Source organism: Mucilaginibacter aquariorum, from assembly GCF_024498135.1.
In the GTDB taxonomy this organism is placed as follows: domain Bacteria; phylum Bacteroidota; class Bacteroidia; order Sphingobacteriales; family Sphingobacteriaceae; genus Mucilaginibacter; species Mucilaginibacter aquariorum.
The window spans coordinates 230,687-461,372 of the sequence record NZ_JANHOH010000002.1; the positions used below are offsets into that span (position 1 = coordinate 230,687).

Annotated in this window: 235 protein-coding genes, 3 tRNA genes and 1 pseudogene (2 of these 239 cut by a window edge); 147 read left to right on the forward strand and 92 right to left on the reverse strand. The window is 44.0% G+C overall.

Annotated elements, in window-relative coordinates:
* The 3 genes from NPE20_RS11935 to NPE20_RS11945 all read left to right on the forward strand — a co-directional run.
* Window positions 1–338 carry the 3' end of an ROK family protein gene (locus tag NPE20_RS11935; protein WP_256538885.1) on the forward strand. The gene continues 850 nt to the left of window position 1, outside the view, so only the last 338 of its 1,188 coding nucleotides appear in the window; its start codon lies off the left edge, out of view; the stop codon is at window positions 336–338.
* A 112-nt stretch (window positions 339–450) separates the two neighbouring features.
* Entirely contained in the window at window positions 451–3,543 is a 3,093-nt protein-coding gene (locus tag NPE20_RS11940) for a SusC/RagA family TonB-linked outer membrane protein (protein WP_256538886.1), read from the forward strand.
* A gap of 31 nt (window positions 3,544–3,574) precedes the next feature.
* Window positions 3,575–5,488, forward strand: a complete 1,914-nt coding sequence (locus NPE20_RS11945) for a SusD/RagB family nutrient-binding outer membrane lipoprotein (RefSeq protein ID WP_256538887.1) — start codon at window positions 3,575–3,577, stop codon at window positions 5,486–5,488.
* A gap of 138 nt (window positions 5,489–5,626) precedes the next feature.
* Here NPE20_RS11945 and rpiA read toward each other — a convergent pair.
* Window positions 5,627–6,286 (reverse strand): annotated as a pseudogene (gene rpiA, locus NPE20_RS11950) (ribose 5-phosphate isomerase A); the annotation flags it as partial.
* A 265-nt stretch (window positions 6,287–6,551) separates the two neighbouring features.
* Here rpiA and NPE20_RS11955 point away from each other — a divergent pair.
* The 3 genes from NPE20_RS11955 to NPE20_RS11965 all read left to right on the forward strand — a co-directional run bounded on the left by NPE20_RS11955 (window position 6,552) and on the right by NPE20_RS11965 (window position 10,375).
* Window positions 6,552–7,190 (forward strand): (2Fe-2S)-binding protein, encoded by a 639-nt coding sequence (locus NPE20_RS11955; RefSeq protein ID WP_256538888.1) that lies wholly within the window; start codon window positions 6,552–6,554, stop codon window positions 7,188–7,190.
* Window positions 7,187–8,173, forward strand: coding sequence for an FAD binding domain-containing protein (locus NPE20_RS11960; RefSeq protein WP_256538889.1), 987 nt, complete (start codon window positions 7,187–7,189; stop codon window positions 8,171–8,173). Before NPE20_RS11955 ends, NPE20_RS11960 begins: the two co-directional genes overlap by 4 nt.
* 75 nt (window positions 8,174–8,248) lie before the next feature.
* Window positions 8,249–10,375, forward strand: coding sequence for a xanthine dehydrogenase family protein molybdopterin-binding subunit (locus NPE20_RS11965; protein WP_256538890.1), 2,127 nt, complete (start codon window positions 8,249–8,251; stop codon window positions 10,373–10,375).
* A 49-nt stretch (window positions 10,376–10,424) separates the two neighbouring features.
* On the opposite strand, the gene NPE20_RS11970 is transcribed toward NPE20_RS11965, so the two are convergent.
* From NPE20_RS11970 to efp, 3 genes are all read right to left on the reverse strand, one after another.
* Window positions 10,425–10,820: a (R)-mandelonitrile lyase gene (locus NPE20_RS11970; RefSeq protein WP_256538891.1), complete on the reverse strand. Its 396-nt coding sequence runs from the start codon at window positions 10,818–10,820 to the stop codon at window positions 10,425–10,427.
* A 9-nt stretch (window positions 10,821–10,829) separates the two neighbouring features.
* Entirely contained in the window at window positions 10,830–11,222 is a 393-nt protein-coding gene (locus tag NPE20_RS11975) for a hypothetical protein (protein WP_256538892.1), read from the reverse strand.
* Between the two features lie 86 nt (window positions 11,223–11,308).
* The gene (efp, locus tag NPE20_RS11980; RefSeq protein WP_256538893.1) at window positions 11,309–11,869 is read right to left on the reverse strand and encodes an elongation factor P; all 561 of its coding nucleotides are present in this window, start codon (window positions 11,867–11,869) and stop codon (window positions 11,309–11,311) included.
* Between the two features lie 203 nt (window positions 11,870–12,072).
* On the opposite strand from efp, the gene NPE20_RS11985 reads away from it, so the two are divergent.
* From NPE20_RS11985 to NPE20_RS12000, 4 genes are all read left to right on the forward strand, one after another.
* Window positions 12,073–13,323, forward strand: coding sequence for a YdcF family protein (locus NPE20_RS11985; protein WP_256538894.1), 1,251 nt, complete (start codon window positions 12,073–12,075; stop codon window positions 13,321–13,323).
* A gap of 4 nt (window positions 13,324–13,327) precedes the next feature.
* Complete coding sequence (locus NPE20_RS11990) at window positions 13,328–14,200, forward strand: hypothetical protein (RefSeq protein ID WP_256538895.1); 873 nt, start codon at window positions 13,328–13,330, stop codon at window positions 14,198–14,200.
* Window positions 14,201–14,551: 351 nt separating this feature from the next.
* Window positions 14,552–17,866, forward strand: a complete 3,315-nt coding sequence (locus tag NPE20_RS11995; RefSeq protein ID WP_256538896.1) for a SusC/RagA family TonB-linked outer membrane protein — start codon at window positions 14,552–14,554, stop codon at window positions 17,864–17,866.
* 19 nt (window positions 17,867–17,885) lie between these two features.
* Entirely contained in the window at window positions 17,886–19,421 is a 1,536-nt protein-coding gene (locus tag NPE20_RS12000; RefSeq protein ID WP_256538897.1) for a RagB/SusD family nutrient uptake outer membrane protein, read from the forward strand.
* 609 nt (window positions 19,422–20,030) lie between these two features.
* Here NPE20_RS12000 and NPE20_RS12005 read toward each other — a convergent pair.
* Entirely contained in the window at window positions 20,031–21,059 is a 1,029-nt protein-coding gene (locus NPE20_RS12005) for a class I fructose-bisphosphate aldolase (protein ID WP_256538898.1), read from the reverse strand.
* 505 nt (window positions 21,060–21,564) lie between these two features.
* On the opposite strand from NPE20_RS12005, the gene NPE20_RS12010 reads away from it, so the two are divergent.
* The 10 genes from NPE20_RS12010 to NPE20_RS12055 all read left to right on the forward strand — a co-directional run bounded on the left by NPE20_RS12010 (window position 21,565) and on the right by NPE20_RS12055 (window position 32,544).
* Window positions 21,565–22,350: an efflux RND transporter periplasmic adaptor subunit gene (locus NPE20_RS12010; RefSeq protein WP_354003241.1), complete on the forward strand. Its 786-nt coding sequence runs from the start codon at window positions 21,565–21,567 to the stop codon at window positions 22,348–22,350.
* Between the two features lie 35 nt (window positions 22,351–22,385).
* Window positions 22,386–23,603, forward strand: a complete 1,218-nt coding sequence (locus tag NPE20_RS12015) for an ABC transporter permease (protein WP_256538900.1) — start codon at window positions 22,386–22,388, stop codon at window positions 23,601–23,603.
* A complete protein-coding gene (locus NPE20_RS12020) occupies window positions 23,600–24,283 on the forward strand; it encodes an ABC transporter ATP-binding protein (RefSeq protein ID WP_256538901.1) in 684 nt (227 codons plus the stop codon). The genes NPE20_RS12015 and NPE20_RS12020 overlap by 4 nt, the downstream gene beginning before the upstream one ends.
* Window positions 24,284–24,359: 76 nt before the next feature.
* Window positions 24,360–25,235, forward strand: coding sequence for a universal stress protein (locus tag NPE20_RS12025; protein WP_256538902.1), 876 nt, complete (start codon window positions 24,360–24,362; stop codon window positions 25,233–25,235).
* A 37-nt stretch (window positions 25,236–25,272) separates the two neighbouring features.
* Complete coding sequence (locus NPE20_RS12030) at window positions 25,273–25,449, forward strand: hypothetical protein (protein ID WP_256538903.1); 177 nt, start codon at window positions 25,273–25,275, stop codon at window positions 25,447–25,449.
* A complete protein-coding gene (glgP, locus tag NPE20_RS12035; RefSeq protein ID WP_256538904.1) occupies window positions 25,442–27,088 on the forward strand; it encodes an alpha-glucan family phosphorylase in 1,647 nt (548 codons plus the stop codon). Before NPE20_RS12030 ends, glgP begins: the two co-directional genes overlap by 8 nt.
* An 84-nt stretch (window positions 27,089–27,172) precedes the next feature.
* A complete protein-coding gene (locus NPE20_RS12040; protein ID WP_256538905.1) occupies window positions 27,173–27,997 on the forward strand; it encodes a universal stress protein in 825 nt (274 codons plus the stop codon).
* 15 nt (window positions 27,998–28,012) lie between these two features.
* Window positions 28,013–30,586 carry a magnesium-translocating P-type ATPase gene (gene mgtA, locus NPE20_RS12045; protein WP_256538906.1) on the forward strand — a complete coding sequence of 858 codons (2,574 nt, stop codon included), beginning with the start codon at window positions 28,013–28,015 and terminating at the stop codon, window positions 30,584–30,586.
* 56 nt (window positions 30,587–30,642) lie between these two features.
* Complete coding sequence (locus tag NPE20_RS12050; RefSeq protein WP_256538907.1) at window positions 30,643–31,524, forward strand: universal stress protein; 882 nt, start codon at window positions 30,643–30,645, stop codon at window positions 31,522–31,524.
* A 12-nt stretch (window positions 31,525–31,536) separates the two neighbouring features.
* Window positions 31,537–32,544 (forward strand): zinc-dependent alcohol dehydrogenase family protein, encoded by a 1,008-nt coding sequence (locus tag NPE20_RS12055; protein WP_256538908.1) that lies wholly within the window; start codon window positions 31,537–31,539, stop codon window positions 32,542–32,544.
* Window positions 32,545–32,574: 30 nt separating this feature from the next.
* Here NPE20_RS12055 and NPE20_RS12060 read toward each other — a convergent pair whose 3' ends face one another.
* From NPE20_RS12060 to NPE20_RS12080, 5 genes are all read right to left on the reverse strand, one after another.
* Window positions 32,575–33,438 (reverse strand): universal stress protein, encoded by an 864-nt coding sequence (locus tag NPE20_RS12060; RefSeq protein ID WP_256538909.1) that lies wholly within the window; start codon window positions 33,436–33,438, stop codon window positions 32,575–32,577.
* An 88-nt stretch (window positions 33,439–33,526) separates the two neighbouring features.
* On the reverse strand, window positions 33,527–34,576 hold the full coding sequence (locus NPE20_RS12065; protein WP_256538910.1) for a response regulator: 1,050 nt from the start codon (window positions 34,574–34,576) through the stop codon (window positions 33,527–33,529).
* A gap of 123 nt (window positions 34,577–34,699) precedes the next feature.
* Complete coding sequence (locus NPE20_RS12070; RefSeq protein WP_256538911.1) at window positions 34,700–35,368, reverse strand: BON domain-containing protein; 669 nt, start codon at window positions 35,366–35,368, stop codon at window positions 34,700–34,702.
* The gene (locus tag NPE20_RS12075) at window positions 35,358–36,224 is read right to left on the reverse strand and encodes a universal stress protein (RefSeq protein WP_256538912.1); all 867 of its coding nucleotides are present in this window, start codon (window positions 36,222–36,224) and stop codon (window positions 35,358–35,360) included. The genes NPE20_RS12070 and NPE20_RS12075 overlap by 11 nt, the downstream gene beginning before the upstream one ends.
* A 10-nt stretch (window positions 36,225–36,234) precedes the next feature.
* Window positions 36,235–37,068, reverse strand: coding sequence for a universal stress protein (locus NPE20_RS12080; RefSeq protein WP_256538913.1), 834 nt, complete (start codon window positions 37,066–37,068; stop codon window positions 36,235–36,237).
* 166 nt (window positions 37,069–37,234) lie between these two features.
* Between NPE20_RS12080 and NPE20_RS12085 the strand changes: the two genes are divergently transcribed.
* Together NPE20_RS12085 and NPE20_RS12090 are read left to right on the forward strand one after the other, a co-directional pair.
* Complete coding sequence (locus NPE20_RS12085; protein WP_256538914.1) at window positions 37,235–38,089, forward strand: hypothetical protein; 855 nt, start codon at window positions 37,235–37,237, stop codon at window positions 38,087–38,089.
* A gap of 101 nt (window positions 38,090–38,190) precedes the next feature.
* Entirely contained in the window at window positions 38,191–38,694 is a 504-nt protein-coding gene (locus NPE20_RS12090; protein WP_256538915.1) for a hypothetical protein, read from the forward strand.
* A gap of 19 nt (window positions 38,695–38,713) precedes the next feature.
* Here NPE20_RS12090 and NPE20_RS12095 read toward each other — a convergent pair whose 3' ends face one another.
* From NPE20_RS12095 to ftsH, 6 genes are all read right to left on the reverse strand, one after another.
* Window positions 38,714–40,084, reverse strand: coding sequence for a DUF3943 domain-containing protein (locus NPE20_RS12095; RefSeq protein WP_256538916.1), 1,371 nt, complete (start codon window positions 40,082–40,084; stop codon window positions 38,714–38,716).
* Between the two features lie 61 nt (window positions 40,085–40,145).
* Window positions 40,146–40,814 (reverse strand): BON domain-containing protein, encoded by a 669-nt coding sequence (locus tag NPE20_RS12100; RefSeq protein WP_256538917.1) that lies wholly within the window; start codon window positions 40,812–40,814, stop codon window positions 40,146–40,148.
* Between the two features lie 43 nt (window positions 40,815–40,857).
* Window positions 40,858–41,517 carry a hypothetical protein gene (locus tag NPE20_RS12105; RefSeq protein ID WP_256538918.1) on the reverse strand — a complete coding sequence of 220 codons (660 nt, stop codon included), beginning with the start codon at window positions 41,515–41,517 and terminating at the stop codon, window positions 40,858–40,860.
* Window positions 41,518–41,732: 215 nt separating this feature from the next.
* Window positions 41,733–42,914, reverse strand: coding sequence for a S1C family serine protease (locus tag NPE20_RS12110; RefSeq protein ID WP_256538919.1), 1,182 nt, complete (start codon window positions 42,912–42,914; stop codon window positions 41,733–41,735).
* Window positions 42,907–44,562 carry a L,D-transpeptidase family protein gene (locus NPE20_RS12115; protein ID WP_256538920.1) on the reverse strand — a complete coding sequence of 552 codons (1,656 nt, stop codon included), beginning with the start codon at window positions 44,560–44,562 and terminating at the stop codon, window positions 42,907–42,909. The genes NPE20_RS12110 and NPE20_RS12115 overlap by 8 nt, the downstream gene beginning before the upstream one ends.
* Complete coding sequence (ftsH, locus tag NPE20_RS12120; RefSeq protein WP_256538921.1) at window positions 44,543–46,510, reverse strand: ATP-dependent zinc metalloprotease FtsH; 1,968 nt, start codon at window positions 46,508–46,510, stop codon at window positions 44,543–44,545. The genes NPE20_RS12115 and ftsH overlap by 20 nt, the downstream gene beginning before the upstream one ends.
* Before the next feature lie 142 nt (window positions 46,511–46,652).
* Between ftsH and NPE20_RS12125 the strand changes: the two genes are divergently transcribed.
* Window positions 46,653–47,288, forward strand: a complete 636-nt coding sequence (locus NPE20_RS12125) for a nitroreductase family protein (RefSeq protein WP_256538922.1) — start codon at window positions 46,653–46,655, stop codon at window positions 47,286–47,288.
* Here NPE20_RS12125 and NPE20_RS12130 read toward each other — a convergent pair whose 3' ends face one another.
* Window positions 47,289–48,989, reverse strand: a complete 1,701-nt coding sequence (locus NPE20_RS12130) for an HAD-IIB family hydrolase (RefSeq protein ID WP_256538923.1) — start codon at window positions 48,987–48,989, stop codon at window positions 47,289–47,291. It abuts the gene before it with no gap.
* 182 nt (window positions 48,990–49,171) lie between these two features.
* On the opposite strand from NPE20_RS12130, the gene NPE20_RS12135 reads away from it, so the two are divergent.
* From NPE20_RS12135 to NPE20_RS12155, 5 genes are all read left to right on the forward strand, one after another.
* Window positions 49,172–49,921, forward strand: a complete 750-nt coding sequence (locus NPE20_RS12135; protein ID WP_256538924.1) for an SDR family NAD(P)-dependent oxidoreductase — start codon at window positions 49,172–49,174, stop codon at window positions 49,919–49,921.
* Between the two features lie 11 nt (window positions 49,922–49,932).
* Window positions 49,933–50,925, forward strand: coding sequence for a lysylphosphatidylglycerol synthase transmembrane domain-containing protein (locus tag NPE20_RS12140; protein ID WP_256538925.1), 993 nt, complete (start codon window positions 49,933–49,935; stop codon window positions 50,923–50,925).
* A gap of 97 nt (window positions 50,926–51,022) precedes the next feature.
* The gene (locus tag NPE20_RS12145; RefSeq protein ID WP_256538926.1) at window positions 51,023–51,886 is read left to right on the forward strand and encodes a universal stress protein; all 864 of its coding nucleotides are present in this window, start codon (window positions 51,023–51,025) and stop codon (window positions 51,884–51,886) included.
* A complete protein-coding gene (locus NPE20_RS12150; RefSeq protein WP_256538927.1) occupies window positions 51,883–52,392 on the forward strand; it encodes a P-loop nucleotide/nucleoside kinase family protein in 510 nt (169 codons plus the stop codon). Before NPE20_RS12145 ends, NPE20_RS12150 begins: the two co-directional genes overlap by 4 nt.
* Complete coding sequence (locus tag NPE20_RS12155) at window positions 52,379–53,398, forward strand: hypothetical protein (RefSeq protein WP_256538928.1); 1,020 nt, start codon at window positions 52,379–52,381, stop codon at window positions 53,396–53,398. The genes NPE20_RS12150 and NPE20_RS12155 overlap by 14 nt, the downstream gene beginning before the upstream one ends.
* Here NPE20_RS12155 and NPE20_RS12160 read toward each other — a convergent pair.
* Window positions 53,372–54,382, reverse strand: coding sequence for a metal-dependent hydrolase (locus NPE20_RS12160; RefSeq protein WP_256538929.1), 1,011 nt, complete (start codon window positions 54,380–54,382; stop codon window positions 53,372–53,374). The genes NPE20_RS12155 and NPE20_RS12160 overlap by 27 nt on opposite strands.
* A 59-nt stretch (window positions 54,383–54,441) precedes the next feature.
* Here NPE20_RS12160 and NPE20_RS12165 point away from each other — a divergent pair, with 59 nt between their 5' ends.
* The 3 genes from NPE20_RS12165 to NPE20_RS12175 are packed head-to-tail and all read left to right on the forward strand — an operon-like array spanning window position 54,442 to window position 56,598.
* Window positions 54,442–55,365, forward strand: coding sequence for a universal stress protein (locus tag NPE20_RS12165; RefSeq protein ID WP_256538930.1), 924 nt, complete (start codon window positions 54,442–54,444; stop codon window positions 55,363–55,365).
* Complete coding sequence (locus NPE20_RS12170; RefSeq protein ID WP_256538931.1) at window positions 55,358–56,179, forward strand: phosphatidate cytidylyltransferase; 822 nt, start codon at window positions 55,358–55,360, stop codon at window positions 56,177–56,179. The genes NPE20_RS12165 and NPE20_RS12170 overlap by 8 nt, the downstream gene beginning before the upstream one ends.
* On the forward strand, window positions 56,176–56,598 hold the full coding sequence (locus tag NPE20_RS12175) for a CDP-alcohol phosphatidyltransferase family protein (protein ID WP_256538932.1): 423 nt from the start codon (window positions 56,176–56,178) through the stop codon (window positions 56,596–56,598). The genes NPE20_RS12170 and NPE20_RS12175 overlap by 4 nt, the downstream gene beginning before the upstream one ends.
* A 143-nt stretch (window positions 56,599–56,741) precedes the next feature.
* Here NPE20_RS12175 and NPE20_RS12180 read toward each other — a convergent pair whose 3' ends face one another.
* From NPE20_RS12180 to NPE20_RS12190, 3 genes are read right to left on the reverse strand one after another with little or no spacing between them, the layout of a single operon-like run.
* Window positions 56,742–56,963 carry an SHOCT domain-containing protein gene (locus tag NPE20_RS12180; protein ID WP_256538933.1) on the reverse strand — a complete coding sequence of 74 codons (222 nt, stop codon included), beginning with the start codon at window positions 56,961–56,963 and terminating at the stop codon, window positions 56,742–56,744.
* 16 nt (window positions 56,964–56,979) lie between these two features.
* Window positions 56,980–57,819: a universal stress protein gene (locus tag NPE20_RS12185; protein WP_256538934.1), complete on the reverse strand. Its 840-nt coding sequence runs from the start codon at window positions 57,817–57,819 to the stop codon at window positions 56,980–56,982.
* Window positions 57,816–57,977 (reverse strand): hypothetical protein, encoded by a 162-nt coding sequence (locus tag NPE20_RS12190; protein WP_256538935.1) that lies wholly within the window; start codon window positions 57,975–57,977, stop codon window positions 57,816–57,818. Before NPE20_RS12190 ends, NPE20_RS12185 begins: the two co-directional genes overlap by 4 nt.
* Window positions 57,978–58,129: 152 nt before the next feature.
* Between NPE20_RS12190 and NPE20_RS12195 the strand changes: the two genes are divergently transcribed.
* The 3 genes from NPE20_RS12195 to NPE20_RS12205 all read left to right on the forward strand — a co-directional run bounded on the left by NPE20_RS12195 (window position 58,130) and on the right by NPE20_RS12205 (window position 59,961).
* The gene (locus tag NPE20_RS12195) at window positions 58,130–58,570 is read left to right on the forward strand and encodes an Hsp20/alpha crystallin family protein (RefSeq protein ID WP_256538936.1); all 441 of its coding nucleotides are present in this window, start codon (window positions 58,130–58,132) and stop codon (window positions 58,568–58,570) included.
* A 177-nt stretch (window positions 58,571–58,747) separates the two neighbouring features.
* Window positions 58,748–59,269 (forward strand): DUF892 family protein, encoded by a 522-nt coding sequence (locus NPE20_RS12200; protein ID WP_256538937.1) that lies wholly within the window; start codon window positions 58,748–58,750, stop codon window positions 59,267–59,269.
* 59 nt (window positions 59,270–59,328) lie between these two features.
* Window positions 59,329–59,961 carry a phosphoribosyltransferase gene (locus tag NPE20_RS12205; protein ID WP_256538938.1) on the forward strand — a complete coding sequence of 211 codons (633 nt, stop codon included), beginning with the start codon at window positions 59,329–59,331 and terminating at the stop codon, window positions 59,959–59,961.
* Window positions 59,962–59,978: 17 nt separating this feature from the next.
* Here the strand turns inward: NPE20_RS12205 and cfa are convergent, their stop codons facing one another.
* From cfa to NPE20_RS12220, 3 genes are all read right to left on the reverse strand, one after another.
* Window positions 59,979–61,088 (reverse strand): cyclopropane fatty acyl phospholipid synthase, encoded by a 1,110-nt coding sequence (gene cfa / locus NPE20_RS12210; RefSeq protein ID WP_256538939.1) that lies wholly within the window; start codon window positions 61,086–61,088, stop codon window positions 59,979–59,981.
* On the reverse strand, window positions 61,085–62,125 hold the full coding sequence (locus NPE20_RS12215) for a DUF998 domain-containing protein (RefSeq protein WP_256538940.1): 1,041 nt from the start codon (window positions 62,123–62,125) through the stop codon (window positions 61,085–61,087). The genes cfa and NPE20_RS12215 overlap by 4 nt, the downstream gene beginning before the upstream one ends.
* A gap of 126 nt (window positions 62,126–62,251) precedes the next feature.
* Window positions 62,252–62,395: a hypothetical protein gene (locus NPE20_RS12220; protein WP_256538941.1), complete on the reverse strand. Its 144-nt coding sequence runs from the start codon at window positions 62,393–62,395 to the stop codon at window positions 62,252–62,254.
* A 117-nt stretch (window positions 62,396–62,512) separates the two neighbouring features.
* Between NPE20_RS12220 and NPE20_RS12225 the strand changes: the two genes are divergently transcribed.
* The 12 genes from NPE20_RS12225 to ligD all read left to right on the forward strand — a co-directional run bounded on the left by NPE20_RS12225 (window position 62,513) and on the right by ligD (window position 72,617).
* On the forward strand, window positions 62,513–63,547 hold the full coding sequence (locus NPE20_RS12225; protein ID WP_256538942.1) for a class I fructose-bisphosphate aldolase: 1,035 nt from the start codon (window positions 62,513–62,515) through the stop codon (window positions 63,545–63,547).
* A gap of 11 nt (window positions 63,548–63,558) precedes the next feature.
* Window positions 63,559–64,479 (forward strand): 1-phosphofructokinase family hexose kinase, encoded by a 921-nt coding sequence (locus NPE20_RS12230; protein WP_256538943.1) that lies wholly within the window; start codon window positions 63,559–63,561, stop codon window positions 64,477–64,479.
* Window positions 64,480–64,673: 194 nt separating this feature from the next.
* A complete protein-coding gene (locus NPE20_RS12235; protein WP_256538944.1) occupies window positions 64,674–65,534 on the forward strand; it encodes a PstS family phosphate ABC transporter substrate-binding protein in 861 nt (286 codons plus the stop codon).
* 4 nt (window positions 65,535–65,538) lie between these two features.
* Window positions 65,539–66,429: a phosphate ABC transporter permease subunit PstC gene (gene pstC, locus NPE20_RS12240; RefSeq protein ID WP_256538945.1), complete on the forward strand. Its 891-nt coding sequence runs from the start codon at window positions 65,539–65,541 to the stop codon at window positions 66,427–66,429.
* Window positions 66,426–67,280 (forward strand): phosphate ABC transporter permease PstA, encoded by an 855-nt coding sequence (gene pstA, locus NPE20_RS12245; RefSeq protein ID WP_256538946.1) that lies wholly within the window; start codon window positions 66,426–66,428, stop codon window positions 67,278–67,280. Before pstC ends, pstA begins: the two co-directional genes overlap by 4 nt.
* Window positions 67,267–68,022 (forward strand): phosphate ABC transporter ATP-binding protein PstB, encoded by a 756-nt coding sequence (gene pstB, locus NPE20_RS12250; RefSeq protein ID WP_256538947.1) that lies wholly within the window; start codon window positions 67,267–67,269, stop codon window positions 68,020–68,022. Before pstA ends, pstB begins: the two co-directional genes overlap by 14 nt.
* Window positions 68,006–68,728: a nitroreductase gene (locus tag NPE20_RS12255; RefSeq protein ID WP_256538948.1), complete on the forward strand. Its 723-nt coding sequence runs from the start codon at window positions 68,006–68,008 to the stop codon at window positions 68,726–68,728. Before pstB ends, NPE20_RS12255 begins: the two co-directional genes overlap by 17 nt.
* Before the next feature lie 218 nt (window positions 68,729–68,946).
* Complete coding sequence (locus NPE20_RS12260) at window positions 68,947–69,615, forward strand: BON domain-containing protein (RefSeq protein ID WP_256538949.1); 669 nt, start codon at window positions 68,947–68,949, stop codon at window positions 69,613–69,615.
* A gap of 20 nt (window positions 69,616–69,635) precedes the next feature.
* Window positions 69,636–70,145 (forward strand): hypothetical protein, encoded by a 510-nt coding sequence (locus NPE20_RS12265; protein ID WP_256538950.1) that lies wholly within the window; start codon window positions 69,636–69,638, stop codon window positions 70,143–70,145.
* 75 nt (window positions 70,146–70,220) lie between these two features.
* The gene (locus NPE20_RS12270; RefSeq protein ID WP_256538951.1) at window positions 70,221–71,054 is read left to right on the forward strand and encodes a universal stress protein; all 834 of its coding nucleotides are present in this window, start codon (window positions 70,221–70,223) and stop codon (window positions 71,052–71,054) included.
* Window positions 71,055–71,070: 16 nt separating this feature from the next.
* Window positions 71,071–71,682: a DUF4136 domain-containing protein gene (locus NPE20_RS12275; protein ID WP_256538952.1), complete on the forward strand. Its 612-nt coding sequence runs from the start codon at window positions 71,071–71,073 to the stop codon at window positions 71,680–71,682.
* A 2-nt stretch (window positions 71,683–71,684) separates the two neighbouring features.
* Window positions 71,685–72,617 (forward strand): non-homologous end-joining DNA ligase, encoded by a 933-nt coding sequence (gene ligD, locus NPE20_RS12280; protein ID WP_256538953.1) that lies wholly within the window; start codon window positions 71,685–71,687, stop codon window positions 72,615–72,617.
* 20 nt (window positions 72,618–72,637) lie between these two features.
* On the opposite strand, the gene NPE20_RS12285 is transcribed toward ligD, so the two are convergent.
* Window positions 72,638–73,741 (reverse strand): zinc-dependent alcohol dehydrogenase family protein, encoded by a 1,104-nt coding sequence (locus tag NPE20_RS12285; protein ID WP_256538954.1) that lies wholly within the window; start codon window positions 73,739–73,741, stop codon window positions 72,638–72,640.
* A 199-nt stretch (window positions 73,742–73,940) separates the two neighbouring features.
* The gene (locus tag NPE20_RS12290) at window positions 73,941–75,041 is read right to left on the reverse strand and encodes a baeRF3 domain-containing protein (RefSeq protein ID WP_256538955.1); all 1,101 of its coding nucleotides are present in this window, start codon (window positions 75,039–75,041) and stop codon (window positions 73,941–73,943) included.
* A gap of 349 nt (window positions 75,042–75,390) precedes the next feature.
* Here NPE20_RS12290 and NPE20_RS12295 point away from each other — a divergent pair, with 349 nt between their 5' ends.
* From NPE20_RS12295 to NPE20_RS12305, 3 genes are all read left to right on the forward strand, one after another.
* Window positions 75,391–75,540, forward strand: coding sequence for a hypothetical protein (locus NPE20_RS12295; protein WP_256538956.1), 150 nt, complete (start codon window positions 75,391–75,393; stop codon window positions 75,538–75,540).
* Window positions 75,541–75,659: 119 nt separating this feature from the next.
* Window positions 75,660–76,850, forward strand: a complete 1,191-nt coding sequence (locus NPE20_RS12300; protein ID WP_256538957.1) for a PAS domain-containing sensor histidine kinase — start codon at window positions 75,660–75,662, stop codon at window positions 76,848–76,850.
* Window positions 76,819–77,193: a response regulator gene (locus NPE20_RS12305; protein ID WP_256538958.1), complete on the forward strand. Its 375-nt coding sequence runs from the start codon at window positions 76,819–76,821 to the stop codon at window positions 77,191–77,193. Before NPE20_RS12300 ends, NPE20_RS12305 begins: the two co-directional genes overlap by 32 nt.
* Window positions 77,194–77,198: 5 nt before the next feature.
* Here NPE20_RS12305 and gpmA read toward each other — a convergent pair whose 3' ends face one another.
* Window positions 77,199–77,888 (reverse strand): 2,3-diphosphoglycerate-dependent phosphoglycerate mutase, encoded by a 690-nt coding sequence (gene gpmA / locus NPE20_RS12310; RefSeq protein WP_256538959.1) that lies wholly within the window; start codon window positions 77,886–77,888, stop codon window positions 77,199–77,201.
* 117 nt (window positions 77,889–78,005) lie between these two features.
* Between gpmA and NPE20_RS12315 the strand changes: the two genes are divergently transcribed.
* A complete protein-coding gene (locus tag NPE20_RS12315; RefSeq protein WP_256538960.1) occupies window positions 78,006–79,382 on the forward strand; it encodes a sensor histidine kinase in 1,377 nt (458 codons plus the stop codon).
* Window positions 79,383–79,452: 70 nt separating this feature from the next.
* On the forward strand, window positions 79,453–79,788 hold the full coding sequence (locus NPE20_RS12320; RefSeq protein ID WP_256538961.1) for an RNA recognition motif domain-containing protein: 336 nt from the start codon (window positions 79,453–79,455) through the stop codon (window positions 79,786–79,788).
* Between the two features lie 30 nt (window positions 79,789–79,818).
* Here NPE20_RS12320 and NPE20_RS12325 read toward each other — a convergent pair whose 3' ends face one another.
* Entirely contained in the window at window positions 79,819–80,448 is a 630-nt protein-coding gene (locus NPE20_RS12325; protein ID WP_256538962.1) for a hypothetical protein, read from the reverse strand.
* Window positions 80,449–80,716: 268 nt separating this feature from the next.
* On the opposite strand from NPE20_RS12325, the gene NPE20_RS12330 reads away from it, so the two are divergent.
* Genes NPE20_RS12330 through NPE20_RS12340 form a run of 3 tightly spaced genes read left to right on the forward strand, consistent with a single transcriptional unit; the run spans window position 80,717 to window position 85,084 of the window.
* Entirely contained in the window at window positions 80,717–81,550 is an 834-nt protein-coding gene (locus NPE20_RS12330) for a universal stress protein (protein ID WP_256538963.1), read from the forward strand.
* A 9-nt stretch (window positions 81,551–81,559) separates the two neighbouring features.
* Window positions 81,560–82,399 carry a universal stress protein gene (locus NPE20_RS12335; protein WP_256538964.1) on the forward strand — a complete coding sequence of 280 codons (840 nt, stop codon included), beginning with the start codon at window positions 81,560–81,562 and terminating at the stop codon, window positions 82,397–82,399.
* A 24-nt stretch (window positions 82,400–82,423) separates the two neighbouring features.
* A complete protein-coding gene (locus tag NPE20_RS12340; protein ID WP_256538965.1) occupies window positions 82,424–85,084 on the forward strand; it encodes a cation-translocating P-type ATPase in 2,661 nt (886 codons plus the stop codon).
* 10 nt (window positions 85,085–85,094) lie between these two features.
* On the opposite strand, the gene NPE20_RS12345 is transcribed toward NPE20_RS12340, so the two are convergent.
* A complete protein-coding gene (locus NPE20_RS12345) occupies window positions 85,095–86,156 on the reverse strand; it encodes an AI-2E family transporter (RefSeq protein ID WP_256538966.1) in 1,062 nt (353 codons plus the stop codon).
* A complete protein-coding gene (locus NPE20_RS12350) occupies window positions 86,153–86,698 on the reverse strand; it encodes a DUF2231 domain-containing protein (protein ID WP_256538967.1) in 546 nt (181 codons plus the stop codon). The genes NPE20_RS12345 and NPE20_RS12350 overlap by 4 nt, the downstream gene beginning before the upstream one ends.
* Before the next feature lie 55 nt (window positions 86,699–86,753).
* Between NPE20_RS12350 and NPE20_RS12355 the strand changes: the two genes are divergently transcribed.
* The 7 genes from NPE20_RS12355 (at window position 86,754) to NPE20_RS12385 (ending at window position 93,903) form a co-directional block, all read left to right on the forward strand.
* On the forward strand, window positions 86,754–89,255 hold the full coding sequence (locus tag NPE20_RS12355) for a cation-translocating P-type ATPase (RefSeq protein ID WP_256538968.1): 2,502 nt from the start codon (window positions 86,754–86,756) through the stop codon (window positions 89,253–89,255).
* A 1,024-nt stretch (window positions 89,256–90,279) separates the two neighbouring features.
* Entirely contained in the window at window positions 90,280–90,876 is a 597-nt protein-coding gene (locus tag NPE20_RS12360) for a hypothetical protein (protein ID WP_256538969.1), read from the forward strand.
* A 55-nt stretch (window positions 90,877–90,931) separates the two neighbouring features.
* Complete coding sequence (locus tag NPE20_RS12365; RefSeq protein WP_256538970.1) at window positions 90,932–91,498, forward strand: DUF1281 family ferredoxin-like fold protein; 567 nt, start codon at window positions 90,932–90,934, stop codon at window positions 91,496–91,498.
* A 41-nt stretch (window positions 91,499–91,539) separates the two neighbouring features.
* A complete protein-coding gene (locus NPE20_RS12370; protein ID WP_256538971.1) occupies window positions 91,540–91,998 on the forward strand; it encodes a PH domain-containing protein in 459 nt (152 codons plus the stop codon).
* A 494-nt stretch (window positions 91,999–92,492) separates the two neighbouring features.
* The gene (locus NPE20_RS12375; protein WP_256538972.1) at window positions 92,493–93,299 is read left to right on the forward strand and encodes a hypothetical protein; all 807 of its coding nucleotides are present in this window, start codon (window positions 92,493–92,495) and stop codon (window positions 93,297–93,299) included.
* 87 nt (window positions 93,300–93,386) lie between these two features.
* Window positions 93,387–93,674, forward strand: coding sequence for a helix-turn-helix domain-containing protein (locus NPE20_RS12380; RefSeq protein WP_256538973.1), 288 nt, complete (start codon window positions 93,387–93,389; stop codon window positions 93,672–93,674).
* Window positions 93,664–93,903, forward strand: a complete 240-nt coding sequence (locus tag NPE20_RS12385; RefSeq protein WP_256538974.1) for a hypothetical protein — start codon at window positions 93,664–93,666, stop codon at window positions 93,901–93,903. Before NPE20_RS12380 ends, NPE20_RS12385 begins: the two co-directional genes overlap by 11 nt.
* On the opposite strand, the gene NPE20_RS12390 is transcribed toward NPE20_RS12385, so the two are convergent.
* From NPE20_RS12390 to NPE20_RS12415, 6 genes are all read right to left on the reverse strand, one after another.
* On the reverse strand, window positions 93,887–94,696 hold the full coding sequence (locus NPE20_RS12390) for a hypothetical protein (RefSeq protein WP_256538975.1): 810 nt from the start codon (window positions 94,694–94,696) through the stop codon (window positions 93,887–93,889). The two genes, NPE20_RS12385 and NPE20_RS12390, sit on opposite strands and share 17 nt — an antisense overlap.
* Before the next feature lie 78 nt (window positions 94,697–94,774).
* Entirely contained in the window at window positions 94,775–95,149 is a 375-nt protein-coding gene (locus tag NPE20_RS12395; protein ID WP_256538976.1) for a helix-turn-helix domain-containing protein, read from the reverse strand.
* Window positions 95,150–95,166: 17 nt separating this feature from the next.
* The gene (locus NPE20_RS12400) at window positions 95,167–95,460 is read right to left on the reverse strand and encodes a type II toxin-antitoxin system HigB family toxin (RefSeq protein WP_256538977.1); all 294 of its coding nucleotides are present in this window, start codon (window positions 95,458–95,460) and stop codon (window positions 95,167–95,169) included.
* 160 nt (window positions 95,461–95,620) lie between these two features.
* Window positions 95,621–96,919, reverse strand: a complete 1,299-nt coding sequence (locus tag NPE20_RS12405; protein WP_256538978.1) for a site-specific integrase — start codon at window positions 96,917–96,919, stop codon at window positions 95,621–95,623.
* A 287-nt stretch (window positions 96,920–97,206) separates the two neighbouring features.
* Window positions 97,207–97,279: transfer RNA gene (locus tag NPE20_RS12410), tRNA-Lys, on the reverse strand.
* A 132-nt stretch (window positions 97,280–97,411) separates the two neighbouring features.
* Window positions 97,412–98,425 carry a WD40/YVTN/BNR-like repeat-containing protein gene (locus NPE20_RS12415; RefSeq protein WP_256538979.1) on the reverse strand — a complete coding sequence of 338 codons (1,014 nt, stop codon included), beginning with the start codon at window positions 98,423–98,425 and terminating at the stop codon, window positions 97,412–97,414.
* 112 nt (window positions 98,426–98,537) lie between these two features.
* Here NPE20_RS12415 and NPE20_RS12420 point away from each other — a divergent pair.
* Together NPE20_RS12420 and NPE20_RS12425 are read left to right on the forward strand one after the other, a co-directional pair.
* Window positions 98,538–98,621 (forward strand) — tRNA-Leu (locus NPE20_RS12420).
* An 86-nt stretch (window positions 98,622–98,707) separates the two neighbouring features.
* Window positions 98,708–98,791 (forward strand) — tRNA-Leu (locus tag NPE20_RS12425).
* A 17-nt stretch (window positions 98,792–98,808) separates the two neighbouring features.
* Here the strand turns inward: NPE20_RS12425 and NPE20_RS12430 are convergent.
* Together NPE20_RS12430 and NPE20_RS12435 are read right to left on the reverse strand one after the other, a co-directional pair.
* On the reverse strand, window positions 98,809–99,264 hold the full coding sequence (locus tag NPE20_RS12430; RefSeq protein WP_256538980.1) for a hypothetical protein: 456 nt from the start codon (window positions 99,262–99,264) through the stop codon (window positions 98,809–98,811).
* 87 nt (window positions 99,265–99,351) lie between these two features.
* Window positions 99,352–99,666 (reverse strand): hypothetical protein, encoded by a 315-nt coding sequence (locus NPE20_RS12435; protein WP_256538981.1) that lies wholly within the window; start codon window positions 99,664–99,666, stop codon window positions 99,352–99,354.
* Between the two features lie 110 nt (window positions 99,667–99,776).
* Here NPE20_RS12435 and NPE20_RS12440 point away from each other — a divergent pair, with 110 nt between their 5' ends.
* A complete protein-coding gene (locus NPE20_RS12440; RefSeq protein ID WP_256538982.1) occupies window positions 99,777–100,250 on the forward strand; it encodes a hypothetical protein in 474 nt (157 codons plus the stop codon).
* 13 nt (window positions 100,251–100,263) lie between these two features.
* Here the strand turns inward: NPE20_RS12440 and NPE20_RS12445 are convergent, their stop codons facing one another.
* Complete coding sequence (locus tag NPE20_RS12445) at window positions 100,264–100,728, reverse strand: DNA-packaging protein (protein WP_256538983.1); 465 nt, start codon at window positions 100,726–100,728, stop codon at window positions 100,264–100,266.
* Between the two features lie 203 nt (window positions 100,729–100,931).
* Between NPE20_RS12445 and NPE20_RS12450 the strand changes: the two genes are divergently transcribed.
* The 5 genes from NPE20_RS12450 (at window position 100,932) to NPE20_RS12470 (ending at window position 105,300) form a co-directional block, all read left to right on the forward strand.
* Window positions 100,932–102,173 carry a BamA/TamA family outer membrane protein gene (locus tag NPE20_RS12450; protein ID WP_256538984.1) on the forward strand — a complete coding sequence of 414 codons (1,242 nt, stop codon included), beginning with the start codon at window positions 100,932–100,934 and terminating at the stop codon, window positions 102,171–102,173.
* A gap of 224 nt (window positions 102,174–102,397) precedes the next feature.
* Window positions 102,398–102,958 carry a hypothetical protein gene (locus tag NPE20_RS12455; protein WP_256538985.1) on the forward strand — a complete coding sequence of 187 codons (561 nt, stop codon included), beginning with the start codon at window positions 102,398–102,400 and terminating at the stop codon, window positions 102,956–102,958.
* Window positions 102,959–103,083: 125 nt separating this feature from the next.
* Window positions 103,084–103,374 carry an RNA recognition motif domain-containing protein gene (locus NPE20_RS12460; RefSeq protein ID WP_191173912.1) on the forward strand — a complete coding sequence of 97 codons (291 nt, stop codon included), beginning with the start codon at window positions 103,084–103,086 and terminating at the stop codon, window positions 103,372–103,374.
* 160 nt (window positions 103,375–103,534) lie between these two features.
* Window positions 103,535–104,869, forward strand: a complete 1,335-nt coding sequence (locus tag NPE20_RS12465) for a sensor histidine kinase (protein ID WP_256538986.1) — start codon at window positions 103,535–103,537, stop codon at window positions 104,867–104,869.
* A 98-nt stretch (window positions 104,870–104,967) separates the two neighbouring features.
* Window positions 104,968–105,300, forward strand: coding sequence for a hypothetical protein (locus NPE20_RS12470; RefSeq protein ID WP_256538987.1), 333 nt, complete (start codon window positions 104,968–104,970; stop codon window positions 105,298–105,300).
* 71 nt (window positions 105,301–105,371) lie between these two features.
* On the opposite strand, the gene NPE20_RS12475 is transcribed toward NPE20_RS12470, so the two are convergent.
* A complete protein-coding gene (locus NPE20_RS12475) occupies window positions 105,372–105,788 on the reverse strand; it encodes a hypothetical protein (protein ID WP_256538988.1) in 417 nt (138 codons plus the stop codon).
* 61 nt (window positions 105,789–105,849) lie between these two features.
* Entirely contained in the window at window positions 105,850–106,032 is a 183-nt protein-coding gene (locus tag NPE20_RS12480) for a hypothetical protein (protein ID WP_256538989.1), read from the reverse strand.
* Window positions 106,033–106,248: 216 nt separating this feature from the next.
* On the opposite strand from NPE20_RS12480, the gene NPE20_RS12485 reads away from it, so the two are divergent.
* Window positions 106,249–106,941, forward strand: coding sequence for a S24 family peptidase (locus NPE20_RS12485; RefSeq protein ID WP_256538990.1), 693 nt, complete (start codon window positions 106,249–106,251; stop codon window positions 106,939–106,941).
* Between the two features lie 83 nt (window positions 106,942–107,024).
* A complete protein-coding gene (locus NPE20_RS12490; protein ID WP_256538991.1) occupies window positions 107,025–107,528 on the forward strand; it encodes a GNAT family N-acetyltransferase in 504 nt (167 codons plus the stop codon).
* 2 nt (window positions 107,529–107,530) lie between these two features.
* On the opposite strand, the gene porT is transcribed toward NPE20_RS12490, so the two are convergent.
* Both porT and ubiE read right to left on the reverse strand, forming a co-directional pair.
* Window positions 107,531–108,256, reverse strand: a complete 726-nt coding sequence (porT, locus tag NPE20_RS12495; RefSeq protein WP_256538993.1) for a type IX secretion/gliding motility protein PorT/SprT — start codon at window positions 108,254–108,256, stop codon at window positions 107,531–107,533.
* Window positions 108,253–108,984: a bifunctional demethylmenaquinone methyltransferase/2-methoxy-6-polyprenyl-1,4-benzoquinol methylase UbiE gene (ubiE, locus tag NPE20_RS12500; RefSeq protein ID WP_256538994.1), complete on the reverse strand. Its 732-nt coding sequence runs from the start codon at window positions 108,982–108,984 to the stop codon at window positions 108,253–108,255. Before ubiE ends, porT begins: the two co-directional genes overlap by 4 nt.
* A gap of 230 nt (window positions 108,985–109,214) precedes the next feature.
* Here ubiE and NPE20_RS12505 point away from each other — a divergent pair, with 230 nt between their 5' ends.
* Complete coding sequence (locus NPE20_RS12505; protein ID WP_256538995.1) at window positions 109,215–110,579, forward strand: Gfo/Idh/MocA family protein; 1,365 nt, start codon at window positions 109,215–109,217, stop codon at window positions 110,577–110,579.
* Window positions 110,580–110,598: 19 nt separating this feature from the next.
* Complete coding sequence (locus NPE20_RS12510) at window positions 110,599–111,303, forward strand: 3-keto-disaccharide hydrolase (protein ID WP_256538996.1); 705 nt, start codon at window positions 110,599–110,601, stop codon at window positions 111,301–111,303.
* A 131-nt stretch (window positions 111,304–111,434) separates the two neighbouring features.
* Here NPE20_RS12510 and NPE20_RS12515 read toward each other — a convergent pair whose 3' ends face one another.
* A complete protein-coding gene (locus tag NPE20_RS12515) occupies window positions 111,435–112,466 on the reverse strand; it encodes an aldo/keto reductase (protein WP_256538997.1) in 1,032 nt (343 codons plus the stop codon).
* A 194-nt stretch (window positions 112,467–112,660) separates the two neighbouring features.
* Here NPE20_RS12515 and NPE20_RS12520 point away from each other — a divergent pair, with 194 nt between their 5' ends.
* The 27 genes from NPE20_RS12520 to NPE20_RS12650 all read left to right on the forward strand — a co-directional run bounded on the left by NPE20_RS12520 (window position 112,661) and on the right by NPE20_RS12650 (window position 143,143).
* Window positions 112,661–113,425 carry an SDR family oxidoreductase gene (locus NPE20_RS12520; protein ID WP_256538998.1) on the forward strand — a complete coding sequence of 255 codons (765 nt, stop codon included), beginning with the start codon at window positions 112,661–112,663 and terminating at the stop codon, window positions 113,423–113,425.
* 128 nt (window positions 113,426–113,553) lie between these two features.
* Window positions 113,554–114,003 (forward strand): GatB/YqeY domain-containing protein, encoded by a 450-nt coding sequence (locus NPE20_RS12525; RefSeq protein WP_256538999.1) that lies wholly within the window; start codon window positions 113,554–113,556, stop codon window positions 114,001–114,003.
* A 124-nt stretch (window positions 114,004–114,127) separates the two neighbouring features.
* The gene (locus NPE20_RS12530) at window positions 114,128–114,889 is read left to right on the forward strand and encodes an alpha/beta fold hydrolase (protein WP_256539000.1); all 762 of its coding nucleotides are present in this window, start codon (window positions 114,128–114,130) and stop codon (window positions 114,887–114,889) included.
* A 4-nt stretch (window positions 114,890–114,893) separates the two neighbouring features.
* Window positions 114,894–115,556: a CBS domain-containing protein gene (locus NPE20_RS12535; protein WP_256539001.1), complete on the forward strand. Its 663-nt coding sequence runs from the start codon at window positions 114,894–114,896 to the stop codon at window positions 115,554–115,556.
* Window positions 115,557–115,565: 9 nt separating this feature from the next.
* Window positions 115,566–116,447, forward strand: coding sequence for an NAD kinase (locus NPE20_RS12540; protein WP_256539002.1), 882 nt, complete (start codon window positions 115,566–115,568; stop codon window positions 116,445–116,447).
* An 11-nt stretch (window positions 116,448–116,458) separates the two neighbouring features.
* Window positions 116,459–117,247 (forward strand): type IX secretion system protein PorG, encoded by a 789-nt coding sequence (porG, locus tag NPE20_RS12545; RefSeq protein WP_256539003.1) that lies wholly within the window; start codon window positions 116,459–116,461, stop codon window positions 117,245–117,247.
* A 136-nt stretch (window positions 117,248–117,383) separates the two neighbouring features.
* Window positions 117,384–117,905, forward strand: coding sequence for an ExbD/TolR family protein (locus NPE20_RS12550; protein WP_256539004.1), 522 nt, complete (start codon window positions 117,384–117,386; stop codon window positions 117,903–117,905).
* A gap of 175 nt (window positions 117,906–118,080) precedes the next feature.
* Window positions 118,081–120,567, forward strand: a complete 2,487-nt coding sequence (locus tag NPE20_RS12555) for a hypothetical protein (RefSeq protein WP_256539005.1) — start codon at window positions 118,081–118,083, stop codon at window positions 120,565–120,567.
* Window positions 120,568–120,686: 119 nt separating this feature from the next.
* Window positions 120,687–121,424, forward strand: a complete 738-nt coding sequence (locus NPE20_RS12560; protein WP_256539006.1) for an Imm49 family immunity protein — start codon at window positions 120,687–120,689, stop codon at window positions 121,422–121,424.
* A gap of 114 nt (window positions 121,425–121,538) precedes the next feature.
* On the forward strand, window positions 121,539–122,102 hold the full coding sequence (locus NPE20_RS12565) for a hypothetical protein (protein ID WP_256539007.1): 564 nt from the start codon (window positions 121,539–121,541) through the stop codon (window positions 122,100–122,102).
* 310 nt (window positions 122,103–122,412) lie between these two features.
* Entirely contained in the window at window positions 122,413–123,153 is a 741-nt protein-coding gene (uppS, locus tag NPE20_RS12570) for an undecaprenyl pyrophosphate synthase (RefSeq protein ID WP_256539008.1), read from the forward strand.
* 63 nt (window positions 123,154–123,216) lie between these two features.
* Window positions 123,217–125,769 (forward strand): outer membrane protein assembly factor BamA, encoded by a 2,553-nt coding sequence (bamA, locus tag NPE20_RS12575; RefSeq protein ID WP_256539009.1) that lies wholly within the window; start codon window positions 123,217–123,219, stop codon window positions 125,767–125,769.
* A 16-nt stretch (window positions 125,770–125,785) separates the two neighbouring features.
* Complete coding sequence (locus NPE20_RS12580) at window positions 125,786–126,316, forward strand: OmpH/Skp family outer membrane protein (RefSeq protein ID WP_256539010.1); 531 nt, start codon at window positions 125,786–125,788, stop codon at window positions 126,314–126,316.
* A gap of 49 nt (window positions 126,317–126,365) precedes the next feature.
* Window positions 126,366–126,878, forward strand: a complete 513-nt coding sequence (locus NPE20_RS12585; protein ID WP_256539011.1) for an OmpH/Skp family outer membrane protein — start codon at window positions 126,366–126,368, stop codon at window positions 126,876–126,878.
* A 63-nt stretch (window positions 126,879–126,941) separates the two neighbouring features.
* Window positions 126,942–127,781 carry a glutamate racemase gene (gene murI / locus NPE20_RS12590; RefSeq protein WP_256539012.1) on the forward strand — a complete coding sequence of 280 codons (840 nt, stop codon included), beginning with the start codon at window positions 126,942–126,944 and terminating at the stop codon, window positions 127,779–127,781.
* A 566-nt stretch (window positions 127,782–128,347) separates the two neighbouring features.
* Window positions 128,348–129,418, forward strand: coding sequence for a complex I subunit 1/NuoH family protein (locus NPE20_RS12595; RefSeq protein ID WP_256539013.1), 1,071 nt, complete (start codon window positions 128,348–128,350; stop codon window positions 129,416–129,418).
* A gap of 97 nt (window positions 129,419–129,515) precedes the next feature.
* The gene (locus NPE20_RS12600; RefSeq protein ID WP_256539014.1) at window positions 129,516–130,106 is read left to right on the forward strand and encodes a 4Fe-4S dicluster domain-containing protein; all 591 of its coding nucleotides are present in this window, start codon (window positions 129,516–129,518) and stop codon (window positions 130,104–130,106) included.
* Window positions 130,103–130,654: an NADH-quinone oxidoreductase subunit J family protein gene (locus NPE20_RS12605; RefSeq protein ID WP_256539015.1), complete on the forward strand. Its 552-nt coding sequence runs from the start codon at window positions 130,103–130,105 to the stop codon at window positions 130,652–130,654. Before NPE20_RS12600 ends, NPE20_RS12605 begins: the two co-directional genes overlap by 4 nt.
* A complete protein-coding gene (gene nuoK, locus NPE20_RS12610) occupies window positions 130,651–130,956 on the forward strand; it encodes an NADH-quinone oxidoreductase subunit NuoK (RefSeq protein ID WP_256539016.1) in 306 nt (101 codons plus the stop codon). Before NPE20_RS12605 ends, nuoK begins: the two co-directional genes overlap by 4 nt.
* Window positions 130,956–131,804, forward strand: coding sequence for a hypothetical protein (locus tag NPE20_RS12615; protein ID WP_256539017.1), 849 nt, complete (start codon window positions 130,956–130,958; stop codon window positions 131,802–131,804). Before nuoK ends, NPE20_RS12615 begins: the two co-directional genes overlap by 1 nt.
* Window positions 131,801–133,864 carry an NADH-quinone oxidoreductase subunit 5 family protein gene (locus NPE20_RS12620; RefSeq protein WP_256539018.1) on the forward strand — a complete coding sequence of 688 codons (2,064 nt, stop codon included), beginning with the start codon at window positions 131,801–131,803 and terminating at the stop codon, window positions 133,862–133,864. Before NPE20_RS12615 ends, NPE20_RS12620 begins: the two co-directional genes overlap by 4 nt.
* A complete protein-coding gene (locus tag NPE20_RS12625) occupies window positions 133,864–135,468 on the forward strand; it encodes a complex I subunit 4 family protein (protein WP_256539019.1) in 1,605 nt (534 codons plus the stop codon). Before NPE20_RS12620 ends, NPE20_RS12625 begins: the two co-directional genes overlap by 1 nt.
* 71 nt (window positions 135,469–135,539) lie before the next feature.
* Window positions 135,540–137,426, forward strand: coding sequence for a mucoidy inhibitor MuiA family protein (locus tag NPE20_RS12630; RefSeq protein WP_256539020.1), 1,887 nt, complete (start codon window positions 135,540–135,542; stop codon window positions 137,424–137,426).
* 3 nt (window positions 137,427–137,429) lie between these two features.
* Window positions 137,430–138,941: an NADH-quinone oxidoreductase subunit N gene (locus NPE20_RS12635; protein WP_256539021.1), complete on the forward strand. Its 1,512-nt coding sequence runs from the start codon at window positions 137,430–137,432 to the stop codon at window positions 138,939–138,941.
* A 76-nt stretch (window positions 138,942–139,017) separates the two neighbouring features.
* Window positions 139,018–140,325, forward strand: a complete 1,308-nt coding sequence (locus NPE20_RS12640; RefSeq protein WP_256539022.1) for an ammonium transporter — start codon at window positions 139,018–139,020, stop codon at window positions 140,323–140,325.
* Window positions 140,326–140,809: 484 nt separating this feature from the next.
* Window positions 140,810–142,783, forward strand: a complete 1,974-nt coding sequence (locus NPE20_RS12645) for an amidohydrolase family protein (protein WP_256539023.1) — start codon at window positions 140,810–140,812, stop codon at window positions 142,781–142,783.
* A 99-nt stretch (window positions 142,784–142,882) separates the two neighbouring features.
* Window positions 142,883–143,143 carry a hypothetical protein gene (locus NPE20_RS12650; RefSeq protein WP_256539024.1) on the forward strand — a complete coding sequence of 87 codons (261 nt, stop codon included), beginning with the start codon at window positions 142,883–142,885 and terminating at the stop codon, window positions 143,141–143,143.
* 202 nt (window positions 143,144–143,345) lie between these two features.
* Here NPE20_RS12650 and NPE20_RS12655 read toward each other — a convergent pair whose 3' ends face one another.
* Together NPE20_RS12655 and NPE20_RS12660 are read right to left on the reverse strand one after the other, a co-directional pair.
* The gene (locus NPE20_RS12655; RefSeq protein WP_256539025.1) at window positions 143,346–144,134 is read right to left on the reverse strand and encodes a carbon-nitrogen hydrolase family protein; all 789 of its coding nucleotides are present in this window, start codon (window positions 144,132–144,134) and stop codon (window positions 143,346–143,348) included.
* Between the two features lie 44 nt (window positions 144,135–144,178).
* Complete coding sequence (locus NPE20_RS12660) at window positions 144,179–145,018, reverse strand: sugar phosphate isomerase/epimerase family protein (RefSeq protein ID WP_256539026.1); 840 nt, start codon at window positions 145,016–145,018, stop codon at window positions 144,179–144,181.
* A gap of 318 nt (window positions 145,019–145,336) precedes the next feature.
* Between NPE20_RS12660 and NPE20_RS12665 the strand changes: the two genes are divergently transcribed.
* Window positions 145,337–147,244 carry an amidophosphoribosyltransferase gene (locus tag NPE20_RS12665; protein WP_256539027.1) on the forward strand — a complete coding sequence of 636 codons (1,908 nt, stop codon included), beginning with the start codon at window positions 145,337–145,339 and terminating at the stop codon, window positions 147,242–147,244.
* Window positions 147,245–147,426: 182 nt separating this feature from the next.
* Here NPE20_RS12665 and NPE20_RS12670 read toward each other — a convergent pair whose 3' ends face one another.
* A complete protein-coding gene (locus NPE20_RS12670; protein WP_256539028.1) occupies window positions 147,427–148,083 on the reverse strand; it encodes a LysE family translocator in 657 nt (218 codons plus the stop codon).
* A 187-nt stretch (window positions 148,084–148,270) separates the two neighbouring features.
* Here NPE20_RS12670 and NPE20_RS12675 point away from each other — a divergent pair, with 187 nt between their 5' ends.
* Together NPE20_RS12675 and NPE20_RS12680 are read left to right on the forward strand one after the other, a co-directional pair.
* Complete coding sequence (locus NPE20_RS12675) at window positions 148,271–149,881, forward strand: MFS transporter (protein ID WP_256539029.1); 1,611 nt, start codon at window positions 148,271–148,273, stop codon at window positions 149,879–149,881.
* Between the two features lie 74 nt (window positions 149,882–149,955).
* The gene (locus NPE20_RS12680) at window positions 149,956–150,411 is read left to right on the forward strand and encodes a deoxycytidylate deaminase (RefSeq protein WP_256539030.1); all 456 of its coding nucleotides are present in this window, start codon (window positions 149,956–149,958) and stop codon (window positions 150,409–150,411) included.
* Between the two features lie 186 nt (window positions 150,412–150,597).
* Here NPE20_RS12680 and NPE20_RS12685 read toward each other — a convergent pair whose 3' ends face one another.
* Window positions 150,598–150,996, reverse strand: coding sequence for a hypothetical protein (locus NPE20_RS12685; protein ID WP_256539031.1), 399 nt, complete (start codon window positions 150,994–150,996; stop codon window positions 150,598–150,600).
* Window positions 150,997–151,099: 103 nt separating this feature from the next.
* Entirely contained in the window at window positions 151,100–151,774 is a 675-nt protein-coding gene (cmk, locus tag NPE20_RS12690) for a (d)CMP kinase (RefSeq protein WP_256539032.1), read from the reverse strand.
* A 114-nt stretch (window positions 151,775–151,888) separates the two neighbouring features.
* Between cmk and arfB the strand changes: the two genes are divergently transcribed.
* On the forward strand, window positions 151,889–152,302 hold the full coding sequence (arfB, locus tag NPE20_RS12695) for an alternative ribosome rescue aminoacyl-tRNA hydrolase ArfB (RefSeq protein ID WP_256539033.1): 414 nt from the start codon (window positions 151,889–151,891) through the stop codon (window positions 152,300–152,302).
* A 6-nt stretch (window positions 152,303–152,308) separates the two neighbouring features.
* Here arfB and NPE20_RS12700 read toward each other — a convergent pair whose 3' ends face one another.
* The 3 genes from NPE20_RS12700 to lon all read right to left on the reverse strand — a co-directional run bounded on the left by NPE20_RS12700 (window position 152,309) and on the right by lon (window position 156,488).
* Window positions 152,309–152,950 carry a hypothetical protein gene (locus NPE20_RS12700; protein ID WP_256539034.1) on the reverse strand — a complete coding sequence of 214 codons (642 nt, stop codon included), beginning with the start codon at window positions 152,948–152,950 and terminating at the stop codon, window positions 152,309–152,311.
* A gap of 10 nt (window positions 152,951–152,960) precedes the next feature.
* Window positions 152,961–153,923 (reverse strand): lipid A deacylase LpxR family protein, encoded by a 963-nt coding sequence (locus NPE20_RS12705; protein ID WP_256539035.1) that lies wholly within the window; start codon window positions 153,921–153,923, stop codon window positions 152,961–152,963.
* Window positions 153,924–154,010: 87 nt separating this feature from the next.
* Window positions 154,011–156,488, reverse strand: coding sequence for an endopeptidase La (lon, locus tag NPE20_RS12710; protein ID WP_435529209.1), 2,478 nt, complete (start codon window positions 156,486–156,488; stop codon window positions 154,011–154,013).
* Window positions 156,489–156,942: 454 nt separating this feature from the next.
* Between lon and NPE20_RS12715 the strand changes: the two genes are divergently transcribed.
* A complete protein-coding gene (locus tag NPE20_RS12715) occupies window positions 156,943–157,572 on the forward strand; it encodes a tetratricopeptide repeat protein (RefSeq protein WP_256539037.1) in 630 nt (209 codons plus the stop codon).
* On the opposite strand, the gene NPE20_RS12720 is transcribed toward NPE20_RS12715, so the two are convergent.
* Together NPE20_RS12720 and gpmI are read right to left on the reverse strand one after the other, a co-directional pair.
* Entirely contained in the window at window positions 157,573–158,127 is a 555-nt protein-coding gene (locus tag NPE20_RS12720; RefSeq protein WP_256539038.1) for a hypothetical protein, read from the reverse strand.
* Window positions 158,114–159,637 carry a 2,3-bisphosphoglycerate-independent phosphoglycerate mutase gene (gpmI, locus tag NPE20_RS12725; protein WP_256539039.1) on the reverse strand — a complete coding sequence of 508 codons (1,524 nt, stop codon included), beginning with the start codon at window positions 159,635–159,637 and terminating at the stop codon, window positions 158,114–158,116. Before gpmI ends, NPE20_RS12720 begins: the two co-directional genes overlap by 14 nt.
* Before the next feature lie 92 nt (window positions 159,638–159,729).
* Here gpmI and NPE20_RS12730 point away from each other — a divergent pair, with 92 nt between their 5' ends.
* From NPE20_RS12730 to NPE20_RS12750, 5 genes are all read left to right on the forward strand, one after another.
* The gene (locus NPE20_RS12730) at window positions 159,730–160,128 is read left to right on the forward strand and encodes a DUF4783 domain-containing protein (protein ID WP_256539040.1); all 399 of its coding nucleotides are present in this window, start codon (window positions 159,730–159,732) and stop codon (window positions 160,126–160,128) included.
* Between the two features lie 42 nt (window positions 160,129–160,170).
* Entirely contained in the window at window positions 160,171–161,019 is an 849-nt protein-coding gene (gene nadC / locus NPE20_RS12735) for a carboxylating nicotinate-nucleotide diphosphorylase (protein ID WP_256539041.1), read from the forward strand.
* A 47-nt stretch (window positions 161,020–161,066) separates the two neighbouring features.
* Window positions 161,067–161,714 carry a glycerol-3-phosphate 1-O-acyltransferase PlsY gene (gene plsY, locus NPE20_RS12740; protein WP_256539042.1) on the forward strand — a complete coding sequence of 216 codons (648 nt, stop codon included), beginning with the start codon at window positions 161,067–161,069 and terminating at the stop codon, window positions 161,712–161,714.
* 6 nt (window positions 161,715–161,720) lie between these two features.
* Window positions 161,721–162,524 carry a M48 family metallopeptidase gene (locus NPE20_RS12745; protein ID WP_256539043.1) on the forward strand — a complete coding sequence of 268 codons (804 nt, stop codon included), beginning with the start codon at window positions 161,721–161,723 and terminating at the stop codon, window positions 162,522–162,524.
* A 185-nt stretch (window positions 162,525–162,709) separates the two neighbouring features.
* Window positions 162,710–163,459 (forward strand): YqjF family protein, encoded by a 750-nt coding sequence (locus NPE20_RS12750; protein WP_256539044.1) that lies wholly within the window; start codon window positions 162,710–162,712, stop codon window positions 163,457–163,459.
* A 240-nt stretch (window positions 163,460–163,699) separates the two neighbouring features.
* Here the strand turns inward: NPE20_RS12750 and NPE20_RS12755 are convergent, their stop codons facing one another.
* The 4 genes from NPE20_RS12755 to NPE20_RS12770 all read right to left on the reverse strand — a co-directional run bounded on the left by NPE20_RS12755 (window position 163,700) and on the right by NPE20_RS12770 (window position 169,269).
* Complete coding sequence (locus tag NPE20_RS12755) at window positions 163,700–164,977, reverse strand: anthranilate synthase component I family protein (RefSeq protein ID WP_256539045.1); 1,278 nt, start codon at window positions 164,975–164,977, stop codon at window positions 163,700–163,702.
* A 145-nt stretch (window positions 164,978–165,122) separates the two neighbouring features.
* Window positions 165,123–166,400, reverse strand: coding sequence for an adenylosuccinate synthase (locus NPE20_RS12760; RefSeq protein ID WP_256539046.1), 1,278 nt, complete (start codon window positions 166,398–166,400; stop codon window positions 165,123–165,125).
* Window positions 166,401–166,448: 48 nt separating this feature from the next.
* The gene (locus NPE20_RS12765) at window positions 166,449–166,919 is read right to left on the reverse strand and encodes a Fur family transcriptional regulator (RefSeq protein WP_256539047.1); all 471 of its coding nucleotides are present in this window, start codon (window positions 166,917–166,919) and stop codon (window positions 166,449–166,451) included.
* Window positions 166,920–167,046: 127 nt separating this feature from the next.
* A complete protein-coding gene (locus NPE20_RS12770; protein WP_256539048.1) occupies window positions 167,047–169,269 on the reverse strand; it encodes a RelA/SpoT family protein in 2,223 nt (740 codons plus the stop codon).
* A gap of 108 nt (window positions 169,270–169,377) precedes the next feature.
* On the opposite strand from NPE20_RS12770, the gene NPE20_RS12775 reads away from it, so the two are divergent.
* From NPE20_RS12775 to bshB1, 3 genes are read left to right on the forward strand one after another with little or no spacing between them, the layout of a single operon-like run.
* Window positions 169,378–169,995 carry a DUF4294 domain-containing protein gene (locus NPE20_RS12775; protein WP_256539049.1) on the forward strand — a complete coding sequence of 206 codons (618 nt, stop codon included), beginning with the start codon at window positions 169,378–169,380 and terminating at the stop codon, window positions 169,993–169,995.
* On the forward strand, window positions 169,996–170,499 hold the full coding sequence (locus NPE20_RS12780; RefSeq protein WP_256539050.1) for a glutathione peroxidase: 504 nt from the start codon (window positions 169,996–169,998) through the stop codon (window positions 170,497–170,499).
* Window positions 170,500–170,511: 12 nt separating this feature from the next.
* Window positions 170,512–171,237: a bacillithiol biosynthesis deacetylase BshB1 gene (gene bshB1 / locus NPE20_RS12785; protein ID WP_256539051.1), complete on the forward strand. Its 726-nt coding sequence runs from the start codon at window positions 170,512–170,514 to the stop codon at window positions 171,235–171,237.
* A 59-nt stretch (window positions 171,238–171,296) separates the two neighbouring features.
* Here bshB1 and NPE20_RS12790 read toward each other — a convergent pair whose 3' ends face one another.
* The 4 genes from NPE20_RS12790 to NPE20_RS12805 form a co-directional block, all read right to left on the reverse strand.
* On the reverse strand, window positions 171,297–171,743 hold the full coding sequence (locus NPE20_RS12790; RefSeq protein ID WP_256539052.1) for a hypothetical protein: 447 nt from the start codon (window positions 171,741–171,743) through the stop codon (window positions 171,297–171,299).
* A 181-nt stretch (window positions 171,744–171,924) separates the two neighbouring features.
* On the reverse strand, window positions 171,925–173,256 hold the full coding sequence (gene lat, locus NPE20_RS12795) for an L-lysine 6-transaminase (RefSeq protein ID WP_256539053.1): 1,332 nt from the start codon (window positions 173,254–173,256) through the stop codon (window positions 171,925–171,927).
* 348 nt (window positions 173,257–173,604) lie between these two features.
* Complete coding sequence (locus tag NPE20_RS12800) at window positions 173,605–173,820, reverse strand: hypothetical protein (protein ID WP_256539054.1); 216 nt, start codon at window positions 173,818–173,820, stop codon at window positions 173,605–173,607.
* 24 nt (window positions 173,821–173,844) lie between these two features.
* A complete protein-coding gene (locus NPE20_RS12805; protein ID WP_354003245.1) occupies window positions 173,845–174,732 on the reverse strand; it encodes a 1-aminocyclopropane-1-carboxylate deaminase/D-cysteine desulfhydrase in 888 nt (295 codons plus the stop codon).
* 245 nt (window positions 174,733–174,977) lie between these two features.
* On the opposite strand from NPE20_RS12805, the gene NPE20_RS12810 reads away from it, so the two are divergent.
* Window positions 174,978–176,036: an RluA family pseudouridine synthase gene (locus tag NPE20_RS12810; protein WP_256539055.1), complete on the forward strand. Its 1,059-nt coding sequence runs from the start codon at window positions 174,978–174,980 to the stop codon at window positions 176,034–176,036.
* 99 nt (window positions 176,037–176,135) lie between these two features.
* Window positions 176,136–176,972, forward strand: coding sequence for an aminotransferase class IV (locus NPE20_RS12815; RefSeq protein ID WP_256539056.1), 837 nt, complete (start codon window positions 176,136–176,138; stop codon window positions 176,970–176,972).
* Between the two features lie 172 nt (window positions 176,973–177,144).
* On the opposite strand, the gene fmt is transcribed toward NPE20_RS12815, so the two are convergent.
* Together fmt and NPE20_RS12825 are read right to left on the reverse strand one after the other, a co-directional pair.
* Window positions 177,145–178,062 carry a methionyl-tRNA formyltransferase gene (fmt, locus tag NPE20_RS12820; protein ID WP_256539057.1) on the reverse strand — a complete coding sequence of 306 codons (918 nt, stop codon included), beginning with the start codon at window positions 178,060–178,062 and terminating at the stop codon, window positions 177,145–177,147.
* A gap of 39 nt (window positions 178,063–178,101) precedes the next feature.
* On the reverse strand, window positions 178,102–179,346 hold the full coding sequence (locus NPE20_RS12825) for an exo-beta-N-acetylmuramidase NamZ family protein (RefSeq protein ID WP_256539058.1): 1,245 nt from the start codon (window positions 179,344–179,346) through the stop codon (window positions 178,102–178,104).
* Window positions 179,347–179,431: 85 nt separating this feature from the next.
* Between NPE20_RS12825 and NPE20_RS12830 the strand changes: the two genes are divergently transcribed.
* A complete protein-coding gene (locus NPE20_RS12830; protein WP_256539485.1) occupies window positions 179,432–180,652 on the forward strand; it encodes an ABC transporter permease in 1,221 nt (406 codons plus the stop codon).
* Window positions 180,653–180,738: 86 nt separating this feature from the next.
* Here NPE20_RS12830 and NPE20_RS12835 read toward each other — a convergent pair whose 3' ends face one another.
* The 6 genes from NPE20_RS12835 to NPE20_RS12860 all read right to left on the reverse strand — a co-directional run bounded on the left by NPE20_RS12835 (window position 180,739) and on the right by NPE20_RS12860 (window position 185,373).
* A complete protein-coding gene (locus tag NPE20_RS12835) occupies window positions 180,739–182,136 on the reverse strand; it encodes an outer membrane beta-barrel protein (RefSeq protein WP_256539059.1) in 1,398 nt (465 codons plus the stop codon).
* A complete protein-coding gene (locus NPE20_RS12840; protein ID WP_256539060.1) occupies window positions 182,129–182,683 on the reverse strand; it encodes an RNA polymerase sigma factor in 555 nt (184 codons plus the stop codon). The genes NPE20_RS12835 and NPE20_RS12840 overlap by 8 nt, the downstream gene beginning before the upstream one ends.
* A 151-nt stretch (window positions 182,684–182,834) precedes the next feature.
* Window positions 182,835–183,260, reverse strand: a complete 426-nt coding sequence (locus NPE20_RS12845; RefSeq protein WP_256539061.1) for a hypothetical protein — start codon at window positions 183,258–183,260, stop codon at window positions 182,835–182,837.
* Window positions 183,261–183,324: 64 nt separating this feature from the next.
* Window positions 183,325–184,128, reverse strand: coding sequence for a nucleoside triphosphate pyrophosphohydrolase (gene mazG, locus NPE20_RS12850; RefSeq protein WP_256539062.1), 804 nt, complete (start codon window positions 184,126–184,128; stop codon window positions 183,325–183,327).
* Window positions 184,129–184,261: 133 nt separating this feature from the next.
* The gene (mnmC2, locus tag NPE20_RS12855; RefSeq protein WP_256539063.1) at window positions 184,262–184,963 is read right to left on the reverse strand and encodes a tRNA (5-methylaminomethyl-2-thiouridine)(34)-methyltransferase MnmC2; all 702 of its coding nucleotides are present in this window, start codon (window positions 184,961–184,963) and stop codon (window positions 184,262–184,264) included.
* Window positions 184,964–185,157: 194 nt separating this feature from the next.
* On the reverse strand, window positions 185,158–185,373 hold the full coding sequence (locus NPE20_RS12860) for a hypothetical protein (RefSeq protein ID WP_256539064.1): 216 nt from the start codon (window positions 185,371–185,373) through the stop codon (window positions 185,158–185,160).
* Between the two features lie 175 nt (window positions 185,374–185,548).
* On the opposite strand from NPE20_RS12860, the gene NPE20_RS12865 reads away from it, so the two are divergent.
* The 4 genes from NPE20_RS12865 (at window position 185,549) to NPE20_RS12880 (ending at window position 189,196) form a co-directional block, all read left to right on the forward strand.
* A complete protein-coding gene (locus tag NPE20_RS12865; RefSeq protein WP_256539065.1) occupies window positions 185,549–186,394 on the forward strand; it encodes an N-acetylmuramoyl-L-alanine amidase family protein in 846 nt (281 codons plus the stop codon).
* Window positions 186,395–186,481: 87 nt separating this feature from the next.
* Window positions 186,482–187,585, forward strand: a complete 1,104-nt coding sequence (locus tag NPE20_RS12870) for a Gfo/Idh/MocA family oxidoreductase (protein WP_256539066.1) — start codon at window positions 186,482–186,484, stop codon at window positions 187,583–187,585.
* A gap of 135 nt (window positions 187,586–187,720) precedes the next feature.
* Window positions 187,721–188,506, forward strand: a complete 786-nt coding sequence (locus tag NPE20_RS12875; RefSeq protein WP_256539067.1) for an alpha/beta fold hydrolase — start codon at window positions 187,721–187,723, stop codon at window positions 188,504–188,506.
* A 114-nt stretch (window positions 188,507–188,620) separates the two neighbouring features.
* Complete coding sequence (locus tag NPE20_RS12880; RefSeq protein WP_256539068.1) at window positions 188,621–189,196, forward strand: YceI family protein; 576 nt, start codon at window positions 188,621–188,623, stop codon at window positions 189,194–189,196.
* Window positions 189,197–189,250: 54 nt separating this feature from the next.
* Here NPE20_RS12880 and NPE20_RS12885 read toward each other — a convergent pair whose 3' ends face one another.
* A complete protein-coding gene (locus NPE20_RS12885; protein WP_256539069.1) occupies window positions 189,251–189,730 on the reverse strand; it encodes a DUF2147 domain-containing protein in 480 nt (159 codons plus the stop codon).
* 135 nt (window positions 189,731–189,865) lie between these two features.
* On the opposite strand from NPE20_RS12885, the gene NPE20_RS12890 reads away from it, so the two are divergent.
* The 8 genes from NPE20_RS12890 (at window position 189,866) to NPE20_RS12925 (ending at window position 197,674) form a co-directional block, all read left to right on the forward strand.
* Window positions 189,866–190,621 (forward strand): hypothetical protein, encoded by a 756-nt coding sequence (locus tag NPE20_RS12890; protein ID WP_256539070.1) that lies wholly within the window; start codon window positions 189,866–189,868, stop codon window positions 190,619–190,621.
* Between the two features lie 107 nt (window positions 190,622–190,728).
* Window positions 190,729–193,125, forward strand: coding sequence for a glycoside hydrolase family 3 N-terminal domain-containing protein (locus tag NPE20_RS12895; RefSeq protein WP_256539071.1), 2,397 nt, complete (start codon window positions 190,729–190,731; stop codon window positions 193,123–193,125).
* A 1-nt stretch (window position 193,126) separates the two neighbouring features.
* Window positions 193,127–193,678: a hypothetical protein gene (locus NPE20_RS12900; protein ID WP_256539072.1), complete on the forward strand. Its 552-nt coding sequence runs from the start codon at window positions 193,127–193,129 to the stop codon at window positions 193,676–193,678.
* 132 nt (window positions 193,679–193,810) lie between these two features.
* Complete coding sequence (locus NPE20_RS12905; protein ID WP_256539073.1) at window positions 193,811–194,608, forward strand: SseB family protein; 798 nt, start codon at window positions 193,811–193,813, stop codon at window positions 194,606–194,608.
* A 50-nt stretch (window positions 194,609–194,658) separates the two neighbouring features.
* Window positions 194,659–195,123, forward strand: coding sequence for a GNAT family N-acetyltransferase (locus NPE20_RS12910; RefSeq protein WP_256539074.1), 465 nt, complete (start codon window positions 194,659–194,661; stop codon window positions 195,121–195,123).
* Window positions 195,124–195,318: 195 nt separating this feature from the next.
* Window positions 195,319–195,933 (forward strand): pyridoxamine 5'-phosphate oxidase family protein, encoded by a 615-nt coding sequence (locus NPE20_RS12915; protein ID WP_256539075.1) that lies wholly within the window; start codon window positions 195,319–195,321, stop codon window positions 195,931–195,933.
* Between the two features lie 120 nt (window positions 195,934–196,053).
* A complete protein-coding gene (locus tag NPE20_RS12920) occupies window positions 196,054–197,253 on the forward strand; it encodes an ROK family protein (protein ID WP_256539076.1) in 1,200 nt (399 codons plus the stop codon).
* Window positions 197,254–197,323: 70 nt separating this feature from the next.
* Window positions 197,324–197,674 carry a hypothetical protein gene (locus NPE20_RS12925; protein ID WP_256539077.1) on the forward strand — a complete coding sequence of 117 codons (351 nt, stop codon included), beginning with the start codon at window positions 197,324–197,326 and terminating at the stop codon, window positions 197,672–197,674.
* Between the two features lie 422 nt (window positions 197,675–198,096).
* Here the strand turns inward: NPE20_RS12925 and NPE20_RS12930 are convergent, their stop codons facing one another.
* The 5 genes from NPE20_RS12930 to NPE20_RS12950 form a co-directional block, all read right to left on the reverse strand.
* Complete coding sequence (locus tag NPE20_RS12930; protein ID WP_256539079.1) at window positions 198,097–198,897, reverse strand: alpha/beta hydrolase; 801 nt, start codon at window positions 198,895–198,897, stop codon at window positions 198,097–198,099.
* A gap of 104 nt (window positions 198,898–199,001) precedes the next feature.
* Window positions 199,002–199,661, reverse strand: coding sequence for an MBL fold metallo-hydrolase (locus NPE20_RS12935; protein ID WP_256539080.1), 660 nt, complete (start codon window positions 199,659–199,661; stop codon window positions 199,002–199,004).
* 52 nt (window positions 199,662–199,713) lie between these two features.
* Window positions 199,714–200,358, reverse strand: coding sequence for an HAD family hydrolase (locus NPE20_RS12940; protein WP_256539081.1), 645 nt, complete (start codon window positions 200,356–200,358; stop codon window positions 199,714–199,716).
* Window positions 200,359–200,406: 48 nt separating this feature from the next.
* Complete coding sequence (locus tag NPE20_RS12945; protein WP_256539082.1) at window positions 200,407–200,559, reverse strand: hypothetical protein; 153 nt, start codon at window positions 200,557–200,559, stop codon at window positions 200,407–200,409.
* A gap of 85 nt (window positions 200,560–200,644) precedes the next feature.
* A complete protein-coding gene (locus NPE20_RS12950; protein WP_256539083.1) occupies window positions 200,645–201,106 on the reverse strand; it encodes a VOC family protein in 462 nt (153 codons plus the stop codon).
* Window positions 201,107–201,246: 140 nt separating this feature from the next.
* Between NPE20_RS12950 and NPE20_RS12955 the strand changes: the two genes are divergently transcribed.
* From NPE20_RS12955 to NPE20_RS12965, 3 genes are all read left to right on the forward strand, one after another.
* A complete protein-coding gene (locus NPE20_RS12955; RefSeq protein ID WP_256539084.1) occupies window positions 201,247–201,891 on the forward strand; it encodes a Pr6Pr family membrane protein in 645 nt (214 codons plus the stop codon).
* Between the two features lie 144 nt (window positions 201,892–202,035).
* Window positions 202,036–202,206, forward strand: coding sequence for a hypothetical protein (locus NPE20_RS12960; protein ID WP_256539085.1), 171 nt, complete (start codon window positions 202,036–202,038; stop codon window positions 202,204–202,206).
* 28 nt (window positions 202,207–202,234) lie between these two features.
* The gene (locus tag NPE20_RS12965) at window positions 202,235–202,495 is read left to right on the forward strand and encodes a hypothetical protein (protein ID WP_256539086.1); all 261 of its coding nucleotides are present in this window, start codon (window positions 202,235–202,237) and stop codon (window positions 202,493–202,495) included.
* Between the two features lie 46 nt (window positions 202,496–202,541).
* Here the strand turns inward: NPE20_RS12965 and NPE20_RS12970 are convergent, their stop codons facing one another.
* Window positions 202,542–203,390: a glycoside hydrolase family 16 protein gene (locus NPE20_RS12970; RefSeq protein WP_256539087.1), complete on the reverse strand. Its 849-nt coding sequence runs from the start codon at window positions 203,388–203,390 to the stop codon at window positions 202,542–202,544.
* A 139-nt stretch (window positions 203,391–203,529) separates the two neighbouring features.
* On the opposite strand from NPE20_RS12970, the gene NPE20_RS12975 reads away from it, so the two are divergent.
* Window positions 203,530–204,750, forward strand: a complete 1,221-nt coding sequence (locus NPE20_RS12975) for a metallophosphoesterase (RefSeq protein WP_256539088.1) — start codon at window positions 203,530–203,532, stop codon at window positions 204,748–204,750.
* A gap of 21 nt (window positions 204,751–204,771) precedes the next feature.
* Here the strand turns inward: NPE20_RS12975 and NPE20_RS12980 are convergent, their stop codons facing one another.
* The gene (locus NPE20_RS12980; RefSeq protein ID WP_256539089.1) at window positions 204,772–205,785 is read right to left on the reverse strand and encodes an ABC transporter ATP-binding protein; all 1,014 of its coding nucleotides are present in this window, start codon (window positions 205,783–205,785) and stop codon (window positions 204,772–204,774) included.
* A gap of 148 nt (window positions 205,786–205,933) precedes the next feature.
* Here NPE20_RS12980 and NPE20_RS12985 point away from each other — a divergent pair, with 148 nt between their 5' ends.
* Both NPE20_RS12985 and NPE20_RS12990 read left to right on the forward strand, forming a co-directional pair.
* Window positions 205,934–206,143 (forward strand): hypothetical protein, encoded by a 210-nt coding sequence (locus tag NPE20_RS12985; protein ID WP_256539090.1) that lies wholly within the window; start codon window positions 205,934–205,936, stop codon window positions 206,141–206,143.
* A 24-nt stretch (window positions 206,144–206,167) separates the two neighbouring features.
* Entirely contained in the window at window positions 206,168–206,725 is a 558-nt protein-coding gene (locus NPE20_RS12990) for a YdeI/OmpD-associated family protein (protein WP_256539091.1), read from the forward strand.
* Window positions 206,726–206,813: 88 nt separating this feature from the next.
* Here the strand turns inward: NPE20_RS12990 and NPE20_RS12995 are convergent, their stop codons facing one another.
* The 3 genes from NPE20_RS12995 to NPE20_RS13005 all read right to left on the reverse strand — a co-directional run bounded on the left by NPE20_RS12995 (window position 206,814) and on the right by NPE20_RS13005 (window position 208,200).
* Entirely contained in the window at window positions 206,814–207,173 is a 360-nt protein-coding gene (locus NPE20_RS12995) for a DUF1493 family protein (RefSeq protein WP_256539092.1), read from the reverse strand.
* Window positions 207,174–207,301: 128 nt separating this feature from the next.
* Window positions 207,302–207,811, reverse strand: a complete 510-nt coding sequence (locus NPE20_RS13000) for a GNAT family N-acetyltransferase (RefSeq protein ID WP_256539093.1) — start codon at window positions 207,809–207,811, stop codon at window positions 207,302–207,304.
* 53 nt (window positions 207,812–207,864) lie between these two features.
* Window positions 207,865–208,200 (reverse strand): cupin domain-containing protein, encoded by a 336-nt coding sequence (locus NPE20_RS13005; protein ID WP_256539094.1) that lies wholly within the window; start codon window positions 208,198–208,200, stop codon window positions 207,865–207,867.
* A gap of 285 nt (window positions 208,201–208,485) precedes the next feature.
* Between NPE20_RS13005 and NPE20_RS13010 the strand changes: the two genes are divergently transcribed.
* From NPE20_RS13010 to NPE20_RS13030, 5 genes are all read left to right on the forward strand, one after another.
* Entirely contained in the window at window positions 208,486–209,397 is a 912-nt protein-coding gene (locus NPE20_RS13010; RefSeq protein WP_256539095.1) for a DnaJ C-terminal domain-containing protein, read from the forward strand.
* Between the two features lie 3 nt (window positions 209,398–209,400).
* Window positions 209,401–209,694 carry a chaperone modulator CbpM gene (locus tag NPE20_RS13015; RefSeq protein ID WP_256539096.1) on the forward strand — a complete coding sequence of 98 codons (294 nt, stop codon included), beginning with the start codon at window positions 209,401–209,403 and terminating at the stop codon, window positions 209,692–209,694.
* 94 nt (window positions 209,695–209,788) lie between these two features.
* On the forward strand, window positions 209,789–210,100 hold the full coding sequence (locus NPE20_RS13020; protein WP_256539097.1) for a hypothetical protein: 312 nt from the start codon (window positions 209,789–209,791) through the stop codon (window positions 210,098–210,100).
* Window positions 210,101–210,220: 120 nt separating this feature from the next.
* A complete protein-coding gene (locus NPE20_RS13025; protein ID WP_256539098.1) occupies window positions 210,221–211,189 on the forward strand; it encodes a GlxA family transcriptional regulator in 969 nt (322 codons plus the stop codon).
* Window positions 211,190–211,244: 55 nt separating this feature from the next.
* Complete coding sequence (locus NPE20_RS13030; RefSeq protein ID WP_256539099.1) at window positions 211,245–212,033, forward strand: DJ-1/PfpI family protein; 789 nt, start codon at window positions 211,245–211,247, stop codon at window positions 212,031–212,033.
* An 11-nt stretch (window positions 212,034–212,044) separates the two neighbouring features.
* Here NPE20_RS13030 and NPE20_RS13035 read toward each other — a convergent pair whose 3' ends face one another.
* The 5 genes from NPE20_RS13035 to kaiC all read right to left on the reverse strand — a co-directional run bounded on the left by NPE20_RS13035 (window position 212,045) and on the right by kaiC (window position 217,034).
* The gene (locus NPE20_RS13035) at window positions 212,045–212,818 is read right to left on the reverse strand and encodes an enoyl-CoA hydratase/isomerase family protein (RefSeq protein ID WP_256539100.1); all 774 of its coding nucleotides are present in this window, start codon (window positions 212,816–212,818) and stop codon (window positions 212,045–212,047) included.
* Between the two features lie 168 nt (window positions 212,819–212,986).
* Window positions 212,987–214,645 (reverse strand): PAS domain-containing sensor histidine kinase, encoded by a 1,659-nt coding sequence (locus tag NPE20_RS13040; protein WP_256539101.1) that lies wholly within the window; start codon window positions 214,643–214,645, stop codon window positions 212,987–212,989.
* Between the two features lie 2 nt (window positions 214,646–214,647).
* Complete coding sequence (locus NPE20_RS13045) at window positions 214,648–214,977, reverse strand: circadian clock KaiB family protein (RefSeq protein ID WP_256539102.1); 330 nt, start codon at window positions 214,975–214,977, stop codon at window positions 214,648–214,650.
* Window positions 214,978–214,995: 18 nt separating this feature from the next.
* Window positions 214,996–215,283, reverse strand: a complete 288-nt coding sequence (locus NPE20_RS13050) for a circadian clock KaiB family protein (protein ID WP_256539103.1) — start codon at window positions 215,281–215,283, stop codon at window positions 214,996–214,998.
* Window positions 215,283–217,034 (reverse strand): circadian clock protein KaiC, encoded by a 1,752-nt coding sequence (kaiC, locus tag NPE20_RS13055; RefSeq protein WP_256539104.1) that lies wholly within the window; start codon window positions 217,032–217,034, stop codon window positions 215,283–215,285. Before kaiC ends, NPE20_RS13050 begins: the two co-directional genes overlap by 1 nt.
* Window positions 217,035–217,434: 400 nt before the next feature.
* Here kaiC and NPE20_RS13060 point away from each other — a divergent pair, with 400 nt between their 5' ends.
* Window positions 217,435–220,065 (forward strand): PAS domain-containing sensor histidine kinase, encoded by a 2,631-nt coding sequence (locus NPE20_RS13060; RefSeq protein WP_256539105.1) that lies wholly within the window; start codon window positions 217,435–217,437, stop codon window positions 220,063–220,065.
* Window positions 220,066–220,124: 59 nt separating this feature from the next.
* On the forward strand, window positions 220,125–220,490 hold the full coding sequence (locus NPE20_RS13065; RefSeq protein ID WP_256539106.1) for a response regulator transcription factor: 366 nt from the start codon (window positions 220,125–220,127) through the stop codon (window positions 220,488–220,490).
* 3 nt (window positions 220,491–220,493) lie between these two features.
* On the opposite strand, the gene NPE20_RS13070 is transcribed toward NPE20_RS13065, so the two are convergent.
* Both NPE20_RS13070 and NPE20_RS13075 read right to left on the reverse strand, forming a co-directional pair.
* Window positions 220,494–220,958: a DUF983 domain-containing protein gene (locus NPE20_RS13070; RefSeq protein ID WP_256539107.1), complete on the reverse strand. Its 465-nt coding sequence runs from the start codon at window positions 220,956–220,958 to the stop codon at window positions 220,494–220,496.
* Window positions 220,955–221,830: a helix-turn-helix domain-containing protein gene (locus NPE20_RS13075; RefSeq protein WP_256539108.1), complete on the reverse strand. Its 876-nt coding sequence runs from the start codon at window positions 221,828–221,830 to the stop codon at window positions 220,955–220,957. The genes NPE20_RS13070 and NPE20_RS13075 overlap by 4 nt, the downstream gene beginning before the upstream one ends.
* A gap of 234 nt (window positions 221,831–222,064) precedes the next feature.
* On the opposite strand from NPE20_RS13075, the gene NPE20_RS13080 reads away from it, so the two are divergent.
* Together NPE20_RS13080 and NPE20_RS13085 are read left to right on the forward strand one after the other, a co-directional pair.
* Window positions 222,065–222,697 carry an HAD family hydrolase gene (locus NPE20_RS13080; protein WP_256539109.1) on the forward strand — a complete coding sequence of 211 codons (633 nt, stop codon included), beginning with the start codon at window positions 222,065–222,067 and terminating at the stop codon, window positions 222,695–222,697.
* Window positions 222,698–222,734: 37 nt separating this feature from the next.
* A complete protein-coding gene (locus NPE20_RS13085) occupies window positions 222,735–223,124 on the forward strand; it encodes a hypothetical protein (RefSeq protein ID WP_256539110.1) in 390 nt (129 codons plus the stop codon).
* Between the two features lie 295 nt (window positions 223,125–223,419).
* On the opposite strand, the gene NPE20_RS13090 is transcribed toward NPE20_RS13085, so the two are convergent.
* The 3 genes from NPE20_RS13090 to NPE20_RS13100 form a co-directional block, all read right to left on the reverse strand.
* On the reverse strand, window positions 223,420–223,740 hold the full coding sequence (locus NPE20_RS13090) for a hypothetical protein (protein WP_256539111.1): 321 nt from the start codon (window positions 223,738–223,740) through the stop codon (window positions 223,420–223,422).
* Window positions 223,740–224,216 (reverse strand): ferritin-like domain-containing protein, encoded by a 477-nt coding sequence (locus NPE20_RS13095; protein WP_256539112.1) that lies wholly within the window; start codon window positions 224,214–224,216, stop codon window positions 223,740–223,742. Before NPE20_RS13095 ends, NPE20_RS13090 begins: the two co-directional genes overlap by 1 nt.
* A gap of 161 nt (window positions 224,217–224,377) precedes the next feature.
* Window positions 224,378–225,154 (reverse strand): DNA-formamidopyrimidine glycosylase family protein, encoded by a 777-nt coding sequence (locus NPE20_RS13100; RefSeq protein ID WP_256539113.1) that lies wholly within the window; start codon window positions 225,152–225,154, stop codon window positions 224,378–224,380.
* A gap of 128 nt (window positions 225,155–225,282) precedes the next feature.
* Here NPE20_RS13100 and NPE20_RS13105 point away from each other — a divergent pair, with 128 nt between their 5' ends.
* From NPE20_RS13105 to NPE20_RS13120, 4 genes are all read left to right on the forward strand, one after another.
* Window positions 225,283–226,341, forward strand: a complete 1,059-nt coding sequence (locus tag NPE20_RS13105) for a type III polyketide synthase (protein ID WP_256539114.1) — start codon at window positions 225,283–225,285, stop codon at window positions 226,339–226,341.
* 4 nt (window positions 226,342–226,345) lie between these two features.
* Window positions 226,346–226,837 (forward strand): isoprenylcysteine carboxyl methyltransferase family protein, encoded by a 492-nt coding sequence (locus NPE20_RS13110; RefSeq protein ID WP_256539115.1) that lies wholly within the window; start codon window positions 226,346–226,348, stop codon window positions 226,835–226,837.
* Window positions 226,838–226,881: 44 nt separating this feature from the next.
* Window positions 226,882–227,343: a DinB family protein gene (locus NPE20_RS13115; RefSeq protein ID WP_256539116.1), complete on the forward strand. Its 462-nt coding sequence runs from the start codon at window positions 226,882–226,884 to the stop codon at window positions 227,341–227,343.
* Window positions 227,344–227,420: 77 nt separating this feature from the next.
* Window positions 227,421–227,858, forward strand: a complete 438-nt coding sequence (locus NPE20_RS13120; RefSeq protein WP_256539117.1) for a hypothetical protein — start codon at window positions 227,421–227,423, stop codon at window positions 227,856–227,858.
* A 73-nt stretch (window positions 227,859–227,931) separates the two neighbouring features.
* On the opposite strand, the gene NPE20_RS13125 is transcribed toward NPE20_RS13120, so the two are convergent.
* Window positions 227,932–230,686, reverse strand: partial view of a glycosyltransferase family 117 protein gene (locus NPE20_RS13125; RefSeq protein ID WP_256539118.1) — the 3' portion only. It continues 263 nt past the right edge of the window; only the last 2,755 of its 3,018 coding nucleotides appear in the window; its start codon lies off the right edge, out of view — the gene reads right to left on this strand; the stop codon is at window positions 227,932–227,934.

Here is a 230,686-nt window from a genome sequence, read left to right on the forward strand (position 1 = left end):
TGGTTTATAAGGAAACTGGCAATCTGTCTGGCGATCATTTTTTGCAGGCTGCCAAATCTGGTGATCCGCTGGCGGTATCCATACTTTCAGATGCCGCATTCCTGATTGGAAAAGGTATGTCAACCTTAATCCACATTATGAACCCAAAGCTTATCGTTTTAAGCGGAAGGGGTGCAATTGCAGGTAAAATTTTAATGGCACCCATACAACAGGCCATTAATGAGTTTTGTATTCCCTGGCTTGCCGAACAAACAGAAATTCAGGTATCAGCACTGGCATCAGATTCTGAAATTTTAGGGGCCGCAACATTAGTAATAGAGAACTGCAGCTTCAATTAAGACACATTTGAATAAACCATAATACCAATCATATAACTAACCATTATTAATCATTAAAACCAACAAAATGAAACAGATGTACTTAAGGTGCACAGCGTTATTGCTATTTAGTATGATAACAATAGCTGCTTATGCGCAAAAAACAGTTACCGGGACGGTAACTGAAACCTCCGGACAAACCCTTCCCGGGGTAAGTGTGGCCGAAAAGGGGACAGCCAATGGCGTGTCTACCGGAGCAGACGGGAAATATAGCTTAAATGTTAAGCCGGGTGCGGTATTAACCTTTTCTTTTATTGGTTTTAAAACCAAAGAAGTAACGGTTGGCACAGAAGCAACTATAAATGTTACTTTAGAAAGCGGCGAAAACGCACTTAATGAAGTTGTTGTAACCGCCCTTGGTATTAAAAGGGAAAAGAAATCATTGGGTTTCGCGGTTCAGGAAGTTAAGGGGCAGGCTTTAGCCGATACAAAAGAACCAAACATTGTAAACTCACTATCTGGTAAGGTTGCAGGTTTGCAAATTACCCGGTCAAGTAATGGCCCGGGTGCTTCTTCAAGAATTACTTTGCGTGGTAATAATTCATTGATCGGCGATAACCAACCCCTTATTGTTGTTGACGGCGTGCCGCTTGATAATTTTATTGGTAACGATATTGATGGCAAAGGTAGACGTAATAACGATTACTATAATCCAAGCAGGGATATGGGTAATGGTTTATCAGATATAAACGCCGAAGATATTGAGAGCGTGAGTGTTTTAAAGGGCCCGTCTGCAGCGGCGCTTTATGGTTCAAGAGCAGGTAATGGTGCTATATTAATTACCACAAAAACAGGTAAAAAACAAAATGGCCTTGGTATTACCCTTACTTCGTCGTTTGGTTTTGAAAGCATTTTTGCAAGGCCAAAAGCGCAGAACCAGTTTTCGCAGGGTACAAATGGTCAATATGAGATCATCAACTCAACAAGCAGTTGGGGAGAGAAAATAGCTGGTCAGAGTGTAAAAAAATGGGATGGTTCAACTGCGCCACTTGCTGCGTATGATAACATAGACAATTATTTCCAAACCGGTTTAACCTCTAACCAGGGTGTATCATTTCAACAGCAATATAACTCAACGTCGGTTTATACTTCATATAACCGCCTTGATGATAAAAGCTACATCCCGGGGGCCAAGCTTATCCGTAACAACCTAATGGCGCGTACGGTTAGTAAATTTGGCAGTAACGACAGGTGGACAATTGATACAAAGGTTCAGTATATAAACTCTACCGCTTCAAACCGCCCCCAGGCAGGTTCTAACCCAAATAACTATTTTACAACTCTTGTAAACTTACCGGTTTCAGTTGATGTAAGAGATTTTAAGGGCGCTAAAGATGCAAGCGGTAACATGATCTGGTATCATCCGGGAAGTGAGCTTAACCCGTACTGGGCATCACAATACAATTTAAACCAGGACGTAAGAAACAGGTTTTTATTAAATGCATCGGTTAAATATCAGTTTAACAGTTGGTTAAGCCTTGAAGGTAAAGGGGGCGCAGATACTTATAATACAGATGTAGATAACAGGCAATATGCAGGCGCACCGGGCAGCCCGGGTGGTTCATACGGTGTTAGAAGTACATCATTCACCGAGACAAATTACAGCGGTTTATTTACGGCCAAAAAAGATAACTTGTTTGGCAAATTTGGCGGTATTGCAACATTAGGTGGAAACTTAATGAATCAGCAAAGAGCTTTCTTAAGCGCAACTGCCGGTACTTTAAATGTTCCAAACCTTTTTGCATTAAATAATGCGGTAGGTAACCCAGCACTTGAACAGGGCTTGTTTAAACACAATATTTATTCTGTTTATGGAACATTGGGTTTAAGCTACGATCAATTTTTGTACCTGGACGGTACATTCAGAAATGACTGGTCATCTGCATTAAATAGCGTTAACCGGTCATATTTCTACCCATCGGTAAGTACATCATTTGTATTTAGCGAATTGTTAAGCAGAGGCGGTGGATTACCTTCATGGTTAACTTACGGTAAAGTAAGAGGTTCGTTTGCATCAGTAGGTAATGATATGGATCCTTACAAATTGTATAATACCTACACTATAGGTAAAGATCCGCTTGGCCATACCACTGCAAGCCGTAATGACGTATTGTTAGATCCGAATGTAAAAAGCGAACTTATTAAATCGTATGAAGCAGGTTTGGAAATGCGTTTATTTGATAGCCGTTTAGGATTTGATTTTGCTGTATACAAATCTAATGCTACAAGGCAGTTGATTGATTTGCCTATGGATAATTTGAGCGGTTATACTTCAAGAAGAATTAATGCCGGTGACATCCAGAATAAAGGTTTGGAGTTAATGGTTGATGGAAAAATTTTAAGGAGCAATACCGGGTTTAACTGGAATGCAATGGTTAATTTTTCAATGAACCGCAACGTTGTTAAATCACTAACACCTGATGTTAAAATATATCCTTTAGGTGGTTATGACGATATAGCAGTTGTTGCAGAAGAGAACCAGTTGTATGGTACAATTTATGGCTCTGTATTTGCACGGGTTGAAGATCCAAACAGCCCGTATAATGGCAAGCTAATTTTAACAGCTGCAGGTTTACCTACAGTTGATCCTGATAAGGCGAAATTGGGTAGCCAGCAAGCAACAAGCTTATTAGGTGTAACCAACTCGTTCTCGTATAAAGGTTTTAATTTTTCCTTCCTGGTTGATGCCCGTTTTGGAGGTAAAATATTCTCAGGTACCCTGGCCCATATGGAAGCTGTTGGTAATTCAAATCTAACCGTTGTAAACGGCGCAAGGGAAGATCTGTTAGTTGACGGTGTTGTACTTAACACAACTACTAACCAGTATCAACCAAATACCGTTAAGGTATCACCACAAAATTACTGGGCTGCTACAGCAGGTCGTGGAAATTTAGGTGTAACCGAAGCTAACCTTTACGATGCTTCAAACATCCGTGTTAGAAACGTACAGTTAAGCTACGATATTTCTAAGAGCTTATTATCTGGTATAGGTATACAAAGGGCAAGGGTAGGTGTATCTGCAAATAACGTGTGGTTAATAAAAAGCCATATGAATGGTTTGGATCCGGAGTCTGTTTATGCAACAGGTAGCAATGCTACAGGTTTTGAAAACGGTAGCGCGCCTACAACCCGTACAGTTTTGCTTAACCTAACTATAGGATTCTAATAACTCATATAAAAGAAAAAATTCATTAGATATGAAAACGATATTAAAAAAGTCATCCATAGTATTTGCAGCCACCATGATGCTGGCATCGTGTAAAAAGTTTGACGAAATAAACAACGATCCGTTCGCTGCAAATGGCGATCAGGTACAAACAGAGTACTTTATAAATAACTCAATTATAGGCGCGCAGCAAGATCCGGGATTAGCCGAGCGTATGTTTATACTATATTGGGTACCCGGTGGCCGTGGCTTGCAGGATGAAGATGGAGAGACATTCTCACGTGGCTCATTTAGCGACGATTGGGCGTCTGAGTATTACAGGCAATCGTCACAATGGTTAAATAATGCGAACAGCGCTATCGCGGTTGGAACAGACCAAATTGCTAAGGGAACTTCAAAACCATACACCAATAACCTGATACAGGTTGCAAGGATCTGGAGAGCTTATTTGATGAGCGAATTTTCTGACACTTTCGGTTCAATGCCTGTAGATGGCTTCCAGGGCAAAAATCCTGACTTTAAGGATGTTAAAACAGTCTATTATTTTTTGCTTGATGAGTTAAAAGATGCCGGTTCAAAGCTTGATCTGTCAGTAGTTAATCCGCAACAAGTAAAAGATGAAGACCCGGCATACGCCTACGATTATGCAAAATGGCGTAAGTATGCTAACTCAATGCGCATGCGTTTGGCTATGAGGTTATCTGAAGTAGATGCTACTAAAGCTAAAGGTGAGTTTGAAGCTGCTGCTGCCGGTAATGATTATATTACCGATGCAGCTGATATGTTCAGTGTACAGGAATCTAAAGGATGGGATCCACTTGCAAGTGTGTTCAGAAAAGAATCGTCATGGATGGGTTTACCAATATCTGCAACTTATAACAACCTGGTTGTTGGTTTAGGCAGTGTTAAATCTGCCGATCAGTTAGGTGCTGGTTTTCAATCGGCTATTAAACCGGCAGATTGGATGGGACAAAAATTTGCAGACCAGTTCCCTACAAATAGTAACGACCCAATGACCGGTTACTGGTTTAACGGCTTACCAAATACTATTGACCCTCGTGCGTATAAAATATATAGCATACCGGGCAATATTACCGATGCAAATTATCCTGCAATTGGCGGCAGTTTTACTACATCAACGGGCGATATGAAAACTGCCGACGGTACTGTTGTTAAATCAATTAATGCAAAATATACCTGGAATGCTAAAGCCGATGGTAACTGGGGTACAAAAACCACAATGAATGAGCCAATTGTGACTAATGGCTGTAAACCATTGTTAAACCTTCTTTACAGGTCAGGTAACAACAGAAGGGTGTTTTTTGGCCCATGGGAAACTTACTTTTTGCTGGCAGAAGCTGCTGAACGTGGATGGTCATCACCTGTTAGCGCAAAAACAGCTTATGAAACCGGTATTGCCAAAAGCTTTGAATATTTTGGTACATCGGCAAACCTAAGCACTTATCTGGCATCTACAGATTATAACCGTGCAGGTACTTCTGTTAACTGGGATAACGTAACAGAGCCGACTGCAACACGCACCATGAGCTATGAAAATGGTATAACCGGTGCTGTTAGTACAGTTGAGGTACCTTATGCTAAAAACAACCTGTATAAATCAGGCGCTGTGAAAAACGATCATTTAACCAAAATTATAACTCAAAAATACTTGGCTCAATTGCCTTGGTTGCCTTTAGAAACCTGGAGCGACCATAGAAGATTAGGCCTGCCATTTTTTGAGAACCCTGCGGTTGAAGACGTAATGCCAGACCTGCCGGCATTAAACGCTGGTAACGTTAACACAAGCAGTATCCAGTTTATACCACAACGTGTAAAATATCCTTCAAACCTGAAGAATAATAACGTTAACGGTTACAACCAGGCTATTTCAGCTTTAGGAGGTCCTGATGCTGTTTTAACACCACTTTGGTGGGCACAGCACTAATTAGTGTTTTGATTTAAGGAAAGAGGGGTGCCAAAAGCACCTCTTTTTTTGTTTAAAGTAAATCGGAATAAGTTATAAAGTCATTTACGCCTGCGTTCGCAACGGATAGAAAAACAAAAAAGTTAATACCTGTAATACTTATTTGTCGTAATCCGGATAAATGGTCTGGATACCCTGTTCGCCTGCAATTACTGCTTTAGTGGCCATTCTGTAAAACAGCGAATGGTCAACAATACCCGGGATCATTTTTATCTGGATATTAAAAATATCGGGCGCTATTGGTCTGCTAAAATATATATCGGCAAGTAAATTGCCATTTTCGGAGATAACCGCGCCATCTTTTTGAGTGCTCATCCGTAAATTAATGGTAGCGTCCGGATGATCCTGTTTAAGCTTTTGAAGTACTATTTGCAAGGCTGCGGGCAGTATCTCAATTACTAATGGATAGGTTGTATCCAGTTGATCGGCAAATTTCCCTTCATCGCCAATTAAAATAAATTCGTTAGCCATCGAGGCCAGGATCTTTTCGGTGGTATGTATCCCTCCGCCACTTTTTAAAGCATTAAGATCTTTATCAAACTGATCACATCCATCAAAGTATATATCCAGAGAATTCAGGTTAGCGGGTGATTGCACTGTTAAGCCATGCGCCAATAAATTATTGGTTGTTTTAAAAGATGAAGACGTGAAGATGAGCGAATTGGCAAGCTCGCTTTTTTTGCTGATGAGGGTTATTAAATTAGCGATAGTTGAACCTGCACCCAAACCAATAGTTTGACCAGCCTTTATTAAATTTAATGCCGCTTTGCGGCTTCTGCTTTATAATCAGTCATATATATTGATATTGAATAAAAAAGCCAGGGGAAATAACCGGGCATTTATTGTATCCGTAAATCGGATATCTTAAAACAAATATCTTGCTAATTTATTTATTAGTTAAGGATGGTGTTTAAATGAAGAGAGATATTTAAAATTTACTTTAATATACTATTGCTAATTTTGGGATAACCCCTGAAAACCATTATACATCTACTTATACGCTTACCTGTTTAATTAATAGATTATGTCTGGTAAAAAACCTTGTATTCCGGCCGAGAGCGAAGACCTGCTTCACGGAAACCGTAGAGATTTCCTCAAAAAAACATCTTTTTTAACGGCCATGGCCTTAACGCCCGGTACGGTTGTTAAAGCCGCCGAAGAGCAATGGGATGAAAAAATAGCAGGAGTTTTTGAGAAAGTATCTTTACATATTGATGTAAACGGTGTAAAACACACCTTATCTGTTGAGCCGCGTGTTACCCTTTTAGATCTGCTGCGCGAGCAATTGAAACTAACCGGTACTAAAAAAGGCTGTGACAGGGGGCAGTGTGGGGCATGCACAGTGCATGTAAATGGCGTGCGTGTAAACTCTTGTTTAAGCCTTGCTGTAACTAACGAGGGAAAAAAAATAACAACTATTGAAGGGCTTGCCAATGGCAATGAACTGCACCCAATGCAGGAAGCCTTTATAGAACATGATGGTTTTCAATGTGGATATTGTACATCGGGGCAGATCATGTCGGCGGTGGCTTGTATCAATGAGGGGCATGCCGGTTCTGAAGCCGAGATCCGGGAATATATGAGCGGTAATATTTGCCGTTGCGGTGCTTATCCTAATATTGTAAATGCCATACAGGCGGTTAAACAAGGAGGGCAATCATGAACCAGTTTCAATACGTAAGGCCGGCCCAGGTGCCGGGTGCAACAAAAGCTATTACCAATGGGGCAAATACCCAATTCCTTGCCGGTGGCACCAATCTTATCGATTTAATGAAAATGGGTGTGGTGGCTCCCGAAAAGTTAGTGGATATTAATAACCTGCCATTAAAAAAAATAGAAGGCAATGCAGGAGGTATAAGTATAGGGGCTTTAGCCTCCAATACCGAAGTAGCAGAACATCCGCTTATTAAAGCAAACTATCCTTTACTGGCGCTTGCTATTAATGCAGGTGCATCGCCTCAGTTGAGAAACATGGCAACGGTAGGCGGTAATTTAATGCAGCGTACCAGATGCCCGTACTTTTTTGATACGGCTATGCCCTGTAATAAGCGTATGCCGGGATCGGGCTGCGGCGCTTTAGAGGGCTATAACCGCATGCATGCTCTTTTTGGGGCCAGTGATAAATGTATTGCCGTCAATCCAAGCGACATGAACGTAGCTTTAACCGCACTTGATGCTACCGTACATGTAAGCGGTGTTAAAGGTAAACGGGCCATAAAAATTTCAGATTTTCACAGGTTGCCCGGCCAGCATCCGGAACTTGATAACACTTTGCAAAAAGGTGAGTTGATAACATCGGTTGATTTGCCTGCTTCGCCTTTTAATAAAAATGTGCACTATTTAAAAGTGCGCGACAGAACATCGTATGCATTTGCACTGGTATCGGCAGCGGTAGCTTTGAATATAGAAAACAACACTATACAGGGAGCAAGGCTGGCAATGGGCGGGGTGGCACATAAACCATGGCGCTTAACCGAAACAGAAGCTTTCCTGAAAGGTAAGCCCGTTAGTTTAGATGTATTTAAACAAGCGGCACAAATAGCTATGCAGGGCGCCAAAGCTTATGAGCACAATAAATTTAAATTGACTTTAGCACCAAACACCCTCTTGCAAGCCTTAAAAACGGCATCGGGGTTAAAAGCATAGGAGCCGCTGTAAAGGGCGTATTGTATTACCACTAATCACAGTAAAACATCTTTCATCAGCAAACAAGGTATTGTCATGAAAAAGGAGACTATAGGAGATTCATTAAGTAGGGTAGACGGCAGGTTAAAAGTAACCGGAGGCGCTAAATACTCAGGCGAGTATGATTTACCCGGCTTAACTTACGGTGTGCTTGTTCCGGCTACAATTGCCAGCGGGACAATAACGGCTATTGATAGTAAAGCCGCATTGCGCGCACCGGGTGTGGTGGCCGTTATCACCCCATTTAATGCCATTAAAGTGCCCGGTTACCAGCCCGAGGCATCTACACGTGTTAAAGGACTAAAGTTATTTAACGACAACCAGGTTTATTTTAATGGCCAGCCAATTGCGTTGGTAGTTGCCGATACATTTGAAAGAGCGACAAATGCTGTGAGCCTGGTAAAGGCTACCTATCAGGCACAACCATTTGAAACCAACTTTAATAAGAATATTGATAAGGGAGTTAGTCCGCAAAACAATAAGGACTATTTGCGCGGCGAGGCCTATGCCTATAAAAACGCCCCTATTAAAATAGAGCAGGAGTACACGCTGCCATCTGAAATGCACAACCCAATGGAGCTGCATGTAACAACGGCATTTTGGACAGGTGATGATAATGTTACCCTTTATACAAAATCGCAGGGCGTTATCAGCTCACAAAGGGCTATTGCAAATGCTTTTCAACTCGATCCAAAGAATGTTCAGATCAATTCGCGTTTTGTTGGAGGGGCATTTGGTTCATCCCTGCGTACATGGCCACACGAGGTTGCTGCAGTACAAGCTGCAAAAATGTTGAACAGGCCCGTTAAACTTACGCTTACCCGCGAGCAAATGTTCACCTTAGTAGGCTACCGCCCGCATACTGTTCAAAAAGTAGGGATAGGCGCTACAGCCGATGGTAAAATTGTAGGCATTAGCCATGAATCGCATTCGCAAACGGCAGTTTACGAAGAGTTTACCGAAAGATCTGTTAACGTTTCAAGATTTTTATACAGCAGCCCTAATGTAAACACGGTGTATAAAGTGGTACCATTAAATGTTGGCGTGCCTGCGCCAATGCGTGGCCCGGGCGAAGCAACCGGATCATTCGCCTTAGAGTCGGCGCTTGATGAGTTATCATACGCGTTAAATATGGATCCTATCGAATTAAGGCTTAAAAATTACGCGGATGTTGACGAGGAAAAGAACCTGCCCTGGTCAAGCAAGTATCTTAAAGAGTGTTACCAAAAGGGAGCCGATAGTATTGGCTGGAGCAACCGTAAGGCAAAGCCCGGCACTAATAACGATGGCGAATGGCTGGTAGGATATGGAATAGGTTGTGGTGCATTTGGCGCATACCGTTCGCGTTCATTGGCAAAAATTAAATTGATGCCCAATGGTACTGTAAATATTCAGAGTGCTACCAGCGATATCGGGCCGGGTACCGGTACTTCTATGGTGCTGATAGCGGCAGATATCCTTAAGATACCGGCTGAAAAGATAGTATTTGAATTAGGCGACTCCTCCTTCCCGGTTGCACCTACCCAGGGTGGGTCTGCAACTGTATCATCAGTAGGTTCTGCCGTGCACGATGCCTGTGTCGCTTTGAGACAAAAGCTGAATTCGTTGGCGGGTAAACCAGAAAATAATACCGATGATATTGACTATGCGAAAGTCTTAACTCAGAATAACTTACCTTTCCTCGAAATAACCCAGGAGTCAAACGCTAACGAAGAGGCAAAAAAGTATTCCATGTATTCCTTTTCGGCGCATTTTGCAAAAGTGCATGTTCATCCATTAACAGGTGTAGTAAAAGTTAAGAATGTGGTAGCCGTAGTAGATGCCGGCAAAATTGTGAGCTATAAAACAGCAAGGAGCCAAATGATTGGTGGTGCAGTAGGAGGGATTGGCATGGCCATGACCGAAGAAGCTGTTTTTGATGACAGGTTTGGTAGATATGTAAACGGCAATTTTGCAGATTATCATGTACCGGTAAATGCAGATATACCTCAAATAGAGGCTATATTTATTAATAAGCCCGACCCGATAATTAATCCTATCGGCACAAAGGGTATTGGTGAAATATCGCTTATTGGTGTAGCGGCAGCTGTGGCCAATGCCGTTTATAATGCAACCGGAAAACGGATAAGGGAGCTTCCTATCACCCCGGATAAATTGATTTAATATATCCGGAATTTATAGGTGTTAAATTGGATAACATTATTGTGAAGGCTTACTTGCTATACTGTTCGTCGGTTACCTGTTCCATCCAATCAACCGGCGAACCATTTAATTTTTCCTGAATAGCGATATGGCTCAGTGCGGTGGTAGCAGTAGCTCCATGCCAATGCTTTTCGCCCGGGGCAAAGTACACAACATCTCCCTGATGAATTGCTTGTTTCGCTTCACCTTCGTGCTGTACCCAGCCCGAGCCTGCCGTAACAATTAAAGTTTGCCCTAATGGGTGAGTGTGCCATGCAGTGCGGGCACCTGGTTCAAAAGTAACCAGCGCCATTGCCACACGGGATGGTTCGGGTGGATTAATAAGCGGATCGATCCGTACTGATCCGGTAAAATATTCTGCCGGGCCTTTTCCTGAAGGCTGTGAGCCGCTGCGTTTAATTTCCATACTAATATGTTATTTAGTAGCAGTATAATTTCCCCTTAAGCGTTTACTATCGTCAACTATCCGTTCGATCATTTGGCTTCGTGAGGAACTGTCATCAGATGCATTTACATCTATCGCGCCATAATTATTCAGCACATCTACCGCTTCCTGTGCTTCCCTTTGCGAAATAGCATGAACGGTAACGATTGAGCCTTTGCGCCCTAAAGATGCAAAGTGTGCGGCTTGTTTTTCATCATCTATAAGATGGCTGAAAAAGTCGCCTACACGGTCTCCATGTTCATTGGTTTGTTGCCCATTAGTGTGGATGTCAATATTTTCACTTGCAAATTCATTTCCCAACAGGTAAGAGCTTGCCTCTTCGGCAAGGTTTATATCTTCAAAAATACCGATCACTGTTATCATAGCTATTCAATAAAATATTCTATGAATTGTTTTAAAATTGTAGCCTTCATTGAAGACTATTAAATGATCGGTCGTCCGAACATAACCTATTTTACACGCTCCAAATATTCTCCGGTGCGGGTATCTACCTTTACTTTATCGCCCTGGTTTACAAACAGTGGTACTTTTATTTCCACACCATTTTCTGTAGTAGCGGTTTTTAGCGCGCCCGATGAGGTATCGCCTTTTACTGCCGGTTCAGAATAGGTAATTTCCAGCTCTACGCTGTTTGGCATTTGCGCCATGATAGGTTCTTCGCTTTCAAACGATACAATAACGTTCATTCCCTCTTTCAGGAATCTTACAGACGGGCCCAACAGTGTTTTTGAGATATTAAACTGATCATAAGTTTCATTATTCATGATCACCATAAACTCGCCCTCGTCATATAGGTATTGATAGTCATTGGTTTCAACGCGGCAAATTTCCACTTGTTCGTCGGTAGCCAAACGGGCTTCCACAATTTTTCCGGTTTTAATATTCCGGAATTTATCTAAATAGAAAGCACCGCCTTTACCCGGCGTACGGTGCATAACTTCTGTAACGGTTACTAATTCGCCGTTATAACGTAATATATTTCCTACTTTAACTTCAGATGCCTTTGCCATGAAAATGCGATTATAATTTGAATGCGAAGATAGATTAACTTATGTTAAACCTACCGATAAACTTTAAAATCCTTCATTTTCAAAACTTAATTAATACTAACAGTAATGTATAAGTCCACAATTAGGCTTGCTTAAAGGGATAAAAAAGTATCACTATCTTAATAAATAATTCATATGTAACTGCTTACTTGCGCCGAAATATTATGAAGAAAGCACTTTTTACCGCCATTATCTTTTTTGTTATAATTAGTAAGGGTTTTGCCCAGCCCGGGCCGCAAGCTGATTATAAATTTGTAGCCGCCAATAATTGGGTAAAGGCAAAAAACTATTATCTGCTCACCTTATTTGAGCAGGATAAACCCGTAAGTGCCCTGTTGAAAAATGATGATGTTCTTGCTAAACTTACTCAGGCTAAATTGGCAGCATTGCAAACATCACTTACTACCTGTAAGGATGCCCTGTGCTTACCGGCAGCACTTAAATTTACCAATGACGAGATACAGGCAGTAAGTGACCGCTTAACCGCCCTATATAAAAATGGTAACGCCTTAGATGTTTTAGTTAAAACACACCTGATCCCGTCAGGAAATTACATTACTTACAAAAATTTAACACCCGCCCATTTGCTGGTAAAAGCATGGGAGCAAGATGCAGTTGCTGTAAACTATACTATTGGTGTATACGGGGAAGGCAAGAAGCCAAACTATCCTGCTATAGATTCCATAAGCTATAATGTTAAAGCAAAAGGATATTATACTTTAATGTACGATTGTTCTGCCGTTGTAGCAGGCGATGTAGCCAACACTCGTTTATTTTTTGAGCCTGCTTTACAGGCGGCTTTAACTTATTTAGAAATAAACGAAAGACAGGATGCCAGCAATTACGAACCCATGACTACTACAGTTAATAAGGCAGCCTACAACAAGGTGAAACTTATCAAATGGGCAGCTTACCCATATTCGCACATTTTGGTGCCGGGTGCAGGGCCTGACAATTTAACTACGCCATTAAGCGGCGAAGGGATGTTACGTTGTCGACTTGCAGCAAAGCAGTATTTGGCAGGTAAAGCGCCGTTCATTGTGGTTTCTGGTGGTAGTGTTCATCCGTTTAAAACTAAGTATAACGAGGCTTTTGAAATGAAAGTTTATTTAATAAAAACGCTGCATATACCCGAGAGCGCTGTTATAATTGACCCCCACGCAAGGCATACTACAACCAATATCCGTAATGATGTTAGGCTGATGTTTAGATACGGTATCCCTGTGAATAGGCCGGGATACATTGTGACAGACAAATCTCAGACCGATTTTATATATAATATGGCCGTCCGTTGCGAAAAGGAGCTGGGCTATGTGCCATATAAACTGGGTAAGCGTGTTTCTGAAACTGAACTGGAATTTTATCCGGTATTAGAAGCATTGCAGATAGACCAGGATGAACCACTTGATCCGTAGAATCATGAAAAGGAATTTATTGTTTTTTATTGCCATTGTTTTAACGCTGTCTGCATTTGTTAAAGCGTCAATTAGCATTAAGCTTGACCGCTCCATAACGGTGGATTCTTTGGGCGCCTGCCAGGGGATCTCTTATCAAAAGGGAAGGATCTTTTTATATGGCGACCGCGAAGTTGGAATGATCCGGGAATTTAGAATGGTGAATGACAGCCTGGTTTATCAGCATAAAGAAGTAAAGCTAACCCAAAACGGGCAGGATATTATTAATCATCCAACGGGTATAGCGTATAACGGTATTTCCCCTACATTTATAGGTAACTCTATCCGCCTTAATAAAGAAGGCACTAAATGGAGGGCGGTTATTTATTGTGTGGACTGGAACGGTATGTTAAATTCGGGCTCGCTGGATGGCAACCTTATTAATACTGTTGAAGATGATGCCTGTATACAAGGTGCAAGGCCTGAGTATGTTAAATATAATAATAAGTGGTATGTAGCTACTGCAGATTATGGCGACCACGGTAACGAGGTAAGGTTATACGATCCTGAAAGGTTAAAAAGCGCATCAAAAACCAGCGAGAAAGGCGTGTTGTATAAAAAATTCACCTGTACACCCTGGGTGCAAAATTTGCATTGGATAGCAGATAAAGGTCAGCTGGTATTAATTCAAAATAAAATAGAGGGCCGCCAATGGCGCTTTACTTATATCGATCTTAAGAAATCAATAGAAACAGGTAAGCAAGTAGTTATTAGCCAGGCAGACGAAATAAACCGGCCGGACGAACTGGAAGGGTTTGCATTTACCGGAAGCCCTGATCAGGGAATTGCTGTGACTTCATCACGCAAAAATAATGTAAATTTTATTCGAACCCAGTAATAGAAGGTAGGCTCCTCACCATTGGCCAAACCAGAACATTGTTAATATAAACTTAACTATTAGGTGTCCTTTACTTAAGATAGCATCAATAGCTTTGTTGACATGATTGCAACGCGGCCTTGGTTTGAATGTGATTTTAATACAATACGCCGCGTATTCTTAAAAAACTATCAAAGTTGTTCATGTATTAATTTCCTGCCTATGTAATATCTTAACCCGTCACCGTTATCCGGCGGTTAATAAAAAAACCGGTGAATGCGCTAACATTCACACGGCCCGGTCAATCATTAAATAACTTAAGAAGCGCTCTACTGCTTTACTGTCATTTACCTACAATCAACTCTTAAAAATATGAAAAAAAAGATTACTCATGATCTTTTTAAAGTGTTTTCCGTAAAACATATCCTTTCTTTATTGATCATGCTGCTTTCCTTATCAAGCTTTGCAGCTCATAAAAAAACATCGCCCCACACATTGGCAATACAAATTACCGGTGTGGTTACAGATGAAAATAATCAGCCATTACCCGGCGTAAATGTACGTGTCAAAAACACAACCGTTGGTACTTCAACAGATGCTAATGGTAAATACACTATATCAGCAGAACCAGGATCAACATTGGTTTACTCATTTATCGGATACCTTACATTTGAAGCGCCTGTTACTACAGCGGCAACTATCAATGTTAAACTAAAGCCACAGGCAAACATGCTTAACGAGGTTGTAGCTATCGGTTACCAATCCATTCGTAAAAGCGATGTAACGGGTGCTATATCCAGTGTTAAGGCAAGCGAGTTAAACCTGTCTGCGCCAACACTGGGCCAGGCATTGGCCGGTAAAGTTGCCGGTGTTCAGGTATCACAAACTAATGGTGCGCCGTATCAAAGTACTAAAATAAGGGTGCGTGGTGTTGGTTCATTCAACGCAAACTCCGATCCTTTATACGTAATTGATGGGTATCCCGCAGGAAACGATATTTTTATTAATCCCAACGATATCGAGTCTGTTGATATACTAAAGGATGCGGCATCTGCTGCAATTTACGGTTCACGTGCATCTGGTGGTGTGGTTATTATAACTACCAAAAAAGGCAAAGAGGGTAAAGGCAGGTTTGAATATGATGTGCAAACAGGTGTTAACCAACTGGCTAAAAAGGTAAAATTACTGGATGCCGATGGCTTCGCGCAGTTAGTGATAGACGGACGTAATAATAGCTACCATGACCTGTGGGTTAACAAGGGTAAGACCTGGAACGATGCGATGTATTCTGATCCAAATCCTACTCGTGTTGACAATGTTGGCAATGCCGGTAGTGTAAGTATCCCTGCCGAGATTTACAATTTTGCTACCCAAAGCCTGATCCCCCAAACGGTAAATACCGATTGGCAGGATGAATTGTACCGCAACGCCATTTATCAAAAGCACAATTTATCTTTTTCGGGTGCATCTAACGGGGTTAGGTATTTTGTAAGCGGTGCTTACCAAAACCAACCGGGTATTATTCGTTCGAGCGGGCAGGAACGTTATAACTTCCGTACAAATGTAGATGGCGATGTAAGCAAAAAGCTGCATGTAGGCGCCAATATAGCTTATACCCAAAATCTTAACCGCGAAATTCAGGAAGGCCGTTTTGATCACGGGCCAATTTTAGGAGCGCTGATCTACATGCCATATTTCCCGGCATACAACCCGGATGGTTCTTTAGCTACCAACGCTGCAGCATCGCAATCAGCGACTTATGGTTATCAGTCTATAGAAAACCCGCTGGCACTGGCAGACCGTACAAAAATTAGCCGTAAAGGTTACCGTAGCACCTACAACGGCAATGTTACTTACACTATATTACCGGGCTTTAATGCTAAAATTAACTTAGGTACCCAAACGTATAACGAAAAATACGACTATTACCTGCCAACCACCTTAAGCAGTGGTGCATTCCCTCCGGGTTCAACACAATCATTGGCCGCTGCAACTGCAGCAGCGCAAACGTTTAGTCAGTTAGATCAGTTAGGTGAGTTTACATTAAATTATAATAAGCAACTTGGAAAGCACCGTATAGATCTATTGGCAGGTTATACAGCCCAAAAAACAAGCACCGACATAGTAAGTGTTTATGCAAGGGGCTTTCAGAATGATAACATTCCCGAAATTACCAATAAAGGAGCTGAGGCCAACTATTTTACACTGGTTACGCAAACAAACCCGCAACCTGGTTTAGGTTTAATACCTACACAAAAATCGGTTTATACCCTGCTTTCATACTTGGGGCGCGTAAACTATAGTTATGATGACAAATACTTTTTAACCGGCTCTTTCAGGGCAGATGGTTCATCGCGTTTCGGTCCGTTAAACAAGTACGGTTACTTCCCGTCTGTTGCTGCCGGCTGGAATTTATCACAGGAAGATTTCTATCATAACTTTCTGGGCGACCAGTCTACCGTTAAATTACGCGCCAGCTGGGGCTTAAGCGGCAACTTTAACATTGGTAACTACAATACACAGCAAACGCTGGCAAGCCCAACCGGTGTGGTTTTGGGTAATGCCATTGTAACGGCTACCTACCCGGGTGGCATTAAAGACCCAAAGCTGAGTTGGGAAACAACCTCGCAATATAATTTTGGTACTGATATCGGTTTATTTAAAGGCCGCTTATCGGTAATAGCCAATTATTACCTAAGCTATTCATACAACCTGTTATACAATCAGCCTATTTCGGCGATATCAGGCAGTACCACTATTTTAACAAATCTGCGCGACTCCAAGATACGTAACACCGGATTTGATTTTCAACTGGATGGACGTATCATACGATCAAAGGATTTTACCTTTAACGCAAGCGGTAACATTTCTATCAACCGTAACAAGGTGGTTAAACTATCGGGTAACAATACAATCATCATTAATGGTGCCGAACGGTCTTACCTAACAAATATTACACAACAAGGTCAGCCGGTTGGTATGTTTTACGGTTTTCAGGTGGGCGGCATAATAACAGCCGAAAATCTTGGTAAAACGCCTCCGTCATCAGCATCCACAAACCCGGCAAAAATAGGCGACCTGTATTTTGTAGATACCAACAAAGATGGAGTTGTAAATGATGCCGATAAAACGGTTATAGGCTCGCCGTATGCCGATTTTACTTACGGCTTTTCTGTTAATTCTACTTACAAGCATTTTGATATCGCTGCCTCTTTTAATGGCTCACAGGGCAATAAGGTACTGGATGGCCAGGATTATTACCTGTATAACATGGAGGGATCGGGTAACCAGTATGCCGATGTTGCCAATCGTTACCGTAATCCTGCTAACCCGGGTAATGGTACGGTTTATCGTGCATCACGTGGTGGTACACAAAGTAACAGCACCCGTTTATCCAGCTTTTACCTGCAGGATGGTTCGTTCTTGCGTTGTACCAACATCACTTTTGGTTATACCATTCCAGATATCCTGCGGAGTAAATTGGGTATTTCAAACGCGCGCATTTTCGCCAGTGTGGTAAATGCTTTCACCATAACCAAATACAAAGGATATAACCCGGAGGTAGATTACAATTACTCGAGCGGTGGATCTAATAACACCCAACCGGCTAACCTTGCACCAGGTATTGACTATGGTGTTTACCCGTTGGTGCGTTCATATAACCTGGGTGTAAATATTACTTTTTAAAAATTAGCTAAACAGACAGATGAAAAAGAAATTAATAGCGATAGGTTGCATTGCAGTATTTATTGCACTAAGCCCGTCATGCAAGAAAGATTTTTTAGAGCAGAGCGATCCCAATGCCATATCAATAGATGCCAATTTTAAATCGCCTAACGATGTATTATTAGCGGTTAATGGTATCTACCAGTCGTTACGCAGTGGTAACAACATTGGCGAAACCAGTGGTTTATGGACAGATGAACGTTCGGATGATACAGGTACCAATGATAACCAATCAAACGCCGGCGAGCCATTTCAGTTCAATAACTTTTCAATTTTACCAAGTAATACTTACCTGAAAAGTCACTGGGTGTCGTTATACGGCACAATAACCCGTGCTAATGTGGTTTTAAGTAATATTGATAAGGTAACATTTCCTGATGCCAACTTAAAGTTGCAATACTCGGCCGAGGCAAAGTTTTTAAGGGCGCTGACATATTTTCACCTGGTACGCCTTTGGGGAGATGTGCCATTGGTAACAAGGCAATTAAGTTCTACTGAAGTAGCTGCTAATACCTTTAGAGAGAAGCAGGAAACTGTTTATGGGCAGATAGTTGCAGATTTAAAGGATGTGGTTAACAACAACCCGCTTCCTAACCTGCAAACGGGTGCAGGTATAGGCCGTGTGTCAAAGGCGGCGGCAAACGCGCTTTTGGGCCAGGTGTACCTTACTATGGCTGCCAATTTAGATCAGGCTAACCGTGCCGCTAATCTGGGTAATGCTAAAACCTATTTAATGAACGCATACAACATGCGTACTTTTGGCGCATTAAGCGAGATACCTTATACTGATGTTTTTGATGTTAATAAAAAATCTACCTGCCCCGAACTGATATTTCAGATCGTAAATATACAGGGAGATGTTAACTATAGTTCGGTCATAGCAGCCAACAATCAGGCAAAAGGCGAAACCATTAACTCGCAAAAGCAAACGTCAGGAGCAGGCGGAAATGTAACGCATGATCTGATCAATGAATACGAAACCAATGACCCGCGTATGGCTTACTCGGTTAAATTTGCCAATGACCCCATCGTGAAAGACTGGTTTATAACAAAGTTCAGAGATAACAGCGATAAGGCCACTAAACTGGGTTATGGCGGTAACGACTGGAACCTGATCAGATTTGCTGATGTAATATTAATGTTGGCCGAGGTAAATATGTACCTGGGTGATAATACGACCGCCATTCAGTTTTTAGACCAGGTGCGCGCGCGCGCCGGTGTGCCTACGTATGCTGTAGCAATGACTGATCCTGCATACAGCGGCAAGTTCCCTACACTTAAACTTGCTATTTTGCATGAACGCCGTGTCGAGCTCGCTTTTGAACATCACCGCTGGTTTGACCTGACAAGGTTTTTTACCACACCGGAACTGGTTACTTATTTTAAAGGGAAAACCCAGGCAGACTTTGGTGCCGCACAGTTATCAAACTTTTCAACTAAGGACAGATATTACCCAATTCCGTTTGACGAGAATAAGCTCGATCCGGTAAAAATGTATCAAAACCCGGGTTATTAATATTCTGACGTGCTACTATATAGGAAAACAAAAAGAGGGACATTGTCCCTCTTTTTGTTTTGAAAAATGGGAGCATTCTATTCGCGGAAAGTATTCTTCTGATACCCGGAAAATGATCGGCAGTTAAAAGTCAAACAATTGCACAGTGCAGCCTGGCATTGCAGAATATATTAAGCAGTACGCCTGTACGATTTGCGGCCAAGCACCCATTTGTTTGACATACAGCGTTGGCAACGATAACGTTTTAATGGTAGCCAAAAAAACAGTGTTTTCATTAAAACTGATCGGGGTATTCTTTCCAGATCAGAGGTTTTGCCCTTGCCGCAAGGACAGGGGGAAGATGGGCTGCTTGAAAAATTGATACTCATGATGTAAAATTCAATAGGTAATGATATTCTTCCGTAGCCAGGTTTATAATTGAGTTCCGTAAAGATAAGTGCTGCTGATTAATTTAATATTAACAAGCCACAATTTCTTGTGCGTATACTTATATGTTGTATCGTTAAGACGGTATTATTAGTATTGAATTGAAGAATGACCTAGATGTTGCATTAATACCGCAAGTGTAGCTTCTCAAAAGCTGGGATGTAATAAGTAAAGACGAAAGCATTAGGATATTTCTTTTTCCATCTCCGGCGTATATTCTCCCCGTCTTGCTTTGCTGTTGCACCATGCCCGGTGATAAAGTAGTTTTTGAGCAATGGCCACATTTTTATCGTCTCCTTTCCAGGCCTCTAACGCGGGTTGCTGTATAGCCCGTGAAAAAGAGAATGTGAGTTCCCAGGGCATCTTATCTTTGAACCTGGTATGCATGGCGTTGAGCCTTTCTGAAGCTAATTGTTCAGATTGCCCGCCAGACAGGAAGGCGATACCAGGTACGGCAGCAGGTACGCATCTCAAAAAGCACAGCACCGTTGCATCTGCTACCGCTTCTAAACTGTCCTGAACAGGGCTTTCAAGGCCGGGCAATATCATATTGGGTTTCAATATCATTCCCTCAAAGTCCACATGCTGTTCAAATAGCGCATTAAAAACGGCATGTAATACCTGGTGCGTTACCTCCGAACATTGTTGAAGCGAATGGTTGCCTTCCATTAGAACTTCTGGTTCTACAATAGGTACAAGGCCAGCCTGTTGGCATAACACAGCATACCGGGCCAGGTTATAAGCATTGGTTTTAATAGCTGTTAGGGTTGGGATGCCTTCGCCAATAGTGATCACTGCGCGCCACTTGGCAAAGCGTGCCCCCTTGTTGTAATAGTCGGCCAGGCGTTTACCTAAGCCGTCCAGCCCTTCTGTTATTTTTTCTCCGGGAAAACGATCAAGCGGAATAGCGCCTTCATCAACCTTAATTCCCGGTATAATTCCTTTTTTCTTTAAAACATCTATCATCAGCGTACCATCTTCAATTGATTGATCGATGTTTTCATCAAACAGTATTGCGCCGCTGATACATTCTTCCAGGCGTGGCGTTGTAACTATCAATTCCCGGTATTTTCGCCGGTATTCTTCCGTTTGCGGGATCCCCAGTGCTTCAAAGCGTTTATTGCAGGTGCCTGTACTTTCGTCCATTGCCAGTAAACCTTTGTTTTTATTCATTAAACTCTCGGCGATTTTTTTCAGATCTGATGATTCCATATGGATTTGTCTAAAATGGGTTATTTGTAATAACTGACAAATAATGAACAGCATTAATCACTGGTGGTTTTTTATTTAACTTGTTTCTTTTCGAATAAGGCTTTTGTAAATAGATACTATTCCTGTTCCTTATCTGCCTGGCTCTTATGAATGTTTATCAAAGATCTTTTATAATTCACTTTCTTACCGCTTTCTTTGTTTTACTAATTCGGAATTATTTTGAGCAAGAGTAAGGGTTAACCTGTTTTTATGTGTCTTAGCATACCGGAATTTTATAACTTCATTTTAACTTTCCTCGAGTAACTTTATAGCCATCTATGAATTCCAACAAAAATGCAGCTGCTTACGTACTTTGCTTTTTATTATTAGTGACGAGGAGGGTGATTCGGTTCACCGCGGGCAGGTTCTCTATATCTTACGCCATACAGCTCCGGCCGCAAAAATGGAAGCTGCAGCCAGTGTTTTGCTCAATGCCAGGGAAAACATTTCCGTCCGTTCGCGGATCTTGAATGATCTGAAGATCGCGCAGGAAAACGCTGATCTTAAATTTCGAAACGATTCGTCGCTCTACAACCGTTACAAAAACTTATGGGCACAAAATATTGGCACAAAAGTCAACCTGGATAACGCACAAACCCAATATGAACTTTCCTATAATCAAATGAAGTCGGCCCGCGAAAAATATCTTTCCACCCTGAACGACCTGCAGCTTAGCATGAAAAATGCGGAAAGTACGGCAGCCGGTTCCAAGGCAGATCTGGAAAACTATTTTATCCGTGCAGAAAGCCGCGGAACGGTCTATCAACTATTCAAAGAAAAAGGAGAAGCGGTCAAGATGAACGAACCGGTGGCCTTGCTGGGCCGTTCGGGGGCCCGGCTCGTGCGACTGGCAGTGGACCAGGAGGATATTAGGCAGATCAGCGCCGGGCAACAAGTACTGTTAAAAACAGATGCCAGTGGCGAGCATATCTTTCAGGCAAGGATCAGCCGGATCTACCCGGTCATGAATGAAGCGGACCAGACGTTTAGGGTGGATGCCGTATTTGACAGCCAAAATGGCCCTGCATACCTGCACAGCTCTGTGGAGGCTAATATCATTGTTGCCCGAAAAACAAATTGCCTGACCATCCCGCTGGCAATGCTTATGGCCGGCGATAGTATCCGTGTTCGGGAAAACGGGCGGGTGCTTATCCGAGCCATTAAGACCGGAATTCGAACAACGAACGACGTAGAAGTTATTAGTGGAGCCAACAGGCATACCGCCATCCTTGAACCATTGAACCCAAAGTAATGTCAGTCAATCTACTCATCGCTAGACGGCATTTAATGGCCAGTAAAAAGCAGACGCTGGTCGCTATGCTGGGTGTTACTTTTGGGATCGCAATGTTTATCCTGATGATCAGCTTTATGATCGGTGTCAACCAATTTATGGAACGGACCATGCTTTCTTTTACGCCGGATATACACCTTTACAATGATATCAGTACTAATTACAGCCACTCTATCGCCGGCGAGTATTTTAAAGGACAGCCGGTAACGGTCAGCGTCGCCCATCCGAAACCGCGGCAGGTCCGGCTGGACCTAAAAAATGCCGCTGCTCTACTATCCAGGCTGCGGCGGGATCCGTTGGTCGCGGAAATCTCGCCTGTGGTCACTACCCTGGTATTCTACAATTATGGTCCGGTCCAGATCAACGGAAGTATAAGCGGCGTGAATATTGACGACGAGTCACGGATGTTCGATCTCAAAGACAAGATGGTCACTGGTCTGCCGGAAGCATTGCTGACCGCTGACAAAGGCATTTTAATGGGTAGTGGTCTGGCACAAAAGCTTAATGTTCAGTTAGGCGATCTGGTGAGCCTGGCAGCGCCCAATGGTATGTTGATGCGCTTTCGCGTGGTCGGCATATTTCGCATTGGTATCAGCGCGATCGATAATGTACGCAGCTATGTCAGCCTTGCTAACGGACAGCAACTATTGGGCAAGGACAAAAGTTATATCACTGACATCAGCATCAAGCTGCATGACCATGCCCGTGCTGCCGTGGCCGCGAAGACGCTGCATAACCAGTTTGGTTACAAAGCCGACGACTGGGAAACGGCCAATGCTTCTGTAAAGACGTCAAACCTGGTGCGCGATACACTCACTTACGTGGTCAGTGTGACCTTGCTCATCGTGGCCGGCTTTGGCATCTATAATATCATGAATATGACCATCAATAACAAGATGAAGGACATCGCTATTTTGAAGGCACAAGGGTTTGCGGGGCGGGATATTATGCAGATCTTTTTAAGCCAGGCGATCTTTATCGGTATTCTGGGTGCGCTGAGCGGCATGCTGCTGGGTTTTATTTTAGCTTATGCGTTGTCCAGTGTACCGTTCCCGCCTAACGAGTATGTTGCGTTAAAATACTTTCCGGTCGCTTTCGAGCCGGCACACTATTTTTTTGGTTTACTATTCGGCTCATTGACGCCGCTGGCTGCCGGCTTGATGCCGTCACTCAAAGCAGCGAAGATCGATCCGGTAATGATATTAAGAGGATGACACCAGCACTCACTGCCGAAAAGCTTAACAAGTATTTTCACGAACCTGAAGAATTCCGGGTACTGCAGGACATTTCATTTACCATCAATAAAGGTGAATTCGTACCGATTATTGGCAAGTCGGGCTGCGGCAAATCGACGTTGCTTTACCTGCTCAGCACCCTGGACACTGATTATAGCGGCACGATCACGATCAACGGGGAACGGGTTACCGGGTTATCACAAAATGAACTGGCATTGTTTCGCAATCAGCATATTGGCTTTGTCTTCCAGTTCCATTTCTTGCTTCCGGAGTTTACCGCTTTGGAAAATGTGATGCTTCCGGCGCTGAAACTCGGGCGCTGGTCAAAAGCGGAGACAGAGGAGCGCGCTTTAGCGCAATTGCAGCAGTTGGAAATGGCGCCTTTCGCCCGACAGCTATCCAGTAAGCTTTCCGGCGGGCAGCAGCAGCGTATCGCCATCGCACGTGCATTGATCAATGAGCCAATGATCATCATGGCAGACGAGCCGACGGGTAACCTGGATAGCGGGAACACCAGGCTCGTTTTTGACATTTTCAATCAGTTGGCACATGAAAAAGGCATCGCCGTCCTCGCGGTCACCCATGATCTTGATTTTGCCAAACAGGCTGACCGTGTTATTGAGATGAAAGACGGTCATATCGTTTCGCCGGGTGCGTAAGATCAGCAGTATTGCTGATCACGGTCATCCTTTACTACCTCCATGTGAACCAGCTTTGTTTAAACACAGATAGATCATGAAAAAGATACTTGTTTTAACTGATTTCAGTGAAAATTCCGTACACGCCGCTGCGTTTGCACAGGTCCTGGCAAAGCAGCTGCACACCGGGCTGTTGCTGTATCATGTCGTCCAATCTATCCCGTTCGTTCCAAATTACGCGGGCGGCGGCTTCGTTACAGAAACAGAAAACCTCTTCGCGGAAGACAGTCGCACGCAACTGGTGGAACTACGGGACAAATTGCTCGCCGGCCGGGAAGACGCTGCTTCGATGGACATCCTTACTGCTGAAGGCGACCTGGGCAGTAACGTTAAACAACTGCTTCAGGACTCGCCCATCGAACTGATCGTGATGGGCGCACCTGAAAGCAGCGTCGCTGATCATTTACTGACCGGCAGTGAAACGCGTACGGTGATCCGGTCGTCCGAAAGGCCTGTTCTGGTCATACCGATGTGTATGCCGGTAAAAGCCATTAGCAACTTCGTACTTGCAACCGATTACCGTTCAGAAGATCTGAGTGTCCTTCGCTATTTGAGTAAATGGGCTATGAAGGTCGACGGCCGGCTGGATGTCGTCCATGTCCAGACGAATGGCGAGGTAGCCGCCCTTAACGGTCAACAAAGGCAGATTTTTGAATTTTTCTTAAATAACCTCGAGTTCGATAACTACCAATGTCACGACCTGCACGGTAAAAATATCCAGGAACGCCTGCATCGCTTTTGTGCCGATAAAAAAGCGGATGTGCTGGCAATGATCAATTACCATCATGATTTCTTCAGTCGTTTGTTGGGCAGTAGTCATACGTTCAAAGCACTGCATCACTTACAACTGCCTATACTCGTCTTTCCGGCCAATTTTACCGATGTCGCGGCTCCTTCCGAACAGCCGCGCTGAAAGATTGAAAAAGTGGACACATCAAAAATACTTATCGATGAAAAGATTCAATAAAGCCTGGCATGAGGCTCACGTTATGCCCAAGCACGCAACACTTGAACAACGCATCAGCTGGCACCTGGCCCATCAGGAAAACTGCGGCTGCCGGCCTATGCCGCAAAAACTGCAGATGGAACTCAATAAGCGGAACGCTAAAGCTGAAGCTCATGAATAAACAGGAATTATTTGGCTATATGCCTGCGGAGCCTTACCGGACAGCGGTCGCCTATTTCTCCATGGAATATGCGATCGATCAATCGCTTAAGATCTATGCGGGCGGGCTTGGCTTTCTGGCGGGTTCGCACTTGCGCAGCGCTTATCACCTGCAGCAAGACTTCGTTGCTGTCGGCTTACTTTGGAAATACGGTTATTATGACCAATTGCGGGACACGACCAACCACATGACCGCTGCTTTCATCGAAAAAAATTATTCGTTCCTAACAGATATAGATCTTACTTTCAGCGTCATCGTCCATCAGTCTCCGGTACACGTCAAGGTTTACCTGTTACCGCCGGCGACATTCGGTTGCGCGCCGCTGTTTTTGCTGACCACCGATATACCCGAGAACGACGAGCTTTCCCGGTCCATCACGCACCGGCTGTATGAGTCGAACGAGGCGACGCGCATTGCACAAAACATCGTTTTAGGCATTGGCGGCGCTAAGATGCTCGATTTATTGGCGCTTACACCGGAGGTTTACCACCTCAACGAGGGACATGCCGTAGCCCTTAACTTTTATCTGTATGACAAGTTCAAAGATCTGGCGGAGGTAAAGAAACGGGTTGTATTTACCACCCACACACCGGAGATGGCCGGAAATGAAGCACATAGTTTTGCATTACTGGACACGATGTCCTTTTTTTACCACCTGACGGAAACAGCGGTCAAAGCGTTGCTTTCGCTCAGCGGGGAGCAGTTCAACTACACGCTGACGGCGCTGAAGTTCGCACGAAAGGCCAACGGTGTTTCTAAACTTCATGCACTTACTGCACAGCAGATGTGGGGCGGTAACGCCGGGATCTGTCCCATCATAGCGATCACCAACGCGCAAAACCATGACCATTGGTCGGACATTCTGTTAAGCCAGCACCTGGTAGCGAGCGACCGCGAAGCGTTCTGGCGCCGCAAGCAGGCATTGAAGCACGAACTCTTCCAGGTCGTCGCGGACCAATGCGGCAAATTATTCCGCGACGACATACTTACGATCGTTTGGGCACGGCGGTTCGCCGGGTATAAACGCAGCGGATTGCTGATGGCAGAATGGTCGGCGTTTGTTAACCTCGTTACACAGGTTAAATTTCCGGTGCAGTTGATCTGGGCCGGGAAGCCCTATCCGGGTGATGCTTATGGTACCGGGGAATTTAACCAGTTGATCAACCGTAGCTTCGGTTTCTCCAATTGTGCCGTACTGACCGGGTATGAATTACGGCTGTCGTCATTGTTAAAGAAAGGCGCTGATGTTTGGCTGAACACACCACGCCTGTATCATGAAGCCTCCGGAACAAGTGGAATGACCGCGGCCATGAACGGAACGGTGAACCTAACAATCCCCGATGGCTGGGTGCCTGAGTTTGCTCGGGACCTCGTTAACTGCTTTTTGATCCCGACGGCCCCGCAAACATTACAGGATGCCCAAAAGGATGAACTGGAAAACAAAGCCCTGTTGCAGATACTCACGGAAAAGGTATTACCCCTGTATTATGAACAGCCGGAGGAATGGTTCCGGGTCGCCCTTGCCGCTTACGGGGATGTCAGAACAGCTTTCGGAAGCGATCGCCTGGCTCAGCAATATTACCAGGAACTGTATGCATGAGCAGACGCATGCGTCCCGATGACCCGGATCATGTTTTTGCACCAAGCGATCTGCGAACTTTATAAAAACGACGCAAGCAAAAATATGAAAACGATCCTCCTCATTAACGACGGTTCAACAGCCGTGCTATCCGCTGCAAAGTTAACGCTGCAGATCGCGCGAGACATGCAGGCCGAGATCCTCATCGTCCAAACCTACCCGCAGCTCAAGGCGCTCCCTGTCAAAGTACTGGCCGGCTCACGAGGCGGATCGGCTGAGGCTGCTGAACGGAAACCGGAGCGGTTCTACCACCTGTTTCAGCGGCTCAGTCAATCGCAGGACGGCTTTCAACCGGCGATCTCCATGGTCGAGCTACCGCAGGCAGATGCTCCGGCTGTTGCCAGCTTCGCGCAGAAAGCGGGCTGCTGGCTGATCGTTCGTGGTTGCGGTAAAATGCCGCCAGGGCAGGAGACGCTCGATTACCAAAGCTTGCTTAACCGGCTGCACTGTCCGTTGCTGCTGATGCCGGAACGCTGGGATGGTGAAGGGATTCACCGTATGACCTATATGGCCGACCTCAGGTATTGCCGGCTCAATATCATGCGTTACCTGGCCCGCTGGGCAACGGCATCCCGGGCCAGCCTGTCCCTGGCGCATTTCAGCAAAGAAGGGCTGGTACCTATTGTTGAAAGTTATGGGGTTCAGCTTTTCGCGGACGTTGCAAGACAACTTCCGCCCTGTTCGCTGTCTTTTAATAACATTCGGGAGCCCGATATTCATCGCGCGGTAGACATATTGATCAATGGTCTGCATACGGACCTGATTGCACTGATCAATCACCGGTTCCATTTTGAACAACTCATCGGCAACCGGCTGACCGACCAGTTTCCTCCAGCCATCGGAGTGCCGCTGCTGCTATTTCCCATGTAATGGTTGGCGATGTCGATGCAAACACACAAGGAAACACCTTTCTGGACGCTTGACGCCGCGGCAGCATTCAAACAGCTAAACACGAGAGCTGCCGGTCTTTCCACTCCGGAAGCCCGGCAGCGGCTTCGGAAATATGGCGAGAACACGGTGACTTCCAACAGGACGAGCCAGGCATTCGTCTTGTTCCTAAGGCAATTTAAAAGCCCCGTTACTATCCTGCTCGTCGTGGCATCGATAATGGCAGCAGGTCTGGGCGATACGGCTGACGCCATTATCATTTGCGGGATCGTGCTGATTAGCGGTTGGCTTGGTTTCTGGCAGGAGAAGGGTGCAGACAGGGCGGTAAAACATTTGCTGGAGCTGGTACAGTTGAATTGTTCCGTATGCAGGGATGGCCGTAATGTCAATTTACCGATAAAGGCAGTCGTTCCGGGTGATATCGTTGAACTGTCCGCCGGTGATATGATACCAGGGGATTGCCTGGTGCTGACCATGACAGCCTTATATGTCGATGAAGCGGCATTCACAGGTGAATCATTTCCGGTTGAAAAATACAACTTACCCCTGGCGGCAGCTACGCCGCTGGCTAAAAGGACCAACGCCTTGTTCATGGGCAGTCACGTGGTCAGCGGAACGGCAAGCGCGCTTGTTGTCGCTACCGGCATAGCTACAGAATTCGGTAAGTTATCATCCAGCCTGAGCAATGATCCACCGGAGACCGATTTCGAACTGGGGATCCGCAAGTTCGGCTATTTGTTAATGGAGTTGACCTTGTTGCTGGTCATCATCATTTTCGCCCTGAATGTCTGGCTGCATAAACCCGTCCTGGATTCTTTTCTATTTTCACTGGCACTTGCGGTCGGCCTTACGCCCCAGCTGCTCCCGGCCATTATCAGTGTAAATCTGGCGGCAGGCGCGAGAAAGATGGCCGGCATGCAAGTGATCGTTAAAAGGCTGTCGGCCATTGAGAATTTCGGGAGTATGAATATACTCTGTACGGACAAGACCGGCACCATCACTGTAGGGAAGGTGGTGGTCAAAGACGCGCTCGATTGTGAAGGAAACGTCAGTCCAAGCGTGTTGCGCGATGCCTGGCTGAACGCGTCCCTGCAACGAGGGTTCCATAATCCGATCGACCAGGCCATCTGCGAGGCTTACCGCGGAACGGATGCCTTACCTGATGCGACGGCAGAGATCCCCTATGATTTTTCCCGCAAGCGATTAAGCATTCAGGTAGAAGAGTCTGGCCGTTCCCGGCTGATCACGAAAGGGGCTTTTTCATCGGTGCTGGCAATTTGTACCGACTTAACAATTAAGGGGCAGGTACAGCCCCTCACCGCTGAGCGTAAACAAGGGCTAATTGACCGTTATGAAGTGCTGAGTCGCAGCGGTTACCGAACGCTGGCGCTGGCCGTGAAGGACATCCCGGATAAGCACAAGATCAACCGGCAAGACGAATCAGGGATGATTTTTCAGGGATTTATTACCCTGTTCGATCCGCCAAAACCCGACAGCGCCGCTACGCTGCTCCGTTTGCAGGAGTCGGGTGTCCGGCTGAAAATCATCACTGGCGACAATGCGCTGGTGGCGCAGCATCTTGCCGGCTTACTGGAAATGACAGCGCCCAGGATATTGACGGGGGGAGCAATGCGCCAAATGAGCCCATCCGCCTTAGCGCATGCTGCCCCGCGCACGGACATTTTTGCCGAAGTAGAGCCCAACCAGAAAGAAAGAATCATTCTGCTGTTGAAGAAGGCAGGTCATGTGGTTGGCTTTATGGGTGATGGCATCAATGACGCCCCGGCCCTGCACGCGGCCGATGTCGGGATCTCTGTAAATACGGCGGTTGATGTGGCCAAAGAAGCCGCTGACATTGTGCTGCTCGACAGTGAACTGCAAGTCCTGGCGAACGGCATTATAGAAGGCCGTAAAACATTTGCCAATACGATGAAATATGTGTTCATGGCCACCAGCGCCAACTTCGGAAACATGTTCAGCATGGCGGGTGCCTCGCTGTTTCTTCCTTTTCTGCCACTGTTGCCGAAACAGGTGTTGTTGACGAACCTGCTCACCGATTTTCCGGAAATGGCCATCGCCAGTGACAAGGTTGAGCAGAGCCAGCTCGCTTTGCCACAACGTTGGGATATGGTTTTCATCCGTAAATTCATGGTCACCTTCGGCCTGCTGAGTTCTGTATTTGACTATCTAACTTTTGGTTGCCTGATACTCATTTTTCATGCCAACGAGCGGACATTTCAAACCGGCTGGTTTACCGAATCCGTGATATCAGCGGTCGTCATCGTGCTGGTTGTACGCACCCGTCAGGCATTTTTTAGGAGCCTACCGGGAAATGCCTTGCTGGCGGCAAGTCTGGCGGTCATCCTGGCGGTCTGTCTGATCCCCGCCTCCCCGCTGGCACGCTGGTTCGGATTCGCTGTATTACCGCCAGCCTTATACGGCTGGCTGGCGGTGCTGATCGTTGCCTATATACTCACCGCTGAATTGGTCAAGCACTGGTTTTACCGGAAGCTGCTGGCGCTTTCGCTCCGAAAAAAGCACACCGTTGCCGAGTCTCACTTGTCTACGTGATGCCCATCACAGTATCACCGCGTTCATTTTTGGACTTTTAAGCCAAAACAATTGCAATGAAAACCATTCTGATCCCTACTGATTTTTCGGCAGCTGCGGCAAATGCGGCGCGTTACGGTTTATTCCTGGCCCAACACCTGCAGGCCGATATCCAGCTTATCCATGCATTTAAAGTACCAGCGGAGGCACGCGCGGCGGCGCAAACCGCATGGCCATTGAATGATTACGAACAGGTTAAACGGGATTGTGTTCTGGAACTGGATAACCTGCGTCACCAATTGGAACTGGAAACGATCGCTTCGGTATCGCCGCGTAACTATATCAGCCGTATCACCGGCACGGCCGAACTTGGCGAGGTTACCGTCATGACCCGAAACCTGGTTGACCATTACCGTTCACCGCTGGTCGTTATGGGCATGTCAGGCGCGGGAAACCTCCAGCGCCTGTTGATAGGCAGTAGTAGCCGGGAACTGATCGATAAAGCTACCTTTCCTGTCCTGCTGGTGCCTGATCTGCCGGTAACGAAACAGTTGAAAAAGATCGCCTTCGCCACTGATCTCAGTAAAGGAGACATTCAGATCATTCATTCCCTGGCGAGCCTCGCCAGGCCCTTTAATGCAGAGATCCTGATCGCACATATAACCGATGATAAGTATGATACAGTGGCACGGCAGCACCAGGTAAACGAGTTCATGAGCGGAGTGACGGATCAAGCCAACTATGGGCAGATCTATTACCGGCATATCAAAAGCATGGATGTTGACCATGGTCTGGATTGGCTGTCTGAGCATGGGCAGATCGACCTCCTCGCCATGGTACATCGTCCGCATCCCTTCTTTGAAAAGATCTTTAAGGGAAGTCATACACAGCGATTGGCCAGGCACATTCGGATCCCTTTGTTGGTTTTTCCACCTGATGCCCATGGTGTTTGCTTTTAAATGATGTATGCTATGAAAGGTGAAATGAATGCGATGATGCTGGAGCGGCCGGGGCAGCCACTGATGTATCGGAAAGTTGCTATTCCGCAACCGGGACCGGGCGAGCTGCAATTACGGGTGATCGCCTGCGGCGTTTGCCGTACCGACCTGCATATCGTCGATGGAGAACTGACAGCCGCCAAGCTGCCGCTGATCCCGGGTCACGAAGTGATCGCCCGCATTACGGCTTTAGGCGTCAGTGTCACGGGCTTCTGTACTGGCGACATTGTGGGTGTCCCATGGCTGGGCTACACCTGCGGTGCCTGCCGGTATTGCCTCGCCGGCCGGGAGAACCTCTGTGAAAAAGCGAAGTTCACCGGCTACACCCTCGATGGCGGTTATGCTGAATTTATGGTTGCAGATGCGCGGTTTTGTTTTCTGATGCCAGCGGGTTACCAGGAGGCCACCGCCGCACCGCTCTTATGCGCCGGCCTGATCGGGTTCAGGTCCTACCGGATGATCCGCCCGGAAGCAACCAGGATCGGGCTCTATGGTTTTGGGGCCGCCGCACACATTTTGACGCAGATCGCCAAAGCGCAGGGAAAGCAGCTATTTGCCTTCACGCGTGAAGGGGATACAGCGGCTCAGTTGTTCGCGATCAGGATGGGTGCCGGCTGGGCCGGCGGCAGTCTGGATAAAGCACCCGAACGGCTGGATGCAGCGATCATCCTGGCTCCTGCAGGTGAACTTATCCCCAAAGCATTAAAGGACGTTGATAAGGCCGGACAGGTGATCTGCGGGGGCATTCACATGAGTGATATACCCAGCTTTCCCTATGCGCTGCTTTGGGAGGAGCGCTCGGTCCAGTCAGTGGCGAACCTCAGCCGCGAAGACGCTAAGGCGTTTTTACAGCAACTCGCGTTATCGCCGGTTAAAACGCAAACCACCACATTTCCTTTAAGCCAGGCGAATGAGGCCTTGCGTCAATTGCGCAGCGGACAACTACAGGGCGCTGCTGTGTTGCTGATTAACGGTCATTAGCGGCAGTCACCGGACTGCCGCCCGATTCGTCTATTCAGCGGCTATCCCTGCCGGAATGATCAGTACCGGAAGGTCTTGTTTATCCAGCAATGTTTGCGCCTGATTCTGTTTAAAAAGACGGTTTAACCAGTTATGACGATCATGCACCAGTACCAGCAGGTCACTGTTGTTAATAGCGCATAAGCGGTTCAGGCGATCAACCAATTCTTTTCCACCGACTTCGTGGTAGCTGATATCCTGGAAATGATAACGGGCCACCTGGTGTTTAAAAGAAGCTTTCAACTCTTCGCTCAAAGGCTTTTCGCCCCATAGCGAAACATGTACGATGTCCAGGCTGAAGCCAAACAGTCGTCCGATGCGGGTCAGATAATGTACCGCTTTTTGATCTGCCTGGTCAAAGTCTGTCGCCAGGGTGACCTTACGCAACGCATTTAATGGATGGCTTGGAGGAATGATCAGCACCGGGCGGTCGGTATGTTCGATCACAGCAGAAGTGTCGCTGCCCATCAGCAGGTGTTCCCAGGCTTTACCGGTACGTGCCCCCATGACGATCATCTCGATGTTCTCGAGTTTCAACAGGTTCTTCACCTGGCTACCCACACTACCCAGGTCATGGCGATCATCAATGCTGGGGTGATGGTCCCCTGTTGGCAGCTGGCTGGCCAGTTCCTGCAGGTCTTCTTTAAGGAATTTTAATTTTTCCTTGCCTTCGTCAGCCCACATCAGTTGTTCGATGGGCCAGGGGGCACCGCCGTATTCCGAGATGACCGGTTCGCTGACGTAAGTGTTGAATAAAATGATGTTGGCATGCAATTTACCGGCAATGGTTACGGCCGCTTCAGCCGCCTGTCTGGCATTCTCGCTGAAGTCCGTGAGTACTAAGATCTTTTTCATAATTCTACTGATTGATGAACTTAAATATCGAAGCTATGCAGCAGATAAAACATGACCGCGGTCAGCGTCAGGACTGACAGCAAGCAGATCAGTTCTTCATTTTCTGAAGTCGCGCGCCGTCAAGGATGCGGATCCCGCTGCCCTGCCGTCCGATCAATCCTTCATCTTTAAAATCCGTCAGGGTCCGGCTGACCGTCTCTGTTGCCATGCCGGCCATAGCAGCCAGCTCATCCCGGGAGATATTGAATTCTTCCGCGGGCGCAAACTGCGTCTGCAGCCGAAGCAACACCTGCGACATTCTTTTACGGACTGACTGGTAAGCGAATTGCAATAACTGGTCTTCTTTTTCCCGGATATCATTAGCCAATATTTTCAAAAACTGCTGACTAATGTCCGGGTAACGGGTCAGCAGATTCATGATCATTTCTTTAGGTAAAAGGCATACCGCTGAATCCTCCAGCGCTTGAGCTGTTTCCGCCTGCACATCAGCTACCAACAGACCGTTGATACCGACGTAATCCTCTGGTTTGTAGAGGCCGGTCATCAGCTCGCGGCCGTCTTCGGTAAGTTTAAAAGTTTTAATTCCGCCTTCCAGCACGAGATAGATGCCTTGCGGCTCGTCCCCTTCGTAATACAAGACCTGTTTCTTTTTGATCTGCCTTATTTTCCGGCCGGCAATAAGTGCTTTTAGTTCGGCTGTGCCGCGAAGATGCCCGGAAGCCAGCGTTTCCAGATTGAATAAGGAGCGGCTGTAATAACTGGCGAGCTTCTCTTGTTTTTGCAAGCGGCATTCGATGGCATGCAGTAACTCCATGCCATCAAAAGGTTTGGTCAGGTAGTCATCGGCACCCATTTCCATCCCTTTGCGCAGGTCCAGCCGCTCCGCTTTAGCCGTGAGAAAAATGAATGGGATGGCGGATGAGTCCGGGCTTTTGCTTAAGAGGTAAAGCACGCCGTAGCCATCCAGTTCAGGCATCATGATATCACATAAGATCAGATCAGGCCGCTGGCTGAGCGCGAGGTCTACGCCGGTCTTACCGTTGACGGCCTTAAGTACCTGGTAGCCGCTCAACTCCAGGATCTCAGCGGTGCCCTCACGGATATCGCTGTTGTCTTCGATGATAAGGATCTTTTTCATGATTTACTAATTTACTGATTGTCAATGATGTCTATCACAAATATCTCTAAAGACGTAAGCGGTCAACCAGTATGGCGGTCATGCATTTGTATGACCTTCATCACATTTCACAGCCCCCGCAGATCAAAAGATAAAATCAGGCTCCTGGACATCCAGCTGATTTTTGACGAGGGTTATGCCTGGTGCCGCCCAGGCCGCTGCTTCCGCATCCTCCAATTCCGTAAATGACCTGACGGTGCCTCGTAAGGTAACCACGCCTTCTATAACCTGGGCTGTTATCTTTTTGGCATCGAGCAAGGCATGACGCTCAAAGGCGTCGCTGATCTGCTGCTCCAGCTTTTGAGCGGTCAACGCGGGTTTAACAGTGATCTCATTTAACAGCATCTTCAGACCGCTGATGTGCTGAACAGCCGTTTGTGCGATGATCCGCTGATAGTTCCATTCCACTTCACCCACTAATTTGGCGACGCCATCCTCTACTTTGATCTTGATCTTTTCCTCGTCTACTGCGGACTGCCCGCGAAGCGCCTGAAGGATAGCACCGGCGATCTCCGTATCTGTTTTCTGATGAAAGGCCGAGGGACCAACTTGTATATCGCCCGCAACCGCTTTGACACCTTTGACTTTTTTTGCCGCTGAAAAGGCCGCTAACTTCTGCGAATAGGTATCTACCTGTCCGGACAAGGTTACAATACCGTCTTTGACGGCGACGCCGACCCTGCCGGGATCCAAGCAGGGCTTCCAACGCAACTCATCGAGCACGTCATTCTGAATGGTTAGGTCATTTTTCATTTTGATGGGAATTGAATATTAACAAAGGGACCGGTGTGTGACCGGCGACCTCCTGTGAATAGCTATGATGGAACAGTTCTCCCAGAAAGCTGTGCCGGCTGTGGACCATGGCCAGCAGATCAATATGTGCCTGGCGCACCAGCCAGATGAGCCCCGGGGCGATCTGCTCACTTTTAACGACTTTTACGCTAACCTGCTGATGACCGTAATTACGGACCAGATCAGTTAATACCGCCTTTACGATCGAGCTATTCGTTGGCGATTCATCTTTTTGCGCAATATGGGCAAGCACCACCTCCGCCTTCAGCTTTTGCGCGAGCGTTACCAGTTCACTGATAGCCGTGATCTCCAGCTCCGGATGTTTAAAGTCGCTGCCGAAAGCGATCTTAGTGACCGGCCGGAAAGAAAAGTTACCCGGCACCAGTAACACCGGGCATACTGCCGTTTCGATCAGTTTTCGGGTATGATCGCCGATCAACCAGGTGCTAAACCAATCATTCGCATGCCTTCCCAGGATGATCAGGTCGGCGTAGTGCCGGACAGCCTCTCTATTAACCACCTCTGTTACTAAGCCGGCTCCCTGCACACAAATTATCTCGGGAACATGATCGCCTGGGGCGTTGAAGGCAAGCAGTTTGTGTTTTAATGCCGCAAGTTCCCGCTGACTATCCCGGTCCATATCCTCGTAGACCCCAAGCGGCCAGGCCACTACGCCAGTTTGCGGTATCTCCGCCGGTACATTCAGGGTATGGCAGATCAACAGTTTTGCTTTTAGCGTTTGAGCCAGCCGGTAAGCATATAAGGCCACATTTTCTGAGCTGGCAGTAAGGTCAGTTGCGTACAGTAACGTTTTCATACTACTTCAGCTAGTGATGTGCAATAAACAAAGGCAGGTCCAACGTCTCCATCAGTTTATTCGCCATGCTGCTGTTGAACATACGCGAAAGCGCACCGCGGCTGTAGGCACCCATGATGACCACCGTTCCTGCTGCTGCACTTTTTAGATGCTCGATCAGCATCTCATCAACCTGGCCGGTGAGCTGTGTGACCACTGGCTTGGCAAAATGACAGCGCACGTACTCACCGATCAGATTCCCATCGGGTAATAGCGCCAGCTTTCTTTCGCTGGCATACACTATTTCAATGGGAAACTTGACAGTCCAGGGGAATAAGTAGGTGAACATTTTGAGCGCATAGACTGAAGACGGGTGGCCATCGTAGAGCACCACGACCCGCTCGATGGGCTGATGCACTGCAGGAAGGACCAGTACCGGGCTCTGCGCACCGGCAAGCAATTCCTTCACGAACGGTGTTGGCTTGGCCTGTTCGAAGTGGTTGAGCGTTTCCGCTGCGCCGATGACGGTGAGGTCAGCATAGATCGTTTCTTTGAGCAGGTCTTCTATCGCGAAACTTTTATCCTCGTGCAGCAAGTGTTCAATGCCCCGCCTTTCGCAGGTTTCCTTGAATACTGCGATGGCCTGCTGACGGGTTTCCTGGTCTTTTTTTAAAAGATGGTTCAGTTTAGCTTGAGAAATACCCTGGCTGCCGACCATGTCAAATAAGTTAAAACTATGGTAAAGAAAATCTTCGAGGAACACGCCGGTGACCACAGACTTTCCGCGCACCGCGAGCTCTACGGTATAATCTAAGGTGGCTTTTGAGAATTTCAGGCCATCAAAGGCTGCAATGATCTTTTGCATGACATTAATTGTTGAATAACCAAATTTAATGGCTCGGGATCCGGCGCCCGATGACCCCTGTCAAAGGCTAAGCTGATCTTTATCACATCCTTCCCAGGCAAATAAGTGTTAACTATTAAGCAATTGGATTTTATATTTAACTTGTAGCTTAGCAGCGATTATAGATATGCTAAAAAGAGGAATTTTCATCTGTTGCCTACTGCTTTGCAATTTTAGGATCTTTGCCCTGGATCAGATCAGCGCTGACAGCTTACGTACCATTCTGCAACAAAATCATAGCCCGGCGCAACATAAGCGTCTCATACTGACCATCCGTTATTATTTTAGGGCCAGGATTGGCAAGGACCTGGCATCATCCAAAAGACAGCTGGCTAACCTGTTGGTTAGTTTCCCGCCGATGAACGGCACAGCCGTCAGGGGATTTGTTGAGACGATGTACCTGATGGAACAAAAGAACTATAATGGGGCTGAAAGCGTATTGATCCCAACCATCCGCCAGGCATCGGCAGCTGATGACCATTGCCTGCTATATGCCTGCTTCACGCATCTCGGTTTTATTCAAACGATGCGCGGCAAAATAGCAGATGCGGTGAACAGTTTTAGGCTTAGCCGTCGCGAGGCCATACAACTGAATGATGCCTATCTACAGGTGCTGGTAGATATTAACATTTCGGACATTTATTATCGTAATCATATGCACACGCAGTCGCTCCATTTTTTAAATGAGGCAACGCATTTGTTGGTGCAGCATCAGATAGACGAGCCCAGGTTTAAGATGATGATTTATGCCAACAAAACGGAGAACTTTTTCACTATGGGCGTAGTCGATTCGCTAGCTTTATACAGCCGCCGGCTGGCCGCACAGAGATTCCCGAATGATCGGTTATATACTTACCAGCAGCGCAGTTCGTATGAGGTGCAGTTGTTACTGGGCCAAAACAAACTCGTCTTGTCTAGATCCAAAAGCTTCGGAAAGATCGCCTATTTCAATTCGACGTATCAGACGAGTGGAACGAGATGAATGCACGCTATCGCTTAGGGCAATTAGACACCGCTCGTATAAAAGGCGAACAATTGATCGGAGAACCGGTCCTTTTGGATCATCCGGAGATCAGTTTACCAGTGTATGAGACGCTGGCACGTGTCGCTATCAAATCGCAGGAGAAAGATCTCGCGATCCAACGGTTAAATGAGGCACTGCAGATCAGCAAACGACAAGTAATGCGTTTAGCGGACGTAGATACTATCGCTGCACAGATCAGATTGGATGAGATGCAAAGTGGCTATTTGTTAAAGGAGGAGCGTTTCAAGCGAGAAAAACTTTGGCTGATATTCAGTTTGGTTCTGGCCGCCTTAATATCGATCACCGGAGGGATTCTTTACCGGAGTATCAGGCAAAAACGTCGCCTGGAACAAATATTATTTGAAAGCCAGAAAAGCGAACTGTCATATTTTAATTCACACCACCTGAGGCGGCATGTAGCTAATATATTGGGTATCGTGGATATGATCAGACATAGTGCGCTCCCTTACGAAACTTACGCTGAAGCGGAACCTCACCTTTTTCGTGCAACGGAGGATCTCGACCAAAGTATCCGGGAAATTACCGCCAAACTGGGTGATTGAACCCCTGTCTTATTCATGATCAGTTAAAATCGAGGGTATAGCGAACGGAGAAGCGCAGATAGGGGTAACGTGCAGTTACTGCCGGGTATTTTTGATAATCGCCCCGCAGGTGAAAATAGCCGAATTCTGAACATAAGGCGAGCCCATCCCAAAAACGATAAGCGAGTTCGCTGGTCACGGCCTGCAACACATAGTGAGATGCATTACCGTTGATCGTCCTGATCCACCCGCCCCGATAGTTCAGGTGATAGGAAAGCCGGTGTAATAGATTTAAGCCAAATTGGCCGTACATACCACCACCTGCGCCATAGTCATAATTCCGCCCTTTAAAAAGATAAGGGTCGGGTACAGCCGCAAGCAAGACAGGACCAGCGCCGGCCCCGGATGTAAGCTGGACATATTTGTTTATACGAAAAGACGCAAGCCAGTTTAACTTAACACTTTGACCACTGTAAAAGAAGGCCTCGTTATGAACATAATCATAATTGGCCGACAAAGTCAAAAGCTGCGGATCGCGCTCTGCTTTACTCAGCCACCAGCCGGCCAGTGAACCATATACAAAAAGGATATTTACTTTGGAACTATCGTCGCTGCCAAATTCGCCGTTCACGGAAATGTTGCTGAATGGGGTGCGGTAATTTTCAAAAGGAGTGCCGTAACTTAGACGGACATGACCATACCAGCCGGTACGCCCATGGTGATCGGCCCTGAATTTGCGTGCGCCCAGATCAAATTCTGCCAGCACATGGGTCGAATCCCGTTCAGGGGTATTTCGGTCGACCTTACCCCACCTGCCATTGAGGACACGATTGAACCCATTCATCGGATTGACCATTAAAGCCATAACTTCACTGATCTGTCGTTTAAAGCCACGGGTGCGATTGTTGACGATCTGATTGGACAACCGGTAAGTCATTTCTCCAAGGACAATACCGCCAAAACTTGTATTGATAAAATCATTTGGTGAGGGGTATTGCTTTTCTGCCATGGTCTCCCAAACATAACTTCCTGCAAGCGTCGGCGGCGCTGACTGCCAGAATGTATAGCCGTTAGATCGGAAGGCACTAAAATATAAACTGCCATGATACGGATGTGCGAATTGGTTGGTGCCGAAGGCATCGTCATCCCACGTCCAGCTTGATGGCTGGAGGTTGTGCCCGATCGTCCGAAATGAGATCCGGGCGTAATCTACGTTCCGTACATAGCGATCCACCGTCCAGGGGATCAGTTCCCCTAAAGCCAATTGAAAAGCGGCGCGTCCGAAGCGGCGCGGCGGGGGCGTATCGGTCACGGCGGTACCGGCAGCGGGACTTAGCGCTGCGGACCGCGGCTGGCCCTGAACCGCGAAGCAGGTCAACAGCCAGAAGGATAAGTAATATAAACGGGGCATTTTAAAAAAGTAAGGCTGCAGCTATCACGAATAACTGCAGCCCCGGTTGTGAAGTAGTTTTTTAAAATACTAATTCAGGTTCCTCGATGGTCAGGCGGTTGTCCACGCTGAAAACGCCCGGCGCGGCCCAGACAGCGTCTGCGGCTTCATCCTTTTCCGCAAAAGAGCGGACTTTGCCGGTCAAGGTGGCCTTGTTCCCGGTCACTGATACTTTGATATTGGCCGCATCGATTGTCGCACTGCGATGGAAAGCTGCACTGATCTTTTTTTCCAGATCGTCTGCACTTATTTTCGGGCGGACGGTGATCAGGTTGCTGACCATTCGGACACCGTTGAGGTATTGAATGGCGGACTTGGCGCTGCTGCGCTGGAACTCCCATTCCACCTCACCTTCCAGCTTCACGATACCGTCTTCCACTTTGACCTTAATGCGGTCGTCCGGAATAGCGGTATGCCATTTCAACGCGTTGACCACCGCTTCGGCGATCTCCGTATCGGTTCGGCGATAAGCCGGCGACACGCCAACCTGGATGTCTTCGGCGATCGCCTTCACACCTGCCACTTTTTTTGCAGCATTTTCAGCGGCCAGCTTTTTAGCATAAGTATCGACCTGCCCGGATAAGGTCACCACGCCGTTCTTTACACTAACACCAATTTCTGCTGCCTGAAGGAAGGGCTGCCATTTCAATTCAGCCATCACATCTCTTTGGATTTCAACATCTGTTTTCATATGATTTTATTTAATTAAATAAACGATAAAGCAAATGAACACCTTATTCAGAAGCATGACCATGACGGCTGTCATTGGCTCCACTGATCCTGGTCAGGCCAGCGCGCAGGCTAACGATCAGTAAGATGATGGCGATAACTGCTTGCAACAAAATGAACCAGGATCGCATCTGCAGCTGCAGCTTTTCCAGTCGATCTTGAAGACCTTTTAGCTGCAGGCGCGTATGATCATCGAACGCCGATACCGCAAATCTGACCACATCCAGCCGCTTTTCTTCCTCCTCAGCAAATTGCGCCGGGCGCTTTACGTGCGATCGTTGTTCCTCCATACGCCAGTACCGCTGCGCCGTATCAATGCCGGCGACGACCGACCGCCAGAGCACTGCTCCGGCAGCATCTTTTTTGACCAGATCCTTGAGGTCCTTTAACTGGAGGTCAACGCTGTCCGTTATCTGATCGTAGCCGATGCGGAATAAGATCATACCGCTGGTCCGGTACCGCAGATGCAGAATATCCAGCAGACCGACCGAACGGGCCAGGTCGCGCAGGCGTTCATGTACTTGCTGCTGCTTATTGATCTGCCCCGTTAGATATTTTTGGGTATCCGTGCCCACAACGGTCATGACCAAAAGCAATATCACCAGTCCGAGGGCGGTCAATGATCCGCCGAGCGTGAGATTCCTCGAATGTTTGATGTTATTCATGAAAACCTATTTAAATCAAGACCAATTTAGGCGCTCTAATTGGCAAGGCCCATGATCAGTATCAGTTCATGAACTGACAGAGCGCATAGGATGGGCATGTTCCGGGACTTACTTTTGATCAACTGATGAATGGACATGAGTCCTGTTTCAGCCAGATGCACCTGTTGATGCATTGCGGAGCCGGCAGAGCCCGGCTCCGATCTTTTGCTGTCGGATCAATGCTGGACCTGCTTCACGTTCGGTGCGTGCTGTCTGCCAGCCAGATCCCGCCGGTCCCTGTTTTCTGAAAGAACAGCAGTAATCACCGTTACTTTCCCGGAATGCTCGACGGTCAGTTCAAGCTGCTCGCCGGGATCCCGGATTGCGATGATCTCTCTTAACTGGGCCGCAAAATATACAGGCTGCCGGTCGACTGCGGTGATGACGTCATTTTTACGCAGTCCCGCCTGGTAACCAGCACCGCTCTTTAACACGCTTTCAACCAGCACGCCGTTTGCGGTGCTTGTACCCAACCGCCTCGCCTGCGCATCGTTAAGGTCGCTGAAGCTGCCTTCGAGGCAGCCGTGCCGAACATGGGTATAACGGAGCAGGTCATGGTAAGCTTTATAAACCAACTGCGCCGGTATGGCAAAACTGTAACCGGCAAAGGTGCCGGATGGAGAAATGATGGCCGCGTTCATTCCGATCAACTGACCCTGGCGATTTAGCAGCGCACTGCCGCTCATCCCTTCATTGATGGCCGCGTCCGTTTGTAGAAAAGAATTTACTGTTGAAAGCGTCAGATTGTCATCAATGCTGCGGTAACGGGCGCTCAGGATACCGGCAGTAACGGTCGACGTGAGTTCAAGCGGGTTGCCGATAGCTAATACCTGGTCACCGATGCCCAGCAGTCCAGGATCACCGCGTTCTATAAAAGCCAGGCCTGATGCAGCGATCTTTAATAACGCCAGGTCTGCCTGGTCGTCAGTTCCGACCAGCACCGCACGGTAACTGCGACGGTTGGGTAGAATAACGTTCAAGCTGTCCCCGCCCGCAAGAACATGCGCGTTTGTCATCACATAACCATCTGCGCTAAGTACCACGCCAGAGGCACTGGCGATCAGTTTGCCAGTTTCCGTAGCAGCAGTCGGCAAGTTTTTCACCAATGGAGACTGGGGCCTGACAGCCAATATGCTATCTGAAAGAAATGATTGAACGACGACGACTGCCGGTAACGCACGTGTTACCGCAGCGCTCAGCCCGTTGTCGGTCGGTACCTGTGCTTTCAAAATTGCAGGTAACAGCAATAGGCCGTAAATAAGAAGATTTTTCATGATCGGCTTTTTTCTAAAGCTAAGGCGAACATTTTTTTTGTACGATGACACCAGGTCCGTATGGACGTGATCGCCGTCACTCATGTTCACTCTGCAGTAATGTATTCAGCAGCCTTGTATCCAGGTCATAGATGTCCCGGCGGAAATTCAGCTTGCCCATACGGTCCACAAACGCCGTGAAATAAGCGATGAAAACGGGAACAGGGTCTCTCAGCTTGACGGTGTTTTCTTTGCCCGCATTCATGAAGCGCCGAATCTTGTCCAGGGGCCAGTCGTGCCAGCCTTTTAACAAAGATGCTGCCAACCGTTCAGGTTCGCTGATGCGAATGCAGCCATGACTGAAAGCCCGGGTGGTCTGATCGAACAGCGATTTTGACGGCGTATCGTGCAGGTAGATATTGTAGCTATTAGGAAAAACGAACTTGACCAGTCCCAGCGGATTATCCGGACCGGGCCTTTGCCGGATCGCAGGCAGCCCGTTCTTTTGGCCGGTGACCTCCATATGATGTGCTTTCAAATAGCCGGGATCCCGCCGGATGGCAGGTAAAACTTCCTTTCTGAGGATTCCCGGGGGAATGTTCCAGTAGGGACTGAAAACGATATATTGTAATTCACCATAGAATACGGTCGTCTGATGCATGGTTTGCCCGACCACCGCTTTACAGCTCCAGAGGAGGCTATCTGCGTGGTAAACATGCAGCTTGAATTCAGGTATATTGACCGCCAGATAATCGCTGCTAAGCTGAACCGGCAGCCAGCGGCTGCGTTCCATATTGACGATCAGCTGTTCGATCCGTCGCTGCGGCGGTACATTCAACTCCTTCAAAGTTTCCGCGTTCAGGGTGCCCTGGGCTGACAGGCCATGTCTTTCCTGAAAACGTCGGATCGCGCTGGCGAGTTCCTGATCAAAAACAACACCCGTTGTGTCGCCGGAAAAGTCGTCCAGTTGTCTTAGCCTGGCCTTAACAGCGGCTATGGCAGCAGAGGAGTCACCTGTTACCAATTCACGGTTAATCGAGATCTCCGCCCAATTGGTCGCGGCCAGTTGATGATATTTCACCAAAAAGGTTCGCAGTAGTTCATATTGGCGGTAGACTGGCCCGGCCGTTTTAACATCAACCGCTCTGGCAGCGATCAGCGTATCCAGATATTGCTGGTAATTGATCCGCTTTCGCGGAAGATACCAATTAACGGCGCGGCTGGTCGACGCTGACTGTCCTGTCCAGGCCAGCCTGGCAAAAACGAAATATTGTGCGGTCAGCATCAATTCAAGATCCGTATTAACCCGCCGCGTTGAACCCACGTCGGTGAACAACAACGAATCCAATACCCTGGCATAAGGCGCCTGCTGATGCAGACCTTCATATTTCAGATTCAAGATCCGGTTGGCGAGGTTGGATGCCTGTTCGATCAGTTTGCTATTTTCAAACCAGGCATAAGCATAGTTCCGGCGCTTGTAAAATTCCTGCACATCTTTAGCATAGGATCTCAATGCGGGATAGCTGGAAAAGAAAGGTTGCAATAGCGCGCTGTCAAGTACCAATTTGTTTTGACGACTGAAAATTCCGCGCATACTTTCCTGCCGGGGATGAGCCGGCGTATCGGTGGTAATGGCGCTAGACGTTTTTTCCTGACCGCATGCGGGTAAGGATAATAACACGGTGAGAAACGTCCAAATGATCTTTGTCAGTTCACGTGTTTTGAACGGTATATTAATTGAATACTCCATCATCGGTCAGGTCAAAATACTTGAAATGATCCGTGCGCTTACCTAGTATCTCCTCGAGGTCATGCTGATCAACAATTTCTTTTTTAAGCAACAAGGCAGCAAGTTTTTCCAGTAAAGGCTTGTTTTCTTCCAAAATAAGCGTTGCGTCCTGATAGGCGCGCGCCAGCAGCTTACGCACCTCCGTGTCAATAAGATCACCGGTCGCTTCGCTGAATGGTTTTTGAAGCGATTGTTCGTGCTGTCCTGTTGAGTCATAATAGCTGACATTGCCAAGTTTATCGTCGAAACCGAAATAAACGACCATGCTATAGGCTTCTTTGGTCGCTTTTTCCAGGTCGTCCAAAGCGCCGGAGGAAACATCATCGAAAGTGACGGCCTCTGCCGCTCTTCCGGCCAATGTTGCACACAAGCGCTCCCGGAAGGCGGTTTTGCTGCGCAATTGCTTTTCTTCCGGAAGGTACCAGGATGCACCCAGTGATTTACCGCGCGGAATGATAGATACCTTCACCAACGGATCAACCGTTCGAAGCAGCCAGCTCACGATGGCATGACCAGCTTCGTGCGTAGCTATCGTCCTTTTTTCTTCCACGGAGATGATCTTACTTTTCTTTTCCAATCCGGCAACGATCCGGTCGATGGCTTCGTCAAAATCCGTCATGGTTATGCTAGCCGCTTTTCGGCGCGCCGCGATCAACGCGGCTTCGTTGCAAATATTGGCGATGTCAGCACCCGAAAATCCGGGCGTCTGCGCTGCGAGTATCTTAAGATCGATGTTGCCCGCCATCGTAAGCGGGGCCGTGTGTACCCGGAATATCGCTGACCTTTCAACGAGGTTCGGCAGTTCCAGGTAAACATGGCGGTCGAATCTGCCGGGCCGGACCAGTGCCGGGTCCAGCATGTCCGCACGGTTCGTCGCAGCGAGCACGATCACGCCGGTGTTGGTGCCAAATCCGTCCATTTCGGTCAATAACTGATTCAGTGTGCTTTCGCGCTCATCATTAGACCCGTTCAATAAAGCCCCTTTGCCCCGGGAACGACCGATCGCATCGATCTCATCGATAAAGATGATGCAAGGTGCCTTGCCTTTTGCCTGCTGAAAAAGGTCACGCACCCGGGAAGCCCCAACGCCGACGAACATCTCTACAAAGGCTGCCCCTGATATGGAAAAGAAGGGCACTTGTGCTTCGCCGGCTACCGCCTTGGCCAATAGGGTCTTGCCCGTTCCAGGCGGTCCCACCAGTATCACCCCTTTAGGTATTTTTGCACCCAATTTCGTAAACGCGTTAGGCTTTTTAAGAAAGTCTACAATTTCCTGAACCTCTACTTTTGCTTCTTCCAGCCCGGCTACATCTGCGAACGTCACCTCGCTGCTTTCCTTTTCCAACAGTATGGCCGGTGATTTGCCAAAATTAAATATAGATGGACCACCTGGTCCGCCCACGCCACCGGCCCGGCGCATGAGATACTTCCAAAGGAAATAAAGCAGTACAAAAGGAATTAGCCAGCTTAGCAGGTTAAGCAACCAGCTGCTTTCCACGAGGTAGCTTACCGGAATACGCTCTCCAGGTGAAAAATTGAGTTCTGCTTCGTCAAGATGATGCTCAAATGTTTCCACGGAACCGATGGTAAAGGTGTAATGCGGACCATAATACAACCCTTTGCCAAAGGCCGGCTTGAAGGCCGCTGCAAAAGCGGTATCCTTGGCAAATGACTTTTTGAGGTACACATCGACCCGTTCACGGTTGACGACTTCCAGTTTCTCGACCGCCTTTCTTGAAAGCATCTTCATGGAGAATTCTTGCCAGGTCGTCTCTGGCACCGTTTTACCTGAAAGAAGCGGCGAAAGGATCACATATAACAGAATGATCACATATACCCAGACCCAGCTGATCGGCGGCTTATTAGTCTTTCCGGCGGGTTTTTTCCTACTCCGGGGCCATAATTTTTTCATGAATTAAAATTACCCTTTACCGACCGGTAGGAAAATGACGGCAAAGCCCGGGTGACCTGATGAGCATCACCTGAAGGCCTGTTCTCGGTCAATTGTAAAAGATCAGAAACGGACTACTTTACGACCAACAAGATGCTTCACCATGGAACCAGAAAAATTTACCGCTAAGGCGGGAAATGAAACCATCAAAACGATCTTTGACCGCCGGGCGGTGCGGCAGTACGGCCAGCAAATGATCGATGACGACCTGCTTGACCAGATCCTCGATGCTGGCCGGATGGCGCCATCCGCCATGAATAGACAACCCTGGAAATTCTATATTGTAACACACCGGGATACGATAAACGCTTTTTCAAAGGCGATCGCCCGCGTAGTGCCGAAAATATTCCTGAAGATGGCTTTGAAGCATCCTGTAAAGTCTATAAAGACTTTACTACATAGTTCTTCCCAGCTGGCTAAGACAGGTGAAGATCATATATTTCACGGCGCCCCAGTCGTCATCTTTATTAGCTCGCCAGCGGACAATGAATGGGCCGGGCTGGAAACCGGGATGTGTGCACAAAATATGATGCTTGCGGCCCATTCACTTGGACTGGGCAGTTGCCCGATTGGATTGGCTAGATACATTGACCAGACTCCGCTCTATCATCAGTTAGAAGTACCCGCAGCTGAAAAGGTCCAACTGGCGGTCACTTTCGGCTATGGGGCAGAAACGCCACCAATACAGCCACGAGCCAAACATACCGCGATCTTTATTGACCGGATGGAGTGTTGCTGATCAGGCGGGCAAGGTATAGCGTTCCAGAATGGCTTTGAAAATCGCTTTTCTGGAATTCCAGGGGTCGAGACCCCGGCGTTCTACTTTCTCAGCGACCTGGGCCAGCTTCTCGTCTTTGACGGTGTGACGAAACCAATTAGCGTAATCATGTCTGTGCAGATGGTAGTACCAGGTATCGTCATCGATACCGCTGGCCATCTGGATGAACAGCATCAGGTTATTTGCTTTAAGGTTCAGACGGTGGCCGGGACCGGTGAAATAAAAACTGTTATAGTCCATGTCACCGGTAGCATATTTACGTTTGTGCCGCATCAGTAATGCGCCTGGCATGTCACTGGTCACCACCCTGAGCTTGGGCCGGTCCTTTTGCCAGACCAGCACTTCTCCTTTCTTAAAGACAAGATTTGCCGGCAAAGGCAGATCCGCGGCCAGCATATGTGCGACCGAACGCATGGTTTGGTCAGGAGCTTCGCCCATGACCAGTACTGTGTTGATCCTCTGGACAAGGGCCTGATCGAGCAGTTCAGGGCGGGTCGTTATGGCCAGAAAACTATTAAAATCGTCTGGGAACGCTACCGGGCCGGAATGGTGCTGGCGTGGCATAAGGTGATGCGCCTCATCCATGATCATAAAGTGGGGATGACCGGTCATTTTTCGGACGCCAGCAACGGCTTGTGCCAATTTGTTGAAATAAGCCGGGCGGTCATCTAAGGGAACAGCGAGGATGCAAACGATCACATTTTCATCGGCCCTGGCGAGCAATCCGGTCACTTCGCTGATCAGGGGCGGATGACTCCCGTCACCAATAGTAAGTACACCCGGCAGTTCCTGGTAGTCACCTTCCGGATCGATCAGGCAGAACTGGTAGGCTTTGGCGATCAATTTTTCTATAAATGCAGCTGCCAGCGTCGTCTTTCCAAAGCCGGAAGTGCCGGCCAGTAAGATCCGCTCACCATAAGGGCAAATCTGAAATAAGCTGCCATTCATTTCTTTACCCAATGGCAGGTAATGGCGCGACAGGCACGAGTCGATCTGTCCCAGGTCGTCACTGATCAATCGTTGAATAAGCTGGATCACCCCTTCTGCCGCCGGTCTGTCGGTTGTCCAGTCAGCTATACCGCCCACCTGCGGCAAAGCATTTTGTACCGCGACGGCGCATTCCGCCGCAAGCAGCATGGCCGTGTCATTTTCCGCATCGCCGATCGCTACCGCATTGTGTTCGGAGATCTGCAATGCCCGCAAGGCATGATGAAGGCCGGTAGCTTTGTTGATGCCGGGCGGCAATACCATGATAGCGCCTTTGTTAAAGATCAATTGATATTCTAACCCCGCTGACCGGATGGCGTTCAAAAAAGTTTGCTGATGAGGCTCCCAACCGGCTACGATCACATGGCCGACAGCAATCGGCACTGACTGACTTTCCAAATCAGCAATAAAGCTTTTTGGCGGGGGCAGTCCGAGCAATGATAACTCCTGCGTGGCGGGGCAGTAAAGTACTGCACCGTTCTCCGCCACAATACGATCGAATAGCCCATATTCCGGGAATATCGTTTTTAATTCTTCCAGTTGGCGGCCCGTGACCAGGATCAGCTTCCGCCCGGTCGCTTTCAGCGCTTCAAGGGCCTGGATCGCTTCGGGCACAACGCGGTTTTCACTGGCCAGTGTGCCGTCATAATCGGTGATGAAGCAATGGTAGCGCATAGCAATTTACTGAGAAGCAAAGCTTTCGATTTCTGACATGCCCACCAATGACGTCGGTCAGGCAAAGAGCTGATCGGCGAGCGCTTGCAGATCAGTTGACCGGGTGATACAGGTCATTGAGCTCGATCGTACCATGAGTGACCTTTGTAGCAGATCGAATAAATGATCCATAAAGTAATAACATGAAAAATCTAGCAAACAAGGTGGCCCTGATCACCGGTGCAGCCTCCGGTATCGGTAAATCGATCGCGCTGCTTTATGCGGCCGAAGGTGCAAAGTTGGTGCTGTCAGACATCGACACAACGAATGGCGAAGCGGTCTGTAACCAAGTAAAAAGCAAAGGCGGTGAAGCGATCTTTGTCCGGGCGGATACCTCTTTAGCCGCTTCTAATGAAAAGCTGGTAACAAGCGCCTTTGAACAATTCGGTGGTTTGCACATCGCTGTCAATAATGCCGGGATTGCCGGAGCTTTGAACCAGGTGGCCGAGTATCCTATAGAAGGCTGGGATAAAGTGATCCAGACCAACCTGTCCGGTGTCTTTTATGGCATGCATTACCAGATCCCCGCGATCATCAAATCCGGAGGAGGAAGTATTGTCAACATGGCCTCTATACTGGGGAAGGTCGGAACGAAAGGATCGCCGGCCTATGTTGCTGCCAAACATGGCGTGGTAGGTTTAACCGAAGCTGCAGCGCTCGAATATGCTGATAAAGGTGTCCGCATTAATGCCATCGGGCCTGGTTACATCCGCACGCCATTACTGAATATTCTGGACGAAAACACACTACATGCGGTAAAGGCATTACATCCGATGGGCCGACTGGGCACGCCTGAAGAAGTGGCTGAACTAGCACTTTGGCTCAATTCCGATAAAGCCTCTTTCGTTACCGGTTCCTATTATAATATTGATGGTGGTTACCTGGCGCAATAATGCTGTGAATCATGAAAAAAGCAGGGTTGTTCCGGCCGGCGCGTCTCCTTTTTTACGTCATCTCCTTAGTGATCTTTTACCTGGCTATCCGGTATGTCGGAAAACTAAGGGACATCCGTTTGCTTTTGGCGCAGATGAGTGCAGCCTGGTTCGTCCTGGCCGTCACTGCGCAGATCATCACTTATTGGCTGAACGTCATGATCCTGCGAACGCTCTTACATGGGCAGACCGGGCGGGCCGGCATATTCATTCTTTTCAAACTATCTATCGTTATCCTGTTCGTTAACCAGGCCTTACCCACTGGCGGGATCAGCGGTAACGGCTACCTGTTCCGCCAGTTGGTCAAGCGGAAAGTGCCGGTCAGAAAAGCTTATCAAGCACTGGTGTTGGAGTCCTTTACCTATTATGTGGCATTTGTGATCTTATTGACCGCACTTTACGCATGGCACCGGCACCTGTCCGGAAGCCAGCCAGTCATGACCTATACGGTAGCTGCCGGTTGTGTATTCTTCAGTTGCCTTGGCGCATTGATGCTGATGATCAGTCACCAGCGCACGATCTCTTATTTGCTGCCTAAACTTAACCGGGTACATTGGTTAAAACGGTATATCGCTGCCAGCGGGCTGCTGGCACTGGTTAAAAGAAACCGAACGGATTGGAAGGACATTATTAAAATTGATCGAAGTTTTATTCAAGCCGTATGTTATCAAATGGGTATACTGGTTTGTGATGCGGTCACGATCTTTGCAATTGTACATGGGTTTCATGTCTCTTTGCACCCCGCCTTAATTCTCTACGGTTTATTACTGAGCCTGGTCATTGGGTCCCTGCCGATATCGCCAGGTGCCTTGATCGCTTACGAAAGCGCCATGACGTATTTCTATACGTTATTGGGATTACCCGTTCACGCTGCACTGATCGTTACCCTGTTGTTTCGATTTTTTTCATTTTGGATTCCGATACCGGTTGGTCTGGCCCTTTATCGCAACCTTCGCCATCATTGAGGTCGGTCTGACGAGGATCATCTTTCCGGCTGCCAGCCGTCAAGGATCAATTGACCGGGGCGAATTAATTTGGGCAAACCATTTTATGTGATGCCTTATGAAAACGATCCTGGTTTTAACCGATTTTTCACGGAACGCGGCACACGCAGGCCGTTCCGCTGCCTGGCTGGCTGAAAAAACACATGCCGGCCTGTTACTCTGGAATTGCTCACCCAAAGTACCGGTGATGCCGGCCTACCTTGGGGGCGTCGCTGTAGCCGAAGTAATGGCCGGAACCGAGGAAGGCCAGGACCTGCTTGACGAGGCGGTGCGGGACCTGGAAGACTACATCAGCAGCACTGACGGTGCCTATAAGCCGCGCTTAGCCACCAGCTATCATGAAGGCAGCCTGGAGCAAGAACTTCAGCAGCAATTAGCAATAGATGCGGTCGAAATGATCGTGATCGGTTCCGCAGCATCGAACTGCAGCGCCGATCATATCTTTAAGGGCAGCGACACCTTCAAAATTTTGGAGGCGGCAACATGTCCGGTCCTGGTCGTGCCGCCGAGGGCTGGGCTCGACCAACTCGAAAAAGTCGTGTTCGCGACAGATTACGAACAAGAGGATCTCCAGGTGCTTAAGCAAATGCAGCAGTTATTTGGCGTGTTCGATCCGGTTATAGAGATAGTCCACGTTACGCTGAACGGTGACAAAGATGAGGCCGTAATCGCTAAAGAAGCCCAGTTCCTTGAACAATTAGGCAAAATAAATAGGCAGTTTAGTTACAAGGAGATCAGAGGTAAAGAGGTTACCGGCCGTCTGAACCGCATCAGTAAACAAACCGGTGCGGATCTGCTGGCGATGACCCATCACCAATACGCCTTATTCAAACGGCTGATGACCGACAGCGAGGCCAAAAAGGAATTGGCGCATCAAAAGATACCCTTGTTGTTTTTTCCCATTAATCTGAAAAGATCATGATCGTCATTGTTTGCGGTCTTCCAGGTACCGGCAAAACTTTTTTTGCCAGTGCGTTAGCGTCAAGGTTAAACGCCCGGCTGATAAGCAGCGATGTGGTGCGCACCAATTTGAAGCGCAGGGGTAAATACGACGAAGACAATAAGAATGCCGTTTACGCAGCAATGCTGCTAATACTTGCTGAGGCGCTGCAAGACCACGACAGCGTGGTCCTTGATGCTACTTTTTACAAATCGGCTATCCGTGATCTTTTTACCGCTAAAGCCAGACAATACGGCGAACCTTTTTACTTTATTCAGCTATTGGCCAGCGGGAAGACCATAAAGGAACGGATGAAACAAAAAAGACGCGACAGCGAAGCGGACTTTGACGTTTACCTTAAGATTAAGGCCGCTTTCGAACCGCTGACGGAGCGTCATCTTGATCTCAATTCAGAAGAGGAACAACTGCAAGCAATGCTTTCACAAGCGCTTTCATTTATCAGGCAAACGTATCATGAAATCCGCTGAGATCCAAGTATTAGCTGCAGACCTGGAAGACCGGCAACAGACGGATCGCGCCCGGCTTATTGAAACGCATATATCCTGGGTGATACTTATCGGCGATTTTGCCTACAAGATAAAAAAGCCGGTGCGCTTTTCATTCCTGGATTTCTCTACCTGCAAGCGACGCAAATTTTTCTGCGAGCGGGAACTTTTTCTGAACAGCCGGCTGGCGCCGCAGATGTATCTGGGCGTATTTCCTATTTACGCGTCCAGGAAGCATTTATCGTTAACAAACAACAATGGCAGGATCGTCGATTATGCGGTCAGGATGCAGCGAATGGACACGGCCAAAGAAATGGGAAAACTGCTGGCCGCCGGAAAAGTCGGTCAAAAACAGATCGTCACACTAGCCGCCAAACTTGCCGCTTTCCATCGCAGTGCGAAAGTAGTTCAACGGCATGTCGACCTAAGAGCATTGCATAAGCGGTGGGCTGAATTGCTGACCGTCCAAAGCCTGACAAAAAAACGCTTAGGCGAAGGTTGCGCGGCTATACTGCAGAAAGCTGTTGAATACGGGAAACGCTACTTAAAATTCAACAGCGCCATCATTAGCGAACGCTATAAGAGTGGTGCTGTTCGCGACCTTCATGGTGATCTGCATGCAGGGAATATTTTTCTTTATGAGGAGCCCGTTATCTTTGACTGCATTGAATTTAATAATGATCTGCGCCAGGTAGACATGCTGGATGAGCTGGCATTCCTCCAGATGGACATGGAAAGTTACGGCGAGTTGGAACTTAGCAAATTGCTTTTTGAAGAATATAGCAAGCTTATGGGCCTGGCGACCACAACGGCACCCAAAGGTCTTTATCAGTATTATAAGATTTACCGCGCAGCGGTTCGGGCGAAAGTTCAGATAATACAGTCCGGAAGCGCGTCTGACAAGGCGATGAGCTTAGTATTTGCCAACCGGTATCTCAAATTGTTGGAAACTTATATTTCATTACCTCCCTTTGATCCGATGGTATAGGGAGCGGATCGCCGCTCCGTTCCAGCCCGCCAGCCTGCCCCTTTGAACCGTCAACCTGTTTAGACTCGGGTGGTCCGGAAAGTAGTAGAACGCAAATCCCGCGGTCGGATCCTGCCAGCCGATGATCTGGCCGAAGCGCAGATCATTAAATACCAGGGTATCGCTGTGTATCTCTGCCGTATAGAACTTTTGTGAAAAACGTATGAGCTGCTGAACGCCGGCCGGATCTTTAGCCTTTGCCAGCAAATAAGCGTTGCGGGGGAAATAGTGCAGCGAAAGTTGCCCTTGCCGGTCGAAGACCGAGTGATACGTCACGTAATAGCCGCTGTCTGAGCCGGCAACAATGTACCATAACCAATTTTGCAACGGTGCAGGGGTGCTGAGGTACTGGGAATAATTGATCTTTTGCCGATGAAGCAGTTCCGTGACCCTGCTGTCGACCACTCGCTTATGCACGCCGCAGTAAAACAGGTAAAGAACTGCCATACCCAAACCCAGCAATTCGCGGTTCCTCCGCCGGCTGAGATCATTTTTGGCAAAGAGCAACACCACACAAGCGCTCAAAGGCCAGATCGACAGGAAGGGATCCGCAACATAAACGATATTGAATGCGATGCGCGTTGAGTCGAAAGGTTCCCACCAACCGGTGCCATAGTTGTTAAAAGCATCCAGCACATCATGCAGCAGAATGGCGATCCAGAAAAACACTAACCATCTTTGCCAGCTCCATCCTGCCGGCTTGTTTTGACGTGAGGCTAAAGCGGCCAGCAGAACGGCCACTAATGCACTGATCATAAAAGAATGAGTGATACCACGATGGGCAAGCAGTGCGGCAGGAGTCGGAAGCCATACCGCCGTGACTACATCAATATCCGGCAGGCTATGAACGACGGCTCCCCAGGCCATTGCCCGCTTGCCGATAATCCGACCGGCAAAGACCTCGCCTAAGCAGGCACCGATCCCCAGATGTGTTACAATGTCCATGAGAAGTGCAAGATAACCCTGGCTTTGCCTGTTGTCACTGACGAAAAGCAATCAGTGGCATGACCTTTATCATGTTCGTTCTCCATAACATTCAAGAGCTTAGGTCAATAATCGATTTCTTCGTTATGAAAAATGTTTTGGTACTGACCGATTTCAAGGCGGCAGCTAAATGTGCTGCAGAGCAGGCTTTGACCATCGCTGCACAAATAAATGCCGAGATCTGGTTGGTCAACGTTTATCCCATCACGCCATATTTGCCGCCCGTAGGTTCGGCGGTACTGCCGGAAACGACCGCGGTACAAAAGCGGCGTGATAGTCTGCTGAAATTGAACCGGGAGGTGCGGCGGCTGGAACGTATAAAGCTGCCCGGTCAAAAACCAACTATTCGCCCGGTCGCTTTGGAAGGGCAGCTTGCCGACCGGGTAGCCGAATTTGCCCACCGGAAAAAGAGCCGCCTGATCGCAATGGGAGCGTCGAAAAAATCCTATGGCGATCCGCTGTTCAGCGGAGATGTCAAAGCGGTGTTACATCATGTAGGCTGCCCGGTACTAGCGACGCCAGTGAACGCCAATTATTTAAATATAAGTCATATTCTTTTTGCCACCGATCTGGCCACTGCCGATGAGCCCGTGATCGGCGAACTCCTCGACCTTACCGCCCGCCTGAAAGGGCAGCTGACGATCGGGCATGTCTCGCCAAAGGTCCTCATTCCTGATTTTGCGGAACAAGAACGCGTTGCTGCCTTTAGCCAAAAGATCAAAAGCTTATATCCGGCGGTCCGGCATGCCAATGTGAGGGCATCCAAAGTGGTCGAGGGGCTGGAAATGCTGGAGCAGGAAAAGCAAGTGGACATTCTTGCCTTACGTTACCGCAAGCATCCTTTTTGGTATCATCTTTTTCATGAGAACCCGCTGAAGGAGCTGCTTAGCAGCGGTCGTCTGGCATTACTGATCTTTCCGGATAAAACATTACGAAATGAGTAATTTCAAAAAACGCCTGATAACAGGGGCCGGGCTGCTCGTCGTCGTCATGGGCGGCATCTGGCTCGGGCCATTGGGGTTCACCGGCTTATTATTAGCGATCAACTTTTTGAGCCTGCGGGAGTTTTACCGGTTATTGAAGACACCCGGCTCCAAGCCAGCTAACGGAGCAGCATTTCTGCTATCCGGCTGTATGATCGTTACCACCTTCTTCGTCAGCAGCGGCATGGGCGGCTGGCCGTGGTTCTTGCTTAATTTGCCGGTCGGCTTCGGTATTTTCGTCGCAGCACTTTACCGGCGAAGCACCAGGCCTTTTCCAGCCCTGGCGATCAGTTATTTAGGGATCATCTGCATTTGCATTCCGGTGTGTTGTTTTCTTGTACTGGCCTTTCTGCCCGGCCATACCTATGATTATCAGCCTAAAGTTCCTTTAAGTATTTTTCTGTTGCTTTGGGCCAATGATAGCGGGGCTTACCTTAGCGGCAAGGCATTCGGAAAACACCCCTTGTTTCATCGCATATCACCGAATAAGACCTGGGAAGGTAGTTTTGGCGGAGCAACAGCGTGTTTATTAATGAGCGGCCTGCTGTCCAGTAGCGATCTACCGTTAACCCTGATACAGTGGCTGCTATTGGCTACGATCATTATCATCACCGGGACCTATGGTGACCTGGTCAAATCGCTGCTGAAACGCAGCCTGAAGGTAAAGGATTCCGGTACCATACTTCCGGGACATGGTGGTATGCTGGACAGATTTGACAGCTTGTATGGCTCAGCGCCATTTGTACTGATATACCTCATCATTATTTGGCGATGACTAAGATAAGCTACCGATTGATCAATGTGATCACGTTCTACCGGTTGGCGGCTGCGCCGCTTTTGGTCGTATTATTATTATACCAGCAATTTCATATTTTCAAATGGTTGCTGGCGGTCAGTTTCTTTACCGATGCCATCGATGGCTGGCTGGCACGGACATTCAGGACAGTGAGCCTGATGGGTGCAAGGATAGATTCGATCGCCGATGACCTTACCGTAACAGCAGCAATTTTAGGCATGGTCCTTTATCATCATGCATTCTTACGGAGCGAATGGCCGCTCATAGCCATCCTTTTGCTATTCTATCTGATCCAAAATAGTATCGCCCTGATCCGTTTTCGCAAACTGACCAGTTTCCATACTTATCTGGCAAAGGCAGCCGCTGTTCTTCAAGGCGTGTTTTTTATTGTATTCTAGGACCGAGCCGCTGATGTACCTGTTCTATATTGCGATCACAGTCACTCTGCTTGATCTGGCTGAAGAGATCATACTGGTCGCGATTCTCCCGAAATGGGAAGCAGATGTTAAGGGGCTTTACTGGGTCATCCGTCGGCACTGACTCACTCGTTTTCCAGGATCTTTTTGCGCTCACGATACTCTTCTTTCGTGATTTCACCGGAGGCAAAGCGCTTTTTCAAAATATCCAGCGGGGATTCCCTTCGTTTACGCTGTCCCGGAATATCGTACGGCGTGGCAAATATCCAGATCAATACACAGATCCAAAGGAACCACCAGATCAGGTGCATCCCCCAGTAATAGTAGCTTTCAAAAAAATGTTTCATGGCTAAAGCGATTAGTCTAATTATAATCAGGCGGAAAAACGATCACAGCTAACCGGCGCTGTGCAATGGCCGCCTTGGATTCACTATGCCCGAATAGGCTGGATAGAAACGAATGATGCTGATGGCTAAGTGCCAAAAGGTCTGCTTGATGTTCCGTGCAATATTGCTGCAGGGCTAAATGGACCGCTTCTCCGAAGACCTGTATATAGGTAAGTCCTCGATGCACCAGGAATTTCCGGAAGGCTATTTCCGAACCGATCTCTGTCACCACCTCACCAGAACGCAAGACGTGTACGATCTCTAGTTCGAAATGAAGGTTTTTTGCCAGGTCCAGTAAAAAATCCACAGCAGGCATGTCAATGAAGCTGAAATCCGTGGCAAAGACGACCTTTTTTGGAAGGTCCCAATCCGCTGCCCCTGGGATCACCCAAACAGGTTTATGCGATCTGCGGATCACCGCCGCGGTGTCACTTCCTGTCAATAAATGGTCTAGCGCACCGCCGGTTCTACCACCCATGACCACCATATGCACTTCTCCGTCCGAAGTGAGGTCGCGAACATTTTCAGCCAGGCTGCCGTCGCCGGTTTTACAGTCAATATGGGTTTGACAACCTTCGATCTGAGCGCCTAGCTTGTTCAGCCGGTGTGCTTCCTTTTTCAACTGTTCCAGGCTGTCCTGAAACAACATGTCGGCGGTGATCAGCGGTCCTTCCATATTACCTAATACCATGGGTATATAGGTGAAGGTGTGATATAAGATCACGTCGGTGGATAAGCAGGCTGATAGCCGCAGCGCGGCAGCTTCAGCATGGGCGGCGTTGGCCGAAAAATCTGTAAGTATCAAAAGTTTTTTCATTTCTTTTTTTTGATTAAGGTATGCCATAACTTCAGCGCCTCAGCTTGTAACGCTCTCATCCTTTCCATTCGCCGTGCCTGCTCGTCTTTTTCGCTGAGCGGACGTTGCGTTTTTAGCTGTCGTTCTGAATTACCCATCCCGTTTATGCGATCTTTCATATGTAAATGTAGACCGCATTTTCTTCCCGATATATGACCTGGCCCATGGCTCAGGCTGATGTAGATCACGGCTGCAGGTGACGGGCATCTTAGCCGGAATTACCCTTGCAGGCTAACTTTGGCTAAGTTTTCACCATTAATCATTTATTATCATGAAAAATCAAAGTTTAGCAAAGTTCGAAGAAAGAATCCCTGCCGTATTCGAAGACTTTTTCAGGCCTTGGGGCGATCTGTTTGACGGTCGTTTTTTTAAACGCGCGATCAACGTTCCTGCAGTCAACATCATTGAAAATAAAGATCACTATCAGCTTTCACTTTCCGCACCGGGATTGAAGAAGGATGATTTCAAAGTTGACCTGGATGATGATGTGCTGACGATCAGCAGTGAAAAAGAGGACAGCAAAGAAGAAAAGGACGGAAAATTCACCCGCCAGGAGTATAACTATTCTTCGTTCAGCAGAAGCTTTACACTCCCTGACGGCGCTGATAAGGAAAAGCTCACCGCCAAATATGAAGATGGCGTATTAAAGATCAATATTCCGCGTAATGGAAAGGTTAAAAGTCCTTCAGCGAAAAAGATCGCTGTAAATTAAGCCTATTTTGATCCGGCTTACAGCCCCGCCCCAGGTGGCGGGGTCCATTTCTTCAAAGCCCATGGTTTATTAGATTCACTCAGCGGCCCTACGGAGGCGCTTGGCGGGTGAAAATAGCACCCAATAAGCATGTTTCTTTACATACCGACAGGGACGTTCAACAACAGAGAGATCATTATGGAAGCAAATATCAATATTTCCTGTCTTCGCCGATTACTCGATGAAGACGGTAGCCGTCTTATCAGCGGTGAGACCCAGCTCAAAACCAAACTTTTGGAATGGATCAATAAGGACAGTTCTTTGGCCTTTAAAAATTTGATGCATCAGTATTTGGATAAGGTCGAACGTCATATCCAGGTGCTGGAAGGATTTTGTAACGAGGAGCAGCTTAATTCAATAAGCAGCGTCAACCGGGTCGTCAAGGCTTTGATCGAAGAAACGGATGAAAAGTTAGCCAATTGTACTTGTCCCCAAGTAAGGGATGCCTGTTTGCTGTCCGGGATACAATCCATCAACCATTTTAAGATCAGCGCTTACGGAACGGCTGCTGCCTTTGCAGGTGCAACCGGTCTAAACACAGCCGAAGATTGGTTTTATGAGGCAGAGCAAGATGAACGACGTATTGACGAGTCACTTTCACATCTGGCCACTCATGAGATCAATAGGAAAGCACTTGCGCCGGTGATGCTAAACAAATAATGTCCTGGTAAGGCCAAGGCCATTAATTCTACTGGTACCTTTATTTTATTTAGATCGATATGTTTAAGGATAGAACGGCAGTCGGTCATTTATTGGCAGCCAAACTTGGTGTGTATAAGACAGTTCCGGGTGTCGTACTGGCTGTCCCATGTGGCGGCGTGCCGGTAGCTTACTATGTGGCAAAGGAGTTGGGTCTTCCGCTTGACCTGGTATTGGTCAAAAAGATCGGACATCCGAACAACAAAGAATATGCGATCGGTGCCGCCAGTTTAACAGACCACGTAGTGGTACCTCAACCGGACGTGCCGGCTTCGTATATCGAGCAGGAGTTGCTGCGGATCAGGAAGCGTCTGGCAGAAATGAGCAGAAAATTCCGGGGTGATGCAGCGGCGATCAACTTGGCCGGGAAGACTGTGATCGTCATCGATGACGGCGCTGCGACCGGGCAAACGTTGTTGCGTACGCTCAGCCTGATCAAAAAAAGCCAGCCGGCGAAGGTCGTTGTAGCGCTGCCTGTCGCATCACGCCCTGCTATGCAAATATTAGAGAAAGAAGCCGACGAGGTCGTCGTGTGTCTGATCCCTTCTGACTTTTATGGGGTTGGTGCCTATTATGAAAATTTTACGGAGGTAAGCGACGATGAAGTTTCTTATTATCTGGACAAGTTGAACCGTTTGCAAAGAGCCGGTTAGCCCACGCCTTTCAATGATCAGCGAACAGACTGGTATTCAGCATGGCTGCCCGGCTTACTTAAGACCAGCTGCCAAAGATCATTCTTTCCCGTCCTGAAGGATGCCGCACAAACATTAAGGTAATAGGTCCACATCCGGTAAAAGGTATCGCCATAGGTTTCACGTAGCTTAGGCCAGCTTTTTTGGAAGCGGTTTCGCCAGGCAAGCAATGTCCGGTCATAATCCCTGCCGAAACAATGCCAGTCTCGTAAGATCATTTCACCTTCGAAAGCGTTAGTAATCTGAGCCGGAGAAGGAATCTGCCCATTTGGAAAAATGTAACGGTCGATCCAGGCATCCGTTGGCGCAGCATCAGCAGCGCCAATGGTATGCAGCAAGAATAAACCGTCGGAACGCAGTAATTGCCTTACTTTTTGCATATAAGGCCGATAATTCTTTACGCCGACGTGCTCGAACATACCGATGGAAACGATCCGGTCATATTCACCTGTCAGGTCCCGGTAATCTTCCAGTTTGATATTGACCGGAAGACTCAGGCATCGCTGCTGCGCCAGTTCCGCTTGCTTTTCTGATATGGTAATACCCGTCACGTTGACCCGGTAATTACTTGCAGCATATTCCGCGAAACCACCCCAGCCGCAGCCGATATCCAGCACTTGCATACCCGGCTTCAGTTGTAATTTTCGGCAGATCAGATCGAGTTTGTTTTGCTGCGCTTCTTCCAAATTGGATGCATTTGCCCAGTACCCGCAGGAGTACATCATTTGCTTGCCCAGCATTGGTTCGAAAAGGTCGTTTCCGAGGTTGTAATGCACACGGGCGACCATCTTCGCACGTTGCCTGCTCTGCCGGTTCAGAAACAGGTCAATTAACTGAGACGGCACCCAATGAAAAGGTTTAATTTTCTGACCCAGGTCCGCCGAAAGCAGTTTGCAAATGAATTCATCCAACTTTTCGCATTCCCACCAGCCCTCCATGTACGATTCTCCCAAGCCCAGGGAACCTTCTTTCCACACCCGCTTGAAAAAACGTTCATCTTTTATGCGGATATCTGCCGCATTAGGTCCATCTAACCTCACACCAGCAATAAGCAACAGTTCAGCGATACAAGCAGGCGCATTTTTCATTTCTTTTCAGGTTTTAGGTTGATGAGTTTAAAGGCCAGGACGCACACCCACAACAGGAAAATACCGATGTTGATGCGTTCCCAAAGACCAAGGTTCGGTGTTGGCTGTTCAGCGGCCAAACGCCTGGCCGCTGAAAATGTCAACACCCCAAAAACTAATATGCCGCACAGGGTCAGGGCGGAATAGATGCGAAAACCCCGGTCCAAGCCATAAGCGGCAAATAACAGGGCCAATAAGTATAACATTTCGGTCAACGCACCTAACGCCAGGTGCGCCTGGTCGGTAAAACTTCCCCCGCCAGCCGCCAATACCTGGCGCTGGTGCATCGGTGCTAAGGGCCAAAATAGCCCTGTTAGGGCATAAAGCAATAGCAAGCCGCCGGTTATTTTTAAGGGTCTACTTTTAGCGGCTGATCGGATCACCCCCCAGGAGAACGCGATCATCAGTAGCGTATAAGGCAATGTAAGTGTTATCCAGACAAAGCGTGTCGGCGCTCCGATAGCTGACAGTTCACTGATCGTTTGGGTATTGCTGTTATAAGTTTCCGACAATGCAGGGACGATGACCACCACATCGGCGTAAAGCAGCGAAGCTGCGATACCACATATCAATAATACGATTTGCTTTTCTCGATCTGTCCAGGGATACAGTTGTAGTGCTGCTGCAAAAGCCAATAAGACCGGCAGCCCCCACATGGCATGCAGCCAATGGAGTTGCTGTAGGATTGCGATCTCCATCCAAAACCAGCCTAATAGGCCGCCCAGTGCGAATAATGCCATCCAGAGCGATCTATTTGCCTTTTGCAAGACCGCCCAAAAAGCTGCAGCATTTACAACACCGAGAAGAAGTAATATAAACCCCGGAACAGTAAAATCGGGGAAGACACCATGCATGATCCTGACCGGCATTTCCATCAGGTGGCCGTCTGGCGCCATTACTAATAAGGCTCCGCCCAATAGACAGCCTAAAGCTTCATAGGCAAGAATAATAATGACGAAGCGGCGGTAAAATCGGATGTTTGGATCAGCGTTTTCCATAGCTTTATTGATTATGGTAAAAGTAAATTGAGCAATTGATCATAGCAGTGACCAGTAACAAGCTTGTGATTGACCTTCAGCATCGAGAGCAGCATCATTAAAATCGCCATTTCATCGCAGGTCCTTTTAACCTGCGATCTTAGGAAAAAGGAAAAACAAAACCAGGAACATAATAATGATCAGCACCACGATCAATGTTGCCAGGTTGCTGTGCTTTTCGGGCCAGGACAATTTACCTCTTCGCGGGGTTCTATAATGCGTCTGTTTCATGAGCAATTTGTTTATTGCCAAATATTCACACAGATAAGCTACACTGCTGTGATATTGATCAGTCATCGAGCTGATGTTGCTCATAGCCTGAGCATTAAATAGCTGATAAATTTGATCATGGACCAACTAAATAACCAACCGTTGCATCAGGTAGCACAAGCGCTGGTGTCCGGCGGCAAGGGCTTGCTCGCTATGGACGAAAGTATCCCTACCTGTAATGCGCGGCTTCGGGAGAATGGCATACCTGAAACAGCGCTGTACCGTCAGAAGTACCGGGAATTGATCGTTACTACATCCGGCCTTGAGGAATTCATCAGTGGGGCTATTTTAAGCGACGAAACACTGACGTCATCTGCAGCCGGCAGCAAGCCCTTCGCCGAAATGTTGACCAGCAGGGGCATAATGGCCGGGATTAAGGTCGATCAAGGAACCGTACCCATGGCCGGGGTTCCCGGCGAAAAAGTTACGGAAGGACTGGACGGTTTAGCGGTACGCCTGCAAAATTACCGCCGATATGGCGTCCGCTTTGCAAAATGGCGGTCAGTGACACACATCAGCACTGGATCGCCCAGCAGCGCCGCGCTGCATTTCAATGCGCAGCTTCTGGCGCGATACGCCGCTATCTGCCAGGAAGCCTCGCTGGTGCCGATAGTCGAACCTGAAGTACTGATGACCGGCGCGCATTCACTGGAGCTATGTCACCAGGTTACCCGGCAATTCCTCTTCGAGCTATTTAACGCACTTTACGAACACCGGGTAGATCTGCGCGCGATACTGCTCAAACCCAACATGGTGCTACCGGGAACGGACAGTCCGGACCAATCAAGTGACGACGAGATCGCGTTGGCTACGCTGGCGTGCTTACTGGATCGTGTGCCGGCAGCTGTTCCTGGCATTGTCTTCCTTTCTGGCGGACAAGCTGCTAAGGCAGCTACAAAAAGGTTAAACGCATTAAATCAGGAGGGTCAGTTGAAAGGACCCTGGAAGCTAAGCTTTTCTTTTTCAAGAGCTATCCTGCAGCCTGTACTGGCCTATTGGAAAGGTCAGGATCAGTACCTGCCCGGAGCACAGCAAATATTGCTTCATCGTTCAGGTTGCAATAGTGCGGCATGTTTGGGCAACTATCATCCGGAAGAAGATATAGCACCATAAATTGGAATATTATGCCTGAGATCATTACTGTTACGCTGAACCCGGCACTGGATGTAAGTACATCAGTGGATACACTCTTGCCTTCCCGAAAATTAAAATGTGCAGATCCGGTAAATGAACCCGGCGGTGGTGGCATCAATGTCGCGCGGGCTATTAAGAACCTGGGCGGTAAAGCATTAGCCCTTTACCTGTCCGGTGGCGATTCGGGCAGGGAAATAGGCCGGTCACTCAACCGCAAAATGATCGATACGCTCGAAGTGCCGATCAAGGGCATCACCCGGCAGAATCTGGTGGTCGCTGACCGTGCTACCGACAAGCAATATCTGTTCGTCATGCCAGGGGTCCGGCTCAATAAGGCAGAATGCCGGGACTGTCTTCAAGCGATCGATCAGCTTAACGGGTTCAAATTTCTGGTGTTGAGCGGCAGCTTACCAAAGGGCTGCCCGCCGGACATGATTAAGAAGCTGGCTCTACTTGCGCGCCGCAAAAAAGCCAAGTTCATCGTCGATTCGAGTGGAGAGGTGCTGCAGCAAGCGGCGCAGGCTGGGGCGTTCCTGATCAAACCGAATTTGAAAGAGCTGGGCTTTATGACCGGCAGGCCAGGTCTGGATGCCGGGAAGGCTGCGGCAGCCGCACATGATTTTTTGATCAATAGTCGCTGTGAGGCCATTGTCGTTTCGCTCGGTGGTCAGGGGGCCTTACTAGTTACGAAGGAATACTCGCTTGAAGTACCAGCGCCAGCTGTTGAGGTATTAAGCACGGTAGGTGCAGGTGATAGTCTCCTTGCAGGGATCGTCTTTAAGCTGCTTCAAAATAAGTCTTTAGCAGAGGCTGTTAAATATGGAGTGGCGTGCGGTACAGCAGCAACGCTTCAGCCGGGTACGCAATTATGCCGGAAAGCAGATGCAGACCGTCTTTTTCGCTTGATGTAATTTGATAATATAAACTGACTGTGCAAGTGATCTGATGTCCGCCGCTGCATCAAGGAAGCGCCCTGATGATCATTCAACTGGAGCGATCAGCCTGGAACCTGATCAGCCCCATTGGGTCAACTGACGACCATCATGTTATTTAAGTGACCATTATAAGAGCTTTGTCATGTTAAAACTTTAAATAACGGGCCCTGATGATGACGTATAAGAGAATTTTGGTATCCCTCATGGTTCTAATCACCAGCGCATGCGGTGACAACCGTTTATTGATCAAGATCAAAGGATCTGATACGGAGGTCAATCTGGTCAGCACCCTCGCTGAAAAATTCCATCCTGGTCATCCGCAGTACAGTATCGCCGTATCCGGCGGGGGCTCAGGCTTAGGGATCGCTGCCTTGCTGAACGGACAGGCGGATATTGCAAATTCGTCACGGCCTTTGACCCCTGCAGAACGCCGTCTTTTCAAAGCAAAACACATGCGTTTGATCGAGATCGTTTTCGCCGAAGATGCAACGGCGTTTATCGTGAACCGGCAGCAACCGATAGATACCATTACGGTCAGCGACCTTCGCACCTTGTTGAGTAGCCCTTCCGCAAATTGGAGACTACTAACGGACACCAATTTACCGGTCACCATTTATGGCCGGCAAAGCAATTCGGGTACCCATACCTTTATAAAGAACAAACTCGGCATTAATTTCAGTTCAAAGACCATCGAAATGAACGGCAACGCACAGATCATCCAAGGGATCAAGCAAGATCACTCAGGCATCGGTTATGTGAGTGCAGGTTATCTGAAGAATAACGATAGTCAAATAAAGGCTTTGCGTGTCTCCCCTGCCAAAGGTAAACCTGCAGTATCACCATTGGAGGAAAAGGCGATCCTTGAAAACAAGTATTTTTTTCAGCGGCCATTATACCAATTCATCAGGGCGGATTCCTGGCCCAAGGTCAGGGCATTCATCGAATTTGAAAAAAGCGGACCGGGAAAAGCCGTGATCAAAGCGTCCGGTTATTATTTCCCGCCAAAAGCAGTCGCCCACATTCAGTTATGACGCCATGAAACTTGTTAGCCGCAAACATACAGAAAAGTTTACTGCCAGGTTTTTTAAAGCCTGCGGATTCGGTGCAGGCAGTGTCCTTATTGCGCTTTCGCTGATGCTGGTGTGGAATGCTGCAGCGTTCTTCATCCATGTCAAACCATATGATTTTGTCAGTAAGACACAATGGGACCCGACAGGGAGCCCGTCGGCCTATGGCATGTTGTCAATGCTGATCAGCACCATGCTTGTAGCGGTCGGGGCTATGTTGATCGCTATTCCACTTGGTATCGGCACAGCTGCTTTTTTAGCCGAATATGCGGGACGAAAGTTGAAAAATATGCTTAAACCTGCTATTGAAATGCTTGCTGCGATCCCATCCGTTGCCATCGGCTTTCTTGGTATTGTGGTGATCAGCCCTGGACTAGCCGGATTGACCGGACGATCTAATGGTTTGAATGCGCTTAACGGCGCCATTCTACTGTCGGTAATGGCTTTACCGACCATCATCACCGTGGCACAGGATGCCATCGATGGTATACCTATATCCTATAAAGAAGCAAGTTTTGGCATTGGTGCCAGTAGATGGCAAACATTGACCCAGGTGACCATACCTGCTGCCGCGCCAGGAATACTGGCAGCGATCATGCTGGGTGTCGGTCGGGCCATCGGCGAAACTATGACCGTCCTGATGGCAACCGGCAATGCCATCGCACTCCCGCATGGCTTTTTTGATGCCGTGCGTACGATGACGGCTACCATAGCGATCGAAATGGGCGAAGTACCTTTTCAAACTACCCATTATTACGCACTCTTTTCGGTGGCTATACTGCTGTTTATCATCACGCTGGTCATTAATATGATCGGCGAATATTTTGTCGGGCGCTTCAAAAAATTTGAGATCAGATGAAACGTAAGCTTTTGGAATACCTGGAATGGGGCAGTCTTTTGATGAGCACTACGGCTGTTTGCTTTTTTCTGGTCGTGATCCTTTGGGACCTGGCCAGCAAGGGAGCTGGCAGCCTTTCCTGGGATTTTGTCAGTCGCTTCCCCGAAAACGGAATGACCAGCGGAGGCATACTTCCGGCGATCATCGGCACGGTCATGCTTACGGTGATCACGGCAATAACCGCGGCACCGTTTGGTATCTGCTGCGCCATTTATTTGCATGAATATGCCCCCGACACCCCTGTCACAAGGCTGATCCGGGCTTCCATCCGCAACCTTGCCGGCGTACCCTCGGTGATCTTCGGCCTTTTCGGGCTGGCTTGTTTCGTTCAGGCCTTACACCTCGGAACCTCGTTACTTTCAGCCGGGTTAACGCTGGGCCTGCTGTCTTTGCCGTATATCATTGTCACATCAGAGGAAGCCCTGCACAGGGTGCCCGTAAGTATCAGGGAGGGTGCGTGGGCATTAGGCGCTACCCATTTTGAGATGGTCCGCGATATTGTAGTGCCCTCAGCACTGCCCGGCATCATCACAGGCATTATATTGGCAGTTTCACGTGCCGCAGGCGAAACGGCACCGATCCTGTTTACCGGCGCAGCTTATTACATCAACAATCCATCGTTTTCCTTGGACCAGGAGTTTATGGCCTTGCCTTATCATCTCTATATGCTATCTACCCAGCACCAGTCGGTGGATCTAGTGCGCCCGCTTGCTTACAGCACTGCGCTTGTGCTCATCATCGTTGTGCTATTATTGAATCTAACCGCTTTTTATATCCGTTATAAATCTTCAAAAGACCATGCAACAGCCTAAATTATCTGCCCGAGGAATAAGTCTTTGGTTTGGTGAAAAGCAAGTATTGAAAGATATCGACATTGGCTTCCAGGACCGGCAAATCACCGCCCTGATCGGTCCCTCCGGTTGTGGTAAAAGCACATTACTCCGCTGCTTTAATCGCATGCATGATCGAACACCCGGTGTGCGTCTGAGTGGGCATTGCTATCTTGACCAGGAGGACATATACGCTAAAAGTGTATTTGTTGCAGCTATCCGCCGACGGATCGGAATGGTCTTCCAAAAAGCGAATCCTTTTGCCAAAAGTATTTACGAAAACATCAACTATGGTCTAAAAATTAACGGCGTGCAAGAAAATCAGCGGCATGAACTGATCGTACAATCTTTAAAAGAAAGTTTTTTATGGGATGAGGTGCAGCACGAACTTCATAAGCCGGCGGCGCAGCTTTCGGGCGGGCAGCAGCAGCGTTTGTGCATCGCACGGGCTGTCGCACTCCGCCCGGAAGTGATTCTCATGGATGAGCCTTGCTCTGCGCTCGACCCTTTAAGTACAGCCAAGATCGAAGAACTGATCAAAAACCTAAAAGCGGATTACACGATCGTTATTGTAACGCATAATATGCAGCAAGCACAAAGGATCGCTGATAATACCGTATTTATGTATATGGGCAGGATCATAGAAGCGGATACAACACCTAACATCTTCAACAACGCTACAAATGAACTAACCAGCAGCTATGTGCATGGGAAATTCGGTTGACGCAAGTCATAATCGGACGTGTCCCGACTCATTGATCTTTGTCATCGTGGGCTTTAACTTCAATACTATTATGAATGCACCGATAATAGCGGCAACAGATCCGACAACTGAGGCGATCAGTAATATTTATGCCCGGCGTTCAGTACGCAGGTACACCAGTCAGCCAGTGTCCCGGGAGCTGATCGAACAGATCATTGACGCGGGTAGAATGGCGCCTACGGCCATGGTCAAACAGCCATGGAAATTCTATGTCCTAACCAAGGCATCATCGATCCGGGAGTTCTCTAAAGCGATCATTAAGACTTTAGCTAAAGACTTGGTTCATGAAGGACCGGCAGGTATTGCCAAATTAGCGCTAGGGGCTTTATACAGCCTGTATTATGGCGACTTTAAGAAAGCACCAGACATATTTTACGGCGCGCCGGTCATCATATTTATTACCGCACCGAAGGAAGAGCCTTGGGCATGCTATGATGTCAGTATGTGTGCCCAGAACATCATGCTAGCCGCAAAGGCCCTAGGGCTGGATAGTTGCCCTTTAGGCGTCGGAAAAGCAGTTGAGCATACATCGATCTACTACAAACTGCGTATACCTTATCCCGAACAGGTTTTTCTTGCTTTATGTATCGGTTATGGTAACGAAGCTCCTAAGCCACACAAACGGATCAAGGACAATCTGTTCTATGTCGACGATTACGGTCCTTGATCACAATTCCCTGATCTGTATTTCAAGATACACTCCTTCCAAAGGTTGCCGCGCTAGGCCGAAGTCACGATCGTTATTTATTTGGTTCAGCGGGCAAATGAATTTGGACGGCAAAAGCCTTTGGGAGCCTGATGATGAACCTCATCCGACAGGCTGACGCCTATCATGGTACAGTAGCTTCAGAACCTTGTCCTTTGGAGTAAATAAATACTTCAAACATGAAAACAGATAGTCAAATCCAAAAGGACGTAATGGATGAATTGAGATGGCAGCCATTTCTGAATTCATCCGAGATCGGTGTTGCCGTAAAGAACGGCATTGTAACCTTATCAGGGATCGTTGATTCCTTCTCCAAAAAATTAAGTGCGGAACGGGCGGCTAAAAAAGTAGCCGGCGTCAAAGCGATCGCAGAAGATCTGCAGATCGGCGTATCGCCAGCCTATTGGAGGACCGATGCAGAGATCGCGACGGCGGTGGTCAATGCCCTAAAATGGCATTCGGTCGTTCCAGATGACCGGCTTAAGATCAAGGTAGAAGACGGCAACGTTACCCTGGAAGGGGAGGTAGAATGGTCTTACCAGCGTGACAGCGCCAAAAGCGCCGTACAATACCTATCCGGTGTTAAATCTGTGTTCAACCTGATCACCATCAAGCCAAAGCTCAGCCCCTTTGAACTGGAACAAAAGATCTCTGCTGCTTTCCGCCGTAACGCAACAGTCGATGCCAGTAAAATAAACGTAAGCACCATCGGTGACAAAGTTATATTAACGGGCAAGGTTCGCTCGGCCGCTGAAAGCGACGATGCGGAGGATGTTGCCTGGGAGGCTGCGGGCGTACGCCACGTCGAGAACAAATTGGTCGTGGAAGAACCCGAGCTGGTTTATTAGTTATATCAAAAACGATTACCATGAAAAATTCAAAACCAATGCTGATTGTTGCGCTTTTGATTGCCATCACAGCCCAATGTGCTTTTGCACAGATTAATCTGCCTGAAGTGCGAATCGTTGCTTCGACCTATAAATACCTGAATGCAGCAGACAACCGCGAAATGAGTCAGCCTGTGAAGATGCTGGAGTTTAAAGCGGCAACTTATGACATCAAAAAGTCTGAATTCTACGATGACGACTATGATAATTATTACATCTCATTTTATATCCCCGACGGAAGCATACTGGCGGCTTATGATAAGAACGGTAAACTGCTGCGTACCGCTGAAAAGTTCAAAAATACGAAACTACCCGCTGTTATCAGGGATGCTGTTACCCAGCGATTTCCGAACTGGCGCATCGCCCAGGACATTTATCAGGTCTACTATTATGATCAAAAAGAGCATGCTGACAAGACTTTTAAAGTTCTACTGGAAAACGGGGACAAACGACTCAAGGTAAAACTCAACGAAAAGGGAGAATTTTTGTAAACGCTTTCAGCTACCTACTCGCAATAAGGGAAAGCTTTCGTGTCATTAGCGAAAGCTTTCTAAAAATTCATCACTATGAAAAAGTTGATGCTCGCGATCGAGGCTGAAAGGCCCGATGCACAAAGTTTAGAATTCGGCATTTATCTGGCCCAGCTAACGGGTTCGCCGCTGACGGGTATCTTTTTAGAAGACCTCCCCGGATCGTCGCCGGGAGTTAAGTTTGCCTACGGAAGTGTTTATGTAGAAAGCATAAATTCAGGGAAACAGCCGGAACTTACCTACAAAGAAAAGGTTGCCGAAGAAAATATAAGAAAGTTCAAAGCCGTTTGTGAAGCGCAGGGTGTCAAATACCAGGTGCACCGTGACCAGAACGTGCCGTTGGACGATCTGCTTTCCGAAAGCCGCTACGCGGATATCATTATCGCGGGCCCGGCACTATTTGCTACCGAGCCGCTGGAAGCGCCGGCCGGCATGGTCAAATCCTTGCTGGCCAAGGCAGAGTGCCCGGTCATTGTCGCACCTCACCGCACCCGCCCTATGGACAAGGTCTTGTTCGCATTCGATGGCAGCCCTTCTGCGTTATTTGCGGTCAAGCAGTTCACCTATTTATTCCCGGCGCTGAGCGGCGCTGACGTCACTGTTCTGCATGCCGATGAAGAGGCTGTTTTCAACGAAGCGGACAAGGAAAAGATTTATGAGTACCTGACGATGCATTATAGCCGGATCACTTTCAAGGACCTGCGCGGGAAAGCCAGGGAGGAATTATTTGATTACTGCCTGCGGGAAGTGAATGCCGTTCTTGTCATAGGTGCCTATGGCCGTAACTGGCTTTCCAACCTGATCAGGACCAGCGCTGCTGACCTGGTACTTAAACTCAATAATCTGCCAGTGTTCATTACACATTGGTAAAATCATTTAATCAGCCATGAAAAATCATATCAATTTTTTGCTGCTGCTGGCGATCGCCTTATTATCGGCTTGTTCCGGCTATCAGTATTATGCCATCCAGAGTAACAAGGCAAGTTTCAGCAAATACCGCACTTTTGCCTGGCTTCCGGCTGCCGATACCCCGGGGCATGTCAGCGATCTGGTGGACGAAAAGATCAAGGAATCGGTCACTGCAGGTCTTGAGAAGCGCGGACTTGCGCTGCAAACCACCCGTCCAGACCTGTTGGTGCGTTACGGCGTACAGGTTCGGGAAAGGGTGCGGATTTATAACTACCCGACCTATGTTTATGGGCCCGGTATCGCTTATCAGGGCGTGACCCATGACCGTCATGGTCGGTATTTTTACTACAGTTTTAACCGGCCTTTCCCGGTATTTGTCGCGAGTGACATCGTGGAGATCCCTTACGAGGAAGGAACACTCCTGATCGATCTCATTGACCGCCGTAACCACCAGGTGATCTGGCGCGGCTATGACTCCGGTGACATCGATGACCGGCAGAGGGCGATACAGGATATCCCGGAGGGTGTGGAAGGCATTTTAAATAAGTTACCGATCACACCGGTTCTTAAACGATCAGCAGCTAACTGATCATGCTGCTTACTTCCCTGAACGATCGTCAGGCTATTCGCATGAACGGCCACCTGCTGGAGCTAACGCACCTGCAAAAGCGTTACTGGCCGATAGATGCGGTGACAAAGCGGGACATGCTTAACTATTACCATGCTGTCGCCCCATTCCTGCTGCCGCATCTGATAGACAGGCCGGTCGCACTGCATCGCTTTCCTGGGGGGATCGACGGTGCGCATTTTTTTCAAAAAGACGTCGGGGGGATCGTGCCTCAATGGGCAACAACTTATACACACCAAACGGCTACAGGTGAAGTACAGCACTATTTGGTACCGAATGATGAGGCGAGTTTGCTCTGGATGACCGCATTCGGCAGTTTAGAGATCAACCCCTGGCTCAGCCGCTGCGTGTCAGCCGATCAGCCGGATTACTGCGTGATCGACCTTGACCCGGGCCATAGCGGCTTTGACCGGGTTATTCAGGCCGCCTTAGCCGTCAAGAATGTGCTGGATGGTCTGCTTTTCCCGGGCTATCCTAAAACTTCCGGCGCCAGCGGGATCCATATCTACATTCCGCTTGGGGCGAAATATACTTACCAACAATCAAGTCGTTTGGCCAAATACATTGCTACGGAAGTTCATAGCCAGACACCAAACTACACGACCTTGGAGCGCAGCCTAGATAAGCGAAAAGGTAAGTTGTATATTGATCATTTGCAAAATCACGCCGGAGCAACCATTGCTGCACCCTATTCTCTTCGTCCATGCCGGGGAGCGACCGTATCGATGCCACTTCACTGGGATGAGCTTAAGGCTGGTTTGCTACCTGACTTATTTACCATCAAAAATGCGGCTGATCGTCTCCGTGAAACCGGTGATCTTTTCCGAGGTGTTCTCGGGAAAGGGGTCCGATTACCGGATATAATTTTATTTAAACTCGATCGGCCTAATATATAGTAATTATGATGACAATCTCCTCAGCTTGTCAATATCACTTTTAAAGCCTTTTCATTTGCTGCATTTCCGAAAGTATCATAGGCTTTTAAAATTTCATCAAGCCTGAAGCGGTGAGTGATCAGCTTATTGGGGTTGAGCTTTTGCGAACGAACTGTTTTCAGCAACATCGGGGTGGTAACGGTATCAACGAGCCTAGTAGTAATGGTTATATTTTGGGACCATAGCGTTTCCAGGTGTAGTGCGGCACTTTTTCCGTGGACTCCAATGTTAGCGATATGTCCGCCCGGGCCGGTAATGGCCGTGCATAACTCGAACGTTTCGGGTAGGCCCACCGCTTCAATAGCCGTATCAACACCTCTTCCATCAGTCATGATTTTGATCTTTTCGACAACGTTTACTGAAAGATTATTAATGGTCTGCGTTGCGCCAAATGTTTTGGCTACAGCCAATCGGTTGTCATCGGGGTCTATCATAATTATTTCAGCCGGGGAATAAAACTGAGCGGTTAACAATGCAGCCAAACCGATGGGACCTGAACCAACAATAGCAATGGTATCCCCGGGTTTTACCTGACCGTTCAACACGCCGCATTCAAATCCAGTGGGTAAAATATCGCTTAACATCACTAATGCTTCTTCGTCTGCGCCCGCCGGTATAGGGTAAAGACTATTATCTGCATGCGGTATTCTCACATATTCCGCCTGCGTACCGTCAATTAGATGCCCCAGCACCCATCCACCATCTTCGCAGTGCGAATACATGCCCTTTTTGCAGTAATCACATTTACCGCAGGAGGTTATGCAGGAAATCAAAACGTGGTCGCCCCTTTTGAAAGTGCTTACAGCAGTGCCGACCTCTTCTATAATGCCAACTCCCTCATGACCGAGAATTCTACCGTCAGTGACTTCGGGAACGTCTCCCTTCATGATATGCAAGTCGGTGCCGCAAATCGTTGTCTTTAAGATTTTCACAATAACATCAGTTGGCTTTATGATCGTTGGTAAGGGTTTTTCTTCCCATGATTTCTTACCCGGCCCGTGATAAACCAGTGCCTTCATCTTTTCTGCTGCTGCGCTTTTTCTGCGTAGATTTTTTTCTGGTTGAAACGATGTTGAAGTTTCCATAGCGTGTGTGTGTTACTGATAATTTATGATGAAAAAACCTGCATGTGAATTGCAATTAAATGATGCGGATCATTCTTAAAGCTGATACAGCGACTGAACAAGCTAAGATGACAAGGTTTTCATTATCTAAGATGATCTTACCTTGTCCACAGCATCATACGAATGTTCTTTATATGTCATTATGATAGATAAATTCGAGTTATGAATGGTATTTAATCAGCGCGATGTGGCCAAACGATTCCAATGAACCATCTTCTGTGAACGCAACATCGCCGCCGCCAACCAGTACCTTTTCCATTAGATCGTCCACCGCGTCTCGGATATACGCAAAATGATCATAGGGTTCGGTCGCAGCTGCAATGACGCCCGGTTCGGGGCCATGCTGCGCAGCGAAGCGGTAATTCTTTTCTACGATAAGCATCTGCCCATTGCCGTTGCAGGCAGCCGCCCATGCTTCAATGATCCCTTTCGCAAGCTTATGCTGGCCTGCCGCTTCTTCCAGACGGTCCAGGTATTGCTGCTGGGTTCTGACCTTCCAGGCTGCTATATAGGGAACTATCAGTTCGGTCAGCACGGGTACCGTAGCAGCTTCGTAATTACCCTGCACATAGCCGATCACCGATGCTCCATGTTTACTCAGTTTTTTGAATTGCCCGGTTATTCTTTCGGGACCAGCGATCAGCACCGGCAGGTGATGTGCATTGATCACATTGCCCAATTCTTCGTCAATATGGCGCAGAAAGTTGTCAATGGCCGTTTGTTTATGCGCGGTCATATCCGAAAAATTGCCGACCCGCTCGGGGCCATCCAGAACATAATCATAAATAGACTTCGGGATGTTGGATGATAGCGGGCTCAAAGCACTCCGGTTACCCGTAAAAAGCTTGGTTTCCTTTCCGCTAAGGAGCAATAAAAAGAATGAAAGGTCCTGTTTCGCATCATAAAGCAGGTCGCGAATCTCAAAGGACTCGTCTACAATGATTTTTTCTGTCACCGGGCTTTCCAGGTAAAAGATCTTTTCGAATACTAGCGACAGATAGATTGCGATCCCTTGCTTTCCGGAAGGGATAAGCAAACCAGATAGCAGGGCGCGGAGCTTTTCCATCATTGCGTTGCACTGTTCATCCGGGTAATATTGGCGCAGCTCTTTTTCAGCTTTGTCTGCGGCAATTTTTAACCTGTGTGGCAGCTCAGTTTCCAAACTAATATCCGCCTCCAGCGGCAGAATAATCGATAATGCCGGGCGGTAATGCACGGCTTCGATCACTTCACAGATTCCAGGATCAAGTAGGGCCTTCATAGTGTTGTTCTTTGAGACTAAAATTATGCGTAATCATAGGCTCCTGAAATGACGCCGGTCAACAGCGTTACCGATAATTGTCATTTACTGAGTAAAACGGTTTGCAGCTTTTAGAAAAGTGCATACAGATCCCGAATAGGTCTCCGGAAAGATACATGCATATAGATTCATGTATACTAAAAACAAAGAAATGCCATACTCATGGATTTATAGTGCTTTGTACTTAGCGGAACGTGTTTTCGAGGAGCCTAAGATGGTTTTTAATTGCTCCTCTCTGGTCATTAATTTTTGTGACTTTCATCATTGCCACTCAGGCAAATGTTACGGAAGTTTAAGAAAATTATGTACCATGAAAACGACAAGACTTACCGACCGCCCGCAGCGAAAACTGCCGGGCTGGAGCCTTAAGCAGTGGGTTTGGGCTATTATACTCGCTTTCTTTGCTTTAACTATCATCGGCCTGGTGATATTTTTTTTCTTTCCAAACCGGGCTATATAGCTATAAGGTTGTTGATAAACAAAACTTTATGATACGATGTGACGTAAAAATTGTTTACAACTAAATAGAATATTTTTAACTTTACTATTCGCTGCTTAACTTATACTTAATTCCGCACTATGGACGAGCCGAAAGCCTTATCGCTCGAAAACGAAGCTGGTTTTAAAGCTTTATTTCAATATGCTACCGTTGGCATCTTGGTGGTCAGCAGCGGAGGAAGAATTGAACTGTCTAACCCCTGTGTAGAAAAGCTGTTCGGCTACGAAAAGGCGGAATTAAGCGGACAGATGATCGAACTATTGGTTCCTGAAGCATTTCGCGACAGCCATGTCCATCACCGCGACGGCTATTTTGAGCGACCGAAAGCCAGACCTATGGGCTATGGTCTCAATTTATTTGCAAGAAAAAAAGACGGCACACAGTTTCCCGTTGAGATCAGTCTCGGACATTATCAATTAGATAATGAACCGCTTGCCGTTGCATTTGTAACCGACATTACCGAACGCCAGCGGTTCAACGATGAGTTAGAGGCTAAAGTGAAAGAGCGTACGCTTGAGTTGACGCAATCACTGGAACGCGAAAAAGAACTGAACGATATGAAATCACGGTTCGTGGCCATGGCGTCTCATGAATTCAGGACCCCTTTAAGCGCTATTTTATCCAGTCTGACGCTGGTAGAATCTTATATGAAAGCGGAACAGGAAGATAAACGGAAGCGGCACATCAACCGTATTCGTGCTTCCGTAAAGAACCTCACGGTGATCCTGGACGAGTTTCTCTCTCTGGATAAGGTAGAACAAGGCAAAGTTGAGATCGAACGTGAACTGTTTGACCTATATGACTTCGCCGAAGACCTGATGGAAGAGGTTAACGGTATGCTTAAACAGGGGCAGCATATCCGGTTTTCTTATAACGGGTTTCGCAATATCATGCAGGATAAAAGAATCTTGCGTAATATCCTACTTAACCTGCTTTCTAACGGGATCAAATATTCGGGCGAGCAACAGACGGTCCATCTGGACATCGATGCCAATGTGGGTGATCGAAAAGTGGTGATCAAGGTAAGGGACGAAGGTATCGGTATTCCTCACGAGGAACAAAAAAATCTATTTAGTAAATTTTACAGGGCTAAGAATGCGACCAATATACAGGGTACCGGGCTTGGGTTAACAATCGTAAAACAATATGTAGAATTATTGAACGGCCATATCAGTTTTAGGAGTGAACCTAACCAGGGAACAACTTTCATCATTGAATTTCCACTAAACGATCACGGCTATGAAAACGATCCTACTGATAGAAGACAATAACGACATCCGCGAGAACACTTGCGAACTGCTGGAACTGGAAGGCTATAAAGTCATTTTGGCCCTAAATGGAAAGACCGGGCTGATCCTGGCTACGGAACATCTGCCGGATCTCATCCTTTGCGATATCATGATGCCCGAAGCCAACGGTTATGAAGTTTTCAATAGCTTGCAAGCGAACGAGGCTACCCGTTCGATCCCGTTCATTTTCTTAACTGCCAGCGCCGAAAAAAAAGATGTCGAAGCAGGGTTGGAAATGGGCGCCAGTGGTTATATCAGAAAGCCGTTCGAACCTGAAGAGCTATTTGATGCCATCAGGCGATCGTTAAAGGAACAGATCTCCTGATCCGGCTATTCAAGATAATAATGTTTCATCGCATTTAACCGGTCATCCAACTCATACACCCAGGGTATGGCCGTCGGGATATCCAGCTCGGTAACTGCCTCATCGCTCAGGTTTTCGATATATTGCACCAAGGCGCGCAAACTGTTACCGTGGGCGCAAATGATCACCTTTTGATTTTGCCGTAAAGCCGGGATGATTGCTTCATGCCAGAAGGGCAAGACCCGGGTCATTGTTTCTGTGAGGTTCTCCGTTAACGGCAACTCGCGATAGGTCAGGTCATTATATCGAAGGTAATGCCCGGGAAAGCGTTCGTCTTGCTCATCAATAGCCGGCGGATGTGCATGCGGATCACGACGCCATAGATGTACCTGCTCCTCGCCATATTGCCGGATAACCTCCGCTTTATTCAGCCCCTGCAGTGCACCGTAAAAACGTTCATTGAGCCGCCAGGATTTTTGAACGGGGAGCCAGAGAAGGTCCATTTGATCCAGCACGGTGTGAAGGGTCTTGATCGACCGTTTGAGTACGGACGTAAACGCGATATCAAAGGTGAACCGATTTTTCTTCAGCACCTGGCCGGCCCTTACAGCCTGGAGGACACCATCAGCTGACAGGTCCACATCTGTCCAGCCGGTAAACCGGTTCTCTTTGTTCCACAAACTTTCGCCGTGGCGTAACAATACCAACTTTTGCATGGCTAAACTTAAATAAGTCCGGATATTTTCAGTGTGCGCTACATCTGCCTAAAGCGTGCTTCAAATCATTTTTCGAGCCTCCTATTTACATTAACATTGAGATCATATATGAACATAATGAAATCCCCTGAAGGCAATATCAGCCAAAGTTTTTTTAGTGGGGGTCGAAGGATTGCCGGCAGGCGGCTATCGCCAAAAGCGCTCAAAGGGTTCCGGCTATTCTTTTATCTCGGTTGTATCACTTCCCTTGTACTCGTGGTGGTGATGGGTATGGCGTCCTACCGGGCATTGAAGCGTCAGCAAAAATTGGAGAAATGGGTTGAACACACCTACAAAGTGTTACGAAAAACAGATTCCATTTCCATGTATTTCAATCAAACGATGTTACTTGGCGATGGCTTCAAAGGGATAAACCAGCATCATGAAGTTACGTTAAATACCACGTACCATAACAGATTGATCATACAGGTCAATAATTTGACTGCTTTAATAAAAGATAACCGACTCGGCACAAAAGAGGTCTTGTTATTAAAACAGCAGATCGACAGCCTTTTCCGTACAAGGTACAGCGATTCACAACAATTTCGAGCGCAACTGGGAAAGATCAATGAAACACTCTTGCGGACAAAGCTGTTGGAGGAATCACTTTTGTTGAACCGGGAGAATGCTTACAATAGGTCCAGCAAACAGACGCAGGTCATTGTCGTTGTCGGCTCGGGCCTTATCCTGTTGATCGTATCCATTCTGATTTACCTGATCTTGACTGAACTCAAAAGCCGGATCCGCGCTTATCAGGAAGAACACGAGTTGAATCAGCTGAAAAGCAGTTTCATCACCCTGGCCTCCCATGAGTTCCGAACGCCATTGAGTTCTATTTTACTTTCCGCAACTTTGATCGAGCGGTATCTGGAACGCAATGATAAGGAGCCGGTACTTAAACACGCCGAAAAGATCCGGCAGGTAGTGCATAACCTGGAAAACATCCTCGAAGATTTCTTATCCATGGACAAGCTGGAGGAAGGGCTGATCAAGCCGGAATTCAGCACATTCGACCTTGCGAAACTTTGCGGTGACGTCATGGCAAAGTTCAGGTTGACCGCCAAAGCCGGGCAACGGCTTCATTATGAGTTGCCAAATGCGCAGCAGACAGTTAACCTGGACAGCAGTCTCATCGAGAAAGCTTTAGGCGGACTATTATCCAACGCCATCAAATATGCCGGAGACGAGGCCCACATCTGGCTGACGACCGAGGTAACGACCGATAAGGTGATCATCAGCGTTAAAGACAATGGTGTCGGTATCGCTGAAGAAGATCAGAAAAAACTGTCCACGCTGTTTTATCGGGTTGATAATACCGGTCACATTGCAGGGACGGGATTGGGGCTAAATATTGTTAAGCGCTACGTTCAGCTCATGGGCGGAGTGTTGGAGCTTTCCAGCGTGCCGAATAAAGAGACTTGTTTCAGCATGAGTTTTCCGATAAAAAAATTATAATGGTTACAATAACGATCAGATAACCGGTTACGTATTGTTTTGCAACCGTACCTTTACTTCAAAAAAGATCATGACAACTTTAAGTAAGATCTTCATATCCGGCTACCCGCTTACCATGGAGGAAATGGACCTGGCACAATTGGTCGGTCCGCATGGCGAGATCGCCACAATCAAGCTCGTGCGGGATAAAGCCACGCGGAAACCTAAAGGCTATGCGTTCATCGAAATGGCCAACCCTGAAGCTGCAGCGGAAGTAGTGGCGGCCCTGCATGGTGTTCCGCTCCAGGATAAAGTGCTGACCGTAACTATTGTGGAAGAAAAGCCGGTGACGTCCGCTACGCTCTATCAAAAAGTTCGCCGTGCACCTGACCCTATCAAGAGAAAACGGCCTCGTTTGCCTAAATGATCATTGGCCCTACCAGATCAGCCCGATCTGCTAAGATTTCAGCCGACGGACCTTATAAAAATATACTGCCAGGAGCAGCATCGACCCGGAAGCGGTAACCAGCCAGGGTGAGCCGATAAGCAGCGTCATGGTAGTGAATTGCGGATAAAAATAAGCGAAGCAGATCAGCGGCAATATGAAACCGTTAGCGAGCAGAAAGCGGCGAAGCCATAGATTTCTACTGCCTTTTCTTGGCATTCCTAAACCGGCAAAGAAAGTAGATATCCCCATGCAGATGTATCCCAGGGCATCCAGGGTCCAGAAGAACGAGTGCGGCTTAACCGTAAGGACGGTTTCCTGCCGGTTAACCAACGATGTCGGAATAACCGTGGCCAACTGCACGCTATACATTAAGATCACATATCCTGCATACAGGACAGCAAACAATACCGCCGCATGGGGCCAGAACCGGCGCTCGACCGGTGACAGTTCATGAAATGCCAGTATCGCCAGCAAAAATGCGGGGGCGATCGCCAGCGAGCAACCGTAAATAAGGCGGTCATCCAGCGGGTAATGCAACACCCCTAACACCTGTAAGATCTGCACCGCACCATATGCTACGATGGCAACGAATGCGACCAATGCGCAATAGAATCCGAAAATAGTAATATGCTGTTTCATAGTTAAAAGGTCCGGCTAAAATTTGAGCTCCGAAATGATCACTGTCATGCGCCTAGATGCTATCAGGCATCATACCGGGGATGATGAGGGTGTCTTACTCCGGTCTCAACGCCTTATTTATATCAGCCGATGCGACTACCTAACAGCTTAGTGATCAGCGTCACTCATTACTGTGCAGGCAATCATTCCCGATCAGCTCACTTTGTCGAATATTTGATTATAAGGTGATGGACAACTTAACGGCTCCTGTTCCTCAAACAATTACGACATGAAAAGAATCAGTGCAGTTTTTGACGGATTGAAATTCTCCGCCAGCACCCTGGGTTATGCGATCGCTCTGGCTAAGCGTAGCGGGGCGCTATTGTCAGGCGTCTTCCTGGAATCTTTTCTTTATCACAGCTATGAACTGCAGGACGCCATTGGCCGGCACGGCTTATCAGCGGTCAAAATGAAACACCAGCTTGAAAAAGATCAAATGGCCAGGTTAAATTCGATCCGGGATTTTGAACAGGCTTGCTTAGCAGCGCAGATCCAGTTCAATGTTCATCGCGATAAAGGCCTGAGCATCCTGGAAGTGCTGAAGGAAAGCATTTACAGTGACCTGCTGCTGGTGAGCGCTGAAGAGACTTTCAGTCATGGCCCCGATAAAATGCCTGGGCAATTCCTGCGCGAACTTCTTGAAGAAACGCAATGCCCGGTATTGGTTGTCCCCAAAGAACAGCGAACGATCGAGCAGGTCATCCTGCTGTTTGATGGTAAACCGGCGTCAGTACAAGCTATTAAGCTGTTCAATTATGTCATGCCCTGGCTTCATGGCAAAGCCGTTGAGGTTGTGACGGTTTCAGCTACGAGTGACGCCGTCCCGACCGATTACCGGCTGATCAAAGAATTTATCAGCTGCCATTACCCGGCCGCAAGCTATACGCTCTTGACCGGCGATCCTGAAAAGGAATTAAGCGACTACCTCAACAGCCTCAATAAAAATTGCCTGGTCGTTTTAGGTGCTTACCAGCGCGGAAAGGTCTCCCGCTGGTTTCACCCCAGCCTGGCGGATAACCTGTTGCAGCGGACCGATCTCCCCTTATTCATTGCTCATTTGTAATAAAATATCATGGAAAAGATACTTGTAACCACTGACCAGTCAGCTAATTCAAAAGCGGCTATCAGATTCGCTATTGCGCTGGCAAAGCAACGCAAGGCCCAGCTCACTGTCCTGCATGTCTATCATCTTCTGAAGCCATTTAAATGGACCGAGCAGCAATTTGCGGCTTACACCGAAGAGTTTTGCCAGAAAACGACGAGTGAACTGACGGCATTTGTCGCCAAAATTTATCATGAGCTCAAGGAACCGGATATGGATTATCAGCTGGTGCTCGTGTCCAATATGGATGTTGTGGAAGGCATCATTACTTATGCCAGCCAGCAGGGTTACGCCTACATCTGTATCAGTACCCGGGGGGCCGGAGCCGTACGGAAACTATTCGGCACCCACACCGCCAAACTGATCAGCAGTTCCCCGGTGCCGGTGATCAGCGTACCCCGCGGCTATCGCTTAACACCCGTAAAGGAGGTGCTTTACGCCGCAGATATGACCGATTATGAAGTTGAATTAAAAAAAGTTGCGGATTTCGCCAGGCCGCTTCATGCGACCGTCTCCATGGTGCATATTTCCTACCCGTATGAATTGCTGTGGGATAAGGCGGTCGCCGAAGACACCCTGCGGAAGAAGGCCAATTACGACATCAACCTGCTCACGCCTCCGAGAGACTTGGTGAACGCCTTAATGGAAGACCTTGAGCTCATCATTAAAAAACGAAAGCCATCACTACTCGTGCTGTTTACGCATCAAACGAGATCGCTTTTTGATAAGTTGTTCCTCCCTTCCAATGCGGAAACTTATTCATTTCACGGCAAGATCCCGATGCTGACGTACAAAAAGGAACATCAATAGATCCATCATCTAAAACAGCTTCTGATGAACTATCCGCTGATACGACCGTTCGCCATGCAGGCATCCGTGGTGACCTCCCAGCTTCGGACCGATATGGAGAACGGACTGACCGAAGCGGAGTCCATCCGACGCAGAGACCAATATGGCTTAAATACCTACCATGTCCAGCAGCAAAAAAACGTTTGGCGGATACTGCTGGCCCAGTTTAGCGGTCCTATCGTCTATCTGCTGATCTTTGGGGCCGGCGTATCGTTCTACTTCAGGGATATGCTCGAAGGCATATCGATCCTTGTTGTGATCATCATCAACGCGCTGATCGGCTTCCTGATGGAGATCCAGGCACGCAGCTCCATGAAAGCTTTGCAAAAGATGGATATCGTTACCGCCCGGGTAATTCGCGCAGGTAGGTTACAAAAGGTTCCGGCGGAACAACTGGTACCGGGCGATCTGGTGGTCTGTGAAGCAGGGGATATCATTCCCGCAGACGGCCGTCTGATCACGGTCAATCACTTTCAATGCGACGAGTCATCACTCACCGGTGAATCGATACCTTGCACCAAATCGGTGGACGCATTGCCGGAACAAACGTTTATTGGTGACCAGGAAAATATGGTGTTCAAAGGTACTGCGGTAGTAAGCGGCAATGCCAAAATGATTGTGACAGGCATTGCGGACCAGACGTATTTAGGCACGATCACTTCACTGGTTGCGACGGCAACGGCTATGGTCACGCCACTGGATAAGAAACTGAATCAATTAAGCCGAACGCTGATCTGGATCACACTGACGATGACCGCAATCTTTGCGTTGACAGCAGTACTGCAAGGCAAAGCACTATTAACGATCATCGAAACCTCCATCGCCCTGGCGGTAGCCGCTATACCTGAAGGTTTACCGATCGTCGCCACCGTGGCTTTGTCTTACGGGATGTTGCTCATGGCGCGGCGGAATGCCATCGTAAAACACTTGTCTGCGGTAGAAACGCTCGGCAGCACGGGGGTGATCCTGACGGATAAGACCGGCACATTAACCGAAAACAAGATCACGCTGGACACTTTATTGTTCCCGAATGAAACTGTGAAGGTCGTGATCACCGGCCATCAACTCGAATTTCCAGAAGAAAAATTACAGAAAGACCATGAAAATTTCCGGCTGCTTTTATTAACCGGTGTCTTATGCAATAACGCTGAAGCAAGCGCCGGTGACCCGATAGAGGTCTGCCTGCAGGAAACCGCTAAAGCCGCAAACGTGGATATGGAACTGCAGCACAGATTGTATCCACGCGTCGACGAGATACCCTTCAGCTCAGATATTATGATGATGGGCACTTTGCATCAGACCACTTCAGGCTATTTCGTAGCAACTAAAGGTTCAGTTGAGCAATTACTTGAAAAATGTAACTGGTTGCAAAACGGAAATGATATCGTTCCCCTAACTGTTCCGCTCAAGCAACAAATATTGACCAGATCAGAAAAAATGTCGGCGAGTGGTTTACGCGTCCTGGCCTTTGCTTACAAAGCGGCAAAGCAGATCGCGACCACTAACTACTTGCAGGATCTGGTATACATCGGCATGGCAGGCTTTCTCGACCCGCCAAGAAATGATATCAGGGGAGCGATCATCGACTGCAGAAATGCAGGTATCAAGGTGGTCATGATCACCGGGGACCATCCTCAAACCGCCCTGAATATTGCCCGGAAAGTGGGCCTGATCGAAGACCACCAAAGCCAGGTGTTGACAGGACAGGAACTTCCCGGTACAAATGACCTGACGCCGGCCTGGCGCGAACGCATCCTGAGGACAGCGGTGTTTGCCCGGACGACGGCCCAGCAAAAGTTGCAGATCGCCGACGTGTTTCAGCAGGCCGGGATGATCATTGCCATGACCGGCGATGGCGTCAATGATGCACCGGCTTTAAAAAAGGCGGATGTAGGGATCGCTATGGGTGTAGGCGGAACACAGGTCGCCAAAGAAACGGCCGGTATCGTTCTCAAAGATGACTCGTTTTCGTCGATCGCTCAAGCTGTGGCGCATGGCCGCGAGATCTTCCAGAACATTCAAAAGTTCGTGGTCTATCTGGTCTCCTGTAATCTGAGTGAGATCTTTATGGTAACCATTATGGGTATAATTATGCCCGGCGCAACTTTGCTGCCGCTGCAGATCCTCTTCCTGAACATGGTGACTGACATCTTTCCAGCGCTGGCACTTGGTTTAGGTACCGGGGACAGGACGGTGATGCAAAAACCGCCCCGAGATCCCCAAAGGGGCATTATCGCCGGTCGGAAATGGTTCCTCATCGCCTTATACGCAGGCTCGATCACGCTGGCGGTGATCTGCTCCGTGCTTTACGGCAGGGACGTATTGCACGTGAACGATCGTGCGTGCAATAACCTGGCCTTTATTACGCTCACCTTTGCCCAATTATTCCATGTATTCAATATGGCATCATACGGCTCAGACCTGGTCTTCAATGAGATCACCCGCAATAAATGGGTCTGGCTGGCCGTCTTGTTCTGCGGCGGGCTCATGCTGGCGGTGTTTTCCGTCCCGGGTTTGCGCCTGGTTCTTGGATTGTCGGTTCTGCCTTTGCGATCGTGGTTCATTGCCATCCTGACCAGTCTCTTACCGCTGGCCAGTTTTCAGTTGTACCGTCTTATTCATAAATACATGGGCCGTAGCCTTTAGTCTTAATGCGTTAATGCGTTCCTTCGGCCGGGTCATCGCCCAGCAACACCGCCCATTGCCGATAATGATCACTGCGGTCGAAAATGAGCTTGAGGATAGCCAACACAGGCATAGCCAGGAACATGCCGGAAAGCCCGGCCATCGCTCCGCCGGCAATAATCCCAACGATGGAAACAAGGGGGTTGATCTTGACCTGAGAACCGACAATACGCGGCATCAGGATATTATTGTCCAGGAACTGCACGACGGTGATCGCACCCAGCACGATCAGCACGTCGGCCAACTGGTCGGATGAGGCTAACGTAAGCAATGCACCAAGTATATTGCCGATGAGCGCGCCCAAATAAGGGATAAGGTTCAAAAAGGCAAAAATGATCCCGATCAACAAAGCATTCTGAATCCCGAATACCCACAACAAGCCGCCAAGCAGGATAATGATATAAGTGATCTGGATCAACAGTCCGATCAAATAATTTTTGACCATCCGCTCAGCCTCCCGAATGGTCTCCCAAACCATGGTATGCTGCGCCTCATTGAACCACATTAGCAGGAATTTGATGAACAGCTTTCGGTAAAGCATGATCAGGTAGATATAGATAGGTAGCAAGCCCAGAAAAATGATCATACCTGATACAGATCCTATAGCGGTACTTATAAGACCGTCAAGCGAATTAAACAACTTCTTACTTTGTACATCAATAAAGTGGACCTGTTCCTTTGGCGAGTAACCAAAAGAACGGCTGATCCAAATACTGAGGTCGTCCAGATGCTTGGTAACCGTATGCTGGATCTTAGGGAAATCGTCCAGCAACGCACCCACCTGATTGGAGAACAGCCAGATGATCAAGGCAACGACGATGGAGAACAGCAAAATCGGTAAAAACACCGCGACCGCTTCCGGCAATCGCCCTTTTCTAAACAAACGAAACAGGGGTAGCAACAGGAGACTAAAGAAAAACGCCATCAATAATGGCATGACGATGGTTTCAGCTGCCACGATCAACCAGCCTAAAACAAATAAACCTATCAGTTCTATAGCGCGTTTGACCGTAACAGGTAGGGCTGTTTTCATTTGCGCTGACTATTCTGATATGTCGCGATAATACCCAATTCGGTGTGCCGAATCTTACCCCCCAAATAACCGGTCCAGGCTGTAGTTATAAAGGCAAGCACACTTGCAGCCAGTACGAGCCACGACAGCGGTCGGGCGATCGAGGAGCTTATGATCGTGGCGATGATCCCGATGAGCGCGAGGCAGCCAACTACAATCAATGCGATCAGCGTTATCAGCGCCGCTTCCGCATGGTCTTCTATCAGCCGGTCAGAAAACCCTGGCAAATGTTCAACGAGTTCTTCTGCGCCTTCGCCAGTTGCGTAGGCAATACACGCCCCTACAGCAGACAGGATCAGTACATTATAGCCGGCGATCAGGGTGGCATGGCTTTTTGTCCATATCCCATGGATCAAAACCAAAGCACCCAAAGCTGTTCCGACGATGGGAAGGTGGGTGATCAATAAGTGGATGTGTGTCTGATTCATGATCTTTAATAAAGTTCGATACCCAATAGCCGAATTCAAGTAATGTTCATCAGCAGTAATGGTGATGTTCGTCACGTGCCTGAAGTGAACCAGCGTTTAAATTTGGTCATACCATCATCTCGTTTAGATCATGTCCCAGGATAATCATGGAATACAGGGCTTAAGTGGCCAGGAAGTCCTGGCGGCAAGAGCCGCGTATGGAACGAACCGGCTGTCCGGCAAAAGATCTAACCGGCTGATCGACGCCTTGATCGGAATTGCAAAAGAACCGATGGTGGTGTTACTACTGGTCACTTCCTGCATCTACTTCATCAGCGGCGAACCAGGTGACGGTGCTTTCCTGGCCGCGGCGATCTTACTGGTTGCCGGCATTTCATTATATCAGGACACGCGGAGCCATAATGCCCTTGAAAAATTAAAAGACTATTCTCAACCCCGCTGTAAAGTGATCCGTGACAGCGCGGTTCAGGCGATCAAAAGCGAAGATATGGTCGTTGGCGACAGCCTGATGGTCGAAGAAGGGACGATGATCACGGCCGACGGCGTTATCGCACATGCGAATGATTTCTCCGTCAATGAAAGTGTACTTACCGGCGAATCACTGCCCGTCTACAAGGACGGTACATCTCCCGACAATCATATATTTCACGGCACGACCGTCGCCAGCGGTTTAGCTATTGCGACCGTCACTGCTGTTGGTAACCAAACACGCCTGGGCCGGATCGGTAAAAGTCTGGAGTCGATCACCGAGGAAAAAACACCGCTGGAACTCCAGATCAACAATTTTGTGAGAAAGATGGTGATCGCGGGCCTGATCGTCTTCATCGGCGTATGGGCCATGAACTACTACCGCTCACCCCGCCTGCTGGACAGCTTGATCAAAGCCCTTACGCTGGCTATGAGTGTGTTGCCGGAAGAGATCCCGGTGGCTTTTACCACCTTTATGGCGCTGGGTGCCTGGCGGATGATGAAAATGGGTATCGTGGTCAAACAAATGAAAACGGTGGAAACGCTCGGCAGTGCATCGATCATTTGTATCGACAAGACAGGCACGATCACGGAGAATAAGATGAGCCTCGCCAAAGTTTATTTACTGGAGCACGACCAGACCGTTGATCTCACCAGCAAAACTACCGACGCTGCTGTTCTGGAACTGCTTAGATTAGCGATGTGGGCCAGTGAGCCGATACCTTTCGATCCGATGGAAGCGGCGTTGCACGAGGCCTATACCCATACGCATCTTCGGGATGAACGGTCTGATTATCATATGATCCATGAATATCCCCTGAACGGTCAACCACCAATGATGACCCATTTGTTCGAGAATAAGGCCGGAAAGCGCCTTATTGCTTCAAAGGGCGCGCCGGAGGCATACCTTAAAATATGCCGGCTTACGGAGGCAGAGACCACTCATATGACCGCTGCGGTAAACGCCATGTCCGCCGAAGGTTACCGGGTGCTGGCTGTGGCTGAATCGACTTTCAATGGGAACGATTTTCCCGCCAGACAGCAGGACTTCGACTTCCGCTTGAAAGGCCTCGTCGCCTTTTATGATCCGCCGAAGGATAACATAAAAAAGGTGCTGAAAGGTTTTTACCAGGCAGGGGTCGAGGTAAAGATCATTACCGGAGATAATGCGGCAACCACGATGGCCATTGCCAGACAGATCAACTTTGAAGGGGTCGAGCGATCGACCGGAGGAGAGGCACTGATGGAGTTATCCGACCAGGAGTTGGCGGCGGAAGTGAAAGCCGTGAATATATTTACCCGGATGTTTCCTGAAGCAAAGTTAAAAATCATCAATGCGCTGAAAGCGCAAAAGGAGATCGTTGCGATGACCGGTGATGGGGTGAACGACGGCCCGGCCTTAAAAGCCGCCCATATCGGGATCGCGATGGGTAAAAAAGGTACGGAGATCGCCAAGGAGGCAGCCTCACTTATCCTGCTGGAGGACGATCTTTCGAAAATGGTGACGGCGGTCGCTATGGGCCGGCGGATCTATGCCAACCTCAAGAAGGCGATACAATACATTATATCTATCCACATCCCCATCATACTAACCGTGTTCTTCCCGTTGGCCTTAGGCTGGGTATATCCCAACATTTTTTCGCCGGTGCATATCATCTTTCTGGAACTCATTATGGGGCCGACCTGCTCGATCATTTATGAAAATGAACCCATGGAAAAAAACACCATGCATCAGTCACCGCGACCATTCAGCACAACCTTTTTTAACTGGCAGGAATTAATGATCAGTGTAGTACAAGGACTGGCCATCACCACCGGAACGCTGCTTACTTACCGATATGCCGTGACTATCGGCGCCAACGAACAGGTTACCCGGACCATGGTGTTTGTTTGCCTGATCACAGCAAATATCTGGCTTACGCTGGTTAATCGCTCCTTTCATTATTCTTTATTCACTACGGTCCGGTACAAAAATAACCTGGTATTATTGATCATCGGCATAACGATCTTTATGGCGATCGCCCTGATTTACTTACAGCCACTGACCGAATTTTTCGAACTAGCACCGCTTTCCATAGCACAACTGATGGCCGGCCTGGCTATCGGCTTCGTTTCTGTTATCTGGTTCGAGGCGTTCAAATGGTGGAAACGGCGCGTTAGTTAAAGCAATCCCAATGTTCAGCGCCCACCGGGACGAAATTTGTTAAAGCAGACAGTAGCGATTTAAAGATTGCGATCGTCGGCACGAACCCGGTGCGACCCCGCATTCCTGAGCGATTATGACAGGAGCGTTACAACTAATGTGTTTATTTTGTTAACTGAAAAAAGCTTCCTATCACAGGATGCTGGACGAAAGCGTATTGCCATTTCGGTCGGCCGCCTTGTAAGCGCTTTGCTCATCCTAAGCTTTATCCTCATGAAAAACTACCAGTTAGCAAATCACCTTATATTGCGTTCGCCCGTAGGCGACGCAGTTAAATATCCTTTAGCGATCGAAGCGATCTTGCCCAGGTTTTCCAATACAATCTTTCCTTCAGAAAAGGATTTCCTTTTCACTCCCTAATGCAGTTCATCCCACTTTTTTCTATTTCGCCATGCCTAAAAAAGTAACGGAAAAATTGCTTTTTAACGGTTTAACTGATGCGACTAGTGAATGGTGGTTCCTTTTTCCAACCTCCGGAGCTCAATTTATTCACCTTTAACTTTCTCTTGCTGACCAGTTGAGGTTGCTTATCGCTACGCTCCAATGGCATTTTTTTATTCAATCAATGAATATTTTTAGTCGAAACGGGTAAAAAGCGCAGCTAAAATCAAGCCCGGATCTGTCGTGGGTTTGCAAAAGATTTCCGGCATAAACGGCTGCCTCCCCAGAGGGTCCCCTCCAATTATTCCGAGAATTACCGGAAGGGCAAGGAAGTACAGATACCGGACGGCACCCGCTTCAGCTATTCAGCTACAGATAAGCATGGCATTCGCTCCAATAAACTGGCACTGGTTGCATCCATCCTGATGGACGGCGGTTTAACTTATATGATATACAAAGGGCTTAATAGCTTATTCAATAAGAAACGTGACCAGGCGGCGGCCACGAAATTAAGCCCCGGATATTATCAGGCTATTAAGGATATTGAAAATCAGCATGGATTTAAGCCGCACGAGTTTGAACGGTTCCAATCCCGAAAAGGAAGGTGAACAACCTTTTAACAAAGCTTGGCATTCCTTTGGAGATCCAGGCTTTTTTTGGTGCGACCGACGAACTTTCCTTTAGCTATGGCGATCAGTATGAACGTTATGGCCCCGGATATCACATCGTGCCCTCCACCCAAAATCTTTGGGTTGCCGGGCTGCCTAATGCAACACATCTTATCATTACGTATTCAGTTATGGAAGCGATGGCGTTTATTACCCTAAACCGCCACCGTTTTCCACGGCTGGATCAGATAGTATTTATTGCTATCGGCAACAGGCTTTATGTTGAACAGTTGGATTGGATCAGGCAAAATTATCCTGGACGGAAAATCAGTTTAATATTCGATAACGATATCGTGGGCCATATTACCTCGGTCAAAGTGGCCGGAGGCATCAGGAATATCGCCGTTCATGTATTTCTTTCGGGGGCGCAGATTCGTATTGCTACCAACAAAAAGCAGGTAACAATGGATGCCGGAATTTTCAGCCTTTATGCGTTTGAAGAAGCCTTTGCGCTGCGCCCCCGTTTCCGGTCGCCCAAGCCCCGGCAGGCATTTACTTTTTTGGATCAGTTGCGAAACAGCGCTATCAAATAGGACATTTTGCCATCATTAAATGACCCGCATGGGTAAAACCTAATAGTCTAAATATATGGCTAATTGGTGTCACAACTGCGTTCGTCTTACCGGCGAACCGGAAAACATTGCTGCCGTTAATGCATTTTTTAAAGCTATCGAACATCAACAAGAACAGGGCAATTATGAGCTTCCCGATTTTATTACTGCCAAAAATAAGGGCATGTTTGAGATTTGGTTCAGAGATGAGCATATCCACTTCAGGTCCGCCTGGAGCCCCCCGATCAATGCACTCATTGAGATTGCGGATCATTTCGAAACGGGCTTTATTAATAAATATGAAGAGCCCGGAATGTTCGTCTACGGAAAAGCATATTACCACGAAGGTGAATTAGACGGCGTTTCCCTGACAAGGGCCGATGCCGAACAGATCGGTTATGATGAAGAGCGGGAGGTGTTTCTTTTTGAAGGAAAGGAATTTGATAACGATGAAGTTATTATTTATAGCCTCTATGCAAAAAAGATAACTGATTTTGAGGCCTCCCATCCCGTGATGGCTGGGAAGATCACCCCATCGCCAACTGCAAATGATGAACCCCTCCCTGGACAGGAACAAGTTAGAAAAGCCGGTCTAAAACGATAGGAAATTTTTAATAACAATTGAACACCTAAAAACAACAAACCATGATACCAAACGATGATATTATATTGAGGCCGGCTATGCTTTTCGCACTTTTAAAAGCATTCCCGCTTATTCTCTTAGCACTGACTTTTCTGCTGCTCGCCTGGTACCTCTCGCCTTATTTTATTTTGTTTAGCCTCACCGTTTGCGGCGTGGCCTGGTACCGGCTACTATACATCCGTAGTTTTAAGTATTTGATCAGCATGGAGTATATCCTGATCACAAAAGGCATATTTTTTAAACGCATTGACCAGGTGGAGATGTTTCGGGTGAAGGATTTCATTATTACTCAACCCTTCATGTTGCAAGTATGCAGGCTAATGTACCTCACCTTGAAAAGTACGGATGAAGAAAACAAGGTTATCCGCTTTGAGGGTATTCCGGAATCCGGGATACTTGATACCATTCGTGACAGGGTTTTGAGTGCCCGTAAAAACAACAATATTTACGAATTAAATTAAGTAAGTCCTTGGAAATTACTAATTTAATTAGTAATTTTAATTAATAAATGATTGTCATGAAAGCCATTATACGTAACATATTATTAGCCTGTGTCATTACCATGTTCGCCTTTTTTGGGGCTGTTGCGAGGAAGCATAAGAAGGCTGAAATGACTGAGGCTCAAAGGACGGAGGCAAGAAAGGAAACATTAACCTGTTTAGCAGTTGCCTTCATAGCCTGCGGTGCCTGTGCCTGGAGGTGTAACGTTCTATATAAAAGGTTAAATGAAGAACGGGAGTACCAGCGAAGGTTTAATGATTATAGTCGTAATACTGCGTATAGAAGACATTATTGAAAAATAATTAATAATTTACAGCATCTTAAATACCGGCGATCCGCCGGCTAATTGTGATAAGGTTTAGGTTGAAAGTCCCCGGCAGCGAGTGTTTGGGGACTTTTATTGTATACCTGTTTCACCCATACCCGGCTTCTCTTAGCCTCATCATTCAATTTTATGAGCCCTTCAAATCAGCCCACTTTCAAGTCAACCGGGACGATAACCGAAAAAGAACTGATTGAACTTTATGGCCCGATGCTTCGCGCGGAACTTGTTCTGAAATTTGCTGAACACAAAAATTTCGATGCCGCCAGGGAAAGTTTCAAAACATGGAACGAACACGATATTATCCAGACGGATAATATGCTTATTAATAATGATAGGCTTTTAGCACGATCAAACGAAAGTTGGGAGGCATACATTGCTAATAGGTTCCTGAAAGTCCTGATCAATGAATACGATCAGGACAGGCAGGAGAAAATAAGGATTCGAATGGAAGATCCGGTTCAGCAACAAAAGGCCGAAGAATTATTAAAGATTCGTCAATCCGGCAAGCTGCCACATATCGATCTTGCCGGCACCGACTTTACGGTTGACTGGCGATTGAGGCAAATGCGGGAAACTGAACTGCCCTGGAAAAATATCAGCTTTGATGATTTTGAAATGGACGACTACGGTGATAGTTATCTGTGTTTTTTTAATACTCAAACACATGAACTTTATATGCCACCGGACGACTTAATGGAATTACCGGAAAATGTGGTTGTGCTTGAAATACCAAATGAACTCAAGCTTGATCCTGTCGCTGTCGCGAGGGAATATGGCTCGGACCTGCCAGAATTGTTAAGAGAATACCCCATCACGGAAAATTTGGAGGCCAAGGTTATTCCTTTAACTGAAACAGGTTTACCCGCGATCATTGAAAATAATATTCGTCTGCAGCAACAGGCTGCTTCAACAGAACGCCCCAAGCGGGGGCGATAGGGGGCCACGCGCCCCACTGACTTTCCGGAAATAGGTACCCAACCCATTGATAGTGTCCGGGAACTCTCAACTCCTAATATTTTTATTATGCCAACCGACCCACAAAATCAGCTGGTAACTGTGGCAGACTTGGAAGAGTTTAAAAAGACCATCCTGGACTCGATCAGTCAGATCGTTAAACAAGCTGCCGGACCTAAAAAATGGCTGAAAACATCGGAAGTCCGGAAGATGATTGGAATATCGGCCGGTAAACTTCATGTGATCCGTGAATCCGGCTTATTAGCATTTACACGCATTGGAGGTAATATCTATTATGACCCCAATGACCTGTATAAACTTTTTGAAGAAAATAAGGTAACAAAGCATGAAAAATAAAACCAATGGCTTTGGAACATCAGTTCCTCCTTTAAAAGATCATGTTCTGATCTACTTTTTGCAGAAAGGTGCGAAGGAGGAAGATGCCCTAAACTTTTACGGCCACTTTCACAAAAGAAAATGGAGAAATAACCGGCATGCGCAGCTATGTAATTGGAAAATAGCAGCCTGGAACTGGATACTTAACATTGAGATAGAAGAAAGTAACAGCATTAAAATACTGTCTTGATAAATTTTTCAGTACCATTAATTAAGTCGTTTATCTCTTCAGCTGTGGGCATTTCCTTTTTATTACGGCAGCTTAATTCCCAAAGTTCCCCAAGATATTGTATGAATCGCCACGTCTCGAACGCATATACCTCATGCTTTTTTAACAACTCGTTATAATCTTTGATCAGCATGTTCTTCTTGCTTACCTTAATGTGATGAACATGGCAAAGTTCGTTGAAATGCTTTTCTAAGATAACACCACATAAGGCACCTGCTGATCGGATAAACTGGCCTTTTGCCAATTGTCTAGCCACCTGCAGTTCCTGGTCCAATAGTTCTGCCTGTAATACTTGCCTGATCTCAAAAAGTGAATTGTCAAGCCGGTCAAAGACCGCATTTAGGATATTAACCTGTTGCTGAAACACGGCTATAGCGTCAGGCGGACTTGCTACGATTTTTTTATCAAAGCCTGTTGTAATGATCACTTTTTTCAGGTAATCTTCAATGACATAATTGTCGGACCGAATTTCCTTTCGTCCCTTTGGCTGCTCATAAAGGTTAATAAAATCCTGGAGCCGACCAGGTAGGAATTGTCTGATCACGGCCTGAGCTGCCGAGTACCATATCTGGTATTCCTGCGCGAATACAGGTAGGGTTTTTAGAAAAGCCTGATAATCTTTTTTTAATACCTGGGTAAAATGGCTTTCCATATTTTCAGGAAATTGCTCTACCTGCATGGCATTGAAGAGGTTAACTCCCTGGTTTGATAGTCTCTTTAATTCGGCTCTGATCTGGTCCTGTGCTGTGGTCATAGGGGTCAAAAATAACCGCTTCCAACGGCCTGCAAAAACTTTTTTGCAACTTGTCGGATTTCCTTTATGCTGAAAATATCAATGTATAAGGTCGTATTCCTTAACAAGTGAGGCAGCTGGTAATCGTAGTAATTCGCTGAATTTACGGATCATTGTTAAGGATAAAGGCTGCTTATAATTCAGTACCTTGCTCACGGTCCCTTTATCGCCGTAAACAGCAGCCAGGTCCGATGCTTTATAGCCAAAATCCTCCATGCGGATCTTGATCATTTCCACCGGATCGACCTCGGGAAGGTCCCAGTTCTTTTCTTCATAATTGGCAATCAGATGCACCAACAGGAGCTTCTCCTGATGGTCTTCTCCTGCTGTTGCATATTTGATTGCTTCATACCTGGCAACAGCCTCATTATACTGTTGTTCGGTTTCCAGTAAAAACCAATGCTTTTTGGTCATATCTTAGTAAATTAACCCTAAATGGTACTCGCATCAATCTCATCATAATCTGAATGTGTGCCGATATATCGAATTTCTACGATCTCATCTGCATAATCCAGTTCGATAATCAAACGGTATTTATTTCCGTTGATCTTAAAGCGGGCCCGTTTCGCGGGTATAAGTTTTGCTTTCGGAAAGTCGGCCGTAATATCGGTTCCTTTTTTCCATTTAGCTTGCTCTACTACCTTTTTCCAGGTAGTGATGCTGTTAGCGGCGTCTGCGTGTTTCTTCGCGAAATCCTGTAATTTCTTTTGATAGATGATGATCATCGTTTCTTTGTTTTTTGTTATCCATCGGCGATCTCCTTAATTTCATACTTTTTTACATTTTTACGTCGCTCAACCGGGACCTTCCCGGAATGATAGATCAAAGATAATATAAAGTTGGCAAATTACCAACTTTATATTGGGGTTTATTCCCATTTTATTTTCAGCAGGCAATTTTTCTTAATTGGCCATCATCAGTAAACACAATTCCTTTTACCCGCTCCAGGGTCTTACTGATCTTATTGTTTCTTACTTTCGCATAACGCTGGGTTGTCCTGGTCGTTTTATGTCCCAGCATTTTGCTAACTTCCTCCAACGAAAATTCCATTATATTTAACATGATATCGGCAAATGTATGCCTTGCCAGGTGGGTGTTAAGCTCCCGGTTGATACCACAGATCACGGCAAGTTCTTTCAAATAGGCATTGTATCGGGCATTGCTGTTAACCGGGATAAGTAAGCCCCTTATCAGCCTGCATTCATGATATCGGTATTTTTCAATTAAGTCCTCTACAATTGGCAAAATAGGGACTGTCTCGCTTACGCCCGTTTTTCCCCTGTCCTTAACCAGCCATTTTTCCCCTTTGATGCCGACCTTTATGATATTTTCAGTAGTTAACCCGTAAACATCCTGAAATGCATATCCGGTAAAACACTGGAAAATAAAAGCATCACGCACCTCTATCAGGCGCTCTATGGCGATTTTCTTATTCCATATAGTCTCGACCTCAAAATATTCAAGAGGCGGTATATCTGTTTCATCACCACCACATTTAAACTTGATAATCGGATTTCTTTCTATCCATTTACTTGTTTCCGCGAATGTCATGATCTCCTTCAAATTTTTTACCTGCTTTTTGCCTGCGGCTTCGCCCAGTACTTTTTTCCTTTCAACTGTCAGGTAATTATAGAACTGAACAGCAAACGAAAACTCCATAGAATGGAGATCAAAGTCTTTCAACTTAAAGTGATTAATTAAAAATTCCTCAATCTTTTTCCTGGTAGCATTCCATTGCTTTAAAGTTTCCGGTGACCGTAATTTTTTATCGACCATCTTTTTGAAATTGGCAATGTGAAGATCCGTAACCTGCAATAGGGAAGGCATGACCTTAAGCTCAGGTTTCGGTGTTCCTTTAATTTGTTTAGGAGGCAATCCCTGGTAAAGGTTCTTTACCATTAATGGGGTAATATGTTCGTACTCGTTTTGAAGCGTCTGAAAATCTCTTGTAAGATCAACCGTGATTTCGCTGATTTTTAAGTTTACCTTTTTCTCATGGCTGCCGCCTTTTGCCTTTTTGTTTTCAACATCCCAATTATTGGAGTGTACTTTCATGCCGATGGCAATTTCTTCGGGTTCTTCTCCCTCAATACTGATTCTGCAAATAACAGGGGCATGTCCTTTGCCGTCTGCTTTGGATTTACGATGCCAGAATAGCAGTGTTAATTTTTGATGATTTCTCATTTTAATGAACTTTGGTGAACAATCTGTTTGCGGAACCCCGAAACTTAAATTGTCGCACTAAACCATTGTCAAGCAGGTTGTTATCCCTTGCACTGGTGCCCAAATTTACACTAACTGGTGCCCAAGTAAAATAGGGCACCAGTTAGAATGAAATGATTTGATTTGAAATGATCTGATTATTTTTTGGCTGATATGGCCAGATCTGCATTTAAAATGCATTTTAAACAGAAAAGGCGCATTTTCATGCGCCTTTTAGCTTTAAACGTCGACCTGTTGGGTGGTCTTTGTGATCCCGCTGGGATTCGAACCCAGGACCCCAACATTAAAAGTGTTATGCTCTACCAGCTGAGCTACGGAATCAACTTTTAACTTTCGTGGTTTCGATTACCGTTTCCGTTTAAAGTGGTGCAAATATAGGATTAATTGATATACGTTGCAAACCTATTTTCAATAAAATGTAAACTTTATAATAAGTGCTTCAAACACACAATTTTAAAATTTAAATGAACCTAATTTTCCTCTATCCCCTGCCAATAAAATAAGGTTTCCATGTTTTGCTTTACGGCAAACGTTATAACTTGCGGTATCAATTTTGTGCCAGGTTTTACCACCATCTGTAGTTATATTACTTCCAGAGGTGCCTGTTGAAAGAAATATATCCCCTCTGATATATTCAACACATGATTGATAACCGGCTGGACCGGTTACTGGAATATTCTTTGTAAACTTAGCTTTAGCCTTAGGAAGTATATAAGCTACCGAGTCGCTTTGTTTATCCTTTGCATAATTTCCGCCAGCAATAATTGTTTGGTTATTGCCATATGCAACAGAAAACGCACCCCGACTTGCTACACCGTTTGTAAGTGGTAATTTTTTTGCAGTCCATACAGCATTTTGAATAGGAGAGGATAGTATCCGGCTGTTACTTCCGCCGGTTACTATGGTAATCAGCTTGTCGGTTCGTAAACAGGTTCCACTGGCTGCAAAAGCAGCCTCATCTTTTAATGCTACAGGTGAATTAATCACAGGGTTCCAGGTTTCGCCACTATCAATAGTTTCTAAAAGAAGAAATTTATTATTGATGGGGTCGCCTAGAACAAAACCATGCTGCTTTGTTGAGAAATCCATCGCATCTAAAAAATAGGCCGTATCAGCTTTTTGATACTTAATAGCCCAATTTGCTCCACCATCAATAGTCTTTAAGATAAGGGCAGGAGTTCCGGAACTTATAATTACGGCCTCTTTATCAGAAAATGCCTCAATATCTCTAAAGTCAGATTTTTCGAATCCTCTAACTTGATGCCATGACCAATTGATTCCACCATCAGTGGATATACCAATTGTTCCTTTGCTTCCACTTACCCAGGCTGTTTTATCATCAACGACAGATAGACCACGGATACTTACTGGTTTGCCCTGTTGTAATGATGTTATAGTTTGGGCTTTTAAACTAATAAACAAGAACGAAAATATTACAGCAGCAATGTAATTTTTATTTTTGGGCATATTGTTAAGTTTTACCGAAGTTACCCTTTACCCTTAATTTTACAAAATGTGCATTTATTAAGTATTTATTTAACCAGATTAACTAAAAAAATTATATTTGCAGCCTTGTAATGCCCGGATGGCGAAATTGGTAAACGTTGCGGTCTCAGAAGCCGTTGAGAATTGTCTCTTGAGAGTTCGAGTCTCTCTTCGGGCACATCCATTAAATTTAGAGTCTTAAGTTCTAAGTCATACGTCGAATAGATAAGACAAGACTTAACTTAAGACTTTGTATTTATTAAAGCCCGGGTGGCGAAATTGGTAGACGCACCATCTTGAGGGGGTGGCATTCGTAAGGATGTACGAGTTCGAATCTCGTTCCGGGCACAAAATATATTATAAATTCAATTACTGATAACCTTGAATTTATGCTGATAATACCACTCTACAATACAAACGGTATCACTCCATGTCAATTTTTCATCTGCAGCCAATTTTGTAATTAGTATAGATAAATTGTGTAGAAAAGCATTTTTGATATCCCCATTCAGGTTTTGTAATGCTTTTATAGCACAATTAGTAATCTCATAGGGATCGGTTAATTTGCTGCATTCATCCGTCAGCTTTAAATTGGCAAGAATGATAGGTATGCCTTTACGTAATACCTGTTTAATTTTATCGTCAATTTCTCCGGGAATTATCGCGGTCAATATATCGGCAATTGGCGAGTCGACAAAGGTTTTTATATTCTCTGTAATTGTAACTCCAATATGTACCGCTGTTTTTAGCTTTGCCGGAAAGCTATTAAATAATGATTTAATGGTATTCCATATTTGTGTTAAGAAGGATTTTAAGTTCATAAGTGTTATTTAGTGTTTGTTAGTTTAATTTCTTCCATTTCACGCTGTAATACAGTTACTTGTCCTTCAAGTATTTTGAGGCGAATTTCATTTATACGGGTTTGTGCCTCTTGCACTACCATTGCTAAACTCAAATATGCGATCTGTTTTGTTATAGCTTTTAACCAAGCGTTTCAGGATATTCGATTCGCTGTGTATAGCCTGTGCATCGCGCAGGGCGCCCGATTTTAGGTTGGGGATATCCTGCCCTACAACGGTGATGATCTGCTTTTCGTTTTCTGCTGCCAGGCAAAACAATACCTGTTCAATAGCGTAAGTTTTACCAGAGCTTGTGCCGCCCTGGTTTATAATAATATGGCTGGTAGCTTCGTAATTATGTTTGAATAGGGTGGTGGTTTTCATTAGATCAAATAGTGATTACTGGTTTTGTAGCGTATTAAAGAAGTGCTAAGATCATAGCTGTTTATTTTATAAATTATCTTATTTTAGTGCAATTAAAAAGCACTTTACTGATGAACCTTATTCCTAATATTAAGCAAAATGCTTCTTTGCTAATTATCCCTGCTTTGTTTGCGATATTTTTGTTTTCGTGTAAAAAAGATGGCAAGGTTGCTGTTAATAATAATACACTCATCATTGGCAAATGGTATATTAAAAACAAAGCAGTAAAACGGGTTTTAAATGGTGTTACCATAGAGGATAAAGTTTATACTGATTTTAATAATGCCAATTACCAGTTCAAAATGGATAACACGGTGACAGTGCTAACAGAAACAGGGAATGTTTTTACAATTCCGTACACATTGGTTGGTGATTCGTTAACTTACATCCATACAGAAAGTCAGGATTACTATGGTGCAAAAGAACGTTTTAGAATAAAAAAAGTGACAAACACGGATATGGAACTTAGTTACTTACCTAAAGACAACGAACCATATCTTACACCACCAGAAGGGACATATATAGAAATGATCCTATCTAAATAATATCTTTAACATATTAATTAAGCGTCACATCTTTTTCGCTCGAAACCAATTTAGGGCCCGAGTTAACAATTTCTATTTTTATTGTTTTAGGTATTTCCTTTAAGAAAGAATCATCAGATTTCTCAGTCCAGCCCAGGTTCTTCAAAAAAAATATAGCCCCGGTTGCCGACTGATAATGAAGCCTTTTTTCGTACTCAGCCTCTACCTTCAATCTGGCCTTTTTAATAATATGAGCGAATTTGCCATCGCGCTCGTAGGTTTCCAGTTCAGCTATGCTGATAAAACCCAGAGCTAATGCCAACCCGGATAGGGTAGCAGGTTCGGGTTCACGGTCCCAAACCTTATGATCAATAAAGTCGGTTTTGTCTTTAGCACCCTTTGCCGGTACTTTTTCTATATGATATTCTCCCTGTATAAAGCTAAAATATTTTGCAATACGCGCTCTATAAGCTTTGATTGTTTTTAGATGTTGTTTCATGAAGAATGAGTTTAATGAATTGAATGCCGATTGGCATAATTGTATACAAATATAAAACAAATTCTTTACAAATACAAATAATAAAGAAAAATCTTTATATCGTTTAATGAGAGAATGAGTAATTCATGTTTATATGATCTGCATTTTACAAAAAGCATATCTTTACCATGCTGTTTTGCAGCATTAAACCTGTAACCATTATAATGAGATTAGCATTACTGCTGATAGCTATGCTTCTTTTTTCTTTTGCGCTGCACGCGCAGGATAAAAGTACAATTCCGCTTACGAGGCATCGTATGAACGATACCCTGGTTGTTGCCCAGCAAGACACCTCAGCACAAAAGGATCTGTATGATTTGATCCGTTCAGTTTTTAATAAAAAGGGGACCGTGGCTAATAAAGCAACTACAGTAATAGGAACGAGGCCTGTATTTTCTGTGTTGCCTGCTGTGGGCTATACGCTGCAAACTAAATTAGCGGTAACCCTTTCGGGGAATGTGGCTTTCCGGGTATCTGGCAATTCGCGTATATCTACCATATCATCAAACGCGGCGTATACGCAAAACAAACAAATTATCATCCCATTACAATCCAACATTTGGACAACAGGCGACAGGTTCAACTTTATTGGCGATTTTAAATATTACAAGTATCCGCAAAGTACATTTGGTTTGGGCACTAATTCAAAGTCAGTAAATGAGAACCCGATGGATTACACCTTGTTTCGCTTTCACGAAACCTTGTTGACCCGTATTGTGGGGAACCTGTATGCAGGTGCAGGGTTCATCTTCGATAAACATTTTAATATATCAGAAAAAGGTAATCCGGATGGCAGTATATCCGACTATGCGTTATATGGGGCTGAGACGAGCACCACATCATCGGGTATAACACTTAATGCTTTGATGGATATGCGTAATAACTCCATTAACCCAACCAGGGGTTTTTATGCTTCAGTACAATACCGGGATAATAAAACATTTTTAGGGAGTACATCTGCCTGGAGCTCATTAATTATCGATGTGCGGAAGTATTACAGGCTGCCGGCATCATCCAATAACGTTATTGCCTTTTGGAGCTATAATTGGCTTGTACTTAACGGTAAGCCTCCTTATCTGGATCTGCCCGCCAACACCTGGGATCAGTACAATGGTACCGGCAGGGGGTATATACAAGGCAGGTTTAGGGGGGCTCAAATGGTTTACCTGGAAAGCGAGTACCGATACAAAATAACGAAAAATGGTTTATTAGGCGGCGTGGCTTTTCTAAACGCCGAGTCTTTTTCGGCCGCGCCCGGTTCTGCTTTGCAAGCCATACAGCCAGGTTATGGCGCTGGTTTGCGTATCAAATTAAACAAAGTATCAAAAACTAATATAGCCATTGATTATGGTTTTGGTAACCATGGCTCAAAAGGAGTATTTGTAACAGTTGGCGAGATATTTTAAACCAGCTTAAACTGCTTGACAATCAATATTATATGCAGAAGTAAAATGTTATTATTTCAATAAATTGAGCAAACCTTTGCGGTTTTTAACTCGTTTATATGGTATAGTTAAAAAATGTTAAATTTTACTGTTAAAGTGTATAAAGTACGTTAATTAAAATATTTTTTCGTTAATTTTATCGCAACGATTTACCTATGCATTCAAAACGGGTTACTAATTGGTACGTGTCATTAATCCTACTCCTTTCGGTGATGGTAATGTCATGCCAAAAAGATACCGGGGAACAAGCTGTGGATCAAAAGAAAATAGCCCTGAATGCCGACAGTGCATTGAATGCAACACCGTCTGATAATTTCCTTGCAGTTGAAGGTACGCTCACCATTAAAATGCAGGATTCTACTTACATTTTTGATGCCTCTACAGATTCTGTTGCATTCGTAAATATGAGTGCGGGCAATAACCGTTATTTTGGCATTACCGCTATTAACAAAGCGCACACCATGAGTTTCGGCGTAAGCTCGAAAGGGGCAGCTGCTGATAGCCTTACCAAGCCGGTTGCAGGTGGCCAATTGTTAATAATGGCCGATGTGATGCATACCCAGCAATACACCCTTACACAATACGCTGAACCCGGTGATTCCGGAAAGATAAACCTTTTGCAATACCGCCAAAAAGACGTACTTGCCAAAGGGAACTTCTTTACCTTTCTTTCTAAAGACGATGACCCTAATTCGTCACTTTACAGGGTAGAGGGAACCTTTGAACTGAAGCTGAAAAAACAGTAAATCCAACATGCGGGTGGTATTGACACCTCATTGTAAAAAACAGCTTACATAGCCCCTTATTTGGCCCGCGGGCTATAAAAAACAACCTGTTTTCCGTATCTTTACACAAAAACAAAAGGAGATTAATGAAAGTATTTATTGGAGGCCTTCCATTAGAAGTAAGTGAGGCCGAATTAAATGCGGTTTTTGGAGATTTTGGGCCGGTTAAGTCCCTCAGGATCGTTAAAGATCGTGAAACAAAAGAAAGCAGGGGCTTTGGTTTTGTAGAGATGGTTAATGAAGCGGAAGCTAAAGAAGCCATTAGATGCATGAACGGCCAAAGCTATTATGGCAAACGCATAACAGTTAACATAGCCGAGGATAAAGGTCCTGGGTTTAACAGTGGTGGCGGCAGAGGCGGTTTTAGCCGTAATTAAGCCCCCGATATTTTTCTTTAAATGAGATCAGCCGGCATTGCCCGGCTTTTTTTATGCCTTTTAATTTGCAATTTTTTTTATTTTTAAGCAAAACGGAGAAGTTAAATATTGCCCGGTGAAAAATTATTTGTAACCTTGTATAACTTTAACTGTTAACAACTTGCGCCTTTTTGGAAATATAAACAGGCTATGGATAAGGCTTACGGGCACGACTGCAGAGTTTCCTTTAGAAGTTAGAATATTTCATTCGCTTTGCATTATTGCTATACTGGCACTTGCCTATAATGTTCCATTCAATTATTTAATTGGGTTGCCATATGTGGCTTTAATAAGCCTTGTAGCACTTATTATCTTTTCAGGGCTTTATTACCGGTCGCGTTACAAAAGAAAAGTAAAAACCACTATTACTGTATTTACCATTGTAGGTAATCTGCTGTTTACAATAAACTTTATTTATAATTCGGGCACTTATGGCCCAACCGACCTGTTAATGGGGTTGTGCATTTTATTGGTGCTTTGTGTGGTGCCTAGAAATCAACAAAAATTTTGGATTGCGGTGAATATATCCATAACCGTTACAATGCATATTATAGAGTATTATTACCCACAATGGATACCCAATAGTTACACCAGTAAAGAAAATCGCTATTTTGATTTAACATCAGCCTATATAGTTGTTGTTATTGTTGTGTATTATACGGTCACTTATTTAAGGCGTAATTATGATTTTGAAAAACGTTCGGCATTAGAAAAAACCAGCGCTATCGCCATACAGAATCAGCATATTACTCAACAAAACCAAGAGTTAGAGCGCATTAATTCTGAAAAGAACAAGCTAATGTCTATTATAGCACATGACCTGCGTTCGCCGTTAAGTAATATTCAAAACTATTTGGAACTGATCACAGAATATGAACTGGATACTACAGAACGCCGCATGGTTGAAGGTGATCTGCTTAAAGTTACCCGCCGTACTATTGATATGCTTGGGAAATTGTTAATATGGTCAAAAGCACAAATGGATGGCGTTAATGTTAAGCTTGGTTATGTTAATCTGCGCGATTCCTTGTTTAATACCATTGAGCTGGAAAAAGCTATAGCCCTAAAAAAAGAAATTATCCTTACCGAAGACATAGATTGGGATATACGTATCGTTGCTGATAGCGACATGCTACAGCTGGTGATACGTAATCTTATTAGTAATGCTATTAAATTTACCCAGGCCGGCGGCCAAATAAGCTTTAAAGCCAAACGTATTGGCGGCGAATGCTGGCTTATTATCCGTGACAATGGTATTGGGATGTCTATGGAAAAACAAGCCGAGCTATTCTCCTTGCAGGCACAATCAACCTTTGGCACCGACAATGAAAAAGGCGTGGGCCTTGGCTTATTGCTTTGTAAAGAGTTTACTGAACTGCAAGGTGGCCATATATGGGTTGAAAGCAGCATTGGGGAGGGTACCTCCTTTTTCGTATCCATGCCGGCAGATAATTAATTCAAAAGGAAAAATCAAAACAGACTTGTGAGGTGTTATTATGTATAATGACATAAAATACACGTGTTTTACTTTTGAATTTTTAATTTTGTCTTTATATGAAGCCGGGCGATAAAGTAATTTGTATTAACGATAAAATTGATCCTGATAAGAGCGGAGAAATAAGGCGTGATTTTGAGATTTGGATAACCAAAGACAAAGAATACACCATTCGCGAAATATTAGACAATAACGGCATTGTAACTGGTGTATTGCTTGATGAAGTACATAACTTCCCAAAATTCTTCAAACTTATTAATCGTTATCAGGAGCCTGCTTTTGCCATATGGCGTTTCCGTAAACTTAACTATGCTGCTACCCCTGCCGAAGCTTTAAGCGAGGTAGAAGAGCTTGTTGAGGTAGATAAAGAACAATTGGTAAAAGTGAAATAATAATATTTATCTAAATACCTATACAGGAATAGTTGTTGCGAATATGTAATATATGCTTATTGGCATAGTTATCACCAGCCTTTATCCACGGAGGCCTCTGTTTCTACTAATTGAGTTAATATCGTTCTTAGCATTGCTTCACGCGCCCATTGTTGTTCTACTAAGGTTGCATCTTGCTTATACCATGTTATAGCCTCATTGATCTGCACACGGGTTTTGTATACAAATTGTTTATTGGGGTGTAGTCTTTGGCCTTCGTAGCTGTTCAGGTTCTCAGCCTTAATAACTTTGGCAAACTGCTTAGAAGAAATATCCAACTGCAGGCATTCTTCTAAGGTATTTTTAAAATCGTGTTTATCTTCTAACCATAGGGTTAACGTATCATCGTTCAGGTCGTTGTCGGCAATGCTTATACGGCTGTAGTCATAATCTACAGTAATAATTAGCCACCATAGTTGATCTTTTAGTTTTTGTGCAATTTTTATCATGGTTGTTCAATTAGTGATTTATTGATTTAGTGAATTAGTGATTGAAAAGAACATTTTCCGCTTATGCTTTAAGCTCAAAAGGGGGCGCCCACCCGGGCATGTATTTTTGAATAGCAGCTATCTCTTCCCTGTATTTATTGCATGTGGCCTGGTATGCCTCATAGCGTTCTGTTAGTTCTTGGTTTATTGGCTGGGCTTTGCCATTTTTTAGTTGCGTGCGTAAGGCGGAATATACTATGTGCATTATTTAGGGTTGTTAAGGTTATTATATGGTTAGTTAAAAAATAATGAATATCACGGCTAACCAAATCCTGTGCGGCATAAAGTATATTCTTTAATTTCTGTAAGCATAATATTTGGATTGTTGATTATTAGTTTTAAATTAGCATTTATTGAACGTTCAAATATAAAGAAACATCTTTAATATAATAAAGAATTATCTGTAATTATTTTTATTGCCATGGAAGAATTATCAAAACCGAATAAAATAAAAACAGTACGGCCTGAAACACTGGAGTTTATAATACTTTATAACCAGCTTAGGGGTAGGGCATTTAATAACAACTCCGAGCTTGCGGAAGCGTTAAATTTTAATTCGGCCAGTTCTATTACCGAAATAATTAAAAGCAGGCAAAATATCGACCCTGAAAAGCTTAAGATTTTTAAAGAAAAATATAGCGAATACTTAGGCGGGAAGAAAAATGCAGATAAACCTGTAGTTGTAAGAAGCGAAGAAGGAATACCCATGTATGAAATAACGGCCACAGCATCAGGTGTTGAGGTTTATAATGATATAAATGATGCCCGCCCGGTTGGCCGCATGAACTTCCCAGGGATTGAAGAGTGCGACTTTGCATTGCCGGTTTGGGGACACTCAATGTATCCGTACCTGGAGAACGGTTGCTGGGTTGCACTGAAAATTATCAGCGATAAGAAGATCTTACCCGGCGAAGTATATTATATTGAATGGGGCGATTACCGTATGTATAAGCGCCTGCTTGCCAGCGATAACCCCGAAGAAGTAATAGCCCACTCGGATAATGTAACAGAGATGGTTGGCAACCGTCTAAAATATGCCCCTTTCCCAATCCGCATAGATGAAATTAAAAAACTGTGTTTGGTAAAGGATATTCATAAAAAGCACAATCACTAATGCAGATATGCAAATTTGAGGATATGCAGATGTGCAGATACCAAAGCTTTTGACTTTTTAATTTTGATTTTTGACTTTACAGAATGAACATACGCCTTGCCACTTTAAAAGATATCCCACAAATAATGGACTTGATAGCTGATGTTGTCCCTCTAATGATAGCATCCGGCAACCTGCAATGGGATGATAAATACCCCAACCCGCAGGTTTTTGAGAACGATATTGCACTGAATCAACTTTGGGTAGCTGAGATAGATGGCGCTATTGCCGGCATTACCGCTATTACTACCGAGCAGTATCCCGAATATGCACAGGTAGGCCTTGACGTAAATGAAGAAGCTATTGTAACGCACAGGCTGGCTGTTAGTCCACATTTTAGGGGCAAGGGCATCGCGGCAGCTTTACTCATGCAGGCCGAATACGAAGCCATAGAACGAGGCATTGAGACCCTACGGGTAGATACCAATACAAAAAATGAGGCAACTCAAAAGTTGTTCCCTAAGTTAGGCTATAGATTTTTAGGTGAGATGGGTTTGGAGTTTCGCCCGGGCTTGCGTTTTTACTGTTACGAAAAGCGATTGAACTAACCCTATTCGAAAAACAAGCTAAACGTAAAGGTATTTAAGGATAGCCTGCTAATAGGTACTGCATAAGGCGTATTATCCGCTACAAGGATATTCCCAAAACTGTTAGTCAGCTTTATTTCGGGCGATAGTTTAAAATATTCAAAGTAAATATCAAACCCAAAACCGGCTTCGTATGATGAATATCCCTTTACGTTTCTAAGCAGGCGCTCGGTAGGTGCGGTATTAGCTTCATCTTTTTTAGAACCAATAGTCCCCGAATATTTTAAACCACCAATTAAATAAGCCCTCATGTTTCCAATACGGTCTGATTTTAGTTTTAGCTGTAATGGGAAATCAACTGTTGTAGTTTGTACCGATTTGGTAACATCCTGCTCTGGTGTTTTATAAGAATAGGTTACGGCCCTGTCAGAAAATACAAGGGAAGGGGTGGTACGTACTTCCAGGTGATCGGTAAGGCGGTAACGTGTTAAAAAACCAACGGCAAAGCCCGGTAAAGGTTTAGAACTGATGCCTATCAATTCGTCTGTTGCAAAAGCATTTAGGTCAGCATCAAAAAATGGACTGCGCCAGTTAGGCTGCTTAATTATTTTAAAGCTGCTTTGTACATATGAAAAGGAGAAACCGAAACTAAGATCGTTATTATCTGCACCGCCACCCCATGCCTGCGCAAACAAAAAATTGCTGCAGCCCATCAATAACATTAGGATGAAATAGCGGGTTTTTATCATTTAATACCGGTATATATAGAACAGATACCAAACGCTAAAGGCCTGCTTTTGGTATTTTTAAAGCCTGCTTTTTGCATCAGATTAGTGAATGCTTCACCATCTGGGAAAGCCGCAACTGATTCAGGCAAATAGGTATAAGCCCTTGCATCTTTTGAAAAGAGTTTACCTATGCCCGGCGTTATATAATTAAAGTAAAACTTGTACAGTTGTTTAATTGGGAATGCCTTTGGTTTTGAAAACTCTAATACAACGGCTTTTCCACCAGGTTTTAATACGCGATGGATATCGGCAAGGCCTGTTTCCAAATGCTCAAAATTACGTACGCCGTAAGCAACGGTAACAGCGTCAAATTCATCGGCTTCGAAAGGTAGTTTTTCCGAATCGCCCAGCTTAACCTCAAATTTATCAGACAGGTTACGTTTAGCTATTTTTTGCTTTGCGATATCCAGCATCCCCTGCGAAATATCTACACCTATTATCTTTTTAGGCTTTAGAATAGATAAAGCTTCGAAAGCAAAATCACCGGTACCGGTAGCCACATCAAGTATTAGTTGTGGCTGATCTTTTTTAAGCTCATTGATCGCCTTTTTACGCCAGATGATATCAATCCCCAGCGACATGAAATGATTCAGAAAATCGTAGGTTTTTGAGATATTATTAAACATATCGGCCACCTGCTCTTTTTTGGTGCCCTGTTGGTTTTGGTATGGTGTTACAGTTTTGTTCATGTGTATGCGGGCAAAGATAAGTATTGGAGTTCATAGTTGATGGTTACCTCTTTGTCATTTCGAACAGGCAGCAGGAGTTCTCTCTGCTGGCGTGGAAAGAAATTACAAGTACTGACAATTAAACTTTTTAATATTATTTAAAAACTATACCTTCACTTCCCGGCATCTACGCCTTCGTAAACCCATTATATTCATAACAAATATTGTAACATAAACTTTAGAGCATAATTATGAAAGAAAATTCCGAAGCATCCCGCAGGGGGTTTATTAAAAAATTAGCTACCACCGCCGCTGCAGTAACCGCAGGCAGCAGTTTATTAGCCGCCGATAAGCACAGCTTTCATTATTTAAAACAAAAGTATAACCAATATGGCCCTAACGATCAGGTAAATATTGCCCTGATTGGTGCGGGTGGTATGGGTACGCAGGATGCCATTGTAGCCCTGCAGGTACCTGGTGTAAAACTGGTTGCTGTTTGCGATTTGTATGATGGGCGTTTAAATGAAGCTAAAACCCGTTGGGGAGCCGATATTTATACTACCAAAATTTATAAAGAGATACTTAACCGTAAAGATATTGATGCGGTAATTATAGCCACGCCCGATCATTGGCACCAGCAAATTTCTGTTGATGCCATGCATGCCGGTAAACATGTGTATTGCGAAAAACCAATGGTGCATTCTGTTGCCGAAGGACCGGCGGTAATAAAAGCACAAAAAGAAACCGGGAAAATTTTCCAGGTAGGCAGCCAGGGAGTATCGTCATTGGGAAATGAAAAAGCCCATGAATTATTAAAAAGTGGAGCAATAGGCGAATTAAACTATGCCGAAGGCTTTTGGGCACGCCGAGCTCCTGTTGAGGTTTGGCAATATCCAATCCCCGATGATGCATCGGCACAAACCGTTGACTGGGAAACTTATGTAAGCAATACACAAAAACGCCCGTTTGATTCTAAAAGGTTTTTCCGTTGGAGAAACTATACAGATTATGGTACAGGTATGGCCGGCGATTTGTTCGTTCACCTGTTTAGTAGTCTGCATTTTATAACCGGTTCTATGGGGCCAAATAAAATTTATGCATCGGGCGGTTTACGATACTGGAACGATGGCCGCGAAGTGCCTGATGTTTTGCTGGGGACATTCGATTACGGCAAAACAGTAGCACACCCGGCATTCAATCTATCCTTACGGTGTAATTTTGTGGATGGTACCAGCGGTACTACATACCTTAAGTTGGTTGGCAGCGAAGGCTCAATGGATGTTACCTGGGATAGCGTTACATTAAAAAGGAATAAGGTAATAGCATCTGATGATCCGTTCTATATTGAAAAGATGCGTAAAGCCGGGCAAACCGATTCGGGCAGGAAGCACATTTTGCCGCCAGAAGAGATCACCTTTAATGCGGAGAAAGGTTATCTGGGTGGCCCGTACGACCACATGAATAATTTTATAACCGCTATACGTACCAATGGTAAAGTTGCCGAAGACGCTATATTTGGCTATCGTGCGGCAGCACCGGCTTTGTTATGTAACGACAGCTATTATAAAAATAGCCCAATGTTTTGGGATCCTGAAAAAATGAAAATGGCTAAATAAGATTAACCTTATATATAGTATGAACAAACAATTTAAAGTATTAGGCCTTGCAGCAGCCATTTGCTTTTCGGGCTCGCAGAGCTTTGCACAGGCAAAAAAATCTGCATGGGTAAGTCTCTTTAATGGTAAAAACTTAAAAGGCTGGCATGGTTACAACAAAAAAGGCGAAGTTAAAAATTGGGAGATAGAGAACGGTGCGTTGGTTTGCCTTGGCGCTGTTAAAGGAACGGACACCGGCGGCGATATTGTAAGCGATAAACAGTACGACAATTTTGAACTTACCTGGGAATGGAAAATTGATAAAGGCAGTAACAGCGGTGTTTTATACCATGTTGTTGAGTCGCCTAAGTATGAAGCATCCTACCTAACCGGCCCCGAGTACCAGATAATAGATGATATTGGCTGGGTACCCGATAAACTGGAAGAGTGGCAAAAAACCGGTGCCGATTACGCGATGCACAATGCCAACGCACTAAAAAAAGTTATGCCCGTTGGCCAATGGAACACCAGCAGGATAGTTTTTAATAAAGGCCATGTAGAGCATTGGTTAAACGGTAAAAAAATAGTGGAGTTTACCGCCTGGGATGCTGACTGGAAAAAGAAGAAAGCAGAAGGAAAGTGGAAGGATCATCCTGAATACGGCATGGCTAAAATTGGCCATATTGCTTTGCAGGATCATGGACATAAAGCTTACTACAAAAATATTAGGATAAAGCAGCTGTAGATGATACTTTTATAAATAGCAACATTTGTCAGTCTGAGCTTGTCGAAGACTTGTACGCGCGGCTAATGGTTCGACAGGCTCACCATGACAGAAATATAAGAAAGGCCTCGATTTATCGGGGCCTTTCTTGTTTAATAAAACTTTGGCAGTGGGTTAAGCCTTGTGTCCTGGCGTTGGTGCCAGTATGGGTATATTGGGTCGCGGTCACTGGCGGCATCCAGTTTCTTTATTTGATCGATAGTCAAATTCCAGCCAACAGCATCAAGGTTTTGTTTTAGCTGTTCCTCGTTGCGGGCGCCAATGATTATGTTAGCCACGGTTGGGCGTTGCAAAAGCCAGTTAATAGATATTTGCGCAACAGATTTACCGGTTTCTTCAGCTACTTCATCCAGTGCATCTACAATGGTGTAAAGGCGTTCAAAATCAGTTTCTGGTCCGTGGCTGCCACCCTGGCTGCGGCGATTATCTTGCGGGATAGGTTGATCTCTGCGGAATTTACCACCTAATTGACCGGATGCTAATGGGCTCCAAACTATTGTGCTTACTTTTTGATCGATACCAAGCGGCATCAATTCCCATTCAAACTCACGGTCCAATAACGAATAATAGGCTTGGTGGGCAACATATTTGGCCCATCCATATCTTTCTGATATTGATAAAGATTTCATTAAATGCCAGCCCGAAAAATTGGAGGCAGCAATGTAGCGTACTTTTCCACTGGTAATCAGGTCGTCAAGCGCGCGCAGCGTTTCTTCAACAGGTGTGTTACCGTCAAAGCCATGCATATGATAAATATCAATATGGTCGGTTTTTAAACGACGTAGGCTATCCTCTGCCGATTTAACAAGGTGATATCTTGATGAACCATAATCGTTAGGCCCGTCGCCCATTTTAAAAGTGGCTTTGGTAGAGATAAGTACTTTGTTACGCAAGCCTTCCAATGCCTGGCCTAAAATTTCCTCCGAGATGCCGCCCGAGTACACATCGGCTGTATCAAACAGGTTAACGCCTGCATCAAGGCAAAGGTTAACTAACTTTTTAGCATCGTCTAATTGGGTAGAGCCCCAGGCTTTGAAAAATTCGCCGGCGCCGCCAAATGTGGCAGTACCAAAGCTAAGCACCGGTATGTTTAAACCCGATCCGCCTAATTGTCTGTATTCCATTATGTTTATTTTTGTGGTGTGATGTTTTGTTAATACTCAAATCTCGTGGATAGTTTTAAAGTTAGTATCATAACAATAACATAAATAGAATTTGTTTTGGATACTGTTAACCCCTCAAAAACTATCCTTACGGTAAAAAGACAAATAAAGTCAACATAAAAACATAATTTCGTTGCCGATAGTTACTCATATCTATGACAAAGATCGCATTAATAACAGGTGCCACCGCAGGGATAGGCGAGGCCTGCGCCCACACATTTGCACGCGAGGGATATAATCTTATACTTACCGGCCGCCGTATGGACCGCCTGGAAACTTTGGCGCAGCAACTTAATAAGCAATATAATATTGAAGTGGCCGTATCATCTTTTGATGTACGCAGCCGCGAACAGGTTATTCAAAGCCTGGAAGGCCTTCCCGCCCAATGGAAAAAGGTTGATGTGCTGATAAACAACGCAGGTCTTAGTCAGGGGCTTGATCCTATCCAAAAGGGCAGTTATGATGATTGGGATACCATGATAGATACCAATATTAAAGGCTTGCTGTATGTTAGCCGTGTGGTATCTAACTGGATGATAACCAATGGTTACGGCCATATTATTAACTTAGGTTCTATAGCCGGTAAAGAGGTTTATGCTAATGGAAATGTATATTGTGCCACAAAACATGCGGTTGACGCCTTGAATAAAGGCATGCGCATTGATTTGAATAGTCATGGTATAAAAGTTACCGCCGTACATCCCGGCGCTGTAGAAACCGAGTTTTCTGAAGTGCGCTTTAAAGGAGATAAAGAACGCGCTAAAAAGGTTTACGAAGGCTTTGAGCCATTAGCAGCACAGGATATTGCCGAAACCATATGGTTTGTGGCATCGCGCCCGGCGCATGTAAACATAAACGAGCTTACTGTTATGCCAACGGCACAAGCCACGGCAACAAATATTTTTAGGAAGAACACTTAATAAATAGAATCATTTCGAAGGATAGTAGGGGAATTATCGAACAAGATTTCTCCTCGTACCTCGTTCGAAATGACAAGGCTTTTTAAAATCACTAATTCACTAAATCAATAATTCACTAATTATAAACCATGTCATTATTAACACAAATAGACCAGGATATAAAACAAGCGATGCTGGCTAAGCAACCCGACCGCTTAAGAGGGCTCCGTGCCATTAAATCGGCCATATTATTGGCCAGGACAGAAAAGGGTGCTGCTGAAGAGCTAACTCAGGAAGCTGAGATAAAGGTGTTACAAAAGCTGATAAAACAACGTAAGGAATCTGCAGACATATATAAAGCACAAGGCCGCGAGGATCTGTACGATATAGAAATGGCAGAAATGTATGTAATAGAGCCTTACCTGCCACAGCAAATGACACGTTTCGAGATAGAGGGTTTTATACAAGAAGTTATTGAAAGGCTTGGCGTTACCTCGGTAAAAGATATGGGCAGGGTAATGGGAGTTGCTAACAAGGAGCTTGCCGGGCGTGCAGATGGAAAAACCGTATCTGAAGTAGTGAAACAACTATTAGGTTAGTTTCATCGTATAATTATTGAGATAAAACCTGCCAGAATATTTTTATAATTATAATTTTACAACAATTCCGACTAAATTGGAATTGGTCTGATATATTTACAACAATACTTACACCGGTCACACTATGAATTTTGTGCTTAAGGAAGAAAAGGGTTTTAGTTACATTGAAGAGGGCGAAGGTGAAACGTTGTTGTTGCTTCACGGGTTAATGGGTGCTTTAAGCAATTGGGATGAGGTTATTAAAGAGTTTAGTAAGAATTATAGGGTTATAATACCCCTTTTGCCAATTTACGAGCTGCCTTTATTAACTACAGGAGTCCGTAGCCTTTCAAAATTCGTACATAAGTTTATAAAGTATAAACAGCTTAGTAATGTTGTACTGTTAGGGAATTCGTTAGGTGGACATGTTGGGCTGATATATGTGCTGGCACATCCGGGTTATGTTAAAGCCCTGGTTTTGACTGGTAGTTCTGGTTTATATGAAAATGCTTTCGGTGGGTCGTTTCCACGCCGCGAGAGTATTGATTTTGTAAGAGAAAAGGTACAGTTTACCTTTTATGACCCAAAAACAGCAACTGAAGAACTTGTGCAAGAGGTTTATCAAATGATTAATGATAGACATAAAGTAATAAGGATACTGGCCATGGCAAAATCGGCCATAAGGCATAATATGAAAACCGAGCTGCGTAAAATAACTATGCCGGTATCATTAATATGGGGTAGGGACGATAAAATTACGCCGCCGGAAGTTGCTGTTGAGTTTAACGAGCTGCTGCCGAATGCCGAACTGCACTGGATTGATAAATGCGGGCACGCGCCAATGATGGAGCAACCCGAAGAATTTAATAAGTACTTGCAATTATTTTTAGATAAAATTAAAAAATAAACAAATGCTTGCAATTGAGCTAATATCTAACGCGATACCACCGGCACATACCTCTGATAGTATTCAGAAGGTGTTTGATCGCATGGCAGAGTTTAGGGTTGGGCACCTGCCAATTGTAAACGAAGATCAGTTTTTAGGCCTGCTTAGCGAGGATGATCTGATAGAAGAAACAGATTATAATGCGCCCATAGGTTCGCTGGCATTATCGCTGGTTAACCCCTATGTGTTGGAAGAGCAACACATTTATGATGTTATCCGCCTGTTTTACGAGCGCCAGCTAACAGTAGTGCCGGTACTCAATACAAAAAAGGACTATCTGGGTTTGATATCTATCAACACCATGAACGAGTACTTTGCCAAGCTAACTTCTGTATCAGAGCCGGGCGGTATAATTGTATTAGAGGTAGATAATAAGAACAACTCATTGGCACACATGTCGCAAGTGGTGGAGTCTGATAATGCACAGATACTAAGTTCTTACACTCGTACTTTCCCGGATAGTACCCGGATGGAGGTAACCCTGAAAGTGAACAAACAGGATATATCAAACATTCTGGCCACTTTTTTACGTTACAACTACGATGTTAAAGCCACGTTTAACTTCACCGACCATAATGATAATTCTATGGACAGGTTTGATTCGTTCATGAATTACCTGAATTTGTAACCGCACCTTATGAAAATAGCAGTTTACGGCAGGCAGTTTAACGATCCATCCGTTTTTCCTTATATCCGCCAGGTATTTGACAGTCTTGTACTGCACAAGGTTGAAATATGTGTGCACCCACAATTAAAGGAGTATCTGGAGGGAAACATAGATACATCTGCGTTTTCGGTATTAAACTGCAGCCACCCCGAAAAAAACCATGTTGATGTTTTTTTAACCCTTGGAGGCGATGGCACCTTGCTGGATCTGGTAACTGTTATCCGGGATTCGGGCATCCCGGTTATCGGTATAAATTTTGGCAGGCTTGGTTTTTTGGCCAGCATCAACAAAAGCGATATAGCGGCCGCTATACATGCGGTAGTAAACAAGGAGTTTACGCTTGACAGTCGCGAATTGCTGGTGATAGATTCCGATCAAAAAGTATTTGGTGATAATAACTTCGCGCTTAATGATGTAACTATCCATAAGCGTGACGATTCGGCCATGATAACCACCCATGTTTCGTTAAATGGTGAGTTTTTAAACTCCTACTGGGGCGATGGCATTATAATATCTACGCCAACAGGGTCTACAGCGTATTCGTTAAGCTGTAATGGGCCAATTATGTTCCCCCAATCAAACAGTATAGCATTAACCCCCGTTGCACCTCATAATTTAAATGTGCGGCCCGTGGTGCTACCGGATACCAGTATCTTATTGGTGGATATTGATTACAGAGGGAACAACTATATTGTATCGTGTGATAGCCGTACGGTTATAATGGATAAACCTATCCAGTTTAAGGTTTACAAAGCCGACTTTAAGCTTAATTTGATTCGCTTAAATAATGAAAGTTACTTATCTACGTTAAGGAAAAAGCTATTATGGGGTTTAGACGCCCGTAATTATTAAATTTGTTCTTGATGCCCAAAGTTATTGCAGCTTTTTTCTTACTGTTCATTATAACAAATGTACAGGCCCAAACCTGGGAAATAGGAGGGGCCATAGGTGCTGCAGGATACATCGGCGATTTAAATGTCAATAACCCGGTTAAACCAAGCGGCGGGGCTGTAGGGTTATTTGTGAAACGGAATTTTAACCGCTACCTATCAGCAAAGCTAAATTACACCTTTTCGCAAATAAGCGGTGCCGACAGTACATCAAGTAGTCAGCAATTCCGCGATCGTAATTTGAGCTTCACTACTCCTTTAAAAGAACTAAGCCTGATGGCCGAGTTTAACTTTATGAGCTATATACCCGATGCCGGTAAAAATCTGTACACACCTTATATATACTTGGGTGGGGGGATCACTTCGTATACACCCAGGGCAATGCTAAATGGCAATCCAGTAGGCCTAAGGCAGCTACGTACCGAGGGGCAAGCCAACGAATACTCCAAATTTGCAATTGTTATACCTTTTGGTGCAGGCATTAAATACAATGTTTCGGGCAAATGGACAGTAGCTGTAGATCTTGGCTATAGGTTTACGAATACAGATTATTTAGACGATGTAAGCGGAGTATATGCTCCTGCAAGCGCGTTGCCAAATGCTGCTTCTGTAAAACTGGCCGACCGTTCAGGCGAAAAAAACGGCGGAGTTAATCGTGGTTATCCCGGCACCCAGCGGGGCGATTTCAGGCCACGTGATTTTTATATGTTTGTTGGTTTTACCCTCTCTTACACATTTGTAACACAGAGTTGCTATTATTAGGCGAAAGTCTCATTTTTTAGATTATTATATCTTTTATTTAAAATAAACAAAATTAAATTTTGTTTATTTTAAATATGTAGTATATTTATATGGTAGATGATTAATAAACCAATTGTTTAACCTTAACTATACTATCATGGCCGAATTAAATTCAACCCCGGAAAAATCAGGAAACAAACCCCGCGCAAAAAAACCAAACTTAAAGGTAGACCTTACCGCAATGGTAGATCTCGCATTCCTGCTCATTACCTTTTTTATGCTTACTACAACGCTTAGTAAGCCCAAAGCAATGGAAGTAAATATGCCGGTAGGCAATGAGCCCAGCGGTGTGGCCGAATCGCGCACCATGACCATTTGCCTTGGTAAAAATAATCAGGCTATGTATTACCTGGGCGCTGCGGATAAACCGATTCTTGCTGCAACGCTTACTAACTACAGTAATAGTGGTTTGCGCAAGGCAATATTTGAAACACGCAAGTATGTAAAACAAACCACAGGTAAAAGCATGATAGTTATTATAAAGCCTGCGCAAAGCTCCATTTACGAGAATCTGGTGAATGCGCTGGATGAAATGAAAATTACCGATGTACAACAATTTGCCATAGCTGACATCGCACCTAAGGATATTAGTTTGCTGAAGGATAAGCTGGCATATTAACAAGGGGCACAAATTAAATATATTGATAATGAATATATTATTATTAAAAAGCTAAATAATTTATTTAGAGTGCTTATTGTTTTTTACAATCATTATTTGTAAAAACACGTAGTTTTACGTGTTTTTTTCATGAATTATTGTTTATACTTTTATGAGGTAACCCATTACCTGTCACATGAAAAAACTTTATCCTAAAAGCAAGACCTCCGCTTTTAAGCTGTGCTTAATTTTGATGACATCGGTAGCTGTTATTTACGGCTGCCGTAAAGATATTTCTAAGATCGGCGAACCATTGCCCTTAACAGCTTCCGATCCTAAAATTGGAGTAGCAAAAACATGGTACGAAACCAATTTCCCCAAAAAAGTTAAAGAATCAGGACAAGCCACTCATACAATTGGGGATGAGTTTGACCTAAGCCAGTTTTTTAACCCCAACTGGAATAACGCTAAAAACTACAACCGTTACAATAATGATGTAATTGAAATTCCGATAGACTCTGCATCAAAAATTGCATTAAAGATTGGTTCAGGTGAATCATCACAAAATAATAGTCGCAGTTCGGTGCTGATCTTAAAACGTGGCCAAAGTTATGGGGCCTATGTAATGACAATTGTTGGTGATGCCGACTATGTAAACGGCGATGCTTCAAAGCTGGCAAACAACAGCTACAATAAGCGCGATGCTGATTTTAGCGGCATGGTTTACTATACAACTCCACAAGGAAAGTTTGTAAGCGGGTACACTTATAAAAACGGGACAATAAAAGGAGCGTTAACAGATGTTGCTGCTTCTGCAGGTAACCAAGCAACACAAAGCATTAAAACCAATTTAGTACAATACGTAGTTTGTACCAGCTGGTACCAATTGGTGCCGGATGATGAGGGTGATGGATACCATTGGATTTACCTGGATCAAACCAATTGCCATAATGTGACCTCCGGTGATAATGCAGGCATCCCGCCAATATCCGGCGGCGGTAGTACCGGGCCAGGCGGTGGCAGTGGTTCTGGTGGTAACACACCAACACCTCCCGATTATCCCTGTGACACACAAAACCCAGCCAGGATAAAAGGCGGTAAATCCATTAACGCCATTAAAGTACAAAAACTGCCCGGCGACGGTGGAGGCTTCCCCCCGGTACCGCCACCGGGCGATGAGCCGTGCGTGGTAGGGGCCGAACACCCTATTTTTGGCATAAATAATTCAAATGCCGTAGTACCCGATGCCAACTTTAACGCAATGGTAGACTATTTAAAGGGCTTAGGTTATAAAGCATATCCGCCGTATGAGGATTTTGTCAATGTAAACGGTGTATTCTATCACGGTACAGTATTTGGCATAATCAGCGCTGATGGCAAAGATGTCGTTACTTATTTTAAACCGGATGCAGATGGAGGTACAATGACAACGGGTTTTTATTACAGCATGGGATATCAAGGGCCCAATGGCACTAATGCTTCATCAAATAGTTTAAGCTGGCCTATATCTATGCCATCTTATTTTGGCAGCAGTACCGTAATCTATACGCCGCCACCCGCTGTTATTTATACTGGCAACGGGAATTCTTACATCGACCCTGCGACAGCAACAACAGTTGCTTATACGGACGTATTATCCGCCTTCACAAATTTTCCGCAAATTATAGATCAAATAGAAAGCGGCGAGCCGATAACAGGAGGACCACAAATAATCATGTCAAAAATTGGGTTGTTGACTTCTATAGATTGTTTAAGAGAGGTAGAAGTATTAACTTACCAGCACCCGGATTGGACAAAAGCGCAAATATATGGAAATGCGTTTTGGAATGTTTTAGGAGGGAAAGTCCACTTTATGCTGGATGTTGCCGGGTTTGTGCCAGTTATAGGCGATGCTGCAGATTTGATAAATGGTGGCATTTATTTTATTGAAGGCAATAAAGTAAATTGTGCGTTAAGTGTGGCTGCAGCAATACCCGTTGTTGGTTGGGCATCTACGGCGGGCAAGTGGGTTAAAGTATCTATAAAAACGGTGCCTTTAGCAAGTGCCGCAGGCAAAGTTGCTTATAGAGCCATTAAAGTTGGCAGGGAGCTTCGACTGGTTAAAATGGCAATTAATGTTTTTGACCACGCCGCTTTAATTACTTTAAAAGCCATAAAACCTGCTGATAAAACCCTTACCAATATTAGTGGTTACTTAATCGATAGATTTGGGTTACGTATAGCCCCTACAGAAAGCACCTTGAAAAACCTGGTTGATGACATTGTGCAACTTGGTGATGCCACAGGCGCCAAAACCGAGCAACTGGCTGATGTTTTATTACAGCGTAACGGGTTTGTGAAATACGAATCGAAAATTGGCAGTAACAATGGCTTTGATGGCGTATATATTAAGGGTAGCTTAACCAACCCAACCGAAATTGTTATTAACGAAGCCAAACAAATAGGCAGTGCAGGTAATATTAAGTTAACTCCAGGCAGTATAACTACCGGTTTAGCGGCACAAATGAGTGATGCGTGGATTAGTAAAACTATTGATAAAATGATAACTAATGTTGATCCCGCAACTATGAATCTAGGAAATGTTTTGAAAGCTAATTTTACCAAAATATCTAAAACAGTAACGGCCGTAGATAAATCGACCAAAGAAATAGTAGTTTTAAAATTGGATAAGTATGGGTTGTAAAATGCTTTTTAGAAGAAAAAGCTCTTGTTTAAAGATATTGAAAAGTCTGTTTCAACAAAATATCTCAACAATACAACCGCAGATAAAAGAAATAGTAGTTTTAAAGTTAATCATTGAAAATGGATAAAATCGAGCATTTAACAACAATGTATACCGAGCAATTAAATGACGAGGATCTTATATATGAAAAAAAAATAACAGAACCCGAAGAGTGGTATCGTTATATTCCTTTTTTAGAGTACACAAACGTAAGGAGGGCTTTATATCAAATGTATATTGAACATGATTACATAAAAACCAAAGCATCATTTTATAAAGCAGCCCGCGTTGCCCAATATATGAGCGATACGTATGATAGCCGTGTGATGGATAACGGCATGTTCCAAATAAGTTATGCTATGTTTTCGGATAATGAAGTTTTAATAGACCGATACAGTAGATTAAAAAATAAAATCAATAATGATACAAGCATGCCCTATCAATATTCAAACTGTATACAAAACATATTAGCTGAGGATTGGGACAAACTGGACTGGAATATTCATTGCCTGACACGTTTTGTGAAGATGAAACAATTTGAAAGCTTTGCAGGTGTTGTAAATATATTGAACGGCTTTAAGGCAAAAGATGAAGTACTAATAAAAAAAGGGCTTGAAGATTTTATTGCAACTGCAAAAAAAAGAAATAAAGATGGCATAATAAGTAAGTTTTTTTCTATTGATACGGCGGGCTTTTGCAAATTGGCTTGGATAAAAGGATATGAAATTGATTTAAAAAGTCAGCTGGTACCTGCTGAATTGATGCCAATTGAACCGTTAGACTATTACCCCGAATATGATTTTTTGAAAGCGAAATAAATAAACAATGGCTATCCTTATGGCCGAAAATTGCTTAATTGACTGTATGCTACCATTAGTAACAGGATCGTAAGCTAAAATTAGAACAGCGCCAATTCATAAACTAAATTTATTTTGAAAGTTCTTTATGCCATCGTGATTTTTTGCAGCTTAGCCAGCTTCAAAACGGCCGCGCAGGATACAGTAGCGTGTAAAGACTTGCCTGCTTACCTGGGCAGGAAAATAACGCTTCAAATGCGTGCGGTTGATTTTGATATGAGGAAGGAGAATATCTACCTTTATTATGGAAACCGCTACCCCGAACAGGAATTTACGGTTATAATTAAAAGAAATAACGGCAAAAAACGCATTAAACTTAATAAAAACATTATAGTCGGGCGGGCGACGGCGCCTTTGATTGGCTATATTACAACTTATGACGGCGAGCCGGATACTACTAAAAATTACGACGACGCTGCTGTGAAAAGAGAATTTGAAAAAGGCATCCCAGCTGAGATCATAGCAATAAAGGCACCCATTATATTTTCGATGAAGTACCGTCCCAGAACAGCGCCAATTGATTTGAAAGGTAAATTGGTGATGTTTATAACCGAACAATGGCAAATAGGTGCCACCCATCAACTTCCACCGTTGCGCCTTATTAGTCCACCTACTATGTCGGACAATATGGATTTTTGATGATTTGCGCAACCTATGTCGTCGCAGGCTCTCACATCCCGGACTCTGCGGATACAAACCTTTTTTGCCAGGCAAAAAAAGGTTTTGTTTTTTATACCCTGCTCATATATGTAGTTATAGTTTTTCTTTATAGCCCTATTGTGGATATTTATTTCTTTTTCGCTGATACTAAAATAATACAAAGTAAGTTTTACCTTTGTCACCTGAAAAAAATGGCATAAGTTATTGAAAGCTTTGCTGAAAACGTTTTAAATTTTAACAAAGCAATAGGTGCGACAGGTGAGATACAGCTGTTAAAACCGTTCGGGAAATGAGTTATAAAGACCAGATAGATCTTCAGAAATTACCCCGCCATATAGCTGTTATTATGGACGGCAACGGCAGGTGGGCAAAAGGCAAAGGCAAATTAAGGGTGTTTGGCCACCATAATGGGGTGCTATCTGTTAGGGATGTTGTTGAGGGCGCGGGCGAGTTGGGGATTGAATATTTAACCTTATATACCTTTAGCGCCGAAAACTGGAGCCGGCCAAAGTTTGAAGTTATCGCTATTATGGAATTGCTTATCAGCACCCTTAATAAGGAAATTGCTAAGCTTATGAACAATAATGTGCGTTTAAATGCTATTGGCGATTTAAATATGCTGCCAGACAAATGCCATAAGGAGTTGAATAATGCAATAAGCAAAACAGCTGCTAACACAGGGCTTGTGCTTACACTTGCGTTAAGCTACAGCTCGCGCGGCGAAATTGTACAAGCCGCTAAAAAATTAGCTGCCAAAGTGCAAAGCGGGGAGCTGCAACCTGCTGATATTGATGAAAAAATGTTTGAGGATAATTTATATACCGGCGGTATGCCAAACCCTGAATTATTGATCAGGACGAGTGGCGAGTATCGCATAAGTAATTATTTACTATGGCAAATTGCCTATGCCGAGCTGTACTTCACAGCAAAGCTTTGGCCTGATTTTAGGCGCGAAGATTTGTATGAAGCTATACTGGATTATCAGAAACGCGAACGCCGTTTTGGTATGACAAGTGAGCAGGTAAACTAAATTTTTACTTTTAACACTTTTTAACAACTGTATAAATTATTTTTAGCCCACTAAAATATTCGGATGAATAAAGTTTTTTTTGCTCTTCTCTTCTCTTTTATAAGCACTGCAGCACTGGCACAGGTTAATGGCGCAAAACAGTCTTCACTGTCGGGATCTATACCTGCCGATAGCCTCAGTTATCTTAGTCCCAAAGATTATATTATTGGTGGTGTTACTGTATCTGGCGCCAAGTATTTGGATAAAGAAGTACTGCTTACTATATCTAAATTAAACAAAGGTGACAGGATAAACCTGCCCGGCGAACAAAATGCCAACGTTATAAAGGACTTATACAAACAAGGCCTTTTTGATGACGTACAGTTAAATGTGACCAGAATAAACATGGATACCATTTACCTGGAGATTGCTGTTGTTGAGCGCCCGCGCTTATCGCGTTTGCACATAACCGGCATTCGCAAAGGCGAAATTGAGGATGTAACCAAAAAGCTAAGCGATAAAACCGGCAAAATTGTAAACGAAAATTTACTTAGCACCACTACTGCTATCATCAAAAAGCACTTTAATGAAAAGGGTTATTTAAATACTACTGTAGACATAAAACAAACAAAAGACCCAGGGGATGCCAACAGCGTTATACTGGATGTTGCTGTAGACAAAAAATCTAAGATTAAAATAAACAGTGTAACTTTTGAAGGTAACAAGGCATTCTCTGACAGCAAGCTGGGGAAATTTCTTAAAAATACCCGCGTAAAAAAGTTCTATAACATATTTGGTTCTAAGAAATTCAAACAAGATAAATACGAAGAAGATAAGCAGACACTTGTAGAGAAAATGCAGGAAAAAGGTTATCGTGATGCGGAAGTTTTGAGCGATAGCGTTACCAAACATGACGAGAAAACGGTTGATGTAAAGATTAAAATTTACGAAGGACCTAAATATTATTTTGGTAATGTTAAATTCTCTGGGAATGCACGCTACCCTGCTGATGTGTTGAGCAGGATATTACGTATAGAAAAAGGGCAGGTATTTAGCGAGGATGAATTAAACAAGCGTTTAACTGGCCCTACGCCAAATAACGATGATGTATCGTCACTTTATTTAAATGATGGTTATTTAACCTTTAATGCCGATCCGGTACAAACAAGAGTTTATAATGATACTGTTGATCTTGACATAAGGATCTATGAAGGCCCGCAATACACCATTAACCGTGTAATAGTTAAGGGTAATGATGTTACTAACGATAAAGTAGTACTCCGCGAGATAAGGACTAAACCGGGTCAAAAATTCAACAAAGAACTATTAATACGTAGTGCGCGTGAAATTGGCCAGTTGGGTAACTTTGATGAGCAAAAAACTGAACCAAGGCCAACAAATATTAACCCGGCCGATGGTACTGTTGATTTAGTTTACAACGTGGTTGAAAAACCTTCAGATCAGATTGAGCTATCAGGTGGTTTTGGCGGCGGGCAGTTGGTTGGTACATTAGGGTTAACCTTTAACAACTTTGCTTTACGTAACCTGTTTAACTTAAAAGCTTACAAACCATTGCCAAAAGGCGACGGACAAAAGCTAAGCTTAAGAGGTCAGTCAAGCGGTCGTACTTACCAAAACTTCTCGTTCACTTTCTCTGAACCATGGCTGGGGGGTAAAAAACCAATTTATTTTGCATTATCGGCTTATACACAAGGTAGCTCTACAGGGCAGTATTACCCTAAATCAAGCCCTTATTACAATAAGTTACGTATTAATGGCGTGGGGGTAACTTTAGGTAAACGTTTAAACTGGCCGGATAACTACTTCCAGTTAAACTACTCGTTAAACGTCGACCATTATGATCTGGATAACTATGGAGGTTACCTGTTCCAAAATGGTACATCATACAATATTAAATTAACCCAGGAGCTTAGCCGTAACTCGGTCGATGTACCCCTTTATCCTACATCTGGTTCAAATATTAAACTTACAATACAGGCAACGCCACCGTACTCTTTATTTAATAGTATCAATTATAATGTGGCAACACCAGAAGAAAGATATCACTTTGTTGAGTACTACAAATGGAAATTTGATGCTCAATGGTTTCAACGGATAAGTGGAAAATTGGTACTGATGTCGCAGGTGCGTTTTGGTTACCTGGGGCAGTATAACAAATTGGTAGGCCCATCTCCTTTTGAGCGTTTCAAATTGGGTGGTGATGGTATGCAGAGCTACCAGTTCTTACAAGGTACCGATGTTGTAGGTTTACGTGGTTATGAAAACTTCTCTATTGTACCGGTAGGTTCAAACCTTAATGCAAATACAAATCAGGGTAGTGCCATCTATAATAAATATACAATGGAGTTAAGGCATCCGGTAATTACAGGCCAGTCTGCTACTATATTCTTACTGGCATTTGCCGAAGGTGGTAACGTTTGGGATAATTTTAGCCAATTTAATCCGTTTAATGTGAGGCGTTCGGTTGGTGTGGGTGCAAGGATATTCTTACCAATATTTGGCTTACTGGGCTTAGATTACGGTTATGGTTTCGACAAAATACCAGGTCAGCCAGATGCTAACAAAGGACACTTCCATTTTACAATTTCACAAAGCTTAAGCGGAGGATTTAATTAAATTTGCACAGCAGTTTATGAAAAAAATACTTTTAATACTTTTTTTTACAGTTACAGCCTGCACGGCAGCACTGGCACAGCGTTTTGCTTATGTTGATTCTGATTATATTTTAAAACATATGCCAGAATACGCATCATCGCAAAAACAACTGGCATCACTATCCGAGTCGTGGCAAAAGGATGTTGATACCCGTTTCCAGGAAATTGACCGTTTGTACAAAGCGTACCAGGCCGATCAGGTATTAATGACGCCTGAAATGCGTAAACGCCGTGAAGCGGAAATAGTAGATAAAGAGAAATTAGCTAAAGATTATCAGCGCCAAATTTTTGGCCCGGATGGTGAGCTTTCTAAAAAAAGTAATACGCTTATTAAACCAATACAGGATAGAGTGTCTAAAGCTGTACAGGCCGTTGCCGAAAGCGAAAGCCTGGATATGATATTTGACAAGAACAGCGAGGTTATTATGCTGTATGCCAGTCCGCGTTATAATAAAAGCGACGAGGTGGTAACACGTTTAGGGTTAAAGCCTGGAGTATTTGCCAAATAAAAATTTTATATTTATAATTAGGACTATTATTAAACACAGAACAACAGAAATGAAAAAACTATTTAAAGTTGCTTTAGTTGCAGCAGGAATGTTATTTGCAGGCAACTTTGCCCAGGCACAATCAAAAATTGGCCACATTAATTTTCAGCAGTTAATTGATTTTATGCCAGAAACTAAAACAGTAAAATCTCAGCTTGAAATTTATCAAAAACAATTCATTGATCAGTTAACTACAATGAATAACGAGTATCAAACTAAAGGTCAGGCATATCAATCAAAAAGAACAACCATGACTGATGCAGCACGTGGTGCAGCTGAAACTGAGTTGCAGGATATAGCTAAACGTTTGCAAGATTACCAACAGTCTTCACAACAACAAGTTGAAGCTAAACAACGTGAATTAGGTAAACCACTTATCGATAAAGCACGTGCGGCAGTATCTGCAGTAGCAAAAGAAAAAGGTTACGGTTATGTATTAGATACCACCAGCGAGTACTTAGTAGTATCTCCGGATGCTGATGACCTGATGCCGGCTGTGAAACTTAAATTAGGATTAAAGTAATCTGAAAATTAAATTATTTGAAAAGCGCCCTCATTCGGGGCGCTTTTTTTATTTTTGGTGTATATGTTATCAGGCAGTCCTATTGGGGTATTTGATTCCGGTATTGGTGGTTTAACGGTGTTCCGTTCTATTGTAGAACAGTTACCGGGCTATGATTATTTATACCTGGGTGATAACGGCAGGGCGCCATACGGTAACCGCTCTTTCAATACCATTCATAAATATACCTGGGAGTGCGTGCAGTGGATGTTTAAGCAAGGCTGCCCGCTGGTTATTCTGGCTTGTAACACAGCATCTGCAAAGGCATTGCGTACTATACAGCAGCAGGATCTGCCAAAAGATAATGCTGATAAGCGCGTGCTGGGTGTTATTCGCCCAACGGCCGAGGTTATTGGCGATTATACAAAAACCAAACAGATTGGTGTGCTGGGCACAAAAGGTACGGTACAATCCGGCTCCTATTTATTGGAGATAGAACACTTTTCCCCTGATCTTAAAGTTTATCAGCAAGCTTGCCCGCTTTGGGTACCGTTGATAGAAAATGGAGAATACAATAAACCCGGTGCCGATTATTATGTAAAACTGTACCTGGATCAGTTAATGAACCAATCGTCGGATATTGATACCATTTTACTGGCTTGTACACATTACCCGCTATTGCAGGATAAAATTAAAGCTCACTTACCGGGGCACATCAATGTGGTTGCCCAGGGCGATATAGTTGCCACCAGTTTGGTAGACTATCTGCAACGCCATCTCGAAATGGAGCAGCGACTTACTAAGAACGGCAACCGCCAGTTTTATACTACCATTGATGATACCCCGGACTTTGACCGCCATGCATCATTGTTTTTTGCAGATAATGTAAAAAGCGAATATGTTGATGTAAGGGAAGGGTGCTAAGTAGATTATCTACTTGTCATCCTGAACGTATGTGAAGGATCTAATGTATTACATGCTTGTCGGCGAATAGATACTTCACATGCGTTACTATGACAAATTGTTAGTAAATTGTGTGAGAAGTGTTCACGTTCACGGCCGTGAACACCATCTGTAACTTATAAATAACTGATAATAAGTAATTTAAATATTAAGCTACTGACGAAATAACGTCACCATTAAATCCAAAACTGGCACTGGCAAAATGCACTAAATATCGGTCGCGCTACACCTCTTCGCAAAGATAATGTCATTGCACCTACAAAGGCCTCACGGATTTTAAAGCTCAACATAACAAGGGGGCAATTCCGCGTTAGGGAGTAAAGCGGATACCGGCCCGTGGTTAATGCTTGTGTAGTATGAGCGGAAAGCCCGGCCAAAGGCAACGCCCAAGCCAATAACGACTCCCAATCCATTAATAAACCCTTTGCCGATCACCTTCCCCTCTTTAAAATCATTCTAAAAAAGCACGACTAAAACAGTCAACTATCCTTAGCATTTATTAAGTTTGCAACCCAAAGCAAGCGCCCTTGAATTTTTATATTACATATTTTATTGTAGCCGCAGGTTTATTTGCTTTTGTGGGGCTGTTTACCATGTTTGGCGTATACGCCGAACGTAAAGTAAGTGCATTTATACAAAACCGGCTTGGTCCCACTGAAACGGGAAAGTTCGGTACCTTACAGGTATTGGCCGATATGATAAAAATGGTTCAAAAAGAACTGATCATCCCGGCAGCGGCTGATAAAATTTTGTTCCTGGCAGCACCTGCAATTATCTTTATAGCGGTTTACCTGGGTTTTGCTGCTTTGCCATGGGCCCCGGGATTAGTTCCCGCTAATATTAACATAGGGCTTTATTACATATTCGCTATTATTTCTATCGAAACCCTCGGCATATTAATGGCCGGATGGGGCTCAAATAATAAATATTCTATACTGGGTGCCATGCGTTCGGCGGCGCAAATTATATCGTATGAAATACCTGCCGGTTTCGCGCTGATATCGGTAGTAATGGTAGCGCAAACATTAAACTTGCAGGATATAGCTATGCTGCAAGGTATCCTATCCCCCGAGAAAGTCAAATTTTTTGGTTTTTGGGATGTATCAGCAATAGGGGGAATATTATCATGGAACGTTTTTCAGGCGCCGCATTTGATGGTGGCATTTGTAATATATTTTATAGCATCATTGGCAGAAAGTAACCGTGCGCCATTTGACATACCGGAAGCAGAATCTGAGCTTGTGGCAGGTTTCCACACTGAGTTTACCGGGCTGCAGTTCGCACTGGTATTTTTGGCAGAGTATTCGATGATGTTCTTAGTATCGATGGTGGGCGTGATTTTATTTTTAGGCGCATGGAATACGCCTTTACCAAACATGGGTTCGGTACATTTAGCAAGCTGGACAACCGGCACTATATGGGGGATTTTTTGGATATTAGTAAAAACCTTGCTATTGGTAGGCATCCAGATGTGGATAAGGTGGACATTGCCACGCCTGCGGGTAGATCAACTAATGAACCTATGCTGGAAAGTGTTAACCCCGCTGGCATTTGCCTGCATGCTAATATCCGGTATATGGCGGTTGTGGGTAATGTAAGTTTTGGAGAGTCAAGAAATAAGAATCAAGAGACAAGAAAAATAAGGATGAGTAAGCGGTGGAATCAAACCCAATCGGTGAAATCCAAAAAAATAAGATGATAAAAAGGGCAATAAACGGATTTAAAACGGCATGGAAGGGACTTACCCTTACCATGAAAGCCTTGTTTACATCAAATGCAAAACGTAAGGTTACACCCATAACCGATGATAATTATTTTAAACAGCAAAACAATACCAACACTATACAATATCCAAAACAAGAAATGCCCGTGCCCGAAGTGGGGCGTTACCAATTGGATGTAGAGATTGATGATTGTATTGTGTGCGATCTGTGCGCAAAGATCTGCCCCGTAAATTGCATCGATATAGAATCGATTAAATCTACTGAGGGTAGTATCGGTGAAACATCGGATGGATCTAAAAAACTGCTTTACGCGGCCAAGTTTGATATTGATATGGCTAAATGTATGTATTGTGGCTTGTGTACTATTGTGTGCCCAACCGAGTGCATTGTAATGACCAATCAATACGACAAAACAGTATTTGAGCTTAGTAACCTTACCTATGAGTTTTCGGACATGTCGCCAGAAGATGCTGCCGAAAAACGGATGCTGCTGGAAAAACAACAGGCCGAAAAACAAGCCGCAAAATTAGCCGCCATGAAGGCAAAGGAGGGCGGGGCATGAATTTAGTGCAAATACTATTCTACATCATGGCTTTTATAACGCTGGGTTCGGCATTGGTAGTTGCCATAAGCGGGAACCTGGTACGCAGCATATTCATGTTTTTTGTAACTCTGTTTGGGCTGGCGGGTTTATATGTTTTGGCCCTGGCCGATTTTGTAGCCGTAACACAAATTGTAATATATGTTGGTGGTATTTTAGTGCTAATACTTTTTGCCTTTATGCTATCGGGTAAAGAAGCTTTAGCAACTGCACAGCAGCAAACCAACCGCTTTATTAGTCTGAGTAATGCACCTGCTTTTTTATTGGCTGCATTATTTTTAGTAGTAATGCTTAATGTTGTTTTTAAGGCTGATGTAAATAACCTGCCCTGGGTAAAGGTGGCTATCGAAACAAAAAATGTAGTGCCGGTTGATGGAACAGGCATCAATGATATCGGCGTTAATTTAATGACACGCTACTTGTTGCCTTTCGAGGTGATATCTGTATTGCTGATGATAGCTTTAGTAGGGGCAGCCCATTTGTCGCGAAAGGAGGCTATCAGAACATGATCACGCTGAATGATTTTATGATAGTGAGCGTGGTACTGTTTTGCATAGGCTTGTTCATCATCGTATCAAAAAAGAACGCCATACAAATACTGATAGGCATCGAACTAATGCTGAACGCCGCTATTTTAAACCTGGTAGCTTTTGGCAAATATGACCGTGCCAATAACGGCGGACAAATGTTCGCCCTGTTTGCCATAGTGCTGGCCGCCGCTACAACAGCGGTAGCATTGGCTATTATTTTAAATGTGTATCGCCAATACAGAACCATTAACCCTGATAAAGTTAACCAGTTAAAAGATTGATGAAGCGGTTATTGATCATATTACTTATACTGCTATCTGTTGATGCATTTGCGCAACGGAAGAAAAGCCGTGTAAAAAAACGCGCTAAACATACCGTAAGGCATAGGGCTTCCGTACGCGAGGATGAGCCTGTACTGCAACCCGAGTTTCAGTACGTAACGATGGGCGCGGATAAAAAGATAGTATTTACCGACCCGCCCGAAGGCGAGGCAAAGCCATTCGTAATTATAAACGACACCGTTTATAACGGAAGGCTGGAGGAACTGAAGGCTGATAACGTCATAGATGTATCAGTAGTAAAACGAAAAGGCGCAAGGATAATGTATGGGCCAAAGGCTGCGGCAGGTGCCATCATTATTAAAACAAAGCAACATTTGCCGGCCAACATGGCTTATAATAGTTTACCGCTGCCAAAACCAAGGCCTCAGCAAAAGCCATTTATGTTTAACGAGGAAGTTACCTACGGCAAAATTGAAGACCTTGACCCAAAGAAGATATTAAGTATAGATACGCTGATACAGCCAAAATTTATTGGTTCAAAAGATAATGATACTACAGTAAGCGTAACCACCAAGGTTTATGGCAAAAAGCTGTACCAATGGAAATTTGGTACACTGTCAAAAGCATATAAAACTTACATCAGAAGCCGCCGTGGCAATGATAACGGGGTAAACTATGTGCTAAGCGACGGAACTACTTTAACAGGCGGCAAAGAAGAAGATCTGATCAAATTATTGAAAGTGTATAACTCGGATATTACATCGGTGACTTTCGCCGGGGCTACAGGTAAAAGATCAAACAGGACTCCCACTACCGTAACTATAGAAATTAACGAACAATCGAATTGAACCCAACCTTACCATATACCGACGCGCAAACCGTAACCCTTGCAATAATTGCAGTGGTGTTGCCCTTTGCTGCCTTTTTGGTAAACTTTTTACTGTTGGGTAAAAGCAAGGCATCGGGTTGGGTATCAACACTGGCTATACTGGCGAGTACGGTACTGGCTGCCAATGTATTCTTTAAGGTATGGAACAGTCCCGGTATACATACCCAGCAGGTGTGGTTTACCATTGGCGCTACTAAAGTACAGGCGGGCATCCTGCTCAATAATCTTTCGGTGCTGATGTTGCTGCTGGTATCGGTAATTGCCTTGCCGGTACATATCTATTCCACCGCTTACATGAAGGATGATGATGGCTATAGCCGTTATTTCCGTTATTTAAGTCTGTTTTGTTTTAGTATGCTGGCCCTGGTGGTGGTTGATAACCTGATACTGCTTTATGCTTTTTGGGAACTGGTAGGTTTTTCGTCGTACCTGCTCATCGGTTTCTGGTTCACCCGCGAAAGCGCCATCATCGCCAACAAAAAAGCCTTTATCATAAACAGGATAGGTGATATAGGTTTGCTTACGGCCATAATTATTTTATATACCCAGTTCAATACTTTTGATATCCAGCAGCTTTTTGGCGATAAAGGTTTAATTGTTAATTCTATCATCGCTAATGGCGAATGGACAGGCGCATTGGGTAGTATACCTGCCTTATGGCAATACGTTGCTTTCGGTGGGGTATTTTTGGCTGTTGCTGCAAAGTCAGCACAGTTCCCTTTACATACCTGGCTGCCCGATGCTATGGAGGGACCAACTTCGGTTTCAGCATTGATCCACGCGGCTACCATGGTGGCGGCAGGGGTGTTTCTGTTAGGCCGGGTTTATCCTATGTTCAACGGAACAGAACTAACCGTATTGGCCGTTATTGGTTGCTTTACCGCGTTTATGGCAGCGACTATAGCCCTCACACAAAACGACCTGAAACGCATCCTGGCATACTCTACCATTTCGCAATTGGGCTTTATGGTGATGGCCATGGGCGTTGGAGCATACTCTTCGTCTCTGTTCCATTTAGCTACGCATGCGTTCTTTAAATGTTTGTTGTTCCTGGTCGCAGGGATTGTTATCCACCAGGTAAAACATATCAAGGACGATAACAACCTGGACATCGATCCGCAAAATATTCTGCATATGGGTGGCTTGCGCAAAAAACTGCCCTTAACATTTATTGCTGCCATAATTGGTGCATTAGCATTGGTCGGGCTCCCGCTAACATCAGGTTATCTGTCAAAAGATGGCATCCTGATCCAGGCGTTTGACTGGTCGGATAATAAAGGTGGTATCCTTAAACTGATTCCTTATGCAGCATTGTTTACCAGCTGGTTAACGGCATTTTATGTGGCCAGGCTTATAGTAAAAGTTTTCTTTGGTGAGTTCCGTCTGCAAAAAATGAATCCTCACATCCATATTCACATGGGCGATGGGGGCTGGCAATACAAGCTGCCGCTGGTATTTTTGGCGCTTTGCTGTTTGTTTCCATTGTTTTCATTAAGCCCTATTTTTTACGAGGATGCATGGTTATACAAAGGATTTTTGCAGGCTAATTTTTTAGCACGCGAGAACATGTATCATTATATTATACCGGTGTTGGTGAATATATTGAGCGTTGTAGTAATATATTTCGCGTACATGATCTATGTAAAACGCAATACATGGTCGTTCCCGCAAACTGGGATGCTGTTCCGTATCTCATTTAACGAATGGTATATCGATAGCTTTTATAACCGTGTTATTGTGCGTTTTGTAATGTGGCTAAGTAATGCCTTGTACTGGTTTGATAGTAAAGTGGTAGATGGCTTTGTGAACCTGCTCGAAAAAATTGGTATCGCCATTGCCGGCATCGCCGCCTGGCTTGATAAACATATAGTTGACGGGCTGCTGCATCTAATTGCCGATATTGTACATGGCATTGGTGGTTTTGCACGCCGTTTTCAAGGCGGCAAAATTCAATATTATTTATTCAGCATGTTATTAGTGCTGATCACCGTATTTATTTTAAAACTGATCTGGACCTGATGAATATATTAACCCTGCTCATTTTTACACCCATACTGTTTGGCTTAGTTATTCTGCTGTTGCCGTCATCATTGCGTGCGAGTTTCAAATACATAACGTTATTTGCTACTCTAGTGCAATTATGTTTCAGCATATATATTTATCTGCACTTTCAAACAGGGGCGGCGTTCGCGGGCATTAATCACGAAGATCAGTTTCAGTTTGTACAAAAACTACCCTGGATAAGCCTCGATTTAGGCGGCATGGGTAAAATGCAGATAGAGTATTTTGTGGGGATCGATGGTATATCGGTCACCCTATTAGTAATGACCTCATTGGTAATGGTAATTGCCGCTATTGCATCCTGGGAAATAACCAGTAACCTTAAAGGGTTCTTCGCCTTGTTCCTGCTGTTGGATATGGCTGTAGTAGGGGTGTTTTGCGCGCTTGATTTCTTCCTGTTCTATACCTTTTACGAGTTAATGTTATTGCCCTTATACTTCCTGATAGGGATGTGGGGCGGCGCAAGGCGCGAGTACGCAGCTATAAAGTTTTTCTTGTATACCTTATTCGGTTCGGTATTTATGTTGCTGGTGATGGTGGGTTTATATCTGTCGGTTAAAGATCCTGCAACCGGTAACCATACTTTTAATATCATCCACATGATGAACCCGGCCAATTATATTGAGGGGTCGGTGTTCTCTGTACTTAGTAATGCTACCATATTAGGTATGCCTGCCCGGGCTGTTGGTTTTGTGGTGCTATTTATTGCATTTGCCATTAAGGTGCCGGTGGTGCCATTGCATACCTGGCTGCCGGATGCACACGTGGAAGCACCAACCCCGGTATCTATTATACTTGCAGGGATTTTGTTAAAAATAGGCGGTTACGGTATTATCCGTATCTGCATCGGGATCTTCCCCGATGCCGCATTATCCGGAGCATTTTGGTTAGGCTTATTAGGAGTGATATCTATTTTATACGGCGCCTTCAACGCCCTTGCACAGCGCGATCTGAAACGCATGATTGCTTATTCATCCGTATCGCATATGGGGTTTGTACTGCTGGGCATCGCCTCAAACACTGCCGAAGGTATCAGCGGTGCGGTGCTTCAAATGGTTAGTCACGGCTTTTTGTCAACCATGCTGTTCTTTTTAGTAGGCGTAATATATAACCGCGTGCACGATAGGGATATATATAATTTCCGTGGCTTAGGTACGCTGATGCCACGCTATACGGTTTACGTAATGATAGCTTTCTTCGCCTCATTAGGTTTGCCTGGTTTCTCCGCTTTCGTGGCCGAAGCATTCTCTTTAGCAGGTGCTTTCAAATCGCACTCGGTTAATGGTTTGCTGCCTTATTGGATGGCCATCTGCGGTTCGGTAGGGATCTTACTTAGCGCCGCTTACTTTTTATGGACATTGCAACGCATGTTCTTCGGCGGCGTTTCCCTCAAAGGAGGCGATGTTTGGAAGGTAGCGTTAACCGATATCAACTTCCGCGAAACGGCTACTTTATTGCCGCTGGCACTTATCGCATTGATATTGGGCATTATGCCATCGTTAGTGCTTGGTAAAATAAATGATTCGGTGTTGGCGCTGATCCAGTTTTTACAGTTGAAATAAAACGATATTTATTTCAAACAGGTTTATGGAAAAGTTAGGGCTTGCGCATCATACAGGTAAAATTAAATATCATGACTAAAAAGTTATTATTTATTGCCTGCCTTATCATCAGCCTTACCCATATCGCTAACGCGGATGATCCTCAAAAAGTCCTGTCGAAAGTTGAAAAAGTAACCCTGTTTTTAAACGGAGCCCAGGTAACCCGAACATCGGCTGTTAATATTGTGCCGGGAACATCAACACTGGTGTTTGAGAATATCTCGCCGGGTATTGATGTGCAAAGCATACAGGTGCGTGCCGCCGGCGATTTTACCATTCTATCGGTAAAGCACGAAATGAATTACCTGAATTTGCAGCAAAAGCAAAAACAGGTTGAGCAATTACAGCTACAACAAAAACAGTTGCGCGATAAGCTTTCGCTGCTCAACTCATTAGTTGTTATTAACCAGGAAGAATACAATATGCTGGTGAAAAATCAAACCATCACCGGCCAAAATGCTAACCTTGATGTGCTTAAATTAAAGCAAGCGCTTGATTTTCAAACCGCACGCCTTACCGAAAATAAAAGAAAAGAACAATCTATTAATAATGATATAGCTGCTGTTAACACCGAACTGCAACGTTACGATAAGCAGATAGCAGATATCCGCAAAAGCAAAGGGATTACAGATGCTACAAGCAACATCCTTGTAACGGTATCTGCTAAAGCTGCTGCTCAGTCGCAATTTACGCTAACCTATTTGGTTAATAACGCGAGCTGGTATCCAACTTACGATATCAGGGCCAAAAATGTAAACAGCGCAATCAGCATATCATATAAAGCAAACGTTACCCAGCAAAGCGGCGAAGATTGGAAAAATATTAAACTAACCCTATCCACAGGCAATCCATCGGTAAGCGGTGGCAAACCCGAGTTAACGCCGTATTATTTAAATTATGGCATGTACTACGCAGGCCAGCCAGGCTCCATTACAAAAGTAACCGGAAGGGTGCTTGATCAAAAAGACAGGTCGGCACTGCCGGGGGTAACCGTAACCGTTAAGGGAACATCTATAGGTACCGTTACCGATGCCGACGGTAATTATTCATTGCAAGTACCGGGCGGCAGTCCAATATTGTCATTCGCTTATATAGGTTACGAAAAAACGGAAAGCCTGGCCAATATACCTGTTATCAATATCGATTTAAAGCCATCGGTACAACGGTTAAGCGAGGTTGTGGTGGTAGGTTATGGTACTAACGACGATAAGGATTATTCAAGCGCATTGCAGGGGCGGGTCGCCGGCATTGAAGTACGAGGTAAATCAAGTGTTCAATCAATTCCTATTGAGGTTAAACAAACCGAGAACCAAACCAATGTTGAGTTTAACATAGCTAACCCATACACTGTTCCAAGCGATGCTAAACAATACCTGGTAGAAATAAACGAAGTAAGTACCGATGCTATCTATCAGTACTATGTTGCACCAAAATTAAGTACAGATGTATTTCTTACAGCGCGCATTACCGACTGGAATAAATACAACTTTTTATCCGGCGAAGCCAACCTGTTTTTTGAAGGAACGTTTATTGGCAAATCATTAATTGATACCCATGCTACGGCAGATACGCTAAATTTATCATTAGGTACCGATAAAAATATTGTGGTAACCCGTACCTTGCAAAAAGATTTGACCGAAAAACAAAGTTTTGGTTCCAATAAAAAGGAAACGCGTGATTGGTTAACAACAGTGAAAAACCGTAAAAACCAGCCTGTAAGTTTGTTGGTTGATGACCAGGTTCCTGTATCTCAAAACTCGGCTATTGAAGTAGATACGCAGGAAATTATTGGCGGACAAATGGATAAATTTACCGGCAAAGTTTCATGGAACCTAAATTTGAAACCACAGGACGAGAAACAGTTACATTTAAAATATCAGGTTAAATACCCAAAAAACCAATTAGTTATAGTACAATAATAAATGAAGGATCTGTTACCCCACATTACCGCCCAGTTAAATGATGTTTTAGGCAGCTTACTTTACTTTTTGCCCGAGGTTTATTTAACTGTATTGTTTATAGTGGTGTTGGTAACAGATCTTTTATTCGGAAAAAAATCGGCTAAGCTTTGCCGTATGGTGGCAAGTGTGGGTATGCTGCTGGTAATATTTAAAGTTTTACAGCAGGTAGCCTTAACCGGGGCAGATGCCGTACCCATATTTAGTAATATGCTGATATTACACCGAACCGCAATTGCATTTAAGTTTATTATTGACGTATTAGCGTTTATGCTGCTGTTGTATTTTGCATGGGACAGGAAGCTGCAGGAGCATAAAAAAGGTTTGTCAGACTTATATAGCATTGTAATAGGCTCGGTATTAGGGTTGCATTTAATGACGATGGCTATCAATCTGTTATCGGTTTACCTGGCTATTGAAATGGTATCCATCGCGTCATACCTGCTGGCATCATACCGTACCGAAAATGCTAAAAGCACCGAGGCTGGTTTAAAATATGTGCTTTTTGGTGCGGCGGCATCGGCAGTAATGCTTTATGGCATCTCACTGATATATGCATATAGCGGCTCGCTCGATCTGTTCTCGCAGCAAATGGCCACCGGGCTCTTGCAGGCAAATAGTTTAAGTGTGTCGTTTGCATTGGCGTTGGTATTTATAGGTATCGGCTTTAAACTGTCTTTTGTGCCGGTGCATTTTTACGTGCCCGATGTTTATGAAGGTGCGGCTACCCCGGTAACGGCCTATCTATCTACCCTGCCAAAAATTGCTGCTTTTGCATTGGTTGTAAACTTTGTAGCACCTTTTGTAGCCCAACAAGGTTTCTATAATAACTGGAAAGGGTTTGATTTTAGGCTGGTACTATCGGCCATTGGCATACTTACCATGATATTGGGCAATTTTGCTGCTGTTTTACAAAATAGTGTGAAAAGGATGCTGGCCTATTCGGGTATCGCACATACCGGTTTTGCTTTAATGGCGCTGGTTACATTTAATACGCAGGGTTTATCGGCCTTAACCTATTATTTGGCAATGTATGGCCTGGCCAATATTGCCGCCCTGGCCTTGGCCAACTATTTTGAGAATAACGAAGGCATCACCAACATAAGCGACTACAAAGGCCTTGGCTTTAAATATCCGGTTGCTTCGGTTTGTTTTGTGATTGTGCTAATTTCTTTGACCGGCATACCTATAAGTGCCGGATTCACGGGAAAGTTGTTTGTGTTTTCGGCAGTTTATAGCGTTTATCAGCAAACACATGATGTGTGGCTAATGGCCTTATTAATTACAGGCGCGGTAACTACCGTGGTTGGTCTGTTTTATTATATTAAGATCCCGCTCAATTTATTTTTGAAAAGGGCAGAAATCGTTCCGAATGAAATTTCGTATTCTACTAATTTGGTAGTGTTTTCTTCCGTAATTGCATTATTGCTAATAATATTTGGAATTTTTCCTGATTTTTTGATGAAATTCCTGTAATTGTTTCCTTTTTTGTAAAATTATCTCATAAAAATGCATAAATTGAGGCCGTTTTAATAAATGGTTTTAATTTGATATGAAACGTTACTTTCCCTTTTTTGTAATTCTGGTTATTTTATCACTTACGTTTATTTTTCCATCCGTAGAATATGATAAAACAGTAAAATCTAATTTTAACACCGGTGATATCGCCTGGATGTTGATGTCAACCGCGCTTGTTTTGATTATGACCCCCGGACTTGCCTTTTTTTACGGCGGTATGGTGAATAAAAAGAACGTAATCTCAACAATGCTGCAAAGTATTGTGTGTATGGTTATCATAACCGTGTTATGGGGCATATTTGGTTTCAGTTTGGCCTTTGGCGATAGCATTGGCGGTATAATTGGTAATCCATCAACCTTTTTTATGATGAAAGGTATGCTGGGCAATGCCAGCTGGAAAGCCGCGCCAACTATTCCGCTGTTGTTATTTGCCATGTACCAGTTAAAATTCGCTATCATCACACCGGCGCTTATCACCGGTGCATTTGCCGAACGTATCCGCTTTAATTCGTATATCATATTCCTGGTACTGTTCTCTATATTCATATTTTCTCCGCTGGCACACGCCACCTGGCATCCTGATGGTGTTTTGGCTAAATTAGGCGTGCTTGATTTTGCAGGTGGTACAGTTGTGCATATGTCGGCAGGCTGGGCGGCTTTGGCATCGGCATTATTTTTAAAACGCCGTAACGAAGCAAACCACGCGCCCGCACGTATCACTTATGTAATGATAGGTACCGGTTTATTATGGTTTGGCTGGTTTGGCTTTAACGCGGGTTCGGCTTTCGGTGCTAACCATTTAGCGGTAACTGCCCTTGCAACCAGCACAACCGCATCGGCAGCAGGTGGTATCACCTGGATCTTTTTCGATATGCTGCGCGGCCGTAAACCATCTGCCATGGGTACATGTATTGGCGCGGTAGTTGGTTTGGTAGCTATTACACCGGCTGCAGGTTATGTTACTGTTCCACATTCACTGGCTATAGGTATTATATCTGCGGTGGTAAGTAATTTGGTGGTAGAGTGGCGCACCCGTACTTCTATCGATGATACACTGGACGTATTTCCTTGTCATGGTGTAGGCGGTATGGTGGGTATGTTGTTAACCGGCGTATTTGCCAATCAAAGTGTAAACCCTGCCAATACCACAGGCGATGGTCTTTTCTTTGGTCACACCCATTTGTTTTTGATACAACTATTGGCACTTGTAGCTACCTCACTGTTTTCATTTTTCGGTTCGATGTTGTTGCTAAAAGTTACTGATATGATATCGCCGCTGCGTGTATCAAAAGAGGATGAAATTTTAGGATTGGATATTAGCCAGCACGGGGAAAAGTTGTAAGATTGGGCGTTCCCTTCGGGCGGGCTATCCGCTTATACGCCTGCAGGCCTTGGGCACGGGGCCGGTATCCGCTCCTATCCCTAACGCGGAATTGACCATTTTGTCATGCTGAACATCGTGAAGCATCTAATCGTCGACATACTCACCCCGACCACGCTACGCTGGTCGACCCTCTCTGCTTCGCAAAGAGGGTGAAAAAAGCAAAACCCTCTTTCCGCGCAGCGAAGAGAGGGGGGGCGAGCGAAGCAACGACCGGGTGAGTAAAATCCATCACGCCTCTCACCACCCTGTCATTTCGAACGAGGCACGAGGAGAAACCTTTTACATAAGTTAGGTCGACTACTCTATCCGGATGCAAGGTGTAAAAGATTTCTCTTCGCGGCCACCATTCCGCCCAGCCCTTGCTCATTCGAAATGACATGGCGGGATTGTGCTTTTCAGCCGGGCTTTTTTATTTTATATTTGGGTAACCTAATCTACACCCATGAAAAATATTTTATCTCTTCTTCTTTTATCTTTCATCTTTTGTCAAACCCAAGCCCAGGATATTCCTGCGGATAGCGGGGTGTTTTTGCTGCATAAATTTGAGCAGCATATTGGTAAAGAAACCTACAAGGTTTACAACTATAAAGACTCAAAAAAATATGTGGTCGATTTTAAGTTTGTGGATAGGGGCAGCCCCGTTCCGCTGAAGGCCACGCTAAGGGTAAACCCTGTTGCCGATCCGCTGGAACTGGTTGTGAAAGGAAATACCTCCAGGTTTTCAACCATTAATGATTCTATCAGGATAAAAGGGAATGTTGCGGATATAAGGGTAAGTGATTCGGTATATAAAAAAACAATTGCCCCGCTTACTTTCCCGGTTACAGGATATTCTCCGGCAACAGTTCAGCAGGTTTTGTTACAATACTGGAACAATAAAAAGCAGCCCGCAAATATCAATACCTTGCCATTTGGCACATTGCAAATAAAGAAGACAGGTGTCGATAACCTTACATTTAACGGTAAGCCTATCACCTTTAACCGCCATACTATTACCGGCCTAATTTGGGGCGACGAATTAGTATGGACTGATAACGTCGGCAAACTAATCTGCATCCTTACTATTGATGCCGAGGGCGATAAAACCGAAATGATGCGCGAGCAGTACGAGCCGTTATTACCCGAATTAATAAAACGCGCGGCAGGTTATGGTATGGCGGCTTTCACAAAAGGAGCGCCTGCACCAAAAACAACGGGTAATACAATAGCTATAACCGGCGGAACACTTATAGATGTGGAGAGCGGAACAGCTGCACCAAACGGCGTAATATTATTACAGAACGGCTTAATTAAGCAGATAGGTAAAGCCGACGCTGTAACAATACCGAAAGGCGCACAGGTAATTAACGCTAATGGTAAAACTATTATGCCCGGCCTTTGGGATATGCACGCTCACTTTGAGCAAACCGAATGGGGCCCGGCTTACCTGGCTGCGGGGGTAACCACCGTGCGCGATTGTGGTAACGAACTTGGTTTTATTGATGCCATACAACAGGCTATTGATAATGGTAAAGGTATTGGCCCTAAGATATTAATGGCCGGGATAATTGATGGGAAAGGCCCTATGTCGCTGGGAATTATACAGGCAGATACAAAGGAAGAGGCAATAAAGGCGGTTGACACCTATAAGGCAAGAGGCTTTGCGCAGATAAAGATTTACAGCTCGGCTAAGCCGGCTATTGTTAAAGCCATATGCGATGAGGCACACAAGCTGGGGTTAACTGTTACCGGCCACATCCCCAATGGCATGACCCTTATATCGGGCGTTGATTCGGGTATGAACATGGTGAACCACGTACAATACGTGTACAGCATCATGAAAAAGAATAAAGACCGCTCCGTGAATTTCGAGGACAGCATGAGTGTGGCGGCTATCAAATTTATTAAAGACCATAATACGGTTATAGACCCTACAGTGGGTGTTTATGAATTGGCCTACCGCAATGTTAAGGACGATATTACCAAAATGGAACCTGCGTTTAACACGTTACCATTGCCACTGCAAACCCAGTTTAAAACATATGGTCAGGATTCGGCTACGGTTGCCAGAATAGCGCCTATGCTCAACAGCATGAAAATGATCGTAAAAAAACTTTATGATGCAGGTGTGCCGATTGTTGCCGGTACAGATATGGGCTTCCCGGGCTTTAGTGTAGCCCGCGAGCTGGAGATTTATGTAGAAGCAGGCCTGACCCCGGCACAAGCCCTTAAAACTGGGACTATTACCCCGGCAGAAGTAATGGGCCTTGGCAAACAAACGGGCTCCATCACCGTAGGTAAAAACGCCGATATTATTATTGTAGATGGCAACCCGCTAACCAACATCAGCAATGTGCGTAATGTTAAGGTAGTGATAAAAGCCGGTAAGGTTTATGACCCGGGTGCACTGCATAGGATGGTTGGGTTTAGCAAATAAGAGATGGAAAAAGAATTAATAACATTATATCGGCCTGTTGGACCAAAGGAATTAAAGTTAATTGAGGATTCTGGTTGGAAGAGGTTTCCTAAAAGGTTAATGGAACAACCCATTTTTTATCCGGTAATGAACGAGGAGTATGCAATACAAATAGCGCGCGACTGGAATGTGCCGGCGTCAGGTTCTGGATTTGTAACCAAATTTGAATTGCCTTCCAGCTATCTTAAAAAGTTTCAGGTACAAAATGTCGGAGGGCCAGTGCATGACGAACTTTGGGTGCCGGCAGAAGAGCTGGAAGAATTTAACGACAATATTGTTGGTGAAATAATTGTTACCCGATCGTTCTATCCTGAAGCATAATAAAATTAAAGCTGCTCTCCACCATGTCATTTCGAACGAGCGACAGCGAGGAGAAATCTTTTACGCTTTGTATGTAGTCGATAAGCATGTTTTAGAAGATTTCTCCTCGTACCTCGGTCGAAATGACACTCTTTATGTCAGTCTGAGCTTGTCGAAGACTTAGCAAATTGGCTAATGGTTCGACAGGCTCACCATGACAATTTTATTTGTACAGCTCCGGTTTAAACCGTTTAGCTAACAATCCCGTTGCTTTATCTGGATCTATATCCTCAACAATAACGCCTTCCTTGCCGTAGGGCTGGTAGGCAATGCACTTGCCATCGGGTGCTATTAATGATGTTGCTGCTTCCTGGTATTTCATGGTGTAGCCTACGCTGGCAAAATAAATGGTATTCTCTAAGGCTCGCATCATCATGGCTTTTTCGTAGTAAGGACTATTGATGTTACCCCAATCCATGAGCTGAACACCCTTTAGGTCACTGCCGGATAAGTGGGGATGGAACACAATGCTTGCGCCCTCGCGTGCTGCCCATCTAACAGATTCGGGATAACGGAAACCTTCGTGGCAAATGGTAATACCAAATTTTACGCCGTTCACTTCAAAAAGTCTGCGCTCTGTTCCCGGCACCCAGGTAGTATCTTCGCTTGGGTCTAACTGGTTTTTGGTTTGGTAACCTAATATTTCGCCTTCGGCAGATATTACATGGGCTATATTAAGAAACTTGTCGCCATCGTACCAGTCCATCGGCATTATAATGGCTATGTTATTTGTGGCAGCTATTTCGCAAATCTTGTTTAAAGCTTCTTGCAGTTCCTCCGCAGAAGCTTTCTCTACCTTAAAATCTGCCAATGGGTAACCCGGGATAAACGATTCTGGGAAACAAATAATTTCTGCCTGTTGTGCAGCGGCATCTTTTACCAGCCTTTTTGTAATTGCTAAACCATCAGCTATTGATTTGGGGAATGTGGGAGAGGCCAATGCTACTTTCATGCAGGTAAATTTAGCAATTAGACTCTCTCACTATCAATTTTTGGTTACAAACTTTTCAAATATTTTATAGTTAACGGTATTTGCGCGGCATGGTCCGGGCTTTCATCTTCGATGAAATAATGTTTTATGCCTACTTTTTTCGCTGCCTTCAAAACCTCGGGTACGTTTATTTGGCCGGTACCCAATGCTACGTCGTTTTTAATATCGGTGCCACCGGTTAGGTCATTAGCTACGCCTTTGCGGATATCTTTCAGGTGTATCAATTTCCAGCGGGTTGGATATTTTAAAAGCAATTTGGCCGGGTCGGCACCGCCATGGAACGCCCAAAGCATATCCATTTCAAATGACACGTATTTGGGATCGGTATTCTTTACTATATAATCAAACAGGGTGCCTGTTTCATATTGGCCAAACTCGTAGCCATGGTTATGATAACAAAGGGTGATACCATTCTCCTGAAGCACTTTCCCCGCCGCGTTAAAATCGGCAACCGCTTTTTTAGCATCATCTATAGTAAACGTTTTGCCATGAGGGATCCAGGCTACCATTACATATTTTGAGCCAAATGTTTTAGCAAGTTTTACCGCTTCAAGTGGGGTAGTGGTAACAATATTATAATCGAGCCCGATAGATGGCATGCTGATACCTCGCTCGTCGAGCATTTTCTTAAATTCTTCGGGGCTAATGTTCTTTGGGTTTGGGCCTTCCATTTCGGTAATGCCTAAAGCCTTCACGGTATCAAGCGTTGCAGCCACACTATTAAGGAAGCTGGCGCGATAGGTATACGATTGCACACCAAGCGGCATATCAAATAAAGGTTTGTCTTTTTGTGAAGAGCAGGATAAGATGGTTAAAGCGTAAATAGCGAAAACAAGTTTTTTCATGGTGAAGATAATTGGTATCCAAATTTAATAATTATGCTGTTAAGAAAAGCGTTTCCGATTGTCACGGAGCCGTTCGGCCTTAAACCCGATAGGAGCGGATACCGGCCCGTGACCTAATGCCTGTGCGCGTATAAGCGGATAGCGGGGCTGTCGGCACCAAAAAAGCACTGCCATTGCTTTACAAAAAAGAGTTATAAAAGGCTAAAATCGTATCAATCAGGAGCGACGTGTTGTATGCAATAAAAAATACTAATTAATGACAATCCGCGTAAGCACTATATAAGATAAAATTTTACCTTTGCATGCTCATTCCCAATCATGAGCGATCAGATTAAACATGAATGCGGTGTGGCATTTATCCGCCTTTTAAAGCCACTCTCTTTTTATCAGAAAAAGTACGGTACTGCACTGTACGGACTAAACAAGCTTTACCTTTTAATGGAAAAACAGCATAATCGCGGCCAGGATGGCGCGGGTGTTGCTACCATTAAACTGGATATTGAGCCTGGTAAGCGGTACATAAGCAGGCATCGATCGATGGCATCAAATGCTGTTGCTGATATTTTCGAATATATCCAGAAAAAATTTGCTGAGATACAAAAGGAAACGCCAGAAAAAATGGCCGACACCGAATGGCTCAAGGAACATGTAAGCTTTACCGGCGAAGTGTTATTGGGCCATTTGCGTTATGGTACGCATGGCAAAAACAGTATCGAAAACTGTCACCCTTTTCTTCGCCAAAATAACTGGATGACCCGTAACCTGGTTATTGCCGGTAACTTTAACATGACCAATGTTGATGAACTATTGCAGCAACTATACGATCTGGGCCAGCATCCAAAAGAAAAAGCCGATACCGTGACCGTATTAGAAAAAATAGGCCACTTTATTGATACGGAGAACCAGGGCCTTTTTGACCAGTACAAACGCGAAGGACTTGACGATAACATGGAAATTAGCAAGTTAATTGCTAACGATATGGATGTTGCCAAGATACTACGCAAAAGTGCCAAGAACTGGGATGGTGGTTACACTATTGCGGGTATATTGGGCCACGGCGATGCATTTGTAATGCGCGACCCGGTGGGTATACGCCCGGCTTATTATTATTATAATGATGAGATAGTGGTTGCCGCTTCAGAACGCCCCGCTATTATGACGGCCTTTAATATCCCTATTGAAGAAATACGCGAAATTAAACCAGGCCATGCCCTTATTGTTAAAAAGAACGGTAAGATAACCGAGGATATGTTTAGCGAGCCGCTTGAGAAAAAGGCATGTTCATTTGAACGGATCTATTTCTCGCGTGGTAGCGACGCTTCCATCTACAAAGAACGTAAGCAATTAGGCAGGTTGCTTTGTCCGCAGATACTGGACGCTGTTAACAATGACGTTAAGAATACCGTATTTTCTTACATACCAAACACCGCCGAGGTTGCTTTTTATGGCATGGTGGAAGGGATACACAAATACATTAAAAAATATCAGCGCGACAGGTTACTGAACCGTGATGATAAAATTAGCGAAGAGGAATTAACAGAAGTATTGGCCCTTGCCCCGCGTGTGGAGAAGATAGCTATTAAAGATGTTAAGCTGCGCACGTTTATCACCCAGGATGCCGACCGCAGCGAAATGGTTGCCCACGTTTACGATACTACTTACGGCCTTATTAATAAAGGTGCGGATACGCTGGTAGTACTGGATGATTCTATCGTTCGTGGTACTACATTGAAACAAAGTATATTGAAGATACTTGACCGCCTTGGTCCTAAAAAGGTGGTGGTTGTATCATCGGCACCGCAAATACGTTACCCTGATTGTTACGGTATTGATATGTCGCGCATGGGCGAGTTTGTGGCTTTTGAAGCTGCTATTAGCTTATTAAAAGAGCAGGGCAAAGAGAATGTTATTGTTGAGGTTTATCAAAAATGTAAGGATAGCTCTAAACTTGCCAAGGAAGATGTTGAGAATTACGTAAAGGCGATTTACGCGCAATTTACAGATCAGGAAATATCTGATCGTATTGCCAAGATCATAACCCCGCCAAATATTACGGCTAAGGTTGAAGTGCTTTATCAAACCCTTGATAACCTGCACATAGCCTGCCCTGATCATACCGGCGACTGGTACTTTAGCGGCGATTACCCAACCCCGGGTGGCAACAAGGTTGTAAACCGCGCCTTTGTTAACTGGATGGAAGGTAATAACCAAAGGGCATATATGTAATTGTTAGTGAACAGAGGTTAGTGATTAGAGATTGGTTGCTAAGCCCTTAAAATATAAAAGAGCGATAGGTTTTCTATCGCTCTTTTTTTGTGTTATAAAAAAGACGCGAAGTATCGCGTCTCTACATTATTATTTTTCGTAGAGACGCGATACTTCGCGTCTCCTTGCTTAAAGATCACAACTTAACTAACTGCCGGCGCCGAGAAGATAAAATGCGTAACCAGCCTGTCAATTAATACCAGCGATGCAATGATGAGTGCTATACCGGCAACTTCGTTAAGGCGGTGTACAAATTTAGGGGATATTTTTTCGCGAAGTTTGTTGGCGTAAAATGCTTTTACGGCATCTAACCCAAACTGTATAATTAGGATGGTGAGGAACATTACCGCGATCTTTGCCGTGCGATGGTGCACCCCTGCATGAAACTGGGTACTGGCCACACCGATAACAACCGTCCAATGCAATAGTACGGTGGGGTTGAAAATACACATCACAAAGCCTTTAAAAAAGTAGCCTGCGTGATTTATTTTGTTGGGGATAACGTTTTTGTAGTTAACATCAGCTTTTTTGAAGATGTAGTAGATACCTATGGTAAATAATATAATGCTGCCTATTATACCGGCTATGGTTTTATCGTTGGCCGATATATCAAAATATTGCGAACCGTATAGGATAGCGCCAACGAAAACCATGTCGCTGGTTACTACGCCAAGGGCAAGTGATAAGCCAGCGTGAAAACCTTTTTCAATGCTGGTTTTTATCAAAGCAAAAAAGACCGGGCCTGTTATAAACGTGAGCACTAATCCAAATCCAATTCCCGAAATAATGGCTTCTATCATTATATAGGCTTATATATCCTTTTATTCTACAGGTAAAAAATTAGGACACTAATATGCAACTTTTATCTGTTAAACAACAAAACTTAATGCTGTGATTTATATTTTGCAAAAATTATAGCCATAATTATAAAATTTGATTTATGTTTAGTGTTTTAAACAAACCAATAGTATTAACCTTAATTAAACAATGGCACAAGACAACTCAAAAAGTAATGGTTCGGCTTTATATACCATCATTACCGTGTTTTTCTTTTGGGGCTTTTTAGCAGCTTCTAATGGTATTTTCATTCCTTTTTGTAAAGCGCATTTTAATTTATCACAGTTCGAATCGCAGCTTATCGACTTTACCTTTTACGGCGGTTATTTCATTGGTTCATTGATATTGTATTTCGCTTCGGCAGCCACTAAAGTAGATATCCTGAATAAGATAGGCTATAAAAATGGTATTATTTACGGCTTGGTCATATCAGCTGTTGGCGCTTTGATCATGATACCGGCTATCAACTCAGGCTCGTTCGCATTCATACTGTTCACCTTCTTTGTAATAGCCTTAGGTTTCTCGTTACAGCAAACCGCTGCTAACCCTTTTGTGGTGGCGCTTGGCAGTCCCCAAACGGGTACACACCGTTTAAACTTTGCAGGTGGTGTAAATAACTTCGGTAGTATTTTGGGTCCAATTATTGTTGGCTTTGTGCTGTTTGGATCTGCCTCGGCTAAAATACCTGCTGCCGATGTTAAGATATCATCCGTAAATAACCTCTATTATATACTCGCAGGGTTGTTTATTGCAGTAGCAATATTCTTTTGGGTGTCAAAATTACCAAGCGTAACCAGCGACGAAAAAATTGAAGCCAGCAATAAGGCTAACAGACCGTTGGGCATCATATTTATTGCCTTTCTGCTGATATTAGCCGCGCAGCCGCTTACCGACGCTACAGGTATTGCAAAATCGTACTTTGTGTATGCCTCGTTAGCTATCATTCTGGTAACCTTGTTTACCACCATATCTGTAAGCAGTAAGCATAAAGAGGGTTGGGGCGCTATGCAATACCCACAGTTAATATTGGGTATGCTGGCTATATTTACTTACGTAGGTACCGAGGTCACCATACAAAGCAACATGGGGGCTTTATTAGAAACACCTGCGTTTGGTAATTACACTCCAGATACTATTGCACCATTTATATCGCTTTATTGGGGTAGCTTAATGATTGGCCGCTGGACAGGCGCTATCGCAGCGTTCCAACTCACAAAAACCGTTAAGTTTATTCTTACAGTGATTGTTCCGTTTATTGCGTTTGCTGTTGTTATGATTGTTAACCATATTGGCGGTACAGATGTAACCACGTTATTACCATATGCAGGTTGTGTTGCTGTATTGGTAATAGGTTTCCTTGTGGGTAACCAAAAACCTGTACGTACACTGGCTATATTCGGCATACTGGGCGCAATATTTATGATCATCGGTTTACTAACAACCGGTATGGTAGCCATCTTCGCGTTTATTAGCGGTGGCTTATGCTGCTCTATTATGTGGCCGTCAATCTTCTCATTATCGGTTACAGGCCTAGGTAAGTATACCAGCCAGGGGTCGGCGTTTTTGATTATGATGATCCTGGGTGGTTCTATTATTCCACCGGTGCAGGGTATACTTGCAGATACAGCGGGTATCCATAATTCATACGTTATTCCCGTTATCGGCTTTGCTTATCTTGCATTTTTTGCCTGGAAAGCCGGATCTGAATTGAAAAAGCAAGGCATCGATGTTGACAACATGGAAGCATCAGGAGGTCACTAATTTTAACTGAAAATATTTTGATAAGAGGTTAGTGGCGCAAGCAACTAACCTCTTGCTTTTAGTATCAAATTAATATGGACAAACCAAGTTTCGAAAATATATTCATGAACCTGGCAACTGATCTGGCCAAACGCTCGCACTGCGTTAAAGCCCAGGTAGGCGCCGTTTTAGCTAAGGATACACGTATTATATCCATAGGTTATAATGGTCCGCCGGCAGGTACCCACAACTGCGATGAGGAGTGGCCTGAAACAGGTTGTGCCCGTGATTCTAAAGGCAGTTGCTCGCTTGCTTTGCACGCCGAAGAGAACGCTATACTTTATGCGGTGAAGAATGGGGCTAATTTGGAAGGCGCTACATTATATACCACGCTATCGCCATGCCTGCCATGTGCCAGGCTGATATTTTCGGCTGGGATCAAACACGTTTACTTTGATAAATCATACGCCCAATACAAAGGCTTAGCCAGTGATGAGGGGGTTGATTTTTTAAATAGGTTTGGAGTGCACACCGTCAAGGTAGGGGTGTAGATTTAGAGTCAAGAGGCAAGAATCAAGAGACAAGATATTATCCGCGTTATTGCGAGGTACGAAGCAATCTTTTAGAGCAATAATTAGGGCGTTGCCTTCGGCCCGGGCTATGCACTCATACGCGCACAGGCATTAGGCTCAAGGCCGGTATCCGTTTCTATCCCTAACGCTGAAATACCCCTTTTGTCATGCTGAACATAGGGAAGCATCTATCGCCGACATGCAAAGTTCACTAATAGATCCTTCACTATCGTTCAGGATGACAAGTTGAAAGAAGTGACGGGTAGATTTATAAGATTCCTTTTTCTCCCGTGTCGGCAAAACAGCTTCGGGCGAAAGCGGGCAGAACGATGGTGGCCTTGTGCGTGGCAGGGGCATAGGGAATTTTGCTGAAGCGGGGGGCAAAGAGCGAACGCAGTAGGGCAAAAGATTCCAGCCCGTGGTTCTGCCCGGTTTGCAGGGCAAAGGCTCTGTGCGGCAAAGAAGCCTTTTTGCCGACTTGATCTTTTGCTTCTTTTCTATCAAGAGAAAAGAAGGAGCCTCCGCGGCGGCGAGCGGGCCAATTAATAGTTGCACACTAAGCATTAGCAATGCCGAAATAAATCCGGCATAACGGGTTGGTGACTAAGCATGTTTGCTACCTATCCTAAAGAGATTGCTTCGTACCTCGCAAGGACGTTCTGTTTAACTAAACTTTCAGCTTCTCTACCTTATCCAGCGCGAACTGCAACTGCTCATCGGGTGTAAGGTTGGTATTATCCAATATAATGGCATCTGTGGCACGCACAAGCGGGCTTTCCTCGCGGGTGGTGTCTTGATAATCGCGGTGGGCAATGTTCTCAAATACCTCTTCCAAGGTGATCTCCGGGTTTTTAGGGTGGATCTCGTCATAACGGCGCTGGGCGCGCACGGCCGGATCTGCTGTCATGAAAATTTTTAACGGAGCATTAGGGAATACAGTTGTGCCTATATCGCGGCCGTCCATTACAATGTTTTTTGATTGTCCCATTCGCTGCTGCTGTTTAACCATTTCGCGGCGTACTTCTTTTAAGGCCGATACCTCGCTCACCTTTTCGGATACGGGCATCTGGCGAATTTCTTCAGATACTTCTTCGCCGTTAAGGGTAATATGGGTTTCGTAATCGCGTGAGTGAAAATTAAGATGGATATCTTTTAACGCCCTCTCTATCTGAGCATGATCGTGCGTATTAATATTATTCCTTAAAAAATAAAGGGCAACAGCACGATACATAGCGCCGCTATCAACATAAATATAATGAAGCTTTTTGGCTAATGCCTTGGCCAGGGTGCTTTTACCACATGATGAATAGCCGTCAATTGCTACTATAATATTGTTGGTCATCGGGGAGCGAAGTTAACGTTTTTTGGTGAGTAGTTAATTAAGTGAGTGGTTGATTAAGTTGAAAATTAACTACTCACTAATTAACCCAATCAACCATTCACTATCTTTGCGACCATGAATTTAAATAAGGCCGACCTGCAAAAAGACATTTATTACAAAACATCGCGCAGCGGGGGAAAGGGGGGCCAAAACGTAAACAAGGTATCAACAAAGGTTGAACTACTTTTTTCTATAGATAACTCACCACATTTTACTGATGAGGAAAAACTTTTGTTGAATGAAAAATTGCAAACCCGCTTCAACAAGGATGGCCTTGTACAAGTAATATGCGATGAAGAACGAAGCCAGTATCTTAACAAGGAAATTGCGCTTGAACGATTATTTGTATTGCTAACCAATGCCCTGCACAAGCCTAAAGTGCGTAAACCTTCAAAGATAAGCAAGGCAGCAAAACTGGCAAGGCTAGGGAATAAAAAAATGCAATCAGCAAAGAAAGCTGATCGTAAAAGGAATTTTGATATTAGTTGAGAGGCTTTATTTACCTATAAAGGTATAATCAGTTACCATCTTTATTTCTATTAACCTATTGCCCTTAAATATGTAGTAATGCTTGATGCCATCCAAAGCAGAAATAAGCTTAATAGTATTTACTGTAACTGCAGGAGGTTTATTAAACAGTATTTTCAATAACTCGTTTTTCGACATCCCAATCCGAATATTATTGAGGAAATGAAAGTTGCTATCGCGGATATTGGCAGATACAATTTCCTGGCGAAGCTGTTCATCGTCATAAAAGAATTTTACAACACTTTGAGGTGTAGTAATTTGAGTAATTGCTGTACTGTCTTGTGTTTGGAAATTTATTAAATGAATGTTTTTTACAGTGCTGTTCAGAATAGATTTCTCAATGTCTTTTATATCGCTGTGTTTGCCAAAAGGATAATAAAGGTGAGTTATGCCGGTTACTATTTTCAAAGTATCCTCATTAAATAGTACTTCATCAATTTCGGCAGCCGACTTTTGCGACTTTTCGAGGAGTTTTCTTAATGATGCTGTATCCTGTTTTGCTGAAGTATCTATAACTGTAGTATTAACGGCTTGCCCCGCGTTTTGGGGCTTTTGTTTGCACGAAAATAATACGCTTAACAGCAGGATAACAACAACAGATTGTTTCACGTAAAGTTTATTAGTTAAAGCGGTACAGCACGGTCAATGATCCCCATTGATGGGTACTTTTAACCATCTGCTTAACTTCGCGGGTATTGATAACCGCGCCAACATCAAACACAAAACGACTGGTGGTGAGCGCCACACCTAACTGGTTGCTAAATACAAAGTGGTTAATATCGCCAACTATTTCTTGTGTACCGGCAACCGGGTGGTCTTTAAATAAACTTCCCTGTACAGTAGCGTCATATAATACGCCGTTCAACTGGGGTTTGTAGTAAAAGAAAAATTCGTTTTTATGCAGTAAACCAGGGTTTGCATTCCTGCTTACCGTACTTTGTGTACTTACAGACTGAAACAACTGGTTAAAATTACCCAAACGTATCATTGGCCCAATAGCCGCGTTGGTAAAGCCGGTACCCAAATTAAGGTTACTTGCAAGGGTTAGGTCGACCCATGAGCCCCGGGCAAGTAATTTATTAACCTCGCCACTCAGGTTAAGCTCCACATCGTTACGGATCTGGTACTGCCAGCTATTAAGCTTATAAAAACCAAATGTGTTATGAATGAATCTTTGAATAGGATACCCGCCGGCTGCAGGCCCCACAACACCAACCTTGGCACTTAATTTAAGTGTGGTTTCATTTTTATATAAAACGTTTGCAGATGCACCTAAATATAAATATCCGGCAAAAGGCCTGTCCACAAAATCTGCCGATGGTAAGCGTCCCGATTGCGCATTATATATCTTTTGCCCTAGTTCGAGCCCGAACACGGCGTTGGCAACATCATTTTTCAATTTGGTCATATCAACCGCGTGGCGATAATGCAGGAAAAAACCATTAGTGTAATAACGGTCAGATCCTTGCCCCAGGAAAGAATCATTATCTGATTGAAAGCCAATTTCGGTACTGCGGTTTTGCGCATATGAACTGATACCTGCAAACAGGCATATAGCTAACAGGAAAAGTTTATTCTTCATTTGCGAATTAAAGGTGAGCTAATGTAAAAAAAGCAGGGAGAATTTCCCTGCTTTTGTATTTTATTTATTTAATATGTATCCCGGTTATTAGTTCAGCGCCGGCTTTACTTCTCTTTCCTTAACTGTTAAATCAAGCGGCTCGGTTACCAATTCGTTCAATAAAGCGAGGTTTATGACCTCGCGCATATCAGTAACGTAATGGAATTTAAGGTCGGTAATGTAATCTTCCTTGATCTCCAGGATATCTTTCTGATTTGATTTGCAAAGGATGATCTCCTTGATATTGGCCCGTTTGGCTGCAAGGATCTTCTCTTTTATACCACCTACCGGCAACACACGCCCGCGAAGGGTTATTTCTCCGGTCATGGCCAAATGTGGTTTTATTTTGCGCTGGGTAAATGCCGATACCAACGCGGTAAGCATGGTAACACCTGCCGATGGGCCATCTTTAGGGGTAGCGCCAGCTGGTACGTGCACATGTATATCCCATTGCTCAAAAAGTTTTGGGCTGATATTAAAATAACCTGCATGAGCACGTAAATATGCCAACGCGATAGTTACCGATTCTTTCATTACATCGCCCAGGCTGCCGGTAAGGGTCATTTTACCATTACCCGGACTTAAACTGGCTTCAATAAATAATATATCGCCGCCAACAGATGTCCATGCAAGGCCGGTTACTACACCAGCGGTATCGTTACCTTCGTAAAGGTCTTTATCGTAAAACGGTGCGCCAAGTATCTTCTCAACTTCTTTTTTGCTTACTAAAGTGTTGTAAGGCTCTTCCATGGCAATGTTTTTGGCTACACCACGTATAACCGAGCCTATCCTTTTTTCCAAAGCACGCACGCCGGATTCGCGGGTGTAATCTTCAATCAATTTTTCTACAACATCGCTTTTTATCACAACATCTTTGGCAGTAAGGCCATGAGCTTCGCGTTGTTTTGGAAGCAGGTGCCTTTTGGCTATCTCAACTTTTTCCTCGATAGTATAACCATTTACTTCAATGATCTCCATCCTGTCCAGCAGTGCCGGCTGTATGGTGCTCAGGGAGTTTGCTGTCGCGATGAACATTACGTTTGACAGATCAAAATCCATTTCAACGTAGTTATCATAAAAAGTGCTGTTCTGTTCAGGGTCAAGCACTTCTAACAAGGCCGATGAAGGATCGCCACGGAAATCGGTGCTTACCTTATCTATCTCATCCAAAATAAATACCGGGTTTGCCGCTCCTGCCTTTTTCACTGACTGTATAATGCGGCCCGGCATAGCGCCAATATAAGTTTTACGGTGACCGCGGATCTCGGCTTCATCGCGCACACCGCCAAGCGCCATACGCACATATTTGCGCCCCAATGCCTTAGCAATTGATTTTCCAAGTGATGTTTTACCAACACCCGGAGGGCCAACCAGGCAAAGGATAGGGGCTTTCATGTTGTGCTTTAATTTTAGCACGGCCAAATATTCTATAATGCGCTGCTTAACTTTATCTAAACCAAAGTGGTCTTTATCTAAAACTTTTTGGGCACGCTTAAGGTCGAAGTTATCTTTAGTAAACTCGTTCCAGGGCAAGTCCAGCAATAGTTCAAGATAATTTATCTGCACCGAGTAATCAGCCGCGGCAGGGTTGGTGCGGGTAAGTTTTTCAAGCTCTTTTGCAAAATGGCTTTTAACTTCTTTGTCCCATTTTTTCTTAAGTGCACGCTGGCGCAGGTTCTCAATCTCCAGATCTGGTGATGTACCGCCAAGCTCCTCCTGGATAGTTTTTAACTGCTGATTCAAAAAGTAATCACGCTGTTGCTTATCCAGGTCAACACGTACTTTGGTTTGGATCTGGTTTTTTAGCTCCAGCATTTGCAGGTCGAGCGTTAAATGCTCCAGTACCATGTTTATCCTGTCGCGCAGGCTGGCCGTTTGCAGTAATGCCTGCTTATCTGCCATATCAGCATTCATATTTGATGATATGAAGTTGATAAGGAATGATGTGCTCTCTATGTTACGGATAGCGATGCCGGCTTCGCTAGGTATATTTGGCGATAGCTGTATAATGTTCATGGCCATGTCTTTAACAGACGATACCATGGCTTTAAATTCTTTATCCTCTTTTGCCTTTACCTCTTTAAAAGGGTCAATAGTGGCCTTAATATAGGGCTCGCTTTGTACTTCTTCTTTTAAAAGAAAACGCTTTTTACCCTGTAGTATCACGGTAGTGTTACCATCGGGCATTTGCAGCATTTTTATGATAAGGGCAATAGTACCAACCTTATTCAATTGGTTAAAGGTTGGGTCTTCAATGCTTACATCCTGTTGGGCAACCACACCAATAAGGCGGCTGCCTTTGTTGGCATCGCGTATCAGCTTTATAGATTTATCGCGGCCAACTGTGATAGGGATAACAACACCGGGAAACAACACGGTATTACGTAGCGGAAGTATAGAAATAATATCGGGTACCTGCTCATTATTCATTTCCTCTTCGTCCTCTGATGACATCAGTGGGAAAAACTCGGAATCCTCATTAATGGAAGGCATGGTATTCTTAAAATCGAATGGATCAAAACTCATCAATCACCTATTATGTATGCTAATAACGTCATATTGGCAGGTACGGAAACTCCGGCCATACAAATACGGGCTAATTACCATTAGTTATATAATCAAATATACAGTTTCAAGAGCTATGCCAATATAGTTTAATTAGCCCCGGTAAATGTTACACGTTTGTAAATAATTGATTTATTGTAGGTTGTGAGTGTGAAATAAATTTAGTCAATTTTTAAACAAATTGGAAGAAAGTGGAAAAAAAGTCATGCAGGGCGGATGTTTTTTTCTGCGGAGGTCTAAAGATATCATGTCAGCGATTGAGATCAGCACCTTGGGGAATAATTTTTACCTTGGCCTTTTATTTAAATATGTTGTATACATTACTAAAATTATTAACAAATTGCAGCTATTGTATAATAATTACGTGCATTGGTAGTTAATGTATTGTTAATGGGTATACTCACTTAGATACTTTATGAGGCTATCGGCTATAATTTCTATTTTCATACTTACCTCGTTCGAAACTTCATCGGCACAAAATGCCTATGTTAAGTTAGGGCAGCAGGCATTTATGGATGGGAATTTTAAAGCCGCCGTAAAGCAGTTGGAAAAAGCCTGTCTGGTAGATTCTACTAACGCCAACGCTTACTGGATGTTAGGCTATTCTTATTATCACAGCGAAAACTATCGTAAATCAATTGCTGCCTACACAAAAGTTATTTTCATAAACCCGGTTGATGCTTCAGCTTATTATTATCGCGCACGCGCTAAAGGCTATTTAGGTAAGGATACATATCTATCGCCCGCAGAACGTGAAAAACATTTGCTGGGAGCAATTTTCGATCTGACCAAAGCCATTGCTATTGACCCTAACGATCATGGGAAGTGCTTCCAGACCCGTGGTATAGCCTACCGCGAGTACGGTATATTTAAGCTACAACAAAAAAGCCCGGGCACTTATGACAAGGCGCGTGGTATCAATTCCTTAAAAGCATCAATTGCTGATCTGGAGAAGGTGCTGAACGATAATCCGGGAAGATCTGATATTTCTTCACTTATTGAGATATCCAAAGAAAAACTGGCGACTGCCACAGGGCACCATTAATTAAAAAACTCCTTTAATGCGGTAGTTATTAGCGCCCATTATTTTCACCTTTTGTGTTTTTTCGATTGAATAGTACGCGCCTGGCGCATAAACAAGTTTTTCGGTAGTGTTGTAAAGGATATTGTGGGTGTTGTTCACAATAGCTACGGCTGTAACCTGCCCTGCTTTTTTTCGGATAACTATTTCGCGTGTTTTAAGCTCAGGGTATTTGGCTTTGTAAACCACGCTATCATCATTAGCCTGTACATTGTAGCTTAACTTCCATGCGGGTTTATTAATGTCGCTTTCCGTAAACAGATTTAATTCCTTGGTCCAGCTGGTAATCTTAAGCTTTTTATTTTCGGCAGCGCCGTTGTGGGCTACGGTTTTATCAACCAGCGGATTTTGCGTGGTAAGGCGAAGCGCTTCTTTGGCAAAATATTCTTTTATGTCAAAATACTTTAGCTCGGCGCCGGTTTCTTTAATTTCGGGTTTATTACAGGCGTAGCTACCGCATAAAAGCAGCAGCACGCTTGTATAAATAATAAATTTTTTGGTGGATTTATACCAATACATTACCGGTCATTTCTTCGGGGATGGGCACACCTAACATTTGTAATACGGTTGGTGCAATATCACCCAGCTTGCCGTCTTTTACGTGCTTAACATCGCTGTCAATAATAATACAAGGCACCAGGTTAGTGGTATGCGCTGTATTTGGCGAACCATCTTCGTTTATCATATAATCGGCATTGCCATGATCGGCAATAATGATGAACGAGTAGCCATTTCTTAAACCGGTTTCAACCACCGCTTTTGTGCAGGCATCGGCTGTTTCGGCAGCTTTCATCACCGCGCTAAATACACCTGTATGGCCAACCATATCGGTATTTGCAAAGTTTAGGCATACAAAATCGGGCCAGCCACTTTCCAGCTCGGGGATGATGGCATCGCGGATGCCTTCGGCACTCATTTCGGGCTGCAAATCATATGTAGCAACCTTTGGCGATGGTACTAATAAGCGCTTCTCGTTATTAAACGCGGTTTCGCGGCCGCCAGAGAAGAAGAACGTTACGTGTGGATATTTCTCTGTTTCGGCAATACGAATCTGGTTTTTGTTGGCGCCTTCTAAAACTTCACCCAAGGTTTTGGTGAGGTCGTCCTTACGGAAAACCACCTTAACATTTTTAAAAGTTTCATCGTACGATGTCATAGTAACATAATGCACATTAAGCGGGTGCATATTATACTCGGGGAATGACTTTTGCGTAAGTGCAAGTGAGATCTCGCGGCCTCTATCTGTACGGAAATTAAAGCAGATAACCACATCGCCTTCTTTAATAACGGCAACTGGTTTACCATAACTATCTACGCGTACCACCGGTAAAATAAATTCATCGGTAACACCTTCGTCGTATGATTTTTTTATGGAAGCGATGATATCCTGGGAAGCCTCACCTTCGCCATTAACCATTAGGTCGTAAGCTTTTTTAACGCGCTCCCAGCGATTATCTCTATCCATAGCATAATACCGGCCAATAGCCGAAGCTAATTTTACAGGGGTAGGGGCTATATGGTCTTCCAGTTCGGTTATGAAATTTATACCCGAATTAGGATCGGTATCGCGGCCATCTAAAAACGCATGAATAAACACCTTCTGCAATCCTAACGATGTTGTAGCATCTACTAAACCTTTTAAGTGGTTAATATGCGCGTGCACACCACCATCGCTTACCAAGCCAATAAAATGCACATCCTTATTATTTGCCTTAGCATAATCAAAAGCCTCAACCAGGGCTTCGTTCTGCACAAACTCGTTATCAATAACGGCTTTATTTATACGGCCCAGTTCCTGGTAAACCACACGGCCGGCACCTAAATTCATGTGCCCAACTTCAGAGTTTCCCATTTGTCCTTCGGGTAAGCCTACAGCAATGCCCGAAGCTTCAAGCTTCGAGTTTGGATACTGCGCTATCATCGAATCGAAGAATGGCGTGTTTGCCGCTACTATAGCGTTTGATTTGTCATTACGGCCGTAACCCCAGCCGTCCAGTATAATTAAAGCAACTTTTTTTCTGTTTTCCACAATGCAAATATAAAAGCAACGTTTAAAGATTGTAGTTTAAACACCTTTTATTTTTTAAGGTGCAACAATTTTTTAGTTTATTGGTCATATATATGATGAAACTAAGACTCATGCCGCTACTTACCCTTTTATTTTTGCTGCCTATGGTAGCAACCGCGGATACTATTGAAAAAATTTCGGAACTTATTAAACAGGGTAACGCGCACGAGATTGCCAAATTTTTTGCAACCAGCGTGGACATTAGCATTTTAGATGAAACCAATGTATACTCAAAGGCGCAGTCGGAAATGATACTGGATAAGTTTTTTAAAGAAAACAAACCCCATACTGTAAAACTGCTTCATCGAATAAACTCCAACCCCAATTATAACTTTGGCGTGCTTATTTTAACTACCGATAAGGGCAAGTTCCGGGTATCATATACCCTTAAAGAAGTTAATAAAGTAATGGCAATCATTGAGTTGCGAATAGAAACTGAAAAACCTAATTAATCATCAATTGTTCTTACTTTTGAAACTCAAAAAAGCAAAGGTTTGAACAAAGAAATTATACACCAGTTTATAGTAAATGCCTTAAGTGAGGATGTTGGCGATGGCGACCATACATCACTATCAACTATTGAAGCAGGAACACAAGGAAAAGCAAAGTTATTAGTTAAAGATACCGGCATATTGGCAGGCGTTGAGCTGGCGGCAGAGATATTTCGCGAAGTTGACCCTAACCTTAAGCTGAATATTTTTTTGAACGATGGCGCCGAGGTTAAGCCCAAAGATATCGCGTTTGAAGTAGAGGGCGATGCACAAAGTATTTTAAAGGCCGAGCGTTTGGTGTTAAATTGTATGCAGCGCATGAGCGGCATAGCTACCAATACCAACCAAATAGTAGACCTTTTACAAGGCACTAATACCAAAGTTTTAGATACGCGCAAAACCACACCCGGAATGCGCTACCTCGAAAAATGGGCTGTACGTATTGGCGGCGGCGTTAACCATCGTTTCGGTTTGTATGATATGATCCTGATAAAGGATAATCATGTTGATTATTCGGGTGGGATACGCCAGGCAATTGAAAATGCCAACCGTTATCTCAACGAAACAGGAAAAAAACTGGCAATTGAAATTGAAGTAAGAAACCTTGATGAGTTGGAGCAGGTATTGCAAACCGGCAATGTTAACCGTATATTAATAGATAATTTTAATTATGCTGATCTGAAACAGGCCGTGAATATGATAGAAGGCCGCTATATTACGGAAGCATCTGGTGGCATAACTATTGATAATATACGTGATTATGCTAATTGCGGTGTAGATTACGTATCGGTAGGCGCGCTTACACATTCAGTGAAAAGTTTAGACCTCAGTTTAAAAGCAGTAAAATTATAATGATATATTGCGGTAGTATAACATCAATTTAATAATATTGCAGACAGATGCTATCAATCTACTCGATTTCAGCGCTTATTCTGGCTTACCTATTTGGATCAATTCCTACTGCAGTATGGATAGGGCAGGCATTTTATAATATAGACGTACGGGAGTATGGCAGCGGTAACGCCGGTGCTACTAATACTTTTAGGGTGCTGGGCAAAAAAGCTGGTATCCCGGTAATGCTGCTCGATATTTTAAAAGGATGGACAGCCACCAACCTGGCCTATGTTATAGGGGTTACCACTACAGGGGCCTATCATTCCATAGCATTTACTAATTACGAACTGGCACTTGGCATAGCCGCAGTTATGGGGCACTTGTTCCCGGTTTTTGCAGGTTTTAGAGGGGGGAAGGGTATTGCCACGCTTTTTGGAATGATATTGGCTATAAACTTACCAGCTTCTTTACTTTGCGTATTGGTATTTATTGTAACGCTGCTAATAACCAGGTATGTATCATTAGCATCCATAATGGCAGGTTTTACATATCCCATCGGTGTAACATTTATATTTCCGGTGTATATTAAATCGGTCATAATATATGGAATGTGTATTTGCATACTGATACTGGTTACGCATCAAAAAAACATAGAACGATTATTAAAAGGTAAAGAGTCAAAAGTGAATTTATTTAAAAAGAAAACTACCTGACTTGCCATGAAAAGAATTAGACCTATGCTGGCGCTGGCCGTAATCGCCGTCGCTATTTACGCATGTTCCACCGTGCCATTAACCGGCCGTTCACAATTAAGCTTAGTAAGTGATGACCAGATAAACCCTGCGGCGGCACAAAGTTATCGCCAGTTGTTATCAGACCCCAGCACAAAAGTTATTAATAGCGGTACCGATGCCCAGCGTGTTAAACGGATAGGCAACCAGCTTGCTATTGCGATAGATAGTTATTTAAAAACTAACGGCTACGGCGATCAGTATAATTATCAATGGGAATTTAACCTGATACAAAGTAAAGAGATAAACGCCTGGTGTATGCCGGGTGGTAAAGTAGCGGTTTACAGCGGTATACTGCCTGTTACACAAACTGATGCCGGTTTAGCCACTGTTATGGGGCACGAAATTGGCCACGCTATTGCTCACCACTCTGCCGAAGCACTTTCGCAGCAAATGGCTGTACAGGCCGGCGGTGCAGCAGTTGGTGCTGCTACAGGCAACAAATCGCAAACAACACAGGCTATTATAGGCACACTTTACGGTGTAGGCGGCCAACTGGCAACATTAAAATATTCAAGGGATAAAGAGAATGAAGCCGATAGATTGGGTTTAACTTTTATGGCCATGGCCGGATATGACCCACGCCAGGCTGTTAGCTTTTGGCAACGCATGTCTGCACAAAGCCAGGGCGCCCCACCAGAATTTTTAAGTACCCACCCATCTGATGCTACCCGTATAGCCAATATTCAAAAGCTGATACCCGAGGCAATGAAATACTATAAAGGGAAATAAGAATATTAAAGATATAGTTAAGGCCATTGGGATTATTCCTGATGGCTTTTTTGTTTAATCAGATTGTCATGGTGAGCCTGTCGAACCATTTGTTGCTTTGCTAAGTCTTCGACAAGCTCAGACTGACAATTGTTAGTACCTTATATTAGAGAAAAACAAACCTTATAATTCATAGTTTTACACCCATGGCTACATCTAAATCGCGCTTTTTAACCGCTCAATGGCGCAACCTGGTAATGCTTAATTACGAAGTTGATCCCGAGATACTAAAACCTTACCTGCCCGCTGCTACAGAGATAGACCTTTGGCAAGGCAAGGCGTTGGTTAGCATGGTTGGCTTTATGTTTAAGGATACACACGTGCTGGGCATTAAATGGCCATTCCACGTAAATTTTGAAGAGGTAAACCTGCGCTTTTATGTGCGCCATTTTGATGGTAAACAATGGAAACGCGGCGCGGTATTTATAAGCGAGATAGTGCCCAAAAGCATGATCGTACTTATTGCTAATAATCTGTATAAAGAACATTACCGTTCGTTACCTATGCGGCATTCAGTAACCAAAGAGGGTGCTAACCATACCCGGTTTTTATATGAATGGAAACTTAAGGGTGTTTGGAATAAATTAGGCGCTACAGTTCGTAATAGTCTTACCCCAATAGAAGCCGGCAGCTCCGAAGAATTTATATTTGACCATTACTGGGGATACAACCGCTTAACCGATTATAAAACTATGCAATACGAGGTAGAGCATATTGCCTGGCAAATAGCCGGGGTTAAAGATTTTGTTTTTGAGGCAGATATAAAAGAATTATACGGCGACGCCTTTGTACCTTATTTAAGTGTAAAACCATTCTCTGCCTTTTGGGCAAATGGCTCTGAGATTGCCGTTAGGATTGCGGATAAGCTGCTGTTGGATCCGGTATTACCGGGGTAGGTGGTTTTGTCAGTCTGAGCCTGTCGAATTTGTCAGTCTGAGCCTGTCGAAGACCTGAACGCTTTGCAAAGTCGGCAAATGGTTCGACAAGCTCACCATGACATATTGACGGGAATAAACTTGGTGGTTTGTCAGTCCGAGCTTGTCGAATTTGTCAGTCTGAGCCTGTCGAAGACCTGAACGTTTTGCATATCGGCAAATGGTTCGACAAGCTCACCATGACACGTTGATGGGAATAAACTAAACTATTTTTTTGTTACCCCCCAATACTTCCAGGATGGCTTTTGCTTTCAATAAACATTCCTCGTACTCCTGTTCAGCATTGGCGTGGTAGGTGATAGCGCTGCCTACATGGAATGATAAATACTTTTTGGTGGAATTGTATAGCAGGGTGCGTATCACCACGTTAAAATCAAAATCATCATCGGGGCTAAAATAACCTACTGCTCCTGAGTATACTCCGCGTTTGCTCCGTTCATATTGTTCCATGAGCTGCATGGCGCTAATTTTAGGTGCCCCGGTCATGCTGCCCATCGGGAAGGTGTTTTTTACCGCCTCTACTGCAGATACATCATCGCGCAACTCGCATACCACTGTAGATACCATTTGATGTACTTGTTTAAAGCTTTGTATACTGTAAAGCTCTTCGGTTTTAACTGTGCCGGGTTTAGCGGAATGTGTTAGGTCATTCCTCACCAGGTCTACAATCATTACGTTTTCCTGTAGTTCTTTTGGGTGATTACGGAGTTCCTCAATAATGGTTTTATCAATAGCCTCATCAGCATCGCGCCTTGCTGTACCTTTGATGGGTTGAGAGATCAGTTTACTGCCTCGTTTCGCCAAAAAACGCTCGGGCGAAGCACACATAATATAGTTACCCCTCCATTTAAAAAAGGTAGAGAAGGGGGTGGGGGAAACATTGTTTAAATTTGAAAAGATAGACAGCGGGTCAATTACCGCGTCGTCCGCATAAAACTCCTGGCAAAAGTTGGTCACATAGATATCCCCGCGGATGATGTGTTGTTGAATTTTTTCTACGCTTTCTATATATTCGGGCTTGCTAAAACGCGGTTCCAGGTTAATAGCATGCTGTTGTTTGTCATGAGAGAGTTCGAGTCTCTCTATGGTCTCCCATATTTCCTCTTCATTTTCACCTATTATCTCAACCTCATTTCCATTTATGCTGATAAGTGTTTCAGGCGCGAAAAAGTAAAGGTCGGGGAAATCAAGTTGATCGGGGTTGTTAGATTGAAGGTTTTCCGTTTCGTTTTTCAGGTCGTATCCAAAAAAACCCGTTATCCAGCCGGGGTTAGCACTCCTGAAAGCCGATAGCTGCGCGTAAGCATTGCCAGCACTGGCCATTATCTCTGCCTTGGCACCAACGGCTATTATAGTGTCAAACTTGCTGTAGGGGTCGTTAAAACTATTGCTGTCGAGGTAACATAGGGTGTCGAATTGAGCAGCCCATGCGAGCGCCTTTTGTTTAAATACAGCTACGTCGGATATTTCAATAATCACACTGCAAAAATAGCTAAGAAAATATAAAAGGCCCCGATTAATCGAGGCCTTTTGAATGTTATACGTTTAAGTTTCGGTGAGGACACCGAAACCGGGGATATTTTATATTAATCCTATTGGCGGTGTCCCCACCGCCAAGCGCTATTTAGTGCAATACCAAAGTCTGTTTCCTGTCTGGTCCAACAGATAACCATTTTACGGGTACTTGTAATTCGGCTTCCAGGTATTCGATGTATGCTTGCAGTTTTGCAGGGATCTCGTTCAGTTCGGTAATACCTGTAAGGTCTTCGTTCCAGCCATCAATTTCTTTCAAAACAGGGTGGGCGTCAACCGAGCAAATATCGTAAGGCATATAATCTATCTGTTCGCCTAAGTAGTTGTAGTGGGTACACGCATAGATCTTATCAAAACCGCTAAGCACATCGGCCTTTGTCATTACCAGTTGGGTAACACCATTTAGCATAATAGCATATTTTAAGGCGGGGAGATCGATCCAGCCGGTACGGCGTGGCCTGCCTGTGGTAGCGCCAAACTCGTGGCCTATGCGGCGTAGCTCTTCGCCCATTTCATCGTTTAACTCGGTAGGGAAGGGGCCGCCACCAACACGGGTACAATAAGCTTTAAAAATACCTATTACATCGCCAATTTTGCTTGGGGCAATACCTAAACCGGTACATGCGCCTGCAGCTGTAGTATTTGATGAAGTAACAAACGGGTACGAACCAAAGTCGATATCCAGCATGGCGCCTTGTGCACCTTCGGCTAATACCTTTTTACCATCCTTAATATATTGGTTAACCAAATGTTCAGAATCAACCAGTGGGAATTGTTTAATGTACTCGATCGCTTCAAAAAATGCAGCTTCGCGTTCGCTAAAATCAGCTACTTCGCCATACATGGCCTGTAACATAGAAGTATGCTTGTCAACCAGTTTTTGGTAGCGGTCTTTAAAATCGGGCAGGGTAATATCACCAATACGTAAACCGTTACGGCCGGTTTTATCCATATAAGTTGGGCCGATACCTTTTAATGTTGAACCAATTTTGCCATCGCCCATTTTCTTTTCAGAAGCGGCATCAAGCAGTTGGTGGGTAGGAAGAATTAGGTGCGCCTTTTTAGCTATCATCAAATTCTTTTTAGCCAAAAGATCATGACCTGCATCTTTAAGCTTATCAAGCTCCTTTTTCAAGGTGATAGGGTCAATAACAACGCCGTTACCGATCAGGTTCATGGTGTTATCAAAAAATATTCCCGAAGGGATGGTATTCAAAACAAACTTTTTGCCTTCAAACTCTAAAGTGTGACCGGCATTTGGGCCGCCCTGGAAACGGGCTATCAGGTCATAACCTGCGCTAAGCACATCAACAATTTTACCTTTACCTTCGTCGCCCCACTGGAGGCCTAATAATACATCAACAGCCATTAAATGATATCTTTATCTGAAATAAGTTTTAAATGATTTTTTTGGGCACTACTGAACTCTCCTGTCGCAATAACCTTCGCGAAGTTTGGTGCAATTACCATACAGGTTTAAAGAGTGGTGCTTGATTTCGAATTTTAAAAGATCGCCCATCATACTCTGGATCTGCTGTATACGAGGGTCGCAGAACTCAACCACCTTGCCGCAATCAATACAAATAATGTGATCGTGCTGTTTGTAGCCGTATGATTTTTCGAACTGTGCCATGTTCTTGCCAAACTGGTGTTTGGTTACCAGATCGCATGATACCAGCAATTCTAAAGTATTGTAAACCGTGGCACGGCTTACGCGGTATTTCTTATTTTTCATGTGGATATATAAAGATTCCACATCAAAATGATCGCTTCTCGAGTAAATTTCTTCGAGTATGGCAAAGCGCTCGGGTGTTTTCCGGAGGCTTTTGTTTTCGAGGTAGGCCTCAAAAATCTTTTTTACCAACGCAATGGTTTCCTGTACAGGCATAATGTTAAATTAACATGGCAAAGGTATTATTTTTTTAGTTGATTGTGTTAATGTTAGTTGTTTGCGTTGAATATGTTAATAAGTCAAAACCACTCAAAGCATCAAACCACTCAACTACTTATCAGCATTAAGATGCTTTTTCTACCACCGAATCAAACCTGATAACGGATGTAATCCCTTTTACCTGGTTCAATTTTTTGATCAGATTATCTAAATGCTCGGTGTCGTTCACGTAAACCATTATCGAGCCTTCAAAAATACCGTTATCACTATCTACTGTAATAGAACGTATGTTCACCTTAAAATCGTTTGATATAACGGTGGTTAATTTATTTATCAAACCTACATCATCAATACCAGTAATACGCAAGCCGGTAAGGAAGGCCAGCTCCAGTTGTTTGGTCCACTTGGCTTTCACAATCCGATAGCCATAATTGGCCATTAGTTTGGCGGCATTAGGGCAGTTGGTACGATGGATCTTTATACCGTCGCTCACGGTTACAAAGCCAAACACATCATCGCCGGGTATGGGGTTACAGCAATTGGCCAGCTTGTAATCTATCTTTTGCAGGTCTTCACCAAATAGTAATACATCGCTATCCTTGGTTTTAATATTACGTACAAGGCTTTGTAGTTGCTCGGCCTCAATTTTATCCTGCGGCTTATTTTCAATTACTTTTTCAGATGCCTGGTACTCTTTCAGGTCCTTCATATCAATAAGGCCTTTGGCCACATTGTAAAAAAGGTCCTGCGTAGATGTTAATTTAAAGTAATAGCTCAGCTTATGTATATTCTCGGAGTTGTAAGTGATCTTTAACGATTTCATTTTACGCTCCAGGATCTCCTTACCGTCATCAGCAATCTTGCGTCTTTCTTCTTTAAGAGCCGATTTTATCTTGGCTTTTGCCTTGGCAGTTACTACAAAATTCAGCCAATCCTCTTTCGGGCTTTGTTTACTTGAGGTGATGATCTCTACCTGGTCGCCGTTTTGCAGTTTGTAACTAAGCGGTACCAGTTTATGGTTAACCTTGGCGCCTATACAGCTTGCACCTACATCGGTATGTATCTCAAAAGCAAAATCTAACGCGGTAGCATTTAGCGGTAATTGAATCAACGCACCTTTGGGGGTGAAAATGAAGATCTCATCGCTGAATAAATTCATCTTAAAATCGTCCAGGAAGTCTAAGGCGTTCGAATCAGGGTTTTTCAGCATATCCCTAACTTTCTGTACCCATTGGTCCAGGCCGCTATCGGTAGATGATTCTTTGTATTTCCAATGTGCCGCAAAACCTTTCTCAGCTATTTCGTTCATGCGTTTGGTACGTATCTGCACCTCAACCCATTGGCCACGCGGGCCCATAACCGTGGTATGCAGCGATTCGTAACCGTTTGCCTTCGGCGATGATATCCAATCGCGCAATCTGTCTGGGTTGGGTCGGTAAAGGTCTGTTACGATAGAATATGCCTTCCAGCAATCGGCTTTTTCATTCTCGGGAGTGCTATCCAATACAATCCTGATGGCAAAAAGGTCATATACTTCCTCAAAAGGAATGGCCTTCTTTTTCATCTTGTTCCAAATGGAGTGGATGGATTTTGGGCGGCCAAACAGTTCGCCGTGTACATCCTGACTTTCCAGTACTTTATTTACCGGTTCAATAAAATCACGGATAAATTTTTCACGTTCTGCCTTTTTCTCGTTAAGCTTATTTTTAATGAACTGATAGGTTTCGCGTTCCATGTATTTCATGGACAGGTCTTCCAACTCAGATTTGATAGCGTACAAACCCAGGCGGTGGGCGAGGGGGGCATACAGGTACACGGTTTCTGATGATAGCTTAAGCTGCTTATCGCGCGGCATAAACTCCATCGTACGCATGTTGTGCAGCCTGTCGGCAAGTTTTATCAATATAACCCTTACATCATCGGCAAGGGTAAGCAGCATTTTACGGAAGTTTTCGGCCTGTAAGGAGCTGTTGGTATCAAACACGCCCGATATTTTGGTTAGGCCATCAATTATTTTGGCAACCTTTTTGCCAAACTCCAGCTCAATATCTTCCAGGGTAACATCGGTATCCTCAACAACGTCATGCAATAAAGCACATACAATAGATGTAGTACCCAAACCAATCTCTTCGGCAGCTATCTGCGCAACGGCAATAGGGTGGTATATATAGGGCTCACCGCTTTTACGGCGCATATCCTTATGGCTTTCTAAAGCCATTTCAAACGCCTTGCGTATCATGCGCTTATCACCCTTTTGCAGGGTAGATTTACTTGCGCGCAGCAATGCCCGGTATCTTTTTAAGATCTCTTTTTTCTCGGCTTCCAGGTCAATCACTAAATCTTTCATGTATCAGCGTATGTTCTATACTATTATATAAACCAGCAACAATATTTATTATTGCGGTAATTATAAAATAACAAAATAAAATGCGTTAATTTTGTATCAAGTAAAAATATGAAATTTATTGTTTCTCTGTTGATGTTTTGTTGCGCGCTTGGTAGCTTAAAAGCCCAGGACGAGAAACCCGCGCCGCCCGTAATACTTGGCAAAAATGATACCATTAAGGTTTATATGACTAAGCTTGATGGCGAATTGGTGCCCTGGATTGTAGCGCCCGAAGTACGCATTGTTGATACGCGCATTTTTGCAAGCGAGAAAGACAGGTTAGATTACCTGCGTTTAAGGTATAATGTGATGAAAGTATTGCCTTACGCGCGTTTTGCGGGACAAAGGTACCGCCAATTACAACGCGAGCTTGCGCTTACAGGCGATAAAAAGAAGCAAAAAGAATTAATGAAGGCCTGCGAAAGCGAAATAAAAACCTTGTTTAATAAAGACATAAAAAATCTGACAATTAGTCAGGGCGAGATATTGATCAAATTGGTTAGCCGCGAAACCGGCGCCACCAGCTTTGCTTTAGCCAAAGAGTTAAAGGGGGGCTTTAACGCATTCCTGTTTCAATCAGTGGCCCGTTTATTTGGGCATAATTTAAAAGAAACTTACGACGCTTCCGAGCAACGTGATATTGAAACTATTTTGCATGAAGCTGGTTATGTTTCCAGTTTTAATTAAATGGATAATAACAGCATTTATCGTTTCACAGTTGAAAAACTGGATGGCGACCATATTAACATGGCCGATTACAGCAACAAAGTACTGCTTATTGTAAATATTGCTTCGCAATGTGGCTTTACCCCGCAACTGAAGGAGCTTGCTGATCTTAAAAAAGAATTCGCTGATAAAGACTTTGAGATACTTGCTTTCCCTTCAAATGACTTTGGTGGGCAAGAACCCCTTGAAGGTAATGATATAGCTGCCTTCTGCAGCAACTACGGCAACAACTTTCCCATTTTTGAAAAGATAAGGGTAAGAGGCCCGTATGCCGACCCGCTTTTTAAGTTTTTGGCTGATAAGAAAGAGAATGGCAATCTTAACTCAAAACCCCGGTGGAATTTTCATAAATACCTTGTAGACAGGAACGGCAACGTTGTCGATTTCTTTTATCCATTCACCAAACCCACATCTTCCAAGATAAGGAAAAGGATACAGCGCTTGTTGGCTGCTGTAGCTAAATAACACTTCTTTTTTATGCTTAAATTAGATATTTTAGTTTTACCCGTACACCCCGATGACGCTGAACTGGGCTGTGCAGGTACCATATTAAAACACATACAACTTGGCCACAAAGTAGGCATTGCAGACCTTACCCGTGGCGAACTTGGCACACGCGGTACCGCCGAAATACGCGATCAGGAAGCTGCTAAAGCTGCTGAAATTTTAGGGTTAACGGTTCGCGAAAACCTTGGCTTGCCCGATGGTTTCTTTACCAATACTAAAGAATACCAGTTAAAAATAGTTGAGGCCATACGCAAATATCAGCCCGAAATAGTTATCACCAATGCCTATCATGACCGCCACCCGGATCATGGCCGGGCTAATGAACTGGTAGAAGCATCTGCATTTTTATCAGGATTACGCCGTATAGAAACATGGGATAATGGTGAATTGCAGGAAGCGTGGAGGCCAAAACAGATATTGCATTTTATACAGGATAGATACATTGAGCCCGATATATTGGTAGATGTAACGGAATATTGGGATAAAAAGATAGAAAGTATTTATGCGTATGGGTCGCAGTTTCATAACCCCGAATGGAACGAGGACGAGCCTCAAACCTACATTTCATCGCCCGATTTTATAGAGCAGATACAAGGCCGCGGCCGCGAATTTGGCAAAAGTATCAACGTTAAATACGCCGAAGGCTTTACCTCGGTAAAGATATTAGGCGTTGACAACTTGTTTGATCTGAGATAGTGAGCAGTCAGGATATAACAATAAAGGCCGTTCATGTTGGACGGCCTTTATTGTTTATACTAAATCACTACGTACTCGAAGCGGTTATTCTCGATGCTTCTTTCCCTTTTAAGTTTGTTTTCTTTGGCAAGCTTTAGCAGTATACCAGATAATTCTGATGTTTTAAATTCAGAATCAAACTTTTCCTTGCAATAACTTGCAATGGAAGAGATAGAATGTGGTGTTTTAAAATAATCGCTTAATAATAGTTGGTTTAACACCTTTGTAGCGCCGGGTTTTTTACGGCCCTGTGTTTGGTAGTATTCGGCATCATTTGCGACTCTTAGTTTTCGGTTTCTATTGTTGAAAATTTCAGATCCTTCGGCCGTATCAACCCTCTCTACTTCCATTATCTCGTCCAAAAGTCTGTCAACAACTCGTACCTGTACAGCTTCAGACTGGAAAGAATTAACAACCTCGGCAATCTCTGTAAGCTGTTTTTTTAATTTTTCAATTTGTCTGTTCATTATGTTTAAGTATCCTCTATATTGATAAGATGTATGATGTATACGTATTGAGTGCGTAGTAGTTACACTTAGTTAAATAATATTATATTAACCGTGATAATTCAATTATAGTATTAGATAAATAAAAAAAGCACCTGTTTGCTGTAAAACAGGTGCTTTTATGGATATTATTACATTTTTATTATAGTTGTGGGAGTATTGTTTCAAGCATATTCATACCCTCATCAATATGTTTGTTTTCGATAATGAGTGCCGGCCTGAAGCGGATACTGCGATCACCGCATCCCAAATACATGATATTATTTTCCAATCCATAGTTAATAAAGTTATCGCGGATGGTTTTATCCGGAAAATCAAATGCGGTTAACAAGCCCTTACCGCGCACATTGCTTATGATATTATTTTTAGCTGCAATATTTTTTAAACTGGTTTGCAGGTACTCGCCCGTTTGGGCAGCTTTATCACACAGGTTATCTTCTTCAATAATCTCCATGATCTTTGACGAGCGTACCATGTCAACCAAACTACCACCCCAGGTAGAGTTTATGCGCGATGATACGTTGAAAACATTGCCTTCTATTTCATCAACCTTTTTGCCGGCCAAAATTCCGCATACCTGCATTTTCTTACCGAAAGCCAGTATATCCGGGCGGGCGTTTTCGCCAAAGTGCTGGTGCAGCCAAAATTTACCGCTAAGGCCTACGCCGGTTTGCACCTCATCATATATTAACATGGCTTCATTCTCATCTGCCAGTTGCCTTAATTGTTCTAAAAACTCCTGGCGTACATGCTTATCGCCACCTTCAGATAGTACAGGTTCAATAATAATGGCACAGATATCGTCCTTATTATCAGCAAACGCTTGTTTTATCTGCGCTATTGATTTTGCTTCACGAGCCAGCAGGTCATCAAGGTTGTTATCTGTGAGTGGGAAATGTATTTCTGGTAAGGATACTCTTGGCCAGTCAAACTTGGCAAACCATTTGGTTTTAACAGGCTGGGTATTGGTAAGGCTTAATGTATAACCCGAGCGGCCATGAAAGGCATTTTCGAAATGGATCACCTTAAAACCTTTTTCGGTGGTAATACCTTTAGCAAAGTTTTTCTGTACCTTCCAGTCCATAGCAACTTTTAGGGCGTTCTCAATGGCTAATGACCCGCCTGCAATAAAGAAAGCGTGTGGCAAATAATCGGGTATGCCTACACGGCCAAATGTTTCTACAAATTGGGCGTATTGTTCGGTGTAAATGTCAGAGTTAGAAGGGTTGGTTAACGCCGCAAGCATCAAGCTTTTTTTAAAGCCCTCATCATTCAGCATTTTGGGGTGATTATAACCTAAGGGCACAGATGCAAAACAGGTGAAAAAATCCAGTAGGGTACGGTTGTTCTTAGCATCATAAATATGAACGCCCTGGCTTTTTTCCATGTCAAAGGTAAGGTCGAAACCATCGGCCAAAATATGCTTACTTAATGCAGCCTGAACGTTCTGTGGGGTTACTTGCAATTGGTACATAAAGGTTATAATTGTTTAATACAAATCTAACAAAATGCCCTAAATAACAATGATTTAAAGGTTTTTATACCGAATAGCGAAAAAGTAACTTTAAATGAACTAAACCTATTTTTTGGACTAAAGCGCCTTTCAGTATGCGATATTTTTTGTTGTGGTTGATAAGAAAGTTGGAAATTTAACCCTGAAAAATGCGTCATTGGTACGAAGTAATCTCTTTAGGACTGGTCGGCGACACATTTAACCATTTAACCATTTCGTCATCTCTCATACTCGGTGTACGGTAACATTGGCCCGCTCAATCGCCGCGGAAAGCTTCTTCTTTTTCCTTGATGAAAAAGAAGCAAAAAATCAAGTTGGCAAAAAGGCTTCTCTGCCGCACCTGGCCTTTGCCCCGCAAACCGGGCAGAACCACGGGCTGGAATCTTTTGCCCCGCTGCGTTCGCTCATTGCCCCAGCTTCAGCAAAATTTCCTATGCCCTTGCCACGCTCAAGGCCACCATCGTTCTGCCCGTTTTCGCCCGAAGCTGTTTTGCCGACGGGGGAGGAAAAAAGAAATCCTGTCAATCCTATAAATCTGCTGAATCCCGGTCAAAATTTTTCTTTCATCCCCAGTAAACCCCAAATGCCACCGCTATGGATAGCAAGTATTTTGCTGCCCGGTGCAAAGTGATCTTTAGCTGCCAAATCATATAAAGCGTATAACATTTTGCCTGTGTAAATAGGTTCTATCAGTATGCCGGTATCCGCTACAAATTGTTTGATGAATTGGATGAGCTGAGGAGTGGTTTTGCCGTATCCACCGAAATGATAATCGGTATGCAAAACGTAATCTGCAGGGGCGGTTAAGAAACGGTCTATTTCGGCCTTCATAAACGCGCCATTTTTTAATACCGGTATGGCATTAAATTGTGTGGATAGGCTATGGGTTGTAATGCCATGGATGATACCTGCCGCGGTGGTCCCGGTTCCGCAGGCACAGAAGATATGGTGATAACTATCAGTGAGCTCGTCTACCAGTTCGCTTACGCCTTTAGCACCTTCGGGCGATGCACCACCCTCGTCAATAAAAAAGGCTCGCTCATCGTCAGCAAAAAACTTATTGAACAGGGCTTGCTTATCGCGATAGCTTTCCCTGTCGGTAAATATTAGCTGCATACCATGCAGTTTGCAAAGAAACAGGGTGTCGTTCTGCATTTCTTCGCCACGCACAATGCCGGTTGCTTTAAAGCCAAATTTAGCTGCCGCCGCGGCCGTTGCCAGTAAGTGATTAGAGTACGCCCCGCCAAAGGTTACCAGGTGGGTTTTGTTTTGCGCTTGTGCCTGCTGCAGCACATATTTAAGTTTACGCCATTTATTGCCCGATATAACGGGATGTATCAGGTCATCGCGCTTTATAAATACCTGCAGCCCTTTATCATCAAACAGCTTATTATTTATCTGCTGAACGGGGCTATATATTTCAAGGCTGATATTCACTTAGCAAACTTATAAAATTATTGAACGGGAATATACCAACCGGTTATTTAACTCAACCCGACTACGCTGTGCTGGTCGACCTCTCTCCGCAAGCGGAAAGAGGGTAAAGGAAAAATATAACTCAAACCCTCTTTACCCGCAGCAAAGAGAGGGTGGTAGGGAGAAGCAAAGACCGGGTGAGTAAACTAAACGCATGCAATCATGCCCCACTCAAAGCGTAAGTGCTTTTTTGTTACTTTTGCCCCATGATTGATGATACTGCAATAATTGAAAACGACGAACAGGATTTATTTGAACACTTGCGTGTTGTTGTTGATAAAGGCCAGTCGCTATTGCGTATTGATAAATTTTTGATGCACCGTGTCGAGAATGCATCACGTAACCGTATCCAGAACGCAATTGACGCCGGTAATGTACTGGTTAATGATAAGGTAATAAAAGCCAGTTACCGGGTTAAACCACAGGATGTAATATCGGTAGTGCTGCCGCATCCGCCACGCGATACCGAGGTTTATCCGGAAAATATTCCGATTGATATTGTTTATGAAGATAACGATGTGTTGATTGTAAATAAACCCGCCGGTATGGTAGTGCATCCGGGTTATAATAATTATACCGGTACACTGGTGAACGCGTTGGTTTACCATTTTCAGCAATTGCCAACCCTGCCCGGTAATGATGGCCGACCGGGATTGGTACACCGTATTGATAAAGATACCTCGGGCTTATTGCTCATTAGCAAAAACGAGCGTAGCATGAACTACCTGGCCAAGCAGTTTTACGACCATACCATTAACCGTAAGTATTTAGCGCTTGCCTGGGGCGATATAGAGCAGGATGGGACCGTTAGCGGCTACATAGGCCGCAGTGTAAACGATAGACGAGTGATGTCGATATATGACGACCCGGAGAAGGGTAAGTGGGCTGTAACGCATTACAAAGTGTTAGAGCGCATGGGTTATGTAACCCTGATAGAATGTAAACTGGAAACCGGCCGTACCCACCAGATCCGTGCACACATGAAGCATATAGGTCACCCTTTATTTAGCGATGCCATGTACGGTGGCGATAAAATTTTAAAAGGCACGGTGTTTAGTAAGTATCGCCAGTTTGTTGAAAATTGTTTTGAAATAATGCCCCGCCAGGCACTGCATGCACAATCGCTTGGTTTTTTGCATCCGTCCTTAAAAAAGGATATATACTTTGAAACACCATTGCCTGCCGATTTTAAAGGGGTTTTAGAGAAGTGGAAAAAGTATACCAATGCCAATACATCTGCAGATACGCAGGCGGGAGAAGATTAAATAAAATTTATGCAATCTAAATTGCAATAATCCCGTTAATAGCACTGATATTAATCATTTGAAATCTGCAAATTTGCGCACCAAAAATCAGTACATTAAATGCCGCCTGTTTATATAAATTTTAACGGAGAAATATTGCCTGCAGACAGTATACTGCTTACTGTTGCCAATCGGGCTTTTAAGTATGGCGATGGCTTGTTTGAGAGTATGCGGTTAATGAAGGGAAAGTTAAAATTCCCCGAACTGCATGCCGAGCGCCTGCAAAAAGGAATGAAGGCCCTGAAGATAGACGGTTACTCGCAGGCCGATAGCTGGTTTTTGAAGGAGAAGGTAGAAGAGCTTGCACGCCGCAACAAAATAAAACACGGGCGCCTGCGCCTTACTGTTTACCGCGATGCAGAAGGTTTGTACGCGCCTACGCAAAACAAAATGGCCTACTGCCTGGAGATACAGCCACTTGATGAGCCCCGCTATTTCCTGAACGAGCGTGGCCTTATCATGGATGTTTATACCGAACTGCCTAAACCGTTAAACTGGTTATCTAATATCAAAACCTGCAACTCGCTTGTTTATGTAATGGCGGGGATCTACAAACAGCAAAATAAGCTGGATGATGTATTCCTGATAAACCAAAACAGGTTTTTGTGCGAGGCGAATAGCTCCAACATATTTGTATGGTATCAAAACCACTTATACACCCCGGCATTAAGCGAAGGCTGTGTAGAAGGCGTGATGCGCCGGGTGGTGATACAACTTGCGCTCGACAATAATATCCCCATAACCGAAGCCCAGATTAATCCCGAGATATTAAACGCAGCCGACGAGGTGTTTTTAACCAATGCTACCAAAGGCATACAATGGGTTATGGGTTATGGCGTAAAACGCTATTTTAACCGCATTAGTAAGGCGTTGATGGATGAGTTAAATAAATTGTAGGGGAGAGGGATTACTAATCTCACCATGTCATTTCGAACGAGGTACGAGGAGAAATCTTTTGCTACAGACATTACAGCTTTGCATATCCGATGTACGGCGTAAATGATTTCTCCTCACACCATTCCACGAACCCCGCCCTTCGCTCGTTCGAAATGACACGGGTTATTGATTACTACAATTTAACCCCTCTTAAAAACTCCTCTATTCCCATGCGTTTTTTTCCTTCCAATTGTACATCGGTTACGCTGATAAAACCATCTTTGGCGGCAAATTTTAAATGCGTTTTATTGTTGGTTATAAAACCGCCCGCAGCTATGCCTGGTTCGCCATGCTCATAATTGGCATTGTATATCTTAAGCACTTTATCGTTCAATAATGTATAAGCGGTGGGCGAGGGACTCAACCCACGTATCAAGTTATAAACCTGCTCAACGGGTTGGTTAAAATCTACCAGGCAATCTGTTTTGAAGATCTTTGGTGCGTGTTTAAGTTCTATGCCTTCGGCTAATTGTTCTTGCGGGTGCTCGTTATAGCGGCCGCTTTCTATTCCCTTTACGGTTTTTACCAGCAGGCCTGCGCCTTTATTCATCAGGCGGTCGTGCAGGTCGCCGGCAGTTTCGGTGCCGGTTAGGGTTACTTTTTCGGTGAACAGAATATCACCGGTATCAATATCATGTTTTAAAAAGAAGGTTGTTACACCGCTTTCTTTTTCACCGTTAATTATAGCCCAGTTAATGGGGGCTGCACCACGGTATTGTGGCAGTAATGAGGCATGCAGGTTTATGGTCCCCTTTGGCGGCATGTTCCAAACTACCTCGGGCAGCATGCGGAAAGCCACTACCACTTGTAAGTCGGCCTGCAGGGCTTCCAGTTCCTGTATAAATTCGGGATTTTTTAGTTTTTCGGGTTGTAATACTTTTATACCGTTGGCATCGGCGTATTGCTTCACGGCAGACTGGTTCACCTTTTGCCCACGGCCAGCCGGTTTATCAGGTGCGGTTACCACGGCAACAATATCGCAGCCTGCCTTTATCAAAGCATCTAATGATGCTACGGCAAACTGCGGGGTACCCATAAATATAATTCTCATTTTGCGCGCTCGGGTTTTTATGTTTTTAGATAGATAGTATTAATTGTACAGCAGGTACTTAGCCCGCATAGCCTTAAACTTTGTTAAACCGGGTTCCCAGCTTTGGCGGATCTCGGCTTCGGTTTTACCGGCAATAATTTGTTTCCTTAACTCATCGTTGCCAGCCAGTCTTTTAAAGTATGGTATAAAAAAATGGGCCTTGTCCGGGTATATTTTGTACATATCAATTACCCAGGCTAAATTAAGTTTTCCGCTGCTGCGGATAGTTTGCATATTGTAATTTTTAAGATCGAGGCCGTAGCAAACAGTATCTTTTAGCGGCGGGTTATCGCTCATGCCCGGAATACTTACCGGTTTAAAACAGAACTCGTATTTGTCCTTTAAAAGGGGGCTGCCAACTACCTGGAAGGGGAATAATGTCCCGCGCCCGAGGCTCAGTTTTGTCCCTTCAAAAAAGCAGATATGCGGGTACAGCACTATAGATTGCGCCGTATTTAAGTTTGGCGAGGGGCTGACTGGTAAAATGTAATCCATATTACGCTCGTAATTGGCAACCTTGACTATCTTTAGTTTACACTTCGCTTTGTTTTTTAACCAGCCTTCGCCGTTTATCATCTGGGCATATTCGGCAATGGTCATTCCGTGTAAAACCGGGATGGGGTGCATCCCCACAAAAGAGCGGAAGCCTGCCGTGTCCAGTATTGGGCCATCTACATAAACGCCGTTGGGGTTTGGCCTGTCCAGTATCATCAGTTCAATATTATTTTCGGCGCAGGCTTCCATTACATAATGCAGGGTAGATATGTAGGTGTAAAATCTTGTGCCAACATCCTGTACATCAAATATCATCAGGTCAATGCCTTTAAGATCGGCAGGTGTGGGCTTAAAGTGTTTTCCGTAAAGCGATATGGCAGGTAAGCCTGTAACCGGGTCGGTAGCATTGTCAATTGCAGCGCCATCGCTGGCATTGCCCCTAAAACCATGCTCAGGGCCGTAGATCTTTTTAATGTCTACACCAAGTTTCAACAGGCTATCAACCAATGGCTTTTTATTGCTGCCTATAATAGATGTTTGATTTATCAGCATGCCAATTTTACGCCCTTTAAGATAATCCAGGTAAGCGTCCAGCCTGTCGGCGGCAGGCAGTATGGGGGCAATTATCTTTTTTACTGCTACAGTTTTAGCCGTTTTTGGGGCAGCTTTTGGTGATTGCGCAAAGTCGTCGCACTTTAAAAAAAGCAGGCTTAGCGCTAATATGGGAGTGTATAGTTTGATGCCGGTCATAAGTTTTTGATGTTAAGGCAAATTTAAAAGCAGTATGTTTAAGTGTAAAAACGCATCTTTGCGAAGGTACAAAAATCATTCTGCATTGAATTTCGCCAGGTTTATATCAAGTCGCATTACATTTAAGTCGAAGCGTACGTTTTCAAAGTTAATTGTGCGCATAGCCATTATTGGTATTATGCTGGGCCTTGGCGTAATGATACTTTCATTAGCCGTTATTAAAGGGTTTAAACAAGAAATACAGGAAAAGGTTAGGGGCTTTGCCGGCGATATCCAAATTGTTAAGCTGGATAACAATGCCTCATACGAGAAATCTTCCTTTGTTGATAGTGCCGATGTGGTAAAAAATATTAAATCGGTTAGCCTTGTAGATGCTGTTTACCCATACGCCACAAAGCCGGGCATTATTAAAGCTAATAACGAAATTGAGGGCGTAGTACTTAAGGGCGTAGATAAAACCTATAACTGGGATTATATTAAAAAGGCCCTTGTAGCCGGTACGGTTATCAATTACACCGATACAACCGACGTGCAAAACCAGATATTGATATCGCAATTAACGGCTAACCGCTTAAAACTAAAAGCAGGCGACGACTTGCTGATGTACTTTGTACAGGAGCCGCCGCGTAAACGTAAATTGAAGATAGTTGGCATATTTAACCTTGGCGTTGATGAGGTGGATAAAACCTTTGTAATAGGCGACCTGGCATTAATAAAACGTTTAAACGATTGGAGAAAAGGTGAGATTGGTGGTTACGAAGTTAGAACAAAGCAGTTTGATAAACTAAATATTACTGCCAACGCCATTGACGATAAATTACCGATCAAGTTAAAATCATCTACAGTTTTAGAAAACTATCCAACCATATTTGAATGGCTGGGCATGCTGGATGTAAACACCATAGTGATGCTGGTGCTGATGATAGCGGTAGCGGTTATCAATATGATATCGGCCCTGCTGATAATGATATTGGAGCGCACTGCTATGATAGGCATTTTTAAAGCAATGGGCGCAGGTAATTGGGCCATCCAAAAAATATTCCTGTATAACGCTGCTTACCTGATAGGGGTAGGGTTATTATTAGGCAATGCTTTGGGCCTTGGGCTGGGGTTTTTTCAGCAGCATACACATTTCTTTAAACTCGACCAGGCATCATATTACATGACCTTTGTGCCTATAAAATTTGTTTGGATGGATGTTCTCCTTTTAAACATTGGTACGCTTGTAGTTTGTTTAATGGTATTGATAATCCCATCAATGCTGGTTACACGGATAACGCCCGTAAAAGCTATCAGATTTAAATAATAGAATAAGCGTATTAGCGAGAACCTTAGAATCATTGTGTATGTTCCTGATAATTCAGGGTTGACAGAACATCTGCTAAAGAATCTTTACTTCTTCTTAGTTTTAAAGCTGAATTTAAGGTTTACACCGCCCGCGCCAAAACGGATATCCTGTGCACCCAAACCACCAAGCGGATATTTTACAAATGGCTCAACAATAAGCCTGTTGCCACCCACGGGATAGCCTACACCAAATGATAAGTTAAGCATTTTGGCAAAATAAAAATTGTTAAAACTATTGTGCGAGGTTTGCTGATCCTGGGCATTAGAAGTGGATGAGGCACCATTACTATATGTATAGTTATAAGTGTAGTTCTCATCAATAAAAGTACCCGAGCTTAAACCTGCTGATATATAGGTGTCGTTTTTTTGCGGGTTAAATTCATATTTTATATTGATAGGTATATCAAGCCCCACCAGGTTGGCATTATAATTTTTAAATACCGGTAAAACAGCGGTAGTTGCAAATAAAGCTTCTTGCTTTAAAGCCGGTGCAGCAGCCATCATACTGTTTGCAGCGCTGGGGGCTGCCGTGTTATAATTTAAAGTGTTTTGTGCCAGCGCAACACCCGTAGATAGTTTTAATTTTCTGCTTATTCTAAAATCTGAAGTAATACCTGCACCCGCGTTTATTTGGTTTGTACTGCCCTCGGCATAGTTAAAATAGGTAGCTGCATAAACACTAAAGTTTACCTTTTTATCAGCTTGCTTATCGGCACTATTGTTCTTAGCCGTTTGGCGTAATTTATCCTCTGCAAACATCGCGTCCATTGTTTTGGCAGGCCTTTGTTTAACCATACTATTTACCGAACCGGTTACTGCGGGTTGCACTGTACTGTTTGCTGCAGGCTGGTTTGTATTTGCTAACTGCGGCTGGTTTGCAATGTTATTAATTACTTTTTGGCTATCAATTACAGCAGGAACAGCAGTTACTGTTGCCGGTTGCTTTGCTTGCGCAATTGCAGGTGGCTGGGTAGCAATAACTGTTGGCTGCTGTACAACTACAGGAACAGGGTTTTCGCCAGATATGCCTGTAGCATTCTTAGCAGTTGGGGCAATACCAATTGATGGCAGGTAAGGACTAACATAAGGTTTGCTGCTTGCAGATTTGTTGCTCTGAGCAATTACGGGCTGTTGTTTACTTATTGGCGAAGTGCTATTTATAGCAGATGTATCTTTTATTACCGGCTGTTGTTTTACAGCAGGTTTTAAGGCGATATTATTGGCAGGTTTATCCTGATTATTATACCACAAAGCAATACTTAGAAAAACTAAAATAAGGGCGGCCGCACTGCTCCACCAAAGCCAGGCAACTTTATTGTGCTTTTTTTCGGCCGGGAATTTCTTCCTTAGCTGTTCCCAACCATGCTCAGCACCCGGGTGTTCGTAGTTGTCAAACACCTCCCTGATGTGGTTAGTTAGTTTATTATCAAACTGCTCATCCATGGTTTCGTGTCTCGGTTGTTAACAGATGTCTTAATTTATCTTTAGCCCTGCTTAAATAAACCCTTGATGAACTTGCCGGTAAATTTAATATTTTGGCGATCTCATCGTGGTTGTAGCCATCTATTTCGTACATATTAAAAATTGTAAGCTGTATATGAGGCAATTGCTTCATTAGCTTTAAAATATCCTGTGCATTTAAACTCTCTATTGCAGTTGCATTACTGCCAACACCATATGCATCTTCAATATCAGTATTGGTTTGATGCTTTAACTCTTTACGGCGCCTGTCAATAGCAGTATTTACAACAATTGTGCGGAGCCAAGCCCTAAAAGGTTTATCTGTGTTATAATTATTTATGTTATTAAAAACTTTTATAAAAGCATCATTAACAACCTCTAACGCATCATCTTCGTTAAGGCTGTAACGCATACTTACACCCATAGCATAGCCATAAAACTGTTTATATAGTAATTCCTGGTGTTTTATGCTGCCCGATTTACACTTACTGACTATTTCATCTTCAGTAATGCGGTGATGTAAATACATTAATTATTGTTAACACTGCTTAAGCTGATTTATTAAGTACGTACCAAGAACCGGAAACGCTACAGGTGCAGTAATATTTTTATAAATGGCAAGTAATCAACTCATAGCTATGCCAGGCCAAAATACTTGCAAGTATTTAAACAATATTAAATTAGTTTTTTTTCAGATCATATTGCAGGCTTAAAGTATCGCCGCTGTTTCTAACCATCTGAAAAACACTCCCGTTATAAATAAAAAGATATTCCCCATGCAGATGGGTTTTTGTAGAGGTGCTTGTTGCCGAATAAGTGCTGTCTACAAACAGTATTCCGTTGCCATTATTGATGCCATAGTGCCCTTTGCTACCTGCGTGCACAGTAGCAGTATCGCCCAAAACATGATATCCTATACCCGGTTCTATCACAACCTTTATAGTTGCCTTTAAAGTATCGATAGACTGATCAGCTGCTTTTGAAATACGCCTGAATTCGCCTGTAAAAGTACCTGATGGAACTGGCGCAGGTATGCTATTTTTATTGTTAAAGCAACCTGATACCAATGCAACTAATACCGGCAATAAGTAAATAATTTTTTTCATATTATTTGGTGTTACATTAACGTTACGTGTATTATTTACAAACGCTACAATAAAGCTATAATTATTAAACCTTTTTTGCCTCTTCCCAAAATACGTCCATCTCTGCCAAATTCATATCATGCAGTTGTTTCCCACTTTCCTTTGCTTTACTTTCCAGGTACTGAAAACGCTTAATGAATTTACGGTTAGTTTTTTCAAGTGCATCTTCGGGGTTAATATTAATAAAGCGGGCGTAGTTTATTAATGAGAATAACAGGTCGCCAAATTCACCTTCGGCTTTATCATGGTCAATAGTGCTTTCATCTGCAACGTTGTATTCATCTTTAAACTCCTGTAACTCTTCTTCCACCTTGGCCCATACCTGATCTTTGTTATCCCAGTCGAAACCAACTCCTCGTGCTTTTTCCTGTATACGGGAAGCCTTTACCAATGCCGGTAACGAAGCAGGCACCCCGCCTAAAACAGATTTATTACCTTCTTTAAGTTTGATCTGTTCCCAGTTGCGCTTCACATCGTCCTCATTGCTTACTTCCGTATCGCTATAAATATGCGGGTGGCGATTTATCAGTTTATCGCAAATGCCGTTAAGTACACCGGTAATATTAAAGTCGTTGGTTTCTGATGCTATACGCGAGTAAAAAACCAGGTGCAGCATAATATCACCTAGCTCTTTTTTTATCTCATCCATATCCCCGCTTAAAATGGCATCAGAAAGCTCATATGTTTCCTCGATGGTAAGGTGCCTAAGGCTTTCAAGCGTTTGTTTTTTATCCCAGGGGCAGTTCATTCGCAGATCGTCCATTATGGTAAGCAGGCGTTCAAAAGCTCCGGATGGGTTAGCGGCAGTAATGGGGGCAGTTAGTGGCATAATATGCTATTAGTTAGTGCAAAGGTATTTAGTTTGCTGCTTAAATTGTATATTTTATTAGTTTACTGCTCGCGTTACGCAATTTGTAATTTTGCCCACTGCCCACTGCCCACTGCCCACTGCCCACTGCCCACTACAAACTGCTAATAGCTCTTAGCATTTCCCGCTTGCCCGGTGCGCCGGGGGCTTTCTGTACTTTTAGGCCTAATGCTTTAATTGTGCGTTTAAGGTTGCCGGTTATGGCATAAGTTACAAACACACCGCCGGGTTTTAAAAACTTAAGGGTATGGATAATGGCTTCTTCACTCCACATTTCGGGTTGGTGAACTGCGGCGAAGGCGTCAAAATAAATAACATCATATTGTACCGGGGATGAAAAACTGGCAAGCGTGGTTGCTGCTATTTGCAACTGAACATGGTTGTTCAGTTGAACCGATGTCGCTAATGAAGCCAGATAATGTTGCAGGAAGCTTTCCCAAATAGGGGTGGGTACATATTGATTATAGCCGGTTTTACTTATCATTTCATCCGTTAGCGGATAGGCCTCGATGCCGGTATATTGCAGGTTTATTTGTTGTTGGGTGCAAAAATCGGCGCTAAGCAAAAAATTAAGGCCGGTGCCAAAGCCAACTTCAAGTATCGAAACAGATGTGTTATTGTTGGGGCTATTGTCTAAAAAATATTCCAGTCCCGATTTAACAAATACGTGCAGGCTTTCCTGCAACGCCCCGTGGCGCGAATGGTAGTTTTCGCCAACCAACGCGTTATAAATGGTGTTTGAACCATCGGCGGTGCTAACAATTTGTAAATGGTTGGGCTGTTGGTCGGGACTCATGTTTGAAGATAAACGTCAAATATAAGCCCTAACAGGAGATTTATGCTAAGGATGGGATCTAAACTTTAAGAGGTAGCCACAATTACGCTGTCATGAGCGTAAGCTGTTTAGCTTGTTGCATAATCGGGTAAGGTAATGCTGCGTCTTTCATTAATCGGTAATCAATTCACCTATTTGTTTAGCGCTTTATAATCCTACTTTTTGTTGTTGGAGGCCATTTTAAGTGTCTGCAATTTATACTCGGCAGCTTTTTTCATATACAGCGGTTGTACATCCTGTGCCTGGGCCAATACCTTATTTAATTTTTTACGGTTCTGTTTATCAAATTTAAGTATCAGATACACAATAGCTGATCCTGCCACCAGGAAGTAAAAAAATGTTGCTGTAGAAGCAGTGAAAAAATCGTTCATATAAATTACCCTCTCTTTATTCAATTTATTTGACAAGTGTTTTGGTTTGAATTATTACGGGCAAGCCGGTATTTAGGTTACGTTTTTTTTAAAATGATGCCAACTTTGTAGGGCCGATATTGTAATATGATAAGTGTGTTAATAAAAAACAGGATATAAACATTATCAGTATGTTATGTTTTCAGAACAATCGGTATACCTTTGCGCTATGTTATCAAGGCACTTAAAACCTACCTTATATTATACGGTTTTTATAATTTTAATGCATGCCACTTTCCCGGCATTATCCCAAACTACACGTAAGGAGTTGCCAGAACGTTCCTTTAAGTTTAAAACAATAGTGATCGACCCCGGCCATGGCGGTAAAGACCCCGGGGCACATGGCGCCTACTCTAATGAAAAAACAATTGCCCTTAGCATAGCCAAAAAACTAAAAGTTGCTATAAATAACGAGGTAAGCGGCGTTGACGTGATCATGACCCGCAGTACCGATAAATTTATTGAGTTGCACAGGCGTGCCGATATCGCTAACGATAATAAAGCCAACCTGTTCATATCTATACATTGTAATTCGTCGCCCCAAAACGTAGGTACCAGTCGTGGCGTATTATTGCTGGTTTACGGTTACCATCGCAAAGGGGAACAACTGGAGGCCATACGCGAAAATGCATCTATCTTTATAGAAAAAGATTATAAAAAGAAATACAGCGGTTATGGTGAAGATGCCGCGGTTAATGCCATTGTACTGGCCGCTTTTCAGCAACGCTACCGGAAGCAGAGCGTGCACTTTGGCAACCTGTTAAACCACGAATTTAAAGTAAATAATGGCCGTAAGAGTTTAGGCGTGAGGGAACAGGGGGTACTGGTATTACAGCAAAGCGGCATGCCGGGCCTGCTTATAGAAACAGGTTATATAAATAACCCATCTGATGAGAAATATCTGAATTCGGCAGATGGACAAAACGATATAGTGCAATCGATATTAGCAGCTATAAAAAAGTATAAGGAAAGTTTTGATTAGTGGGGGTGTTTTAGCGGGGTGTTTTCTCTTAACTTAATTATAGGTATAAAATTTGTGCAATAATTAATTCACCTAACATATACCATCATGAAACCAACTATTAAAACATCGCGCAGGGATTTTATACGTACAGGTTCATTAGGCGCCGGGGCATTGGTGCTGGGTTCGGCCTTATCATCATTGGCTTGTACTAAAGCTGATAAACGGTTAGGAATTGCCCTGGTTGGCTTAGGTGGCTACAGCGGCGGGCAACTGGCACCGGCCTTGCAGCATACCAAAAACTGTTACCTGGCAGGTATAGTAACCGGTACACCCGCCAAAGCCGAAGATTGGTCAAAAAAGTACAACATCCCTCAAAAGAATATTTATAACTATCAAACTTTTGATGATATAGCCAATAATAAGGATATTGATATTGTGTACGTTGTGCTGCCGGTATCCATGCATAAAGAATATACTATTAGGGCAGCTAAAGCCGGTAAGCATGTAATATGCGAAAAGCCGATGGCGTTAAACGCCATCGAATGCGGGGAAATGATAGACGCTTGCAAAAAGGCTGATCGTTTACTTTCTATAGGTTACCGCCTGCATTTTGAACCACACACGCAGGAAGTAATGCGCCTGGGGCAGAAACAAGTTTTTGGCAAGGTAACCAAAGTGGAAACCGGAAATGGGTTTACCTATAACGGCGACCCCAACGCGTGGCGCTTAAAGAAGGCCCTGGCTGGCGGCGGTGGATTAATGGATATGGGTATTTACGCCATACAAGGCGCACGCTATACATTGGGCCAGGAACCTGTTGCGGTTAAAGCCACTCAAGAAAAAACCCGTCCCGAATTATTTAAGGATGTTGACGAAACTGTTTTTTGGGAGCTGCAATTCCCCGGTGGGGCAAAGGTTACGGGTAAAAGCAGCTATAACAACGATTGGGGGTACTTACGGGCCCAGGCCGAGAAAGGAAACTTCGAACTGGAACCTGCCTACGGTTATGGTGGACTGGATGGTAAAATAAACGACAAGCCCATGCAGATACCCAATATTAGGCAACAGACTGCGCAGATGGATGATTTTGCCACATGTGTTAATCTAAAAAAACAAAGCCGCGTGCCCGGCGAAGAGGGATTAAAGGATATGAAAGTTATTGATGCTATTTACCGCAGTTTGGATAGTGGTAAGTGGGAGAAGATATAACATCTCTCCATCACGTCATTGCGAGGTACGAAGCAATCTCTTTAGGATATGTTGCGAATATGCATAGCTCCCGGGTAATAGATCATTATATTTACATCACAAATGCCAACTATGCAATTTAAACGAATACTCTTAATGGCCCTGATACCCCAACTCATAACTGCATTTAGCTTTGCGCAAAAAATACCTTACGGCAAAAACGCGGCAGTAGGTAAGTATTATAATATACACGGCATTAAACTATATGTTGAAGAATATGGTAAAGGGCAACCCTTATTAATGATACATGGCAATGGCGGCGATATGAGCGCCTTTAGCAAAAATGTACCCTATTTTTCAAAAAAGTACAGGGTGATATTGGTAGATAGCCGGTCGCAGGGGAAATCAATTGATCCTAATCCCTCACTTACTTTCGAGCAAATGGCCGATGATTTCGCCGCCCTGCTTGATGTGATGCACATCCCTAAGGCGTACCTGTTAGGCTGGAGCGATGGCGGCATTAACGCCATACTAATGGCTATTCGCCATCCCGATAAGGTTATCAAACTGGCGTCTACCGGGGCAAACATCACACCGGATGCCAGCGCGTTTGTAGATGGCAGCTGGGCAAATTCAGAAAAATATTATAAAGAAAACAAGAACAAAGTTTGGCGTACAGCTGCCGAGAAAAATGCCTGGAAAATGTTTATGCTGGATTGGGAACAGCCCAATATTAAACTTGCAGACTTAAAGAAAGTTAAATGCCCGGCGTTTATCATAGCCGGCGACCATGATGTTATTGCCGATAAGCACACCCGTTTAATACAGCAAAACATACCCGGTTCAAAGTTATGGATAGTGAAGAACTCCGGGCATGGTACATTGGTTGAACATGCAACAGCATTCAATAAAAGGGTTGACACCTTCTTTGCTGATAAATAGGGATTTGTCATTAGTTTTTCAAAAAAGATGTTTAAACATCTTTGTATTGATTACATGTCAAACCTTTATCTATCTTTGGATCATTCAAAAAATATTAAACTGAAAAAATTAACAATGAAAAAAATCTTGACATTAGCTGCAGCGGCATTATTTATGCAGACGGCTGTATTTGCGCAAAGCACCTGGAAAGTTGACAAAGCCCACTCACAAGTAAAATTTACTATTACCCACCTTGCAGTATCTGATGTTGATGGTAATTTTAAAGATTTTGATGCAAGCATTTTGGCTGCAAAACCAGATTTTAGCGACGCTAAATACACTTTTACTGCAAACACCGCATCTGTAAGCACAGATAACGAAAGACGTGATGGTCACTTAAAATCTGCTGATTTTTTCGACGTTGCTAAATACCCAACCCTAACTTTTGTTAGCACAAGTGTTAAACCCGCAGGCACAAACAAATACAAAGTTACAGGTAACTTAACATTAAACGGTGTTACTAAACCGGTTGTATTAGATGCTACTTACCGTGGTACAATTACCAACCCAATGACTAAAGGCCCTGATGCCGGTTTCAAAATTACAGGTACCATCAAACGTTCTGATTTTGGTTTCGGTAGCAAATTTAGCTCACCAATGCTAAGCGACGAAGTTGAACTAAGCGCAAACGGCGAATTCCTGAAACAATAATAGTTTTTCAATATAAATTCGAAAAAGCGACTTCCATTAATTGGGGTCGCTTTTTTATGGCTTAGCTGTTACTCGTTTAAAGGTCAAGGTTTTACCCAGCAGTTTAACCTTCCAGTAGCCTTTTACTTTTAGCAGGCCGGTTTTATCAATATGTGCCGCGGCACTCCAGTATTTGCCACTTTGCACTTCGTAGATCTTGCCACCTTCCCATGAATTTGATTTTGAATTATAGGTTAGGTTCTCCACTACATCAAGGCCGAGCACTTTACGGCTGCGCAGTGCCGGGTCGGGGTTTTTTATATCGGTAATAGTTTCCATTGGTTTGGCTTTTGAAACGCCGCCGGTAAACCATACCATCTTTGCTTTAAAAGTATTTTTATAAGGATAAACCTCCACTATCAGGTTTTTCTCAGTTGATTCCCATTTGCCGCAAATGCGATTGGCTTTGGTGCCTGTGTCATCAAAGGGGCGGCCTGCTTTAACTGTAGTGAAAGAACAAAGGACAATCAGCAATAAAGTATAAAAATTACGCATACAGGGGAATAGGGTAGTGCTGCTTTATCCACAGCTAAAAACATAACGCATAAATACGTAATTGTTTGAGATAACTATAAAGATTATTTAACTGACATGTTAAATTGTTTGTATTTTAGATGCTTAAACCTTGTTATGAATAAAATCTTCCTTTTGCTAATTGTCCTATCATTAATTATTTCCTTTCAATCCTGCAAAAAGGACGGTGCTAAACCACAGTTAGAACAAAGTAAAATTTATTTGGTTAGCAAAATAACTATTGACGATGTATTTGGAACTCATCGAGCTATCAAGTTCACCTATGATAATAACAATAGAATAATAACTTATTCTTCTGAACTATATAATCAATACGAAACGGGGGCTGGTGACCCTTTACGGCTTACTTATGATAATGATAACAAGCTTATTTTAGTAGAACAGGGTGCGCCGGGCAAGCAGCCCGTTAGTAAGATTAAATTTGTATATATCCATAGTAAGCCCGACGATAAGCCCGAAGATATTTCTTACGATAATGGTATAACTACAACTGTATATACTGTGTTTTTAAACAATCAGAACCGGATAATGAAGGTAAATAAAGGGCTTACCTCACTTTACGATAATAATGGTCATTTGATTTTTTTTGGAGGGGTAGACGGTAGTTTGAACCTTGATTTGTGGGGTAACAAATTCGATGATAAAAACAATCCGTTTTTAAATGTTGCGGGGCTAAACCCTTACGTTAATTATGTAGCAGAGCCTTACCCGGTAGTAACGCTTAATAATATTACTCAAACTATGTTAGTCCATCTATTAAATTTAGCTACAATGCAGATAACTTCCCTACAAAGAAAGTGGTCAAACATTTTAACGGTGGCGAGGAAATCACCACTTACGAATACATTGTAAGATAACCTTACGAAAACGTAATAGTTAATTTATTAACCACCCAAAAGGTGTATTTGCTACACACTTTATATATTTGAGATGTAAACCAATATATACTTCTCATCTGTATGAAAAAACTGCTGCTGCTGCTATCGTTGCTTGGGCTTGCCATCTCTGCATCTGCACAACAAAAAAATATTTACCACAAGGGTTGGGTCGATTTTAATAAGAACGGCCGCATGGATGTTTTTGAAGATCCGTCTCAAAACATCGAAAAACGCATTACCGACCTGCTAAGCCAAATGACAGTTGAAGAGAAAACCTGCCAGATGGCTACCCTTTACGGTTACAAGCGTGTGCTGAAGGATGAAATGCCTGTACCCAACTGGAAGAACGAGATCTGGAAAGACGGTATTGCCAATATAGATGAAGAACTAAACAACCTTACCTCGCATACCGACGATGCGCCAACACAATACTCTTACCCGTTTAGTAAACATGCATCAGCAATAAATACTATTCAGAAATGGTTTGTGGAAGAAACTCGTATGGGGATCCCTGTCGATTTTACAAACGAGGGCATCCACGGCCTTAATCACGACAGGGCTACGCCGCTACCTGCCCCAATTGGCATCGGCAGTACCTGGAACAAGCAACTGGTACGGCAGGCAGGGCAAACCGTTGGCCGCGAAGCAAAAGCTTTAGGTTATACCAATGTTTATGCGCCAATACTTGACCCTGCCCGCGATCAGCGCTGGGGGCGTGTAGTAGAATGTTATGGCGAAAACCCATTCCTGATTGCAGAAATGGGCAAACAAATGGTGTTAGGCATACAGGAAGAAGGCGTTGCATCAACGCTTAAACATTACGCGGTTTATAGCGTGCCCAAAGGTGGCCGCGATGGCAGCGCCCGTACTGATCCGCATGTGGCGCCAAGAGAAATGCACCAGATCTATCTGTATCCATTCCGCCGTGTTATACAGGAAGCACACCCAATGGGGGTAATGAGCAGCTATAACGATTGGGATGGCGTGCCTGTTACAGGCAGCTATTATTTCCTGACAGAGTTGCTTCGCCAGCAATTTGGTTTTCAGGGATATGTAGTGAGCGATAGTGAAGCGGTAGAATATTTATATTCCAAGCACAAGGTGGCTATTGATTATAAAGAGGCCGTTAGGCAGGCGGTAGAGGCCGGGCTTAACGTACGCACCAACTTTACCATGCCGCAAACTTTTATTCTTCCGCTGCGCGAACTGATCAAAGAGAACAAAATTTCGATGAAGGTAATTGACTCGCGTGTGGCAGATGTGCTGCGGGTGAAATTCAGGCTGGGTTTGTTTGATAGTCCGTACGTGAAAGACCCCAAAGCAGCCGATAAATTAGTACACACTGCCGCCGATGAGCAAATGAGCCTTAAAATGAACCGTGAATCTATGGTGCTTTTAAAGAACGAGAACAACTTATTGCCGCTTGATAAAAGCAAGTATAAAAATATACTGGTAACAGGTCCGCTGGCTGTAGAGAGTAATTATACGGTGAGCAGGTACGGCCCATCGCATAACCCTATTACATCGGTATTTGATGGTGTTAAAAAGTATGTTGGCGCAGCGGGCAAGGTAAGTTATGTTAAGGGCTGCGATATGGTAGATGCTACCTGGCCCGAGAGTGAAATTATTGAAACGCCGTTAACCTCCGCCGAGCAAGCGGGCATTGATTCGGCAGTGGCGCAGGCCAAACAGTCGGACGTAATTATAGCCGTTGTGGGGGAGGATATGGACCGGGTGGGGGAGAGCCTTTCCCGTACCGGATTAAATTTGCCGGGCCGCCAGTTAAAGCTGATACAGGCTTTGCAGGCAACAGGTAAGCCGGTTGTTATGGTGATGATAAACGGCCAGCCGCTTACTATTAACTGGGAAAACAAATACGTGCCTGCTATTTTAGAGGCATGGTTCCCGAGCACACAAAGCGGGCAGGTTGTTGCCGAAACCCTTTTTGGCGATAACAACCCCGGCGGTAAACTGCCCATTACCTTCCCTAAAACAACAGGCCAAATAGAGTTTAACTTTCCATTCAAGCCAAATTCGCAGGCCGGGCAGGGCGGCAAAAACAGCTGGGGACACACCAGCGTAAACGGAGCGTTATATCCGTTTGGTTATGGGCTGAGCTATACCAGCTTTGAATACAGCAACCTGCAGGTATCGCCAGAAAAAGGGCACTCGCAGGGAGATGTAGCCGTTACGGTAGATGTAACCAACACCGGCCAGCGCAAAGGCGACGATGTAGTACAACTGTATTTAAAAGACGATGTAAGCAGTGTAACAACCTACGAATATGACCTGCGCGGTTTCGAACGGGTGAGCCTCAACCCGGGTGAAAAGAAAACGGTTACCTTTACCCTGCACCCCGATGATCTGGCGCTGCTGGATAAAAACATGAACTGGACAGTAGAACCAGGTACCTTCCAGGTTTGGATAGGTAGCTCATCAATGGATATTAAGTTGAAGAAGGGGTTTGCGGTAGAGTAAAATGTTTAAAAGAATATTATTTTTATTTTTCATCTGCACAAAAGCAGTTGCACAAACACCAGATAAAGATTATTTAGAAACGTTAAATAGTTTTTCAAAACACCCATTTGGGTATGTGGCAATACCTTATGCACCCGACAACCGAAAGAAGCTGATTGTTGAAAATCGTGCATTGTATGAATTTTATATAAAGCATAATATTTCAGGGAAGTATTTAAATTACGTGGAATTTTTGAAGTCGGCATTTGCTAATGGGATCAGTTTTAATGAAAAAGAAATTCGTGATTATCACTTTATAGATGATAAATCCAAGGTGTTTAAAAAATATCAATCCAAAGGGATCAATTTTGTAATAACTAATTATTTGATTCCATTAAATAAAAATCAATTTAGGACTAAAGTTACTGACGACGAGAGTTTGTACACTCTTATCTATATTATGAGTAAGAATATGTATATAGCCTCTCTTTCAGACTATACTGGCTTTTACCAATTTATAACAGTTCCGGAAATTTTGGAGAGAAAAAAGAAAATGTCGAGAAACTATAGATGATTGCGCTCCGTCCGAAAGTCCAGGCTTAGGTTTAATTTAAGTGTATACGATAGAATTATTTTGCTTTGAGCACTACGCTTGAATGGCGGTTACGGTAAGCGGCTACGCTTACATTTAATTTACAATAGAATAATGGGATTTTTAAATTCTTTATTTAAAAAGGAAAAAGCTACAGAGCCGTACAACGGCCTTCCGGAGAATACACAGCTTATTAATTACATTGAGGCCTGGTATAAAACCCCGTCAGATGAAACGTACCGTAAAGCGGTGATGGAATTGATGGACGGTAACCCAACATTACTCTTGCCATCAATTAACGATGAACTTAATATAAAAGATGGTTGGACAACGAGTACAGAAGATACACAACTAAAACTAACGTGTATTTTTGAAGTTGACGGTTTAAAAGCACTGGGCGCATTCACCGATGAAGAATCATTACTTACCTGGTCACGCAGCCGCACAGCGTATGTCGCTTTAAAATCAAACGATGTGCTTAAAATGTGCGAACAAAATGGTGTAAGCAGGTTAGTTATCAATAGTGATGGCTACAACATGTTTGTAATGCAGCGTAGCAGGGATGAAATAAAGCCCCGTGATATTCCCGAGGGTACAACGGTAATGGTTGGTACACCAGATCGCCCATTGCCAAAACGGATCATCGAAAAAATAATATCGGGATTTAAGGCCAATAGCAATATTAAGGAAGCTTATGAGTACATGAACTCATTCTCTGGCGAATACAGCTTAGTTATCGGTGTTGTGTTAGCCGCCGACTCCGAAGAAGCGAGATCTGCTGTTAACTTTGCCGTGCAGGATGCTATCAGGGGTGAGGATTTAGAGCAATCCTTAGATATATTTTTTATACAGGACGATGTTTGGCTGCAAAATATAAAACAAATACCCGGCTCACTATTTTATAGTAAATAAACATGCCACCAAAACGTTTTGACTGGGTTCCCTCAGCTTATTCAAATAATATGCAAAATATCATTATTCGCGAAGCCACTTTGGCGGATATGGATACCTTGCTGCAATTTGAGCAGGGTGTCATCAGCGCTGAACGGCCATTTGACCCCACCTTAAAGGAGAGCGATGCCAAATACTATGACCTTAACGAGTTTATCACTGCCCCACATATTTACCTTGCAGTAGCCGAATTGGATGGCCAGTTAGTAGGCAGTGGCTACTCCCGTATCGAAACCTCAAAGGTCTATCTGAAACATCAGCAACATGCCTATCTGGGTTTCATGTATGTGTTGCCGCAGCATCGTGGTAAAGGGGTAAATAAGCTAATTATTGATGCTTTGAAAGATTGGTCGGTTAAGCAGGGGGTAACCGAGTTTCGCCTGCAGGTTTATTTTCAGAATGCGCCGGCTATAAAGGCCTACGAAAAAGTTGGCTTTAACAGCCACATGATAGAAATGAGAATGGGATTAAGTTAATTATACTCAAGGCAACTTAATCGACGTGGTAATTGCCGTTTGCGATAAAACTATCACCAATTACGTATATGCACTTACCGAAGTACCTGTCGACTGGCCTGCTATACCAGAACTGGTAAATTAAAACAAACTAAACTATTATATTTAAGCCTGTTACCATTGGTAATGGGCTTTGTATATTTAAAATTTTCAATCATGAATTTTGCAAAATTCGCGTTTACCGATAGTATAAAAGCCCTGCAGGAAAAGTACGGCAGCCGTGATGCTTATGCCAATATGGAAAAGCGTACAGATAAAGATGGCTTAACCGAAGACGAAATGGCCTTTATTGAAAGCCGCGATAGTTTTTACATGGCCAGCATTGGCGAAAATAATTATCCGTACATACAACACAGGGGTGGCCCTGCCGGGTTTATAAAAGTCATCAATAATAAAACCCTTGGCCTGGTTGATTTTAGAGGTAATAAACAATATATATCTGTAGGGAATATACTTACCCATCCACAGGTTTCGTTATTCCTAATGGATTATCCGCATCAAACAAGGTTGAAAATTTATGCAGACGCGCGTATTGTAAATATGGAGGATGATCCTGCTCTTTTTAAGCTGTTAGACCCTGCCGGATATAAACACTCGGCCGAAAGAATGATGGTTTTTGATGTAAAGGCATTTGACTGGAACTGCCCGCAGCATATAACCCCACGGTATACCGAAGATGAAATAAAACAGGCCTTTGCTCCACAAAACGAATACGTGTTAAAGCTGGAATATGAATTAGAAAAGATAAAAAAGCAACTGGCTGATAAGTAATAATATGCAGTAGATTAGGCTCAAATTTTAAAAAGTTTCTGAACTTATTGTAGCTTTGTGCATTATTTATAATTTTATAGCAGAAAATACTCTAAACTATTTAAAGCAAGCAGATACTTAATGGAAATAAAAAGCAATGGCGTAAAAAGCGGCTGGTTAAAAAATATGATCATTAAGAGGTTATATTTCGATAAAGCAATGTCGTGTGCCGGGTTAAGCCAGCTTTTTGATAAGAGCATCCCATCTATAGCTAAAGCTATAAACGAATTAATAAAAGAAGGTTTTGTAATAGAGCAGGGGTTTGCACCCTCAAGCGGCGGGCGCAGGCCTTTGATGTACGCCATAAACACTAATGCCATGTTCATACTGGCTGTGGCTATGGATCAGCTATCGGCCCGTATACAGCTAATTGACCTTAATAATAACCCTGTTGCCGAAATGGCCACGGTTGAATTAAAGCTGCATAATAATGATAATGCGCTTCCCGAGCTTATTGATCACCTTAATAATTACATACAGGAAAGCGGTATCGCCAAAAATAAAATAGCAGGTATTGGTATAGGCATGCCCGGTTTTATTAACGCTATTGAAGGCATTAACTACACTTACCTTGATGCGGGCGGCGAAAGCCTGAGTAAATACATTTATAAAGCCACAGGTATCACCACTTATATTGATAACGACTCCAGCCTGATAGCCCTTGCCGAGCAAAAGTTTGGTATTGCACGCTCACAACAGGAAGTTATGGTAATAAATCTTGGCTGGGGTATTGGCCTTGGGATGATCATAGATGGTAAGATCTTCCGTGGTTACAATGGTTTCGCGGGCGAGCTAAGCCACATTCCTTTATCAGACAATGGCGCTTTATGCGTGTGCGGTAAACGCGGTTGTTTAGAGGCCGAGGCATCAATGCTGGTAGTGGCCGAAAAGGCCGAGGAAGGCATTAAGAAAGGCCGTGTAACCAGCCTTAGGCCGCATAATGGCCAATCTAAATTAATGGGCGATGCCCTGATGGAAGCCGCTAACCAGGGCGATCAGTTTGCTATTGAATTACTTACTGATGCCGGTTATAAGATAGGTAAGGCGCTGGCCATCCTTATCCATATCATGAACCCGGCTAATATTGTGTTAAGTGGCCGTGGTGCAAAGGTTGGGCGTATACTAATGGCTCCTATACAACAGGCCCTGCATAAATATTGCATTCCGCGCCTTTCATCGGGTACCGAATTACTGATCTCATCATTAGGTTTTGATGCCGAATTGATCGGCGCGGCCGTTTTGGTGATGGAGAACTTCGACAAAGAAGAAAAAGCAAAATAGTTTGGTGAGGAGTGAGTTGAGAGAGATTGGGCTATACTTAATGATGACGAGAGTTTAAATCATAAATAAAATGATCAGGAACATCTTATCTGTAATAGCAGGCTATTTAATATTCGCGGTAAGCTCGGTTTTGCTGTTTACTTTAACATCGCATAAGCCGCATGCTGAAGCATCAACAGCTTTTAAAATAACCACTATAGTTTATGGCGTGTTTTTTTCTGCTATAGCCGGGTTTGTAGTACAATTGATAGCCAGGCAAAAAACATTAACGTTAAATTATATCCTGGCCCTAGTCATTTTTCTTTTTGCTGCCATCTCACTAATAACTGCCACCGGTACTCATTGGACACAATTATTTGCCATGTTTATTTTCGCGCCTGTATCTATTTTTGGCGGGTATTTGAAACGACGCAAGGTATAATAAGTAACCCAATTGGTTTACGAGATAACATTGCCATATTTATCAAGATTGGTTTGGCATTTTGGACAGGTTGTCCCACCCCATAATGTCTGTTCCGGGCTATTGGGCATGCGGATTATGGGTTGCTTGGTTTGGCATATTGGGCAATACACCCGCTTGAAATTCATACCCCATTTAGATTTGTTTTTGTTGGCTTTTCTAAACCAAATTACAAGCCCTACCACTAAAACTACATAAATAATAAGTTTGATCATTGAAATATCTAAAAGGTGCTTTTTATCTGCCTAAAGATATGGAATTCTTTATCCCTGTTTGAAGGGATTATGTATTATGCACCTGACATGAATATTTCTATGGGCACAAAAAACTCCCATGTGTCACACACTAACACATGGGAGTCCATCATTCTACCCAAAACAATTTTAATTAGTTTCTATACGGTTTGCATTGTATTTAACCACTTCATGCTCCTGCAGCCAGTCGGCAACGTAACCGGCAACTTCCTGCCAGCCTTCCTGTCCGCAGATCCAGTGGCCACGGCTAGCAAATTCTTTATAATTGGATATGCTCATTTCATCATTGTAAGCTTCACTGTTGCGCTTACATAATTCAACCGGTATTGTTTCATCTTTTTCGGCACCTATAAACAAAAGCGGTGAATGTGGCATTTCGGTATCTATCTGCCCGTCTTCGCCCATACAATCGCGCAGCACATTACGGCTATCGTGCGTAGCGGTTTCTTCAAAGGCTTCCTTAGTATCCTCCATGCTCATGGTATTGCAAAACGATTCGTGAAAGCTTTCCAGATCAGTGTAAAATGGTTCATTTCCTTTTAGCGGATTAGCAATAAGGGCGCTGTTCTTCATAAAGCCCCAATCAAACGCCAGCATGGCATTTGGCGCTACAGAAGCTATAGCAACACCTAAATCGGCAAGGCCTTTAGCAACCATCAATTGTACTATTAACCCGCCTACCGAGTGGCCTATTAAAATAGGAGGTTCGTCCTGTACACGAATAAGGCTTTCAAAATTATCAATTATGGTTTTTAGTTCCAGGTCGCCTAAACCTTCGGGTGGATAGTTGCGCAGGTCGGCGGGTTCGCCTTCATGTTTTGGCCATGGCGGTACTATACAGTTATAGCCCCGGTCTGTAAAAAAGGCTATCCAGTTATCCCAACTTTTAGGGTTTTGGAACATGCCATGAATAAAGATAATGGTTTTCATAAGGTAGTTTAGTTTCTACCACTCCCCCTAAAACCATACCAAAGGTTTAATGAATTTCTCAAAAAGAAATAATTGACACTAATTTAAATTTATGTATTTGATTATTAAATCGTTATGCTATCGCCTAATTTATAAATTTCATTGAATTTTATGCCCAATTGCTTAAAGTGCCTGCTGTAATTCTGGTAGCGCTGCTTAATAAAAAAGTCTTTTGCGTAGCCATCATGCACAGGCAATATCTGTTTAGGCTGCACCGCGTCGGCAAAGCCGGCTATGCGTAGTTCATTGGCAAATGGCGCCATGGTAACCATTATCAAAAGCTCGATGCCTTTGTAATTAGTCAGTTTATCTTCCATCGAATCTACCGGGTGCAGTACTTTATCATTAATGATAAAGCCCGTCATTTGTGGTATGGGGTTATCCAGCAATGGTTCATGCTGTACAGATATGGCCTCTAACTTAAAAGGTCCAATATTGTACAAGCCATCTTCTATAAGGCTATAATTTAACCCAGCTTTTTGGATGGCAGTACTCACTTCCATATTAGTATATATGGTAGCCTTGCTTAGTTCCGCTATCTTCTTCAGGTTCTCGGTATCCAGATGGTCGGGATGGATGTGGGTGATGATGATACTATCCACATCGGCAAACATTTGGGGTGTTACAGCACCTTCGGCAAAGCTAAACTTACCGGGGTCGAATAACAGCTTATGCCCGTTTAATTCAAAAACAAGGCAGGAGTGCAGGTATTTGGTGATCTTCATATGAACCGATAATATTTACATTTTTAACTTACCGGAACCAAAAAAGTTTGACCTAGAGTATTTGCGCCAATTCCTCAAAGTTGTTGATAGTAGCGATCTGTCCGCTTTCTACCTTGCCAAACCCATACGATGCAAAAATGAAAGGTACGCCGGCTTTGGTGGCCGACTCATAATCGCCCGTGGTATCACCTATATAAACCGGGTTTTTAAGGTTGTGATCGGTAACAATATCCCTGATATTATCGGCCTTTGGGTTGCCTTTTGTGCCAAAACATTGGTGCGCCAAAAAGTGGGGGTGCATGTTATGCAGATCTAAAAACAATTCGATATAGCCACTTTGGCAATTGCTTACAATGTATAGCTTGTACTTTTTGCCCAGGTAAGTTAAGGTATCGGCAAGATTAGCGTATAAGGTACCGCCTTTTTTGTGCAGGATCTCCAGCTCACTTACCGAGCATAAATATTTTACTTCTTCGCGTTGTTCGTGGCTTAAAAAAGGGAACAGGGTTTCAAAGATCTTATCATAGGTCATTCCTGTAATGGAACGTACACGGTCGCGGGTCATTACCTCGTGGCTCATGTAAGTCGCTTTCGCAAGGGCCGCTTGCCATGCCTCGGTAACGGTATCGGTGCTATCCCAAAGGGTACCGTCTAAATCAAATATTATACTGTCGAATTTATCTTTTAAGCTATCCATTCCTGCGTTTTGTGCCGCAAAAATAGAAGTTTATTTTATTGAGACCGATTAATATATTGGGAATTGACCGTATATAAACATTAAAGACATAAACGGAATGGTAAGTAAAAGAAATACCCTTGCTTGTTCTACTTTATCAGAGTCGCCTTTAACAAATACGTGGTTAAGATCGGTTAATATGGTTTTTATCGCGTTTTTCATGGTAAACATATTTAATTGTGGTTTCTGTATATGTGACCATGAAGAATTTGAAAGGTTTAACGGGTATGCAATTGTAAACTACATGTTACTTTGCATCGTTTATTTCTATCCAATAACCATCCGGGTCCTGGATGTAAACCTGCGATACGCCATCTACGCGGTGCTCAACCTGCCCGGCTACACCTTTCCAGTTACAGTAGGTGATCTTTTTCTCGTTAAGCAAGGCTATAAATTTGGAGATGGAAGGCACGCTGAAGCAAATGTGATCGGCAATAAGTTTTGGGGCAGTAGAGCAATCGCTCTGTATAACGTGCATGGCAATTTTGGGGGCAATGCTATACCAGGTGTGAACGGTATCTTTAAAAGGGTTTGGAACTATTTTTAAATTTAAAACCGAAGTATAAAAGGCATTGCTTTTTTTAAGATCTTTTGAGCAAAGGGCCACATGGTTAAACACCGTTTGCGCGCTGCTTATTAATGGAAAGCTCAATAATAGTACTAATGCGATCTTAATAGTACTGGGTTTTAATTGGATGTAGTTTAACATATTACAAATTGTTAATGTGTGTTAAATATACACTTTGCGGCTTATCCCCTTAAAGTTTTTTTAATAATCATTGTAACAATGTAAATATACTTCTTGCCTATATTGTACATTATTAAATAACTGAAAACCTCACGAACGCTATGCAAACAAAAAATAATGCTGTTATTGCCATTAGCGCATTAATCGCGATACTTACCTGGTTCGCGCTTATCCTGCAGTTTTATTTGTCAATGACAGCTTACCTGGCAAAAGGGCGTACATTAGGCGGAAGCCTGGTGGAGTTTTTTAGTTATTTCACTATTCAATGCAATTTACTTACGGCTATCGGGCTTACCGCTGTGGCAGTGAGCGGGTTTAATAAAAGTTTTTTCTCAAGGCGGGGAGTGTTAACGGCTATCGCGGTTTATATTAGTATTGTATGCCTGGTTTATAATATCGTATTACGCGGAACTGTGCACCCGGTAGGTTGGCATAGGGTAGCTGATGAACTGCTTCACGCTGTTTGCCCGCCGTTGTTTGTACTTTTTTGGGTGATATATGTGCCCAAGCAAAACATCAACTGGAAAGATGCTTTTAGCTGGCTCTGGTATCCTTTCTTCTATTTGGTTTATATACTGATAAGGGGAAGTCTGTCTGCGTTGTATCCATACTTTTTTCTTAATGCAGTTAATTTGGGCTACCCCCAGGTGTTTATAAACATAGCTATGCTGATGGTGGTTTTTTTGGCCTTTTGCATGCTTTATGTTTTTATAGCGCGGCTAATAACCAGGCGAACCGCTGCATAAATATCGCCTTCCAAATACCTTCCCGGCTTTCAGAATTCCTTTGTAACGATTTAGTGATACTCGCTTGCGCGGATTAAACTTTGCATTCCGGGCTTAGTTTAACATTTAAACAAACAAGAGTTAAGTACTTAAAAAATATCGATTATGAAAAAGGAAATAGTGAGATTGTTAGCGTTATTAGTATTTGGCGCAGCAGCATTAAGCAGTTGTTCAATTGAAAACAGGGGCCACAGGGGCAGGTATAATCATAACCGCCATCATGACCGCTACCACGATAATGACCGTGACCATGACTATCATTATCGCGGTTACTGATCAAATTCAAAATAATAAAATCTAATACATGAAATACTTAAAAATATTTGCCGTAGCCGTAGTTGCAATGTTTGCCGTTGAAGGCGCAAAAGCACAAGTAGTAGTACATGCCCGTATTGGCTCGCCCGCGCCCCCTGTACGCACAGTTGTAGTAGAAAGGCCGGTTGAGCGCCGTGTTGTTGTAGTTGACAGGTATCACCGCCGCTCGCATTACCGCAGAACGGTAGTGGTGAGCAGGCCGGCTTATTACCGAGCGCATCACAAACGTGTAGTGGTAAGGCATTATTAATAGATCATAAAAACGCCCTCCCGATTATCGGGAGGGCGTTTTTATGCTACTTGGTTATCAGTACCCAATCTACATATACGTTAGCCTTCCCGGCCTTAATTTTATCAACCGATGCCTGCGATAAACCGAAATAGGGTTTAGTGATCTTGTTCACCCCGTTAGGGTAACCGCCACCCAAAGCAAAGTTCAATATTAAAAACTTAGGGTTATCAAAGGCCCATTTGCCATACTTCTCAACCATTGGTTTTGTAACGGTGTAAGTTGCTTTACCGTCTATCTTAAAAATAATACTATCTGCTGTCCAATCTACGCTGTACACATGCCATTGGGTAGCATCAACACCTTTAGGGAAAGTTGCACGATAAACCAATGGCGTATTGCCAAAGTAACCTGACCCATGCAAGGCGTTGCTGGTCCATGATGCATCGCCAACGGTTTCCATTATATCAATTTCGCCGCAGTCGGGCCATTCGCCACCGCCTAAGGCCCAAAATGCGGGCCATAAGCCTTCGCCGCCCGTAACCTTCATCCGTGCGGACGCGCTACCGTAGGTGAACATTACTTTATCGCGCGTATTTATCCTGCCCGATACAAAATCGTATTTCTTTCCTTCTGCACTGGTATGCCCGGCCTTGTATAAAGCTTTTAAGACCAGCGCACCGTTGGTAGCACCCTCGGTTTTGCCTTTAACGGTAGATATGGTTGTGCCATTATCTACATAGGCCTGTTGCTCGTCATTAACCGTACTGCCGGTAATCTCAACGTTCCATTTGCTGCGATCAAGCGCCTTGGCGTTAAAGTCTTCAAAAAATACGGTATCTTTTTTTGTTTGCTGCGCGATTACTGCTGTAGAAAACAATAGCAAGGCCGAAAGAGTTAATAAGCGTGGTTGCATAAATTTAAATTGGTGGCTAAAAATAAGTAATAACCTGCAAAGCAGCGTTTTTACATCCAAATTACCTTTACTTTTTTATATTGCGGCCTAAAGGCTTTACACAATGCATAGAGGCGGTTTTCTTAAAGTATTCCTCATTATGTCAGCAATTTCCCTGCTGATGGACTGGTACGTTTTTATGGGGTTGCGCACCTTTACTGCCGACTGGCGATCTCGCCCCTTGCGGCTTATAGTTACCTGGGGTTTCCTGCTGGTATCGGTAGGGGTGACCGCGCTATTTTTATTTGGCTTGAGCAGCTTAAGTACTGCCCGGGGTATGACACCTTTTCATGAATGGATGCTGAGTTTGTTCCTTACTTTTTTGGTAACCAAATTATTCTTTGTAATCGTGCTTTCGCTGGGCGATTTAGGGCGTTTTTTATACGGAATTGTACGTTCTGTGGCCGATAAAAAAACCAGTGAGGGCTTCTTTCCGTCGCGCCGTAAATTTATTACCGAGATAGCCATATTGATTGCAGCGATACCTTTTACATCGTTTTTTTACGCGATGTTTCGCGGCAAATATGATTATAAGGTGCACAGGCAAACCATATATTATGATGAACTGCCGGATGCTTTTGATGGATTTACCATAACGCAACTATCAGATATTCACTCCGGTAGCTTTGATAATGTAAAGGCTGTGCAGCGCGGCATAGATCTGGCCATAGCTCAAAAGTCTGATCTGTTTGTATTCACCGGCGATCTGGTTAACAATGCCGCCTGGGAAATTGAGCAGTACATAGACCGTTTTGGGAAGATAAAAGCGCCTTTTGGTCAGTTCTCGATATTAGGTAACCACGATTACGGCGATTACATCAAATGGAACAGCGAGCAGGACAAACACGCTAACCTTGCAAAACTAAAACAGCATCACGCCGAACTTGGTTATCGCCTGCTGCTTAACGAAAATGTTGTGCTGGAAAAAGGCGGACAAAAAATATCACTGATAGGTGTGGAAAATTGGGGCAGAGGTTTTATCCAATTAGGTGACCTTGACCGGGCCATGCAAGGTGTTGATAAAGAAACGTTTAAGGTGCTTTTATCGCACGACCCAAGCCATTGGGAAGAGAAAGTACGTTATCATCCTACAGAAATACATTTAACATTGGCAGGCCACACCCACGGGGCACAGTTTGGTATTGAAGCCGCCGGTTTACGCTGGAGTCCGGTTAAATATCAGTATGTGGACTGGGCTGGTTTGGCTAATCATAAAAATCGTTACCTGTATGTAAACCGGGGCTTCGGTTTTCTGGCATTCTCCGGAAGGCTTGGCATTTGGCCGGAGATAACGGTTATAACGTTGAAAAAGAGGTCTTAACAATATTGGCCATTAGTATAGTTAGCTTAGCCACTTCCCAAATTCGTGAAACTTTTTAATGCTGATGCCAATTTTACTGCCAACAGGATATTTGCGGCGGGCATAATTAATAACACGAAGAGAAACTTCTTCGCGTTCGATGATCAGTTCTTCAAAAAAGCCTTTAAAAAGCACTTGCTTTACCGTCCACTTAGTGCCCACTCCGAGTGGGGAAATACTAATGTTTTCGGCGTAAATAACCACTGTACTCCGTTTTGATTTTATGCCACAAACTTTGGCCTGTGCTGTAGTAAGCTCGCTGCAGCTAACCAATATTTTAGCGGTGTAAAGCAACTTAGGCGAGTGATAAAGTCCTTCCGGCGAACCATATTCTACAATTTCGCCCTCTTTAATAACAATCAACTCGTCAGCCATAGAAAGCAGTTCGGCCGGGTCATGCGATACCAGGATAACGGTTACGCCCCATTCTTTAACTATCTGGCGAATATCATGCTGAAGGCTTTCGCGGTAATTGGCATCTACCTGGTTAAATGGCTCGTCAAGCATCAATACTTCGGGGCGGTTTATCAGGGCTTTTGCAATAGTAACACGCTGCTTTTCGCCACCGCTTAGTTTACTAAAGCGTTGGTCGCGCAGGTCATAAATACCCAGCAGATTTAACGCTTGGGTAACCTTCTGGATTTTATAATTGGCATCTTCAGTAGGCAGGCCTTTGCCCACATTTTCCCAAACATTTGCGCCCATATCCATATCGGTATTATCCTGGCTTACCATAGTAATTACCTTGTGGGCGGTAGTGATATGTGCAGTGCGAACAGGCAGGGGCTGGCCATGAAAAAACACATCGCCCGAGTCTGGCTTCATGGTGCCCGATAGGAGTTTAAGCAAGGTTGTTTTACCACTGCCGCTTTCGCCAACAATGGCAGTTACTTTGCCCTTAGGTATAAAAACGGTGATATTATTAACGCCTGAAGACTTATCGCCAAAAAAGTTTTTGGTAACCGATATGGTTTCCAGTATCAGATCATCTTTCATTTTTAACCAGGGAATAGCTTAATGTATAACTTGTACCAAACCTAATCTATAAAATGGTATTGGCCAAAAAAAAGTAAAATGTGATAGTTATATGGGGCAAACAATTTAGGCCAAATTAACATTCCACTAATGACTAATAACCAAAATCATGAACAAAACTATCGGAATTGTACTCATTATTATCGGCGCAGTAATGCTGATATGGACAGGTTTTACTTACACCAAGAAAGAAAAGGTTATTGATGCCGGGCCAATACAAGTATCTGCCGACAGGCAAAAAACGGTTAACTGGCCGCCATATTTGGGTGGTATATTACTGGTGGGTGGGATTGTTATTGTTGCAACTTCAAAAAAATAATAAACAGGCTGTATATTAGCTTTTATGGAACCTCACTTTTTTAAAACGCCGGCTGATTTTCGTGCATGGCTGCAGCAGCATGCCAATAAAGAAACAGAATTACTGGTTGGGTTTTACAAAATAGGCAGCGGCAAGCCAAGCATTACCTGGCCACAATCTGTAGACGAAGCACTATGCTTTGGCTGGATAGACAGCGTGCGAAAATCAATAGACGAAGAAAGCTACACTATTCGCTTTACCCCGCGTAAGGCCACCAGCATATGGAGCGCCGTTAACATGAAGAAAATAGCCGAACTTACCGAAAAGGGCTTGATGCAACCTGCAGGGATCGCCGCTTATGCCAAACGACAGGAAAGTAGATCGGTCATATACGCCTTCGAGAACGAAGCGAAAGAACTAAAACCCGAATATGAGCGGCAGCTAAAAGCCAATAAAAAAGCCTGGGAGTACTTTGAATCGCAGGCGCCGTGGTATAAAAAAGTTTCAATCCATAGAATAATGACTGCTAAACAGGAAAAAACGCAATTAAGCCGTTTAGAAGCCTTAATAAAGGCGAGCGAAAAGGGGGAAAGGACTGGGTAAGGATGCAGGGGCTGAACCGCCGAAAGATATGCGTAAAGGGCTTGTCGCTAATGGTTCGACAAGCTCACCATGACAACAATCGATTGATTTACACCAACTTCCCGTTCTGCAGGGCATCTTGTAAAACCGCCACCTTAAATTTGGGTTTATAGCAATAGCCTGCCAGTTTTTTTACCCATGATCGTTTATAGCCAAACATTAGTTTAAGTACGCGCACCCGTGTAGAGCCTTTAGGATAACCATACTTATACCAGCTAAATTTAGAGGCGTCGACCTTGAAGTGTTCAGAAAATTCCGCGATGAAGAGATCTATCTCTATGTCGTAGATATCAAGGTCGAGATCAATGCTGGTATTAGTATCCAGTATCGAAGGATCAACCCGGTAAACTTTATACCGGTTACAGTAATCAATTATAAAATCTTTTAACTGCGGTTGAATTTGCTCCATACAATGCCTTAATAACTTGATTAAAGGACACCGTTTTTTGCCCGGCGTTGCAGGTTAAATATAAGAAAAACAGATTTTACTTTTCAAAATTTAACATTTATTAACCAAACAAGCCGTTGTACAACAAGTTATACGCTCTTTTCCAGTTTAAACATTTCAACAGGTTGTTTTAAAATGCCGAACTTTTCGGTTATAACAAGTGGCATAACTTCACCGGTTTTGCTGTACCCGCGCCTTTCGTACCATTCCAATAGCTCTGTACGGGTGGTTATAACGGTCATGGTGATGGTATGATAATTAATACTTCGGGCATACTCTTCTGCTGCCTGTAATAACTGCCTGCCCAGGCCATTGGCTTGTAACACAGGGGATACAGTTAGCATACCCAGGTAAAGTTTGTCAACCCGTTTTTGCAGATAAACACAACCGGTTATTTTGCCTTCATCGTTAGTATTCTTTAGGATGACAGCATTCGGATCGGCCATTTGCTCGGTCAGGCCCTCGTTATCAATGCGTTGCCCGCCAATAAGGTTGGCTTCGGTAGTCCAGCCTTTTTTAGAAGATTCACCACGGTAGGATGAATTGATCAATACAACCAATTCGCGAACATCGGCAAGGGTAGCAAGTGTAATAGACATGCCGCAAATTTATTAATTAACCACAAAAGCCATAATTAAACTATGCCGATTAATTACAAATTACGATAATCTTCCCGCACGGGGCTAAACACATCTATTAGCTTACAATCTGTAATAGCCAAACCACTGTGACGCACATTTGGCGGGATAATGGCAAACAGGCCGGCATCTAATACCTGCGGGATACCGTTCACGGTTAGTTCAAATTGTCCTTCAAGCACAAAAGCGCATTGCTCGTGTATATGGGCATGATCGGGCACTGTGTTGCCGGCCTTTACTTCAATAAAGTTGATGGTGTTGTTGGCGGTGTGTATCAACTTAGAGAAAAAGCCCGGGGCAATTTCTTTGGTAGGGATATTAGCGAATTGATGGAAGATGTTGGTGTCCATTGGAAAGTGTTTAAGCAGGCAAGTTAATAAAAGGTAGGATTTAGAATGATCTTATTTAATACATAATTAAGAACAACATGTTAATGATCAAACGCTAATCCATCACAGGGGAAAACTTTTAATACATTTAATACGCGGTTGGGCTTGGTTTAAAAGTTAAATTTGTAGGGGCGATTGTGGGCATGGTTTTAATAATAGGTGTGTAATTTATACAAAAGGCATGTAAATTAAACAGCAATTATAACTTCGCCCTAATTTTGCCGTTCTAATTAAACATTGTAATCTATGGCATTTATTGACTACTATAAAATACTAGGTGTAAATAAAAGTGCGTCTGAAAAAGAGATTAAAAGTGCATACCGCAAACTTGCCCGCAAACATCATCCCGATCTTAACCCAAACAATGCCGAAGCCGAAAAACAATTTAAGCAGGTAAACGAGGCCAACGAGGTTTTAAGCGACCCCGAAAAACGTAAGAAATACGATAAATACGGCGAAAACTGGCAACATAGTGAAGCTTATGAGCAGCAAGCCAGGCAGCAAAGCCAGCAGCGCAGCTATGGGGGCGGTGGTGGCCAGCAGGACTTTGGAGGATTTGATTTTGGAGGTGGCGGCGGTGATTTTTCTGACTTTTTCAACTCCATGTTTGGTGGTGGCCCGGCGGGTGGCAGCAGCGGCCGTTCGCAACGATACAGGGGGCAGGACATGAATGCCGAACTGCAGTTAAACCTGCGCGATATACTGGAATCTAAAAAACAAACTATAACGGTAAATGGTAAAAATATCCGTCTTACCATCCCTGCAGGGATAGAAAATGGGCAAACCATAAAAATTAAAGGCCACGGCGGTGCCGGAAGCAATGGTGCACCGGCGGGCGATCTGTACATAAAATTTGCTATCCCCGAAGATGCCGAGTTTAAACGTGTAGGCAACGATTTGTACCGCAGTATAGGCCTTGACCTGTATACAGCGGTTTTAGGAGGCGAAATTACGGCTGACACCCTTACAGGCAAGGTGAAACTGAAAGTACAGGCAGGCACGCAACCCGGAACTAAAGTGAAGCTTAAAGGCAAAGGCCTCCCGGTATACAAAAAGGATAACCAATCTGGCGACTTATATCTAACCTATAATATACAACTACCTACAAACCTTAATCCAAAACAAAAAGAGTTATTTGAAGAACTGGCTAAATCATAATTTATGAGAACAGAGAATTTGATAACAGTGAAGGATTTTTGTGTATACCATAATGTAGAACACACATTTGTTGAGTACCTGGCGGATGCCGGGCTGGTTAAAGTAACTACAGTGAATAAAACCCATTGTATCCCGCTTGATGAAATACAGAAGCTGGAACGCTTTGTGCGCTTGCACAACCAGCTGGAAATTAATGAACCGGGCGTTGCAACCATAAATAATTTGCTGCAAAAATTAGATGATATGGAGCAGGAAATGAGTGTTTTAAGGAGCAAATTGCGGCTTTACGAAAAGTGATATTCCAAAAAGGAGTGAATTTTAATTAAACCATGCTGCCGTTATGGTGTCATAGATACAAATGAAACAATAATTGTAACTAAAATTCACTACTATGAAACTGATTAAAATTTCAATAATAGCATTGGTATTAACCCTGGGCGCACAATTTGCAAAAGCGCAGGTAAGTGTTGGGATAGGCGTAAATTTAGGCGCCCCTGTACGTGTTATTGAAAGACCATATTATTATGATGATTACGACCGCGTGGTTTACTATGACCGCCCGGTACGCAGATATTACGCCCGCCCGGTTTACAGGGCGCGTTATTATGAACGCCCGGTTTATCGCCGCCAGGTAGTTTACCGCGAACACTATCGCGGTCACGGATGGGGACATGGCAGAGGCCGTGGTCATGGAAGACACTAATTTTTAACATAAATATATATGAAGCCCTTTAGCAATGAAGGGCTTTTTTTATGATAAATAGGAGGCTATCTACGCTGCTATTTTTATTATGTTTGATGCATATTGTAGCATTTTGATGAAATGAGTGTATCTGCAAAACTTGTACAGGCTGTATTTGTGATCCCGCCGAGGGTGCATTTGTTGGATATTACCGGCCCCGCTCATGTTTTTTATGAGGCCGCAGATTATGGAGCCCCTTTAAAGCTGCATTTTTGCAATATTCATACCCAGGAAAGTAGTATTCAAAGCAGCAGCAGCCTGTTTTTATCTAATCTTATAAACTATAACGAACTTGACCTGCAACCCGGGGATGTGATATTTGTGCCCGGCCTGGAATCGTCATTATTAATGGGTGATGGATTTTTAACCTCATCAAGAGCATTCCAGTACTGGTTAAAAAAGCAGTATGATGACGGCGTTAAAATATGCTCGGTATGTACCGGCGCGTTTTTACTGGCCGAAGCTGGCCTGCTTACCAATAAAGAATGTACTACACACTGGAAGTTTACAGATAGGTTTCAGACCAGGTTCCCTCAAACTTTATTGAAAAGTAACCGCCTGTTTGTAAAGGCAGACAACATTTACACGAGCGCGGGTGTTTCGTCGGGTATCGATCTGGCTTTATTTATGCTCGAAGAGTTGTTTGGTTCGGGCTTCGCCGCCAAAATTGCCAAAGAGATAGTGGTGTATATCCGCCGTACCGAATCAGACCCGCAAATAAGCGCGTTTATGCAATTTCGCAACCACATGGATCAGCGCATACATACAGTGCAAGATCTGCTGTCGCAATCGTTAGATAAAAAGCTAAGTATAACGGAACTTGCAGCAGAAGTATTTATGAGCCCCCGCAACTTAACCCGCCTGTTCAGAAAAACCACTCAAATAAGCATAGGCGATTATCTTAAAAAACTCCGTAACGAACGTTCTGTTCATATGATAGCCGATGGTTATACTATGCAGGCAGCGGCACAAAGCTGTGGCCTTAAAAGTACCAATCAATTGCGCTCTATTATAAAAAATCAGGTTAATGATGGCCTGATGCTGCGCTAACTTGGCTGTAATGATCTAAGCCGCATAAGTAGCTTTGCGCATAAACTAAATCATCATGAAAAAAATACTTTTACTAATTGTTATATGCCTACAGGTATGTGTTGTTAACTGTACATCGGCGCAGCCGAAAGCTAATTACTATTGCCCGCCCTGCGGCGATTGTGATAAAATAGCCTATAAAGCACCCGGAAAATGCCCGCATTGCGGAATGACCCTGGTGAAGCAAACCGCTGCAGAACATGATAAAAACACAAAACGATATAAGGTGGCTTTTTATCTGCAAGATGGGGTAGAGGTATTGGATTTTGCCGGCCCAATGGAAGTTTTTGCTTACGCCGGATTTGATATTTTTACCGTATCGGCAACTAAAGACCAGATCAAATCGCAAGGGATACTAAAAGTGACACCCGATTATAGTATTGACGATGCCCCACATGCCGATATACTGGTGTTTTTTGGCGGTAATGCAGGCGTTGCTGCTAATAATCCTAAAGTAATAAGCTGGGTAAAAAAGCAGACAAATATTGATTACTACTTTTCGGTTTGTACAGGTGCATTTATATTGGGCAAAGCAGGGTTATTAGATAATTTAACCGCAACTACCTTCCACTTGAGCATTGAGGATTTGAAAAGGGATGTCCCTAAAGCTAAAGTTCTAAAAAATGTGCGTTTTGTTGATAACGGTAAAGTGATAACTACTGCCGGTATATCTGCCGGTATTGATGGCGCCCTACACCTTGTAGAAAAAGTACGTGGTATTGAAGCCGCTAAACAAGTCGCCGTCTATATGGAATATGATAAATGGATACCGCAACAAGGGTTGATTATTGCCAAAAGCAAATAATATCTCTGTAATTATTTCTTTTCTAAAAAGTTGTTTAGCGCGTGCTGGGTAAATTCAGATAATACCAGCTCGCCGCTAATGGCGGCACGTTCGGTGAGTAGCTGGTCCCAATCTTCAGTACCTTCCCAAAGTATTTGTTTAAGCCCTACAAGCGCCTGGGGGTGGTAGGAGGCAAGTTTATGTGTAAGCGTGTCCAAGGCTTCATCCAGTAATTTAACATCGGCATACACCTCGTTATACAGCCCCTTCTCCATAGCCCATTGTGCCGACTGAAAATCGACCGCGCGGATAGTTAGCTGAGAAAAAGCCGGCAACCCTATCTTACGTATCACTGCGGGGGATATTACAAATGGGCCTATACCTATAGCCAGTTCGCTTAATTTAATGGATGCAGCTTCTGTTGCCAGGCAATAATCGGCACCTGCAGCAAGGCCTACGCCGCCACCCACAGCTTTACCCTGTATGCGGGCTATGATGATCTTGGGCGATTTGCGACAGGCGTTTATTACATTAGCAAAACCCGAAAAAAATACCGCGCCTGCCTCTTTATCTTTTATTTGTAGTAATTCGTCAAAGCTGGCACCTGCGCAAAATGTGCGTTCGCCGGCGCTCTGTAAAACAATAACCTTTGTTTGCGGGTCGTTGCCTGCTTCGTTTATTTTATCGGTAAGTGCCTGTAACAGGTGGGCAGGCAGCGAATTTTGTGCAGGATGATAAAAGCCAATGGTTGTAATGCCATCGGCACTGGTATTAATAACTACGTTTCCGTTAATGCTATCGGTCATAATTGAACTGGTGATGAATACATGGCAATATCCGTAATTTAAATGAGCCTGCAAATTTTCAAGATGTTCAAATGCGAATTACTATGCGACGTTATTAATGCTGATACCAATGGTTTATGTTGCCATCTGCGGAGTATCGAACAGCAATAAGACAGAATTAAATTATAATTAAATCAATGGTAGTTCGAAGTAAAAGGTAGAGCCCTGGCCGGGTTCGCTTGTAACACCGATGGTGCCGTTATGATTAGTGATTATCTCGTGCGAAATATATAAGCCCATACCTAAACCACTGGTCATGTTCTTTTTATCCTCTACCCGATAAAAACGTTCAAATATCCTGCTTTGCTGATCTTGGGATAAGCCAATGCCCTGGTCTGTTACAGATATCCTTACATTGTTACCATATTTTACAGCTGTTACAGATACATTTTTATTGCTTTGCGAATACTTTACCGCGTTGTTTAACAGGTTCATTAATACTTGTTCAAGGCGTTCGGTATTTCCTTTTACGGTAAATGTATCAGCTATATGTTTTTCAAACTGATAGGATGGATAAACATGTTCGGCATTTTCAATACACTGATTTATCAGGTTGGTAATATTTACATCAGATAAAGCATATTCTAACCTGCCGGCTTTTATTTTACTCACATCAAGCAAGTCGTTAATAAGGCTTTGCAGCTTATTTATAGATAAACTCGCCTTGCTTATATATTGCTGAATTATTGGGGGCAGTTCTTCTTTTTTATATCCTGCAATTAGCTGCAGGTAACCTTTTAAACTGGTTAATGGTGTTTTAAGTTCATGACTGGCAATACCAATAAACTCGTCCTTACGATCCATCTCCCGTTTCTGGTCTTCAATATCTGTAGCTGTACCCACCCAGAATATAATTTCGCCCTTATCGTTCTTTAGTGGTTTTGATCGGTTAAGATGCCAGCGGTAAACCCCATCGTGCCTGCGGTAACGGTTCTCTACTTCAAACATCTCACCAGTTTTTAATGATCGGGCATACTTTTCAGCTGTTTCTTTCAAATCATCGGGATGTACCAGTTCTTTCCAGCCAAAACCGCCCATGGTTTCAAAATCTTTACCCGTATAATCATACCAGCGCTGGTTGTAAGAGTTTACATTACCATCGGGCAAATTGGTCCATGTCATTTGCACAATATTGTTTGTAAGCAGTTTAAAGTGCTCGCGGCTTATTACCAGGTCATGTGTGCGTTCTTTTACGGTAGCTTCTAACGAGCTATTTAATTTCTGCGTATTAGCACGCGATTCTTCGAGTTGCGCATTACGCAGGTGTAGCTGCTTTTCGGTTTCTTTTAATACGCTTAAATCGGTAATAATAATGCTGAGCGCCATGCCGCTATCAAGCTCAATAGTGTTACAAGAGAACATGCAGTGCATATCTTTGCCACCGCCATCTTTCAAAATAATTTCCTGCCTGCAATCCTCCTCCCAGCTGCTGTGTATCAACTGTTCCAGTTTATCTTTTGACTCATCGGGGACAAAAGAGGCAAGGGGCATGCCAATTGTTTTCTCTAATGGAGTATCTGTCATTTCGGCGAAGCGGGTATTACAATACAAAACTATGCCGTCGCGGTTTATGGTGACCGCTCCTTCGCTCATTTTCTCAATAAACACACGGTAAGTTTGGTCGGCCGTTTTTAAGGTGTACAGCTGGTGGCCGGTTTTATCCTTTACCACCAGGGCATCAACCTGCCCGGTGCGTATGGCATTAATAGTTTCATGTGCTTCTTCAAGCTGAAACCGTAGCTCTTCTATTTCACTTAAAAGTTCTTTATCTGAATTGGGTTGCTCCATAATTAACTGTTTGTGGCAAGGCCAAGTCCTTTTAAAACTCTATTTGTATCGCTCATATCACCTATCATCCTTCTTTTAGGATAAGGTGATAATTTTATCATTAAAGGCACTGCTATTACATCTTCCCCCTGGGCAAGCTGTGGTTGCTGGTGAATATCTATTATTTCCAGGTTGTAGTTACCCGGCAGATATTCTTCACAAATAGATTTTATATTTTCTACCGCACGAATAGAGTTAGGGGATGCCCCTGTTATAAACAAACGCAACACATAAATCCCAGACCCGGTATCCCCCTCGTTGTATCTCTCTAAAACCCCACTCTGATCGGCCATAACTATCTATTTATACAATTAAGCGGGGCGAATGTTTAAGCCAACCAATACCTTTTCCTCGTTAGATAAGTCCCCAATTATCTTACGGATAGGTTCGGGCACTTTTCTTACCAGCGTTGGTATAGCCAGTATCTGGTCACCCTCAGCCAATTGTGGTTTTTCTAATAGATCAATTATCTCAATACGGTACTGGCCTTTTAAATGTTCTTCGCAGTATTTTTTAAGGTTGCTTAACGCGGTAACAGATTTTGGTGTTTTACCTGCTACATATAGCCTCAGCTCCCATTTTTTATCAATTCTTACCATTATTTTTTACGGGATGTTTTGGGTTTTTGTACATTTTCTTCCGTTTCGCCCTTTCTTATCCTGATCACTTCCTCACGGTTTTTTCGTAGTATTTCTTTTTTAAGTTCTTCTTCCAGATATACCTTGTTCAATTCTTCCTCTACCGATTCAAACTCGGTATGCAGGCTGGCTATTTTAGCCTCGAGCACTTTGCGTTTGCGAACGATCTCCCTGTCTTTACGGGTAACTGCATTACTGCGTATAGCTTCGCCGGTTTGTTCCAGCAGCATTTGCTGTTCGCGGGCCGATCCTGTAAGGATACCTTCGGGGCCTAAGTAAACATCTACTAATTGAAGCCCTTTGCCGGTTATTATAAATTCACGCACCTGGTTAGAATGTTTCATTCCGCGCGATTTCATAACGTACAAACCACGATTACGTTCACCGTTAAATTCAATATCGCGTACCAGTATCCAGGCATCTACCAATGATGATACACCCTCATCGGTTTGTTCATTTATAATAGTGTTTAATGATAAAGCCGTGAACATCACAGAGATTTGCTCTTCCTGCAAAAAATCTATCATACGCACCAGCATATTTTTCACCTCACTTACCGATCCTATATTAATAAAATTGGTTATCGGGTCAATAACAACCACACTTGGCCGATATTTTTTGATACACTTATGCATGGCTACCAGGTGCATTTCTAACCCGTACAGGTTTGGCCTCGACGCGTTAAAATAAAGCAAGCCACTATCAACATGTTTTTGCAGATCAATACCTATTGAACGGATATTTCGAATGATCTGGTTTGGTGATTCTTCCATGGCAAAGTAAACGCACTTTTCTTTGCGGTTACAGACTTCGTTGGCAAAAGATGCCGCCAAACTTGTTTTACCCGTACCGGCGGTGCCTGATACCAACACGCTGCCACCACGGTATAAACCCTTGCCACCCAGCATATCATCTAAAGCAGGTACACCCGTTGATATACGCTCTGTAGAAACTTTATTAGCCATTTTTAGCGAAGTAACCGGTAGTACAGATATGCCATCCTCATCTATCAGGAACGGATACTCATTTGTACCATGCACGCTACCACGATATTTAATTACGCGTAGCCTGCGGGTGGTTATCTGGTTAACCACGCGGTTATCAAGCAATATCACACAGTCAGATACATATTCTTCAAGGCCCTGGCGGGTCAATGAGCCTTCGCCACGCTCGCCTGTAATAATAGCCGTTACGCCTTTTTGCTTTAACCAAGAGAATAGCCTGCGTAGTTCGGTTCGCAAAACCGCCTGGTTGTTTAAACCGGAGAAAAGATTTTCTAATGTATCAAGCACCACACGCTTGGCACCAATGCTGTCAATAGCATATCCCAAACGTATAAATAATCCTTCCAGGTCATATTCTCCCGTTTCCTCTATCTCACTGCGGTCAATATGTACATGGTCTATTCTTATTTTCTTTTCGGCTTGTAACTTTTTTAGGTCAAAGCCCAGTGAAGCCACATTCATGGCCAGCTCATCAGATTTTTCTTCAAAAGCTACAAAAACGCCGGCTTCGTTATACTGTACAGCGCCGCGTACAATAAATTCAATAGACATAAGCGTTTTGCCGGATCCGGCTTCGCCGCATATCAGAGATGGCCTACCATATGGAAGCCCACCACCTGTAATTTCATCAAGCCCTGTAATTCCTGTTAAAGCCTTTGGTAATGTACCGTATTGTACAGGCTCTTTCTGTTTTTGAGACTTACTCATGCAATCTTATCGTTTTCAATGTTTCATAAAAGTATAAATAGTGCCCTAACAAGCAAGCGTATTGCTTGAGAGAAAGGCTTATTTATTCAATTACGTTGTAAAGTATCTTACAAATTATTTCGAGTTAACTACATGGAATTATAATTGTTTGGATTATGATATTTAATTTACGTTTTGCCAATAAACAATAACCTTGAAATAAATTAATTAACATTTATTTAAATACGGCAGGAGGGATATCTGCAACAATAAGAGCCTGAAAATTACCCGTTGCAAATGTTGATGTAACAGATTAGCTATAATCAAACAGAAGAATTAATATTGCATCATATTATCTGCAAGCCGCTCCCTCCCTGATTAATTTATTGCTGTATATTTATATTGTTTTTCTACTATAGACATGGAAAGCTACATCTATCAAAATGCTTTGCAAAACGAAAACTTATTTAAGACCATTATAGACGAGTCGCCTTCACCGGTTGGCTTATATGTTGGTCCTGATATTGTTATTACATTAGTAAATAATGCCATATTAAAGGTATGGGATAAGGATGTATCAATACTTGGTAAAACCTTTCGGCAGGCATTGCCCGAGTTAGAGGGCCAACCCTTTTTTGATATTTTAGACGAAGTATACGCAACAGGCGTAGCCTATGAAGCATACGGCGAACGGGTTAACCTATTAGTGAATGGGCAACTGCAACCTTTTTATTTCAATTTTACTTATAAGCCACTTAAAAATGATACCGGAGAAGTTTGGGGCATACTAAACACTGCTGATGACGTTACCGAATTGGTGCTTACCCGTCAAAAGCTGGCCGAAAATGAGGAACGGATACGTTTCGCACTGGATTCGGCACAATTAGGTACTTGGGATATGAACCCTGCCAACGAAGTTGTTACCTGGGATGAGCGTTGTAATCGCTTGCATGGTTTTGCAAAAGATGAGTCAATGACTTATAAAGATGTGTTAAAGAACATCCACCCAAATGACCGGGAGATGGTAGAAGCAAAGGTTAAACAAGCCCTTAACCCCACCGGGAGTGGGATTTACGATTGCGAGTTTAGAACAATAGGTTCGGTTGATAAGCAGCTAAGGTGGCTGCGCAGCAGGGGTAAGGCATACTTTGATGATAGTGGGAAATGTATACGCTTTGCGGGTACGTCTCTTGATATTACCGCCGGTATCCGTGACAAGGAAGAGAAGCGGAAACTAATAACCCTGATAGATAATATATATGATTTTATTAGCCTTTCGGATATTGATGGTAAGGTTACTTATATAAATACGGTTGGCCGGAAAATGATTGGGTTAGATGATGTTGAAGAACTGCCAAATGACCTGGAATTTATTATGCCCGACGAAATAAGCAAGTTGAAAATTGTAAATAAATCGCTTGAAAAATCGGGGCAATGGTCTGGTCAGCTTCTATACCGACATCATAAAACCGGTGATGCTATCCCTGTTTACATAACGTCTATGTATACATATGACCCCAGCGGCAAACCACAGGGTAAAGCAACCATTGCCCGTGACTTACGCAGTGAAATTGCTGGTAGGCAAGCCTTAATTGATAGCGAGCATTTATTGCAAAATATAACCAGCGCTTCGCCAACAGCGCTTTGGATGTCTAACGACGAAGGTGTTATAATTTATGTCAACAAAACGTGGACAGATTGGACCGGTCAAACCAACGAACAAATAGTTGGTGCAGGTTGGCTGGAAGCCATAGTGCCCGAGGATAGGGGCCGGGCAGCCGAAAGGTTTTTACATGACTTGAAATTGCAGCAGCCCTACGAGGTTGATTTTAGGATCCGCCGCAAAACCGGTGAAATACGCTGGTGCATTGCAACTGGCAACCCGCAGTATAATAGTGAAGGACGTTTTATGGGTTATGTTGGCTCTTGTACAGATGTTACCGAAAAAACTAAAACCGATATTGAACTGCAACAAAAGAATAATGAGCTGAATGATCAGATAAGGCAGTTTGAATTTGTAACCGATTTTATGCCGGTACAATTATGGACGGCCAAAACAACAGGCGAACTTGATTATGTAAATAAGCAAACCCTTAATTTCTTTGGTTTACCTAAGGAAGATATAATAGGCGAAAAGTGGCTGGATTATATACATGCCGAAGATCAGCCGGGATATATGGTTGCCTGGACAGAGGCACTACAGTCTGGTAATATTTATCAGTATGAGTTTAGGCTACGCGATAAGAATGGTAATTATAAATGGCACCTTGCCCGCGCCTTACCTTTTAAAAACGATGATGAAATTGTAAGATGGTTTGGCACCAATACAGATATTGACGAGCAAAAACAGATGCAACGCCAAAAAGATGACTTTTTGGGTATTGCCAGCCATGAATTAAAAACACCGGTAACCAGCATAAAAGCTTATGCGCAGGTGCTTGGCGCCATGTTAAGCCGTGAGGGCGAAGAGAAAAAAGCCGCAATGGTAATGAAAATGGATGCGCAGCTAAACCGCCTCACCAATTTAATTGGCGACTTGTTAGACGTAACCAAAATAAACTCGGGCAGGATATTATTTAATAAGGTTTGGTTTGATTTAAACCAGGCTGTACAAGAAACTATACAGGATTTACAAGCTACTACACACAAGCACATCCTGGTAATGGATTTTAAAGATACGGGCAAAATATATTCTGATAAAGAGCGGATAGGGCAGGTAATAACCAACCTGGTAACAAACGCTATCAAATACTCCCCGCATTCTAACCGCATTATCATCAGTACGATGCGGGAAGGCAACATGGTTACAGTATGTGTGGAAGATTTTGGTATCGGCATCCCCGATGATAAAAAGGAAAAAGTGTTTGAGCAATTTTATAGGGTAAGTGGCAGCAAACAGCATACTTTCCCCGGTTTGGGGCTGGGATTATACATCTCGAACGAGATAATACGGCGCGAGGGCGGTAAAATGTGGGTAAACAGTACAGAAGGAAAAGGGTCTACTTTTTGCTTTTCGTTACCGGTGGCTGATGAAATAGCAACAGACGTTTAATAATTATTTAATAATAAGTTAAACCTGCCCGTCGTTCTGCACTCAAACTATACAATACCATGATCCAAAGACCGAAGAAAATAATGATAGCCGATGATGATCCCGGTATAGTGGATGCTGTAGAAATGCTGCTCGAATTTGAAGGCTACACAGTAACCACTACCGTTGACGGATCTACCGTATTGGATATGAAGGATGAACTGCCCGACCTGCTTTTGCTTGATATATGGATGAGCGGCGAAGATGGCCGCGATATTTGCCGTAAGCTAAAATCTACAACCATCACTAAAAATATCCCTGTAATAATGGTATCTGCAAGCCGCGATATCGAAGAATCGGCAATGGAGGCCGGTGCTGACGACTTCCTTGCCAAGCCATTTGAAATGGATGTGCTTTTGAAAAAGATTAAAAAGTTAACCCACTAATCGTTAATTAAGTTTCACCTCCCCTTCAGATGGTTTTGGGGCCTGGTTAACCTTGCTCTTATCCTCTGCGCGCCACGGTTCGTAACTTAAACCTGGTGTAAGCCAGTACAGCAAAGCCACCCGTGAATAACGATAATTAAATGGCGATAGTAAAAATACCACACCCATTAATACAGCCACATACAACCATGGCGAGTTTGAGCCTGTTAAGATGTGTGTACCTACAGCAAATGTTACCATTTCGGCTACGTTAAAGGCATAGCTTACAAACATGGCCACATACCAGTATCCCGGTTCGCGTTCGTAATGCAGGCCGCAATGCGAGCAGCGTTCATGCATTTTTTGTCCGCCAAAACTATAAGTAGGGGTAGAATAAATATCCCCACGACGGCAACGCGGGCATTTAGCTTTTATAAAAGCTTCTAAAACGGGTACGTAACCCTGTGGGTTTTTATTATCTGGTGTCATTGTGCTATTGGATTTTTCCGGAAATCTTCTGGGGTTATCCCGGTATATTTTTTAAAGAATTTTGTAAAGTAAGAGTTATCGGCAAAGTTAAGTTTGCCGGCAATTTCGGTAATATTTAAATCAAGGTTTACCAGCAAGCGCTTTGCTTCCAGTATAACACGGTTGCGTATCACCTCACCTGCAGATATCCCCAGCATATCGTTACATAAAGCATTTAAATGGTTTGGGGTTATATATAGCAGGGCGGCGTAATCCTTTGGTAACTTTAAATTTGTGAAATTCTTATCTGTTAACTTTCTGAAGCTTTGCAGCAGTGTGTAGTTATAAGTTGGTACAGTGGTTTGGCTGCTTTGTTCACTTTGCCTCGCCACTAAAATAAATAATTGCAGCATAAGGGTACGTATCATGTCCATTCCCATGCGGCCGGGCTCGTGGCTTTCCTTTATCAGTTGTTCAAACAGATCGGTAACTTGTTGCCGAACATCCACAGTTAGGTCAATCACCTCATCATCTACGTTGCCGGTAAAAAAAGGCATGCCTTCTAAATAATCCGGCCTCAGTAAAAACGATTGAAAGAACTCGCCCGAAAAATTGATGATATAACCGTCAACCGGGCCTTCAAAATTCCAGCGGTGCACTTGCCCCGGTGTCATAAAATATATTTGGTAAGGCTTAACCCCGAAGCTTTTAAAATCGATGGAATGATTGCCAGCGCCCTCGGTAAAAAATACCACATGGTAAAAGGTATGCTTATGCGGCAGGCTAAGGTTTTGGTGTTTTTGTAGATAAGGTGCAAAACGGCTAATGAGCAGGTCGTTGTGCTGATGATCGGCCAGGGAACAAATGTCATAAACCGGAAATGCCTTTTTCATACACCAAAGGTACTCAACAATTACCCATCGCAATGGTGTTGAATGTTGATGTTGTGGTACTTTTTACTTATCGTTGTTTTTAAACCACAGAGATCACCAAGTGAAAAACCACAGAGAGCACAAAGTGATTAGCCCTCGGTACCCTCGTGGTTAAAATACTTTGACTTCAAAGAGGATTCGCAGGAATATCTCTATGTTCTTTGTGGTTAAAAAACTAAAGTTTAATTTCACCCCATGCAAAAACCCGATAGTCTTATTTTTGATATGGATGGCACCCTGTGGGATGCTGTTGACACCTACGCACACTCATGGAATGTTGTTTTTACCGATCTGGGGATAGATAAAACCATTACGCGCGATGTTTTGGCCGGTATGGTTGGTATGGAAGGTAAAAAGGTTATCGAGATTTTAATGCCCGAGTTTGAGCACGATAAACGTGTTGAAATTTATGGCCTGGTTAATGGCAGGCGAAACAACCTGATAAAAGAAAAAGGTGGTGTTTTGTACGATGGCGTAAAAGATGGCCTGAAATTATTGGCAGAGAAATACCCGCTATTTATACTCAGTAACTGCGCTAAAGGCATTATACGGCAGTTTATTGATTGGGCAGGCATTGATGACCTGATAAAAGATGAGCTGGCACACGGCGTTAATTTTATGCCCAAAAATCATAACATAAAACTGTTAATAGATAAGCACGGCCTTAAAAACCCGGTTTATGTGGGCGATACCGCAGGTGATGGCGAGCAAAGCCGCTTAGCAGGCATACCTTTTGTATTTGTAAGTTATGGCTTTGGCGAAACCGAAGATTATGATTTGAAATTTGATGATTTCAATTCGCTGGTGAACTATTTTGTAAACTTATAAGCTGAATACCTTAGTTTTACGTATAAATTTTAACATTATGAAAGGACGCGTTTTAACAATTATATTTTTGGTACTGGCCGTTGTAATTGTAGGGGTGGTTTACTACCGCTATTATTTTGTTTTTGGCGAAGGTACAAAGGCCGGCACTATGAACTATTTTGTTAAAAAAGGCTATATGTTTAAAACCTACGAAGGCCGGTTGATACAAAGCGGGATCCGCAGCCAAACGCAGGGCAATATTTCATCAAACGAATTTATGTTTTCGGTAACCGACCCCAAGGTGGCCGATAAACTTAACCATAGTGCTGGCGCGATGCTGGAGCTGCATTACAAAGAATACCTGCACACGTTGCCATGGCGTGGGGTAAGTAATTTTGTAGTCGATAGCGTTATGTCGGTTACGCCGGTATCGCCTACGGCACCGTAATTATTGTAAGCATCTATAGCTGATACATGGCTTTATTATCCATGACATTTGATAGCAAATTGCCTGAAGTGTTCACGTTCACAGCCGTGAACGCCATCGTGAACGCATAAATAATTGTTAATAAGATGTTTAAAAAATAGGCGACTGACAAAATAACGTCACCATTAATTCCAAAATAAGCACAAGTAAAATGGACTATAATATAGTCTGTCACGCTGCACAGCTCTTTAAAAATATATCATTGCACCTTCAAAGCCTTTAGGAATTTTAAAACTCAGGATGACAGAAAGGGAAATTAAAACAACTTATCTGCCTTACCCGAGTTTGGTGTAAGTATCTTGCTCAGGTTATATTGCCTTTCTGGTTCGTAATCGCCTTTTATCAGGCCTTTGTTAAATAAACCTTCTAATACTTCGCGTGTTTGCTGCTGATGGGTAGCTTTATCGGTTTGCGGTTCAAACTCGTCCATTTTTGCGGCAACTTCGGGTGCGGTGGCATATTCCAGCTGGGCTAAGGCGTATACTACATTATCCTGTAACGAAGCGCCTGCATCGTACTTATGTGGTACGTGCAGGGGCTTGTAATTTTTTAAAAAATCTTGATCGGGGCTGTCCATTATGCTTCTTGTTTGGAAGAGTCGCGCAGCGCTTTAATAGCATCGTGCGCTATTTTTAATCCGTTCATGTGGTTATTAAGCAAGCTTACCACTTTCTCATCTTCCCAAATCAGTTCCTTGTCATCTAACGCTTTGCGGTAAGCACTTTTGGCAATATCCTCACCGCGTTCACAGTCGGATAGTACCGAATGGCTGTCATTTTTAGTAAAGGCTGATTTTACATCCATCCAGGCATGATAAAACTTACCCGAAAGGGTGGTGCCATCCGTAGGTGAACCTCCAAGTAGGTGAATATAATCGTTTAGTTCGTTAACATAAGCCTTGCTTTGATCTATATAACCCTCAAAAACAGTTTTCAAAGCCCGGTCTTCAGTGCTTTCAACCGCTTTTTTGTAGCCTGCCATGCGGTCATTATTTATCTTGATCAGATCGTTCAATGCATCGATCTGGTGTTGCACATGCTGTAAAGTTCCCATAGTAGTTTAGTATTTGTTTGTACTAAACATAGCGCTGAAGTTAAATGTTTTAAGTTTATAGAAAATAAAGGAAAGCCTCATCTAAATCCTCTCCAAAGGAGAGGACTTTGAAATTTTTAGAACCCTCTCCTTTGGAGAGGGTAGGGTGAGGCTTCATATATTTAACTATACAACTCCTGCTCCTTGGTATAATAGGTCTTCCGCGAACCTTCTTTAACCAGTATTTCGGCACCTTTAGGGCTGGTCTTTTTCTTGGCGTTATGGATCAGCATAAAATCGCGCACTTCACCGGCAATAATATCGGGGTTTGATTTGATGATCTGCTTTTCGGCGTCTTTCAAAACAGAGTAGATTGATCTTACCAGGTCTTTCACTTTATCGCCGGGTATCTTATTACTTGCCGAAAAGGGCGATATCCCTGCGTCCCAAAGTATCTCATCGGCATAGGCGTTGCCAATACCACGAATTATTTTCTGATCAAGCAAAACGGTTTTAACATTGGTTTTTGTTTTGCCCAGCTTTTGTTTCAGGTAATCCAAACCGGCATCTGGTGATAGCGCATCCGGAGCATCTTTTGCCCCGGGATTTAGGGTAGGGGTGGCTATCCCCTGAAAGTCAGTAAGCACCAGGCCGGTATCATCTGTAAATATCAATTCTATAATAGGGTATTTGTTATCGTTTTTCCCTTCAAATAAAAACAACTTACCATGCAGCATTAAATGCAGGCCAAGCACATCGCCCTTACTAAATTTAAAGAACAGCTCCTTGCCATCGCGGTAAACTGAAGATAGTTTCTGGCCGTGCAGGGTGTTTTGCAGCTCTGTATGGGTTACGTTTAGTTTTGGCGCTTTGTGCACATTAATTTCTTTAACCGTTTTACCGGCTAACTTTTTATCAAGGTTGCGGCTAAAGACTTGCAGGTCGGGTAATTCTGGCATAGTGCTTGGTTTTATTTATTTACGAAATTAAGCTTGATGATAGATAAAACAATACTCTTTATTAAAAGTTGTCAACCAAAGCCAACTTTCTAACGTATTGTTTATAGGCTTCATTAAAATAATTATCAATGCCATTTATAGCATCAGTTTCTAAAATAGATCTTCCGGACAAGGTTGACCAGCAAACCGTAAAGGAACAGGCCAGGGCCATGTTCTCTGTAGATTTTCCGCAGGTTGACAGGTTGATACAGGCTTTTGATAATACAGGCATAGTAACCCGTAATTTTGTTAAGCCACTAAACTACTATGCCCAAACTACCACCTTTAAGCAACGCAACGACGAGTATATTAAACTGGCCCTGCAATACTCGGTTGAGGCCGCAGAGGCGGTTATAGAAAAGGCGGGTATCAGCAAGGAAGATATTACCGATATTATATTTCTTTCGACTACCGGGCTGGCAACACCCAGTATAGATGCGCTTATCATCAATCAAATGCAGCTAAACCCGCACGTTAATCGTACACCTGTTTGGGGGTTAGGCTGTGCAGGTGGGGTATCTGGCATGGCTAAGGCTAATATAGCGGCAAAGGCTAACCCGGATGCGGTAGTGTTGTTAATAGCGGTAGAGCTTTGCTCGCTCACACTTATAAAAAACGATTACAGTAAGAGTAATTTTATTGGGTCGAGTTTATTCTCGGATGGGGTAGCAGCTTGTATTGTTAAGGGCGATAGCCACTTGCAACCCAAACCACAAATAACCTTTAAGGCAACCAGCAGTAAATTGTATTATGATTCGCTTGAGGTGATGGGCTGGGATTTTAGCGAGGATGGCTTTAAAGTGGTTTTCTCTAAAGATATACCTACGTTTATACACCAAAACATTAGCAAGGATATTGAGGATTTTTTGGCGAAGCATGATCTGCAACTTAGCGATATCAAAAACTTCATCTTTCATCCCGGGGGGAAGAAGGTGTTGGATGCGTATGCCGATGCTTTACAAATTGAAGGTGATTTTTTGAAGAATACCCGTGAGGTTATGAACGATAACGGTAATATGAGCAGTGTTACGGTTTTATATGTGCTGGAAAAATTTGTAGCCAACGGTTTTGACGATGGGTATGGGTTAATGCTGGCCATGGGCCCGGGCTTCAGCAGCGAAATGGTATTACTTGATATGAAAAACTAAGCCGATGATATTCACCATATTTATCCTGTTCCTTATATTTCAGCGCCTGGCCGAGCTTTATGTATCGTCAAAAAACGAAAAATGGCTGCTTAAAAATGGCGCGGTAGAATATGGTAAAGAGCATTACCCCTTTATGGTAGCCATGCATACGCTTTTTATTATATCCGTCATAGCCGAATACATTTGGCGGGATGATACGGTGGTTAACTACGCGCTTATCATATTGTTTTTTGTGCTGATAGTTATCAAGGCAATTGTGATATCAACCCTGGGCCATTACTGGAATACTAAAATTTACAAAGTACCCGGCACGCGCCCGGTTGCTACAGGGATTTATAAGTATATAAAGCATCCTAATTACATTATTGTTATCTGCGAGATAGCCATAATCCCTTTGGCATTTGGGTTGTACTATACTGCTGTGGTGTTTACCTTATTGAATGCCATAATGCTTACCGTGCGCATTAAAAAAGAGAACGAAGTTTTGGCGATGTAATAATTTGCCCGATTTACATTAGCTTAGTTCTGTAAATCAACTTTATGCCCAACCATTACCAGGCCCTGTTTGCCAATTCTTTCGATACCTTTAAAGTATTTGATAACCTTACTTTAAGCGAAATAAGCAACACGCCTACAAATTCTCCCAAAACTATCTGGCAGATATTAAACCACTTAATTACGTGGCAAAACTATCAGCTCACACAGCTAAAAAATATCCAACAGCATATTGAGCTGGATGAAGAAGCAACCTGGATAGATGACCAAAATCCGTCAGATCAGCAAGGGTTGAATAGTGCCCTTGTTATCTTTAAAAATCAGCAGCAGCAATTAGCAGATGAAATATCAGCATTTGATAACAATGACCTCTACATCAATCAAAAGCTTAAAATAGTTCAGGATCTTTCGGTGCATTTATCCTTCCATGTAGGCGAGGTTATTTTGATGCGCCGTATGGCCGGCACCTATCCTTTGCCACACCAAATGAAAGAGTTTTTAAATTAACTACAAGGCAAAATAATCGATATGTTTGTAACAAAACAGCCCCACAACTATCCAAAACAAACAAACTAAGAAACATAATGAAACTAAAACTATTAACAGCAGTGGCTGCAACCGTTGCATTATCTGCCTTTACAATTGTATCAACTTCAGAAAAAGACCTGGTTGGTGCATGGAAAATTGATGATTCGCGTGTTAACAGCATTGTGAAAAAAGTTATTGATAAAGCGGTAGAGGCTAACCCGGATGCGGAAGACCAAATCACGGCACAAAAAGAGGCTATTGCAACTATGGTACAAGGCCTTAGGCTTACCATAAATGCAGACCATACCTACAAAAATGTTAGTCCGCAAGGTACAAAAGGTGGTAAATGGGCTTTAACAAATAGTGGCCACACGCTGGAGTTTACTAAAGAGGATGGCAGTGTTCGTAAAGACAGCATCCTTGAATCATCTGCAACCCGCTTAAAGTTAATTAACCGCGACCTTGCCGATACCATACTTTACGTTCACCCATAACCGCAACCTCTATTCATAAAAAAGCCCTGCTGATACTATCGGCAGGGCTTTGTGCTTTAAAAGCGATAGTTAATTACTGCTGACCCAATATCGGCGCGAATTTGGTTTCGTAGGCCTTCAACTGTGCTTGCAACTTATTGCTAAGCGCTGTTTGGTGGGCGGTTTTTGTGTACTCCGTCATTCCGTTTAACACCTGCAGGCTTATCTGTACATCGCGTTGGTTTACACGGTCCGGGTTGTCCTGCAGCAAGTGATAATTGTAGTCCAGCTGGTCAATTAAAAACTCATCAATGTTGTTAATGAATTTATTGCCAAGTGTACTATCATTTAATTGATAAGCCATTTGGGCCATAAACATCCGGCGGGCGGCAATATCAATGTATGGATAAATATAAGGCAGTTCGTTATCACATTTATGCAACACTTTAAGGGCCAGATCCTGATGGCCTTCCTGTACAAGGTTTTGTGCCAGATCTAAAAACGTGGTCATTAACACCGGGTAAAACATAGTGGTAGACTCATGATCAAGGTATTTGGCGGTTTTAAATCTGCCATACTTAAACTTGTTCATCATGTTGTCGTACATTACCAGGCTATTGGTTTTGCTTAGCTGATCGTGGTTGGCTGTATCCGGCTTTAAAGGTAATAAGCGATAAGTAAAGCCCTCTTTATACAGGTATGGCTGTAAACCAATAAGGTTGCTGTTACCAATAGTTGTAGTGAAGCAAATAGGTCTTTTCCAGTTATTATGGGCAAGGATATCCAGCAGGGCAAGGTTATCTTTAGTTATATAGTTTGACGTGTATGTCCACTCTATAGCAGGGGCCAGCTTGTCTTTTTGCTCGGGTGTTATCACCTTGTTCTTCATCACATCATCCGGGTTAACGGTTAGCTTGAAGTGTTTGGTTGGTAAATAATTAACACTTTCGCCGCCCTGGTTTTGGCCCTGGGTGTTTTTATCATCCGATGTAATAAAATCAAATACTTCCTTTAACTCAACAGACCCTGTAATTTTGGCATCGTTAAAGTAAATGATATCCCTTATGCCGTCCTTGTATTTATCATAAGGCATAGTGATAGGCAAAGGCTCAGACTGGTTCATTTTCTTTTGCATCTGGCGTATGTACCAGTCGCCGCTAAACAGGCTCAGGTTAACAATGCGCACATCCGGGCGTATACCTTCTACTTCCTGATCGTACCATAACGAGTAGGTATCGTTATCACCGTAGGTAAATAAAATAGCGTTTGGCGGGCAGGATATCAGGTAATTGTAAGCCATATCATGTGGCGTCATTTTGGTAGAGCGGTCATGTCCAGGCCATTCTTTAAATGCCATTAACACCGGGGCAGCTAACAAACAAACACCGGTAGCGATGTATGCCGATGTGCGGGCGTTCAGTTTTCTGCTGATACCATCGGCAATGGCAATAACGGCCAGTCCTATCCAAATAGCAAAGGCATAAAATGACCCCACGTAGGAATAATCCCGCTCTCGTGGCTGCACCGATGGCTGGTTTACGTATAATACAATAGCTATACCGGTAAAAAACCAAAGCAGGGCTATGATAAGGGCATCTTTCTTTTTACGTTCAAACTGGTAAACCATACCAATCACCCCTAAAATAAATGGCAGGGCGTAAAGCGGGGTATAAGTAGGGCTGTCTACTACAGATTTTGGCAAATGCCTGCCCCCGTCAAGTATCCCGCTGGTCCAGTTGCCATCAATGCTTTCGGTGCTTTGCTGGCCATCCTGGTCGTTATAGCGGCCTACAAAGTTCCACAGAAAATAGCGGAAATACATTTGATAGATTTGCCAGCTGGCCATCCATTTAATGTTATCCGCAAAGGTTGGTGCCTGTCCTTCGGGAATCTGCAGCCAGCCACGATAAAAACCAACATCACTGCCATCGGTACTATACATACGCGGCAAAAAGGTGGTATGGCTATACTCATAGTTGGCCCTTTTTCCAGCAATTTCGTATTTGTCTTTTCCCTTGCGATATATCGTGCTGCCATCGGTTTGGCCGGTTATCTGCGCATCAAAATATGGGCCGGTAAGCAGTGGGTTTTCACCATATTGGATCCGGTTTAAATAGCCATACAGAGTGAAGGCGTTATCGGGGTGTGAGTTATTCAGGTTGGTATTTGCCGATGCCCTGATAGGGATATAGGCGAACGAACCATATCCAAAATAGATGAATGCGATACACAAGAATGCCAGGTTAAGCGTTGGCTTGTTTTTGCGGATACTGTAAATTATACCGGCAACAATGCAGGCTATTAGCAGTATAAAAAAGAAGAATGCGCCCGAGCCAAAACCCAGGCCAAGGGTATTCACAAAAAACAGATCGAAAAACGCGGCGAACTTTATAGTGTAGCCCCTTATGCCGTACTGCACAAAACCCAGTATAGCTATACTTACCAAAAAGGCAATAAGCGCACTTTTTGTAGTCACTTTTTTATACCTGCGGAAGTAATATACCAACGCGATAGCCGGTATAGTTAATAAGTTAAGCAGGTGGATACCTATTGAAAGGCCCATAACATAGGCTATGAAAATTATCCATTTATCGGCGCCGGGCTCATCTGCATGGGCATCCCATTTTAATATGGCCCAAAATACTACGGCAATACAAAGCTGAGATAAGGCGAACACGATGGTTTCGACAGCCGAGAACCAAAAGGTATCGGTATAGGTGAACGCCAGCGCGCCAACCAAACCTGCACCCATTATAACGGTGGTTTGTGCGTCGCCAAAAGTTTTTTCGCGGTTAGCAAGCAGCTTTTTTGCCATGGCGGTTATCGTCCAAAACAAAAACATAACCGAT

Bases quoted from the DNA above. Each gene is read 5' to 3' on its own strand.
- NPE20_RS11940 (WP_256538886.1), top strand. From the start codon at position 451: ATGATAACAATAGCTGCTTATGCGCAAAAAACAGTTACCGGGACGGTA.
- NPE20_RS11945 (WP_256538887.1), top strand. From the start codon at position 3,575: ATGAAAACGATATTAAAAAAGTCATCCATAGTATTTGCAGCCACCATG.
- NPE20_RS11955 (WP_256538888.1), top strand. From the start codon at position 6,552: ATGTCTGGTAAAAAACCTTGTATTCCGGCCGAGAGCGAAGACCTGCTT.
- NPE20_RS11960 (WP_256538889.1), top strand. From the start codon at position 7,187: ATGAACCAGTTTCAATACGTAAGGCCGGCCCAGGTGCCGGGTGCAACA.
- NPE20_RS11965 (WP_256538890.1), top strand. From the start codon at position 8,249: ATGAAAAAGGAGACTATAGGAGATTCATTAAGTAGGGTAGACGGCAGG.
- NPE20_RS11970 (WP_256538891.1), bottom strand. From the start codon at position 10,820: ATGGAAATTAAACGCAGCGGCTCACAGCCTTCAGGAAAAGGCCCGGCA.
- NPE20_RS11975 (WP_256538892.1), bottom strand. From the start codon at position 11,222: ATGATAACAGTGATCGGTATTTTTGAAGATATAAACCTTGCCGAAGAG.
- efp (WP_256538893.1), bottom strand. From the start codon at position 11,869: ATGGCAAAGGCATCTGAAGTTAAAGTAGGAAATATATTACGTTATAAC.
- NPE20_RS11985 (WP_256538894.1), top strand. From the start codon at position 12,073: ATGAAGAAAGCACTTTTTACCGCCATTATCTTTTTTGTTATAATTAGT.
- NPE20_RS11990 (WP_256538895.1), top strand. From the start codon at position 13,328: ATGAAAAGGAATTTATTGTTTTTTATTGCCATTGTTTTAACGCTGTCT.
- NPE20_RS11995 (WP_256538896.1), top strand. From the start codon at position 14,552: ATGAAAAAAAAGATTACTCATGATCTTTTTAAAGTGTTTTCCGTAAAA.
- NPE20_RS12000 (WP_256538897.1), top strand. From the start codon at position 17,886: ATGAAAAAGAAATTAATAGCGATAGGTTGCATTGCAGTATTTATTGCA.
- NPE20_RS12005 (WP_256538898.1), bottom strand. From the start codon at position 21,059: ATGGAATCATCAGATCTGAAAAAAATCGCCGAGAGTTTAATGAATAAA.
- NPE20_RS12015 (WP_256538900.1), top strand. From the start codon at position 22,386: ATGGCCAGTAAAAAGCAGACGCTGGTCGCTATGCTGGGTGTTACTTTT.
- NPE20_RS12020 (WP_256538901.1), top strand. From the start codon at position 23,600: ATGACACCAGCACTCACTGCCGAAAAGCTTAACAAGTATTTTCACGAA.
- NPE20_RS12025 (WP_256538902.1), top strand. From the start codon at position 24,360: ATGAAAAAGATACTTGTTTTAACTGATTTCAGTGAAAATTCCGTACAC.
- NPE20_RS12030 (WP_256538903.1), top strand. From the start codon at position 25,273: ATGAAAAGATTCAATAAAGCCTGGCATGAGGCTCACGTTATGCCCAAG.
- glgP (WP_256538904.1), top strand. From the start codon at position 25,442: ATGAATAAACAGGAATTATTTGGCTATATGCCTGCGGAGCCTTACCGG.
- NPE20_RS12040 (WP_256538905.1), top strand. From the start codon at position 27,173: ATGAAAACGATCCTCCTCATTAACGACGGTTCAACAGCCGTGCTATCC.
- mgtA (WP_256538906.1), top strand. From the start codon at position 28,013: ATGCAAACACACAAGGAAACACCTTTCTGGACGCTTGACGCCGCGGCA.
- NPE20_RS12050 (WP_256538907.1), top strand. From the start codon at position 30,643: ATGAAAACCATTCTGATCCCTACTGATTTTTCGGCAGCTGCGGCAAAT.
- NPE20_RS12055 (WP_256538908.1), top strand. From the start codon at position 31,537: ATGAAAGGTGAAATGAATGCGATGATGCTGGAGCGGCCGGGGCAGCCA.
- NPE20_RS12060 (WP_256538909.1), bottom strand. From the start codon at position 33,438: ATGAAAAAGATCTTAGTACTCACGGACTTCAGCGAGAATGCCAGACAG.
- NPE20_RS12065 (WP_256538910.1), bottom strand. From the start codon at position 34,576: ATGAAAAAGATCCTTATCATCGAAGACAACAGCGATATCCGTGAGGGC.
- NPE20_RS12070 (WP_256538911.1), bottom strand. From the start codon at position 35,368: ATGAAAAATGACCTAACCATTCAGAATGACGTGCTCGATGAGTTGCGT.
- NPE20_RS12075 (WP_256538912.1), bottom strand. From the start codon at position 36,224: ATGAAAACGTTACTGTACGCAACTGACCTTACTGCCAGCTCAGAAAAT.
- NPE20_RS12080 (WP_256538913.1), bottom strand. From the start codon at position 37,068: ATGCAAAAGATCATTGCAGCCTTTGATGGCCTGAAATTCTCAAAAGCC.
- NPE20_RS12085 (WP_256538914.1), top strand. From the start codon at position 37,235: ATGCTAAAAAGAGGAATTTTCATCTGTTGCCTACTGCTTTGCAATTTT.
- NPE20_RS12095 (WP_256538916.1), bottom strand. From the start codon at position 40,084: ATGCCCCGTTTATATTACTTATCCTTCTGGCTGTTGACCTGCTTCGCG.
- NPE20_RS12100 (WP_256538917.1), bottom strand. From the start codon at position 40,814: ATGAAAACAGATGTTGAAATCCAAAGAGATGTGATGGCTGAATTGAAA.
- NPE20_RS12105 (WP_256538918.1), bottom strand. From the start codon at position 41,517: ATGAATAACATCAAACATTCGAGGAATCTCACGCTCGGCGGATCATTG.
- NPE20_RS12110 (WP_256538919.1), bottom strand. From the start codon at position 42,914: ATGAGTGACGGCGATCACGTCCATACGGACCTGGTGTCATCGTACAAA.
- NPE20_RS12115 (WP_256538920.1), bottom strand. From the start codon at position 44,562: ATGATGGAGTATTCAATTAATATACCGTTCAAAACACGTGAACTGACA.
- ftsH (WP_256538921.1), bottom strand. From the start codon at position 46,510: ATGAAAAAATTATGGCCCCGGAGTAGGAAAAAACCCGCCGGAAAGACT.
- NPE20_RS12125 (WP_256538922.1), top strand. From the start codon at position 46,653: ATGGAACCAGAAAAATTTACCGCTAAGGCGGGAAATGAAACCATCAAA.
- NPE20_RS12130 (WP_256538923.1), bottom strand. From the start codon at position 48,989: ATGCGCTACCATTGCTTCATCACCGATTATGACGGCACACTGGCCAGT.
- NPE20_RS12135 (WP_256538924.1), top strand. From the start codon at position 49,172: ATGAAAAATCTAGCAAACAAGGTGGCCCTGATCACCGGTGCAGCCTCC.
- NPE20_RS12140 (WP_256538925.1), top strand. From the start codon at position 49,933: ATGAAAAAAGCAGGGTTGTTCCGGCCGGCGCGTCTCCTTTTTTACGTC.
- NPE20_RS12145 (WP_256538926.1), top strand. From the start codon at position 51,023: ATGAAAACGATCCTGGTTTTAACCGATTTTTCACGGAACGCGGCACAC.
- NPE20_RS12150 (WP_256538927.1), top strand. From the start codon at position 51,883: ATGATCGTCATTGTTTGCGGTCTTCCAGGTACCGGCAAAACTTTTTTT.
- NPE20_RS12155 (WP_256538928.1), top strand. From the start codon at position 52,379: ATGAAATCCGCTGAGATCCAAGTATTAGCTGCAGACCTGGAAGACCGG.
- NPE20_RS12160 (WP_256538929.1), bottom strand. From the start codon at position 54,382: ATGGACATTGTAACACATCTGGGGATCGGTGCCTGCTTAGGCGAGGTC.
- NPE20_RS12165 (WP_256538930.1), top strand. From the start codon at position 54,442: ATGACCTTTATCATGTTCGTTCTCCATAACATTCAAGAGCTTAGGTCA.
- NPE20_RS12170 (WP_256538931.1), top strand. From the start codon at position 55,358: ATGAGTAATTTCAAAAAACGCCTGATAACAGGGGCCGGGCTGCTCGTC.
- NPE20_RS12175 (WP_256538932.1), top strand. From the start codon at position 56,176: ATGACTAAGATAAGCTACCGATTGATCAATGTGATCACGTTCTACCGG.
- NPE20_RS12180 (WP_256538933.1), bottom strand. From the start codon at position 56,963: ATGAAACATTTTTTTGAAAGCTACTATTACTGGGGGATGCACCTGATC.
- NPE20_RS12185 (WP_256538934.1), bottom strand. From the start codon at position 57,819: ATGAAAAAACTTTTGATACTTACAGATTTTTCGGCCAACGCCGCCCAT.
- NPE20_RS12190 (WP_256538935.1), bottom strand. From the start codon at position 57,977: ATGAAAGATCGCATAAACGGGATGGGTAATTCAGAACGACAGCTAAAA.
- NPE20_RS12195 (WP_256538936.1), top strand. From the start codon at position 58,130: ATGAAAAATCAAAGTTTAGCAAAGTTCGAAGAAAGAATCCCTGCCGTA.
- NPE20_RS12200 (WP_256538937.1), top strand. From the start codon at position 58,748: ATGGAAGCAAATATCAATATTTCCTGTCTTCGCCGATTACTCGATGAA.
- NPE20_RS12205 (WP_256538938.1), top strand. From the start codon at position 59,329: ATGTTTAAGGATAGAACGGCAGTCGGTCATTTATTGGCAGCCAAACTT.
- cfa (WP_256538939.1), bottom strand. From the start codon at position 61,088: ATGAAAAATGCGCCTGCTTGTATCGCTGAACTGTTGCTTATTGCTGGT.
- NPE20_RS12215 (WP_256538940.1), bottom strand. From the start codon at position 62,125: ATGGAAAACGCTGATCCAAACATCCGATTTTACCGCCGCTTCGTCATT.
- NPE20_RS12220 (WP_256538941.1), bottom strand. From the start codon at position 62,395: ATGAAACAGACGCATTATAGAACCCCGCGAAGAGGTAAATTGTCCTGG.
- NPE20_RS12225 (WP_256538942.1), top strand. From the start codon at position 62,513: ATGGACCAACTAAATAACCAACCGTTGCATCAGGTAGCACAAGCGCTG.
- NPE20_RS12230 (WP_256538943.1), top strand. From the start codon at position 63,559: ATGCCTGAGATCATTACTGTTACGCTGAACCCGGCACTGGATGTAAGT.
- NPE20_RS12235 (WP_256538944.1), top strand. From the start codon at position 64,674: ATGATGACGTATAAGAGAATTTTGGTATCCCTCATGGTTCTAATCACC.
- pstC (WP_256538945.1), top strand. From the start codon at position 65,539: ATGAAACTTGTTAGCCGCAAACATACAGAAAAGTTTACTGCCAGGTTT.
- pstA (WP_256538946.1), top strand. From the start codon at position 66,426: ATGAAACGTAAGCTTTTGGAATACCTGGAATGGGGCAGTCTTTTGATG.
- pstB (WP_256538947.1), top strand. From the start codon at position 67,267: ATGCAACAGCCTAAATTATCTGCCCGAGGAATAAGTCTTTGGTTTGGT.
- NPE20_RS12255 (WP_256538948.1), top strand. From the start codon at position 68,006: ATGGGAAATTCGGTTGACGCAAGTCATAATCGGACGTGTCCCGACTCA.
- NPE20_RS12260 (WP_256538949.1), top strand. From the start codon at position 68,947: ATGAAAACAGATAGTCAAATCCAAAAGGACGTAATGGATGAATTGAGA.
- NPE20_RS12265 (WP_256538950.1), top strand. From the start codon at position 69,636: ATGAAAAATTCAAAACCAATGCTGATTGTTGCGCTTTTGATTGCCATC.
- NPE20_RS12270 (WP_256538951.1), top strand. From the start codon at position 70,221: ATGAAAAAGTTGATGCTCGCGATCGAGGCTGAAAGGCCCGATGCACAA.
- NPE20_RS12275 (WP_256538952.1), top strand. From the start codon at position 71,071: ATGAAAAATCATATCAATTTTTTGCTGCTGCTGGCGATCGCCTTATTA.
- ligD (WP_256538953.1), top strand. From the start codon at position 71,685: ATGCTGCTTACTTCCCTGAACGATCGTCAGGCTATTCGCATGAACGGC.
- NPE20_RS12285 (WP_256538954.1), bottom strand. From the start codon at position 73,741: ATGGAAACTTCAACATCGTTTCAACCAGAAAAAAATCTACGCAGAAAA.
- NPE20_RS12290 (WP_256538955.1), bottom strand. From the start codon at position 75,041: ATGAAGGCCCTACTTGATCCTGGAATCTGTGAAGTGATCGAAGCCGTG.
- NPE20_RS12295 (WP_256538956.1), top strand. From the start codon at position 75,391: ATGAAAACGACAAGACTTACCGACCGCCCGCAGCGAAAACTGCCGGGC.
- NPE20_RS12300 (WP_256538957.1), top strand. From the start codon at position 75,660: ATGGACGAGCCGAAAGCCTTATCGCTCGAAAACGAAGCTGGTTTTAAA.
- NPE20_RS12305 (WP_256538958.1), top strand. From the start codon at position 76,819: ATGAAAACGATCCTACTGATAGAAGACAATAACGACATCCGCGAGAAC.
- gpmA (WP_256538959.1), bottom strand. From the start codon at position 77,888: ATGCAAAAGTTGGTATTGTTACGCCACGGCGAAAGTTTGTGGAACAAA.
- NPE20_RS12315 (WP_256538960.1), top strand. From the start codon at position 78,006: ATGAAATCCCCTGAAGGCAATATCAGCCAAAGTTTTTTTAGTGGGGGT.
- NPE20_RS12320 (WP_256538961.1), top strand. From the start codon at position 79,453: ATGACAACTTTAAGTAAGATCTTCATATCCGGCTACCCGCTTACCATG.
- NPE20_RS12325 (WP_256538962.1), bottom strand. From the start codon at position 80,448: ATGAAACAGCATATTACTATTTTCGGATTCTATTGCGCATTGGTCGCA.
- NPE20_RS12330 (WP_256538963.1), top strand. From the start codon at position 80,717: ATGAAAAGAATCAGTGCAGTTTTTGACGGATTGAAATTCTCCGCCAGC.
- NPE20_RS12335 (WP_256538964.1), top strand. From the start codon at position 81,560: ATGGAAAAGATACTTGTAACCACTGACCAGTCAGCTAATTCAAAAGCG.
- NPE20_RS12340 (WP_256538965.1), top strand. From the start codon at position 82,424: ATGAACTATCCGCTGATACGACCGTTCGCCATGCAGGCATCCGTGGTG.
- NPE20_RS12345 (WP_256538966.1), bottom strand. From the start codon at position 86,156: ATGAAAACAGCCCTACCTGTTACGGTCAAACGCGCTATAGAACTGATA.
- NPE20_RS12355 (WP_256538968.1), top strand. From the start codon at position 86,754: ATGTCCCAGGATAATCATGGAATACAGGGCTTAAGTGGCCAGGAAGTC.
- NPE20_RS12365 (WP_256538970.1), top strand. From the start codon at position 90,932: ATGGCTAATTGGTGTCACAACTGCGTTCGTCTTACCGGCGAACCGGAA.
- NPE20_RS12370 (WP_256538971.1), top strand. From the start codon at position 91,540: ATGATACCAAACGATGATATTATATTGAGGCCGGCTATGCTTTTCGCA.
- NPE20_RS12375 (WP_256538972.1), top strand. From the start codon at position 92,493: ATGAGCCCTTCAAATCAGCCCACTTTCAAGTCAACCGGGACGATAACC.
- NPE20_RS12380 (WP_256538973.1), top strand. From the start codon at position 93,387: ATGCCAACCGACCCACAAAATCAGCTGGTAACTGTGGCAGACTTGGAA.
- NPE20_RS12385 (WP_256538974.1), top strand. From the start codon at position 93,664: ATGAAAAATAAAACCAATGGCTTTGGAACATCAGTTCCTCCTTTAAAA.
- NPE20_RS12390 (WP_256538975.1), bottom strand. From the start codon at position 94,696: ATGACCACAGCACAGGACCAGATCAGAGCCGAATTAAAGAGACTATCA.
- NPE20_RS12395 (WP_256538976.1), bottom strand. From the start codon at position 95,149: ATGACCAAAAAGCATTGGTTTTTACTGGAAACCGAACAACAGTATAAT.
- NPE20_RS12400 (WP_256538977.1), bottom strand. From the start codon at position 95,460: ATGATCATCATCTATCAAAAGAAATTACAGGATTTCGCGAAGAAACAC.
- NPE20_RS12405 (WP_256538978.1), bottom strand. From the start codon at position 96,919: ATGAGAAATCATCAAAAATTAACACTGCTATTCTGGCATCGTAAATCC.
- NPE20_RS12415 (WP_256538979.1), bottom strand. From the start codon at position 98,425: ATGCCCAAAAATAAAAATTACATTGCTGCTGTAATATTTTCGTTCTTG.
- NPE20_RS12430 (WP_256538980.1), bottom strand. From the start codon at position 99,264: ATGAACTTAAAATCCTTCTTAACACAAATATGGAATACCATTAAATCA.
- NPE20_RS12435 (WP_256538981.1), bottom strand. From the start codon at position 99,666: ATGAAAACCACCACCCTATTCAAACATAATTACGAAGCTACCAGCCAT.
- NPE20_RS12440 (WP_256538982.1), top strand. From the start codon at position 99,777: ATGAACCTTATTCCTAATATTAAGCAAAATGCTTCTTTGCTAATTATC.
- NPE20_RS12445 (WP_256538983.1), bottom strand. From the start codon at position 100,728: ATGAAACAACATCTAAAAACAATCAAAGCTTATAGAGCGCGTATTGCA.
- NPE20_RS12450 (WP_256538984.1), top strand. From the start codon at position 100,932: ATGAGATTAGCATTACTGCTGATAGCTATGCTTCTTTTTTCTTTTGCG.
- NPE20_RS12460 (WP_191173912.1), top strand. From the start codon at position 103,084: ATGAAAGTATTTATTGGAGGCCTTCCATTAGAAGTAAGTGAGGCCGAA.
- NPE20_RS12470 (WP_256538987.1), top strand. From the start codon at position 104,968: ATGAAGCCGGGCGATAAAGTAATTTGTATTAACGATAAAATTGATCCT.
- NPE20_RS12475 (WP_256538988.1), bottom strand. From the start codon at position 105,788: ATGATAAAAATTGCACAAAAACTAAAAGATCAACTATGGTGGCTAATT.
- NPE20_RS12480 (WP_256538989.1), bottom strand. From the start codon at position 106,032: ATGCACATAGTATATTCCGCCTTACGCACGCAACTAAAAAATGGCAAA.
- NPE20_RS12485 (WP_256538990.1), top strand. From the start codon at position 106,249: ATGGAAGAATTATCAAAACCGAATAAAATAAAAACAGTACGGCCTGAA.
- NPE20_RS12490 (WP_256538991.1), top strand. From the start codon at position 107,025: ATGAACATACGCCTTGCCACTTTAAAAGATATCCCACAAATAATGGAC.
- porT (WP_256538993.1), bottom strand. From the start codon at position 108,256: ATGATAAAAACCCGCTATTTCATCCTAATGTTATTGATGGGCTGCAGC.
- ubiE (WP_256538994.1), bottom strand. From the start codon at position 108,984: ATGAACAAAACTGTAACACCATACCAAAACCAACAGGGCACCAAAAAA.
- NPE20_RS12505 (WP_256538995.1), top strand. From the start codon at position 109,215: ATGAAAGAAAATTCCGAAGCATCCCGCAGGGGGTTTATTAAAAAATTA.
- NPE20_RS12510 (WP_256538996.1), top strand. From the start codon at position 110,599: ATGAACAAACAATTTAAAGTATTAGGCCTTGCAGCAGCCATTTGCTTT.
- NPE20_RS12515 (WP_256538997.1), bottom strand. From the start codon at position 112,466: ATGGAATACAGACAATTAGGCGGATCGGGTTTAAACATACCGGTGCTT.
- NPE20_RS12520 (WP_256538998.1), top strand. From the start codon at position 112,661: ATGACAAAGATCGCATTAATAACAGGTGCCACCGCAGGGATAGGCGAG.
- NPE20_RS12525 (WP_256538999.1), top strand. From the start codon at position 113,554: ATGTCATTATTAACACAAATAGACCAGGATATAAAACAAGCGATGCTG.
- NPE20_RS12530 (WP_256539000.1), top strand. From the start codon at position 114,128: ATGAATTTTGTGCTTAAGGAAGAAAAGGGTTTTAGTTACATTGAAGAG.
- NPE20_RS12535 (WP_256539001.1), top strand. From the start codon at position 114,894: ATGCTTGCAATTGAGCTAATATCTAACGCGATACCACCGGCACATACC.
- NPE20_RS12540 (WP_256539002.1), top strand. From the start codon at position 115,566: ATGAAAATAGCAGTTTACGGCAGGCAGTTTAACGATCCATCCGTTTTT.
- porG (WP_256539003.1), top strand. From the start codon at position 116,459: ATGCCCAAAGTTATTGCAGCTTTTTTCTTACTGTTCATTATAACAAAT.
- NPE20_RS12550 (WP_256539004.1), top strand. From the start codon at position 117,384: ATGGCCGAATTAAATTCAACCCCGGAAAAATCAGGAAACAAACCCCGC.
- NPE20_RS12555 (WP_256539005.1), top strand. From the start codon at position 118,081: ATGAAAAAACTTTATCCTAAAAGCAAGACCTCCGCTTTTAAGCTGTGC.
- NPE20_RS12560 (WP_256539006.1), top strand. From the start codon at position 120,687: ATGGATAAAATCGAGCATTTAACAACAATGTATACCGAGCAATTAAAT.
- uppS (WP_256539008.1), top strand. From the start codon at position 122,413: ATGAGTTATAAAGACCAGATAGATCTTCAGAAATTACCCCGCCATATA.
- bamA (WP_256539009.1), top strand. From the start codon at position 123,217: ATGAATAAAGTTTTTTTTGCTCTTCTCTTCTCTTTTATAAGCACTGCA.
- NPE20_RS12580 (WP_256539010.1), top strand. From the start codon at position 125,786: ATGAAAAAAATACTTTTAATACTTTTTTTTACAGTTACAGCCTGCACG.
- NPE20_RS12585 (WP_256539011.1), top strand. From the start codon at position 126,366: ATGAAAAAACTATTTAAAGTTGCTTTAGTTGCAGCAGGAATGTTATTT.
- murI (WP_256539012.1), top strand. From the start codon at position 126,942: ATGTTATCAGGCAGTCCTATTGGGGTATTTGATTCCGGTATTGGTGGT.
- NPE20_RS12600 (WP_256539014.1), top strand. From the start codon at position 129,516: ATGATAAAAAGGGCAATAAACGGATTTAAAACGGCATGGAAGGGACTT.
- NPE20_RS12605 (WP_256539015.1), top strand. From the start codon at position 130,103: ATGAATTTAGTGCAAATACTATTCTACATCATGGCTTTTATAACGCTG.
- nuoK (WP_256539016.1), top strand. From the start codon at position 130,651: ATGATCACGCTGAATGATTTTATGATAGTGAGCGTGGTACTGTTTTGC.
- NPE20_RS12615 (WP_256539017.1), top strand. From the start codon at position 130,956: ATGAAGCGGTTATTGATCATATTACTTATACTGCTATCTGTTGATGCA.
- NPE20_RS12625 (WP_256539019.1), top strand. From the start codon at position 133,864: ATGAATATATTAACCCTGCTCATTTTTACACCCATACTGTTTGGCTTA.
- NPE20_RS12630 (WP_256539020.1), top strand. From the start codon at position 135,540: ATGACTAAAAAGTTATTATTTATTGCCTGCCTTATCATCAGCCTTACC.
- NPE20_RS12635 (WP_256539021.1), top strand. From the start codon at position 137,430: ATGAAGGATCTGTTACCCCACATTACCGCCCAGTTAAATGATGTTTTA.
- NPE20_RS12640 (WP_256539022.1), top strand. From the start codon at position 139,018: ATGAAACGTTACTTTCCCTTTTTTGTAATTCTGGTTATTTTATCACTT.
- NPE20_RS12645 (WP_256539023.1), top strand. From the start codon at position 140,810: ATGAAAAATATTTTATCTCTTCTTCTTTTATCTTTCATCTTTTGTCAA.
- NPE20_RS12650 (WP_256539024.1), top strand. From the start codon at position 142,883: ATGGAACAACCCATTTTTTATCCGGTAATGAACGAGGAGTATGCAATA.
- NPE20_RS12655 (WP_256539025.1), bottom strand. From the start codon at position 144,134: ATGAAAGTAGCATTGGCCTCTCCCACATTCCCCAAATCAATAGCTGAT.
- NPE20_RS12660 (WP_256539026.1), bottom strand. From the start codon at position 145,018: ATGAAAAAACTTGTTTTCGCTATTTACGCTTTAACCATCTTATCCTGC.
- NPE20_RS12665 (WP_256539027.1), top strand. From the start codon at position 145,337: ATGAGCGATCAGATTAAACATGAATGCGGTGTGGCATTTATCCGCCTT.
- NPE20_RS12670 (WP_256539028.1), bottom strand. From the start codon at position 148,083: ATGATAGAAGCCATTATTTCGGGAATTGGATTTGGATTAGTGCTCACG.
- NPE20_RS12675 (WP_256539029.1), top strand. From the start codon at position 148,271: ATGGCACAAGACAACTCAAAAAGTAATGGTTCGGCTTTATATACCATC.
- NPE20_RS12680 (WP_256539030.1), top strand. From the start codon at position 149,956: ATGGACAAACCAAGTTTCGAAAATATATTCATGAACCTGGCAACTGAT.
- NPE20_RS12685 (WP_256539031.1), bottom strand. From the start codon at position 150,996: ATGCTTAGTGTGCAACTATTAATTGGCCCGCTCGCCGCCGCGGAGGCT.
- cmk (WP_256539032.1), bottom strand. From the start codon at position 151,774: ATGACCAACAATATTATAGTAGCAATTGACGGCTATTCATCATGTGGT.
- arfB (WP_256539033.1), top strand. From the start codon at position 151,889: ATGAATTTAAATAAGGCCGACCTGCAAAAAGACATTTATTACAAAACA.
- NPE20_RS12705 (WP_256539035.1), bottom strand. From the start codon at position 153,923: ATGAAGAATAAACTTTTCCTGTTAGCTATATGCCTGTTTGCAGGTATC.
- lon (WP_435529209.1), bottom strand. From the start codon at position 156,488: ATGAGTTTTGATCCATTCGATTTTAAGAATACCATGCCTTCCATTAAT.
- NPE20_RS12715 (WP_256539037.1), top strand. From the start codon at position 156,943: ATGAGGCTATCGGCTATAATTTCTATTTTCATACTTACCTCGTTCGAA.
- NPE20_RS12720 (WP_256539038.1), bottom strand. From the start codon at position 158,127: ATGTATTGGTATAAATCCACCAAAAAATTTATTATTTATACAAGCGTG.
- NPE20_RS12730 (WP_256539040.1), top strand. From the start codon at position 159,730: ATGATGAAACTAAGACTCATGCCGCTACTTACCCTTTTATTTTTGCTG.
- plsY (WP_256539042.1), top strand. From the start codon at position 161,067: ATGCTATCAATCTACTCGATTTCAGCGCTTATTCTGGCTTACCTATTT.
- NPE20_RS12745 (WP_256539043.1), top strand. From the start codon at position 161,721: ATGAAAAGAATTAGACCTATGCTGGCGCTGGCCGTAATCGCCGTCGCT.
- NPE20_RS12750 (WP_256539044.1), top strand. From the start codon at position 162,710: ATGGCTACATCTAAATCGCGCTTTTTAACCGCTCAATGGCGCAACCTG.
- NPE20_RS12760 (WP_256539046.1), bottom strand. From the start codon at position 166,400: ATGGCTGTTGATGTATTATTAGGCCTCCAGTGGGGCGACGAAGGTAAA.
- NPE20_RS12765 (WP_256539047.1), bottom strand. From the start codon at position 166,919: ATGCCTGTACAGGAAACCATTGCGTTGGTAAAAAAGATTTTTGAGGCC.
- NPE20_RS12770 (WP_256539048.1), bottom strand. From the start codon at position 169,269: ATGAAAGATTTAGTGATTGACCTGGAAGCCGAGAAAAAAGAGATCTTA.
- NPE20_RS12775 (WP_256539049.1), top strand. From the start codon at position 169,378: ATGAAATTTATTGTTTCTCTGTTGATGTTTTGTTGCGCGCTTGGTAGC.
- NPE20_RS12780 (WP_256539050.1), top strand. From the start codon at position 169,996: ATGGATAATAACAGCATTTATCGTTTCACAGTTGAAAAACTGGATGGC.
- bshB1 (WP_256539051.1), top strand. From the start codon at position 170,512: ATGCTTAAATTAGATATTTTAGTTTTACCCGTACACCCCGATGACGCT.
- NPE20_RS12790 (WP_256539052.1), bottom strand. From the start codon at position 171,743: ATGAACAGACAAATTGAAAAATTAAAAAAACAGCTTACAGAGATTGCC.
- lat (WP_256539053.1), bottom strand. From the start codon at position 173,256: ATGTACCAATTGCAAGTAACCCCACAGAACGTTCAGGCTGCATTAAGT.
- NPE20_RS12810 (WP_256539055.1), top strand. From the start codon at position 174,978: ATGATTGATGATACTGCAATAATTGAAAACGACGAACAGGATTTATTT.
- NPE20_RS12815 (WP_256539056.1), top strand. From the start codon at position 176,136: ATGCCGCCTGTTTATATAAATTTTAACGGAGAAATATTGCCTGCAGAC.
- fmt (WP_256539057.1), bottom strand. From the start codon at position 178,062: ATGAGAATTATATTTATGGGTACCCCGCAGTTTGCCGTAGCATCATTA.
- NPE20_RS12825 (WP_256539058.1), bottom strand. From the start codon at position 179,346: ATGACCGGCATCAAACTATACACTCCCATATTAGCGCTAAGCCTGCTT.
- NPE20_RS12835 (WP_256539059.1), bottom strand. From the start codon at position 182,136: ATGGATGAGCAGTTTGATAATAAACTAACTAACCACATCAGGGAGGTG.
- NPE20_RS12840 (WP_256539060.1), bottom strand. From the start codon at position 182,683: ATGTATTTACATCACCGCATTACTGAAGATGAAATAGTCAGTAAGTGT.
- NPE20_RS12845 (WP_256539061.1), bottom strand. From the start codon at position 183,260: ATGAAAAAAATTATTTACTTATTGCCGGTATTAGTTGCATTGGTATCA.
- mazG (WP_256539062.1), bottom strand. From the start codon at position 184,128: ATGCCACTAACTGCCCCCATTACTGCCGCTAACCCATCCGGAGCTTTT.
- mnmC2 (WP_256539063.1), bottom strand. From the start codon at position 184,963: ATGAGTCCCGACCAACAGCCCAACCATTTACAAATTGTTAGCACCGCC.
- NPE20_RS12860 (WP_256539064.1), bottom strand. From the start codon at position 185,373: ATGAACGATTTTTTCACTGCTTCTACAGCAACATTTTTTTACTTCCTG.
- NPE20_RS12865 (WP_256539065.1), top strand. From the start codon at position 185,549: ATGTTTTCAGAACAATCGGTATACCTTTGCGCTATGTTATCAAGGCAC.
- NPE20_RS12870 (WP_256539066.1), top strand. From the start codon at position 186,482: ATGAAACCAACTATTAAAACATCGCGCAGGGATTTTATACGTACAGGT.
- NPE20_RS12875 (WP_256539067.1), top strand. From the start codon at position 187,721: ATGGCCCTGATACCCCAACTCATAACTGCATTTAGCTTTGCGCAAAAA.
- NPE20_RS12880 (WP_256539068.1), top strand. From the start codon at position 188,621: ATGAAAAAAATCTTGACATTAGCTGCAGCGGCATTATTTATGCAGACG.
- NPE20_RS12885 (WP_256539069.1), bottom strand. From the start codon at position 189,730: ATGCGTAATTTTTATACTTTATTGCTGATTGTCCTTTGTTCTTTCACT.
- NPE20_RS12890 (WP_256539070.1), top strand. From the start codon at position 189,866: ATGAATAAAATCTTCCTTTTGCTAATTGTCCTATCATTAATTATTTCC.
- NPE20_RS12895 (WP_256539071.1), top strand. From the start codon at position 190,729: ATGAAAAAACTGCTGCTGCTGCTATCGTTGCTTGGGCTTGCCATCTCT.
- NPE20_RS12900 (WP_256539072.1), top strand. From the start codon at position 193,127: ATGTTTAAAAGAATATTATTTTTATTTTTCATCTGCACAAAAGCAGTT.
- NPE20_RS12905 (WP_256539073.1), top strand. From the start codon at position 193,811: ATGGGATTTTTAAATTCTTTATTTAAAAAGGAAAAAGCTACAGAGCCG.
- NPE20_RS12910 (WP_256539074.1), top strand. From the start codon at position 194,659: ATGCAAAATATCATTATTCGCGAAGCCACTTTGGCGGATATGGATACC.
- NPE20_RS12915 (WP_256539075.1), top strand. From the start codon at position 195,319: ATGAATTTTGCAAAATTCGCGTTTACCGATAGTATAAAAGCCCTGCAG.
- NPE20_RS12920 (WP_256539076.1), top strand. From the start codon at position 196,054: ATGGAAATAAAAAGCAATGGCGTAAAAAGCGGCTGGTTAAAAAATATG.
- NPE20_RS12925 (WP_256539077.1), top strand. From the start codon at position 197,324: ATGATCAGGAACATCTTATCTGTAATAGCAGGCTATTTAATATTCGCG.
- NPE20_RS12930 (WP_256539079.1), bottom strand. From the start codon at position 198,897: ATGAAAACCATTATCTTTATTCATGGCATGTTCCAAAACCCTAAAAGT.
- NPE20_RS12935 (WP_256539080.1), bottom strand. From the start codon at position 199,661: ATGAAGATCACCAAATACCTGCACTCCTGCCTTGTTTTTGAATTAAAC.
- NPE20_RS12940 (WP_256539081.1), bottom strand. From the start codon at position 200,358: ATGGATAGCTTAAAAGATAAATTCGACAGTATAATATTTGATTTAGAC.
- NPE20_RS12945 (WP_256539082.1), bottom strand. From the start codon at position 200,559: ATGAAAAACGCGATAAAAACCATATTAACCGATCTTAACCACGTATTT.
- NPE20_RS12950 (WP_256539083.1), bottom strand. From the start codon at position 201,106: ATGTTAAACTACATCCAATTAAAACCCAGTACTATTAAGATCGCATTA.
- NPE20_RS12955 (WP_256539084.1), top strand. From the start codon at position 201,247: ATGCAAACAAAAAATAATGCTGTTATTGCCATTAGCGCATTAATCGCG.
- NPE20_RS12960 (WP_256539085.1), top strand. From the start codon at position 202,036: ATGAAAAAGGAAATAGTGAGATTGTTAGCGTTATTAGTATTTGGCGCA.
- NPE20_RS12965 (WP_256539086.1), top strand. From the start codon at position 202,235: ATGAAATACTTAAAAATATTTGCCGTAGCCGTAGTTGCAATGTTTGCC.
- NPE20_RS12970 (WP_256539087.1), bottom strand. From the start codon at position 203,390: ATGCAACCACGCTTATTAACTCTTTCGGCCTTGCTATTGTTTTCTACA.
- NPE20_RS12975 (WP_256539088.1), top strand. From the start codon at position 203,530: ATGTCAGCAATTTCCCTGCTGATGGACTGGTACGTTTTTATGGGGTTG.
- NPE20_RS12980 (WP_256539089.1), bottom strand. From the start codon at position 205,785: ATGAAAGATGATCTGATACTGGAAACCATATCGGTTACCAAAAACTTT.
- NPE20_RS12985 (WP_256539090.1), top strand. From the start codon at position 205,934: ATGAACAAAACTATCGGAATTGTACTCATTATTATCGGCGCAGTAATG.
- NPE20_RS12990 (WP_256539091.1), top strand. From the start codon at position 206,168: ATGGAACCTCACTTTTTTAAAACGCCGGCTGATTTTCGTGCATGGCTG.
- NPE20_RS12995 (WP_256539092.1), bottom strand. From the start codon at position 207,173: ATGGAGCAAATTCAACCGCAGTTAAAAGATTTTATAATTGATTACTGT.
- NPE20_RS13000 (WP_256539093.1), bottom strand. From the start codon at position 207,811: ATGTCTATTACACTTGCTACCCTTGCCGATGTTCGCGAATTGGTTGTA.
- NPE20_RS13005 (WP_256539094.1), bottom strand. From the start codon at position 208,200: ATGGACACCAACATCTTCCATCAATTCGCTAATATCCCTACCAAAGAA.
- NPE20_RS13010 (WP_256539095.1), top strand. From the start codon at position 208,486: ATGGCATTTATTGACTACTATAAAATACTAGGTGTAAATAAAAGTGCG.
- NPE20_RS13015 (WP_256539096.1), top strand. From the start codon at position 209,401: ATGAGAACAGAGAATTTGATAACAGTGAAGGATTTTTGTGTATACCAT.
- NPE20_RS13020 (WP_256539097.1), top strand. From the start codon at position 209,789: ATGAAACTGATTAAAATTTCAATAATAGCATTGGTATTAACCCTGGGC.
- NPE20_RS13025 (WP_256539098.1), top strand. From the start codon at position 210,221: ATGAGTGTATCTGCAAAACTTGTACAGGCTGTATTTGTGATCCCGCCG.
- NPE20_RS13030 (WP_256539099.1), top strand. From the start codon at position 211,245: ATGAAAAAAATACTTTTACTAATTGTTATATGCCTACAGGTATGTGTT.
- NPE20_RS13035 (WP_256539100.1), bottom strand. From the start codon at position 212,818: ATGACCGATAGCATTAACGGAAACGTAGTTATTAATACCAGTGCCGAT.
- NPE20_RS13040 (WP_256539101.1), bottom strand. From the start codon at position 214,645: ATGGAGCAACCCAATTCAGATAAAGAACTTTTAAGTGAAATAGAAGAG.
- NPE20_RS13045 (WP_256539102.1), bottom strand. From the start codon at position 214,977: ATGGCCGATCAGAGTGGGGTTTTAGAGAGATACAACGAGGGGGATACC.
- NPE20_RS13050 (WP_256539103.1), bottom strand. From the start codon at position 215,283: ATGGTAAGAATTGATAAAAAATGGGAGCTGAGGCTATATGTAGCAGGT.
- kaiC (WP_256539104.1), bottom strand. From the start codon at position 217,034: ATGAGTAAGTCTCAAAAACAGAAAGAGCCTGTACAATACGGTACATTA.
- NPE20_RS13060 (WP_256539105.1), top strand. From the start codon at position 217,435: ATGGAAAGCTACATCTATCAAAATGCTTTGCAAAACGAAAACTTATTT.
- NPE20_RS13065 (WP_256539106.1), top strand. From the start codon at position 220,125: ATGATCCAAAGACCGAAGAAAATAATGATAGCCGATGATGATCCCGGT.
- NPE20_RS13070 (WP_256539107.1), bottom strand. From the start codon at position 220,958: ATGACACCAGATAATAAAAACCCACAGGGTTACGTACCCGTTTTAGAA.
- NPE20_RS13075 (WP_256539108.1), bottom strand. From the start codon at position 221,830: ATGAAAAAGGCATTTCCGGTTTATGACATTTGTTCCCTGGCCGATCAT.
- NPE20_RS13080 (WP_256539109.1), top strand. From the start codon at position 222,065: ATGCAAAAACCCGATAGTCTTATTTTTGATATGGATGGCACCCTGTGG.
- NPE20_RS13085 (WP_256539110.1), top strand. From the start codon at position 222,735: ATGAAAGGACGCGTTTTAACAATTATATTTTTGGTACTGGCCGTTGTA.
- NPE20_RS13090 (WP_256539111.1), bottom strand. From the start codon at position 223,740: ATGGACAGCCCCGATCAAGATTTTTTAAAAAATTACAAGCCCCTGCAC.
- NPE20_RS13095 (WP_256539112.1), bottom strand. From the start codon at position 224,216: ATGGGAACTTTACAGCATGTGCAACACCAGATCGATGCATTGAACGAT.
- NPE20_RS13100 (WP_256539113.1), bottom strand. From the start codon at position 225,154: ATGCCAGAATTACCCGACCTGCAAGTCTTTAGCCGCAACCTTGATAAA.
- NPE20_RS13105 (WP_256539114.1), top strand. From the start codon at position 225,283: ATGCCATTTATAGCATCAGTTTCTAAAATAGATCTTCCGGACAAGGTT.
- NPE20_RS13110 (WP_256539115.1), top strand. From the start codon at position 226,346: ATGATATTCACCATATTTATCCTGTTCCTTATATTTCAGCGCCTGGCC.
- NPE20_RS13115 (WP_256539116.1), top strand. From the start codon at position 226,882: ATGCCCAACCATTACCAGGCCCTGTTTGCCAATTCTTTCGATACCTTT.
- NPE20_RS13120 (WP_256539117.1), top strand. From the start codon at position 227,421: ATGAAACTAAAACTATTAACAGCAGTGGCTGCAACCGTTGCATTATCT.